Origin of the sequence: Grimontia celer, from assembly GCF_900055185.1 — a bacterium.
Lineage (GTDB): Bacteria > Pseudomonadota > Gammaproteobacteria > Enterobacterales > Vibrionaceae > Enterovibrio > Enterovibrio celer.
Genome location: NZ_FIZX01000006.1, coordinates 1 through 166,824 on the forward strand (window position 1 = coordinate 1; position 166,824 = coordinate 166,824).

Below are 166,824 nucleotides of genomic sequence, written 5' to 3' on the forward strand. Positions count from 1 at the left end.
AAGTCCTCTAAAGGGTTGTTGGAGACTACGACGTAGATAGGTCAGGTGTGTAAGCGCTGCGAGGCGTTGAGCTAACTGATACTAATTGCCCGTGAGGCTTAACCATACAACACCCAAGGGGTTTTGACGGACTCGAATAGAACCTTGAATGTGTAGAGAACACAGAAACAGCTTTCCAAGATTTTGGTTTTGACCTTTTTTAAAGGTGAAGACTTAGCAGAATTTGCTTGGCGACCATAGCGTTATGGACCCACCTGACTCCATGCCGAACTCAGTAGTGAAACGTAACAGCGCCGATGGTAGTGTGGGGTCTCCCCATGTGAGAGTAGGACATCGCCAGGCTTCCAATACAGTCAAAAAGGCCATCCGCAAGGATGGCCTTTTTGCGTTTGTCCTTTCTCAAAGCCCTCTTTGTCTCCTTTCATCACCACTCAATTATCCGAATTAACGAGATTTGAGATCTCGGCTGCCTAAATTTTCCCAATATTAATTTTTGTTAATGCTGCTAAAAGGTCACGTTAATCGCACTCGCTCTACTCTGACATGGTCATTTTAACGTTCAGAAATGGCCTAACGGATTGAAATGGAGGGAGTGTTAACGTGAATATTTTGGGATATTTACAACAAGTCGGTAAGGCATTAATGGTGCCGATTGCCGTGCTGCCCGCGGGCGGCTTAATGTTGGGATTGGGCTATGCCATTGACCCAACTGGTTGGGGGGCGAACAGTCCACTGGCAACCATCTTAGTGTTTGGTGGGAAAGGGATCATGGATAACCAGGCTTGGCTGTTTGCAGCAGGCGTCGCCTACGGTTTAGCTAAAGATAACAATGGTGCGGCGGCATTGTCTGGTCTTCTGGGGCTTCTCATTGTGGAAATGGTTGTTGGGAACATCAATGTGATTTCTCAGATAACTGGCGTACCTGTCGCTGATATGTCTCAAGCTCAGGTTATTGCCTCAGGGGCTGCGGTAAGTGCCTTTACCGGTATATTAATGGGGATTGTGGCGGCGGTTTTATATAACCGATTCCACAATATTCAGTTGCCGACGGCACTGGGCTTCTTTGGTGGTCGGCGCTTTGTACCTATCGTTACCTCTTTCTCTGCGATTGGCATCAGTATCTTGATGGTGTACGTGTGGCCGACAGTTTATGGTGCTTTGGTTAACTTTGGTGTCGCTATCTCTGAAATGGGCGCAGTAGGTGCGGGTGTCTATGGCTTCTTTAACCGTCTATTGATTCCAGTTGGCCTTCACCATGCACTGAACCAAGTGTTTATCTTTGATCTTGTTGGGATCAGCGATATTTCAAAATTCTGGTCTGGAACCGGTGAGTTGGGCGTGACAGGCATGTATCAAGCGGGCTTTTTCCCAGTAATGGGCTACGGTTTGCCAGCCGCATGTTTGGCAATGTACCACTGTGCAAAACCAGAAAATAAAGCGAAGGTTGGCGGCATTTTGGGGGCTGCTGCAGTAACCGCAATAATCACCGGTGTGACAGAGCCCATCGAATTCGCCTTTATGTTTGTGGCACCTGTGCTGTATGTCATTCACGCCGTACTGACAGGGTTGTCGCTCTTTATTGCGGCGAGCATGCAGTGGTTTGCTGGATTTACCTTCTCTGGCGGTTTGATTGACTTCGTGTTGTCGTTCAACTTGCCGCTTGCCATCAAGCCTTACATGTTGATTGTTCAAGGTCTGTGTTTTGCTGCGATTTACTATGCAGTATTCCGCTTTGCGATCGAGAAGTTTGACCTGAAAACGCCAGGCAGGGAATCGGTTGATGCGAAACAGCAGTTATTACCAGTCGATGATCGCGCTGAAGCTTATGTGTCAGCATTGGGAGGAAGAAGTAACCTTGTGAGCATAGACGCTTGTATCACACGTCTTCGTTTAACGCTGAAAGATGTCAGCCGTATTGACGAGGAAACACTGACCGAACTAGGTGCTCTGGGTGTGGTAAAACTGGGTGATAAGAACCTGCAGGTTATCGTTGGAACAGAAGCGGAGTTAATTGCACAAGCCATGGCAAACAGACATGAAAGTGCTGTTGCTGCAAGTTAAATGATTGCTCCTACTCAGCATGGGTTTGGATCGGGTCCAACAAGATCCGAACCCTGGTTCCTGGATGATTATCTCGAATCAAAAGACTCGCTTTATGCCGACTGACAACCGCATCGACTAAAGCTAATCCGAGTCCGCAGCCGGATTCAGTTCGGCTTTTATCTGCGCGATACATGGGTTTGTATACCGATAGTTTGTCTTCATCGTTTATCCCGATACCATTGTCAGCAACCACAACACCATAGCTATCAACAACCACTTCAATGGTCCCTTGCTCCGGCGAGTACTTCACTGCGTTTTCAATCAAATTAAATACTGCGCGGAATAGGAGAGAGCGATCCCCTTTCAACTGGCATATTTGGTCTTGGCGAAAGGATAGTGTTTGCTGTTTTTGTTCAATTAGAGGTTGGATAAACTCGATGGCATCTTGAGTCACCAAACTTAAATCTACGCTTTGTTCTTCAATCTTTGTCTCAAGGGTATTAAGTTTGGCGATCTCTAGCATGCTATTGAACATGGAGAGCAGCAGTTCAAGCTCATCATGACAGGCTCCAATGTCCTTGGCTTGGTCGGGAAGAAGTGTCGGACTATTTAGTGTTTGCTCTAATCTAAGCTTCAATCTGGCCATCGGTGTTCGCATGTCATGAGCGAGCCCCGTTGTTAGAGAGCGTAAAGTAGCCTCATTCTTCGTCATCTGCTCAATCATAAAGTTGAGATGAATAGCGAGGATGTCAAACTCGTCATCTCGGCGGGAAACGGAGAGCTTCACATCACTCTCCCCGCAGACAAACCGGTTCATTGCAAGATTCACCCGTTCCAATCTCTGCTGGATTTGAACGCTGAAGGAAAAGGCGACAATAAGCATCAAAGCAATCGGTAGCAAAATGCCAGAGAAGACGATAGGCACAAGTGCATTCCGAAAGGCTTCTAACTTGGCAGGATCTACACGAACCTCTAAGTGGTAGTCTGGAGCGAGAGAGATTTGAGTGTAGGATTGAGGTAGGCGGTGCATTGGGTATTCACCTACCTGAATAGATGGACTATCTCTTAATTGGTAATAAAAAAGTCGCTCTGTGGTTTTCTTTGCCGCCAGGAGTTGTTCAACCTCGTATCGGTTGGATCGAGCAGCATATTTAAACTCGGAGATCTCATCATTAAGCTGATCTGTCAGTTGCTCTCTGTGAAAAGCCTCTGAACCCGTGTAAACAAGATAAATGACGACGACATTGATCGAAGCAATCAAGAGAAAAAGCCCCACCAAAGTTTTAAATACAGATGAGCGGGTTAGTGTGTAGTTATCGGCGAAGAACATAACCTGCTCCGCGCACCGTGTGCAAAATATCTGAACAGCCAGCCTCTTCGAGTTTTTTACGCAGATTCGCTATGTGCACATCAATAACATTGGTTTTAGGATCAAAATGATAGCTCCAAATAGCCTCAAACAGACGCATACGAGACACCACCTGCTCGTTGTGTTCAATGAAATATTGAAGCAAACGCAGCTCTTTGGGCTGTAAGGAGAGCTGGTGATGATGGCATTGGGCGCTATGCGTTTTCAGGTTGATCTTGAGACAGTCGTAAACCAGCTCACTAGTAACGGGTTGATGACGATGTGCTCTGTTAATAATGATATCGACGCGGGCAATCAATTCTGCAAGGGCAAAAGGTTTGGTGAGATAGTCATCGCTCCCAGCGGTTAGGCCATCCACTTTGTCTTTGACGCTATCTAGTGCACTAAGAATAAGAATGGGAAGCTCGGGCTCTGCAGACTTCAGCGCGGTAAGTACTTTCATCCCATCGAGGTTTGGTAGCATGCGATCGAGTATGACCAACTGATACTGGCTGCTCAGTGCCATCATCAGACCATTCTGTCCATCTTCAGCGATATCAACAGCATACCCATGCTCTTTCAGCGCCTTGGCAATAAAGTCTCTTGTTGTACTGTCGTCTTCAACGATGAGTATTTTCATGTTTCCTCCATAGGCACATGAATATCTTACGTTTTACTCATTACACTACTTAAAAATAAAAACAGGCTCGCACTGAGAATGCGAGCCAACGCCAGTTTGGGGGAACTGTAATTTTCTAAATTCGCCAGTCTGCAAATGCTGACGTGGAAATAGCTTAGCGAAGATTGAATTAACCGAGGGTGGATGAAAGGTTAATTATTGTTAAGGTTAGAAAACTAAGCTCGTACTGTGCTTGATATGCCAATTCTGCTTACAATAAAAAACGCCTTGGTCATTAATGACCAAGGCGTTGTAGTAGATAAATAAGCGGATCTTTATTTCACTTCAGCAACTCGGCTTGAGCGATCTCCTGATACGGTGCGGATAAGTGCACTAGTCACTGCAGGCGCTTGATTCGTATCATAGGCTTGCCAGCTTTGACCATTGTCAACGGAGTATTCAATCGCAAGGCCAGGGAAAGCACTGTTCGCTTTCAATACGCCAGCTTCGATGATGCCGCCAGGTACTGGCAGGTTAAAGGCGATACCACCTTCTTCCAGACTAGGCATGATGTTTTTCGCAACAAGGTTTGCGAACTGATTGTAGCCAGCATTACGTGCCGCCTCATCAACCAACTTGCCGTCTGCATCGTGAGCTTCCCATGACGCCGAATACCAAGCACGCTCTGCCAACGCGATTGCGCGAGGGAAGGTCATGCCTTCGAACTGCGCTTCTGTACGGATAGTTTCACTCCAGATAGAGCCTTGAAGACCCAGAACGTTTTCTGGACGCTCAAGCGTTTTCACACCAGCAGCGTTGAGGACTTCTTCTTTAGTGATTGGCGCGCCAGCACGGGTAAAGTCGGCATTCGCGTACAAGTCATCTGGCATAAAGCCGAATGACTTACGGGTGTCAGTGAAACGTGGAGCCCAGTAATAACCGCGCTCTTCTGGATCTGGCTCATGCGGGTGGTCGAAGTAGAAGTGAGTTGCTTGGTTATAAATCACGCCATAGCCATTGTTGGCAAGGTTGTAAGCGCGGTCTGCAACGCCCCATTCCCAGATATTCTGCCATGCATTACCAGTCACCAGCGCGTTCACCATTTCACCACGTGGGTAAACTTTGTTGTTGTGCATCAGGCCATCTTCCCAACCACCCAGATCAAGGTTGTGGTTCGCCGTAATGGCAGAGATACGTTCAACGAAGTATTGGCTTAGCTCGTCAATGGTAGAGATGCCATGGCTGTTATCTGCAAGGAATGCCTGACAGACGGGAGAGTCTTTCCATGCACCAGCGATTTCATCACCACCGAAGTGGAAGGTTTTGAGTGGCTGAATATCCTGATGAAGCGCAACCAATGAACCAACAACGGTATCAACGAAGTTGTAGGTTGATTCCATACAAACGTTCATTGCGTTGTCAGTGAACATCTGTACTGACAGGTATTCAGTGGTGTCGTCAGGATCGCTCAGGCGAAACTCATTGGCTTTGACCAAATCACCTTGCGCGGCAAATTTCTCATAGCGTGCGTCCATCGCTTTGATAGCGGCGTGCGCGTGGCCTGGCATATCGACTTCAGGGATCACCTCAATGCTTAGCGCTTTAGCAGCGGCTAGGATTTCCTTGTAGTCAGCCTGGGTGTAGAAGCCATTTGATTCGGCTGTGCCATCAGGGCCAGCGCCAAGGAATGGCAATACACACGTAGTTTCAGTAAGGTCATGACAGCGTTTTGAGCCAACGTCAGCGAGTTCTGGCAACTCTGGGATTTCAATACGCCATGCTTCATCGTCACTCAGGCGAAGATGCAGTTTATTCAGTTTCACTGCAGCCATCTGATCGAGTAACTCCAATACAGACTCTTTGCTGCGGAAGTTACGCGCTGCGTCAATGGAAAGTCCACGGTAAGCAAAGCGTGGGGCATCAGCGATTGACGCTTCAGGCACAGTGCCGTTGTCTGTTAATTGAATAAGTGATTGTGCCGCATACAACGCACCTGCGGCATCAACAGCGTTGATCTCAATCTTTTCTTCTGCTGCGGATACACTCAACTCGTAAGCTTCTTCCCACTTGGCTTTACCATCAATGGTGACTTGCCCCCAGCCAACATGAATCACTTTGGATTGATTTGGAGACCAAGGTGCTGCGGTTAAGCCAAACTGCTTAGCGATAAACTCTGCCTGGGTTTGGTAGCCGTTGTCGTAAACCACTACCCAAGATGGATCGATAGTGAGCTCACCTTCCCCGAAGCTAATTGATGCAGGTGTAGGGATAACCCCCTTTGCGTCAGCAATCTTGCTGAGATCGCTGTTTTTCGCGTAGCGATCGGCAGCCGTGAACGGGTCGTAGAAATCGGTGATGCTGCCGCCATAGCGTTTCCACTGTAGCTCAGTGTCAAAATCAGAAACGAAAGGTAGCTCTTCACCTGGCTTGGTAGGCACTTCTCCGTTGATGGTGTTGCTTGTGCTGACAATCAGAGCGGTATCACCACTGTCGGAAACCAGATACCAGTTTGGCATAACGTCGGTTTTCGCCACTTGCCAGAATTCGGATAAGAATTCGATATCAAGCGACTGTCCCGGTGCGAGGGGAGAAAAAGAAGCGGTAGGTTCGATCTTGAAGATATCACCGTTAACGTGAGAAACCTTAAGCGTGTCTGTTGCTAAAGGTTTGATCATGCGGATGTGGCTGAAGTAAATAGCCCATCCTGACGATGGCAGCGCGGTTGTGCTGTCATTGGTGAGAGAAATGACACCTTTAAATGTACGCCACTCATCTTGCTGGTTATCGATGACTGAGTACGTCAGGTCGAGACCTTGGCCCAACTGAGTTAACTCCTGCGAAGAGACTGCATAACTCGGTGCCGCTAATGCTCCAGATACAGCGGCCGCCAATAAAGCGTGTTTTAACATCAGTTTACTCCTTTAATTTCCAACGCGAAATAAATCATAGAAGAGCATAGCGATGAAAAAAGGCAGGGTAATTAGTTGCGACGGAAGACTTTTCCTTTTGCAATTTCGGTCATCGATTGACATTGAAATGGGGGCTATTTCAACAGAATGTTTTCGTTGACCGCACAATGTACAGAAAAATGGCTATACATATCGTTCAATATGCGCTCTTTATTTTTCCTCGTTAATTTATTCAAATTTCATATTTTCAATATCTTGTTTTGAAGCAAAGCTTCGCCTTGGATCAAACTAGAATGAAATGTTGTGACTAGGTTTTCATATTAATTTTTGCATTCATGATGAGATATATGGGTATATGAGAACGCAGTGATGGAGAAGAATGATGAAAAGATTACTTGGCGTTACGGTGACAGCCTCTCTGCTGGCCGCTTGTGCTTCCCCATTGCCTCACCAATATGCGTGTGAGGATGGCCAGATGTTCGGTGCTATGGTGATGTCAGACTATGCGTTGATTCATATAAATGATGCTGAGTATGAACTCCCCCGAATTCGATCTGCTTCCGGCGCGCAATATGAACTGGAAGATGGCTCTGTGGGGCTATATACAAAAGGAGACGACGCTATGCTCGTTGTCGGTGACCTCTCTTTTCGTGAATGCACCCTCAGCAGATAAAAGAAAGGGTAGCTAAGCTACCCTTGTTGCAAAAACCTTTCGGTTTGCAGGAATGAACAGCATTGTTGCCAATTTAGTGGATTAACCTGTTCATTTTGGACATCAAACGTACAGGAACTCTTTGATTTGTTTAACCAGAGCTTCCGCGGTGTCTTTGTCTTCCCACTCCACGAAAATACGCAGTAGTGGCTCGGTGCCTGAGAAGCGCGCCAATGCCCAACCGCCGTTCTTGAAGTAAACCTTCAGGCCATCGGCATAGCTAACTTTTTCAATCTCATAAGCAAATTCTGGCAGCGCTTTTTCTACATAAATCTTGTTGTAGAGCTCTTCGCGCTGAGAAGCTTTGAACGTGCAATCACCTTCAGCTGTGTAGGCATAGCCATACTTGCTATAGATTTCATCAAGCAATTCAGATAGCTTCTTGCCCGTTACGCTGATCATTTCCACCAATAAGCTTGAAGCGAATACGCCATCTTTACCTTTGATGTGGCCGCGGATTGTCAGGCCACCAGAGCTTTCGCCGCCAATCAAAGAGTCATCTGCTTCCATTTGTGAGCTGATGTGTTTGAAGCCAACAGGCACTTCAAAACTCTTCTCGTCATGGTCTGCGGCGACTTTATCCAGCAGGTGAGTGGTCGCGATGTTACGTACTACAGAGCCTTTCCAGCCTTTGTACTTCAGCATGTAGTAGTACAGCAGCAACAGGACTTCGTTCGGGTGAATGAAGTTACCTTTCTCGTCGATGATGCCAAGACGGTCTGCATCACCATCGGTACCAATACCGATGTCGTAACCTTCATGGGCGACCAAATGTTTTAGGCGATAAAGCGTTGCAGCACTTGGTGATGGCATCAAACCGCCGAAGCCTGGGTTTGCACCGTCGTTGATCACGTCAACATCACAGCGGCCAGAGATAAGAACGGTTTGCAGGGCGTTTTTCGCCACACCGAACATAGGGTCGATCAGCACGCGCAGGTTGGCTTTCTTGATCGCTTCAATGTCGATGAAATTGATAATCGAATCCACGAATTCGTTCATCGGGTTGATGATTTTGACCGAGCCTGCTTCAACCGCATCTTCGAAGTCGATGGTTTTCACATCGCTCAGTTGAAGTTGACTGATTTGCTCTTCAATCTTCGCAGTGATGATTTCGTCTGCGTCGCGGCCGCCTTTGATAAAGACTTTGACACCATTGTAATCCGCAGGGTTGTGCGAAGCGGTGATACACGCCGAGTAGTGGGTTTCCATTTCCTTCGCCTTGAACATGACGATAGGGGTTGGAACGTATTTGTCGATAAAGCTAACTGTGATGCCGTTTGCGGCTAGCACGCTTGCAAACCATTCTGCCGCTTTGTCAGACAGAAAGCGGCGGTCATAACCGATAACAAAGCCAGGCTCGATCGCGTTTTCATTGATCATGATGTTGGCAAGGCTCTGGGCAACGAGTCGCACGTTATCGCGGGTAAACTCTTCGCCAATCAGTGCACGCCAGCCACCGGTACCAAATTGGATCATGGTTGAACTCCTTTAGAAACAGACAAATAACGGGGCTGATTCAGCCCCGTTTTTTGTGATTAGCCCAGAACAACAACCACTTCGTTCACAGAGCCTGCCGCTTGTGCAGGAATTGCACCTTCAACAGTCTCACCGTTCAGAGTGATTGATTTCACGCCTTTGCTAACGCTGTTCGGGTTTTCAACCTTGATGTTGTAAGTCGCATCGCGCCATTCACGACGAACTTCGAAACCAGGCCAGCTTGTTGGGATACATGGGTCTACGATCAGACCGTCGAAACCAGTTTGTACACCCAGAATGAAGTTAGTTACCGCGAAGTAAGCCCAACCAGACGTACCTGTCAGCCATGGGTGGTTTGCGCGGCCATGGTTTTCGTGGTCACGACCCATGATGAACTGAACGTAAGAGTAAGGTTCAGCAACACGCTTCTCGATCATGTCGTTTTGGTTGAATGGGTTCAGTGCGTCGTAGAACTTCATCGCGCGGTCACCACGGCCCAGTTTGGTTTCTGCAACCCATGCCCATGGGTTTGGATGCGAGAAGATTGCGCCATTTTCTTTCACGCCTTGGTATACGCGAGTGACGAAGCCAATGTCATCGTTTGGCGTTGCGAATGATGGGGAGTTCAGGTGCAGACCGTACTCACAGTAAAGGTTCTCATCAACCGCATCCATGGCCTTCTCACCACGTTCTTGTGATGCCAGACCAGACAGCACTGCCAGAGTGTTTGACTCAAGGTGAACACGACCTTCAGCTTGTTGCGCTGTACCGATCTTGTCGCCATCTTTTGTCAGACCACGGATATACCAGCCACCTTCATCATCCCAAAGGTGTTTTTCACACGCTTCGCGGAGATTTGCTGCCATTTCGGTGTACTTCTGAACGTCGGCTTCCTGACCTTTGTATTTAGCCAGTTGAATGAACTCTTGCAGTGCCCAGAAGTGCAGGAATGATGTCATTGCTGACTCACCGCCACCCAGGTTCAGACAGTCGTTCCAGTCTGCACGCAGACCTTTACAGATACCGGTTTGACCTACGTACTCAGCAGAGAAGTCCAGAGCTGCTTTCATGTGCTCGTAAACTGATGCATCACCACCGTTTGCGTATGGGATCATCTCATCAAGGAAGCTCTCTTCGCCAGTTTCCTGAATGTAGTTAATGATGGTTGGTACAATCCACAGATGGTCATCAGAACAGGTGTCTTCGATACCGTGGATCTTATCTTCATCGCTTGGAGTTGGAACAACAGTCGGTGATTTAGATGGTTTAACGTCCGCTTTTTCTGGATCGAACCAGTCTGGATCGAACAGATGCAAACCGTAGCCTTCTTTCACCTGACCACGCAGCAGATCCACCAGACGTTTACGCGTCATGTGCGGGTTTGCGTGAGGAACTGAAATCGCATCTTGCGCGGTATCGCGGTAGCCCAGACCAGTACGACCACCTACTTCGATGAACGATGCGAAGCGAGACCAAACCACACAAGTTTCTGCCTGGTACAGAGTCCATGCGTTGATCATAGTGTCCAGACCTTCGTTTGGTGAGGTTACCTGGAACTTGTTACAACGCTCATCCCAGTGGCCTTTGATTGCTGCAAATGCTGCATCAACGTTAGCCATGTCCTGGTATTTCGCACGTAGACGCTGACCTTCGCCTTTGCCAATGCCCAGCAGGAACACGAAGCGAACTTCTTCACCTGGCTGAATAACGAATTGCTTGTGCAGTGAACCACAGTGGTTGTAACAGGTTTGAACGTGGTTTGAACAACGGCCATTCTCTACTGCAATTGGGTTTGCTTCGTCACGGTACATGCCCAGGAAGCTATCACGCTGACCGTCGTAGCTGTCAGGGTCGAAGCTAGACGCCATGTAGTAGAAACCTTCGTAATCATTGGTGTTGTAGTACAGGTCGTACTCAATCACACCGTCGTTGTACGAAGTACCTGCAGAGTACAGGCTCATCTGATGGTTCTGGTTATCAGACTGGATGTGGCTGAATGAGAATTCAACAAAAGAGAACGCGCTGATCGTGCGTGGCTTGTCGCCGTCGTTCTTGATCTTCACATCCCAAATTTGTGCATCTTCGCCTTTTGGTACGAACAGGGTTTTCTGTGCCGTGATGCCGTTGTACTCACACTTGAACTTAGAGTAAGACAAGCCGTGACGTACTTCGTACGACGCTTCTTCCAGGCTTTTTGCTACTGGTTGCCAAGAGATTGACCAGTAGTCGCCAGTCTCGTCATCACGCAGGTATACGTAGTGTCCTGGACGGTCGAAGGTACCGTTTGGACGGAATTTGGTCACGCGGTTGTACTCAGGGCTGTTGTAGAACGAGTAGCCACCTGCGTTGTGTGAAATAACGGTACAGAACTTTTCTGTACCTAAATAGTTGGTCCATGGCGCCGGTACGTCAGGGCGGGTAATGACATATTCCCGGTTGTCGTTATCAAAGAAGCCGTATTTCATGGCGTGTATCCTTCTACAAATCTCAAAAAATTGAAGTAATTACCGACGATAGTTAATACCCAGACGATCCAGGTACTGCAGTTGTCCGCTGAGACGGGCTTGGAAATCTGCCCAGTCCCGCTGTTCCTTGGCGCTCCAACACACTTCTGCGATCGCCAGAAGGCGAGGGAAGATCATGTACTCGAAGCGGCTTTGGGTATTGGTCATCTCGCACCAAAGTGCGCATTGAATTCCTTTCACTTTCCCAAACTCTTCTGTGGTGACGGTTGAGTTAGCGAAAGGCTCATAGTGGTAGGCTTTTTCAAGCGGTACCTTACAGGCCCAGTCTGTGCCCGGCTCACAAGCCGAGTAGTCTTGTGCCATATCCAAGTAAGTTTCGTGCCCTGGCTGAAGCACAACGTTGTAACCGTTGCGAATGCAGTCGACGCCGGATTGTTCATTGAGCCAAGAGAAGATCACTGTGTCTTTGCTGACTTTGTCGCCAAACACGGCCTCTTCCCAGCCGAACATTTGCTTGCCTTTGGTGCTGAGGAAATCTTCACAGTGACGCAGAAGGTGGCCCTGTAGATCTTTGAAGTCTTTGTAGCCGTGGGTTTTCATCAAGGCTTGGCAAGCTGGGCTGTCCACCCACACGCCTTCTGGCACTTCGTCAGCACCAATGTGAACGTAAGGCGCAGGGAAAAGCTCACACACTTCTTTTAAAACGGTTTCCAAGAAGGTGTACGTGCCCTTAAGACCCGGGTTCAGTACATTGTCGTTATAGTTCTGGATGCTGCGATACGCTGAGGTATCGGCATCTTCAACCAGCAGTTGTGGCAGGGATTTGATAGCTGCACGGCAGTGACCAGGGATATCAATTTCTGGCACCACAGTGATGCCTCGCTCTGCAGCAAAGGCAATCACATCGCGGATCTCGTCCTTGGTGTAAAAACCACCGTGGATTTTGGACAGCGAAGTGTACTGAGGCTCAATGCTTTCGAAAGGCCCACGCCAAGCACCGATTTCCGTTAACTCTGGATACGCATCAATTTGAATTCGCCAGCCTTCGTCATCGGTCAGGTGCCAGTGGAAATGGTTGAACTTAAAGCGAGCCAGTTGGTTGACCAGGTTCTTCACGCGACTGACTGGGTGGAAGTGACGTGCACAGTCCAGCATCATGCCGCGATAACCAAAGCGTGGATGGTCTTCAACTTCAACACATGGCAGGGCGTAATCGAAGTAATGACGATGCGATGCCTGTGTTGGCAGCAGCTGAAGTACAGTCGCCACGCCATGGGCAAAGCCAGCCTCGTTGGATGCTGAAATCGTCACGCCCTGGAGTGTCACGCTTACCCGGTAATGCTCTGGCTTCAGATTTCTATCCTGAACCAGACGGATTTGTCCTTCCTGCTTGATGGTGACTTCACGGCGAAGGTGTTGAGACATCTCGTCTGCCAGCCAACGTGCTGCAGGTTTGCTGATATCACTGTCAGATTGAATCGCGATGTCGTCAGTCAGCGCAAACTGGCCTTGCTTTACCACCAGCGCTTTAGGCTGAGGGATCAGATTGATCGCTTTCGGTTCCGGAAGTATCAGTGGAAGGCGTTCTGGTGTTTGGGTGCCGAGATTGATTGGTGTTGTTTCAACTGGCACGGCCTTAACGCCATCTTCTGTTGTGATCAACAGGCATGCATCACCAATGCCTTCATCATGCATGGAGAAAGGCTTAGTAGGATGGCTGAACTCGAGGTACAGATGATCGTTTGCGTTTAAAGGTTCGCCTGTTTCAAAAATACACAGACTGCCAATCTGTTTTAACGTGCCGTGAGACACTGACGTTGGCAGCACATAGCGACTGGCGCTGAATGTCAGCTGCCAGTTCTGGATGTTAGTTTCAGAAAGGTTATGAAGCACTAATGCAAAGCGGCTTTCACTTGGTGTCGCTTCAATAACATTGAGGTCTAGGCGAAAATTCATGGCTCACCTCGAAAACGGATAAAGATTGTGGTTACCGCGCGCCATCAAAATAGCGCCGGCCATGGCATCCGCCTGGGGTTTTACCAGCAAAGACTGGGCCGCTGGAGACAGCCAGCGAACAATACGTTCACCAATGCTGCCCATCAGCGCGATTTGCGTTGCGCCTTTACGGTTCAAACCGAGGATAAGACGCTCCACATCACCAGCAGAGCCTTGCAGTAATTCCATGGCAAGTTCATCTCGCTCCATTGCCAGTTCGAATACTTTCGGACTGAATTGGCCGTAATCGCGAGGTTTCGCGGTTTTAGACCATTCAACAATGGCGTCGAGGTCGTGGTTGAAGTGCGCAAGGACGTGATCTGACAGAGCTGAACTGGTGCGAAGACCATCGTGTGCCAGCAATGTTTGTTGGATCAGGCGCAATCCCATAACTGCGCCACCGCCTTGATCGGAGATTGGGAATTCACGGCCACCGACAACATGCTGTTGACCGTTTTCTAAATAGATACCGACAGAGCCTGTTCCAGCGATTACGATGGCACCGTTATCACCGCTGAATGCGCCCATGCATGCACCATAACCGTCGGTGTTCAGGGTCATGTGTTTGTACGGGTGTGGCAGACCCATAAACGCCTGCCAGGCAGAGCGTTGCTCAGCAGCTGCTAATGCGAGACCGACAGAAAGCGTGGAAAGGTCGGTGATACCAGCCTGTTCAGCCGCTTGAGCAATAGCGCTTTGGATGTTCTCCATCGCCAGTTCCACACCCAAAAGGATGTTGGCACTGCCGGTTTTGGCTTCACCCAAAAACTGGCCTTGTTCATCAACAATACGCGCGCGGCAGGAAGTACCACCACCGTCTACGCCACAGAAGAAATTACCCATGGGCAACATCCTTCTTTTGCATGGCAATCGCTAACAGATACCAAGCCGCATGTGGGATCCATTGCTCACCCCAGCGCCAGTTCTGCAGCATGTCTTCTTTCTGGCCTTCCGGCTTGAAAGCGATGTCCTGCTCGTTTTCAAAGCCAGCCGTAATGCCGTTGCACACGCCGCCTTTGGCATTGATAAAGCCAAGATCAGGCAGATAGTCAGGGTTGTTGCGGCCATGGCCGTCCAACATGCACATGTCGTAAGGGTTGAGTCCCACAATCCAGTTCAGGGCATGTTGACCGTATTCACGAAGCTTGGCTTTTTGCTCTTCGTCAGGCACATAGCTGGTGGCCATAAATGCCATGGCAGCCAGTGAACCCAGACGCGCATTTTCACCTTGCCACCAGTATCCGGTCTCGTTGCGTTGGGCCACGAAGAAGCTGGTGCGTTTTTCTGCGTCGACATTCTTGATGTACTGACGCGGATAACCGAACGGGTTGTTCACTTCGGCGGAGATGCTGAGTTCAAAGTTCAGCGCATTGAAAAGGGTTTCCGTATATTTCGCTTTCAGTGTGTCATCACCTTCTACCTGAAGGTATTGCATCAGCGAAATCGCAGGCAAGCCTGCTTCAGCAGCATGAAAATAAGGGCGCGAACCATCGCCGTTAGCGGACCAGAAGTGCTTAATATATTCATCACTCTGTTGTTGCTCAGCAAGGCGGGTTGCCCAATAACGCGCTTCTTCAAGGTATGACTCGCTGGCGGTGAGTTTAAAAAGTTCTGTTGTTGCCAGCAGCGCGCAGTAAAAGTCGATGGTGTTTTCCTGACCATCGTCCAGGTAAGACGTATTGTTTTCTTTTAGATGCCAGTAGCCCGTTTCTGCCGTCTTTTGGTAAGTCTCAACATCGTATTCGCCGTTAACGCCAAAGCGCGCTGCAGCGGCAAGTGATGCGATCGCTACGCCTGCCCCTTGACGGAAACCAGCCTGGAATGCGTTGGTCTTGTGACCTTGCTGGGTTTCATAAGCGCAGATATCACGTTGAGATGGGTCTTTGCTCCACTTGTCGAACACAGTCAGGTAGAAGAAACCTTCTGCGTCCTGCATGCGAACGAGAAAATCTGCACCAAACAGCGCTTCATCATGCAGACGGGTTTTAGAGAATGGAGCCAGTTCTGAAGAAAGGGTTTCCAGAGTGTTCAGCATATTCCAGACAACCATCGGAATTTGCTGAGGGTTTAAATAGTTAGCATATGAAAGGTGGCTGAAGTATTTGCTGACGTCGCCTGACGCATCATACCAACCGCCATGAACATCAACGTGACGATCTGTACCGAGAATAGGTACAGCGCGATCGCGCTGATCAAACGTGCCTGTACAACGCTGGGATTTAAAGTAGTGGATCACATCAGAAAAGGTGCGATCGAACAGAATACCTTCTGCGACGGAAAAAGCCTGAGATGAAACATCCCCCACTTTGACGAAGAAATCTCCGCACTCATTGAGTGCAGAGAAATCAATACGGTAAACGTCGCCGGTATGCCATTGGTCTACAGAACCACAAGCACAAACAGGCAGCTGCATCACCGATTGCCCAGTTCGACAATCTACAATATCGGCATGTGTTGCAGTGACTTCTTGCTTTGCAAGGATCAGCGCTTGTTTATTGCCGAAGCGCTCATAGCCGATATGATTGATCAACAGCTGCATTTTACCTCCTAAAACTCTAGCCCGAAACTCACTCGAACAGATAGCAGCGAACGAAGTGGTTATCCGCCAGCTTGGTAACTGGAGGTAACGCCTCACGACATTTTTCTGTCGCGTGCAGACAGCGGCCAGCAAATGGACAGCCAACAGAATCCGGCGTCCACAGAGGAATTTCGCCTTTGTTACCTTCCAGTTCGGTGTGGATAGATTTCGAAGGATCCGGTACTGCGGAAACCAGCAGGCGTGTGTATGGGTGTTGCGGACGGTGAATGATCTCTTCACAGTCACCCCACTCCACCATGTGGCCAACGTACATAACCGCCAGATCTTCTGCGATGTAACGAGCAGTTGCGATGTCGTGCGTGATGTACAGCAGCGCCATTTCCTTCTCGAACTTCATCTCTTCCATCAGGTTCAATACACCTGCACGGATAGACACGTCGAGCATGGAGGTTGGTTCGTCAGCCAGCACAACTTCAGCACCCACAGCGATGTTACGCGCTAAGTTAACGCGTTGGCGCTGACCACCAGAAAGCTGATGAGGGTACTTCTGTGCGGTTTCTTTTGGCGGTGTAAGGCCAACCTGGTTCAGCAGGTCGTACACTTGTTCTTCCAGCTCTTTCGGGTTGCTGCTCGCTTTCTTATGAATGTGCAGCGGACGCGCGATGTGGTGGAAAATGGTGTGTGTTGGGTTCAGGGAACCGAACGGGTCTTGCCATACCATCTGAACACCTTCGCGATAGGTCATCAGATCGTTTTTCTTGGTGATAGTCGCGATGTCGCGGCCTTTGTACTCAATAGAGCCAGAGGTTGGTGCATACATCTTGGCGATCATTTTCGCTGAGGTAGATTTACCTGAACCAGATTCACCTACTACCGACAGACCGCGGCTTTTATAAAGTTTGAATGACACGTCATTCAGTGCGCGCATCATTGGCTTGTTCAGCGCATTACTGCTGATAGGGAAATCTTTTACCAGATTTTTGCCTTCAACAATCGGTTGGCCTAATTCTTTAGTCATTGCTCACTCCTACAAGTCTCTAAAGCCAATTACTTGCCTGTAAACAGGTGGCAGTTGGTGAAACGGTTTGGCTCTACCTGAGTCAGTGTGTTAGCCACTTTGAAGCAGGTATCTTTGGTCTTTCCGCAGCGAGCCTGGAATCGACAGCCTTGTGGGATCTCAAGCAGGTTCAAAGGGTTGCCTGGAATACCGGAAAGGTGTGTTTTTGGACCCGTCAGTGGAGGGAATGAGCTAGCCAGACCTTCGGTGTAAGGGTGATAAGGGTTTTTGAGGATTTCTTTCGACGGTGCCACCTCAATCAACTGGCCCGCATACATGATGCCGATACGGTCAGTGAACTCGACCATCAGTGACAGGTCGTGAGTGATGAACAGAATCGAGAAACCAAACTCTTCTTTCAGTGCGTGGATCTTTTGCAGGATCTCGCGCTGAACCACCACGTCCAGTGCCGTTGTCGGCTCGTCCATGATGATCATTTTCGGGTTCAGAGCCAGTGCAATCGCAATAACCAGACGCTGACGCATACCACCAGAGAACTGGTGCGGGTAGTCGGTCAAACGGCTTGGGTGGATATCAACGATTTCCAATAGACCTTCAGCGCGGCGTTTCGCCTGTTCGCGGGTCATGTTGGTGTGGCGCATGATAACGTCACAGAACTGCTCTTCCATGGTAAGAACCGGGTTCAGGGCGTTCATCGCTGACTGGAATACCATGGAGATTTCTTTCCAGCGGAAGCGGCTCATGCGCTCATCGCTGTACTTCATGATGTCTTCACCATTGAAGAGTACTTCACCGCCGCTGATGAATGCAGGCGGCTTATGAAGACGCATCAGCGAGAATGCTACGGTGGATTTACCACAGCCAGACTCACCTGCCAGACCGAAGACTTCGCCTTTACCGATATCAAAGCTTACGTTGTTTACTGCGCGGACATCGCCCGCGTCAGTAATGTAGTCAACACATAGGTTGCGGATTTGTAGTTGTGCGTCGCTCATTATTTCTCTCCGCTCATTGCTACTTGTGGAGTCAGCTCAGTTTCTGCACGTGACTGAGTTTCTGCTGCTTGCATCTTCTTCCAGCGCTTAAGGCCTTTTTGTGCACGCAACTGCGGGTTAGCGATTTCATCGACTGCGAAGTTAACCAGTGCCAGTGCAAGAGACAGCAAGCTCAGCGCCAAACACGGAGCCAGTACTTCCCACCAGATACCCAGTTGCATTGCTGAAGAGGTACGTACGTTGTACAGCATTGAACCCCAGCTCACTGCGCTCGGATCGCCCATACCGATGAACGAGAGCACAGACTCAGTCAGGATGGCGTACATCACAGAGCCGATGAAGCTTGCACCTACCAGAGGGATAAGGTTTGGCAGGATTTCAACAAACAGGATGCGAGTGCGGGATTCGCCAAGCACTTCTGCAGCTTTAACGAATTCTTTCTCACGAATTGCCAGTGTCTGGGAGCGGATTACCCTGGCGCCCCATGCCCAGGAGGTTAAGGCTATTACCAAGGCGATGGTGAGCGGGCCTGCCTGCCCGACGAATGCTGCTACTACCATCACGATTGGAAGCTGAGGCATAACCAGCATGACGTTCATCGCACCCGACAGCACGTTGTCTACACGCCCGCCAAAGTAACCTGCTGAGATACCCATGATTGTGGCAACCACACACACGAAGATACCTGCAGTGAAGCCAACGAACAGTGAAGTTCGCGCACCGTGAACCACCTGAGACCAGATGTCGCGGCCAAGACGGGTAGTGCCCAGAACGTGCTCAGCGTCTTTTGACATGCGCAGACGACGTTGGTTATCTGCCAGGTTCTCAGCTACCCAGCCATCTGGACTAGCCTGTGCCATTTTGACAACAAAACCAGGGTATTCATGTGGTGCACCCGTACGCTTGTGCGGGTCGTACTGAGAAAGAAATGGTGCAAACACAGCGGCGATGATAAACATCAGAATCAAGATGACGCCTACCAGAGCCTTTGTATTACCGCGAATAATATTAAGAAAATCTTTCATGATTATTTGCCTCCCTTACGCAGACGTGGGTCAAGCAAAACGATGAGAACATCAGCGATGAAGTTGAAGCACAGCATAACGATGGTCAGGATGATCAGAAGGCCTTGAAGTACTTGGTAGTCACGGCCGTTAACGGCATTGAGCATCGCAGTACCCAAACCTGGGTATTGGAAAATCATTTCTACAACCAGCTGACCAGCAACCGCCATACCCAGCGCCATAGAAAGCGCAGTAACGGTTGGCAACAGGGCGTTACGAGCGGCGTAGTTGAAGACAACACGGTTCTCTGAAAGGCCCTTACCCTTAGCCATGGTGATGTAGTCTTCTGCCAACAAGTTGATCATGTTGTTACGCATGTTGATCAGGAAGCCACCGATTTGCGCGATGGTCGCACAGAACAGAGGAAGAAAAGCGTGGTAGAGAATGCCGCTGTAAGTCTCCCAGCTGGTGAAGTCGAGGATTGCGCCCTCTGGCATGCCGTAAGATGTCGGGAACCACTTGAGTGTAATACCGAATATGAAAAGGATAAGCATGCCGATAACAACAGGTGGAATTGCCTGTAAGGCCATAAAACCTGGAGATACGAATGAATCGAAGCGACTGCCACGGCGCCATGCCGCGAAGATACCAACCACTGAACCGATACAAAACGCCATCACTACGGAAGTACCTGCAAGGAACAGAGTCCAACCCAGCGATTTAGCAATCAGCTCGTTAACAGTCATTGGATAGAATTGGGTAGATACGCCGAGTTCCCAGGTGAAAATACTTTTCACGTAAGTCAGGAACTGAACGTGGATAGGGCCATCAACGAAACCCAAAAGTGCTTTCATTGCCGCGATACGTTCAGGGGTTACCTGTACACTCGCATTGGCAAACATCATGGTCACCGGGTCGCCGGGCATTGCACGTGGTAAAATAAAATTCAGCGTGATTGCGATAAGCAATGCGCCAAAATAAAACATTAATCTATTAAGAAAAAATCCCATAACTCACACCTTAAGTGGCACGACGAAGCCGTGACCAAAGAATTAAAGCTCCAAGGTCAAAAATACCGATTGTTTATCTTTGGAAAGAGGCGGCGCGGATGCGCCGCCAGATTTAGAGATTAAGCTTTTGGCTTAAGGTCAAGAATGTGCAGCAGACGCTCATTGATACCTTGCCAAATCATTGGACGGCCTTTGGCATTGTCCGCACTCCACCAGCCAGTGAAGCGTGATTCGTTGAACTGGTAAGTAGAAGCCGCAGACAGAACTGGAATCACTACTTGATTGTCAGAAAGGATCTTTTCAATCTTGTGAGCCATTTCCACTTGCTCTGCACGGTCAGCTGTTGAGTAGAATTTCTCCAGCAGCTCGTCTACTTCCGCGCTCTTGAAGCGGTGCATCGCGAAGCGTGGGTTACCTTCTTTCGCCATGAAGCGAGAGTGGAAGCCAGTGTCCCAAGTCTGGTGTGGATCTGGACCTGTGAAGTAGTTAGTCAGAGCTACGTCGAACGTACCACCAGCCATTGCTTCGTTGTAAACAGAGAAGTCAGGCGTTACAGCTTTCGCTTTGATACCCACATCTGCCAGGTTTTCTGCTGCCAGTTGTGAAGTGTTGTTCCAGTCAGTCCAGCCAGAAGGAGTCTGGATTGCCAGTTCAAAGCTCTTACCTGATGGAGTTTCTACGAAACCGTCACCATTGATGTCTTTGAAGCCTGCTTTCTTCAACAGCTCTTTAGAAAACTCAACGTTGTATGAGTTGAATTTCTTCGCTGCATCGTAAGTTGCAGGATCAGACCAGCTTTGGTAAAGCGCCGCGATACCTGCTGCAGAGTGGTTTGGAGAACCTGCACCGTAGAACGCGATGTCAATGATTGATTGACGGTCGATAGCAGTAGACATTGCGCGACGGAAGTCAACGTTAGTCAGAGCTTCGTTCTTAGCTGCTTCTGGGTGCTCGAAGTTAACCAGCAGGTTAACAGAAGAGCCTACTGGTGCTGGCCAGTATTTGTGGTTCTTGTTTACTGATGCGTAAACTGCGTCGATATCTGGGATGAACGAAGAAGTCCAGTCCAGCTCAGAAGCAACAATCTTAGACAGCAGACCGTCGTTGTTGTTGATCAGAGGCATACGCAGACAGTCGATAGCTACGCTGTCAGCATCCCAGTAGTTAGGGTTTTCACACTGTACATACAGGTTGCTGGTGAAGGTATCAACTTCAGTGAACGGACCAGTACCAACTGGAGTTTCGTTCGCGAAAGCTTCTGGCTTATCGACCTTGCTCCAGATGTGCTTAGGAACAGGATGCGTTTGAACCAGTTTGAAAGGTGCTGAAGAGTTAGCTTCGTTCAGCGAAATTTCAACGTTGTTGCCTTTTACTTTAACGTCGCTGATCAGAGCTGCGTTACCTGCAAGGTCAAGCGCTGCGTTTTCACGGATCAGGTTGTAAGTAAATGCCACGTCCTCTGCAGTGAAAGGTGTGCCGTCAGACCACTTAACGCCTTCACGGATTTCGAAAGTTACTTTTCTCAGATCATCTGAAACAGTGTAATCCTTCGCGAGACGCATTACTGGGGTGTTACCGTCCAGCTGGTTGAAGATAACCAGTGGCTCGTAAACGAAGTCCAGAGTTGTTCTCAAGTTGTTCTGCAAGAACGGGTTGAAGTTACGAGTAAGTTGTGGGTAGAAGTCAGGTACGATAGTTAGTTCTACTCTATCAGCAGCGCTGACAACAGGAGCTGTCAGTACCGACGCTGCGGCCGCAACGACGGCTACTGCAAGTTTTGTTTTCTTTAGATTGGCAAGCATAGCTGTTCCTTACTAGTTGCTTTGTTCCACTTGGTTCTGACCGTAATCAATTTGGTCAGGCCGGAACCCGCTATGGATAACCACTCAAGTGAACTTGGTCATCCACATGGCCGTGCAGGCTCAGTGCAATGTAAGGAAACTCCGGTTCTGTTTTTTGGTCAATTGGGTCGCCCGTTAAAAACGTTAAAAGAAACTGATACCTTGTCAAAACCGTCAATATTGACGGTTTTGACAAGGTGTTCCCCCTATTGATTGAGGTCAAAAAACACTCTGAATCGGCTAGTTAAAGTAATTAATGTAAGTGTTCACTAACGCTTCTGGCCTTTTAATATGGTGACTTTAACTTGATTGAAATATTGGGTGATCTCGATCTCCGTTTGTTTCTATCGTTAATTTTCTGCTGAAAATTTGATAGGTGCTTTTGTTGTGATTCCCTTCTCATAAACGGAAAAAGAGTCTCATACTTATCGATGAAGGTTAAAAACAGAGCACTTTTAAGGAGGGTTTCAACGGCAAAATCGTCATGAAAGTGCCTTGATGTGCGCATGTGTTTTTCGAAGAAAAATAAGTGAAAGGGAAATTGGGATGAACAGAATCCTAAGCTTATTGATGAGGCCTCTCATATCGCACAGTAACCCTCAATGAACGCGTTGTGGCTTCCAACACGAAATGAAGCATGTTCTGTAAATAAAAGTATTTGACGCTTATTGGGCTGGTCGCTGAGTTGGTCGGAAAGGCTGTACTAACGCTCATTAAAAATTATGGCTTGAAAGCCATGCCATCGGTCTGGGATGTCAAACGTTGGGCAGAAAAAAGCCCCGGGACGGGGCTTTGTAAACTATTTGGAAATTAAGGTCTGCAATCTTTCTCTTAGCACCTCAAGCTCGTTCCTTTCTTTGTTTTCTTCTATGCAACGTTCAAGGACAAAGTCGATCGTACTAATGACTGTTCGCCACCTTGGAGATTTTGGAACAGTTTCGACGTGGAGGTATTTGTCGAGCGTTCGTGTTTGCAAGGTACTTCGATCAAGATAAACACGCCAAAGTCCGCTCTCCTCTGCAAGGTCAAACTTGGTTTTACCTGTGGAGTTTTGCCAGAAGTTTAAGGTAGCACTCATCACTTTGACCAGCGTATCTCTCAGTATGTCAGCTTTGTCCGGCTTGCTGCCTGAGAAGCGGTCAGCCATTCTGGTGAACTCTCCGCCAAGCTCACGGAGCTGCTGAAGTTTTTCCATATCGCCGTCATAGGCATAGTCTGACAGCGCAGATACCGCGTTCTCCAAAAGCTGTACCCGATGTGAGGAAGCTTTCTTCCCTGTGTTGAGGATTAGCATCATCTGTAGACCAGATGATTCCGGTAGGGTGATCAAATCCGTATCAATATCAACGATGTCCCCATCAATTTTAAACCTGAATTGGCCGCTGTAATGACCTCGAGCGGACTCAGGTTCAGGCAATGCCATCGCTAAGAAATCTTCAAGCTGGTGGCGCTCAATTTGTTCGGCACTAAGGCGGAAGATTTCGCTGCAAGCATCATTGGCATAACTGATCCGTCCATTCTCCTGCACACAGATAATACCTTCGGAGGCGCTATCCAGCATGCCAAGCAGTTTGTTCTGTACTTCTCTAAGGCCAGCTTCAACTTGCTCACGGAAATGAATTTCTTTCTGTAGAGTGCGGCTGTGCTCGCGCTCCTGCTCAGTCAGCGAAGCATTAATGTAAGCGCGAATGCGGGCACTGAGTTCGTCTTTGTTGAAAGGTTTTGTCAGGTAATCGTTGGCACCGGCATCAAATCCCTTCACTTTATCCTGAACCTGACCTAACGCCGAAAGCATAATAATAGGCAGATCAGCCCGACTGTATCGCTCTCGTAGGTGAGTACATACTTCATAACCGCTGAGTTCAGGCATCATGACATCCAGCAACATCAAGGCTGGCTTTTCCATAGTGACAGACTCAATTGCCTGGCGGCCATTTTCGACGGCTTTTACCCGATAACCTTCAAGGCGCAGGAAGTTGTTGAGTACCTGGAGGTTTACCGGTTCATCGTCCACTACCAAGATCAACGGCCCATCCGGGTTTTCCGGTAATTGGGTGTAATCTGTCTGATCCAGTTCTACACGAGGTACGGCGAAGTGCGCATTATTGGCAAGACGCGTTTTCGCTTTATCTTCTTCAGTGGCTAACGGCAAAGTGAAGCTGAACGTCGTTCCTACCATTGGTTGGCTGGATACGTAGAGCTGGCCCCCCATGATGTCGATTAGCTGGCGACTGATAGATAACCCAAGACCCGCACCCTGCCGGTATTGAGCAGCGTTGCCACTGGCTTGAGTCAAAGGCTCGAAGATATACTCGAGTTGATCGGAAGGTATCCCCTGACCAGTATCTACCACTTGTATGCGAAGCTGGCCTTCCAAAACGGTGGCAGAAATAATGATTTTGCCTTCGTCGGTGTATTTGATTGCATTACCAATCAAATTGTACAGCACCTGCTCCAGACGTTGCTCGTCAGCACGAACCAACGGTAAGTCAATAGGTACCTGATTGATAATACGCACCGGTTTGCCACCTAAAAGGTGACTGGAGAGCTCGATAACCAGTCTCACCGCATTGGCTGTATCGACCGCTTGAGGGGAGATTTCCAGCTCGCCATAGCGCATCTTGTGATAATCCAGTAAGTCATCCACCAGATTCGAAAGACGCTCACCGCTGTTAATGATCATTTGAAGCTGATGTTTTTGGCGCTCTGGAAGTGGCCCTTCCGCACCTGCCAGCATAGATTCAGCAATCCCTACCATCCCGTGTAATGGGGTACGAAGCTCATGAGAGGTTGTTGCGAGGAAGTCATCTTTCATGCGATCGGCTTGTTGGAGCTCTTCGTTCTTTTGCTTGATGACTTGAATATTCTGCTCAAGTTCTTTGTTTTGCTCGCGGATGAGAGCCAGTTTGTCTCGAACTGAGCGTTGCATACGGGCAAAACTGACAGCCAGTCTACCAATCTCATCTTCACGGTCTGTACTGTTAATCTTTTGGTCCAAATCGCCCGCAGAGACTTGCTCCGCAGCCCAGGTCAGCTTGAGAAGAGGCGCGGTGATGGAATTAGACAGCATGTGTGAAGCAATCACTACCAACAAAATGGCAATGACCATGACCGCAATGAAGATTTTCTCCAATTGGTAGATGCGGGCGAATGCTTCTTCTTCCGGTAGTTCGAGGACGATCGCCCAGGAAGTGCCCGGAATATCAACTGGCGCATAGGCACCCAATACTCGGTGATTTTCTGGACTCAGGAAACCGCCGACATCACGAAGACCTGCGAGAGCGGCTTCAATCGCGGTACTGTTAATCGGTGCCAGTGTTTCTGTCGTCACCAGATTACGAGGGATAAGGTCATTACCCACCAAAAGGGTGCTGATGTAGCCCTTCTCCTGTGGGGTTGAGTTGAGCATTTTATCCAGCGCATTGTTTGGCAATTTGAACAGCACGTAGCTGTGCAGGTAGCCCTGCTGCATGATAGGTGCGGCAAACCACGCCACCATTTCACCATTGGCTTGCTGGGTGTAATCAGTAAAAGCTATTGGTGTATTTTCGCTATCTGTCAGAGGGGAATCGACTGTCTCTCTGATGTCAGAGAACGTTTTACCTACTGCAGTTTCACGCCACTTTTCAGAAAGCAGGTTTGAGCCAAAAGCGTCATCTTTTAACGCGGAATAAACCACGTTGCCGTGAATGTCGACGAGCAAAATATCTGAAAAATCAGAACGCTTCAGGTGTTCTTTGTAAGCCCAGTCATAGCGCTTATGCAGCAGGCGATATCGCTCGCTTCCAGCGAAATTGCTGTCGTTAGCGTTGGGTGGTAGCGTGGCGTTTGAATCGGCACCATAGCGCTCCCGGGCAACGTTGCGGGCAATTTCTTCCGTGTCGCCAAGCTGTTGGAAGGCGGCAATTAAACCGTAAAAGCGTCCACCGCTGGCGGTAGCCAGTTCAGAACGGCTAAAGGATTTTACCTCTGAGTGACGGGCATCAAAGTAGCTGATTATTTGCTCTTTTTTGTTGTCACGGAGGAAAGAAAGGTGTGTGGTGCTTTGTTGTTCGAGATCGCTGCTGTGAGATTCAAGGAAGAAAATCGCCAACAGGGTGAGAGGCGTAATACTCAGCACCAGAAAAGCCAACATCAGCGTATGCTGAAGTCGTTTGAATTTCTGTTTTTTTTGCATGTCTCTGCCTGAGAAATCGGAAATCAAAAGGCGCTTTGCTTAGCCTAAAATTGTCGAATTTGACGGTGGCTAAAACGGGCGCATATGAAATAAATCCATCTCCAGCCCTTATACTGACTTAATTTTTCTTGGCAAGTAAGTTATCAATGAACTCCGTGTCAGTGCGCAAAATTAACGTTTTTGACGAGATTTGAGCCTGATGGAAAACAAAAAAGGGAACCACTTGGCTCCCTCGTTTTTAGCGTGTTCTTGTGGTTACTTTGATGCGTGATAGATAGCGAACTTATTGCTTTTTGCCGCCGTCTCGCAATGTCCAAACGCTTTCTCAATAAATGGTGAATAACGAAGGAAGCTATTGGCCACAATGGTCAGGTCGCCCGCGCGATTCAGGTATTCAGGCGCTCGCTCAAGCAGTGTTTCCGTTGCGGCATAATGTGTTTTAAGCCCCGCGTGGAATGGCGGGTTACTCACGATATGATCGAACTTCCCCTCAATATTGCTATAAACATCAGAGGCATAAACCTCTCCGTCAAGATTGTTAAAACGCAGAGTTTCTTGTGCAGAAGCCACGGCGAGCGCACTGATGTCTACCATAGTAATTTGTGTATTCGGGTGACGCAGTTTGATCACAGAGCCAATCACGCCAGCACCACATCCAAAATCGAGAACGTCGCCTTTCAATGTTGGCAGGTTGTCCAGAAGCAGTTGTGTTCCGGCGTCTAGCTCACCGTGACTGAAAACACCCGGAAGAGAGCGGATAGTCAGTGACTGCTCACCGGCATTGAGAGGATAACTCTTGTACCAGTCTTTCAAAGAGAAAGATACCGGTTGGTTATCGCATTCACCCCAATAAAAACTGCAGCGGCGGGCTGAATCAAACTTGGTGACGCGGCCGTAAGGAGCGAACATCTTTTCTATGCTTTTCACACCGCTACGGTTTTCGCCTACGACCGCAATTTCTGTACCTGTACCAAGTTGCGCCATCAGCATGGCCAGAAGAAACTCGGCTTCAGCCTTGGCTTTTGGCCAGTACAGCAAAACCATGTCAACGTCAGGTGTTGCCTGATAACTCTCACCAAATTGCACATTAATGTTTTCATAACGACGCATTTGGTTAGCGTATGCAAGATTGGTTGTGAAGATGCTGATACTGGCAGCAGTACCTTCAAGCTCCGTGGCAAAGGTATCTTCCAGTTCACCGGCAAGCAGAACGTGTTTGCCTTCGAAATACTCGAGCTGGCGAGCTGCAATTTGGCTAGGAGCAGTGTAGGACATGGATACCTCGGGGCTATCAAATAAAGAGGCGCGGATTTTCCCACAAAGTCACCTGTGAGGGAATATGCCGCGCCTTAGGTTCCTTAAGCTCAACAGAGCCTAGTATCAGCAGTTATCTTGCTTCTCAAGGAAGCTGTGGAATTCTGTTTCGTACATGCGGAACAGTACCAGTGTGAGCGAGAAAATGATGGGGCCGTATATCAATCCCATCAGACCATACACATGCAGACCCCCAATCAGGGAGAAGAAAATCAGCAAGGTGTTCATTCCCGAGTTGCCCTGCATCAGTAGCGGACGAAGGATGTTATCAACCGAGCCAACAACTATAACGCCCCAACCAGCCAGAAATGCGGCCCATTCCCATTGGCCAATGAGAAGCAGATAACCCGCTGCAGGCATCCAGATCAACGCAGTGCCAACAACCGGGATAAAAGAGGCGAATGCCATCATGGTGCCCCAGAACAAACCTGCAAATCCTGCCAACCACATGGCGAAACCGCCAACAACGCCCTGCGCCAGCGCAGTCAGGAATGAACCGAGTACCGCAGATTTAGCCACTTTTTCTGCTTCATCGAGCAAGGTGTCTTCTTGACTGCGCGAAAGTGGACTGACATGACGGAGCATATTGATGATCTTGTCGTGGTCGCGAAGCAGGAAGAACAACACAAATAGCATCAGCAGGAAATTAACGAAAACGCCGGTGACATCACCGAGTATTTTGGAGCTCATTCCCAGCATTTGAGAGCTCATAGAAGAAAGCGTTGACGCCGCTTTGGCAACCAACTCCTGCGGGTTAATAGAGTCTGTTGGTAGCCACTTATCTACCAAAGCCAGGCCAGTTTTCACAATCGGCGCAGCCAGAATCTCTTTTGCGCCTCCTTGGGTCAGCCATTCATAGGCACCGGTAAAAAATGTCACGCCCTGGCTCAGTATTGCTGCTGCGACGAAAATCATTGGAATGATAATGATCACAGTCAGTAGGGTGCAGGAAAGCGCTGCAGCAACGTTAGGGTGTGATGGCAGCTTGTTTTCAATCTTTTCATGTAGAGGGAAGAAAAGCAGGGAGACAATAAATGCCAACACGATGGAGCCAATGTAGGGGGCGATCAACATATAACAGGCGTATGCTGCAAGGAGCAATGCGCCTATTAGTGTCCAGTGTCTCGGTTCGGCCTTGAATGATGCCACGGGCGGGCTCCTTATTTTCTCTCAGCGGTGTTGGAGATGAGTGTAGTTAGGAAGATATGATACGTTGTGATAATTCAACGAGAAAGGACAAAAATCATGCCGTGTTGTGAAGGCAACTGCGAGTCCAAAAAACGACGCAAATTGAGCTTGCCGTTGCTTTGTGCTGTCGCCCTTGTGGTGCTTGTCGTGATTAACTGGCAATAAAAAACGGAGCCAAAGCTCCGTTTTTCCATTCGATTCTTATTAATTATTCTGCAGCGAGTTTGGCAAACGCGCGGTCAGCTGCCGCCAGCGTCGCTTCCAGCTCTTTCTCACCATGTGCCAAAGAAGTGAAGCTTGCTTCAAAAGCAGACGGTGCCAGATACACACCTTCATCCAGCATGAGGTGGAAGAAGCGTTTGAACTTCTCAACATCACACTGTTGAACGTCAGCAAAGCAATTGATGCTGTCTTTATCGGTAAAGAAGAAGCCGAACATACCACCTACTTGGTTTATCGCCAGAGCAACACCGTGTTTGTCAGCAGCGGCTTTGAAACCTTCAGCCAAACGCTTGGTTAGCTCTGCAAGGTGGGCTTCATTGCCTTCTTTTGAAAGCTCGGTCAGAGCGGCTTCACCAGCAGCCATGGCAACAGGGTTACCAGAAAGCGTACCCGCTTGATAAACCGGGCCAGTTGGTGCGATGTATTCCATCACGTCACGACGACCACCGAATGCACCGACAGGCATACCGCCACCGATAACTTTACCCAGGGTCGTTAGATCCGGCTTGATGTTGTAATGCGCCTGCGCACCACCCAGAGCAACGCGGAAACCTGTCATCACTTCATCGAAAATCAACAGTGCACCAAACTCATCACACAGCGCGCGAAGACCTTCAAGGAAACCTTCCTGTGGTGGAATACAGTTCATGTTACCTGCTACCGGCTCAACGATGATGCAGGAGATCTCTTCTGGGTATTGCTCGAAAGCCGCACGCACTGAGTCCAGATCGTTGAAGGTACAGGTGAGGGTGTGTTTGGCGAAATCTGCAGGCACGCCCGGAGAGGTAGGCTCGCCCAGTGTCAGTGCACCAGAACCAGCTTTCACCAGCAGGCAGTCTGCATGGCCGTGGTAGCAGCCTTCAAACTTAATGAATTTGTCGCGGCGGGTAAAACCACGTGCCAGACGGATAGCACTCATAGTCGCTTCGGTACCAGAGCTCACCATACGTACCATTTCCATGGAAGGTACCAGCTTGCTAACCAGCTCAGCCAGCGTGATTTCGCGGGCAGTTGGTGCACCAAAGCTCAGGCCATTTTGTGCTGCGGTGATTACTGCATCACGAATGCTAGGGTGGTTGTGACCCAGGATCATAGGACCCCAAGAACCAACGTAGTCGATGTAGGCTTTTCCGTCTGCGTCATAAATGTACGCGCCATCAGCACGTTCAATAAAAATAGGGTCGCCGCCTACACCTGCGAAAGCGCGAACGGGAGAGTTCACACCGCCAGGGATGGTTTTACGGGCTTGCTGAAATAGCTCGGCTGATTTTGTCATGGTTCTTTCCTAGGGTCTGTTGGCCTTTGGTGGTTAAATTTTGTTCTTGCGAAAAGCGTTTTAGGCGCGGCGAGCTTTATGACGCTTAGCATTCTAAGTAAATACAGCTCAACAAAGCATAAAGCGCTTTTAGCTGAACCCTTCGGGCGGAGTTTGTGGGGGCTTTCTCCCGCGTTATCGGCTTCTCGTGTAGGCCAGCTACACGTCGAAGCCTCTGCCTTGTATAAAGTCCCCACAAGCGCCGCAAAAATCATCACCAAAGGTCAACAGACCCTGGACTATTTGATCATTAATTCACTGTCGATGCGTATTGTACGGGATACGTTTAAAGGGTGCGAGATGGATGATGAGGTAAGCATCACATCCGGCTTAAACTTGGTGTATATTGCAGGGTAAGTATCCGTGCGACGAGCAATACTTGAACGAATTAGTCAGGTATTAGATAATGCGGTCAGAATATAAAGAGTTAATGTGAGGTAACAATGAGTGATGCCGCTTTGCCACTGCAGTTTTCTGAAACCGCAGCGAATAAGGTAAAAACGCTGATTCAGGAAGAGGAAAACCCGAACCTGAAGCTACGTGTGTATATCACTGGTGGTGGTTGTAGTGGGTTCCAGTACGGCTTCACGTTTGATGAAAGCGTCAACGATGGTGATATGACCATCGAAAAAAGTGGTGTCACCTTGGTTGTTGACCCAATGAGTCTGCAATATTTGATCGGCGGTATCGTCGATTACACAGAAGGGTTAGAAGGCTCACGTTTCTTCGTTAATAATCCTAACGCAACGACTACCTGTGGTTGTGGTGCCTCTTTCAGTGTATAAACTGTAAGACACTCTTTAAGGCGCGGCAGTTCTTAGCAGAGCTGCCGCGTTTTTTTTTCAATGGACCAGCAGGATCAGCGTCCATTTTCTTTCACTGCAGTAACTACGTCAGGATGGAACGATTATGACGAATGCAGGCGCGAAAACGTCTTTCCTTTCCCAGCGTCCCTGGGTCATTTCTTTAGTGCTTCTTTGTGGCTTGGTATTTTGGGTCGGAAGCGGTCATAGCAACGAAAAATCTGAATCTGCAGAGGAAGAGGCATCAGCTCCTCTGACCCGCGTTGCGATTGAAACCTTCTATGCGGAACCCGTGACACGTTCGATCTCCCTGTACGGCCGAACTGCGCCGGACAGAGATGCCACGATTTCGGCAGAAGCTGCAGGTCGTGTGACCAAAGTAAATGTTCGTAAGGGCGCTTCAGTGAAGAAGGGAGAGTTGTTGATCTTCATAGACCGTGGCGATCGTGAAGCTCAGCTTGAGCGTGCGAAAGCGCTGTTGTTGGTTCGTGAAAAAGAATACAACGCAGCGAAATCGCTGAAGAAAAAAGGACTTCAGGGTGAAGTTGCGTTTTCCCTTGCTCAGGCCAACTTGGTTGAAGCCCGTGCAACGGTTGAGAACCTTGAACTTGCTCTCTCTCACACTGAAGTTCGTGCGCCATTTGATGGGATTGTTGATGACATGAATGTCGAAGTGGGTGACTACCTTGGCATAGGCGATCCTATGGCCACGATTCTGGATTTGGATCCTTTGATTGTGACCGCAGATGTCAGTGAAAAGCATATCAGCCACATTGATGCCGCTTTACCAGCTAATGTGCTGCTGGTTAATGGTGCAATGAAAGAAGGGCGTTTGCGTTATCAATCCAGTATTTCATCCCCCGCAACCAACACTTTCACTATTGAACTTGAAATTCCGAATCCCGAGCAAAAACTGCCAGCAGGTATTAGCGCCGAAGTGGATCTCGCTTTAGAGCAACAGAGCGCAGTGAAGTTGAGTCCTTCAATGTTGGCTCTGGATGAAAAAGGTAATTTGGGAGTCAAAACCTTGCAGGGTGACAAGGTCGCCTTCGTTTCTGCGAATGTTGTTAAAGCTGAGCAAAATGGCGTTTGGCTGGCAGGATTAGGTGATGAAGTCGATGTGATCACTAAAGGACAGGGTTTTGTGCGTGACGGAGATGCTGTTGAGGCGGTACGTCAAGCGTCGGCACAATAAGGGGAGCATCACATGAGAACATTGATTGATGCGTCATTGGCCCGTACTCGTACGATGGTCACCTTGTTGTTGGTGCTTTTGGTGGCGGGCTTTTACACCTATCAAACCATTCCGAAAGAGTCTGATCCTGACATCACCATCCCAGTGATTTATGTCTCCGTCAGCCACGAAGGTATTTCTCCCGAGGATGCTGAGCGTCTTCTGGTGCGTCCGGTTGAGCAAGAACTTCGCTCGATTGAAGGCATCAAGGAGATGACGGCAACTGCGACCGAAGGCCACGCTTCTGTGACGCTGGAGTTTAACGTTGGTGTTGATCTCAATGAAGCCATGGCTGACGTGCGTGAAGCCGTAGACTTGGTAAAGCCGCGTTTGCCGGACGACAGCGACGAACCGACCGTCAACGAAGTCACTTTCGCCAACATGCAGCCCGTATTGTCGATTGCTTTGTATGGCGATGTTTCTGAGCGTGCGATTGTGAAAGTTGCCCGTGAGCTTCAGGAAAAGTTGGAAGGCTTCAAACAAATTCTGGAAGTGGATATCGCAGGCGATCGTGATGATGTCGTAGAAATCATCGTTGAGCCTTTGCTGCTTGAAAGCTATGGGCTGGATCAGCAGGACATCTTCAATCTGGTTTCACGTAATAACCGCGTTGTCGCGGCTGGTTATGTTGATACTGGGTATGGCCGCTTTTCTGTCAAAGTCCCATCAGTGTTTGAAACTGCAAACGATGTACTGACTTTGCCCATCAAGATTGAAGGCAATCAAGTGGTCACGGTGGGTGATGTCGCGACGGTTCGCCGCGCATTTAAAGACCCAGAAAGTTTTGCCCGTCTGGACGGTAAGCCAGCAGTCGTGCTTGATGTGAAAAAGCGGGCCGGTGAGAACATTATCGAGACCGTTGAGCTGGCGAAAGCCGTCATGAATGAAGCGCAAAAGTCTCCGCTTTGGCCTGGTGCACTTCAGGTGAAATACACTTGGGATGGTTCTGAAGATGTGCGCTCGATGTTGACTGATCTCCAGAACAACATCCTTTCCGCTATCTTGCTGGTGGTGATTGTTATCATCGCGATTTTAGGGGCGCGCACTGCGCTGCTGGTGGGCGTTTCGATTCCCGGCTCCTTCTTGACGGGTCTGGTGGTGCTGTCATTGGCCGGACTGACGGTCAATATCGTCGTGTTGTTCTCTCTCATCATGGCTGTCGGCCTGTTGGTAGATGGCGCGATCGTAGTGACCGAATACGCCGATCGTCGTATGCGTGAAGGTGTGGATCGTAAAACGGCTTACCGCGAAGCGGCGCATCGTATGGCGTGGCCGATCATTGCATCGACAGCCACTACACTTGCCGCTTTTGCGCCGCTTCTGTTCTGGCCGGGGATCACCGGTGAGTTCATGGGCTATATGCCTCTGACGCTGATTGCAACACTTGCTGCATCGCTGGCAATGGCACTGCTGTTTGTACCTGTTCTGGGTAGCATGGTGGGTAAGCCTTTGCCTTTGACAGCGGAGCAACAGGCTCGTACTCATGCACTCGAGCAGGGTGATTTCTCCCAAGCCCGCGGCATTACACGCGCCTATATCAACACGCTTTCTGTTGCAATCAAACACCCTGTTAAGATTCTGATTGCGGCTGTGATTGTGGCTGCTGGTGTTATCTTTTCGTACGGCAAGTCAGGTCTTGGCTCCGAATTCTTCCCTGATGTGGATCCTGCGTTCTTTAACATCAAAGTACGTTCCCATGGTGATTTGTCGATCTTCGAAAAAGATGCCTTGATGGCTGAAGTCGAAGATCGTGTGATGGGGATGGATGAGATCGAATCTGTCTACACCAAAACCGGCGGTCAGGACGAAATTGGTGTTATCCAGATGAAGCCTGTCGATTGGCAAGAGCGTCGTAAGGTGAAGGAGATCATCGAGGAGCTGCGCGAGAAAACCGCTGACTTGTCCGGCCTTGAGCTGGAGTTCAAAAAGCCTGATGCAGGGCCACCGAGCGATCATGATCTGTCGATTGAGATCAGCGCTGCAGACCATAGGCTTATCGCCCCCGCTGCGAAACAAATCCGCGATCTGCTCGAACAGGACCCTGCATTCACCAACTACAGCGATACTCTGACTAAACCGGGTATTGATTGGTCAATTGATATCAACCGCGAAGATGCTGCACGCTACGGGGCTGATGCTTTGCTGGTGGGTAACACAGTACAGTTCGTGACCAACGGTCTTAAAATTGGTGATTACCTGCCAGATGACGCTACCGAGGAAGTTGATATTCTGGTGCGTTATCCGGAAGAAAAGCGCGATATTGGTCGTTTTGATGAGCTTCGTGTTAAAACTGCTTATGGATTGGTACCTATCACCAATTTTGCTCAAATTAAGCCAGAGCCAAAGCAAGGCAACATAGACCGTGTTGATGGCAGACGTGTTGTGAAAGTGATGGCTGACATGACGGAAGGTTATAACCTCAGTTTGTCGCTACCTGGACTCAACGAACAGATTGAAAAACTGGGCTTGTCACCAGAAGTGATAGTGACTTTGCGTGGGCAAAATGAGGAGCAGGATGAAAGCTCAGCCTTCCTGATGACAGCCTTTATGGCGGCATTGGCTGCAATGGCTTTGATCCTCATTACCCAGTTCAATAGCTTCTATCAGGCGTTTCTTATCCTAAGTGCAGTCTTGTTCTCGACAGTGGGTGTTTTCCTTGGTCTTCTGGTATTCCAGCGTCCGTTTGGGGTCATCATGTCAGGTGTTGGGGTGATTACACTGGCGGGTATCGTTGTGAACAACAACATTGTTTTGATTGATACCTACAATGTATTGCGTCGCAGTGGTCTTGAAAAGATCGATGCCATCTTACGCACTGGTGCTCAGCGATTGCGTCCGGTACTACTGACGACCGTGACAACGATTCTAGGCCTGTTACCTATGGTTCTGGAAATGAACGTTGATTTGGTCAACCGCGGTATTGAGTTTGGTGCACCGAGTACCCAGTGGTGGTCTCAGCTTGCAACTGCTGTAGCGGGTGGTCTGGCTTTCTCTACGGTGCTAACGCTGGTCTTGACGCCCTGTCTTCTGATGCTGGCGCGTGAGCCTAAAGGCGTGAAGAAAGAAACTAACATGGTTTGGCAAACCGAAGAGAAGGAAGCGCCACACCCAAAGGCACAACGGGAAGCTGAGCCTCAGCTTTGAGGCTGAATTTTCATGCACAAAAAAGCAGCACACAAGCGCTGCTTTTTCTTTGGTATCAAACCAAAGGTCAATAGACCCTATGAAGAAACGCGTTCAAGGGTGCCGATGGACGCTAACAGTTGCTCGAACTTATTAAGCTGCGCCATGCGGTCTTTAGCCAGTTCGATAAAAGCGGTCTTTTCTTTACCCGCCAGTGACTTTGATTGCGGCAACTTCACTGTTCTTGGGTTCTTGTGAACACCGTTTACCAGAAATTCATAGTGAAGGTGAGGGCCGGTAACACGGCCTGTACCGCCAAGAGTACCAATGGTCTGTCCTTGTTTAACACGCTGGCCAGTCTTCACTTTGCGCTTGGTGAGGTGAAGATACTTGGTGATATAAGTTGAGCTGTGGCGGATGAAAACGTAATGGCCGTTAAACTTGTTATAAGCAGATTTCATCACGACGCCATCGCCTGCCGCCCAAATCGGTGTGCCAACAGGTGCTACATAATCTGTGCCTCGGTGTGCTTTAACCCGGCCCGTTACAGGGTGCAGTCGACGTGGGTTGAAGTTCGAGCTTACGTATCGGAAGTTAACAGGTGAACGCAGGAAGGCTTTCCTCATTGCTCGGCCTTTCTCATCGTAATACTTACCTGTTTCAGAACGGATAGCCGTGAAGGTTTCGCCCTGGTTGGTAAATGTCGCGGCAAGAATATTACCTCGGCCAATCATTTCGCCTTCTACCAATTGCTCTTCAAACAATACCGAAAACTTGTCGCCTTGACGGATATCCAGGGCAAAGTCGATGTCCCAGCCAAAAATCCCCGCCAGCTCCATGATTTGATTGGCGTTGAGTCCTGCTGCGACGCCCGCATTCCAGAAACTGGAGGTGATGGTTGCCGAGGCAAAGTTCACCTGAGTATCAATTTGCTTGGACTCTGTTTTGGAGAAGAACTCATCACCAATGCGGGTGACGACCAGTTTCTCATTGGCATTTTTCGGCTGCACGAGCTGGGTGAATAAGCCGTTTTCGTCAAAACCAAGGTGGATTTCATCGCCCACTTTCAGTGAAGCCAGCGATTTGGTGCTCTTGTCACTGTTAATCAGGCGATAAAGGGTCGTTGGGCTTATGCCAACGCGGTCAAAAATTACAGCCAGACTGTCTCCAGCTTTTACCTTGAACTTATGCCATTCAAGCGGCGCATAGGCCACCACGGGTTGTTGTTCACTTTCCGGTGGAAGCAAAGAGACGGTATCTAGCGGAATGGAATATTGTTTACCCACTTCAAATTTGGCGTCCGGGTGTGAAGCTGGGGTTTCAGTGGGGAGCAAAATCAGCAGTACCACAAAGGCACTGAGAGCCATAATTGAGACTTGGTGAAGCCTAGGTAGCGCAGCAATATGTTTAACAGGCATTAAAAAACAGTCGTTAAGAAAATGAATTTAGTTGGGATGTGCCAACTCCCTCTAAAAATCAGAATGGCGCGTTAATCCCTTTTTGCTTGCTTCAAGTCTAACTGGTTTCAAAAACCATCGCTATTCAAGTAGTATGTCGGCTTACGAAAAAATGCCGATTCTGTGGGAGCGATAAAATATGGCGAGCATTGAAGCCGCGCTAGCTGAAATTAAGCGTGGTGTTGAGGAGTTGATTCCTGAAGAGGGACTCATTGCAAAACTGAAAGAGAACCGTCCTCTTCGTATCAAGTTGGGCGCGGATCCAACTGCACCAGATATTCACCTTGGTCACACTGTGATCATGAACAAACTGCGTGCCTTCCAGGAGCTGGGCCATGAAGTTATCTTCCTGATCGGTGATTATACCGCGATGGTAGGTGACCCAAGCGGTAAGAACGCAACGCGTCCACCGCTGACGCGTGAGCAGGTTCTGAGCAATGCTGAGACTTATAAAGAGCAGATCTTCAAAATTCTGGATCCAGCGAAAACCCGCATTGAGTTCAACTCAAGCTGGCTGAGTGAGCTGGGTACGGATGGCATGATCCGTCTGGCAGCAAGTTCTACCGTTGCGCGTATGCTTGAGCGAGACGATTTCAAAAAGCGTTACAGCAACAACCAGCCAATTGCGATCCACGAGTTCATTTATCCGCTCCTGCAAGGTTATGACTCTGTGGCGTTGGAAGCTGATGTTGAGCTGGGTGGTACTGACCAGAAGTTCAACCTGTTGATGGGACGTGAGCTGCAAAAGCAAAACGGTCAATCACAGCAAGTCGTGATCACCATGCCACTGCTGGTGGGTCTGGACGGCGTGAAGAAAATGTCGAAGTCAGCGAACAACTACATCGGTATCAGCGATGTACCGACTGAGATGTTCGGCAAAATCATGTCTATCTCTGACGATCTGATGTGGAACTACTACGAACTGTTGTCGTTCCGTCCATTGGAAGAGATTGCGGGCCTTAAAGAAGAAATTGCTAACGGCCGCAACCCACGTGACGTGAAGATTCTGCTAGCGAAAGAAATCATTGCTCGTTTCCACTCAGAAGCGGATGCAGCAGCGGCAGAAGCTGAGTTCATCAACCGTTTCCAGAAAGGCGTGATGCCTGACGAAATGCCAGAGTTTTCTTTCGAGCAAGGTGTGGCTATCGCTAACCTGCTGAAAGATGCAGCGCTGGTAGGTTCAACCTCAGACGCAATGCGTATGATCCGCCAGGGTGCGGTGAAAATCGACGGCGAGAAGTTGGACGATACCAAGTTGGTACCTGAAGCTGGTACTGCCGTTTACCAGGTCGGTAAACGCAAGTTTGCCCGTATCACGCTGGCATAATGAAGAAAAAGGCGCCGAACGGCGCCTTTTTACTTTCTATCAAAACCTGTTATCGAATCAGTTCCGCCACCCGCTCACCCAATCGCACCGCAGTTTTTGCATCCACTGGATGAAGGCCACTCTCTGTATCAGCCAGTGCAACTACGCCAAGAGAAGCATTTAGGCGGTTAAAGTCTTTGCTGAGTGCGCCTTCCGGAGCATCAATGCCCACCCAAAGCATACTGTGCTGAGTAGCCAGTACATTGAAATATTCCACCGTGCTTTGTACTTCGCCACAAGGGCTTCCGCCAATGGTAAACCCAGCGGCGAGCTTGTTCTTCCATCGCTGCTTGGACCAACTTTCACTGCTCGCATCAGCAAAAGCTTTGAATTGTGCTGTCGGACCGCCCATGTATGTTGGTGAGCCGAAGATGATGGCATCCATTTCACTGAGCTCTTCGAATAAGGCGTCGTTTTTGAAACGTCCTTCAACGATGTCTGAACCTAATATTCGGTAAGCAAACACCTGTGCACCTTGCGTTTCGGCGCCGCACGCCACGGCTTTAGCCAATGCATCCGTGGTACCGGTTTGTGAGAAATAAACAATGGCGATTTTTTTCATAAAGATCCCCACAGGGTCTGTTGACCTTTGGTGGTTAAATTTTGTTCTGGCCATAAGCGTTTTAGGCGCGGCGAGGTGTGTGCCGCCTAGCACTCTAAGCAAATACACCTCAACAAAGCATAAAACGCTTCTGGCAGAACCCTCTGGGCAGCGTTTGTGGGGACTTTCTCCTGCGTTATCGGCTTCTCATGTAGACAAGCTACACATCGAAGCCTCCGCCTTGCATAAAGCCCCCACAAACAGCTGCAAAAATCATCACCAAAGGTCAACAGACCCTAGCCTGACGTTGATTGCGAATAGTGCTTCGTCCAGTTGTAATTCGTTATAAATCCGGGCGCAGCTGTAGATAAGTTTGATGGTGTGATCGTCTTGTGTTGCCAGTGCCTGCTTAAAGTACAGGCCCCAATCTGGTCGGATATTTCTGCGTTCAGGAGCGACAGGCTCTCGGTATTCCGCAGTGCATGCTGCACCGACATAGGCTTGCCAGAAACAGTCGAGAGCGAAATCAAAATTGCTGATAAACGGAGCGAGTGATAGCAGAGCCTGAAAACCGGTTACGCCATGGAGCAAGGTGAAATCATTGCTCGCGGAATATTGAGAGAGGACCACAATGGCAACGGACTCTTTGGTCAATGAAGCTGGCTGTGTGGAAACAGCGTGGTACTTAGCAAGTTCCCTTAGCTCTTCGACATGATCGATGATGATCCCTTCTCGATAGGTGTGATCCCGCATTACCCCAAGTGCCTCATTGAGATGGGAAACGGCGTCTTTATCCGTGGCATATTGCAGCTTCCCTAGCGGCGTAAATCCGGATGACCAGTAGGCGAGTGCGTGACCGATTTCAGTGAAATCTTCACCTTCCACCGCATAGGCGAGGCGAATTAAGGCATGGAAAGAACCTGCCGCGATACCGGGTAGTAAGGTTGGCAAAGCCTTCTTTAATGTTGCTTCAATGCCTTTGGTTTCCAGCTCCTTGCTGTAATAGAGCACGAAATCCGCATTGTGTGTTTTCTCCCCAAGCTTTAATGCTTGAGGGGTAACAGGGTTTTGTTCCGCTTCTAGATGAGGGATTGCCCGTTGGAACTCGTCATGTAAGTCCTTTGATGAGGCACCTAGCCGGGACATGGCAATGAGCGCCATGGGCAAGTGGTTGGAAAGCCTTGGCCCAAAGACTGGAGAATATCGATGTCCATGCCTGATGAGTGATAGTGCTTCTGACGTTATTGGTTTAAACATGGCTGCTTCTCTCTATTTTTCTTCTTTCTTCGTTCTTAAAGCAGGTAATCGTTCCGGCTTTCGATGGAATCGGTCAGGTATTCGATGAATTCCCACTCCATACCATCGCTATCGAAAAAATACGCACGCTTGCGGGCTGGATGGCTCTTGTCAAAAGAGGCCTCTTGATAGCCCGCTTCACGCAGACGTTCCGCCGTACTTTCTGCATCTTCCACCACAAAACCAATGTGATTGACGCCAAGTTGGCGGTAAGGGACCCGTTCGACAGCCTTGTCGATGACCACTTCCTGGAGGGCGATGTAAGAGGTGTCGGTACCCAGATGACACCAGCCGTAATCATCATTCTGGCCTGAGCCACGGATTGAGAACTCCGGCATGGCGGTCTGCAAAAACTGGATAGCGTTATCGAGATTTGTCACAGTGATATTGGCGTGTTCGACATAGCTGCTCATGGGATGCTCCTTGTTATTAAGTAAAGCTATATGTTTACATAATAGATCGGATTGCCGTTAAATAAAGTAAAAAGTTTATTTAATTGCTTTGGGTGGATGAGATGATCGCCAGATCGAGATCTGTCGCGCGGAAACGATGAAACAGGATGAGAGGCGGATGTTTCTGGAAAAGAAACAAAAAACGCGCCAAAGAGGCGCGTTCTAAATGCTTGAAACTGCAGCTACTTTCCTGAACCGAATACAGGTAGAGAAAGGTGCCAGCGTATCGCGGCAAGCCTGATCAGCAAGGTAGTGATCATGCCGGCAATGGAAGCTATTTCGACATCCACGTTGGCTGCCAAAGCCACTGTGTGGATGATCCCACCTGCAATACAGGCGGTTGCGTAGACTTCGGTTCTGAAAAGCATCGGGATTTCCCGAGCGAGTACGTCGCGGATGATGCCACCGCCACAACCAGTAATCACACCCATGATCACTGCCACCATGGGGGAAGCACCATAGCTCAGCGCTTTGTCGACGCCGATAGCAACAAAAACGGCCAGGCCGATGGCATCTGCCACGGGCAAAAAGTACCACGGCAGGCGACGCGGTTGACGGATCAGCAACATGGAAAGAATACAGGTGACAAGGATCATCCAAAGGTATTCCGGCTGGTTGACCCAAAAGACTGGTGTTGCGCCTAATGCCATATCACGAATGGTGCCGCCGCCGATTGCGGTGACCATAGCAAGAACGATCATCCCAAAGGGATCCATTCTTAACTTACTGGCAAGTAATACGCCTGATATGGCGAAGACTGCCGTACCAAACATGTCCAAAATATACAGAAGCATAAAGCGCTATTTCATCCCTTAATCAAACATCCAATTCGACCTCTATCGCTGGTGTTTCTCTGCGTCTTATTTTTATTGTGACACGGAGATCCAGTAACACGAATTGGTTAAACCCAGACAACCTGAGACTGTTTGGGTATGAGCGCGCGCGATTTTACGTGAAACTTGGTGGCGGGCAATCCAACAGATAGGGCTTCTGCAAGCCACTATTTGAATTAGTGATCGAGATCGCCCCTTACCTTATCCATCGCGAGGCATATCTGTCTTACCGCTTTTAGTGCCCTTGGTGTTGGACGATTTAGCCAGTCTCCGGTTACTGCAAAGATAGCGTTGTTTTTTACTGCGGGGATAAAGTCCTGCCATTTTTGCCAGCCAGCCATAGGTTTCTCACGATCCGTAGGGTAAAAAATCGCTAGTGGTTTTCTCACTACAATCTGCTCCATGCTGACCTGAGGATAAGGCGCGGCGCTTTCCGCGAAGATGTTTTTGCCGCCACAGAGGGAAAACAGAGGCTGTGGCCAATGATCGCCGTTGTTCGTGAGCAACGGTGACTCACTGAGTTGGTAAAAATAGGATACCTTGGACTTTGCTGCTTGCGCTGCTTCAATGCTTGCCAACTCTTTACGCACAGCTTCAGCGCGAGCTTTGGCTAACGCTGGGTTTTCTGACCATTCGCCCAACTTTTCAATATTATCGGCAGCGTCGTAAAGAGAGTGAGGATTTGAGTAGAACACCTCAATACCAAGCCTTTCGAGCTTGGCGAGCTCTTTATCTGGATTTCCGCCTTTCCACGCCAGTACCAAATCCGGTTTAAGCGTGACGACACGTTCAATATTGATCCCGCGGTAGTTGGCTACCTGCTCAAGCTCCAATGCTGCAGGTGGGTAATCGCTGTGAGCACTGACAGCAATCAGGTTATCTCCCAGCCCCGCCTCAAACGCGAGCTCTGTGGTATGTGGAGATAGGCTAATAACGCGAAGTGGTTCGGCAAAGGATAAGGATGGAAGGAAAAGTAAAACCAGTAAAAAACGGAACATCATAATAATCCGTGGGCAAACCACATCAGGAAACTTTGGATGAGGATCCAGAGCAAGGCCTTTTGCCTCAGTTGTTGATTAAGCAGCGCCAAATGTATAGCAGAAGCGGCAACGCTTCCGCCAATACTGGGACGTGTGCACTTTTCACTGTCATAGATAGCGGGGCCACCCAGAGAAAGCTGCAGTTTGGCGCCGGAGGCGGCAAGGAGCCAGCCTGCACCGTTCACTGACCAGCTTTGTCCATGCTCACGGATTGCCGTGAGTGCAGGCTCAAAGCGGTGTCCGGCGGCAATTAAAAGCGCAAATAAGCGTGATGGCATCCAATCGAGCAAAGCAAGAAAACCTGAGGCAGCCAGTCCAAACTGGGAGAATTCCTGTCTGCGTGGTGGCCAGACCTGGGCAAGTTGCGCTGTCAGCGTATAAAGAAACGCACCGATACCACCTAAAATGGCATACCAGAACAGCACACAGACTAGACCTCGTGCATACCCAACCAACAGGGTTTCACAACTGGCTTTAGCAATGCCAACTGGAGAGAGTGAATGGGTTTCTCGGTTCAGTGTTTGTGACAACAGAGTTCTGGCCGCAGGCTTGTCGTCACGAATGAGCGCTTGCTCGACCTGCATCGCGAGCTCAGTCAGGGGCTTCCAGCTTAATGCCAGCCAAAGCAGCAGAAGGTCGAACAACCAGCCAATCCAGACAATTTGCTTTAAGGCGACTAAAAGCACGGCTAGGGTCAGCCACATCACTGTGAGTGCTAAACCGCCGGAAAGGCGTTGCTGCTCCGGAGAGTCTTCATCGTGATTGACCTTGTCGGAGATCGCTTCGGCAACACGACGCCACATGGTGACGGGGCTAATATAGGCAGGCACTGGGAAAAACCAGTGCAAAATAAGGGCTCCCCACATCGCAAGCAATGTGGTGTGGTTTAACAGTGCTTCAAACGGTGTGGAGAGCTCGGTCATTACGCTTTCAGCAACTCGACCATTTTCTCAACCATGGCGCTTGAGCTTTTCGCTGCCAGCGGCAGGAATTCATCAAACGTCATTGGCGATTCTTTATCAGCAACGTCAGAGATAGCGCGAACTACCACAAACGGTACTTTGAATTGGTGACACGCCTGAGCAATTGCTGCTGCTTCCATCTCTACTGCAATCACAGTTGGGAAGTGTTCACGGATGTAGTTTTGACGCTCAGCGGTACACACAAACGCATCACCGGTACAGATCAGACCGCGAACTGCATGTGGCGCTGGCTCCATCGCTGCCAGTGCTTGCTCTGCCACATCCATTAGTTTTGCGTCAGAGGTAAAAGTCGCTGGCTGGCCTGCCATTTGACCCATGGTGTAACCAAACGCGGTCACGTCAGCATCGTGGTAAGCCACATCGGTAGAAATCACAACGTCACCCAGATTCAGGCTGGTATCGAAACCGCCCGCAGAACCTGTGTTGATCACCGCTGTTGGTTTGAAACGCTCCAGCAGGATGGATGTGCCCACTGCCGCCGCCACTTTACCAATGCCTGATTGCAGCAGCACCACGTCTACGCCATTCAAGTCACCCGTATAAAATTTGCTGCCACCAATCTCTTGCAGTTGGCAGTTGTTGATCTTGCTTTTTAGCAGGGTTACTTCCTGCTCCATGGCACCGATAATACCGATTTTCATCTTGTTGCTCTTTGATAATCAGGGAATAACGAGAGTGTATCACGGGCGAAAATTGGGGCGAAAAAAAAGTGCCTTTGCAGGCACTTTTCTGTCGGTTTTGAAGTCGGCTTATACCTCGAGATAATCGAGAATACCTTCTGCCGCTTTACGGCCTTCATCGATAGCGGTGACTACGAGATCAGAGCCACGGACTGCATCGCCGCCCGCGAAGATTTTCTCGTTAGACGTTTGATAAGCGTAATCAGATTGCTCTGGTGCTTTGATGCGTCCCCATTGGTCGAGATCGACACCAAACGGTTCCAGCCATGCCATTTTGTGTGGTTGGAAACCAAAGGCCATGATAACGGCATCCGCGTCCAGCACGTGTTCGCTGCCTTCAACAGGTTGAGGACGGCGACGGCCGGCTTCATCCGGCTCACCCAGTTCAGTTTTCACCACTTTCACGCCGCTCACTCTGCCACTGGCGTCGAGCTCAATACCCAGCGGTTGCAGGTTGAACATAAAGTTCACCCCTTCTTCGCGCGCGTTTTTCACTTCGCGGCGGCTGCCCGGCATATTGGCTTCATCACGACGGTAAGCACAGATAACGTTTTTGGCATTTTGGCGAATCGAAGTACGAACACAGTCCATCGCTGTATCACCACCACCAAGAACAACGACTTTCTTACCCGCCATATCAATGTATTCCGGCGGATTTTCCGTCAAATCCATCACGCGGTAGGTATTGGCAATCAAAAACGGCAGGGCATCAAATACACCCGGCGCATCTTCGTTTTCCAAACCTGCACGCATGGATTTGTAAGTGCCAACGCCAAGGAACACGGCATCATACTCATCAACCAGAGACTGCAGCGCGACATCTTTACCCACTTCAGTGTTGAGTCGGAACTCGACACCCATTTCGGTAAAGACACGCTGGCGGTTACGCATCACGTCTTTTTCGAGTTTGAATGACGGAATACCGAAGGTTAGCAGGCCACCGATTTCCGGATAGCGGTCAAATACAACTGGCTTCACGCCGTTACGGACCAAGACATCTGCACAGGCAAGGCCAGCAGGGCCTGCACCAATGATGGCGACTTTCTTGTCAGTCAAAGTAACGCCTGACATGTCTGGCTTCCAGCCCATCTCGAACGCTTTGTCCGTAATGTATTTCTCAACATTACCTATGGTGACTGCGCCAAAGTCGTCGTTGAGAGTACAGGAGCCTTCACACAGTCTGTCCTGCGGACACACACGGCCGCAGACTTCCGGCAGACTGTTGGTCTGGTGCGAAAGCTCAACCGCTTCAATGATGCGTCCTTCCTGTGCAAGCTTCAGCCACTGCGGAATGTAGTTGTGCACCGGGCACTTCCACTCACAGTAAGGGTTGCCGCAGTCCAGACAGCGGTCGGCTTGCGCCGACGCCTGCTTGTGGGTGAAAGGTTCGTAGATTTCAACGAACTGGGTTTTACGTGTTTTGATCGCCTTCTTTCGAGGGTCGATACGTTGCACGTCTATAAACTGGTATACGTTCTGGCTCATAGGGTCCTCCGTTACTGCGCCTGAACACGCAGCTCCGCTGCGCTTCGGCTTTGGTGACCCAGCAGGGAACGCACGTCCGCTGATTTCGGTTTCACCAGATAGAATTTACTGATCCATTGTTCAAAGTCCGCGATTATTTCCTGAGCGCGGCTGGAGCCGGTCAGTTCGAGGTGTTGATCAATCAGACCACGGAGGTGTTCCTGATGGATAGCCAAATTGTCGAGTGACAAGGCTTCGACCAGTTCTGGGTTGACGCGACCGGCAAAGTCACCGGCTTCATCAAGCACATAAGCAAAGCCGCCTGTCATACCTGCGCCAAAGTTCACACCGGTATGGCCAAGAATCGCCACAATACCGCCTGTCATGTATTCACAGGCGTTATCGCCTGCGCCTTCGACGACAGCTTGCGCGCCAGAGTTACGCACTGCAAAACGCTCACCGGCTTTACCTGCTGCAAAGAGCTTGCCGCCCGTTGCACCGTAAAGGCAGGTGTTGCCTACGATGGTAGATGCGTGGCAATCGAATGCTGAACCAACTGGCGGCTTGATCACGATATTACCGCCTGCCATGCCTTTGCCGACATAGTCGTTGGCATCGCCGGTCAGGGTAAGGTTAACGCCACCGGCGTTCCAGACACCGAAGGACTGGCCAGCTGTACCCTGAAGGTTGATTTCAAGTGGTGATGCTGCCATGCCCTGGTTGCCATAACGTTTAGCAATGGCACCGGAGAGTGAAGCGCCCACCGAGCGGTCGGTGTTTCGGATGTCGAGATACGCGCTGGCTGAGCGGCGCTCCTCAATCGCCTTTTCAAAGGTCTCCAGCAGCTTCTGGTTAAGTTCCGCTTTATCAAACGGTGCGTTTGGCTCACTCCAGAACACGCTTTTACCCGGTTTTGGCTGCGGACTTTCCAGAATGTCTGAAAGATCCAGTTTGAGCTGTTTGGCGGTGAAACCGTCAACCGCTTCGAGCAAGTCGGTGCGGCCTATCAGGTCAGTGAGCTTCTCAACGCCAAGCTCTGCCATCAGTTCACGTACTTCTTCGCCGAGGCCTTTAAAGAAGTTCATTACCTGTTCTGGCAAGCCTTTGAAGTATTCGCGGCGAAGGGTATCGTCCTGCGTTGCTACACCGGTCGCACAGTTGTTGAGGTGACAGATACGCAGGTACTTACAACCCAGTGCAACCATCGGTGCGGTACCAAAACCGAAGCTTTCAGCCCCCAGAATAGTCGCTTTGATGATATCCAGACCGGTTTTCAGACCGCCATCAACCTGAAGGCGGATCTTGTGGCGAAGACCGTTAGTCACCAGTGCCTGCTGGGTTTCGGCAAGGCCAAGCTCCCAAGGGCTACCCGCGTATTTCACGGAAGTCAGTGGGCTTGCGCCTGTACCACCGTCATAACCTGAGATGGTAATAAGGTCCGCATAAGCTTTTGCAACACCTACTGCGATAGTTCCCACGCCTGGTTCAGAAACCAGCTTGACGGAAACCAGTGCACCAGGATTCACCTGCTTCAAATCGAAAATCAGCTGCGCCAAGTCTTCAATCGAGTAGATATCATGGTGCGGCGGCGGTGAAATCAGGGTCACACCTTGCACCGAGTGGCGAAGACGCGCGATTTCAGCCGTGACTTTATGGCCTGGTAGCTGTCCGCCTTCACCCGGCTTCGCGCCTTGTGCCACTTTAATTTGAAGCACATCAGCGTTAGTGAGGTAGTGTGGTGTCACACCGAAACGACCCGAAGCGATTTGTTTGATGCGCGAATTACGCTCTGAGTTAAAGCGACGTGGGTCTTCACCACCTTCACCTGAGTTGGAGTTACCACCCAAACGGTTCATCGCAATCGCCAGGGCTTCGTGCGCTTCTGGACTCAATGCACCAATTGACATGGCGGCCGAGTCAAAACGTTTGAAGAGTTCTGTTGCCGCTTCCACTTTCTCAAGAGAAATTGGTTTGTCGGCAGGTTTCAACGTCATCAAATCGCGCAGTGACGAGACTGGACGGCTGTTAACGGTTTCTGCGTAGGTTTTGTAGTCCATCGTTTCGCCGGAGCGAACCGCAGATTGCAGCGTGTTGACCACATCCGGGTTGTAGGCGTGGTATTCACCGCCATGGACGTATTTCAGCAAACCGCCGTGTTCGACGGGCTTACGTTTCAGCCATGCTCTGCGCGCAAGGTTGTGTAAGTCCTGCTGGAAGTCAGAAAAATCTGCGCCTTGGATGCGGCTGGCGACGCCTTTGAAGCAAAGCTCAACCACATTGTTGTTCAGGCCAACAGCTTCAAACAGCTGTGCACAGCGGTAAGAGGCCATGGTCGAAATACCCATCTTCGACATGATCTTGAACAAGCCTTTGTTGATGCCGTTTCTGAAGTTCAGCATCGCATCACCCATGGATTTCTGGATGACACCTTTCTCGACCATCTTGCCAATCGATTCGTAAGCGAGGTACGGATATACCGCTGTCGCGCCGAAACCAAGCAGCACTGCGAACTGGTGTGGGTCGCGGGCAGAGGCGGTTTCAATCACGATGTTGGCATCACAGCGAAGCTGCGCGTCGACCAAACGTTTTTGGGCTGCACCTACTGCCATTGCCGCAGGAATAGGTAATTTGTCTTTCGAAATACCGCGGTCGGACAGAACAACAAGTACAGTGCCGTCGCGAACTACGCGCTCAACCTGATCGCAGAGATCGTCAATCGCTTGCTTGAGATCTTTCTCTTTCGGATCGAAGTTGATGTCGATGATGCTGTTACGATAGTGCTCATCATCCAGCTCCAACAACTGAACCATATCTGAATACAGAAGTACCGGGCTCTTGAACGCAACACGTTGGGCGTGGCCATCAGTTTCTGAGAATACGTTCATTTCGCGGCCGATACAGGTCGCCAGCGACATCACATGATTTTCGCGCAGTGGATCGATCGGTGGGTTGGTGACCTGAGCGAACTTCTGACGGAAGTAGTCAGCGACATGTCGCTCTTTCGAAGAAAGCACTGCCATTGGGGTATCGTCACCCATGGAGCCTGTGGCTTCCTGACCGATATCACCGAGTACGCGAAGTACCTGATCCTGCTCTTCGCTGGAAACGCCAAACAGTTTCTGGAAGACATGCAGTTCATCGTCGTCCATGCCACGTTGGCCGGAAGAGTCTTCTGCTTGCAGTTCTTCAAACGGTGTTAGGCGCTTAACATTCTTATCCAGCCATTCTTTGTAAGGGTGACGGCTTTTCAGATCGTTATCGATATCGGCAGAATGCCAGATCTCACCCTCGAAGGTGTCAATAACCAGCAGCTCACCCGGTCCAACACGACCTTTTTCTGCCACTTCATCCGGGGCGTAATCCCAGATACCGACTTCGGATGCCAGCGTGATGAGCTTGTCTTTGGTCACCACATAGCGGGCGGGGCGCAGACCATTTCGGTCGAGATTACAAGCTGCATAACGTCCATCGGACATTACGATACCTGCAGGGCCATCCCACGGCTCCATGTGCATGGAGTTAAAGTCGTAGAACGCACGCAGATCCGGGTCCATGTCAGGGTGGTTTTGCCATGCAGGTGGTACCAGCATTCGCATCGCGCGGAAGAGATCCATACCGCCAGCAAGGAAAACTTCCAACATATTGTCGAGGCTGGAGCTGTCAGAGCCGGTTTCATTCACAAACGGCGCGGCCTGTTTCAGATCTGGCAGCAGAGGTGAATTGAACTTGTATGCACGGGCACGCGCCCATTGACGGTTACCTTCAATGGTATTGATTTCGCCGTTGTGGGCGAGATAACGGAAAGGCTGTGCCAGCGGCCACTTCGGGGTGGTGTTGGTTGAAAAGCGCTGGTGGAACAAGCAGATAGATGCTTCAAGGCGTAAGTCTGCCAAGTCCAAATAGAATCTTGGCAGGTCTGCTGGCATGCAGAGGCCTTTGTAAACAATGGTACGCGTTGAAAGACTGGTGATGTAGAAATCCGGGTCGTCCGCGAGTGCTTTCTCAGCGCGACGGCGGGCGATGTAGAGACGACGCTCCAAATCGCGGGCACGCCAACCTGCTGGGCCATTAATGAACACTTGCTCAATGTTCGGTACAGAGCTGGCGGCGATTTCGCCCAGCACGTCTTCGTTGGTTGGCACTTCACGCCAGCCCACGATAGAAAGGGTTTCGGCAGCGATTTCCTGTTCGAAGATCTCTTTAGCGCGCTTCGCTTTAGCAGGATCTTTACTCAGGAAAATCATACCTACACCGTAGAGTTTACTGAGGGTCCAGTTGTTCTCTTCAGCGATGATTCGGAAAAAGTTATCGGGCTTTTGAAGTAATAAGCCGCAACCATCACCGGTTTTCCCATCAGCGTTAATTGCGCCTCGGTGGGTCATCCGGTCCAGTGCGGAAATTGCGGTTCGGACAAGTTTGTGGCTGGCTTCACCCTCGGTGTGAGCGATGAGGCCAAAGCCGCAGTTGTCTTTCTCCAGCATTGGATCATACAGCGACATTGCAATTCTCCCTTGCGACTGCTCCAGGCAGTGACTGCAGTATTAATGCCTTCCTGGCACTGATACTTGGCCTTCCTCCCTTCCTGGGAGTGTGTTTATAACCAAGAAATCAGTTTCGAGTTTACGTATACCGATATGGCCTGAACATAGTTGCGTCAGGTCACATGAGTATGCGAGCCAATCAACTTATCGGTTAATGATGAAGAGGTCAAATTTCGTCACATTACATTAACTTTGCTGATTAACAGCTATATATGTCGAAAGCACCGCCTACATGCAGCATTTTATGGCGGTTTTTTTAACTCTGTCGCAGAGATTAACTTGGTCTATCTGAGTGGTTATTTATGAAAAGTTGTCAATTTTTGGTGGGTGAAGCTTTGATGCGGGTTCAAAACGAAAAAAGCCAGCCGCAGAGGGCTGGCAAAACTGGAAGATAACACTCGTTATTTTTATGCGGAGAGCATCAGTGAGTCCGCTTTGGCCTCGAGGTTGGTGCCGCCCATCAGATATGCATCGATAGAACGGGCACATTCACGGCCTTCATTGATACAACGTACAACCAGTGACTGGCCAGTACGCATATCACCTGCAGCGAATACACCTTTTTGGTTGGTCTGGAAGTCTTGCGTAGCAACATTGCCACGCTCATCCAGTGCCACATCAAGTTGTGCCAGCACACCGTGTGGTTCTGGGTGTAAGAAACCCATCGCCAGGAATGCCAGATCACATGGGATCTCACGCTCAGAGCCTGCTACTTCTTCGAAGGTTGGACGTTCGCCAGGTGCTGCGTCTTTCCATACGATGTCAGCCATGCGCAGTGCTTTCACGTTGCCGTTTTCGTCGCTGATAAACTCTTTGGTCAGAATATTCCAGTGGCGCTCACAGCCTTCTTCGTGAGAAGTCGACGTGCGAAGGATCATTGGATACTGAGGCCAAGGCATGTTCGCAGGGCGCTTCTCTGGCGGGATAGGCATGATTTCCACCTGAGTAATGCTTGCCGCACCATGACGGTTTGATGTGCCCACACAGTCAGAGCCTGTGTCACCACCACCAATAACCACAACGTGTTTGCCTTTGGCGTGGATTTCTTCGGTTTTCAGATCCATGCCGTTTGCACGGCGGTTGTTCTGACCAAGGAATTCCATCGCAAAATGCACACCTTTGAGTTCGCGGCCCGGGATTGGCAGGTTGCGTGGCACGGTAGAACCACCAGTCAGCAGTACGACATCGTAATCCTGACGGATTTGCTGAGCATTAACGTCAATGCCAACATGAGCGTTCACTTTAAACTCGATACCCGCTTCTGCCATCAGGCTGATTTTACGGTCAATTACGTCCATACCAAGCTTGAAGTCTGGAATACCAAAACGCAGCAGACCACCGACTTTTTCATCACGCTCAAACACAGTCACAGAGTGACCTGCGCTATTGAGCTGCTCAGCAGCTGCAAGGCCAGCAGGGCCAGAACCAATGATCGCCACTTTCTTGCCTGTGCGGGCAGTCGGAGTTTTCGGTTTGGCATAGCCTTCGCGGTATGCCGTTTCCACGATGGTTTTTTCAATGTTACAAATGGTGATTGGGTCCTGGTTAATCCCCAGGACACAAGAGCTTTCACATGGAGCCGGGCAAACCCGGCCAGTGAACTCTGGGAAGTTGTTGGTTGAGCTCAGAATATTCCAAGCTTCTTCCCAGCTGTCGCGGTAAACCGCATCGTTAAACTCAGGAATAATATTCCCGATTGGACAACCGTTGTGACAGAAAGGCACACCACAGTCCATACAGCGGGAGGATTGCTCATTAATTTTCTCGCCAAACTCGTCGTTCAGTACAAATTCCTTGTTGTCCTGAATACGAATGGCAGGGTCTTTTTTGGCCGGCAGTTCACGGCCAAATTCTAGAAATCCGGTTGGCTTACCCATTTACAGCCTCCACTTCTTCCTTGTTAGCGGCTTCTTCTTTGCGTTTTTGCAACACAGCTTTGTAGTCGCGCGGCATCACTTTGACGATAGACTTGAGATTCTCTTCAACGTTCGCGAGGAATGTTTCTGCAACCGTACTGTCTGTCAGTGCGTGGTGCTTGCTGATCATTTCTTTCAGCAGAGCGATATCTTCTTCATCCAGCGGATCCAAGTCCACCAGCTCAGGATTGAGCTTGGATTCGAAGTCATTGAACTGATCCCAAACGTAAGCCACACCACCACTCATACCCGCAGCGAAGTTGCGGCCAGTTTGACCCAGAACAATGGCAATACCACCGGTCATGTATTCACAGCCGTGGTCACCGATACCTTCAACAACCACTTTCGCGCCTGAGTTACGTACACAGAAACGCTCACCGGCTACACCGCGGATGAAAGATTCGCCCGAGGTTGCACCGTAGAAACAGACGTTACCGACAACGATGTTGTCTTCAGCAATGATGTCGCTCTTCGCGTCTGGGTAAAGTACCAACGTACCGCCAGACAGACCTTTACCCCAGTAGTCGTTCGCATCACCTTCAACGGTGAAGTTCACGCCTTTCGCGAGGAAGGCACCGAAGCTTTGACCTGCAGAACCTTTGAACTTCACGCTCATTGCTTCTGGCAGACCCTGGTCCTTGTACACTTTCGAAATTTCGTTCGACAGCATGGTACCTGCGCTGCGGTCGGTGTTCACAATCGCGAACTCGGCATCGACTTTACGGCCTTCTTTCAGCGCGCTGGATGCGGCTTCAATCAGGCGGCGGTCAAGCACGGCTTCCAGACCATGGTTTTGTTCGCGCTGGCAGTACATTGCATCGCCTTCACGTGGCTCTTCTTTGTAAAGAACAACGTTAAGATCCAGATTCTGGTATTTCCAGTGACCAACATCAGAGCGAACTTTCAGGTGTTGCGACTGACCAACCATCTCGTTGATAGAGCGGTAACCCAGCTCAGCCATGATTTCACGCAGACCTTCAGCCATATAGGTGAAGAAGGTGACGATGTCTTCTACACGGCCATCGAAGCGCTCACGCAGCGTCTTGTTCTGGGTAGCGATACCGACAGGACAGGTGTTGAGGTGACACTTACGCATCATGATACAGCCTTCAACAACCAGTGCCGCTGTTGCCACACCCCACTCTTCAGCACCCAAGAGGGTAGCTACTGCAAGGTCACGAGGCGTTTTCATCTGGCCATCAGACTGAACGACGATACGGTTACGCAAGCCGTTCTTCAGTAGTGTCTGGTGTGTCTCAGCCAGACCCAGCTCCCATGGCAGACCTGCGTGTTTGATTGAAGACAGTGGTGATGCACCAGTACCGCCGTCGAAGCCAGCAATGAGAACCACGTCTGCTTTTGCTTTGGCCACGCCTGAGGCGATGGTGCCGACACCCGCTTCAGAAACCAGCTTCACGTTCACACGTGCTTTGCGGTTTGCATTCTTCAGGTCATAAATCAGCTGTGCCAAATCCTCGATAGAGTAGATATCGTGGTGAGGCGGTGGCGAAATCAAGCCAACCCCTGGGGTGGAGTGACGGGTGCGACCAATCCAGTCATCAACTTTGTGACCCGGAAGCTGGCCACCTTCACCTGGCTTCGCGCCTTGTGCCATCTTGATCTGAATTTCATCAGCATTGGCAAGGTAGTAAGAAGTCACACCGAAGCGGCCAGAAGCTACCTGTTTGATAGCAGAACGTTCCCAATCACCGTTTTCTTTCTTGTCAAAACGTACTGGGTCTTCACCACCTTCACCGGAATTCGACTTAGCGCCGATACGGTTCATGGCAATCGCCAGCGTAGAGTGTGCCTCATGAGAGATAGAACCGAAGCTCATTGCACCTGTCGCGAAACGCTTCAGGATGTTCTCAACTGGCTCAACTTCTTCCAGAGGAATACTGCCCGCTGGATTTTTTACAAAGTCGAACTGGCTACGCAGAGTTGCTGCGTCATCGCCTTGGCTGTCTACTGCATGGCAGTATTCTTTAAACTGCTTTTTGTCTTTGTTGCGGGTGGAATTTTGCAACAAATGGATGGTTTCAGGGTTGAACAGGTGCTTTTCACCACGCTGTTTCCACTGATAAACACCACCGACATCCAGCATCTGGACAGGGATTTCACGCGTTGGGTAACCCAGACGGTGACGGATAAGAACTTCTTTGCCGATATCATCAATCGAGAGACCCTGAATACGGGAAACCGTGCCGGTGAAGTACTTGTCAACCACTGCTTTGCTGATACCCAGTGCTTCGAAGATCTGTGCACCATGGTAAGACTGCAGGGTTGAGATACCCATCTTCGAGAAGATTTTCAAAAGGCCAGCGTTGATCGCTTTGCGGTACTGTTCAAACAGCACATCCACATCCGCTTCTGGGTCCAGCTTCTTCTTACGCTGCAAGTCCACCAGCGTTTCGTAGACGAGGTACGGGTTAACAGCATTCGCACCATAGCCGACGAGCGTGGCAAAGTGATGGGTTTCACGCGCGTCACCGGTTTCAATCACGATGTCTGCTTTCGCACGCAGACCTTTGCGGATCAGGTGGTGGTGAACGGCGCCCACAGCCAGCATCGCAGGGATAGCGGCATGGTTAGAGTTCACTGCACGGTCAGTCAGCAGGATGATGGAGTAGCCATCAATCACGGCATCTTCAGCGTATTGACAGATGCGCTTCAGTGCGCGCTCAAGCTTGCCTGGTTCGCCGCTGGCACGGAATACGATATCCAGCGTTTTCGCCTGCAGGTGATCGTTGTCAACCGCGCGCAGTTTTTCCAGCTCAGCATTGCTCAGAACTGGCGATTCCAGCTCAACCTTACGGCAGTGCTCAGGTGATTCAATCAGCAGGTTCTGGTCTTTACCCAAATACGTTTTCAGCGACATTACCATGCGCTCACGGATTGGGTCGATTGGTGGGTTGGTAACCTGAGCAAACAGTTGCTTGAAGTAGTTAGACAGGTGCTGGGATTGGTGCGAAAGCACCGCCAGTGGCCAGTCAGCACCCATAGCGCCTAGTGCTTCTTTGCCGTCTTTCGCCATAGGAACGATGATTTCGTTCACTTCTTCAGAGGTCACACCGAATGCTTGTTGATGGTGCAATAGGCGATCTGGAGAAGGCTGGTGGTGTTTGGTATCTGCTTCTGGCAGCTTATCAATGTGCAGCAGGTTCTTCTCTACCCACTCCTGATAAGGTTGTGCAGAGGCAATTTCGTTCTTCACTTCTTCATCAGAAATGATGCGACCTTGTTCAAGGTCAGCCACGAAGATACGGCCAGGTTGTAGACGACCGCGGAAATGGATGTTTTCCGGCTCGATTTCTACCACACCAGACTCAGACGCCATGATGAGGTAATCGTCTTTGGTCACGGTATAGCGGCTAGGACGCAGGCCGTTACGGTCAAGCGTTGCACCTACTTTCACGCCATCGGTGAAACAAACTGATGCTGGGCCATCCCATGGTTCCATGATGTTTGCGTGGTATTGATAGAAAGCACGCAGTTTCGGGTCCAGCTTGGCATTTTCCTGCCATGCTTCCGGCACCATCATCATCAATACGTGTGGCAGGCTACGGCCGCTCAGCACCAGAAGTTCCAGCGCCATGTCGAAGTTCGCTGAATCCGATGCGCCTTCCTGACACACTGGCAGCAGCATTTTCAGCTCTTGGTCAGTGAACAGGTTTGATTCCAACAAGGCTTCACGCGCTTTCATCCAGTTAAGGTTACCGCGAACGGTGTTGATTTCACCATTGTGCGCGATGTAACGGAAAGGCTGAGCCAAACGCCAGCGAGGGAAAGTATTGGTCGAGAAGCGCGAGTGAACCAGCGCCAGCGCCGTCACCATTGACGGGTTCTGCAGGTCGAGGAAGTACTGAGGTACCTGCTCAGTCGTCAGCTGGCCTTTGTAAACCAGAGTCTTTGCAGAGAAAGAGTTGATATAGAAGTCGTCGCCAATGTTTGAGACGCTTTCCAGGCACACGCGTACGGTGTAGTTACGCAGTACGAACAGTTTACGCTCAAGCTCGTCAAGAGACAGGCCGACACCGCCTGTAACAAAAGCATGCTCAAACTGAGGTTCTGTGCTCAGAGGGTCTGCACCGATCATCGAGTTGTCGGTTGGCAGCACACGGTAGCCAATGACTTCGAGATCGAGGCGTTTTGCATTGCGCTCGAAGATTTCACGGCATTGCTGGCGTTTGTTCTCGTCTTTCGGGAACAGCATTACACCAACACCGTATTTGTCAGCAGCTGGCAGTTGAATACCTAGCGTACGAGTTTCTTCGAGTAAGAATTCATGGGGTTTTTGTAAAAGAATACCTGCACCGTCACCACTACATGGGTCACAGCCCTGACCGCCACGGTGTTCCATGCGGGCCAGCATATCAAGTGCCTGAGTAACAATCGCATGAGACTTTCTGTTCTTCAGGTGGGCAACGAAGCCGATACCACAGGCGTCGTGTTCCATTTCGGGCACATAAAGTCCCTCGGTGCGTAGCACTGAATCAGTCATGTTTACGTCCTTCCAGTTGACACAAATGCAGGGGGAGCATTTGTCTTCCCTTGCTGTACCTGTTGCGGGCACAGCTGAGCGGTCGCCAAGTTTGAATCAACAAAAATGTGTTAATTCGCGCAACCAAGCCCGGTTACTGTCTAAAAGCAGTAACCATCTCCTTTTGCAATCCTATGCATAAATGCTGCGCTTTCTTTAATTTGCCAGATAACCCACTAAATGGAGGCCCTGTTTGGCGAATTTTATTGCTCACAATTTGGGCGCAGCTGTAGCTATCCTACAATTTCGGAAAATTAATTACCATAAAAAGTTGCACTTCGATGGCAATGCAAACGGTTACCTTAGACTGAATTTTTATTTCAAGTGAATAAAAATTCGAATAGAGGATGATCTGGTGAATATATAGAAAAGAGGCTTGGGGCGTGACTTTTCCTCTTGTAAACAAAATGTAATTTACTTTCAGTTTGTTGATGAAAACTTAATCCAACATTGATTTGATCGAGGTTTTCTCTTTTTTTCCAATGTTAGGATCGCGCGCTTTTTTCCTTCATCCAATATTTCAGGCGGTCGGCGATGGAACTTCATCAACTGGTGAATACCTTTGGTCAGGATTTACAACGCAGGTATGGCGAAAAAGTTCACAAACTTACTCTGCATGGCGGGTTTAGCTGTCCCAACCGGGATGGAACGCTGGGAAGAGGAGGGTGTACCTTCTGTAACGTGGCCTCGTTTGCTGACGAAACTGCGCAGCAACTTTCTGTGACCAAGCAGCTATCTCAGCGGGCAACAGAAGTACACCGCGCCAAGCGCTACCTTGCTTATTTCCAGGCATACACCAGCACTTATGCGGAAGTGGAAAAACTAAAAGCCATGTATGAAGAAGCGTTGAAAAGTGCAGATATCGTTGGCCTGTGTGTGGGGACACGTCCAGACTGCGTACCTGATGCGGTTCTGGATCTGCTCGCCCATTACAAAGATCAGGGGTTTGAGATTTGGCTGGAGTTAGGTCTGCAGACCGCTAATGACAGCACGTTGAAACGTATCAATCGTGGTCACGACTTTGCTTGTTATGACGCGGTGACCAGAAAAGCACGTTTGTTGGGCCTCAACGTTTGTACCCACCTGATTGTTGGCTTGCCTGGAGATACCAAAACTGACCATCTCAGCACCATTGAGCAAGTAGTTGATACAGGCACAGACGGTATAAAGCTGCATCCCCTTCATATTGTAGAAGGCTCTGTGATGGCAAAAGCTTGGCGGGCGGGACGCCTTGATGCCATCTCACTTGAAGATTACGTGGACAGTGCCGCAGAGATGATTTTACGCACCCCGGCGGAGGTGGTTTACCACCGTGTTTCAGCTAACGCGAGAAAACCAACGTTACTGGCGCCAGAATGGTGTGAAAACCGTTGGCTCGCGATGACAGACATTGCCCGCGTGCTGAGTATGAAAGGTGCTCAGGGCAGTCTCACAGGAAGACCTTTTCATTTCCCACAATAATGTGACCAACGTTTGATACCTCGCAAAATAAATGAGGGCTATTCGTTTTCTTTCATATCCGTATGGCAAGATGAAGCGTGATGTTTATTCAAAAAAATTGCTTCTTCAAGGATGACGGGCAAAAGGTGGAAGGATGATTGAGTGGTTACCATTAGCCGCGTTGGTGCTATTGGTAGGTTTTTTGATGGGAATGGTGTGGGTATCTTATCGACGTGTGATGTCGATGAAAACTTGGCAACTTTACCTGGCGAATCTTCACTCCCCTAAAGCGATAATCAACCATAAAGACGGTAGCATTTTATATGCGAACCGCAGCTTCGTGCGTCTTTTTAACGTCGAAGCGAGTGGGCACAAATTTCATATTCGCGGTGAGCGGGAACAACAGACTTTTGAGGCTCTGCTGGCATCACGTTGTTGGCCACATCCCTTTGTGGAAATGACGGGAGACTTTCGCGCCGTTTCTGATCACCGTACGCCAAGGCATGCACGTTTCTCAGGGCTTCCTGTTTGGTGCGGTGGTCAACGAGTCTGGATTGTCTCGCTGGAGCCTAAATCAGAAGCTGTCTACAGCGAGCCCTTCGCCGACAATGACAGCCAGATTTTCCGAAGTGTCATCAACTCCCTTTCTGAACTCGTTTGTTTTCAGGATAAAGAAGGCCGCATTGTCGGCTCCAATCTGGCTTATGACAGATTCTGGAAAGGTCGTGAGCAGGAGGGCCTGATTTTCTCAACTGATGAGAACGCACGGGGTCGACGAACGCAGCAAAGCTGGACGACGAACCCAAATGGCGACAGCTGCTTGCTTGAGTCCAACCAAACGGTATTGCTGGATGATGAGAACCACGTCTTCGGTACGTTAAGCATCAGCCATGACGTGACCAACTGGCATATGATGCGACAGTCGTTGGAACAGGAAATTGAGGCTCGTCAGGAAGTTGAACAGCAACTGAAAAAGCACAGCAATGTGCTTACTTCTATTTTCAAAGCCAGTGTCGATCCGATTGGTATTTACAATAAAGATTACGAATTCCTGGGTGGGAACGCCGCATTTGCTGAAGCCATGGGTGCACAGCATGATGAACTGGAAGGCGAAAATGCAGAAGATCTGATGGAGCCTGAAGTGCTGGCACAACATCGCAAGATTGACGTGCCTGTGCTTGAAAGTGGCGACACGGTGAAATATGAAGATCTGGTGATGAAGCGCGATGGTTCGATGGTCTGGTATGAGCTGACCAAGACCCAGTTCCGTGACCCAACGGATGAGACCATTGGTGTGTTGGTGATAGCCCGCGACGTCACAGAGCGCAAAGCTACTCAGCAACAACTGGCAGATGCCATCATGGAGCTTGAAGAGCTGAGCTTTGTAGATGGCCTCACCAAGGTGGCAAACCGACGCAGCTTTGACGAGCAATTGGTGAAAATGTGGCACTCTCACATTCGTGAGCAAGAGCCGCTTTCACTGATCTTCTGCGATATTGATTACTTTAAGCCGTATAACGACAACTATGGTCATCAGCAGGGTGATGAAGCGCTGCGCAGCGTGGCTGATGTATTCCAACGTGTTATCAGGCGTCCGCTGGACGCTGTGGCTCGTTATGGTGGCGAAGAGTTCGCGATTCTTCTGCCCAACACTACGGAAGAAGGTGCTGTTGTTGTGGCGCAGAATATTGCTGACGAATTGAAAGCAGCCGATCTTCCCCATGCATATTCAAAAGTCGCTGACAGACTGACCTTAAGTCAGGGTATAGCCACTCTGTATCCCGTTGCGGGTCAGGATTATGGTGATTTGGTCTCTTTGGCCGATCGCGCGCTATACGGTGCTAAGCATGCAGGCAGAAACCGTGTGGTAACCAGTCAGTCAATGAAACAGGCCAAGCTATCGGCGAATGCCTGATCTTTCCAATTAAATTGGCTGTGGGCGCAGGTAATGCGCCCCTTTTTCTTTAGCTTCTCCGTCCCCAGCGTTATTATTTTCCCATGCTGACTCAAGGCTTATTCAGCCTCTCCCTATTTATGTTGATCTGGACGTTCAATGAAGCAAATTAAACTCTTAGCGCAGTACTACGTGGATCTGCTGGTCAAGCTTGGCTTGGTTCGGTTCAGTATGTTGCTGGCGCTGGCTCTTGTTGCCCTCGCGGTAATAGTTCAAGTAGGCATTACTCTTGTTTTGAATGGCACGGTGCATGATACCGATATCGTTCGCTCCGTTTTCTTTGGCCTGCTTATCACGCCTTGGGCTGTGTATTTCCTTTCTGTTGTGGTGGACCAACTGGAAGAATCCCGACAGCGCCTTTCAAAACTGGTTTCCAAGCTTGAGGAAATGCGCGCGCGCGACATGGAGCTTAACCGTCAACTGACTGAGAACATCACCCAACTGAACCTCGAGATTGAAGAGCGTAAACGTGCAGAAGAAGCACGTGAAGAAGCCATGCAAGATCTGGAGAACGAGGTCTACCAGCGTGAAAAAGCGCAGGTGGAATTGGCAGAACAAACCGCACTGCTGCGCTCGTTTATCGATGCTTCGCCGGACTTAATTTATTACCGCAATGAGAAAGGCCAGTTCTCGGGCTGTAACCGTGCGATGGAGGATTTGACAGGCAAGAAAGAGAAAGAGCTGGTGGGACTCACGCCTTGGGACGTTTATCGCGAGGATATCGCCAGTAAGGTGGTAGAAACCGATCAGCAAGTTTTCGACAGCAATGTCTCCCTGACTTACGAGCAGTGGCTGGAATACAAGGATGGTCGCAAGGCCTACTTTGAGCTGCGTAAACTGCCGTTTTACTCCCGTGATGGCCGCCGTCTTGGCTTGGTAGGTTTTGGTCGCGAGATCACTGAGCGTAAACGTTATCAAGACGCCCTTGAGAAGGCGAGTCGTGACAAGACAGCGTTTATTTCTACGATTAGTCACGAGTTGCGTACACCGCTTAACGGTATTGTCGGCTTAAGCCGGATGTTGCTTGAAACCCGTCTTTCTGAAGAGCAACTGGGTTACCTACGCACTATTCATGTCAGTGCGATCACGCTGGGTAACATCTTTAATGACATCATTGATTTGGATAAGTCAGACCGAAGTCGTCTGGAGCTGATGCCACAGCCGTTGGATTTCCCGGATTTTGTTTCTGAGATTGAAAACATCAGTGCGTTGATGGCACAGCAAAACGGCCTTCGCTTCACATTAGATAGACTTACTGACTTGCCGCCAGCAGTGAAAGTGGATGCTACACGTCTTCGCCAGATCCTATGGAATCTTGTCGGTAATGCGGTGAAATTTACCAAACAGGGCGCTGTGAATGTCACGGTTAGTTGCGACATTGAAGACGACATGGCGCACTTGCAGTTTGATGTAGAAGACAGCGGTGTCGGCATCCCGCAGGAAGAGCAGGACAAGATCTTCGCCATGTATTACCAGGTGAAGCAAGGAGAAGATAATCTACATGCCGTTGGCACAGGGATTGGTCTGGCGGTGTCCCGTAAGCTCGCCCGCTTGATGAATGGTGATATCACGGTAGACAGCGAAGTGGGTGAGGGCAGTAACTTCACCGTGACGTTGGAAGTGCCGATTTGCGAAGTGGTCTCAAACAAAGAGAAAGTAACATCGGAGCAAAGCCCGCTGCACATTCTGCTGGTAGAAGACATCGAACTGAACATCACGGTAGCGACAAACCTGCTAGAAAGCCTGGGTCATTCAGTGGAAGTCGCACGAAGTGGTCAGGAAGCGCTGGATATGTACCCGCAATCTGAGTACGACTTGTTACTGCTTGATATCCAATTGCCGGATATGACGGGTTTCGATATTGCTAAGACACTCAGAGACAGTGGCGAGGCACTACCTCCTCTGGTTGCGCTAACAGCCAATGTTATCAAGGACAAGACGGAATACATCAACAACGGCATGGATGACGCAATAAGCAAGCCGATCAGTGTCTCCGCAGTGGCTGAAGTGATTGAGCGTTTGGCACTGCAATGCCCGGTTGCCACCGAAGCTGCTGAAGTCAAAAGACGCAAGAAGCCTGGCAATGAGATGCTTGATAAGCTTCTGGATCTGGAAATGTTAACCTCTTACGTGGATATCGTTGGCCCAGAGCCTGTATTCCAAAGCATCAAGATGTTTGAAGATCTGATGCCTGAGTATATTCAGATCCTCGACAGCAATATGACGGCGAAAGACCAGGATGGTATCGCCAGCGAAGCGCACAAAATTAAAGGTGCTGCGGGCTCAATCGGCCTGAAACACATTCAGAAAGTGGCACAAAAAGCGCAGTCACCGGAGTTGCCAGCCTGGTGGGAGAACATTGCTGACTGGGTTGATGAAATCAAAGAAGGCTATGTTCAGGATCTGGAAGTGCTCAAACAGTGGCTTGAGGATTACTCTAAAGAGGTTTAGCCGCTAACAAGTTCTGAGAAGGAGCTTTAATAAAAGACTTTCAGATAACAAAAAGGCCTGCATTGCAGGCCCTTCTTATAAGCTTTTCGAAGAAATTAGATTTCTTCCAACTCACCACAGAAGCGGTAACCTTCGCCGTGAATCGTCGCAATGATTTCCGGGGTGTCACCGAAAGACTCAAAGTGCTTACGGATACGACGGATAGTCACGTCAACAGTACGGTCGTGTGGCTTCAGCTCACGGCCAGTCATCTTCTTCAGAAGATCTGCACGGGTTTGGATTTTGCCCGGGTTTTCACAGAAGTGCAGCAGTGCACGGAACTCAGAGCGTGGCAGTTTGAACTGCTCGCTGTCTGGGCTGATCAGTGAACGGCTGTTGATGTCCAGCGTCCAACCATTGAATACATAGCGGTCAACAGAACGCTTGTCTTCTGGCAGTGCGCCTTGGCTCATTGCACGGGTCAGCAGGTTACGAGCACGGATGGTCAGTTCGCGTGGGTTGAATGGCTTGGTGATGTAATCATCCGCACCGATTTCCAGACCCAGGATCTTGTCAACTTCGTTGTCACGACCGGTCAGGAACATCAGCGCCATGTCACCTTGCTCACGCAGTTCACGAGCGAGCAGAAGACCGTTTTTACCAGGCAGGTTGATGTCCATGATAACCAGGTGAACCTGATTGTTAGAAAGCACTTGATGCATTTCTTCGCCATCGTTGGCTTCCAGAACGGTATAACCTTCTGCTTCGAAGATGCTTTTCAGCGTATTACGAGTTACGTGTTCGTCTTCAACAATCAGAATGTGAGGGGTTTGCATTGGCGTTACCTAATTTCTTTAAGGAATCTGGTACCGGGGACGACGCTAAAACGGCGTCTCCCCAATCAACCACAGCGTCTTAAGACCCTGTGAAGAAAATTTACAAACAGGAAAAGTATATCAAATTGATTTGAATGCTTTTCGAGCATACTTTCCTGATACAAACGCCATCCCTAGAGAAGCTGGTTGCAGATGCGATTTTTCGCCCTGCATACGACTGGTCAACTCAATTTGACCAGCTAATCCTTTGGATAGCGCTGATTGTATTCATTTAACAGCGTGCTAACAATATTTAGTAATAAATCAACGCAACTTTTTTCAATCTTTATTGATATACGTCAATCTCGCCTTCTGTGGTCGCAATTGGTGGAATTCCAGTGCAAAAACTTCGCTGAATTTTACAAACTCGAATTAACTTTTTCGTACTATTACCACAGGTGTGAATATTGTGTAAAAACGCTTTTATCAGACCATTTTGTTGCATACCGGTCAACTATCTCCTGTTGAGAGCACTTGGCGGGTCACCGCGGAAAATGAGAAAAATGCGTATCGTTGCACACATGCTTTTTCCCATCATATCTGACAGTTACATTACTTACCGTGCGCCCACCCGAATTTGACCTTTCCGTGTTCCTGCTTTGTCACTAACACCAAAGTTTGAGTGAGCCATGCCAGCTTTATAGAATTTGGGAGAGGCGAAGTGGACGTATCTTGCTAGCTTGATACCAAGACTTGATAGGAGGAAGCATGGAAGATTTACTACCTGATATCAGTGATGCACACGGCGATGAGGTATCGTGGATTCCGGTTCAGTGGCGCGATTTTGGCGGAAAAAAGGTATTTTCCGGCCGGGTGGAAACACTGCGTTGCTACGAAGATAATTCCAAGGTGCGCGACATTTTGGGTAAGCCCGGCGCTGGCCGTGTTCTCGTGGTGGATGGACACGGTAATCTCAACAAAGCCTTGTTGGGAGATTTGCTCGCTGAGCGTGCTGTGGAGAATGGCTGGGAAGGCATCGTGATTTTTGGCGCGGTGCGAGATGCGGGCGCATTGAGCGAAATGGCATTGGGTGTGAAAGCATTAGGTGTGTGTCCCATCAAAACGGAAAAGCGGGGGTTAGGTGATGAAGATGTGCAGCTGCGTATTGAAGGGATACCTATTTCGCCCGGAAACTACCTTTTCGCCGATCTCAATGGCGTGATGATCAGTCAGCATCCGATTGAATTTGGCGAGCCATCGTAAATCTAAGGTGAAGCCAGAAAACAAAAAAAACCGCCAATCGGCGGTTTTTCTCAATACGTTCAGTATCTCTAGAAGCGATAACCCACGCCGAGTTGATAATTGGCGGAGGCTGCAGGTGTTTGGTTCAGGTTGTAGTCAAACTTGGCTTCCAGGTTGAGCTTATCGGTCAGTCGTAACTGGCTGCTCATTCCTACCACACCAAAGGTTTCTTCATTGACGCGTTCAGCTTGCACAGTACTGCCAATGCTGAGCTTTTCATTGAAGTTATATTGGATGCCACTGAGTAACCCTTTACTGCTGGCTGTGTGGTCGGTTTCCGTGGTCATTTCGGTACCCAGATACACATTCACGTTTTTGAGCACGGGATAATGATAACCGGAGCTGACAGTCCAGCTGTCATAGCTTTGATTGCCAGTTGTAATGGAGCTCGAAAACCAAGGTTTCTGGTTATCGTCGGAATATTCATACAGCGGTAACGAACCCTGCGCGAATGCCAAAAAAGCCACTGATTGCAGGGTGACGGCGAGTAGGATTTTTTTCATTATGCCACCTTCCCTGATTCGTTCTTATTAGACTGAGTTTTCAGTCTAGTTCACCTGTTTTGTTTTTGATAAAGAGAGTTTGAGATTTTCCGGCTGCTCTCTCACCTTGCCCTTAAATTCAAACGTTTACGACGCGATATTTTGAATGTGGCAAAATTCCGCCGTTATTATGAGGCGTTTAATATTTAAGCAAGTGGCGTGCCTAAATGGCGATGAAAAATTGACGCTGATTGCTCAGCGTCTCATTTTTATTGATTGGTGAATCGACAGTCGTCACTGTAAGGGAACACATCGTTAAATTGGCCTTGCTGAATGTTCTCTTGTAACCCTTTCCAATAATCCGCCTCAAAGAGATCGGAGTGCAGCTCTTCGAACAGGGCACGGATTTTCGGATTGATGAGCAGGAAGGTACGGAACTCTTCCGGGAACACATCGTATTCTCCGACGCTGTACCAAGGTTCTGCTGCCATTTCGTCTTCAGGAAAGCGTGGTGGTGGGATCTTGCGGAAATTCACTTCCGTGAGGTAAGAAATCTCATCGTAATCGTAGAAAATGACCCGGCTGTGGCGCGACACACCAAAGTTTTTGAACAGCATATCCCCGGCAAAGATGTTTGCGGCAGCCAGCTGTTTGATTGCGTCGCCATATTCCTGAACAGCATTTCTCAACTCGTCGTCATCTGCCTGCTCAAGGTAGATATTAAGTGGGATCATCCGACGTTCCATATAGAGGTGACGAATATGGACTTCATTTTTGGTGAGCTTGATCAGTGATGGTGCAACCTCAAGTAATTCTTCGATGAGCTCTTCACTAAAACGTTCTCTCGGGAAAATGAAGTTTCGGTAATCGAGGGTATCCGCCATTCGGCCAACCCGGTCATGTTCTTTAACTAAACGATATTTTTCTTTGACGACGGCGTGAGTAATGTCTTTTTGTGGCGCGAACCTGTCTTTGATGATCTTAAAGACGAAGCCATAAGAAGGCAGGGTGAACACCGACATGACCATGCCTTTGATCCCCGGAGCAATGACAAACTGATCGTCAGAAGATTCGATATGGTGAAGGAATTCCCTGTAGAGCTCTGTCTTACCGTGTTTCTGACACCCAATCGCTGTGTAGAGCTGGGCTGGCGTTTTATGGGGCATCAATTGGTTGAGAAAATCGACCAATGCGGCAGGCGCAGGCGCGAAAACCATGAAATAGGAGCGAGCGAAGCCGAAGATCACACTGAGTTCATCGGCGTCAGCAATACAGGCATCGACATAAAGCTCACCTTTTGAATTCACCAATAAAGGCAGCACCAGTGGACGAACCTGATTCGCCATATCAATGCGTCCTATCAGATAGGCGGCTTTATTACGATAGAAAGGCTCGCGAACCATATCGATAGTCACTTCAGTCAGTTGTGGTCCCAACCTTCTTTGCAACGCTTCGACAATACGGTGTACATCGCGCGCTTTATTCACCCAAGGGAGAGTAAAGGGCGTGTCGTCCAGAATGCGCTCGATAGTCTGAATAAGATTCTGATTGGATGAATAACGCTTAAGTAGCGGTGTTGGATATTTAGGAATGCGGCCGCCCTGTGAGCTGTTCACAAAGAGCTTCTCACGACGAATATTGCGATGATCGAACATCCGACAGTAAACGGAGTTAAAGAAGCTTTCCGCGATGTCATAGCGAGGATAGTCGTCCAATAGGCGACTGTATTCCGCTTTTACCGCCATTAGGAAGGAGCGAGTGGCGTGTTTTCTCCCCAGCATCGTTTTCAATTGCTGGCTGACAAGACCCACGTGATGGTCATAAAAGTTAATGCGGGTTTTCAAGGCTTTTTGCACGCTTTTCCAGTCGCGCGCTTCAAACCTTTCCTGTGCCCCAGCCGTGACATCCAAAAATCGGCCATACATGGCATCAGAGCCTTGCAATATGGTCTGGGCGACCAATTCCTCCATCGCAACTGCCATGGTTCCCTCCTTCGCGGTTGCTGATTTTCTGTCCAATTCAAGTAACTATGTCTGCCTTAACCACTCTTAGCAAGGAAGATGCTGGTAAATGGTGCGGTTTCTCATCTTTTAAATTCGTTAGTTAAGAGTTGCGAATTGAAGCGTTTTTTTGAGAGATAACTTAAATTTTTGTTGACCTTGATACCCTTGTTCGGTAAAGGTTATAAAAACGCAGCACGGAAGGTTAAAAAGCCATGCTTAAAACAGTCGGCACTACAACCATTATCACCATTATTACCAACACCATTGGTGCGGGTGCGGGCTGACATGCACAGAATTTTAAAAAGAAGCCCGTACCCAACAAGGTACGGGCTTTTTTTTAACCCCTTTATTATTGAATTTGCGAGTTCTGGAAGGAATTGGAGGAAAGGATGCGAGTATTAAAGTTTGGTGGTACTTCGCTGGCAAATGCTGAGAGATTCAGCCGCGCAGCAGAGATCATCACCAGCAATACCTGCCAAAGTGAGGTATCCGCGGTACTATCCGCGCCTGCTAAGATCACTAACCTGTTGGTTGATGTGATTGATAACACAGTCAAACATGGCGAAGCCGAGATTCAGGTTGCTGAGATCAGGAAGATCTTCTCTGCCCTGTTTGATGGTTTGGAAGAAATGGAGCCAAGCATCGATAAAGCTTCGCTTTATGACAAACTAGAGCGCTCTGTGAATCAGTTGAAGCAATATATCCATGGTATTGCGCTGCTGGGTTTATGCCCAGACAACATCTATGCTCGCATCATCAGTAAGGGTGAGCGCCTTTCTATTGCGACCATGTCTGCATTGCTTCAAGCCCGCGGTTACAACACTTTTGAAATCGACCCGGTAAAATACCTTCAGGCAAAAGGTGATTATCTTGAAGCTATGGTGGATATCGAAGTTTCTTCCGACCGCTTCAAAAAAGAACCCATTCCTGCTGCACACATCGGTTTGATGCCAGGTTTCACTGCGTCTAATGAGCAAGGTGAACTGGTTACTCTTGGCCGTAATGGTTCTGACTACTCAGCAGCAGTGCTGGCGGCGTGTGTTCGTGCTGAATGCTGTGAGATCTGGACTGATGTGGATGGCGTTTACAGCTGTGACCCACGCTTGGTGCCAGATGCGACCCTGCTTAAGTCTCTGAGCTATCAGGAAGCCATGGAGCTTTCTTACTTTGGCGCCAAAGTGCTTCACCCGAAAACCATTCTTCCAATCGCACGTTTCCATATTCCTTGTCTGATCAAAAATACTGCGAACCCACAGGGCGCAGGTACTTTGATCGGCAATGACAGCGGTGAAGACAATCTGGCAGTGAAAGGGATCACCACCCTGAGCAAACTGAGCATGGTCAACGTGTCAGGTCCTGGCATGAAAGGCATGGTCGGCATGGCAGCTCGCGTCTTTGGCGCGATGTCAGCAGCAGGTGTTTCCGTTGTTCTTATTACCCAATCTTCTTCTGAATACAGCATCAGCTTCTGTATCGAAGCGGAAGACAAGCCGATGGCACAGCGTGCTCTTCAGGAAAGTTTTGAACTGGAGCTGAAAGACGGTTTGCTTGAGCCTGTAGACTTCGTTGATAACGTAGCTATTGTGTCGCTGGTGGGTGACGCGATGCGCACCTCGAAAGGCGTGGCATCTCAGTTCTTTACGTCATTGGCAGAAGTGAACGTCAACATTGTCGCGATTGCGCAGGGTTCTTCTGAGCGCTCAATCTCTGCGGTTATCCCGGATGACAGCGTGTCTGAAGCGGTGAAAGCGTGTCACGAAAACCTCTTTAACTCTAACCACTACCTGGATGTGTTTGTGGTCGGTGTTGGTGGTGTCGGCGGCGAGCTGGTTGAGCAAGTGAAACGCCAGCAGGCGAAACTGGCTGATCAGGGGATTGTTATCCGCGTCTGCGGCATGGCAAACAGCCGCGGTATGTTGCTGAACAGCAAAGGTATCGACTTGAACAACTGGCGTGATGAGCTGGCGAAAGCGGACGAGCCGTTTAGCCTCCCTCGTATGGTGCGTCTGGTTCAGCAAAATCACATCATCAACCCTGTGTTTATCGACTGTACCTCTGAGCAGGGCATTGCCGATCAATACGCAGATTTCCTGTCTGCGGGTTTCCACGTCATCACGCCGAACAAAAAAGCCAACACTGCGGGCATGGCGTACTACCAGCAGCTGCGTAAGTCTGCACGTGCGACCCGTCGTAAGTTCATGTATGACACCACGGTGGGTGCTGGTCTGCCAGTCATCGAAAACCTCCAGAACCTGATTGCAGCGGGTGATGAGCTCGAAAAATTCACCGGTATCCTGTCAGGCTCTCTGTCTCATATCTTCGGTAAACTCGACGAAGGCCAAAGCTTCTGTGAAGCAACGACAGCAGCACGTGAGAGTGGCTTCACTGAACCGGATCCACGTGATGACCTTTCTGGTATGGACGTAGCGCGTAAGCTTCTTATCCTTGCCCGTGAAGCGGGTATGCACCTTGAACTGGAAGATGTTGAAGTTGAGCCAGCATTGCCACCGGGTTTTGATGCCTCAGGTGATGTGGAAGCCTTCATGGCAAAACTGCCAGAAGCAGATGCATACTTCGAGAAACTGGCGAGCGATGCACGTGCCGAAGGCAAAGTGTTGCGTTACGTCGGTAGCATCGAAAACGGTCAATGTTCAGTGAAAATTCAGGCCGTGGATGCTGACGACCCAATGTTCAAGATTAAAGAGGGCGAGAACGCGCTGGCTTTCTACAGCCGCTACTACCAGCCAATCCCATTGGTACTGCGTGGCTACGGTGCAGGTACTGCCGTAACAGCTGCAGGTGTGTTCGCAGACTTGATGCGTACACTTGGCTGGAAACTGGGGGTATAAGATGAGCGTTGTTGTTTACGCACCGGCTTCAATCGGTAACGTCAGTGTAGGCTTTGATGTATTGGGCGCCGCTGTGTCGCCCATCGACGGCACTTTGCTTGGCGATCGCGTGAAAGTGGAAGGTGGCGGTGATGTACCATTTACCCTGAACTGCGTTGGTAGCTTTGTTGATAAGCTGCCGAAAGATCAGGAAGAAAACATCGTTTATCAAAGCTTCGTGGTCTTCTCCCGTGAAATGGAAAAGTTGGGACAGCCTGTTCGTAACGTCACCATGACGCTCGAAAAGAACATGCCTATCGGTTCAGGTCTGGGTTCCAGTGCTTGTTCTATCGTTGCCGCTCTGGATGCCCTGAATAAGTTCCATGATGAAGCGTTGGACGAAACCACTTTGCTGGCGCTGATGGGCGAGATGGAAGCTGCGATTTCCGGTAGCCTCCACTATGACAATGTGGCGCCTTGTTACCTTGGCGGTCTGCAGCTGATGGTAGAGCAAATGGGGATCATCAGTCAGGAAGTGCCTTGCTTTGACGAGTGGTACTGGGTAATGGCTTACCCTGGTATCAAAGTACCGACGGCTGAAGCGCGCGCGATTTTGCCTGCACAATATCGTCGCCAGGATGTGATTAATCATGGTCGCCATCTGGCAGGCTTCATCCATGGCTGTTATTCTGGCCAGCCACAACTTGCTGCGAGCATGATCAAAGACGTGGTTGCAGAACCTTACCGCGAGAAATTGTTGCCAGGTTTCGCTGAAGCCCGACACTACGCAGAAGATGCAGGCGCGCTGGCGACCGGTATCTCAGGTTCAGGCCCAACGTTGTTTAGCATCACGGATGACAAAGCCGTGGCAGAGCGCGTAGCAAAGTGGCTAGAGGAAAATTACGTTCAGAACGAAGAAGGATTTGTCCACATCTGTCGATTGGATGTGAAAGGATCGACAGTGACAGGAAGTGAACTATGAAGCTTTACAACATCAAAGAAAATGACGAACAGGTATCGTTCGGCCAAGCGGTAAAACAGGGTCTTGGCCGTAATCAGGGTCTGTTCTTTCCAAGCGAACTGCCAAAATTTGACGACGTTGATGCGCTGCTGGACAAAGATTTTGTCAGCCGCAGCAGCGATATTCTTTCTGCATTCATCGGTGACGAACTGTCGCCAGAAACCGTGCGCAGCATGGTGGAAAATGCCTTCCAGTTCCCGGCGCCTGTCGAGAAAGTGACTGACCAAATCAGCGCACTTGAGCTGTTCCACGGTCCAACACTGGCGTTTAAAGACTTTGGTGGCCGTTTTATGGCGCAATCGCTGGCAGCAGTGTCTGACAGCGGCAAAGTGACCATTCTGACTGCTACTTCTGGTGATACCGGTGCCGCTGTTGCCCATGCGTTCTACGGCATGGAAAACATCAATGTGGTTATCCTGTACCCGAAAGGCAAGATCAGTCCGCTGCAGGAAAAACTCTTCTGTACCCTGGGTGGAAACATCCACACTGTGGCTATCAATGGCACTTTCGATGACTGTCAGGCGATGGTGAAAAACGCCTTTGATGATGCAGAGCTTCGCGCCGCGATTGGTCTGAACTCAGCAAACTCAATCAACATTAGCCGCCTGATGGCGCAAATTTGTTACTACTTTGAAGCTGCGTCGCAGCTGACCAAAGCACAACGTGAAAACCTGGTGGTTGCAGTGCCAAGTGGTAACTTCGGTAACCTGACTGCGGGTCTGCTGGCGAAAGCGATTGGCCTGCCAATCAAACGTTTCATCGCGGCAACTAACGTGAATGATACCGTGCCACGTTATCTGCAAACCGGTGAGTGGACGCCAGAGCCAACCATTCCAACGCTGTCAAATGCGATGGACGTGAGTCAGCCAAACAACTGGCCGCGCATTGAAGAGCTTTGTCAGCGCCAAGGTTGGGGTTTGAACGAGCTGGGCGCAGGCGCAGTGACTGATGAGCAAACGGCAGAAACGCTGAAAGCGATGTTTGATGGCGGCTACCTGTGTGAGCCTCACGGTGCGATTGCTTATCGCGTGCTGGACGAGCAACTGCAGGATGGCGAACATGGCCTGTTCCTGTGTACCGCACATCCGGCGAAGTTCAAAGAGTCTGTCGATGAGATCCTGGGTCAGGACATTCCGCTGCCAGGCCCTCTGGCAAAACATGCGGCGATGGAACTGCTGTCTGTCGAGCAGGACGCGGATTTCGCTCAGCTGCGTGAATACCTGATGAAGGTTGCTGGCTAATTTCACGCGATAGAAAACAAAAAACCGGCCAATTGGCCGGTTTTTTTATGTTTCGACTAACGGTCTGAGGATTACAGAGTGTTAGTGAAAGTACGTGCAATAACGTCGCGCTGTTGTTCAACAGTCAGCGAGTTGAAACGCACAGCGTAGCCAGATACGCGGATAGTCAGCTGTGGGTATTTTTCTGGGTGCTTAGCTGCGTCTTCCAGTGTTTCACGCTTCAGAACGTTAACGTTCAGGTGCTGACCACCTTCAATTTTTGCAGGTACTTCGATAGCGATTTCACGGCTTTCGTAATCGCCCAGATCTGCTGCAGGGATAACCTGATCCGCTTCGAAACCTGCTTTTGCTGCAACGCAACGTGCTTCGTTGGTTTCGCTGTCCAGCAGCCAGATAGAGTTCAGCAGGTCGTCGTTTGCCGCTTTAGTAATTTGAATACCAGTGATCATAATCCTTCCCCTTTTGATAGGCTTGGTGGTTTTAATTTTCCATCAATTGATGAGCTGGGTACTTGTATAACTTACTATTTGTAAGGTTATTTTGATTTTAGTCAAAATACAATCAAAATATGCGAAATTTCGGTCTGATATTTTTTGTCTTGAATCAATAAAAGATCAAATATCTGGTTTAAAACATATTTTTAACAACATGATATTTCTCTCAAAATTACATATGTAATTTTATTACTACATTTTGAGTGGTTTTTTTGAGTCAGAATACATACTGTTTTTATATAAAACCCAAGTGATGGCACAGACTCAGGGTGCCAGAGCGAAATACAAACCAAACCGGACTTTATGGTATGAGTAACTTAAAATGTTGTCGGTTACGGTTTCGGCCTGGAGAGAGAAGATGAAGTTTATCGGAGCACATGTATCCGCTTCCGGTGGGGTAGAAAATGCCCCGGTTAACGCAGCAGCGATCGGTGCCAATGCCTTTGCACTGTTTACCAAGAATCAAAGACAATGGCAGGCAAAGCCATTAGAAACGAAAAATGTCTCTGCGTTTAAGGCAAATTGCCAAAAGCATGGCTTTGTTCCTGAGGCAGTGTTGCCACATGATTCTTACCTCATCAATTTGGGTGCACCTGAAGAAGAAAAGCTGGAGAAATCCCGCGCTGCCTTCATTGATGAAATGGAACGTTGCCAGACACTCGGACTTCCTTTGCTGAATTTCCATCCGGGCAGCCATTTGAAGAAAATCAGTGAGGAAGCTTGTCTCTTACTGATTGCTGAATCCATCAACTTGGCACATCAGGCCGTACCCGAAGTCGTTGCCGTGATAGAGAACACGGCGGGGCAGGGCACCAACCTAGGTTGGTCGTTTGAGCAACTGGCGGCGATTATCTCGCAAGTGGAAGATAAATCCCGTGTTGGTGTTTGTATTGATACCTGTCACGCCTTCGCTGCAGGGTATGATCTTCGTACTCATAGCGCGGCAGAAGCGACATTTGCAGAGTTTGATAACACAGTGGGTTTCCAGTATCTGCGTGGTATGCACCTCAACGACTCGAAAACGCCTTTCGGCAGCCGGGTTGACCGTCATCAGGCGTTAGGGGAGGGAGAGATTGGATTGCCATGTTTTGAAGTCATCATGCAGGATAACCGCTTTAATGGCATCCCGTTGATTCTGGAAACCATCAAACCGGAAGTGTGGGCGGATGAAATCCGTTTGCTGCGTCAGTTTGAAGTCACAGCATCTGAGCGTGTTTCTGCGTAGAATAGCGGACGCTAAAGAATAAAGAGGATTGGGAAAGCATGACACAGGCGATGACTTGGCACGATGTGATTGGCCAGGAAAAGGAACAGGACTATTTCAAACACACTATGGCTTACGTGGCGGAAGCCCGTGAAAAGGGCATGGTGGTATTTCCGCCTAAAGAGGACGTGTTTAACGCCTTTCGCTATACTGAGCTGGCCGATGTGAAAGTGGTGATTTTGGGGCAAGACCCTTATCACGGCCCAAATCAGGCTCATGGTCTTTGCTTTTCAGTCCTGCCTGGCATCAAGCCGCCCCCGTCACTGGTGAACATGTATAAAGAACTGGCGCAGGATATTCCCGGTTTCACCATTCCACAGCATGGATACCTCAAAAGCTGGGCGGATCAGGGCGTGTTGCTCCTTAATACCGTTCTGACGGTTGAGCAGGGTAACGCACATTCTCATGCCCATTTAGGTTGGGAAACCTTTACTGATCGCGTAATAGAAGCTGTAAATGAACATTGTGAAGGTGTCGTGTTCCTGCTTTGGGGCTCCCATGCCCGAAAGAAAGGGCGGGTGATTGATCGCAATCGTCACCACGTGCTGGAAGCGCCGCACCCTTCCCCTCTTTCTGCACATCGTGGCTTTTTAGGCTGCAAACACTTTTCATCGACTAACGAGTTGTTGGCAAGAGCTGGCCAGGCGCCGATTAACTGGCAACCGGAACTCGATTGATAACAGCGTTTCATTGATTCTCTGAAGCCCGTGATTTTCGTCGCGGGCTTTTTGTTTGTCAGTACTGTGAAGATGAAACTGAACAAAAAATGACCTCGCGCAATTTGTGAACAGTCCGGTTCGATAGACTGATCCCGTGGTGTGAATGAAGAAAGGGAGGAGCTATGTTAGTAGCCAGCATTCATAGAGATCACCGGAATATCAGCCGACTGCTTAAGCTGCTATCGAAAAAGCTGAAGGCCATTCAGCAGGAAAAGCCTGTTAACTACAGCCTGATTAAGGATACGGTCAGCTACCTGCAAGAGCACGCTGAAAAGTATCACCATCCAAAAGAAGATCTTATCTACCACTATTACTTACAGCATTACCCTGATTCAGAGGGCGTTGCACGATTGGATGATGAGCACGAAGCACTAGCAGGTTTAACCGCTGAATTTGCAGATACCGTCGACATGATATTGATGGACGCTGTCATTCCTCTCGATCTCTTTGCAGACAAACTCAACCGGTTTGTTGGCTGTCAGAAAGAACATTTGGATTTGGAAGAGAAAACCATCCTGCCTGTTTTGGAGCAAACTCTGACAACTGAAGACTGGGAATATCTGCAGACACAATGGGAGGAAGAGGATTTTGATCCGCTGTTTGGTGAGCAGGTGGCAGACAGGTTCAAAGAGCTTGCTTCTGCGCTATAAATCCAAGGCAAAAAAAGGCACCCCATGTTGGGTGCCTTTTCTTTAAAATTCCATTGTTATGTTGTCAGTAAACTGACGATTTAAACCAGTGAGTACGCTACTTAAAAATCGAAATCGCTGTCGCTGAAATCACCGAGCATATCGATATCTTGCAGCTCTTTGCGCAGGCGTTGTCTGTCTTTTAACGCCTCAATTTCTCTCCACTTACGTTTTGCTTGTTTGGTTCGTCCACCGCGTTGTGGTCGCTCTTGATCGAATACATCATCAAAGGCAAAGCTATCCATAAATTCACCTCGTTTTACCGTTGCGGTCGCTATTTAAGTATCAAACCTCCGACAAAATAAAATTGAAGTGTTTCTCATTTGTTGCACCTCAGTGAAGTTTTTATGAGAACACAATCACCTTTACTTCGTCGCTGGACAAAATGTGTGCAGTTGCAGTGCCTTAGATTGTCTTACAGCTACAACATCAAATTCTTGTGGGGAGGTGTTCCCCAAGCCCCTGTCATAGCAACAGACCGGGGAAATCGGGAATTTGGTCACACATTGAATAAAATGCATAAACGGTGCCAGACAATGTGAATGGCTTGTTCTATTCCTGTTATGGAAAAGCGTTAACGCAAACGCTTGGTCTTGATACAAGTGCATATTTTACTCATAAATTATGAAATTAAATTCATATTGATTTTTATGGTGGCTACCTGCATCATCTCGCGGCAATTTGCGGTGATTGCCGCAAAACCGACACATTTTCGGGTTTTTCGTGACGCTTTCTTGCCAGCGAGACCTGCATCATTATCGGCAGACGCTAGGCTTGCGTCAGTCGCATCTAATCGCATTTTCCCTATCTCAGGGAACAACGACATTGCGAATCAGTTTATGCGTACAGAGGGGTAGGCGTGGTAAGTCTCATCAACTTTTTAAACGACCTGATCTGGGGATCGGTGCTCATCTATCTTCTGATCGGTGGCGGTATTTTCTTTACGCTACGTCTGGGGTTTATTCAAATTCGTCACTTCGGTCATATGTTCAAGGTGATGAAAAATAGCCGTAAATCAGACAAAGAGGGTATCTCCTCATTTCAGGCATTGTGTACCAGTTTGGCAGCCCGTGTGGGTACAGGCAACATGGCAGGCATTGCTGTAGCGCTCACACTTGGTGGCCCCGGCGCAATTTTTTGGATGTGGTTAATTGCTGTACTGGGTATGGCCACTGCCTTTGCTGAGAGCACGTTGGCACAGCTCTATAAAACCCGTGATGACGATGGCAACTTCCGTGGTGGCCCCGCTTACTACATGGAAAAAGGCTTGGGTATGCGCTGGATGGGCGTGGTCTTCTCTGTGTTGCTTATCATTGCGTTTGGTTTGGTCTTCAACTCGGTACAGGCAAACTCTATCACTCAGGCGGCCTACGTGGCTTTTGGCTTTGACCCACTTTATGTTGGTATCGCGCTGGTGGTGTTGTCTGCTTTCGTTATCTTTGGCGGTATCCGTAAGATTGCCCGTACCGCAGAGGTAATTGTGCCAGTGATGGCGCTGCTCTATTTGGCGCTTGCCATGTTCATCATGTTGACTAACCTGGAAAAAGTGCCCGATGTGCTGACTCTGATTTTCCGTAGCGCTTTCGGTCTGGAAGAAGCCGCTTCCGGTGCGTTGGGTTACACCGTGGCACAGGGCATGGTACAGGGCATTAAACGTGGCCTGTTTTCCAACGAGGCGGGCATGGGCTCTGCGCCGAATGCCGCAGCCAGTGCAACGCCTTACCCGCCGCATCCTGCATCTCAGGGCTATGTGCAGATGTTGGGCGTGTTTGTCGATACCATCGTTATCTGTTCTGCTACTGTGGCAATTATTCTGATGTCCGGCGAATACATGCCGGGCAGTGAAATCACCGGCATTGAATTGACGCAGCGTGCGCTGTCGAGCGAGGTAGGTGATTGGGGTGGCATTTTTGTGGCGGTGGCGATTTTCTTCTTCGCGTTTACCTCGATCATTGCCAACTACTCGTATGCAGAAACTAACCTGATTTTCCTGGAGCACAACCACAAAGCCGGCTTGAACCTGTTCCGTTGCATCGTATTGGGCATGGTGATGTTTGGTGCGATGGCTGAACTGCCAGTGGTATGGATCATGGCGGATACCTCAATGGGCTTGATGGCAATCGTCAATATGATTGCAATCCTGCTGCTATCCGGCACCGTGGTGACACTGGCGAAAGACTACAACCAGCAGGTGAAACAGGGCAAAGTGCCTTCATTCAACAGCCGCAACCACCCTGACATGCTCAACCAGATTGAGCCTGGCGTTTGGGGTAAACCGCAGGTTACAGAATCGGAAAATCGTTCGTCTATACGGTGATTCATTCGATTTCGTCTATGGCACTTATCGGAAAAAGCCACGCTTGATCGCGTGGCTTTTTTGATGGTCGGTGTTACTCTTTGCGCTAATAAGAGATTGAAAGGAATGACACTATGTTGATTGTGGTTTCTCCGGCAAAAACCTTGGATTACCAATCACCGCTCGCGACGGAGCGTTACACGCAACCGACGCTGACCGAGCACTCTGAAGCTTTGATTGATGTATGCCGTAAACTGACACCGGCAGATATCTCGAGTCTGATGAAGGTGAGCGATAAGATTGCAGGTTTGAACGCGGCACGCTTTGCTGAGTGGTCGCCGGAGTTCACGACCGACAATGCCCGTCCTGCGGTTTTGGCATTCAAAGGCGATGTTTACACGGGCCTTGAAGCAGAAACTTTCAGTGAAGAGGACTTTGATTGGGCGCAGAATCACCTGCGTATGTTGTCTGGTCTGTACGGTTTGTTACGTCCCCTGGATTTGATGCAGCCTTACCGCTTGGAAATGGGCACTAAACTGGCGAATCCACGCGGTACTAATCTCTATCAGTTCTGGGGCGACATCATCACGACTGAGCTGAATCAGGCGCTGGCGGCGCAGGGCGACAAGGTTCTGGTTAATCTCGCCTCGAACGAGTACTTCAAATCAGTAAAACCGAAGCAATTGGACGGACAGATCATCACACCAGTGTTTAAAGATCAGAAGAACGGCCAGTACAAGGTCATCAGTTTCTTCGCCAAGAAAGCGCGCGGCATGATGGCACGTTACATCATCGACAACCGCATTGATTCGGTTGACGCACTGAAGCAGTTTGATACGGCGGGATACTGGTTCTGTGCTGAAGAGTCGAGCGACAAGGAACTGGTGTTTAAGCGCGAAGAACAGTAATAGCGATTTAAAAGCTATAAGAAGAAAAGGTTAGCCGAGGCTAACCTTTTTTGTATCTCAATAATCTCGATTAAGCAGTCGGATTGACTGGCTTACCGGAGGCTTCATCTGAAGCTTCGCTGTCCTGGGTACGGCGTGCCAGGCGGCGCTCCCAGTAATCAGCGTTCTTGATGCCAAGTTTCACAGGATCGAAGGTGTATTCTTCAACGCCTTCTTTCTGCTGACGCTCGTAATCGTGCAGCGCTTTAAGGGCAGGCTTGCTCAGGAAGAAGATGATCACAAGGCCTACAATATTCAGCCAAGCCATCAAGCCTACACCTACGTCACCCATTGCCCATGCAAGGTTCGCGGTTTTCACAGTACCGTAGAAAACTGCCGCCATCAGAACCACTTTTAATACAAACATCATGCCAGGGAATTTCACGGTACGGCGCAGGTATGCCACGTTGGTTTCCGCGATGTAGTAGTAAGCCAGAATCGTGGTGAAAGCAAAGAAGAACAGTGCAATCGCAATGAACGGTTTGCCCCAGCCCGGCATAGTGCTTTCGATCGCCATCTGGGTGAAGACTGGACCATTCGCAGCAATGTCTGCAGCAACGTTTTGGATAATGAAGGCTTCGCCCGCACCGTGAACGTTGTATGCGCCAGTGATAAGAATCATAAACGCGGTGGCAGAACATACCAGCAGGGTATCAATGTAGATAGAGAACGATTGAACTAGACCTTGTTGCGCAGGGTGCTGAACGTTTGCAGCAGCCGCTGCGTGTGGGCCTGTGCCTTGACCCGCTTCATTTGAGTAAACACCACGCTTAACACCCCAACCGATAGCGGCACCAAAACCTGCCATTGGTGTGAACGCATCGCCAACGATCATCGCAACGATACCTGGGATTTCAGTGATGTTCAGCGCAATGATAACAAATGCGATGATGATGTAAGCCAGCGCCATGAAAGGCACGACAACTTGGGTAAAGCTCGCGATTCGCTTCACGCCACCAAAAATGATGAAACCAAGCAAAATGGAGATGAGAGTGCCGGTGATGATTTTCGCCAGGCTGTAGGTGCCAATCGCGGTTTCAATCATTTCACCAGAGCCGAATGCGGCTTCAACGGCGTTACCGATACTGTTTGACTGAACGCCTGGCAGCAAGACACCACAGGCAAAAATAGTTGCGATGGCAAAAATCCATGCATACCACTTCTGACCCATCGCTTTTTCGATGTAGTAAGCCGGGCCACCACGGAATTCACCCTTGTCTTCTTCTTTGTAGATTTGTGCAAGAGTAGATTCGGTATAAGCCGTTGCTGCGCCCAGGAAGGCAACAACCCACATCCAGAAAACGGCGCCTGGACCACCAAAACCGATCGCTGCAGCGACACCTGCGATATTACCGGTACCAACACGGCCAGAAAGTGAAACGGCCAGCGCCTGGAAAGAAGAAATACCTTTCTCAGAACTTTTGCCGGAAAAGAGCAGGCGGGTCATTTCTTTGAACTGACGAACCTGAACGAAGCGCGTTACGATGGAGTAAAATAGACCAGCACCTAAACAGGTGTAAATCAGCACTGGACTCCAGATAATGCTGTTCAAAAAATCAACAACAGATTGCATTGCAAGATCCCTCTAATAAAAAATATTGGATAGATGATTTTTTATCCAACGGCAGGATAATCCGAAAACTACACACATTGTTAATATTTTGTGTTATCAATGTAGCGGATTGTGAGCCCGATCTTTAGTCTGCCTTCCATTAGCAAACCAGAATTTTTCTCTGCGACAGATCGCAGGTAAATAAAAAAGGAGGCTTTTCGCCTCCTTATTTATAATTAATTAAATTGAAAATCCAGTAGTTAGCTGATTAATCAGATTTTTTCGCTGCTTTTTTCGCCGCTTTCTTGGCTTTTCCTTTTACTTCTTTGTTAGAAAGTTTTTTCTTTTTCTTCTTAAATTCAGGCTTCTTATGTTTTGGCTTCATACCATCAACGTAACGTTCTTTTACGTCTTCTTTCATGTAGCGGCAGATACGATCCATCATCTGCTGATCGTGCGCTTCCACTAATGAAATGGCGTTACCTTTCTTACCTGCACGGGCAGTACGGCCGATACGATGCAGGTACACATCCGCTTTGCGTGGCAGGTCGAAGTTGATGACGTGGTCGATATCCGGCACGTCGATACCGCGTGCTGCAACATCAGTCGCCAACAGAACATTAATCTCACCGGTGGTGAAGCGCTCGATAGCGTAAGTACGCTTTGCCTGAGCCATTTCACCTTGCAACCATGCACAATTCACTTTCTCTTTGGTCAGGAATTCACGCAGTGCAGCCAGACGCTCACGGGTTTTCACAAAGATGATCGCACGCTCAGCCTGTTCAGTCAGAATCGCTTTCAACAGGGCATTTTTATGCGCCATGTCGTCACAGCGGTAGTACCACTGGGTGATCTTCTTGCGTTCACGGCGTGGTGGCTCAGCTTCTACTTCTACCGGATCGGTCAGCAGGGTGTTCTTGAAGCCTTCAATGCCTTTACCTTCCAGTGTGGCGGAGAACAGCATACTTTGTTTACGCCAGCGACATTCGGTAGAGAGTTTATCAACAGCAGGACCAAAGCCCATGTCGAGCATGCGGTCTGCTTCGTCCAGCACCAGGCTTTCAATCGCACGGCAGTCAAAACGTTCAGCTTCGATGTATTCCATCAGACGGCCAGGCGTCGCAACCACGATGTCTTGGGTTTTACCCAGAATCTCAGCATGTTCTTGGTACGAGATACCACCTGTGATGGTGATGATCTTTAAATCTGTGTATTTCGCCAACGCGCGGGCTTGATCAGCAACCTGAATAGCCAGTTCACGGGTTGGAGTCAGGATCAGGGCGCGTGCAGGACCCGGCTTCTGACGAGGGAAGTCGATGAGGTGTTGCAGCAATGGCAATACAAAAGCTGCCGTTTTCCCTGTTCCCGTTGGCGCAGACGCCAGAATATCACGGCCATCCATACCATGAGGGATCACGCCAGCCTGGATCGCTGTTGGTCGCTCGAAGCTCATGTCATCCAGCGCTTGTAGCAGTTGAGGATCCAGTTCTAGTTCAGCAAAAGTTCGCACGCGTTGTTTCTCCACTCAAAGTTAGGGGGCGAATTATAGAGACTAATTCAAGTACGATCATCACATCTTGAGGTAAAAATCTCTTGTGAGCGAAATAAAGTCGTTTGTATAGCTTCCCGCCGCCTGGATCACCAAGGTTTTGGCATCTAAACCAAGTTCTTTCTGATTCGATAGCGACATCAACTTCCGACTCACCGGTTTGTTGGCGGTTGGTTGTACGTTCAACAGTCGTTGGCAATACAGTCCATACTCTTCAGCTTTCGCCAACAAGGCGTCAGCCTCCACTGAAGGTAAGATCAAATGCGCCTGTCCGTTGGGTAAAAGTCGAGCCTTTATCACTTTTAATAAGGTGTCGTGAGAAAGGGTACCGGTATGACGCGCAGTGGCTCGCCGGGAATCGCCCGCTTGCCCGCCGGAAGTAAAGTAAGGGGGATTGCAGATAATAGTATTGAACTGCAACGGATTGTCCCACTTGGAAATATCCTGATGCAGTACATTTATCCGATCTGACCAAGTAGATTGTTCTGAATTGAATTGCGCTGTGTTGGCGGCGTGCTCATCGATATCCAGCGCGGTGATTTTCACTGCGGGAAATCGCTGCGCCATCATCAGTGCCAGCAAGCCAGAGCCCGTGCCAATGTCGAGTACTTCATCAGACTCGCCCGCCTCAGCCCAAGCACCAAGCAGCACGCCATCCGTGCTGACTGGCATGCCACAGCCTTTATCTTCGACAGTAAATTGCTTGAATCTGAAGCCTTTACTCACGATATCCTCTTGTTCTCTACTCGTTGCCATTGTCGACAATTGCTTAAAAAATAGATAATTATGTTGTCAGTATGTTATGGATTGTTGTGGTCAATATCTTTAACTTCTATCGATCAATGGTCAATCAATGGCCATAAATTCCAATTTTTAATAAAAAAATGGATTTATAATCTATTTTTTAATGTTCTATTGTCTGCGTAATGAAACTTCGTCATTATTCTGCGTAATCGGTATTGCACAGTAAAAATAACCAAAAGGCTAACCGGTTGATTACACAATTATTAAGCAAACACACATAGGTAGTACGAAGTGAAAGAGAGTTTAAAGGTTAGCGATATACTCGCGCTAGGGTTTATGACCTTTGCATTTTTCCTCGGGGCCGGAAATATCATCTTTCCTCCTCTGGCGGGCTTTCTGGCAGGTGAACACACCTTTTCTGCAATGCTGGGCTTTTTGACCACTGCTGTAGGCCTTCCTCTTATTGGTATCGTTGCGGTTGCCGTAGCGGGTGGCGGTTGGAAGGGCCTGACCCGCGACTTGCCAGCATCAGTCGCAACACTGATGGCGGTGCTGATTTTCATCATTATCGGTCCTGCTTTTGCAGCGCCACGTGCAGGTTTGGTGGCCTATGAGATGGGCTTTAAGCCTTTCCTTAATGCACCGGGTCAGTTCGAATTGTCGCTCTTCTCTGTGGTGTTCTTTGCCATCGCGATGTTCTTCTCCCTGTCTCAGGGCAAGCTTATCGACACTATTGGTAAGCTGCTGACGCCTGCGCTGTTTGCGGCACTGGCAGTTCTGGCGATTGCAGTTGTGGTGAATCCACAAGGCGATATTGTGGCAGCGCAGGGTGCGTATGTGGATCAGGCCTTCACTACAGGTTTCCTTGAAGGTTACAACACCATGGATACCTTCGCCGCACTGATGTTCGGTATGTTGATTGTTGATGTTATCCGTAAGAAAGGCGTGACTGATCAAGCGAAAACCTGTCAGTACCTGATTTATGCAGGTGTGATTGCGGCTGCAGGTCTGGCATTTGTTTACGTTTCTCTGTTCTATCTGGGCGCGACAGCGACGGGTGTGGCACCGGGCGCGGCAAATGGTGGTGCGATTCTGTCAGCTTACGTGTTGGCGCTGTTTGGCCCGGCTGGTCAAATCATCCTGTCGACTATCATTGTACTGGCGTGTCTGACGACGGTTATTGGTCTGGTTTCAGCGTGTTCTGACTACTTCAGCACTCTGACCAAAATCACTTACCGTCAATGGGTCGTTATCCTGTCTATTGCTTGTGCGGTGGTAGCGAACGTAGGCCTGAACCAGTTGATCGCCATTTCTGTTCCGGTACTGTTTGCACTGTACCCGGTTGCGATTGCGCTGATTGCTCTGACGTTCCTGCGACGCTTTATGCCTAACCCACAATTGGCATACCGCGTGGTACTGGGTGTGTCTTTGGTATTCGCTCTGTTAGATGCAGCGAAAGTCGCGGGCGTTGATGTGTCTGCGCTGAAAGTCCTGCCACTGTTTAACTACGGTATGGCATGGCTGCTGCCAACGGCAATTGCGCTGGTTGCGGTAAGCTTTGCGGGTAAGCGTAAAGACGAAACGTCACACGCGTAAAGCAAGGTTGTTAGAATGCAAAAAACCACCGGATGCGGTGGTTTTTTTATGTTTGAAAGGTGGCGTGCAGGTTCAGTGGTTATAGCGTTTCCTGAAACTCAACCAACACCTGCTCACACCAGATCGCGATGCGCTCATCACTCAGTTCGTATTGGCTGTCTTCATCCAACGCCAGACCGACAAATTGTTTACCGTCTTCGGTCAGCGCTTTTGAGGCTTCAAAGGTATAACCTTCATTTGGCCAATAGCCGATAAACTTTAGGCCAGTTGGCAACAGCTCATCATGCAGCATGCCCATGGCATCAAGGTACCATTCGGCATATCCTTCCTGATCGCCAAGACCGAAAAGGGCAGCGACTTTACCTTGCAGTTTCAGGCCATTAAGTTGTGACCACACCGCTTCCCAGTCTTCCTGCAACTCGCCGAAGTCCCAGGTGGAAATGCCCAGCAACAGCAAATCGTACTGATTCATTTGGTCAACCGGCGTTTCTTTGATGTTGTGAATATCCACCAAGTCGTCACCCAGGATATCGCGGATTTTCTCTGCCGCCATTTCGGTGTAACAGGTGGTGGAGCCGTAAAACAAACCTATTTTCATGTGCTTTTCCTGCTGTTGCGTCGTGGGGATTCTACTCCTCGTGGCGTTGTATCTCCACCCTGTAAACCACGAGGATTTGGCGCATTTTGCTGCAATCGTTTTGCTTAATCAGGGTAAACCTTGCATTCATACGGGGGTGAGGTAGTTTGAGAGAAGCAACAATCGAACTTAAGTGAGTGAATCGTGGAACAAAACGCGGCGTTGGTAGAGCAGTTTTTGGATGCTATGTGGATGGAGCGGGGGTTATCTGAGAACACCCTGGCCTCATATCGAAACGATCTGACCAAACTTTGCCAGTGGCTGGATAATGACAGCGTGGCTCTGGTGAAGGTGACATCGTCCAAACTGCAGGATTACCAGCATTGGTTATTCGATCAGGATTACAAGCAAAGCAGCCGCGCCCGTATGCTCTCTGCAATGCGTCGTCTTTTCCAATACCTTTATCGCGAAAAGCAGCGTGAAGATGACCCAACGGCCACATTGATCAGCCCCAAATTGCCTAAGCGTCTGCCAAAGGATTTGTCGGAAGAGCAGGTGGAAGCGCTGCTGGATGCGCCGGACGTGGAAGACACTCTCGAGCTTCGTGATAAAGCCATGATGGAGCTGCTGTACGCGACAGGTCTTCGCGTGACTGAACTTATTAGCCTGACCACTGAAAACGTCAGCCTGCGTCAGGGCGTAGTGCGTGTTATTGGTAAAGGCGGAAAAGAGCGTCTGGTACCGATGGGAGAGGCCGCAATCGACTGGCTGGAGCGATATATGGCGCACAGTCGTCCAGCATTGCTTGGTGAACAAAGCTCGGATGTGTTTTTCCCTAGCCGCCGCGCCCGGATGATGACCCGCCAAACGTTCTGGCACCGTATCAAGTTTTATGCGGCGCTCGCAGGCATTGATGGTGACATGCTTTCGCCGCACGTTTTGCGCCATGCTTTTGCTACGCACTTACTCAACCACGGCGCAGATTTGCGGGTGGTACAAATGTTGTTGGGACACAGTGACCTGTCGACCACGCAAATTTATACTCACGTCGCGACTGAGCGACTAAAACAGTTGCATCAGGAGCACCATCCTCGGGCATAATGCAGCCGAACGGGCGTTTTTTTACCTCACTTGGGATTTTTTTCGTTTCTGTCCGGTCTGAGTGAGTGACAGTTTGCCCGCAAACCCATTTTCAGGATCTGAACACTATGAATTTAAAACAACTGATGGCGCGCGCTTTGATTGCCTCAGCCATGTTGTCATTCGGCGCACAGGCAGCGGAAGGCGCAGATAAAGCGGCGATTGCTGATGTACTGACAAAATACCGCCTGAATGTTGAAAGCATTGAAAAAGCGCCGGTTGAAGGTTTGTACGAAGTCGTGACCAATGGCGGTGTGGTTTATGCCAATAAAGACGGTTCTTACTTTATCTACGGCCAGCTCTTCCATACTACACCGACGGAATCTATCAACCTGACTGAAATCACTCAGGCCAAACGCAACAAGACGTTGTTTGATGAGGCAGGTGTAGAGAAAGAGTTGATCGTCTATCCGGCGAAAGACGAGAAATACGTAGTGAATGTGTATACCGATACGACTTGTGGGTACTGCATGAAGCTGCACCGTGAAATGCAGGAGTACAACGATCTGGGGATTACCGTTCGCTACCTGGCTTTCCCTCGCTCGGGTGAGCGTTCACCGAATATCGGCCAGATGAGCGCGATTTGGTGTGCAGATGACAAAGCTAATGCCATGAACCTGGCGAAAGCGCGTAACTTCGACGAAGAGACCAAAGAGTGTACGGATCTTATCCGCCGCCACATGTCTCTTGGTAGCGCGATGGGTGTGACTGGCACGCCGGCGATTATGCTGGAAGACGGCACCATGCTTTCAGGTTATCTACCTGCGCCTCAGTTGCTGCAAGTACTGAAGCAAAAAGAAAGCTAATCACTGCTTAGATACTTAAGGCGCTGGCGAAAGTCGGCGCCTTTTGCGTTTTTGGCTCACCGAAAACAGGCCTCGGGCTTTTTCTTTCTCCGTCACCCGTTACAATGTCTCTTCAATCCGCATTCATCAACTTGGTGGTAACGCCGCCGGGCACAGGTTCATTCCATGATTGAAATTAAACGTCGTCACGCGGCACAGGATGCTGCTTTTCCTGCTTCAATTCCGCCATTACTCCAGCGTATTTACGCTAACCGAGGTATCACCTCTGAAGGTGAACTGGAGCGAAGCGCTCGCGGGCTGCTGAATTACAACGAACTGCATGGTATTGAACGCGCCGTAGAACTGCTGGCAGTTGCAATGGCAGAAGGGCGACGCATTATCGTGGTGGGCGACTTTGATGCCGATGGCGCAACCAGCTCGGCGCTCTCAGTGACGGCATTTCGCATGATGGGCTGCACCAACGTCGATTACCTGGTGCCGAACCGTTTTGACGATGGCTATGGCCTGAGTCCTGATGTGGTTGAGCAAGCTGCGGCCAAAGGTGCGGAGCTTATCATGACCGTGGATAACGGCGTTTCTTCGATTGAAGGTGTTGCGGCAGCCAAAGCCCGCGATATTCAAGTCGTCGTGACCGACCACCACTTACCGGGCGAAGTGCTGCCGGATGCTGATGCCATGGTGAACCCGAATCTCAACGAATGTGGTTTTCCATCCAAATCGCTGGCAGGTGTGGGCGTTGCGTTTTATCTGATGTTGGCGCTGCGTGCCCATCTTCGCGACAACGGCTGGTTTGCCCAGCGTGGTATCGCTGAACCGAACTTGGCGGAACTGTTGGACTTGGTCGCATTGGGTACGGTTGCCGATGTGGTATCGCTGGATACCAACAACCGTATTTTGGTGCATCAGGGTTTAATGCGAATCCGCGCAGGGAAATGCCGCCCGGGTATTCAGGCTTTGATTGAAGTGGCGAATCGCAATATGACCACGTTGGTGGCGAGCGATTTCGGCTTTGCCTTGGGGCCACGTATTAATGCAGCTGGCCGCTTGGATGATATGTCATTCGGTATTGAGCTTCTACTGTGTCAAAACCTTCAAGCTGCGCGCCAGATGGCAAGTGAGCTGGATGCCCTGAACCAAAGCCGCAAGGAAATAGAACAGGGCATGAAAGAAGAGGCGATGGCGATTTGTGAGCGTCTCCAATTTGGCGAAGGCAGCAGCCTGCCTTGCGGCCTTGCACTGTTCCAGCGTGAATGGCATCAGGGCGTGATAGGCATTCTTGCCTCACGCATTAAGGACAAGTTCCACCGCCCTGTGATTGCCTTCGCTGATGGCGGTGAAGGCACCATTAAAGGCTCAGCGCGCTCGATTCAGGGACTACACATGCGTGACACCCTGGATGTGATTGATACCCAGAACCCAGGCCTGATTAAAAAGTTCGGCGGTCACGCCATGGCCGCGGGTCTTACTATCGCAGAAGCGGACTTTGAACGTTTCTCCAAGCTGTTCGATGAAGCGGTAAAAAACACCATCAGCGAAGAAGAGCTAAAAGGGGTGTTGTTTTCTGACGGAGAACTTCTTTCCAACGAGATCAATCTGGATGTGGCTGAAACCCTGCGTTCCGGTGGTCCTTGGGGGCAAGGCTTTCCTGAACCACTGTTTGATGGCAAGTTCAAGCTACTGCATCAAAAGCTGGTGGGCGGAAAACACCTTAAAATGATGCTGGAACCTGTCATGGGCGGACAAATGGTAGATGCCATCGCCTTCAACATTGACTTGCGCCGCTGGCCGGATCCTTCTGTTCAAATGGTTGAGGTCGCTTATCGACTTGATGTGAATGAGTTCCGTGGTAACCGCACGGTGCAGTTGATGGTTGAGCATATGGCAGCGGTTTAGGTAAGGAAGAGCAGGTCCTAGGGTCCATGGAAAAGAAGGTCCTAGGAGGAGCAAGAGCCAGAGGCTCTGCTAAACAGTTCAAATACTGTAGGACCCAGGACCTTTAGCCTTTTCTCTCATTTTTCTCCGAAAATTTCTCCTTTGATCCCCATCACACTCTGTATATTCCGTCCGCAATTCTGTAGAATTCGGCGGTTAAAACTCATTCCGAACATAGAAAAGTGACCATGTTTGAAATCAATCCAATCAAAAACCGCCTAGCGGACATTGCTGAGCGTGCAAATGTCCTTAGGGGGTATCTTTGACTATGACGCCAAGAAAGAGCGTCTAGAAGAAGTTAATGCCGAACTCGAACAACCTGATGTGTGGAACGAACCTGAGCGCGCTCAAGCGCTGGGTCGCGAACGCGCGTCGCTGGAAGCGGTAGTAGAAACTATCGACCAGCTTGATCAGGGCGGCGAGTACATCACCGAACTGCTGGAACTGGCAGTAGAAGAAAACGATCAGGATACGTTCGATGAAATCGAGCCAGAGCTGAGCGATTTGGAAGAGAAGCTGTCGAAGCTGGAATTCCGTCGTATGTTCTCTGGCGATCACGACGGTTCTGATTGTTACATCGACCTGCAAGCAGGTTCAGGCGGTACTGAAGCGCAAGACTGGACATCCATGATGCTGCGCATGTACCTGCGTTGGGCTGACGCAAAAGGCTTCAAGACAGAAGTGATTGAAGTGTCTGAAGGTGATGTGGCTGGATTGAAATCAGCAACCGTTCGTATCAGTGGCGAATATGCTTACGGCTGGCTGCGCACCGAAACCGGTGTTCACCGTCTGGTTCGTAAGTCTCCGTTCGATTCAGGCGGTCGTCGTCATACGTCGTTCTCTTCTGCGTTTATTTACCCGGAAGTGGACGAAAATATCGACATCGATATCAACCCATCTGATCTGCGTATCGACGTATACCGTGCGTCAGGCGCGGGTGGTCAGCACGTTAACACCACTGAATCAGCGGTACGTATTACACACGTACCAACCAATACTGTGGTGCAGTGCCAGAATGACCGAAGCCAGCACAAGAACAAAGACCAGGCGATGAAGCAGCTTCGCGCAAAACTGTTTGAACTGGAACTGCAAAAGCAGAACGCAGAGAAACAGGCAAATGAAGCAGCGAAGTCTGACATCGGTTGGGGTAGCCAGATCCGATCTTACGTTCTGGATGACTCACGCATTAAAGACCTGCGTACCGGTATCGAAAACCGTAACACCCAAGCGGTGCTTGACGGTGATCTCGACAAGTTTATTGAAGCCAGCCTGAAATCTGGTTTGTAATTTTTTAAGTTAATTCAAAGGTTCACTATGACTGACCAGTTACAAGACGAAAACAAGCTGATCGCGGAGCGTCGTGCAAAACTGAACCACATTCGTCAAAGCTGCAATGCAAACGGCCACCCAAATGAATTCCGCCGTGAGCACAAAGCGGCTGATCTTCAGGCTGAGTTTGGCGAAAAGAGCAAGGAAGAGCTGGAAGCATTGGATCATAAAGTCAGCGTTGCTGGCCGTGTGATGGCAAAGCGTGGTCCTTTCCTGGCACTTCAGGACGTGAGCGGTCGCATTCAGGCGTACGCAGCGAAAGACGTTCAGAACGTGCTGAAAGAGCAGTACCAAGGTCTGGATATCGGTGACATCATCGGTGTGAAAGGCGCACTGCATAAGTCTGGTAAAGGCGACCTGTACGTGAACATGGAAGAGTACCAACTGCTGACTAAAGCACTGCGTCCTCTGCCAGAGAAATTCCACGGTCTGACTGATCAGGAAATGCGTTACCGTCAGCGTTACGTTGACCTGATCGTGAACGAAGATTCGCGCAACGCATTCAAGGTGCGTTCTAAGCTGATTTCTGCTATTCGCCGTTACATGGAGTCAAAAGACTTCATGGAAGTGGAAACGCCAATGATGCAAGTGATCCCGGGTGGTGCTTCTGCACGTCCGTTTATCACGCATCACAACGCACTGGATCAGGAGATGTTCCTGCGTATCGCACCTGAGCTGTACCTGAAACGTCTGGTTGTTGGCGGTTTCGAGCGCGTATTCGAAATCAACCGTAACTTCCGTAACGAAGGTCTGTCTCCACGCCACAACCCAGAATTCACTATGATCGAGTTCTACATGGCGTACGCAGATTACAACGACCTGATCGACCTGACTGAAGACATGCTGCGCACCGTAGCTGTTGAAGTTCTGGGTGAAACCTCTATGCCTTACGGCGATTACACCGTGGAATTCGGTGGTAAATACGCACGTATGACCATGTTGGAAGCGATCAAACACTACAACCCAGAGCACGCTGATATCCAAGCGCTGACCGTTGAAGACGTTCAGGATCGTGAAAAGCTGGTGGCTATCGCGAAGTCACTGGAGATCTACGTTGAGAAATTCTGGACTTGTGGTCAGTTGCTGGAAGAAATCTTCGGTGAAACTGCAGAACCTAAACTGATCCAGCCAACCTTCATCACTGGCTACCCGGCAGATATCTCTCCGCTGGCGCGCCGTAGCGATGACAATCCGTTCTTCACCGACCGCTTTGAGTTCTTCATCGGTGGCCGTGAAGTGGCGAACGGCTTCTCGGAGCTGAACGACGCAGAAGATCAGGACGCACGTTTCAAAGCGCAGGTTGATGCGAAAGACGCAGGTGACGACGAAGCGATGTTCTACGATGCAGACTACATCACTGCACTGGAACATGGTCTGCCACCAACAGCGGGTCAAGGTATCGGTATCGACCGTCTGGCAATGTTGTTTACCAACACGCACACTATCCGTGACGTGATTCTGTTCCCGGCGATGCGTCCACAGAACCAGAAGAAAGACTAAATCTGACTGACTTCTGAGACGTCTCTGAGACACCAAAAACACTGGCTTATGCCAGTGTTTTTTTATGTGTGTATGTTGGTGTGCGAGCTTTTGCTTAATGTCACAAATATTGCGATGCAATTAACGTTTTAGTTCCGGTTTGATTCATCTGCAGGGATGATGCCCGCGCAATTCCTTGCTGCTTTTATTGAAGATAACCATGCTAAAAAAATCCTTCCTTTCCGCCAGTGTTGCCCTGGCAACGTTGGCTTCATCGGCAGCGTTTGCTGTTGAACATATCGACCTGTTAATTAAAGACGCGACCGTATTGACCATGAACGCTGACAAAGCGGTTTACGAGAATGGTGTGGTGGCTGTTGATGGCAACAAAATTGTGGCTGTCGGTGACGAGAGTCTGTCGAAAGCCTATCAGGCTAAAACTGTCTTGGATGTGGATGGCGACATCGTGATGCCAGGACTGATCAACACTCACACTCATGCTTCAATGACAGTGTTCCGTTCACTGGGTGACGATGTGCCAGATCGTCTGCACCGCTACATCTTTCCATTGGAAAGTAAGTTGGTGAGCCGAGATATGGTGCGTATCGGTGCGCAACTGGGTAATGTGGAAATGCTGAAAGGCGGCGTGACCACTTATGCCGATATGTACTACTTCGAAGATGAAGTGGCGAAAACCGTCGACAAGATTGGTATGCGCGCGATCCTGGGTGAAACCGTCATTAAGTTTCCAGTCGCTGATGCCGCTAATGCGGAAGAAGGCATCCAATACGCTTTGAACTTTATTAAGGAATATAAAGACCATCCACGCATTACCCCGGCTTTCGCACCACACGCACCTTATACCAATACCACCGAAGTACTGCAGAAAATCACTAAGCTTTCGCTAGAGCACGATGTGCCGGTGATGATCCACCTTGCGGAGTCAGAGCGTGAGAACGAAGTGATTGACGAGCGCAGTGGTGGTAAGTCTCCCGTCGAATACATGGCGGATATTGGAGCACTTACACCGAACTTAGTTGGCGCGCATGTGATCAATGTGGATGACCACGATATTGAGCTGCTGAAAAAGCACGATGTGGGCATCGCGCATAACATGAGTGCCAACATCAAGTCTGCCAAAGGTGTGTCGCCGGCTTTGAAGATGTTTGATGATGGTCTTCGAATCGGTCTCGGTACTGATGGGCCGATGTCAGGAAACACCCTAAGCACAGTGGATGAGTTCAACCAAGTTGCTAAAGTACACAAGCTGGTGAACAAAGACCGTGCCGCAATGCCGCCTATAAAAGTCATTGAGATGGCGACGATGGGAGCTGCTCGCGCGCTTCATATGGAAGATAAGATAGGTTCATTGGAAGCGGGTAAGCTCGCAGATATCATCGTGATTGATACGAAAGCGCCAAATATGGTGCCAATGTACAACCCTTACTCCGCATTGGTGTACTCAGCGTATGCATCGAACGTGAAACACGCCATAGTGGATGGTCGTGTGCTGATGCAGGAGAGAGACATACTGACTGTGGATGAAGACAAAGTACGCCAGGAAGCGTTGCAATTTGCAGACAAAGTCCGCGAGACAGTCATCGCCAGTGGTGAAGAAGTGAGATAGTTGTATACCCATTTGCCTTAATTGAAAGACCGTGTCTCAACCAGATGCGGTTTTTTTGCTTTCTCTATCAATAGATAACCTCACGAAAGCGGGTCATAGTCTATGATCTAAGAAATTAAATAGAGAATCCCAAATTTCTCAAAAATGAGAAGTGTTTGAAATGTTGGCCATTTTGATGGCTTTTTTAGGCATTGTAGAATAGTCTATCTTACTAATATTACTGACAATTATGTCAGCTACTAGATGCCTATGTTGTCAGCAAATCGAACAGCAAAAGTGTCTTATCTGGGAACTGTGCTGATTTGAGAGCGACTTTGTATCTACATTGAGACAGACCTGCTTGTCTTACAAAATATAATGATACTCACAACATTTTGAACACGTGTCGTTAATGGATGACTAAAGGCAGGCGTTATGGGTATGCAATTCAGATCTGAGGCGGTTCCAAGTTCTCTCGTCGTAGTAGGCGGAACTTACGAACCATGGCTGGCAACACTGGAACAAGCAGGTTGGCGTTGTCACCGCTGTTATGACCTCAGAGCAGCACAATCTCTCCTTCAGGACATTGGTCCTTGCATTGGTATTGTGGACATCAGCCACGATGATTTCAGTCTTAACGGTGTCGCATCACTGGTAAACCGCAACAAGCAGGTTCGCTGGCTGGCGCTGATCCGCGAAGATCAACTCAACAATGATGCAATTTGTCAGTTCATCGTGAGCTTCTGCATCGACTACTTCACCTCCCCAATTCCAGATAGCCAACTGATGAGCACCATCGGTCACCAGCTTGGCATGCTGAAGCTTGAGCGCCACGTATGGCCTCAACTGGGCGACCACAGTGACATGGGTCTACTGGGTAAAACGTCAGTGATGAAGAAGCTGCGCGATCAGGTTCGTCGTGTTGCTCCGACGGATGTGTCGGTGCTAATCAACGGTGAAAGCGGTACGGGTAAAGAGCTGGTGGGTATGGCGATTCATAATGCCTCAACCCGCGCGAAAGGCCCGTTCATTTCAGTGAAATGTAGTGCGCTGCCAGAAAAGCTTATCCAAAATGAGCTCTTTGGCGATGGCACAACTGAAGGCAAAGTACAGCAAGCGCACCAAGGGACGTTGTTCCTGGATGAAATCGGCGACTTGCCATTGAACCTTCAGGCGAACCTTCTGCACTTACTGCAAGACGGTACAGTGGAAACACACGACGACAAATATTCGAAAGAAATTGATGTGCGTGTGATTGCGGCAACACACATGGATCTGGAGAAAGCAGTTGCTGAAGGCCAGTTCCGTGAAGATTTGTTCTACCGCCTGAATGTTCTTCGTATCTCAGTGCCTTCGCTGAAAGAGCGTAGTGCAGATATTCCAGAGCTGGCTGAACACTTCCTGTTGAAGTTTGCACGTCAGTACAACACACAGGCGCGTACCTTCTCTGAAGAAGCGAACAAGATCCTGACTAACTACAGCTGGCCAGGAAACGTACGCGAGTTGATTAACCAGGTTAAACGTGCAGTACTGCTAGCGGATAATTTGGTGATTGAAGCTGAGCATCTGGATCTGCCGCGTCAGGGCGATTACAAACAAAGTCTACGTAAGATTCGTGAAGAATCTGAGCGCGATGCACTGCTCGCTGTTTTGGAAAGCAACAATGGTCAGGTGTCTGCGGCAGCGAAAGAGTTGGGTGTATCCCGTGCGACTATGTACCGTCTGCTGAATAAGCACAGCTTGATTCCAGCACCGCGTAGCTTTCGTTAACTGATTAGCTGAAAATAGAAAACCGCCTTATTAGGCGGTTTTTTTCGTCTGATAGATTACTGGGTGACTAGCTTCCCTTCATTGATAGGGAAGACTTTGTCGTACGCCAGATTGTAGACATATGCGTAAACCAGATAGAAGGCTACCAAGCCTATATCCATCAGGAAGGCTTGCCACAAGCTGATGTTGAGCCACCAAGCGATAGCAGGCAGAGTGATCCAAAGCAGACCCAGTTCAAACAGCACAGCGTGAAGAACCCGGTGTTTCTGCTTTTTCTCGGTTTTCCCGGTAAATTTCACCATGGCTTTGTCAAACCAGAGGTTGTAGACGTAATTCCAACCAGTCGCCAGGATGGAGAAGGCCACACCCAGTGCGCCAGTGTGCGCCGCATCAAAACCAAACAGGGACAAAATGCTCACGATGAGAATAAGGCCAATCACCTCAAAAGCGATGGCGTGTCGAATACGGTCAGCAGCAGTTCTCATGGTTCATTCCTCTCAATTAGTGACGACATGATATCTACTAATAAGATTGAAGATAGTTAATTACCATCCGAAAAAAGGATGGATTTTGCGAGTGATTTCACCGCATTATAAATTCTTGATATTCGCCAGAAGATTGGTCTCAGAGCAAAATTTATTTTCAGACAGGAACTTGAAGCTACATACCCAAACGACCTCAAAATGCAGGTAATCAGAAGTCGCTTGGGTATATGTCCTTTTAAATAGGCAAAAAATCGAACAGGATGCGGTGAAACTTTGATCAAGTTGTTGAATAAAGAAGATGCCACTAAATTCATGGTTATATTAAATAACGCATTGATATATTGATCTAAATCATTAGTATTAACAGTGAATTTACAAGTGCGGAATGTTCCGCAGGTTTACGCAGAAAGGAGGCAATAAGATGACAAATCAACTGTTTACATCCGTCATGACTTGCGCCACCCATCTGCGCGCAGATATGCGAAAACCTGTACATTAATCCGCACCCTTTTAGCAAATGGGCCGCGGATATGACTGCGGCTCTGAGCGACATTTCCTAGTCAAGATCCCTCGCCCGCAATCTATCCAAGGCCTCCTGTAACTCATCAAGGAGTCCGTCATGAATCAATCTATGTACCTGCGTCTGGCCGTGTTTTTCGTCCGTATGGATATCAAACGTGAAGAAGCAGCCTGGAGAAAAGCCCATCGCCGAATTCGCTACGTTGGCGAGCCTTTGTCAGAGCATCTAATGCGAGATATTGGCTTCGAGAAAGATGGCTTATCTATCGGTCACACCGTTGCACCTCAATTCAAGGCTCAACGCGAAGTGGCACGAATGCGCAGGAAGCTAAGGCTGAACCTGACTACGTAATCTTTCGGGGGCTGCATCTCTGAGTGTGTGGCTCCCTTTTTAATATATGGCTGCCGTTGGTTCTGTAATTTACTTCTTGGAAGTATATGGGACCTGTATTCAGTAAGTGGGTTATTACCTTAATCGTTAAGCCTAGGGATCCAGAGTTGGTGCAGTAAAGAGCATCATTGAAAAAGGCGCTGATGATCATAGGTTTTTAAAATTACTTTTTGCATTTATTTTAGGTTTTTCTCGGTAGGATAATTGTCCCGATGGTTTTAATTGAAATTGCTGCAATAGTTGGATTAACAAACGGTCAGAAATAGTTGGAGTCAGTAACATTTACCTACTCGTGGACCCGTTACGCATGTTGCCATTGATATCACAGGCTTGAGGGTGTTTTACGAAAGCTAGACCTCGCGATTGCTTACTTTAGATTCTGCCGTCGACAATGACGATTTGCCAATTCTAGCTGGAATTTTTACATCGAAAGGCACCTGAGTCAGGTTATGGAAATGTCTACACGTCTATGGTAGACATTTTGTCATCAACGAAGAACACTGGCATAAAGACGATCATACCATTATGTATCGATAAGGATTATTGGGAGTGTGTGCGTCTTCGAAATGAAGCTGTGAGTGTTTGAAATCAGTCCCCCTGACGGAATGGAAGCGAGAAAAGGGTTATCGTCAAAGTGCTCTTTCAAAAAGGAGAAGTATCGATAGAAACAGTTGTCCAGTTCCCAATTGGTTCTATGTGATTATGATATACCGATCGTTGAGGCATTGGTGAAATGAGATTAGTTATGTGTATGAGTTACATAGTTGAATAGTAGGAATTTCATTTATTAGTGCGTTAGGTGGCAGATTTGATCAAGTGTGCCATGTTAAGCTACAGTTATTGGGTTATTGAACATGATTAAATTAAAATTCATTTAAACAAATAATGAGAAATAGATTTAATATTAACTTTTAATGAAGGTTGTGTAGGGCTTTATACCATTAAGGATAATGAATTAATTAGTGGATGTCTGTTTTTTGGAATAATATTTCCCACATGGGTAAATGTTTATTATGTTTTTTATTAGTCAATGAAATAATAAGATGTCAAAAATGAAAAAAATTTGTATCGTAATGCCTAGCTATAAATCAAGAGATAAAATATCATGCGTCATAGATAAAATACCGGACTATGTTAGTAGAATTTTTATAGTGGATGACAAATGTCCGCAAGAAACTGGTGCTTTTGTTAGTGAAAATTATAAAGATAAGCGAATAAAGGTGATCTTTAATTCAAAGAATTTGGGTGTGGGAGGGGCAACAATTAGAGGATATGAAGAAGCTATTAATGAAGGAATGGATATTGTTGTGAAAATTGATAGTGATGGACAAATGGATCCGGATGAAATTGAGATTTTAATAAATCCAATTTTGTTGGGAAAAGCAGATTACACAAAAGGTAATCGATTTTACTTAGTAAGTGATAGTGCTTCAATGCCAATTGTGAGAAGGATCGGGAATTTGGGGCTCTCATTTATAACTAAAATATCAACAGGTTATTGGAATATATTTGATCCTACAAATGGATTCACAGCGATACATAAAAGTGCATTGTCAAAATTGAATTTAAAAAGGATATCGAGTAGATTCTTTTTTGAAAGTGACATGCTTTTTAATCTAAAGTTAATACATGCAGTGGTCATCGATGTTCCTATGAAAGCAATATATGGGGATGAAAAAAGCAATCTGAGTATAAGAAATAGCTTAGGGGTCTTTTTTGTTAAAAATATAAGGAATGCGGTTAAGAGAATTGTTTATCAATATTTTCTACATGATTTCAATCCTGGTTCTATTAGTCTTATATTAGCAGCGATTTTCAGCATTTTTTCATTTTTTTTCGGGGGATATAACTTTTATCAATCAGTTGTCAATGGGACTCTGTCAAGCTCTGGAACTGTTATGTTGTCTGCATTGCCTTTATTTTTCTCAGTACAGTTTATTGTTTCTTTTTTTAACTATGATTACACTAGTATTCCTAAAATACCGTTGCAAATATTGTTAGGGGATAGATGAAATGGATCCACAAAAAAAAATTAATGATTTTAATATTTGGTCTAAAGAGCACTCAGAAAAATATGATGAAAATAATTATAATTCGGGTGTAGGAGGTTATTGCATGAGAGCTGGCCATGCAGTTTTAGAGAAGGGGGTGTCTAGAAAATTATACGAGAAAGTTTTAGAAGTAGGCTCTGGATCTGGTGTCCACATAGAGTATGTGAATCATGAATATCATGAATACTATGTGACAGATGCTAGTAATAGTATGCTTGATATTTGTAGAAGTAATATAGATAAAGATAATGTGGTTTTTCAGTTAGAAAACGCTATCGAATTGAGCTTTGAAGATGATTTTTTTGATAGAGTCATTGCTTGTCATGTTCTCGAACACCTCAGTAATCCTATTGATGCATTACTTGAATGGTATAGAAAATGTAAAAGTGGTGGAGTGATCTCAATACTTTTACCTTGTGACCCAGGTTTGATGTGGAGATTTGGTCGAACATTAGGGCCTCGAAAAAAATATGAGAGTATGGGCTTACCATATGATTTTATAATGGCAAATGAGCATATCAATCCAATAACTAATTTAATTGCAATTATTCGTTTTTTATTTGATGACGTACAGGAGTCTTGGTGGCCAACTAAAGTGCCAAATACTGATTTAAACCTTTTTTATTGTGTGCATATCAATGTTGAAAAGTGAATATTTTTTCATTTTTTTCTGTGTGCTAACATTGAGCATTGGACAAATACTGTTTAAAAAAATAAGTGTTCAAATTACAGATTTAAGGGAAATTACTTCCCCAAAAACGATTTTGTTATTCGCGATAGCAATTATTTTATATCTCATGTCAACTATTTTTTGGGTTTTAACTCTTAGAAGTATTGATTTATCTCTTGCATACATGTTCACGAGTTTAGGGTTTGTTATTATTCCTATAGCATCTTTTTATATTTTTAACGAGCCGTACTCGATTAAAAATATTATAGGTTCTATTTTTGTAATAGTTGGAATATGGATAAGTGTTAAATAACTTTTCTACACTTTCCATTTCGATTGAATTTTATATTTTACCCTTAATGACTATGTATTTTTACTGGGGGTCTCATGTTTGACTATGTTTGGCTGACAAACATTTTTGCATTTCTTTTATTATATGTGTGTTTTCCTGGGGTACTTATATATTTATCTTTTTTTAAAAAGATAAATATATTAGACGCAATTGGAAGTTCATTCTCTTTGGGTTTTGTACTATTCTCAATATTGACTCTATGTGGTTATATACTTAATTTAAATATATCATATCTACATTATGCATCGATTTTATTCAACCTTTTATTGTTGATTTATATAATATTAGCACGCGATAAAATAAAACTTATATATGAAATCCCACAAGTTTTTATTATTATATTGTTAGTTGCTTTTGGTGGTGCTTGGATTTCTCTATTTTCAGGTTGGTATCCAAGAGGTGATGCATCTGTTCATATGCAAGCAATTATTGGTGTTTTTAACGATGAATACATAAAAAACCCTTCTTATGCTTTGATTGAAAGACCTTTGATACCAGATCATGCTTTTGATGTTTATTACTTTCTTTTAGCCTTGATTTCAAGATATTCTGAGATTGAGGTCCCGATCGTTTGGCATTACTTATCTCCAATATTATCATTTATTTTGCCATTTACGTTATATTCATTTTTTAAGAGCATTACATTTAATAAGAAAATAATAACTACATTGATGATTTCATTCTTTATTTTTTCTTGTTATTTTACAAATATAATGAATGGTACTGTCTACGATGCATTGGTATATCCGAATAGGGTTTATCTATGGTTAATTCTTCCTATCTCCCTTGCCTTTCTGATTAGATTTCTCAGGAGTCATAAATCAATCCATTTGGTCATTAGTGTATTGACTGCAACCTCACAAGTTTTCATTCATCAACAAGGAATTATTGCTTACTTTTTAATTGGCGGTGGTATGTTATTAATTAGTTTTTTAAAGGGTCGTAAAGATGATTATGTCATGATCTTTAATACACTTTTACTTACTTTTTTATTAGCGGCGCCATTTGTTTTTATTAAACTTAAATATAATAAAGGATTTATTGAAATAGCAAGTGCTCCTATGTGGAAAGAAAAATATAACTTTACTTTTTTTAGTGAGAATTTCTTTTCCTTTCCGACTAACTACTATGATTTGGCGAGTCTTTCCATATCAATATTTTTTGTTTTTCTCCTTCGAACACATAAGTATCTTATTTTAGTTGTGTCGTCCTCAGCTATATTTACCTTCTTGGTAAGGTATAATCCAATTGCAGTTCCTTTTCTGGGAGATATTATCTCTTATGTTTCAATTAATAGACTTAATAGATTGGTTTTTCATTACGTAATATATGGCTTTGTTTTTTATTTGATGTGTTCTTTTTTTTCAAGAAAGATGAATTTTTCATCGAGGAGTTTTTATGCTTTTTTGTTGACGATGAGTATGTGTTTGGTCGGGTTTAGTGCCTGGGGTTCCTTCAAGAATGGAGATTTCCGACACATTATCCGCAATGGTATGTCGAGTGATGTATATACAGCCTATGAGACAGTTAAAGATCATATTGACATCAATAGTGTTATTCTCTCTGATGCTATCACTAGTTCGGATATTGTTTCTTTTATGAATGTTAGAGCCGTAGTGATACAGTTTAATGGAGGTGTCGATATAATAAATATAGATAATGAGAGAAAGTTAGTCAGTAGTATAGTGATAGATAAAGATAAAGACGGAGGTTATTTTAATAATTCTCTCGCTGAAAATCTTAAAAAATTTGGAGTGGATTATATTATAGTAAATAAAAATAAATTCAAGTTAGCTGGCAGCATTTCCGAACTCCATGAAATTATAAATTCTTGTTTAATTTATGAGGATGATTTTTATAAGATTATAAGAATTAAATTTGATGCACATCCTTGTTAATTTTAGTATGGTAATTCTTAATGGATTGGCCACCATAAAAATATATTTAACTTATGTCTATGAGTACCATTAATTATCACAACGGGACTCCATTATTTGATCTGGGTAGATTTGAGTTTGCTATTCAACTAGGTTGTTATCTGTTATGCCTAGTCCTATGACTTTACTCATGGCTTTGAAATTTTATGGGGACCTAACAACTTGAAAAACGTTGTTTACTAAATCGTTAAGCTAATTTTCAAAGCCATGACCAGATGATTTTTCACCAAATTTTGATGATATGATTTCGGCGTTGAGTATTAAGTCCAACAGCTTGAAGTTGAATGTGATGTTACACCGATTAAACGGACTCCTAATTACATAAAGCTATTGTTTTTCAAACGCTATTGGAGATACATATCCGATACTTCGGTGAAGCCATGTTCGGTTTTAAAAGTAATCAATATATCGCTGAAGCTTCTCTTCAGGCTGCACCAAACTTCAAATAAACGCTTCCTTAATCAATTCGCCTTTCAGTGTTTTGAAGAAGGCCTCCACTTCCGTATTGTCTGTGCAATAAACAGGACGATTCATGCTTTGTATCGCACCTATATCACTCGGTAGTGACGCACTCTATCTGTATGGAATAATAACCCCTGATTAGTCCTCCTAGATCTCACTACTTTCGTGCTTGCGAGCATGATCAAGTCCGTATCCAGTCGACTGCTTAAATCCCAACCCTCAACTTTCCTCGAAAATAAATCGATGATAACGGTTAAAGATCCCCACTTATTACCGTCCCCAATGTAGGTCACGTTCGATGACCATTGCTGGTAAATTTTTAATGGTTTTGATAACTCTCTACTATTGTTCCGACAGCGAAAGATTCTGTCAAAGTGTGCCTTTAATACTGCCTCTTCCATCAAGCGAGCTACGCGTTTTTATCCACTCTATCGCTTTCCTAATTCATTGCTTCGTGTATTTTCGGGCTGCCATATCTGCCTTCACTGTGCTTGTGTAAAAGCGCTATTCTTTCGCGCAGCACCTTGTCTATCTGTGCGTGGTTAGATACACCACGTCGCAGCCACGCGAAGTAGCCACTATTTGACACACAAATGTGCAGGCACATCAACGTCACAAAATACACACCAGTGAACGTTTTTATGAATCGGAAGGCTTGAGTATTTGTTCGGCTTTAAATCGTTGCCACTTTTTAGAATGTCATTTTCCTCTACAAGCTCAGCAACACCTTGTTTTAGCGATAAATAACGTATTGTGACTTTGGCTTCTTCTGAGATTTTGGAGGGGTTTTAGGTATAGCAAACACTCCATCTAGCTAAGCACGTCGCCCCTTAGAAAGCATAAATGGATGGAAATCTAATACTTCTACAACTGACCTGATTGTGCGATGACTTTAAAAGCTCCATTCCACCGCTTTACGTTTAAAGTCTAGTGAATATACCGCTGTCTTTTTTCCTGATTTATAAGCTGGCAAAAGGCCCTTCTTATGGACTGAAATACGTGTCCACTACAATAGGGGGAGGTCCAGTGCCTTTAACGATACTAAACACATAATCGTAGAAGCTTTTACTTGATGAGCAGCGAAGACTGCTCATAGAAGTATTTGATAGGCCTCCAAGCACAGATTTTTTATGTCCCTTGAACTGGTCCTCAGGGGCATAAAATTGCGTACCAAAGGGTGTGTTACAACTGGTTTTGGATTACGGGCAAGGGTTGGAGTACTGTTTGCCAATCTCTTCTATACGTTTCAGTAGCTCTTCCGGCAGCTCGACGTCTATAGAGTCGATGTTGGTTTTGAGCTGTTCAATTGTTGTAGCACCAATGATATTGCTGGCGACAAATGATCTGATATTCACATAGGCCAGTGCCATCTGTGATGGGTCAATGGCGAACTCCTCAGCAAGATCGACATAAGCCTGAGTTGCTGCCTGCCCTTGCTCGGTGAAGTATCGTGCGAAACGTTCCCAGCGGGTGCAGCGTGCGCCATCAGGTTTGGCGCCATTGAGATATTTTCCGCTCAACACACCAAACGCGAGCGGTGAGTAGGCGAGCAGTTCAACACCTTCCTGATGGCTGATTTCAGACAAGCCAACTTCAAAGCTGCGGTTGAGTAAATTGTAAGGGTTTTGAATAGAGACAATGCGCGGCAGGCTGTGTTTCTCAGCCAAACGAAGATAGCTCATTACACCCCATGGGGTTTCATTTGATACACCAATGTGACGGATTTTGCCTTCACGCACCAATTCTGCCAGCGCATCCAGAGTATCCAGCAGGGTGACGCCTGAGTTTTCGTCCTGATGGTCGTAGTTCAATTGTCCAAAACTGTTCACATGGCGCTGTGGCCAGTGCACCTGATAAAGGTCGATGTAGTCTGTCTGCAAACGGGCGAGACTGTCGTTGACCGCTTGGCGGACATTACGACGATCCAATGACATATTTTCGCGGATATAAGGTACGCCGCGGGGGCCAGCGACTTTGGTGGCGATAATGACTTTATCACGCTTGCCGGATTTCTGTAGCCAGGTACCAATGTACTTCTCTGTCAGCCCTTGAGTTTCTGGTGTCGGCGGCACCGCATACATTTCCGCCGTGTCAATAAAGTTCACACCGTGGTCGAGCGCAAAATCCAGTTGCTGATGAGCATCCGCTTCCGTGTTTTGCTGACCGTACGTCATGGTACCGAGACAAATCTTGCTGACTTCCAGGTTGGTATGGGGAAGTGTGTGGTATTGCATCCTTTCTCCTTGGGCTGCATCTCATGGACGACGGGAAATACGTTAACGAGATGTGCGGGGTTTACTTTCCATCTTAGGAAATTTTCCTGTCGGTACAAGCGAAAAAGTGGGGGAGCGGTGTCGGAATTGGATGAAGATTTTGAGCAGTCGCAAATGGATTACGTGGAAGCGCTCAGAAATATCAGTTTTAAATCACACACCCTAGTCTGAGACCTTATACTAGAATTAACATTCGATTAACAATGCGGGTAACAAGATGAAATTAAAGCAATTGAAGAGCTGGATACAGGCTCACCCCGACAACGTACCCCATTGCTATGTGATCGCGCATGCAGGTGGTGCGCAGTATGTGGTGGAAGTAGAAGTCAGACACAAACTAGAGCCTTTGAAAGATGACAATACCGACGAGGTGCTGCATTTTGACAACATGGAGCAGGTGTCGGAGAAACTTCGGAAGGTCGGCGTGAAAAAAGCCACGCTTCGCCTGCTTGATCCCTATGACGAATTTGGACCCGCAGACACAAGCTGTAACGAAGACATGGAAATTACGCTGTAAGGTTAGCTTTCGCTTTCTGGCAGCATAAAGTGGCGGGCGAGTATCTTGCCCGTGAACTGGGTGCGAAGATAAAAGCCTCGGGGTAAGGTTTTGATGGGTTGGCCTTTTGCACCATAAGCTTCCGTTTTTGCTTTGCTGTTTGCTGCTTTGGGACGAAGCTGTAAATACTCACCATGTCTGGCGCTGATTTCATGTACCTTGCCCAGCACGATAAACTCCATTAACTCTTCCCAATCCGCTTTGAGCTGCGCTTCTTCATCTTCAGAGGGTTGCCATAGCAAAGGCATGCCGACATGACGCTCACATACCGGTATTTCCCGTTCACCTTCAACCGGGATCCAAAGCACTTTGGATAACTTATTGCGAATGTGGCTTTGTTCCCAAGTCAGTCCCTGAACCCCTGTCAGTGGTGCAACACAGACAAATGTGGTTTCCAGTGGTTTTCCAGTATGGCTGATCGGAATCGATTTCAGCTCGATCCCGATCTCCTGGAAATCCTGTTCGGGTTTACTGCCCGCCGTGGCTCCCAAGCATGTCTCCAATAACATGCCTACCCAGCCTTTTTCACGGCGAAGATCAGCAGGACACTCTAGCCCGTGTTGCTCAGCAAGCTCGCCAAGCGTATAACCCGCCAAGGAAAAGGCGCGTTCAAGGAGTTCAATTTCAGATGTTGGGGCTGGGATCATAGTGGCTTTGAGTACGATTAATCTGATGAGAACGCTATCAGTCTCCACAAAATGGATCCACCGATTTTTGCATTTATCTTTGAGTTATCCACATTGATCTGCTGATATAAGGTATAAAAATGGATCATGGATGCCTATACAGTGGTTTTGCTCACAGAATATGGTTGATTTTGGATCATACTGGCGACAAAGTGAACGAGTCATGTGGGTAAGTCAAAGTTTGATGGATCTTTGACCACTTTAAGATCGTTCTAAATTTGGTCATTAAATTTCAAGTTAACCACAGTGAGATTTTTATCTATGTAATTGAAATATAATTATATATATTTATTTGCTCAGTCCGTAATGTGTCTTTAATTCGCCATGGTGAGACACTTTTAATCAGTTTGAAGTCTGTTCTGCACAAATGTATCCACAGAAAGCGTGAATAAATGTGCGCTTAGTCTCACCGAGCTGTTTATAACTTTGGGTAACTGGTGGAATTATCCATAAAGGCGGTTGAAGCCCCCAAAAAATGCGTCTCATACACAATGTTTGTTTACCACTGTGCACATAGTGTGAAAAAATCACTGGTAATAGAGATTTATATTTGAGGTCGTCCAGTGATAGATGGCGATGGCTACCGTCCCAACGTAGGGATAGTAATTTGTAACAGCCACGGTCAAGTTCTCTGGGCTCGTCGATACGGACAACACTCTTGGCAATTTCCACAAGGTGGTATTGATGACGGTGAAACTCCTGAACAGGCCATGTACCGTGAACTCTACGAAGAGGTAGGGTTAACAAAGAAAGACGTAAGAATTCTGGCTACCAGTCGTCACTGGTTACGCTATAAATTACCTAAACGTCTGGTACGCTGGGATTCCAAGCCAGTGTGTATCGGCCAGAAGCAAAAATGGTTTTTGCTGAAGCTGGAGTGTGACGAGTCAAAGGTGAACATGCAACGCGGGGGGACGCCGGAATTTGATGGCTGGCGCTGGGTCAGTTATTGGTACCCCGTAAGGCAAGTGGTGTCGTTTAAACGCGAAGTTTATCGACGCGCGATGAAAGAGTTTGCGCCTATGGCGATGCCTTTTCGCGAAAGAAAAAATAAACGGAAAGGTAAGCGGGGCACAGCGAAAAACTAAGGAAAAACGTCGAGGGCGCTGATGCTGACGAAACTGCGGGATATCGTTAACAATGTAGCGTCGTCCACCGACGTCAAACAGGCGCTCAATGTTTTAGTGCGTGAGACCTGTTCTGCGATGGAGACGGAGTGTTGCTCTGTCTACATCGCCGATTATGACCGTGAACAATATGATCTTATGGCGACGCAGGGACTCAATACCCGTGCACGCCGTGTTTCTCTCTCCTTTAATGAAGGTCTGGTGGGTTTGGTTGGTCGCCGCGCCGAGCCTATCAACCTAGCACTTGCCAGTTCCCATAGCGACTTCAAACACTTTCCTGATATCGGCGAAGACATTTTCCACGCTTTTCTTGGTACGCCTATTATTTATCGCCGAACAGTGCTGGGTATCCTGGTTGTCCAGCAGCGTGACTCGCGTCAGTTCGATGAAAGTGAAGAGTCATTCCTTGTTACGCTCGCCGCCCAGTTGGCCGTGGTGTTTGCCCATGCCAAAGCACAAGGGGTCTGGCCTAATAATGCCAAAGGGGCGTTATTGCTCGAGGGTGCGGCAGCTTCGCCAGGTGTTGCTATTGCCAAAGCCTGGTGTGATGTTTCACAGCCACGTCTTGATTTGGTATTCCCTGCTTCTTGCCTTGATACCCAAAAAGAACGCGACAGATTGGATGGCGCTATCAGTGCTGCCATTACCGAATTCCGCCGTTTGCGGAAGCGGTTTGACAGCGAATTGAATCAGGACACGCTGGCGATCTTCGATCTTTTTATCCACCTTCTTAACGATCCCATGTTGCGAAAGGCCATGAATGAACGCATTCAGAATGGCGACTTGGCAGAATGGGCGGTGAAGCAAACCATTGACGCATTTTCTGAGCGTTTCCAGAATATGTCCGATCCTTACCTTCGTGAACGTGCGAACGATGTGAAGGAGCTTGGACAGCGCCTGCTTTATTTCCTTGAGAACCAAGAAATTAAGCAGTGGAATTTTGATGAGCCTATCGTGCTGTTTGCCCGTGAACTGACGGCTGCCATGCTGGCTGCGATCCCTCGTGATCGTTTAGCTGGTGTCGTCGCTGAAGAAGGCGCAGTGAACGCACACGCCGCGATTCTGGCAAGAGCGCTCGGTATTCCCGCTGTTATGGGGGTTGAATTCAGCCCGCAGTTGATTCACCGCAAGCAGATTGTGCTTGATGGTTTCAAGGGACGGTTACTGGTTGAACCAGCTCCGCAGGTGCTCGAAGAGTATGAACGTCTTCGCGACGAAGAGCTCGAACTGCAACAGGAAGTCGAAAGTACTTTCACCAAGAAAACAGAAACTGCCGATGGGGTGAGGGTTGAAGTCCATTTGAATGCGGGACTCAGTGCTGATACCAGCATTGCGATAAACCGAGGGGTCGATGGTGTTGGCCTCTACCGTACCGAAGTGCCGTTTTTGATGCAACGAAGCTTCCCGTCGGAAGACGATCAGGTGAATCAATACCGTGCGATTCTGGATTGCTATCCTAAGCAGCCAGTGGTCATGCGCACACTGGATATTGGCGGTGACAAGCCGTTACCTTATCTTAAAATCGAAGAGGACAATCCCTTCCTAGGCTGGCGCGGAATCCGTTTTACCCTGGACCACCCAGATATCTTCCTGATTCAGGTTCGTGCCATGCTGCGTGCCAGTATCGGGCGCGACAACCTTTCTATTCTGCTTCCCATGATCTCTGGATTATCAGAGCTTCTTGAAGCTAAGGCGCTGATTGAAAGGGCCTTTTCGGAAGTGACAGAAATCGCTGATCAGCAAGGAGAGACATTAAAGCTGCCGAGGTTAGGTATCATGGTCGAAGTCCCTTCTGTCCTCTATCAGCTGGATACCATCGCGCCGCATATCGATTTCCTCTCAGTAGGTACCAATGACCTGACACAGTATTTATTGGCTGTAGACAGAAACAACGCCCGGGTCGCTGAGGTCTATGATACATTCCACCCATCAGTATTGGCGGTGCTTAAACAAATTCTAGACAATAGCAAACGGCTCAAGCTGCCAGTGAGTGTCTGTGGTGAGTTTGCCGGTGATCCTATTGGCGCAGTATTGCTGGTAGGTATGGGGTATAGACAGCTCAGTATGAACACACGAAGTGTGGCGAAGATAAAATACGTACTGCGCCACATCCCCAGCGAGGAGTTGGAATCGCATACGGCGACTGTCCAACAACTGTCATTAGCGCGTGATATAAGAAACGCCTCTGAAGCCTTTTTAGAGCAGTACAATCTCGGCGGTTTGATCCGGGTAGGTAAATAGCCCGAGCTTTACTGGGATGTTAGGCAAAGGGAAATAATAAGGTGACTTGGCTTTTGTCTTGCGCCAATAGGAATCTTTCATGTTAGAAGCCACATTGTGGTTGTTTGGCGTTTGTCTTTTCGTCGGTGGCATTGTTGGTCTGTTAGCCGGGCTATTAGGTATCGGTGGCGGCCTGATTGTCGTGCCTGCGTTGAGTGTTCTTCTGCCCTGGGCAGGAATATCTGCCAATCTCGTGATGCCGATGGCGCTCGCCACTTCGCTTGCCAGCATTGTTATCACCTCTTCCTCATCTGCTTATACCCATTATCGCTTGGGCAATGTTCAACCTTCGGTTATCCGCACACTGTTGCCGGGTATTCTGTTTGGAGGTCTGTTGGGTAGTGGTATAGCTGACCGAATGCCAACTGAATATTTACCGAAAGTGTTTGGGACTATTGTGCTGCTGCTTGCTCTTCAAATGGCGTTGTCGCTGCGGGTTAAGTCGGTCAGACCGTTACCTTCCCCTCTTGGGAGTATGACCAGCGGGACAGCGATTGGTATGATAGCGAGCCTTGCGGGAATTGGTGGCGGTTCATTAACCGTGCCTTACTTGAATTGTCATGGCATCGAAATGCGTAAAGCCATCGGAAGTGCTTCACTGTGCGGTGTCTTTTTGGCGTTATCTGGTGTCATTGGTTTTATCTTTTTCGGGCTGACTCAACCCGAAGCGCTACCACCATACAGTGTTGGGTATGTTTACTTACCTGCGTTGATTGGTATTGTAGTCACTTCCGTAATGACAACACGTTACGGTGCGAGACTTGCGACCCAATTACCGACACCCATTATAAAACGCGTATTCGCGGTGTTTTTGCTCTTAGTGGGCGCAAGCATGTTTTTTAGCTAAGGAAGACGAATTCATGTCACTGACATTTCCCCAAATAGATCCTGTCCTGATTGAAATCGGGCCGCTGGCAGTCCGCTGGTATGGCTTGATGTACCTTGCTGGTTTTGCGTTTGCGCTCTGGTTAGCTAACCGCCGTGCAGACAAACCGGGTAGTGGATGGACAAGAGATGAAGTGAGTGACTTACTGTTCGCAGGCTTCTTGGGGGTCGTGTTAGGCGGTCGTATTGGCTACGTGCTGTTCTACCAATTTGACGCTTTCCTTGCCGATCCCTTATTCCTGTTCAAAGTGTGGACAGGCGGCATGTCCTTCCATGGCGGATTGTTGGGCGTGATTGCAGCCATGGCTTGGTATGCCCGCAAGACCAAGCGGACTTTCTTCGCTGTTTCAGACTTTATTGCGCCACTGGTACCATTTGGACTGGGTGCAGGCCGTCTGGGTAACTTTATCAATGGTGAGCTTTGGGGGCGTGCGACAGACATGCCATGGGGGATGATTTTCCCAACAGGAGGCTCAATTGCACGTCATCCTTCGCAGCTTTACGAGTTTTTACTGGAAGGCATCGTGTTGTTCCTCATCCTGAACTGGTTTATTAAGAAGCCGCGGCCTGCTGGTGCCGTTTCCGGTCTGTTCCTGATTGGTTACGGGGCGTTTCGCTTTATTGTCGAGTTTTATCGTGAGCCTGACGCACACTTGGGCCTATTTGGTGATTGGATCAGCATGGGACAAATATTGTCGACGCCAATGATTATTGTGGGTGTGTTGATGGTAGTCTGGGCCTATCGCAGAGACCCAAGCGCAGCGCGCTCCGCATAACAATTTCAGTTTAAGCCGCAGATCTCTGCGGCTTTCTTTATATTTGTGATTTATCACCCCGCTGCAGCGGGTAGTAAACGAAAGGAAGAACCATGAAGCAATATCTTGATTTGATGCAGGATATCATTGATAACGGCACCGACCGCGGTGACCGTACTGGAGTGGGGACACGCTCTGTTTTTGGACGTCAGATGCGTTTCGATCTTAGCGAAGGCTTTCCGCTGCTGACCACCAAAAAGCTTTACACGCGTGCCATCATTCATGAGTTGCTTTGGTTCCTCAATGGCGATACCAACATCAAGTATCTGCAAGACAACAATGTGACAATCTGGGACGAGTGGGCAACAGACGAGGGCGATCTTGGCCCGGTTTATGGCGCACAATGGCGTTCATGGGCCTGTCCGGATGGTTCTACTGTTGACCAGATAGCCGAGCTGATTGAACAGATCAAAACCAAACCAAATTCACGCCGCCATATCATTTCGGCTTGGAACCCTGCTGACCTGCCTGACGAGACCATCAGCCCACAAGCAAATGCAGAGCAAGGCAAGATGGCACTGGCACCATGCCACTGTTTGTTTCAGTTCTACGTAGCTGATGGCAAGTTGTCTTGTCAGCTTTACCAGCGCAGCGCAGACTATTTTCTGGGCGTACCTTTCAATATCGCGAGTTATGCGCTGTTCACGCACATGATTGCGCAGCAGTGTGATTTGGAAGTGGGTGATTTCGTTCATACCTTCGGTGATGTTCACCTTTATCACAATCACTTGACCGATGATATTGTTTACGAGCAGCTCAAGCGTGAGCCGGGTAATCGGCCAACCCTGACAATCAAACGTAAGCCCGATTCTATCTTCGATTACAAGTTGGAAGATTTTGAGATTGAAGGTTACGAAGCTCAGCCGTCTATTAAAGCGCCTATTGCGGTTTAAGGGTCAAAAGCTAGGAAGAGCAGCTCCTAGGAAGAGAAGGTCCTAGGAAAGAAAAGAGCGGTAACTGATGAGTATCAGTACCGCTTTTTTGTTGTCTGGACTAGTTGATATTGTTCCTGCAGAACTCTAAATACAAAAATGCCCGCATCAGCGGGCGTTTTCAAATCAGTTTGTCAGTATTGCTTATTGGGTTGCCAGCATCACTAGCGAAGGAACCGCAATAAATACCAGACCTAAATAAGCCACAACAGCCATCTTGTTCTTCGCTGCAGCTTCACCCAGCATTTCCGCACACTTCAGTGGGATTTCGCGTAGGAATGGCGTACCGAAGATCAGTAGGGTTGCCATGATGTTGAATGCCAGGTGTACCAGAGCGATCTGCAGGGCAAATACAGCGTTTGGACCGGTCACCGCAGTTGCTGCCAGCAGAGCAGTGATACAGGTACCGATGTTCGCACCCAGAGTAAACGGATACACGTCGCGTACTTTCAGTACGTTGGTACCAACCAGTGGAACCATCAGACTGGTCGTCGTAGAAGAAGACTGAACCAGAATGGTAACCAAAGTACCTGACATGATGCCGTGGATAGGACCGCGACCAATCGCTTTATGCAGCATTTCTTTTGCACGGCCCACCATCAGAGAGCGCATCAGCTTGCCCATCATAGTGATAGAAGCGAAGATAAGTGCAATACCCAGCAGAGCAAGTACGATACCGCCCCAGCTACCTGGCAGTGTAGACAGCATATCTTTAGTGCCATTAACCAGTGGCTTGGTGATTGGACCCATAAAGTCCAGACCTTTCATGCTCAGGCTGCCTTCAAACATAAAAGGTGCCACCAACCAGCTTGAGATCTTGTCCAGCAGGCCGAACATCATTTCCAGCGGCAGGAAGATAGCTACAGCAATCAGGTTAAAGAAGTCGTGAACAGTTGCACAGGTGAATGCACGGCGGAATTCTTCTTTGCAGCGCGCGTGACCCAGGCTTACCAGAGTATTGGTCACGGTAGTGCCGATGTTTGCACCCATCACCATAGGGATGGCTGTTTCAACTGGCAGGCCGCCAGCGACGAGACCAACAATAATAGAAGTTACAGTACTGGAAGACTGGATGAGCGCTGTCGCTACGATACCAATCATCAGACCTGCAACTGGATGAGACGCGAATTCAAACAAGGTTCTAGCCTCGTCACCCGCAGCCCATTTGAAACCACTTCCAACCATGGATACTGCTAGAAGCAGTACATAAAGCATGAGTGCCAGGTTGGCCCAACGTACCCAATTCTTAGAGCTGTTAATCGGTGCAGCAGTAGAAGCTTGGGAGGTCATAAGAGAAATCTCCGTGACAGTTAAATGTCAGATTTGTGTCAATGAAAGAATCTGGCGCGGATATTAGGTACGAAATATTTCACTAATATGACAGTTTTAAGGCGGTGCATTAGCCATTGATAAGAAAGGGTGTAAACACTTTGTGCTATGTGCACTTATTTCCATAAAAAACATAGAGATAAGTGGTATTTATAAGGGGTGGAATCGCAGTATAAAAAATAGGCACTTGAACCGTTTGAAGGCTTGATGCAGGCTGGATTGGGTACGTTTATTACAGAGTCGCCGATTTTCGTTGCGAAAAAAGTAACAATTTTGATTGGATACTTCGGAAATTTCGATGTTTAATCTCCGAAGAACCGATTTTTCTTTATCGATGATCGGCGCCTAGACTAGTAGAGATTAACTAATTTAACGGAGTGCTTTTAATGACTGATGCGATTCGTCAGTTTATGAAGATGGAATCAGCTGGTGGTTTAGTGCTGATCGTTGCTGCGATTCTGGCGATTATTATTGCCAACTCGCCTTTGCAGCCACTGTATGACAGCGTGCTTCATAGCTACATAGCTGGTTTGTCTGTTGCACATTGGATCAATGACGGCCTTATGGCCATCTTCTTCTTACTGATTGGACTTGAGGTTAAAAGGGAGCTGATTGAAGGCGCTCTGAATACCAAAGAGAAAGCGATCTTCCCTGCTATTGCTGCTGTGGGTGGTATGGTTGCCCCGGCAATGGTTTATCTGGCGTTTAATGCCGGCGATCCTGTAACACAAGCGGGTTGGGCAATCCCAGCTGCGACTGACATTGCCTTCGCACTGGGTGTGATGGCGCTGCTTGGTAAACGCGTTCCGTTAGCACTGAAAGTCTTCCTGCTTGCGTTGGCGATTATCGATGACCTTGGCGTTATTGTGATCATTGCGCTGTTCTACAGTAGTGATTTGTCTGTGACTGCTCTTACTGTTGCTTTCCTTGCTACGGCAGCACTTTTCCTAATGAATGCCAAAGGAGTGACCGCGACCAAGTGGTATTTGTTAGTCGGTGCCATTCTTTGGGTCAGCGTTCTGAAGTCTGGTGTGCACGCGACGCTGGCTGGCGTAGTGTTGGGCTTTGTCATTCCACTTGAAGGTGGAAAAGACGGCAAGTCCCCGCTCAAAGAGCTGGAGCACGCCATTCACCCTTATGCTGCGTTCCTCATACTGCCTATCTTTGCGTTTGCAAATGCAGGTGTATCGCTGGAAGGTGTATCAATGGAAAGCCTGACTAACACGCTTCCATTGGGTATCGCGCTAGGTCTATTGGTGGGTAAGCCTTTGGGTATTTTTACTTTGAGCTGGGCGTCAGTAAAACTGGGTATTGCACGCTTACCTGAAAACGTGGACTTTAAGCAAATTTTTGCCGTGTCTTTGTTGTGTGGTATCGGCTTCACCATGTCCATCTTCATTTCGTCGCTGGCGTTTGTAGGTGTGGATGAAAGCTACATTACCTTCTCACGACTGGGCATTCTTATTGGTTCAACTATCTCGGCTGTGGCAGGTTACGCCCTGCTAAATGCTGTATTGCCGAAATCGAGTGAGGTGGAGGAAGATAGCGATGAGAAGAAAATTAGCATTGATTATTAGTGTTGCTCTTTTCGCAGCACCAGTACTGGCGACGGATAAGTACTCACACTGTTTTGATGATAGTTCGACAGACGTGTGCAAGGCTTTCCTTGCTGGGCTGGAAACAACCCAACCTGAGGTTGTTGAGAAAGCATCACTAACAACAACACCAAGCGTCAATAAAGACACCCTATTAGGCAGAGCGCTGGAACAGCGTGCAGGAGGTCGTTACAAGACCTCCACCATTGCCAAAAAAGGATAGGCTACCATTTCAAAACGCCAGCCGCGGATAACGCGTCTGGCGTTTTTTCGTTGAGAACACATGTCACACTTAAACTACAACCACCTCTATTACTTCTGGATGGTCTGTAAGCAAGGTTCAGTGTCCAAGGCAGCTGATGCCCTGTTCCTGACGCCACAGACGGTTACAGGGCAGATCAGAGCGCTTGAAGAGCGCCTTAAAGGCAAATTGACCAAGCGTGTAGGAAGAAATATCGAACCAACAGAGCTCGGGCAGCTAGTTTTCAAGTACGCTGACAAGATGTTTGGGCTGAGTTATGAAATGCTCGATATCGTGAATTACAGCCAGCGAGAGCACCAGTTGTTCGATGTTGGTGTCGCGGACGCACTTTCGAAAAGCCTTGTTAGCCGTGTTCTACTGAAAGCTTTGCCGGAAGATGATGGTATTCACCTTCGCTGCTTCGAGTCGACCCATGAACTTTTGCTTGAGCAGCTCAGTCAGCACAAATTAGATATGATTCTGTCAGATTGCCCTGTGGATTCAACACAAAGCCCCGGTCTTTTCAGTGTGAAAATAGGCGAGAGCATGATGAGTTTCTTCTGTTCAGGAGATACCTCCAAGAAGCGTTTTCCTGCTGTCATTGAAGAGCATAAGCTGCTTATTCCAAGCACACGTACTGCCATGGGGCGCAAGCTAATGCATTGGTTTGATAGCCAGGGCATCACGCCTACCATTCTGGGAGAGTTTGATGATGCGGCATTGATGAAAGCATTTGGATCGAATCACAAAGCCATGTTTGTTGCCCCGACATTTTACTCTTCAGATGTGCTGGAGCTTCCCAATGTTATGGAAGTGGCAAAAGTGGAAGCGCTGAAAGAAGAGTACTATGTCATTTTTGCGGAACGAATGATTCAGCACCCTGCAGTAAAACGCATATGTGAAGCCGATTTCAGCAAATTGTTTCACTAAGTCTCAACATCTTTATAGCATTCTTAAGCGCGGACCATTGTTACTGCCCTGAACAGTGTTAAACTTAAGTCAAACACAAACAAACCTTTAGACGTATTTTTTAGCAGGCAGTAAGTATGGAATTAAAACAGATGCAAGAAGCTGGGCCTAAGGCCGTGCAGTTGCTTAAAGCAATGGCTAATGAGCGCAGACTCTTCATACTGTGTTATCTGCTGGAAGGGGAAATGTCGGTTGGCACGCTGAGTGAGAAGCTAGAACTCAGTCAGTCTGCATTATCTCAACACCTAGCCTGGTTGAGACGGGATGGCTTGGTGGCGACAAGAAAAGAAGCGCAGACAGTCTACTATTCGCTGAAAAGTGTAGAAGTGCAAACCATCATGACAACACTACACCAGTTGTATTGCAGTAAATAAAAATTAGAACAAATAAAAAAACCGGCCATGAGCCGGTTTTTTTATTTCAAATCGGAGCGCTATTACAGAGCTTTGATTTGAGCAGCCAGAGCAGCTTTATGACGAGCAGCCTTGTTCTTGTGGATCAGGCCTTTAGTAGCCATGCGGTCCAAGATAGGTTGCGCTTCAGCATATGCTTTAGTAGCCGCTTCTTTATCGCCTGCTGCAATAGCTGCGATAGTTTTTTTCAGGTAAGTGCGCATCATTGAGCGACGGCTTGCGTTGTGCTGGCGACGCTTCTCAGATTGGATTGCACGCTTCTTAGCAGATTTGATATTCGCCAAGGGTCTAACTCCCAAATCTTATATTCGGTGACAATTTAAGGCCGAGGAATATGCCTCGTTTTACCCGAGTTGTCAATTCATTTGTGCAAATATCCGCCGCACTCACCTTAGGATTGGCGTGCTGCGAACATCGCGGTTAATATGGCGGCAGATTCTACCAGCATTCTTTACTTGAAGTAAGCCTTTTATCTGTGCTTTTCGTGCTATTCAAGGTGCCTCCTTTCTTTTTATAACTACAGGGGGCTCGGGCGACAGGCAGGCAGGTTTACTTCCTTTTGCTTTTTAAGGGGATATAGGTGTCAAAGCGATTACTTCGCTCCGGATTGATTGTCAGTTCGATGACCATGGTTTCGCGTGTGATGGGTCTCGTGCGTGATGTGGTTATCGCGAATTTAATGGGGGCAGGCGCTGCAGCAGATGTTTTCTTCTTTGCTAATAAAATCCCCAATTTCCTGAGACGCCTTTTTGCAGAGGGGGCTTTTTCGCAGGCATTTGTTCCGGTGTTGGCCGAATACCAAGCCAGTGACGATAAAACCAAAACTCGCGAGTTGATTGCCTATGTGTCGGGCACACTGGGTCTGTTGGTAACGATAGTCACCTTGATCGGGGTGATTGCCTCACCCGTTATCACGGCATTGTTCGGGATGGGGTGGTTCCTCGATTGGGTAAACGATGGCCCTTCTGCCCACAAATTTGAATTGGCCTCTCTGATCCTCAAGATCACCTTTCCATATCTTTGGTTTATCACTTTTGTGGCGCTGGCTGGCTCGATTCTCAATACCTTGGGTCGTTTTGCAGTTTCGTCTTTCACACCGGTGTTTCTGAACATTGCGATGATTTCAGCGGCGATTTGGATTTCACCAAATATGGAACAGCCTGAGATTGGTCTGGGTATTGGTGTATTTCTGGGGGGGCTTATTCAGTTTGGTTTCCAAATCCCGTTCCTCTATCGCGAAGGGATGCTGGTTCGTCCTAAATGGGGCTGGTCGCATCCGGGTGTGGTTAAAATTCGCACTCTAATGATTCCTGCATTGTTTGGGGTTTCTGTTAGCCAGATTAACCTCTTGCTTGATACCTTTATTGCGAGTTTCCTGGCAACAGGTTCTATCAGTTGGCTTTACTACTCAGATCGCCTGCTGGAATTTCCATTGGGTTTGTTTGGGATTGCTATTGCGACAGTAATTCTTCCTGCGCTTTCCAAAAAACATGTGGAGCAATCTTCAGGACATTTTGCGTCGACCATGGATTGGGGCGTGCGCATGGTGCTGCTGCTTGGCGTTCCAGCTATGGTCGGTATGATTGTGCTAGCGAAACCAATGCTGATGGTCCTCTTTATGCGCGGGGAATTTGGCGCTGACGATGTGAATGCGGCAGCGATGTCACTTATCGCTTATTCATCAGGACTGCTTAACTTTATGTTGATAAAGGTGTTGGCGCCTGGTTACTACGCCCGTCAGGACACAAAAACACCAGTGCGCTATGGCATTATCGCCATGGCAAGCAACATGGGCTTTAATTTAATTTTTGCCTATTTCTACGGCTACGTAGGCTTGGCGATTGCTACTGCGCTCTCAGCGCTAGTCAATGCAGGCTTGCTATACCGTGGCCTTCACAAGCAGCAGGTTTACCGCGTCAGCAAAGATACTGTGGTGTTTACTTTGCGTCTTGTCGTTGGTGTGGTGCTGATGGGCGCGGTGGTTTATCACTTTATGCCGGTATTTGACCAGTGGTTGGTGATGGATTTGTGGCAACGGGTCTATACGCTGACCGGCTTAATTGCTTCGGGCGCAATCACTTACGTAGTCTCGCTGGTGATTTTGGGTTTGCGACCGCATCAACTTCGCGCTGAAGGCTGATTGCAGCTTCTGATTAGTATATAATCCGTCGGTTTTTTAAGGGGAAAGCTGTTTTACCGCTATGGAATTAATTCGGGGTATCCATAACATCCGCGATAGACATCGTGGCTGCGTGCTAACAATCGGTAACTTTGACGGTGTCCATCTCGGTCATCAGGAAGTGCTGCGCCGCGTGGTGGAAAAAGCACGCGAACTTGGTTTGCCTTCAACGGTAATGCTGTTTGAACCTCAGCCACGGGAGCTTTTTTCGGGAGAAAATGCCCCGGCAAGACTTACCCGACTTCGAGATAAGTACGTTCAACTGGCCAAACTGGGTGTTGAGCGTCTTGTCATGGTCAACTTCAACGTCAAATTCGCCTCTATCACGCCGCATGACTTCGTTCATCGCTTGTTGGCTGAACAATTGGGTGTTAAGTTTCTCGTGGTTGGTGATGATTTTCGCTTTGGCGCTAAGCGTCAGGGCGATTTTTGTTATCTGCAAAACGAAGCCAAAACCGTTGGTTTTGAAGTGGTAAGCACTGACAGTTTTACTGTTTCAGAACAACGTGTCAGCAGCACTGCGATTCGTAATGAATTGGCTGCGGGACATCAAGCTGAAGCAGAATCCATGCTTGGTCGCCCTTATAGCATTAGCGGTCGCGTTTCCCATGGTAAAAAGTTAGGTCGAACCATCGGCTTCCCGACGGCAAATGTTCCGCTCAAGCGTCGTGTATCTCCTGTTTCTGGTGTGTATGTGGTGCGAGTTGGTGGAATTGAAGAAGAACAATGGCTGGGTGGTGTAGCGAATGTCGGTACACGGCCTACTGTCAACGGTGTGCGCCAACAACTGGAAGTACACCTTTTTGACCTGGAGAGTGATCTCTATGGTCTTCAAATCGAAGTGCAGCTTTTACATAAACTGCGTGACGAGATGAAATTTGGCTCGCTCGATGAGTTGAAAGCCCAAATCGGAATTGATGCCCAGACAGCGCGTGCGTGGCTGGCTGAGCATGATGAGAAATAATGTCTAAACGTCCATATACGGAATGAACAATCAATGAGTGACTTTAAAGATACCTTAAACCTGCCGGAAACTGGGTTTCCGATGCGAGGTAATCTTGCACAGCGCGAGCCACAGATGCTCAAGCGCTGGTATGACGAAGATCTTTACGGTGAAATCCGTAAAGCGAAGAAAGGCAAAAAATCTTTCATTTTGCATGACGGCCCTCCGTATGCGAACGGCAACATTCACATTGGTCACTCCGTAAACAAAATTCTTAAAGACATTATTATTAAGTCCAAAACCCTTTCGGACTTCGACGCACCTTACGTACCAGGTTGGGACTGTCACGGCCTGCCTATTGAACTGATGGTTGAAAAGAAAGTCGGCAAGCCAGGACAGAAAGTGTCTGCTGCTGAATTCCGTCAGAAGTGTCGTGAGTATGCTGCGAAGCAGGTTGAAGGCCAGAAGGCAGACTTCAAACGTCTGGGCGTGTTGGGTGAGTGGGACAAACCATACCTGACCATGGACTTTGACACCGAAGCAAACATCATCCGTGCACTGGGTAAAATCGCGGGTAATGGTCACCTGCATAAAGGTTTTAAACCTGTTCACTGGTGTACTGACTGTGGTTCTGCACTGGCAGAAGCTGAAGTCGAGTATTACAACAAAGTTTCTCCTTCAATCGATGTCATGTTCGGTGCTGTCGACGAAGCAGCAGTGCTGTCTAAGTTCAACCTGAACGAAGGTCATGCAGGTCAAGGTGATGTGTCTATCGTTATCTGGACCACCACGCCTTGGACTCTGCCAGCGAACCGTGCAGTCGCGGTTTCTGATGCGCTGGAATACGTGCTGGTTCAAGTGGAAGGTGAAAAGCCACGTCGTCTGATCATGGCAGCAGAGCTTGCAAAAGATGTGATGGATCGTGCCGGTATCGAGCACTTCCACAATCTGGGCTTCTGTAAAGGTGATGCGCTGGAACTGCTGCGCTTTAACCACCCATTCTACAGCTTCGATGTTCCTGTGATCTTGGGCGATCACGTGACGACTGAATCAGGTACCGGTGTTGTACACACTGCACCTGGTCACGGTCAGGAAGATTTCGCGGTTGGTCAAAAGTACAACCTTGAAGTGGCTAACCCAGTAGGTAGCAACGGTGTTTACTTGCCAGACACAGAGCTGTTTGCAGGTCAGCACGTATTGAAAGCGAACGATAACGTGGTTGAAGTGCTGAAAGAGCACGGTGCACTGCTGCATCACCACGCTTACGAGCACAGCTACCCGCATTGCTGGCGCCACAAAACACCAATTATCTTCCGTGCAACGCCACAGTGGTTTATCTCTATGGAGAAAGCGGGTCTGCGCGCAAAAGCACTGGAAGAAATCAAAAACGTACAGTGGATCCCTGAGTGGGGCCAGAATCGTATTGAGTCAATGGTAGAAGGTCGTCCTGACTGGTGTATTTCACGTCAGCGTACTTGGGGTGTGCCAATTGCCCTGTTCGTTCACAAAGAAACGGCAGAGCTTCACCCGAACACCGTTGAGCTGATTGAGCAAGTGGCTCAGAAAGTTGAGCAGTCTGGCATTCAGGCATGGTGGGATCTAGACGCTGAAGAACTGCTTGGCGCAGAAGCGGCAAACTACGAGAAAGTGCTGGATACTCTGGACGTATGGTTCGACTCAGGTGCAACGCACTATGCAGTGGTTAATCAGCGCGAAGAGTTTGCAGGCCATGAAGCAGATATGTATCTGGAAGGTTCAGACCAACACCGCGGTTGGTTCCAGTCTTCCCTGATGACCTCTGTAGCGATCAAGAATCATGCTCCTTATAAACAGGTTCTGACGCACGGCTTCACTGTTGACGGCCAAGGCCGCAAGATGTCGAAGTCTATCGGTAATGTGGTTTCACCTCAGGACGTGATGAACAAGTTGGGTGGCGACATCCTGCGTCTGTGGGTGGCATCGACTGACTACACCGGTGAGATGACAGTTTCTGACGAAATCCTGAAGCGAAGCGCAGACGCATACCGTCGTATCCGAAACACTGCGCGCTTCTTGCTGGCGAACCTGAACGGCTTCAACCCTGAAACTGACATGGTTGCAGCGGAAGATCTGGTGGTTGCAGACCGCTGGGCAGTGGGCAAAGCACTGGAAGCTCAGGAAGAGATCGTGAAAGCGTTTGAAGAGTGTAACTTCCACGCTGTTACGCAACGTCTGATGCAGTTCTGTTCGGTTGAGATGGGTTCATTCTATCTGGACATCATTAAAGACCGTCAGTACACCGCGAAAGCAGGTGGTCACGCACACCGCAGCTGTCAAACCGCGCTGTTCCATATCGTGGAAGCACTGGTTCGCTGGATGGCGCCAATCATGTCGTTCACCGCAGATGAAATCTGGAACGAGATGCCAGGCAACCGTAACAAGTTCGTCTTTACCGAAGTATGGTATGACGGTCTGTTCGGTCTGGGTGAAGACGAACAACTGAACAACGCATTCTGGGCTGAACTGCTTCGCGTGCGTGGTGCGGTGAACAAGGTTCTGGAAGCTGCACGTAACGAGAAAACTATCGGTGGTTCTCTGGAAGCGGAAGTGACGCTTTACGCGAAACCTGAGTTTGCAGCTAAGCTGCAGGCAATGGGCGATGAACTGCGCTTCGTTCTGCTGACTTCAAAAGCTGAAGTCGTCGCCACTGATGCAGCACCAGATGCGGCAGTAATCACTGATGTGGAAGGTCTGTCTGTTGCGGTAGCTAAGTCTGACGCAGAGAAGTGCGATCGTTGCTGGCACCATGTTGCGGATGTTGGCACTATCGAAGGTCATGAAGCGATTTGTGGCCGTTGTGTGAGCAACATCGATGGCGAAGGCGAAAAGCGCCAGTTCGCATAACAGGCTCGATACGATAGGAAAGCTGGATGAAAGATCTGACAGCGAAACAATCAGGACTGCGCTGGCTATGGCTAGCGCTTCTGGTCTTCGTTCTGGATATCGGCAGCAAGTTGCTGGTGATGAATACCATGGGTTATGGTTGGTCGAACCGCATTGAGATATTGCCATTCTTTAACCTGCTCTATGTTCATAACTATGGTGCTGCGTTTAGCTTTTTGAGCGATGCTGGTGGTTGGCAACGTTGGTTCTTCGCGGCGATAGCATTGGGCGTATCGGGAATGCTGGTTTACTGGATGCGTTCAACGCCTGCCAGCAACCGAATCCTGAATATTGCCTACGCGCTGGTTATTGGTGGCGCTATCGGAAACCTGTTTGACCGCCTTGTGCATGGCTATGTGGTGGACTTCCTTGATTTCTATATCGGGAACAATCACTGGCCAGCGTTCAATTTTGCGGACACTGCGATAGTCATTGGCGCTGGACTCATTGTGCTGGAAAGCATCATCGCATCAAAAAAGCCTCAGGCTGAAGCCGAGTAGAACCTATCGCGCTTCGAAAATAAAAATTGGCGCTGACTGCTCTGCGGTCGGCGCCAAGTCGTATAAAAACCTTGATAACCCAATTGAAAATGGGGACTTAGGGGCTGTTGCTTTTGGTAAATTGCCCGCCAACAAAGGAAGTGAGCTAATGGCGCAAATTATTGCAAACAGTGAAGTCATCATGCACTTCACCATCAAACTTGAAGACGGCTCAGTAGCAGACAGCACCAAAACTTCAGGTAAACCTGCGAAGCTGGTGATGGGGGATGGCAGTCTGACAGAGAACTTTGAAAAGTGTCTGCTGGGCTTAACAGAAGGAGAGTCGGCTAGCTTCACACTGGAGCCTGAAGATGCTTTTGGTCAGCCAAATCCAGACAACGTTCAGCACATGGACCGCAGCTTGTTTGCTGGTGATGCACCAGCTGAAGAGGGCACTATCATTGCCTTTTCTGGCCCAGGCGGCCAGGAGATCCCGGGTCTGATTACGGAAGTGGCAGGCGAATCTGTGACGGTGGACTTCAATCACCCATTGGCGGGACATCGTGTTATCTTTGACGTTGAAATTGTCAGTGTTGCTTAAAAGGCTATCCCATGAAAGTCATGCTAGCTAACCCACGAGGGTTTTGTGCCGGTGTTGATCGCGCGATCAGTATCGTTGAACGTGCTCTGGAACTTTACCAGCCACCAATTTATGTACGTCATGAAGTGGTACATAACCGCTTTGTTGTTGAAGGCCTCAAAGCGCGCGGAGCGGTATTTGTTGAACAGCTCAGCGAAGTGCCAGACGACAGCATTGTGATTTTCTCTGCGCATGGCGTTTCTCAAGCGGTACGCAATGAAGCGAAAGCCCGTGCATTGACCGTCTTTGATGCTACCTGTCCGTTGGTGACCAAAGTCCATATGGAAGTGGCACGTGCAAGCCGCCGTAATATGGAAGTGGTATTGATTGGTCATGCCGGTCACCCAGAAGTGGAAGGTACCATGGGGCAATACGCCAGCGAAACCGGTGGCATGTACCTGGTGGAGAAACCGGAAGACGTTTACAAGTTGGACGTGAAAGACCCATCCAACCTTCATTTCGTGAGTCAAACGACTTTGTCTGTGGATGAAACAGCAGAGGTAATTGAAACTTTGCGTAAGGTCTTCCCGGAAATTCAAGGCCCACGTAAAGATGATATCTGTTACGCAACGCAAAACCGTCAGGATGCTGTGCGTGATCTGGCTACTCAGTGTGATGTACTGGTGGTAGTGGGCTCGAAAAACAGCTCGAACTCGAACCGCCTGCGTGAACTCAGTGAAAAGCTGGGAACACCGGGTTATCTGACCGATTGTGCAGAAGATGTGAAAGCGGAATGGTTTGACGGGAAAACCAAAGTCGGGATCACCGCAGGTGCATCAGCGCCGGAAGAGCTGGTAAACCTGATTATCGCCCGCATTGAAGAGCTGGGTGGTACATCCGTGGAAGAGCTGAAAGGCCGTGAAGAGAATATGTTCTTTGAAGTACCACGAGAGCTTCAAGTAAAAGAAGTGCACTAATTAACAAATCCAAAAGGGAGCGAAGGCTCCCTTTTTTACGCCGCCATTCCCGCGATTGACCGCGCAGAGGTTGATTCACATCACGCGGCGAAAAGGGTAGAGTGGTTACCCAGTTACGAACATAACGCGCACAAAGTGGCGTGATGACAGGAAGTTAAAAGGGGAAACAGATGGTTCGCATTGCAATTGCGGGCGCTGCCGGACGTATGGGCCGACAGCTTATTCAAGCGACTGACGCGATGGAAGGCGCGGTTCTGGCTGCAGCAAGTGAGCGTCCTGAGTCGAGCTTGATTGGTACCGACGCAGGTGAACTGGCGGGTATTGGTAAGCGCGATGTGGCGATCGTCGATGATCTGGCTAAAGTGGCTGACCAGTTTGATGTTATCATCGATTTCACTGCACCAGTAGCGACACTGTCAAACATTGAGCTCTGCCGCGCTCATGGTAAGCGACTGGTGATCGGTACGACTGGCTTTAGCGAAGAGCAGCGTGCACAGATTGATGCGGCAACGGATGTTGGTATCGTCATGGCACCAAACTACAGCGTAGGTGTGAACCTGGTTTTCAAACTGCTGGAGAAAGCCGCCAAAGTGATGGGTGGTTACTGTGATATCGAAATCGTTGAAGCGCACCATAGACATAAAGTGGATGCTCCATCAGGTACCGCAATTGGTATGGGTGAAGCCATCGCGGGTGCCATGGGTAACAAGCTGAGTGATGTTGCAGTATATGCTCGTGAAGGAATCACTGGCGAGCGTACCCGGGATGAGATTGGGTTTGCGACTATCCGTGCGGGTGACATTGTTGGTGAGCATACTGCGATGTTTGCAGACATTGGTGAGCGTGTGGAAATTACCCACAAAGCATCTAACCGTATGACCTTCGCCAATGGAGCGGTTCGCGCAGCGGTATGGCTGGCAGCAAAAGAAGCGGGTTTCTACACCATGCAAGACGTGCTTGAGCTGGACACCCTGTAAATTACTCGTTTTTCCAGTCAATACGTATTCATATAACTATGCAGTGTCTCTCTGTATGCTGCATAGTTTATTCTTAATAAACGACGATTTTATTTAAATGGTCGCAGATTACAAAATTCCCGTCACTTAACTGCTTTTAATTTGACGTTATTCTTGTTTTCTTTATTAAGCCTATAAAATACCATCTAAACCTTGCTGATAAAAACGGTTGCGTCTCGACCTGACTGCTTTATTTGCCTCAAATGCTGCGCCGCAGAGAAAGTGTTAACCTGTTCTACATAATTTTGCGTGAAATCCTCAGATAACCCTCACTTTTAACTGCTTGGTAGTCAAAACCTCAGTTATAGACCATAAGTAATATTCTTTTTTTTGCCACTTATTGACAGCTTGTGAATCGATCTCTAGAATGCGCGCAATTTGTCAAAATTCAGCTTTAGTGATTTTTGGCACTTGTATGGAATGCTTTGATGCAAGATTATATAGTTTTTCTGCATCTTTATTTATTTGGAGGTTGTCTTGAGCAAGTCTGCGCTCTTAGTCCTGGAAGACGGGACTGTATTCCACGGTGAATCCATTGGTGCTGATGGAACCGCTGTTGGTGAAGTTGTTTTCAATACCTCGATGACGGGGTACCAAGAAATTCTCACCGACCCTTCCTATTCCCAGCAAATCGTTACTCTCACTTATCCCCACATTGGCAATACCGGTACTAATACCGAAGACGAAGAATCCTCAAAAATCCATGCTCAAGGCCTGGTAATCCGCGACCTCCCCCTCATCGCTTCTAACTTCCGTAATCAGCAATCCCTTTCTGATTATCTGAAATCCCAAAACATCGTTGGCATCGCTGATATCGACACCCGTAAGCTGACTCGTTTGCTGCGTGAAAAAGGTGCTCAGAATGGTTGCATCGTTGCGGGCGACAACATCGATGAAGCGCTGGCACTGGCAAAAGCCAAAGAATTTCCTGGCCTGAAAGGCATGGATCTGGCGAAAGAAGTGACTACAGCTGAAGCGTACGAGTGGAAACAAGGCTCATGGACGCTGGAAGGCGGACTACCAGAAGCGAAAGATGACAGCGAACTGCCTTATCACGTAGTGGCTTATGATTTCGGCGCGAAACGTAACATTCTGCGTATGTTGGTTGACCGTGGCTGCCGCTTGACTGTGGTTCCAGCTCAGACATCAGCAGAAGAAGTGCTGGCAATGAATCCAGACGGTGTGTTCCTGTCAAACGGCCCTGGCGACCCAGAGCCATGTACTTATGCGATTGAAGCGACCAAGGTGTTTCTGGAGAAAGGCTTACCAATCTTTGGCATCTGTCTAGGCCACCAAATCCTGGCACTGGCATCAGGTGCACAAACTGTGAAAATGAAGTTTGGTCACCATGGCGCGAACCACCCGGTTAAAGACTTGGACCGCAATGTCGTGATGATCACCAGCCAGAACCACGGCTTTGCAGCGGACGAAGAGACGCTGCCAGCTAACCTGCGCGCGACGCACAAATCTCTGTTCGACGGCTCACTGCAGGGCATCCACCGCACGGATAAACCTGCATTCAGCTTCCAGGGCCACCCTGAGGCAAGCCCAGGTCCGCACGATGCGGCACCGCTTTTCGACCACTTTATTGAACTGATCAAGCAACACAGCGCGTAATCCGGAGTAGCAGAGAATGCCAAAACGTACAGATATTCAAAGTATTCTTATCCTTGGCGCAGGCCCGATTGTTATCGGTCAGGCGTGTGAGTTCGACTATTCAGGTGCACAGGCGTGTAAAGCGCTGCGTGAAGAGGGTTACCGCGTTATTCTGGTGAACTCCAACCCTGCCACCATCATGACTGACCCAGAGATGGCTGATGCGACTTACATCGAGCCAATCCAGTGGGAAGTAGTACGCAACATCATTGAAAAAGAGCGTCCAGATGCGGTTCTGCCTACCATGGGTGGCCAGACAGCACTGAACTGTGCACTGGATCTGGAAAAACACGGCGTACTGGCTGAGTTCGGCGTGGAGATGATTGGTGCAACGGCGGACGCGATTGATAAAGCAGAAGACCGTTCACGTTTCGATAAAGCTATGAAGTCTATCGGCCTGGAATGTCCACGTGCTGACACGGCGAAGACCATGGAAGAGGCTTACAAAGTCCTCGATATGGTGGGCTTCCCATGTATCATCCGTCCTTCTTTCACTATGGGTGGTACAGGGGGTGGTATCGCGTATAACAAAGAAGAGTTCGACGAAATCTGTCGCCGTGGTCTGGATCTGTCTCCAACCAACGAGCTGCTGATTGACGAATCTCTGATCGGCTGGAAAGAGTACGAAATGGAAGTGGTTCGCGACAAAGCGGACAACTGTATCATCGTGTGTTCTATCGAGAACTTTGATGCCATGGGTATCCACACCGGTGATTCCATCACGGTTGCACCAGCGCAGACCCTGACTGATAAAGAATACCAACTGATGCGTAATGCATCGCTGGCAGTTCTTCGCGAAATCGGCGTTGAAACGGGTGGCTCTAACGTTCAGTTCGGTATCAACCCGAAAGATGGCCGTATGGTTATCATCGAGATGAACCCACGCGTATCGCGCTCTTCTGCACTGGCATCGAAAGCAACGGGTTTCCCGATTGCAAAAGTGGCAGCGAAACTGGCTGTTGGTTTCACCCTTGATGAGCTGATGAACGACATCACTGGCGGTGCAACGCCAGCGTCTTTCGAACCGACCATCGACTATGTGGTTACCAAGATCCCACGCTTTAACTTCGAAAAATTTGCGGGCGCAAATGACCGCCTGACTACCCAGATGAAATCTGTGGGTGAAGTCATGGCTATCGGCCGTAACCAACAGGAATCACTGCACAAAGCGCTGCGTGGCCTGGAAGTTGGTGCGACAGGTTTCGACGAAATGGTTGACCTGGATGAGCCAGATGCACTGACCAAAATCCGCCACGAGCTGAAAGATGCAGGCGCAGAACGTATTTGGTATATCGCAGATGCATTCCGTGCGGGCATGTCCGTAGACGGCGTATTCAAACTGACGAACATCGATCGCTGGTTCCTGGTTCAAATCGAAGAGATTGTGAAGCTGGAAGCGGAAATCAAAGAAGGCGGCTTTGCTGGCTTGAATGCGAAAGTACTGCGCAAACTGAAGCGTAAAGGTTTCTCCGATGCACGTCTGAGCAAGCTGCTAGGTGTGAGTGAAAGCGAAATCCGCAAACTGCGCGACCAGTACGATATTCACCCTGTTTACAAGCGTGTTGATACCTGTGCAGCAGAATTTTCTTCTGACACGGCGTACATGTACTCATCTTACGATGAAGAGTGTGAAGCGAACCCTTCAGATAAAGACAAGATCATGGTTCTGGGCGGCGGTCCAAACCGTATCGGTCAGGGTATCGAGTTCGACTACTGCTGTGTACACGCATCATTGGCACTGCGTGAAGATGGCTACGAAACCATCATGGTTAACTGTAACCCTGAGACGGTTTCGACTGACTATGACACCTCAGACCGTCTGTACTTTGAGCCGGTAACACTGGAAGACGTACTGGCCATTGCGCGTGTTGAAAAGCCAAAAGGCGTTATCGTTCAGTACGGTGGCCAAACGCCTCTGAAACTGGCACGTGCGCTGGAAGCAGCAGGCGTGCCAATCATTGGTACCAGCCCTGATGCTATCGACCGTGCAGAAGACCGTGAACGCTTCCAAGCGGCGGTTGAGCGTCTGGGCCTGAAACAGCCTGAAAACGCGACAGTAACGGCACTGGAGCAAGCGGTAGAGAAATCCCGTGAAATCGGTTATCCGCTGGTGGTTCGTCCTTCTTATGTACTGGGCGGCCGTGCGATGGAAATCGTTTACGACGAGAGCGACCTGCGCCGTTACTTCAACGAAGCGGTAAGCGTGTCTAACGAGTCTCCTGTACTGCTGGACCGTTTCCTGGATGACGCGACAGAAGTTGACGTCGATGCAATCTGCGACGGCGAGCGAGTGGTTATCGGCGGCATCATGGAACACATCGAACAAGCGGGCGTTCACTCTGGTGATTCTGCATGTTCACTGCCTGCTTACACCCTGAGCCAAGAGATTCAGGACGAGATGCGCCGTCAGGTTGAGAAACTGGCCTTCGAGCTGGGTGTTCGTGGCCTGATGAATACTCAGTTTGCTGTAAAAGACGGCGAAGTTTACCTGATTGAGGTGAACCCACGTGCAGCGCGTACCGTGCCTTTCGTATCAAAAGCGACCGGCGCACCACTGGCGAAGATTGCTGCTCGTGTCATGGCGGGTCAGTCTCTGGAGGCACAAGGTTTCACTCAAGAAATCATTCCTCCTTACTACTCAGTGAAAGAAGTGGTTCTGCCATTCAACAAGTTCCCTGGCGTTGACCCACTGCTTGGCCCTGAAATGCGTTCAACCGGTGAAGTTATGGGTGTGGGCGACACGTTTGCAGAAGCGTTTGCGAAAGCAGACCTTGGTTGTGGCAAAACGTACACTGATCAAGGTCGTGCTCTGCTGTCTGTTCGTAACAACGACAAACAACGTGTTGTTGACCTGGCAGCCAAGCTTATCAAGTTGGGCTTCGAGCTGGATGCGACTCACGGTACTGCGGTTGTTCTCGGCGAAGCGGGCATCAACCCACGCCTGGTGAACAAAGTACACGAAGGTCGTCCTCACATTCTTGACCGCATCAAGAACGGTGAGTACAGCTACATCATCAATACCACCGAAGGTCGTCAAGCAATTGAAGACTCGAAGGTACTGCGTCGCGGCGCACTGGCAGAGAAGGTGAACTACACCACTACGCTAAATGCGGCATTCGCAACCTGCATGGCGCACGCTGCAGCTGACCTGTCGAAGGTGAACTCAGTACAAGAGCTGCACGCACGCGTGGCGGAAAAGTACGGTAAATAATTAACAAAACTGCCCCGAACGATTTGGAGCTGCCGCTTTAAGTTGTGAGGGGAGACTAATGAGTCGGCAGTAAGCCGACCGTTACGATAACCTCCTTGCCCGCCTTAATGGCGGGCTTTTTTATGTTTTTAGTTTTTTGTCCTTGATATTTTTTGCCTTGTTTTTAGTTGAGTTCTTGTACGTTCCACATAGAATTTACGGGTCGCAATGCTGCGACTGAATTGGAGAAAACCATGAACGTTATCGACCAGCCTCCGAGTTGCAAGGGAAGCCTGTAATCCCAGACGGTAACATTCGTGATCATTTCGCGTTTCAACCGTCCGGTTGGAATGCTCCGCTTTAAAGCTCCCTTTTTATTCCCTGCGCTTCCCGACAATTCTGAGTGAGAGAGCTGACTGTATTCGTATGTCTTTAAAAGGCTTCTGCACTTTTTCGACTTAAATCAGTCGCTTTTCTATGGTCGTTACACCTAGCCAATCGGGAGGTTCGCTATGGCGGTAATGAACGCTACTTCGCTGGGAAACCAGCCAAGCACTTTTGCTGCGAGAGAAATTGAAGCAGCAAGAAGCGCTTTTTTATTTCATGAAAACAATGAGCGTGTTCGCTTGCTCTCTGTAATGCCTGTCAGTGAGGCAATTGCAGTATTAAATCAGTGTCCGCTGGCGTTGGTTCGACAGCTACTTGATGACCTGGCTGAAACTGGGGAGGTAGTGCGTGTCAGGCAAATTGCCACCGGACTTGGGTTGATAAGCTCAGAAGCAGAGCCTGATGGCAATTATCTGACTAACTCGGTATTGAGCCACGTTCGTCAACGGATTGGTTGGATTGTTGGATTAGCACTGCTCGGTATCGTATCTGGACTTATTATCTCACACTACGAGGATACATTGAGTCAGCTCGTGTTGCTGGCTATTTATATGCCTGTCATTGCAGCTGCCGGTGGTAATGCTGGCTCGCAAGCCGCGACACTGGTGGTCAGAGCGCTTGCGATGAATGAAGTCAGGCCAACCCAATGGCTTCAGGTGATGTGGAAAGAGCTACGGATAGCGTCGATCATCGCTATTTCCCTTGCCGCTGTCATTATGGCAAGGGTCATGTTATTCAGTGATCACAGTGCCCTGCCAGCAGGCATGACCTTAATTGATATCGCCATTGCCATAGGCCTGGCACTGAGCATCCAAGTAACAATTTCTACCACCCTTGGTGGAGTGCTGCCATTGGTGGCAAGAAAGCTCAAACTTGACCCTGCTGTGTTGGTTAGCCCTGTATTGGCGTCAGTGGTCGATATCAGCGGAATGGCGATTTACTTCGTCACTGTTAACGCATGGTTAGGCTTGACGTAAGCAGTGCCTGATAAAGTTCCCGTTCAAATTGGGTGATTGGGCTGGCGACATTGGCTGGCCTGTCATCCGATTTTGGGATGTGATAGTTCGTCACTAATTGCACGACCAAGATATCTTTACCTTGCTCGTTTTTAAGCACACCAGCGAGATTATAGCTTCCGTAGAGCGAGCCTGTTTTGGCTGAGAGTCTTTGCTTTAAGGGTGCATGGCGTACGCTTGAGCGGTACTTCAAAGTGCCGTCAACGCCTGATACCGGCAGCATAGCAAGCACGCCAAGACTTGGGTTTTCATATACATACTGCATGACATTCATCAGTTGAGATGCTGTCATGCGGTTGTTTCGTGAAAGGCCAGAGCCATCAACCATGACAGCATAGGTTAAGTCCAGCCCGGCCTTTTCCTGCAAGATAGCTTTCACTGCTGCGGCGCCATTGGCGAAGGTGCCGGCTTTACCGAAGTAGCGATGACCCATGGTCTTCAGCAGATTGTCAGCGAGTAGGTTGTCAGAGCGTTTTAGCATTATTTTTAGTAAGGCATCTCGTGTGTCCGAGGAATGTTTTGCCAGAAAGGTACGGTTGCCTTTTGGGAAGCCGACACGAATGCTGCCTTCCAATCGAATAGCGGCCGTTTTTAATTCAGCTGCCAAAACATCTTCGACATACTTTTGCGGATTCTGAACAGCAAATTTGAGGGGGAGAGGCTTCGAACGCTGCTGCAAGCATCCACCTAGCTGATATTGGTTGTTATTGTCATAGTGAAGTTCTAAATCGCACAGACTTGCTTCCTGTTCGGTTTTTGTCACGACAAGAGCATCAGTGCTCACTTGAACAGGTTGGTGCTCAGGAACAAAAACACGCGTTTTCTGTCGGCCTTTCTCGCTGTAAATTGAACCTTGTACGCAGTTTCTTTCCAGTGCAACAGCGCTGGAAGGGGCACTGTAGCAGACCCCAAGAATGTCCCAAGGCCAACCAACTGCTCTTTCATACCCGGAAAAAACGGTACCATCTAACCAAACATCCCCCCTAATACGCTTAATACCCTTTGCTTTTAGGGCGCCAACCAAGAGTTTGAGATCTTTTCGCGTCAGTGTTGGGTCGCCAGAAAAAGTAAATACGATGTCTTTCCCTGCTTGCTCAACGCTTGTTTCGAATGCAAAGTTTTTTGGCAAATAAAGACTGGCTGCAAGTGCCGTCACCACTTTCTGGGTGCTGGCCGGAGGCAAAAGAATGTCTTCATCAACGGAAAGGATGGATGAACCAGAGTTCGCATCTAGAACGGAAAGCGCAAGCTGACTGCCAGCAGGGAGCATGGCCTCAATTTTGTTGAGAGGCACGGCATAAGCTGAAATTGAAAGGGGGAGTAAAAGCAGAAGGATAAGAAGGCGCACCATGATTTCTCCGGCAAAGAAGGCAGATTCAGTATGGTACAAAAAACGCCTACACGTAGGTAGGCGTTTTGATATTCAATATTAAGTATTTAACTTAAAAGAGAATCAGAAGTCGTAACGCAGGCCGAATACCATCTCGTCTTCAGCAGCGTATGAAGAGCCAGCTTCTTCTGCGTTCAGCAGATTGAAGTTGTAAGATGCGTATGCGCGGAAGTTGTCGTTGAAGTAGTGAGTTGCGTCGATTGCCAATGCGTCAACATCAGCTTTGTTTGCTACTTCCTTGTTACCGTAGGTAGTAGTGAACTTGGTTTGACCCATAGTGTAAGCTGCTGCCAGCTCGTAACCATCAACGTCTACTACTTTGCTGTAGCTATCGTTGTAAGCTTCACCAGTGTTGTACAGAGCAGCTACGTAGAAGTCACCAAACGCGTAAGATACAGCAGTTTCCAGCTGGTTAGCTTCGCTGGTGTCTTTACCCTGGTCTGCGTAACCGATCGCCATTGCCAAGCCGTTGTCCATCGCGTATTTAACAGCTGCTGAGTAGCCACCGTTACGGATTTCTACACCAGTTTTTTCGTCAACAGTGTCAGATACGTAGTTTGCTTTAACAGTCAGGCCACCAAACTCACCGACGTAAGTCAGGTTGTTGTCTGTGCGGTCTGCAACGGTGATTTTGCCGCTTGCAGCTGCACCGTGGTAAGACATGATATCAGTGAAGTCGGTGATCATGCCCAGAGAGCCGTCGTTCTTACCGTATGTTACTAGACCGAATTCAGAACCGATACCTGCGTAAACATAACGTGTATCGTCTTTATCGCCGTTTTCGATTGCGTCGTTAGTAGTGAACTCTTGCTCAAAGAAACCTACACCGTATGCGCCTTCGCCAATTTGAGTGGTACCCAGAACGTTCAGACGAACACGGCTGTTATCGGTGATGTCGCCATCTTTGATAGCTGCACGAGCTTCAGCACGACCGCCGATAGCCATAGAAGAAGTGCCGTCGTTAAAGATTTCAGCAGCAGATACAGAAGTAGAAGCAACAGCAGCTACAGCAAGAGCAATCAACTTTTTGTTCATTACGTTGTCCTTTATATGAATTTGATTTTCGGGACGTTATCTCCAAACGTCGCGATGCCTTGTTTGTAACCGCTCCCGATTTGGGACTGTTAGTAAAACAATCAAAAAACAAATAGAAAACACTGTTTTTTATATGAATGGAGATTACTAAGGGCTTTAATAACAGGTGGTTATGGGTTCTTGGTAAAGTTCATTGGGTGCGTGGTGATTTAGAAGTTTTTATATTTAATTGCGAACTAAATCTCTATGTTATTGCTTTGATGTGTGACATGTGTTTGAGAAATACCCTCTAAAGTATGCATGGGTTTTTGCGCTCTCGGTTTTGATAAGCCCGGCTTTCAAATCGTTGGTGACCTGAACAGATAACTTGTTTACACTGAGATGAAAGTAATTCGTTGGCTGCGCTCAAACTCTGTCTGGGCGTGGCTTTGTTTTTGCCAAAACATATGGTTTTGGTCACAGAGGTAATGTCATTTATGGATAAAGTACCAATGACTGTGCGTGGCGAACAGCAATTGAGAGAAGAGCTGGACCGCCTGTTGAAACGCCGTCCGCTAATCACTCAAGCCATTGCTGAAGCACGCGAACTTGGTGACCTGAAAGAGAATGCGGAGTACCACGCTGCTCGTGAAGAGCAGGGCATTTGTGAAGCACAAATCCGTGATATTGAGTACAAGCTTTCTGTCGCTCAGGTGATCGACATTGCGAAGATGCCAAATAATGGCAAGGTTATCTTCGGTTCGACTGTAACGCTTATTGACTGTAACACTGATGATGAGGTGACTTACCAAATCGTGGGTGATGACGAGGCGGATATTAAACAGAACCTTATTTCTATCAACTCGCCGATTGCGCGAGGCCTTATCGGTAAAGAAGAAGGTGATGAAGTGTCCATCACCGTGCCGGGCGGCGTGAAAGAGTTTGAAATTGATAGCGTAGAATACGTATAAATGTTGGAAGCCTGTGAGCGGCAAAAATGTTAGCGTTTGTTACAGGCAACTGATGTAAAAAAGGCCGCTAAGCGGCCTCTTTTATTTGCGTGGCAATTCGATTTTGCGCTCTTCGCTTTGGCGGTACAGAACCAGAACTTTACCGATAACCTGTACTTTCTCTGCTTTAGTTTCACGAACGATTGCGTCTACAATCAGGTTCTTAGTGTCGCGATCTTCTGATGCCACTTTCACCTTGATCAGTTCGTGATGATCGAGAGCGATTTCAATCTCAGCAAGCACGGCTTCTGTCAGGCCATTTGCACCCATGAGTACAACCGGTTTCAGGTTGTGTGCCAGACCTTTCAGATACTGTTTTTGTTTTGTGCTTAGATTCATTGATGACTCGATTTCTTGTTTTATCGGGGTTGAAAACGTGACATTCTACCGCCATCTCTATCCAAACTGAACAAATATCCCCCTGAATCATCCGCAAGAACTTTGCGGCAGTATTGTGGGCTAGGTAAAACATGAGCAAAAAGAAACACTCAGCGAGCTCTGGTCGCTGGTTGAAAGAACATTTTGATGATAAATATGTTCAGGAAGCCCAGAAAAAAGGCTTTCGTTCGAGAGCAATTTTTAAACTCGATGAGATCCAGGGTAAAGATAAGCTGCTTAAACCGGGTATGACTATTGTGGATTTGGGTGCTGCCCCTGGTGGTTGGTCCCAATACGCAGTAGAGCAGGTCGGTGATAGTGGACAGGTCATTGCCTGTGATATTCTGCCTATGGACTCTCTTCCTGGCGTGGCATTTTTGCAAGGCGACTTCCGTGAAGAAGCGGTGTTGAATGCGCTGCTTGACCGTATCCAGCCAGACATGGTTGATGTGGTGATGTCAGACATGGCACCAAATATGAGCGGAAACTTGGCTTCAGATCAGCCACGCGCCATGTACCTTGTTGAGCTTGCATTGGACATGTGTCGTGAAGTCTTGGCACCAAACGGTTCATTTATTGTCAAAGTTTTCCAAGGTGAAGGCTTTGATCAGTACTTGGCTGAAGTGCGTAAGATGTTTAAAGCGGTTAAAATCCGTAAACCTGATTCCTCCCGTGCACGTTCGCGCGAGGTCTACATTGTGGCTACAGGGTATAAACTGTAGTACTCTACCATTATTAATATAGTTTTTGCGGGGCTAACACCTTGAGTGACATGGCAAAAAACTTGATTTTATGGCTGGTTATCGCTGTCGTATTAATGTCTGTGTTCCAAAGCTTTGGACCGGGTGACAGTGCTGGCCGTCAAGTCGACTACACAACGTTCGTCCAAGAGATAGGACAGGATAAAATACAGGATGTACAGTTCGATAACCGCGAACTGAAAGTGACACGTCGTGATGGCACTGGCTATGTCACGTATATGCCTGTACTCCAAGACCCTAAACTGCTGGATGATCTGATCAACGCTAAAGTTCAGGTGCGTGGTACACCGCCTGAAGAACCAAGCATTCTTGCGTCTATCTTCATCTCTTGGTTCCCGATGCTGCTGCTTATCGGTGTATGGATTTTCTTCATGCGTCAAATGCAAGGCGGTGGCGGAAAAGGCGCGATGTCTTTTGGTAAGTCAAAAGCGCGCATGATGAGCGAAGAGCAAATCAAAACCACTTTTGCCGATGTTGCTGGCTGTGACGAAGCAAAAGAAGACGTCAAAGAACTGGTTGATTACCTGCGTGACCCAAGCCGTTTCCAGAAACTGGGTGGTAAGATCCCAACCGGTGTTCTTATGGTTGGTCCTCCTGGTACCGGTAAAACCCTGCTTGCAAAAGCCATTGCGGGTGAAGCAAAAGTACCTTTCTTCACGATTTCTGGTTCTGACTTCGTTGAAATGTTCGTGGGTGTTGGTGCATCACGTGTACGTGACATGTTTGAACAAGCGAAGAAAGCATCGCCTTGTATCATCTTTATTGATGAGATCGATGCAGTAGGTCGCCAACGTGGTGCAGGTTTAGGTGGTGGTCACGACGAGCGTGAGCAAACACTGAACCAAATGCTGGTTGAAATGGATGGCTTTGAGGGTAACGAAGGCATCATTGTTATTGCAGCAACTAACCGCCCAGACGTTCTTGACCCAGCGCTACTGCGTCCAGGCCGTTTCGACCGTCAGGTTGTTGTTGGTCTGCCTGATGTGCGTGGCCGTGAGCAGATTCTGAAAGTTCACATGCGTAAAGTCCCATTGGGCAGCGATGTCGAAGCATCACTGATTGCCCGTGGTACCCCAGGATTCTCTGGTGCAGATCTGGCAAACCTTGTTAATGAAGCGGCTCTGTTTGCAGCACGTGGTAACAAGCGCGTTGTCTCTATGGTTGAGTTTGAACTTGCGAAAGACAAAATCATGATGGGCGCAGAGCGCAAGTCTATGGTGATGTCTGAAGAGGTCAAAGAATCAACGGCATACCACGAAGCAGGCCACGCTGTTGTTGGTCGCTTGGTGCCAGAACATGACCCAGTATACAAAGTCTCTATCATCCCACGTGGCCGTGCGTTGGGTGTGACAATGTATCTACCTGAGCAAGACCGCGTCAGCATGTCTCGCCAGCACTTGGAGTCGATGATTTCGAGTCTGTACGGTGGCCGACTGGCTGAAGAGCTCATTTACGGTGTGGACAAAGTGTCTACTGGCGCATCTAATGATATTGAGCGTGCAACAGATATTGCCCGTAAGATGGTGACTCAATGGGGCTTCTCTGAGAAATTAGGTCCACTGCTGTATGCAGAAGACGAAGGTGAAGTGTTCCTTGGTCGCTCTGTTACACAGAGCAAGCACATGTCTGATGAGACTGCACGTCTTATCGATGGTGAAATCCGTGAACTGATTGACCGTAACTATCTACGTGCGCGCAAGATCATCGAAGAAAACATGGATATCATGCATGCGATGAAAGATGCATTGATGAAGTACGAAACTATCGATGCTGCGCAAATTGATGACCTGATGGCAAGACGCCCTGTTCGTGAGCCCGCCGGCTGGTCTGCTGATGACAGTTCAGATAACACGCCGACCAAGCCAAGCGCCGAAGCCAGCTCTAGCGACGTTCCTCCGTCTTCGGACGAAGTGGAAACTGGCAACAAGTCAGTCGACCCAGACGGTAAGTCGGAAGCGTAATTGGTGATTGAAACCGACAAAACCCCGGGATAACTCGGGGTTTTTCTTTTATCTGTAGAAAATTCTCTACCCGAACAAAGCCTTCATATGAAACTCGTCAGTAAAAATAAAACCCTCGATCTGTCTTCTTCACAGGTAATGGGCATCCTCAACGTGACCCCTGATTCGTTTTCTGATGGCGGACAATTCAACCGGTTAGATACTGCTCTCCATCATGCTGAAGCCATGTTAAAAGCTGGTGCAACTATTTTGGATATTGGCGGTGAATCGACCCGTCCTGGTGCCGCAGACGTTTCCTTGGAAGAAGAGTTGGAACGTGTGGTTCCTGCTATCGAAGCTATTCGTTCTCGCTTTGACTGTTGGATATCTATAGATACCAGTAAAGCAGCAGTCATGCGTGAAGCAGTGGCTTCCGGTGCCGATATTATCAATGATGTACGTGCTCTTCAGGAGCCACAGGCATTGGAAGAGGCAGCAAAAGCCAATGTGCCGGTGTGCCTCATGCATATGCAGGGACAACCGCGTACCATGCAAACCAATCCAACCTACGATGATTTGTTTGGAGATATTTTTGCCTTCTTTGATGCTCGCTTGAAAGCGTGCGAAGGGGTAGGAATTGAAAAGAGCAAGGTTATTCTGGATCCGGGATTTGGATTTGGGAAAACACTGACACATAACTATCAGCTACTTGCAAAGCTGGAAGATTTTCATCGACTTGGCCTACCAGTTCTGGCGGGAATGTCTCGAAAGTCTATGATTTTTAAATTATTAGAAAAATCCCCAACCGAGATTCTCGGGGGGAGCTTAGCTTGCGCCACCATTGCTGCGTTGAAAGGGGCTCAAATCATCCGCGTTCATGACGTGGCTGAAACCTCTGATGTCGTCCGCGTTGTGAACACAATGCGAGAAGCAGCAGGTAAATTTGGAGATACACAATGACAGAACGTAAGTACTTCGGCACTGACGGTGTCCGCGGTAAAGTGGGCCAATTCCCAATCACGCCTGATTTCATCCTTAAGCTTGGCTGGGCGGCGGGTCGCGTACTGAGCCAGCAGGGCACCAAGAAAGTACTGATTGGTAAAGACACGCGCATTTCTGGTTACATGCTGGAATCAGCGTTGGAAGCAGGACTCTCAGCTGCGGGCCTGCAGGCTGCTTTCACAGGGCCAATGCCAACTCCAGCCATTGCCTACCTGACGCAAACATTTCGTGCTGAAGCAGGTATTGTGATTTCAGCTTCACACAACCCTTACTACGATAACGGCATCAAGTTCTTCTCATCAGAAGGAACCAAACTACCGGATGCCATTGAACTTGCGATTGAAGCTGAGCTTGAAAAGCCACTGACCTGTGTAGAGTCGGCGCAACTAGGTAAGGCAAAACGTATTGTTGATGCAGCAGGTCGCTATATCGAATTCTGTAAGGGCGCCTTCCCTTCTGAAATGAACCTTAAGGGTATGAAGATAGTTATCGACTGTGCCCATGGAGCGACCTATCACATTGCACCTTCCGTGTTTAAAGAGCTGGGTGCAGATGTTATCGCGATGGGTGTAGAACCAAACGGTACCAATATCAATGATGAAGTGGGCGCAACTGATGTACGTGCGCTTCAGGCTCGTGTGGTAGAAGAGCAAGCTATGCTGGGTATCGCCTTCGATGGTGACGGTGACCGTGTCATCATGGTTGATCATGAGGGTAACAAAGTTGACGGTGATCAGATTGCTTATATCATCGCCCGTGAGTCACTGCGCCGCGGTGAACTGAAAGGCGGGGTAGTGGGCACATTGATGACTAATATGGGGATGGAAGTGGCGCTGAAAAACCTTGGCATTCCATTTACCCGTGCCAAAGTGGGCGACCGCTATGTGATGGAAAAGCTGTTGGAAAACGGCTGGACGATCGGCGCGGAAAACTCAGGTCATGTCATTTTGCTGGATAAAGTGACAACGGGTGATGCGATTGTTGCGGCGTTGCAAGTGTTGGCAAGTGTTGTCGGTACCGGTATGTCTTTAAAAGAGCTGTGCGACGGCATGAGCATGTTCCCGCAAGTGCTTGAAAACGTGCGTTTCAGTGGCGATAGCGACCCTCTGGAGTCTGACGCTGTTCTTTCAGCGAAAGCCTCTGTTGAAGATAAACTTGGCGAGACAGGTCGCGTGTTGCTGCGTAAATCTGGCACTGAACCGCTGATCCGCGTTATGGTGGAAGGCGAAAATGCGGATGACGTAAAAGCTTACGCATTGGAAATTGCAGATGCGGTGAAAGCAAACTGCTAATTTCAAAGTCCTTACAAGGATTGTTATGGGGCGGGAGCGTCCGGTTGGTCACAAGATGTGCAAACGAAATGAAAAGTCCTGTTTTTTTGCATTTTTCACTTGTTTCACCTGCTGGCATTCGTTAGTATTCTCCCGCTCCCAATGATGGGAGTTGCGCTGGTGAACTTGAATTGGTCATCTGGCTCAACAATTTGGAACATAGGTGGAACCCATGTACGAAATTCTACTTGTGATTTATCTGTTGGCCGCACTTGCTGTTATTGGCCTGGTACTGGTTCAACAAGGTAAAGGCGCAGATATGGGAGCCTCATTTGGGGCTGGAGCATCAAACACTGTGTTTGGCTCTGGCGGCTCTGGAAACTTCCTCACCCGAATGACCGCGATCTTCGCGACGATATTTTTTATTCTCAGCCTAGTGCTAGGTAATCTGACTGCTAAGCAGACAGAAGCAGGCGGAGAATATGATGACTTGAGCGTTCCAGTGGAACAAGTTCAGTCAGGTGATGTGCCAGCTGCTGGTAACAACAGCGACATCCCGAATTAATACCTTTCGCTGAGGTGGTGGAATTGGTAGACACGCTGTCTTGAGGGGGCAGTGCCTTAACAGGCGTGCGGGTTCAAGTCCCGCTCTCAGCACCAAATTTAAAGTCCTGAATAAGGCCATCGCACTTGAAATAGTGCATGAGGCGACGATATAATGTGCGCCGTTCGGACGCGGGGTGGAGCAGCTTGGTAGCTCGTCGGGCTCATAACCCGAAGGTCGTCGGTTCAAATCCGGCCCCCGCAACCACTTTGAGGTGATTGTTTATAGAGACCGAAACAGTCACTGGTCATGAGAAATCATGGCATCAGGGTCCAGTTACATTAAACCCCGAAATTCGGGGTTTTTTGTTATCTGAAGATGACCATTCGGATGGATGACTGGGCTTTTAGGCCCTTTTTTTATTTCTGGGGTTTGTATGACCGGACTAGAGAAACAGCTTCATGCCTTGCTTGAAGCGCCTGTAGAGGCACTGGATTACGAACTGGTCGGGCTTGAGTTTGTTCGCGCAGGACAACACTCCACCCTTCGTATCTATATCGATCACGAAAACGGCATCACAGTCGAGGATTGTGCAGAAGTTAGCCGTCAGGTTAGCGCAGTAATGGACGTTGAAGATCCAATCACTGTGGCTTACAGCCTGGAAGTATCGTCTCCTGGTTTGGAGCGACCATTATTTAAAGCTGAACATTATCAGCGCTTTGTTGGCCATGAAGTGAACATTGTGCTGAAGATGGCCATGCAGAACCGCCGCAAGTGGAAAGGTGACATTCTTTCTGTCGAAGGCGAAACCGTCACCATCAAGGTCGATGGCAACGAAGAAGCGTTCGCCCTGAGCAATATCGCCAAGGCCAACCTGGTTCCTTCATTTTAAGGTTAAATGAGGCATTAGTTCATGAACAAAGAAATCTTGGCTGTCGTAGAAGCGGTATCCAACGAAAAAGCAGTTCCACGTGAGCGCATTTTTGAAGCACTGGAAACGGCGCTGGCTACAGCTACAAAGAAAAAATACGAAGCTGACATCGATGTACGTGTTGCTATCGATCGTAAAACTGGTGAGTTTGACACCTTCCGCCGCTGGTTGGTGGTAGAAGAAGTGGCGCTGCCAACGCGTGAAATCACGTTGGAAGCGGCGCAATTTGAAGATGAAACGCTGGATCTGGGTGGTTTCGTTGAAGACGAAATCGAATCAGTGACGTTTGACCGCATCACGACTCAAACTGCGAAGCAAGTGATCGTGCAGAAAGTACGTGAAGCAGAGCGCGCCCAAGTGGTTGAGCAGTTCATGGATAACGAAGGTGAGCTGATCACCGGTGTGGTTAAGAAAGTAAATCGTGATGTGATTATCGTCGATCTGGGTAACAATGCAGAAGCGGCAATCCAGCGTGACGATCAACTGCCACGTGAAAACTTCCGTCCAGGCGACCGCGTTCGTGGTTTGCTGTATGCTGTACGCCCAGAAGCGCGCGGTTTCCAGCTATTCATGACCCGCTCTAAGCCAGAAATGCTGATCGAACTGTTCCGCATTGAAGTGCCAGAAATCGGCGAAGAAATGATCGAAGTGATGGGCGCGGCTCGTGACCCAGGCTCTCGTGCAAAAATTGCGGTTAAGACCAATGACAAACGTATCGACCCAGTTGGTGCGTGTGTGGGCATGCGCGGTGCGCGTGTCCAGGCTGTTTCTGGTGAGCTGGGTGGTGAGCGTATCGATATCGTTCTGTGGGACGATAACCCAGCGCAATTCGTTATTAACGCGATGGCACCAGCTGATGTTGCTTCTATCATCGTTGACGAAGACACTCACGCGATGGACATCGCCGTTGAAGCTGACAATCTGGCACAGGCTATCGGCCGTAACGGTCAAAACGTTCGTCTGGCTTCTCAGCTGACTGGCTGGGAACTGAACGTAATGACAGTTGAAGATCTTCAGAAGAAGCATCAGGAAGAAGCTGGTCAGTCTATCGAACTGTTCAGCAAGCACCTTGATATCGACGAAGACTTCGCTGCAGTGCTGGTTGAAGAAGGTTTCACAACGCTGGAAGAAGTGGCATACGTACCAGCAGCAGAGCTTCTGGAAATCAATGGTCTAGATGAAGACACAGTTGATGAATTGCGTAACCGTGCGAAAGAAGCACTGACCACTATTGCGTTGGCAAAAGAAGAAATCCTTGATGGTGCAGAGCCAGCAGAAGACTTGCTTGGTCTGGAAGGTTTGGAGCGTGAAATGGCGTTCCGCCTGGCGTCGAAAGGCGTTTGCACTCTGGAAGATCTGGCTGACCAAGGCACAGATGATCTTCTGGATATCGAGGGAATGGATGAAGTTAAAGCGGGCGAGCTGATTATGGCTGCGCGCAATATTTGCTGGTTCAGCGACGAAGCTTAAGCGCAGCAAAGGAGGAGCAGAATGTCAGAGGTTACAGTTAAAGCACTGGCGAGCGAAATTGATACGCCGGTAGAACGTTTGCTGAAGCAATTTCAAGATGCAGGCATTCAGAAATCGGCAGACGACAATGTAAGCCAAGATGAGAAACAAACCTTACTGTCTCACCTTAAGCGTGAGCATGGTGATGATGGTAGCGCTCCAACTCGACTGACGTTACAGCGCAAAAAACGCAGCACATTGAGTGTTTCAGGTGCTGGCGGAAAGAGTAAGGATGTTCAGGTAGAAGTGCGCAAAAAGCGCACCTACGTGAAGCGCAGTGAACTGGAAGAACAGCGTGTAGCTCAGGAAGCTGCACAACGTGAAGCTGAAGAAGCAGCACAACGCGAAGCCGAGGAAAAGGCACGTCGTGAAGCTGAAGAAGCAGCGAAACGTGAAGCTGAAGAGAAAGCAAAACGTGAGGCTGAAGAGAAGGCCAAGCGCGAAGCAGAAGAAAAAGCACGTATTGCGGCTGAGAAAGCAAAAGCTTCGAACGAAACTGCGGAAGAAACTGCAGCTCGTGAAGCAGCTGAGGCGCAAGCAAAGAAAGAAGCTGATGAACTCAAGCGTCGCCAGGAAGAGGAAGCCAAGCGTAAAGCTGAAGAAGAAAGTCAGCGCCAGCTAGAAGAGGCACGCAAAATGGCAGAATTGAACGAAGAGCGCTGGAGTCAACAAGACGCAGCTGCTGTTGAAGTAATGGAAACAGCTGATCACCACACCACGACGTCGAAATACGCACGTGAAGCAGAAGATGAGGCAGATCGTCGTCAAGAAGCTGCACCACGTCGTCGTAAGAAGAAAAAATCAGCACAAGAGAAAGATGACTCTTCATCTTCTCGTCCGCGCGGTGGTAAGGGTGGCAAAATCAAAGGCCGTATGGCTAAGCCAACCTCAATGCAGCACGGCTTCCAGAAGCCTGCTCAGAAGGTTACCCGTGATGTAGAAATCGGCGAAACCATCACTGTTGCCGAACTGGCAAACAAGATGGCGGTTAAAGCGACTGAAGTGATCAAGGCCATGATGAAGATGGGTGCTATGGCAACCATCAACCAGGTTATCGATCAGGAAACAGCGCAACTGGTTGCTGAAGAAATGGGCCACAAGGTTGTTCTTCGCAAAGAAAACGAGCTGGAAGAAGCGGTACTGTCAGATCGTGACGGCGACGCTCAGCGCGAACCACGTGCTCCTGTTGTTACCATCATGGGTCACGTTGACCACGGTAAGACGTCGCTACTGGACTACATCCGTAAAGCGCACGTTGCATCGGGCGAAGCGGGTGGTATTACCCAGCACATCGGTGCATACCACGTTGAAACTGACAATGGCATGATCACCTTCCTGGATACTCCAGGACACGCAGCGTTTACGTCTATGCGTGCTCGTGGTGCGAAAGCAACGGACATCGTTGTTCTTGTTGTTGCTGCAGACGATGGCGTAATGCCACAGACTATCGAGGCAATCCAGCACGCGAAAGCAGCTGAAGTTCCTCTGATTGTTGCAGTGAACAAGATCGATAAAGAAGCGGCTAACCCTGACCAAGTTAAGAATGAGCTGGCACAGCACAACGTTATCCCGGAAGACTGGGGCGGCGAGAACATGTTTGTTCACGTTTCTGCGAAGCAAGGTCTGAACATTGATGCGCTGTTGGAAGCTATCCTGCTGCAATCAGAGGTTCTGGAACTTGAAGCAGTACGCGACGGCATGGCGAGTGGTGTGGTTGTTGAATCACGTCTGGATAAAGGCCGTGGTCCAGTAGCAACTGTTCTGGTTCAGGAAGGTACGCTGAAGCGTGGCGATATCGTTCTGTGTGGCCTGGAATATGGTCGTGTTCGTGCGATGCGCGACGAGAACGGTAAAGAAATTGAAGAAGCAGGTCCTTCTATCCCTGTGGAGATCCTGGGTCTGTCAGGTGTTCCTCAAGCGGGTGACGAAGCGACTGTTGTACGTGACGAGCGTAAAGCACGTGAAGTTGCACTTTACCGCCAAGGCAAGTTCCGCGACGTGAAACTGGCTCGCCAGCAGAAAGCGAAGCTGGAGAACATGTTCTCTAACATGGCTGAAGGTGAAGTGTCTGAACTGAACATCGTTCTGAAAGCAGACGTACAAGGTTCGGTTGAAGCGATTGCTGATTCACTGGTGAAACTGTCTACTGACGAAGTGAAAGTGAAGATTGTTGGCTCTGGTGTGGGCGCAATCACTGAAACTGACGCAGTACTGGCAGCAGCATCGAACGCGATTCTGGTTGGCTTTAACGTACGTGCTGATGCATCTGCACGTAAGACCATCGATGCTGAAAGCCTGGATCTTCGCTACTACTCAGTGATTTACGCACTGATCGACGAAGTGAAACAAGCGATGAGCGGTATGCTGGCACCTGAGTTCAAACAAGAAATCATGGGTCTGGCAGAAGTACGTGACGTATTTAAGTCACCGAAACTGGGCGCAATCGCAGGCTGTATGGTTACTGAAGGTACCATCAAGCGTAACAACCCAATCCGCGTACTGCGCGATAACGTGGTTATCTACGAAGGTGAACTTGAGTCACTGCGTCGCTTTAAAGACGACGTACAAGAAGTGGCGAAAGGTTACGAGTGTGGTATCGGCGTTAAGAACTACAACGATGTACGTGTAGGCGACCAAATCGAAGTGTTCGAAATCGTCGAAGTGAAACGTACTATCGAATAATAACCGACTGTAACAGGTTGTTTATAAACACCATGGGGGGAAGTGCTCAGCGCTTTCCCCCCATTTCTTATGAGAGAAGAGCGTTATGGCAAAAGAATTTAGCCGCACTCAACGCGTGTCGCAGCAGCTGCAAAAAGAAATTGCCCTGATCCTGCAACGCGAAATTAAAGACCCACGCATTGGTATGGTCACAGTCTCCGGCGTAGAAGTGTCCCGTGATCTGGCTTACGCAAAAGTATTCGTGACTTTCCTGACTATGGGTGAGCAAACCCCACAAGGTGGTCTGGAAGCGCTTCAAGAAGCAACTGGCTACATCCGAAGCCTGCTGGGCAAAGCTATCCGTCTGCGTGTCACTCCTGAAATTACTTTCTTCTTTGATGAATCACTGACAGAAGGTATGCGTATCTCTAACCTGGTTTCTCAAGCCGTGAAATCAGACGAAGAGCGCCGTGTGGATGAAAACGGAGAAGAAGAGTAATGGGTCGCCGTCCTCGTCGTCGCGGACGCCCTGTAGACGGCATTATCCTGCTGGATAAGCCGACAGGCATTACATCGAACTCCGCGTTACAGAAAGTAAAAAACATCTACTTTGCTGAAAAAGCAGGCCATACCGGTGCGTTGGATCCGCTGGCCACCGGTATGCTGCCAATTTGCTTCGGTGAAGCGACCAAGTTTTCACAGTTCCTTCTCGATTCTGACAAACGCTACCGTGTGATTGCCAAGCTTGGCGAGCGCACGAACACCTCAGATTCTGACGGTGAAGTGGTTGAAACCCGTGAAGTGAAAGTGAACATGGGTGACCTGGAGCGCAGCATTGCGTCGTTCCGCGGTGAAACCATGCAGGTTCCTTCTATGTTTTCGGCATTGAAGTACGAAGGTAAGCCGCTGTACGAATACGCACGCAAAGGTATTGAAGTACCGCGTGAAGCCCGTAAGATCACAGTGTACGAAATCTCACTGCTGCGCTTTGAAGGCCAGGAAGTCGAGATGGAAGTCCATTGCTCGAAAGGCACTTACATCCGCACTATCGTTGACGATTTGGGCGAGATGCTGGGCTGTGGTGCACACGTGACTATGCTGCGTCGTACCGGCGTTTCAGGCTATCCATACGAGAAAATGGTGACGCTTGAGCAATTGGAAGCGCTGCTTGAACAAGCGCGTGAGCAAGACATTCAGCCGCGTGAGTTGCTGGATCCACTGCTTCTGCCACTGGATACTGCTGTACAGGATTTGCGTGAAGTGAACTTGCTGCCAGTGGTGGCGAGTTACGCACTGCAAGGCCAGGCCGTTCAAATCCCCAATGCGCCAGCAGAAGGCGAAGTTGTCCGGGTGACCATGGGTGAAGACAATGCCTTTATCGGTGTCGGTGAAATCGATGCTGAGGGCATGTTGAAGCCGCGCCGTTTGGTGCGTACGCACGACGTATAAATTTATGGCGTGATGAAGCCTGCAGCGGTTGCCTTATGTTGGGAATCGCTGTAGAATTCGCCGCCTCGGGTGTCGGCTGAATCAGAGATTGGCTGACACAAATTAAAACCTTTTACATTTAGGAAAAGACTATGTCTCTGAATGCAGAAACTAAAGCAGCAATCGTTGCTGAATACGCGCAAGGCGCAAACGACACTGGTTCTCCAGAAGTACAAGTAGCTCTGCTGACTGCTTCTATCAACCACCTGCAAGGCCACTTCGCTGAGCACAAAGGTGACCACCACAGCCGTCGCGGTCTGCTGCGCATGGTTTCTCGCCGTCGTAAGCTTCTTGACTACCTGAAAGGTAAAGATGCTGACCGTTACCTGGAGCTGATCAAGCGTCTGGGTCTGCGCCGCTAATAAGCCTCTGGCTTTTAAGTATCGCATTCCGAAAAGGAGCCCTTGTGGCTCCTTTTCTCGTTTTTGCTCCCCGAAACCTCCTCCCTTCGACTAGGCTTAGCCTTCGGTGCGTCTTCCAGCGCAATGCCAAAAGGTCGATTGCGGATAAACCTTCAACATCCGTAGGTTTTTGTGGCATTTACGCACGAAACTTTCGGTCTCACGTTACCGTTCATCGTGTAGCCGTGTATAATGTTGGCGCTTTCATCGGACTCACAGTCAACGAAGTCGACCATCAGGTCGCGACTATTGAGAAAGCTTTCCAGCCAAGGCGAAAACTTTCTCATTAGTCGCGATTGGTGAGACCTTTGAAAGAAAAGTAAAACCGCGCGTATTCGCGCACAACTACAAGGAATCTCTCGTGAATCCAATCGTAAAAACGTTCCAGTACGGTAACCACACCGTAACTTTGGAAACTGGCGTAATGGCTCGCCAGGCGACTGCTGCAGTTATGGTTAGCATGGACGATACTTCGGTATTCGTTTCTGTTGTTGGTAAAAAAGAAGCGGTTGAAGGTCAAGACTTCTTCCCTCTGACTGTTAACTACCAAGAGCGTACTTACGCGGCAGGTAAAATCCCAGGTGGTTTCTTCAAGCGTGAAGGTCGCCCTTCTGAAGGCGAAACCCTGACTGCGCGTCTGATTGACCGTCCAATCCGTCCGCTGTTCCCTGACAACTTCAAAAACGAAGTGCAGGTTATCGCGACTGTGGTTTCTGTAAACCCGAACGTTAGCCCAGACATCGTGACCATGATTGGTACCTCTGCGGCGCTGGCGATTTCTGGCATCCCATTCAACGGCCCAATCGGTGCTGCACGCGTTGGTTTCATCAACGATGAGTTGGTACTGAACCCAAGCAATACTGAGCTTGAGAGCAGCCGTCTGGATCTGGTTGTTGCTGGTACTGAAGGCGCGGTTCTGATGGTTGAATCAGAAGCTGATCGTCTATCTGAAGAGCAAATGCTGCAAGCAGTTGTGTTCGGTCACGATCAACAGCAAGTGGTTATTCAGGCTATCAACGAGTTCGCAGCAGAAGTTGCTACTCCAGCTTGGGATTGGACTGCACCAGAAGTAAACACTGAGCTAAAAGCGCGTGTTGCTGAACTGGCTGAAGCGCAATTCACCGAAGCGTACCAAATCACTGAGAAAATGGCGCGTTACGACCGTGTTGGCGAAATCAAGTCTAGCGTGAAAGAGCAACTGCTTGAGCAAGACGAGACGCTGGACGCACGTGAAATCCAAGGCATGCTGTACAGCCTTGAGAAGAACGTAGTACGTAGCCGCATCATTGCTGGTGAACCACGTATCGACGGCCGTGAAAAAGACATGGTTCGTGCGCTGGACGTTCGTACTGGCGTTCTGCCACGTACCCACGGTTCTTCACTGTTCACCCGTGGTGAAACTCAGGCGCTGGTAACGGCAACTCTGGGTACTCAGCGTGATGCGCAAATCATCGACTCAATCACTGGTGAAACAACAGATAACTTCCTGTTCCACTACAACTTCCCTCCATACTGTGTAGGTGAGACCGGCTTTGTAGGCTCTCCTAAGCGTCGTGAAATCGGCCACGGTAAACTGGCGAAGCGTGGTATCCAGTCAGTGATGCCATCTCAGGAAGAGTTCCCATACACGGTTCGCGTAGTATCTGAAATCACTGAATCTAACGGTTCTTCTTCAATGGCTTCTGTTTGTGGTTCATCGCTGGCGCTGATGGACGCAGGTGTGCCAATCAAGAAATCTGTTGCGGGTATCGCGATGGGTCTTGTGAAAGAAGGCGAAGACTTTGTTGTTCTGTCTGACATCCTGGGTGACGAAGACCACCTGGGCGACATGGATTTCAAAGTAGCAGGTACTGACGACGGTGTGACTGCCCTGCAGATGGACATCAAGATCGAAGGTATCACCAAAGAGATCATGCAGATCGCTCTGAACCAAGCAAAAGGTGCGCGTCTGCACATCCTGAGCGTGATGGACCAGGCTATCTCTTCTGCACGTGACGATATCTCTGAGTTCGCACCACGTATCCATACCATCAAGATCAACCCAGAGAAGATCAAAGATGTGATCGGTAAAGGCGGTGCGGTTATCCGTGCGCTGACTGAAGAAACTGAAACCACTATCGAAATCGAAGACGACGGTACTGTGAAGATCGCAGCAACCGACGGCGAGAAAGCGAAAGCGGCTATCGCGCGCATCGAAGCGCTGACTGCAGAAGTGGAAGTAGGTCGTATCTACACCGGTAAAGTTACCCGTATCGTAGACTTCGGTTGCTTCGTGTCTGTTATCGGCACAAAAGAAGGCCTGGTACACATTTCTCAAGTGGCTGATAAGCGCATCGAGAAAGTGTCTGACTACGTTGAAATGGGTCAGGAAGTACAGGTTAAGGTTCTGGAAATCGACCGTCAGGGTCGTATCCGTCTGTCAATGAAAGAAGCGGTAGAGCAAGCGCCGGAAGCTTCAGAAACTGACGCACAGCCAGAAGCTGACGCATAACGGTTTACGCTTTAGCGTGAAACACGGTATAACAAAGGGGGCAATGCCCCCTTTTTGTTTTTCAGGAGAGAAGCGCTAATGCGAAAACTTAACTGGCTGCCACTGACGGTTCTAGGTTCTGCACTGCTGTTGTCAGGCTGTGTGACCTCGGGGAACTCAGTGAACAACAACCAGCCTTGGCATATGCTGCCAATGGCGGTGCCACTGCAGCCAACCACGCAGCAGGAAGTGCAGCTGGCGCGTATCGACCAAATCTTACTGCGTGATGACTTAACCGAAAGAGACAGGGCGCAGCTTTTCTATGAGCGTGGCCTGATCAATGACAGTTTGGGTCTTCGCGATCTGGCGCGTCTGGATTTCAACCGCTCACTTTCCTACAACCCCGCTCAGCCGGATGTGTTTAACATTCTGGGTGTCTACTTTACCCAAAGTGGCATGTATGACGCCGCCTATGAAGCTTTCGACTCCAGCCTTGAACTGAACGAGCAGCACCAGTTTGCTGAGCGAAACCGCGGTATTGCTTTGTATTACGGCGGCCGTTACGAACTGGCTGTCCGCGATCTACTCAAGCACTACAACGATAACGAGAATGACGCCTACCGCGCATTGTGGCTGTATCTTGCTGAGCTCGAAAAAGATGGCCCGGAAAAAGCGCAGCAGGGTTTGAGAGCGCGCTACGACCGATCAGATAAGCTTGATTGGGGCTGGTTGCTGGCAAGAATGTACCTGAACGATATCAGTGAAGAAGCTTTCTTCCGTGAGGTGATGAACACCAGTACGGATAATGCTCAGCTTGCAGAACGACTCTGCGAAGGTTACTTCTATCTTGCCAAACGCTATCAGGCGCAGGGTGATATTAATTCCGCTGTGGCCCTTTATAAGCTGGCAATGTCTGGCAATGTGTATGACTTCGTTGAACACCGCTACTCGATGTTGGAGTTGAGCCGTATTGCTTACGATCTGAGTCATCCGCCATCTTCATGATGGGTTTCAGACATAGAAAAAGCCGCGTTCGCGGCTTTTTTGGTTTTTCAGGCGGCTTAAGGTTGTGTCGCCATCCCTTCAATGCTGTGCCAGTAGCCATTACAGAAATGATTTTTCGGTGCAAAACCCGATTCGCCGCGTTTAAAGCCGGCAAGCACATCAAGCGTTGCGTGGCTTTGCGGACTGATACGTACAACATCCACCAGACCTTCCATCGAAGCCGTATCTGCACTTAGATCATAACAGTAGCCAGATTGAGTTTGGATACCGTTTAGGGTGAACACAGACTGGCCTTCCTGACTTTTTACTTCAAGACCTTGCGGATAGTTGATGCAGCAGGTCTCACATTTATCCTTTGGACGGTTTTCAGCACGTGCGCTGAAACAGCGGGCGGAGTAGGCCAGTGGCAGATTGCCGTAAGAGAAAACTTCCACTTCAAACTGATCGCGAATCCCCGTTGCTTCTGCTTCTGTCAGCACTTTGTGCAGCCATTCACGTGACAACTCAACAGGCATACACCAGCGGGTCATACCTTTTTTCAACATCACTTGAAGTGCTTGTGCGTTGTAAAGGTTAAGTGCAGGCCCCGCGACAAAAGGGATGCCTTTTTCGTGCGCCAGTTGGATGGCGGAGACATCATTGGCTTCAACAATGAATTCTCCATTGTCGATGTAGGTCTGCATCACTTTCACTTCGCTTGGTGCTTCAAGCAGCGCCATGGTAGAAAGCACGACTTGTTTACCACTGGTTGCCAGTTCACGGCCCAAGTTCATCCAATCTGCAGGGCGCATCTCACGTCGTTTGGAGCACACGGTTTCACCGAGATAAACGATATCCGCATCACTGCTCACCGCTTTTTGATAGAAGGTTTCTACATCGCTTTTTGGCCAGAAGTAGAGGAGTGGGCCAAGTGAGTATTTCATAGAAGTCTCCTTTACTGCCATTTACGATGATAAGCGCCAAGGGTGGTCTGCGCGCCTTCTGAAACACTGTCCAGGCACTGGTTCCATTGAGGCTGCACCTGATAACTGTCTGGATTACCTTTATAGCTGTCGATTGCCTGACGCCAAGTGCGGGTCACCTGTTCAACATAGGCTGGGCTGCGCTGACGACCTTCGATTTTCACTGACGCGATATTCGCTTCAAACAGTTCAGGCAGAATCGATAGGGTGTTGAGGCTGGTGGGTTCTTCCAATGCATGGAAAGGCTCACCGTCAGTGACGAAGCGGCCTTTACACAGCGTCGGATAACCTGCGTTTTCGCCCGCTTTATAGCGATCGATCAAAATGTCATTCAGGCGTGATTCGAGGCCTTCTGAGGTTTCTTGCCAGCGGACGTACTTGGCCGGTGAGCATGCCCCAACAGTGTTAGGCGATTCACCTGTCAAGTATGAGGACAGGTAGCAGCGACCTTCTGACATGATGCAAAGGCTACCGAAGGCAAACACTTCCAAATCTACGTCTGTGGTGCGTGCCAGTTGCTTAACCTGATGCATCGACAGCACGCGTGGCAGTACTACACGTTTAACATTGAAATGGTCTTTGTAGAACTTGATAGCTGCGCTATTAGTGGCCGATGCCTGTACCGACAGATGGATTTCCATATTGGGATGTTTTGTGGCGGCGTAATCAAGCACGGCGAGATCGGCGATGATCAGCGCGTCAACGCCCAGATCCACTGCCGCATCTACGGCGTTTGTCCAACGTTGGAAGCCATCTGGGTGCGCGAAAGTATTCAACGCAACATGGATATGTTTTTGTCGGTCATGAACATAAGAAACGGCTTTTTCCAGCTTCTTACCATCAAAGTTCAGACCGGCAAAGTGACGGGCATTGGTACCGTCTTTAAAGCCAATGTATACCGCATCCGCACCATTATCGATGGCGGTTTTCAGGGCAGGAAGGTTACCTGCCGGGCAAAGCAATTCCATATTTCTCCCCACATCGCGTGGTCAGCATCAGGCTGGTTATTCGTATTTCGATAAACCCTGAATTGTAGGGAGAGTTGGGGAGTGGGGTTTTGATATAAGGCAGGTTAGTGCCAACAAACGGGTAAGAGGGAAAAGAAAAGAGGTGCCGATGGCACCTCTTACTCATTTGTCACGAAGCAATTTTTGCTTTTCGGTTGTTGATCAATAAAGCTTCAAACTCAGCGCGAGGCATGGGCTTGTAGAAGTGGAACCCTTGAATCGTGTCGCACTTCAGATTTGCAAGCACGCTGGCTTGCTTACCGGATTCGACACCTTCGGCTACCACGGACATGTTCAGCGAACGGCCAAGATTGATGATATTTTCAATCAAGGTGACCTGCTTGGGAAAGGTCTCCATATCGCAGATAAAAGCGCGGTCAATCTTAATCTCGTCCAATGGGAACTTGGCGAGATAAGACAGCGATGAGTAACCCGTACCAAAATCATCAATCGACAGTGAGAAACCGAGATCTTTGATGGCGTTTAGCATCTGGATTGCATGCTCGCCGTCATTCATCACAGCGCTTTCTGTCAGCTCAAAGGTTATAAGCGATGGATCGGTTTGGGTCGCAGCCTGCAGCTTTTTCATGTGTGAGGTCAGGTTCGGGTTACGGAACTGCTGTGGTGACAGGTTAATGGCCACACGACCCGGCAGTACTTTCATGTTCTGCCAGCGGCGGACAGTCTGGAACACTTCACGCATGACATTGCGACCCAGCAGTTCAATCATGCCAGAACGTTCGGCCACGGGAATAAAACGCCCCGGACTGATATACCCTTCCACCGGATGCTTCCAGCGTACCAGCGCTTCTGCACCATTAATGGTGTAGTCTTTGGCGTTAACCTTGGGTTGATACCAGACTTCCAGTCCATTGTTTTGTAGCGCTTTTTGAAGCTCTATTTCCAGCCAAAGACGCATGCGTGCCTCTTTGTTCATGTGCTGGTTGTAAGTCACTACACGGTTGCGACCTTGCTCTTTCGCCTCGTACATCGCAGTGTCTGCGTTCTGGAGCAAGCTGCGGGCATCTTTACCGTCACCTGGGAATTTCACCATGCCGATGGAGCAGGCGAGGTACTTGCTGAAATGGTAGAGGTCGAACGGCTGACTGATCACGTCTACCACCTTCTGTGAAAGCTCATCAGCCACTTCATCGCTGCTTTGTTCTGGCAGCAAAATCGCGAATTCATCACCACCAAGGTGCCCAAGAATGGTATCGGCAGGGAGTTGTTTTCGAAGGCGTTGTGCAATGTCCTGCAAGACACGATCGCCAATATGATGACCAAGGGAGTCGTTGATGTTTTTGAAGTTGTCGACATCAAGGTAAAACATCAGAAGCGGCGTATTGCTTTTGATGAGCTGTTCCAGGCGTCGGGAGAAGCCGTGACGGTTGTAAAGACCCGTTAAGGCATCAAACTGGGCCAGTTTCTCAATCGTTTGTTTGTGGTCAGAGACGGCTGCAGTGCGGGAAAGCGTGATGATTGCACCACTGCCACCGAGCAGACTCACTGAGCCATAAGAGACATTAATGGTTTGACTGTCGCTGGTCCCTTTAGTCTGGCATACCAGTTGTTGCCCCGATTTCAGTGAGGTCAGGGAGGCGACGACAGATTGGCCTTTCACTGGTGGCACCAGAAGGTTTTCTATGTCTTCGCCGAGAATCTCGTTCTGGCTGTCAAAGCCAAGCAGTTTCACCGCATGCTGATTGGCGCTCAGAACCACACCGTCGTCCAGCACACAGCATCCCTCACCAACGAGTTGGCAAAGGTTATTGAATCGACTTTCTGAGGATTCGAGTGCGCTGGTAAGAACCTGTCTTTCCGAAGTATCTGCCGCATGGAAAATGACTGCGCCGTCTGCCCACTCGCTGTTGGTGAGAGGCGTAACGCTGAAATGAAAGCTGGAGTCATGAATGCCATCGTTCAGGACGATTTCTCCTTCAGAGGCTTCGCCGCCGAAGGCACGTTCGTAGTGAGGCTTTAGCGCATCATAAAAACTGGCGCCAAGGATTTCTCGATCCTGTTTTCCTACCAGCTCGTCCTGATCCAGTCCGCTGATTTCACAATAGCGCTGGCTCACCCAGAGGTATTGGTGATGTTTATCGAGAACGGCAAAGAGAAACGGACTGTTTTGAGTAAGACGTGAAAACCAATAGGTCAACTGCTCAACGGGCATTTAGGCACCATACATCGTAGCTAGTGAAGCTATATCCAAATTCAACTCCATTATTGAGACAACACTATATAATGTGAGAGCTCAACGTTAAACCTTTATGGGGAAGAGCTTTGTTTTTTTGACTCAAGGCATAAAAAAACACGCGAGCAGTGTCATACAATGGCGAATACTTTCGGCCTATTCATATTGGAACATCACTTTGTTCAACAAACTCCATTCAACGCTGGTGCAACAGGCACCTGGATTTCTGCGCTTTCCTGTAAAGCTTGTTCCTGCTTCGGTTCAGCAAAAAGTTATGCTGGAAACCCTGAAGCGTGTTTTTCACGAAGCTCTGGATGATGGTGAATTCGAGTTTCTTGAAAACCGCTGGCTTGAGGTGCATGTGCGCGACATCGATTTGAAGAGCTTCATCAGTTTTGTCGATGATAAACTGGTGGTGCGCAGTGACATTGAAAATGCTGATGTACGTTTTAGTGGTGATATTAACGACCTGATCCTTATTGCCGCTCGCAAGGAAGACCCAGATACTTTGTTCTTCCAACGCCGACTACTGATCGAGGGTGATACTGAGCTGGGCTTGGAAGTGAAAAACCTGATGGACAGCGTCGATTTGGATTCACTGCCTTCTGCATTGCGTCAGGCACTATTTACATTGGCAGACTTCGTACAAAAAGGGCTACAATCGACACCCAATGTCAACGAGGCCCAATATGCTCATAAGATCTGAAGCGCTGGCTGATCAGCTAGCCATTGATAGATTGCTGAAAAACGTATTCCCGACTGAGGCGGAAGCGGCTTTGGTCCGTGCGCTACGTGAGAATGGCCATAACACCTTGTCACTGGTAGCCTGTAACGATGACGGTGAAGTGGTTGGACATCTTATGTTCAGCCCTGTACAAGTCGGAGAGACTGATACTGGCGTTCAAGGTTTGGCCCCTTTGTGTGTGCACCCTGATTATCGCCAACAGGGCATTGCTGCTCAGCTGGTTCGTGAAGGCTTTGATACGCTGAACGAATTTGGTTATCCCGCTTGTGTGGTGCTGGGTGACCCGGCTTACTACAGCCGATTTGGCTTCAAGCCAGCCGCCGACTTTGGTCTTCGCTGCAAATGGGATGTACCAGCGGAGGCATTCATGGCGTTTGAATTTGCTCAAGGTGCATTCGAGCAAACCAGTGGTGAAGTGGCTTACTGCCCAGAGTTTGATGAACTGTAAGTCTTCTTGGTCCAACCCAAAATGTTAAGGGCTGCAGCGGCAGCTCTTTTTGTTTGTGTTGTTTTCTCTTAGTTTTGATAGCATTTGTTCACACAGCAGAGTAATTGAGGCAGACATGAACGATTTACAGAGACTGAAGGAAATGGGGATCACGATATGGGATGTGAGACGTCCTGAGTGTTATCCCGATGTGTCTCCTCAGCCTGTTTCTTTGCCTGACGATTGTAAGCTGCTGCTGGTGTGTGAATCCAAGCCCACTGAGCAGGAAGCCTTTCTATTCAGTAAGGTGCTAGCCAGCATGAAGTTATCTGTTGAACAGGCGCTTCACCTTCCTCCGCAGGCTGTTAATTTACTTGGAAAACACCAGTTGGATTGGTGTTGGTTTGCTGGCACCAAAGACACAGATATTGAGGGTGTAAAGCGTTTAACCTCTCCCTCACTGGCCGCTTTGGACAATGATCAACTTGCCAAAAAACAGCTTTGGCAGCAGATAAAGCATTATGAATCCTGAAATTCTTCCGATGGACAGCCAATGGCTGGATGAAGTCGTTCGCGTAGAAAAAAACGCACATACCCACCCTTGGGCTGACAGCCTGCTAAGAAAACCAGAAGCCAAATTTGGCTGCAACCGTGTGTTGGTTGTCGATAATCAACTGATTGGCTACTTCTTTGCACAATGTGTGGCAGGCGAAGCATCGTTGTTAAATATTGCTGTTTCTCCCGATTGTCAGGGAAAGGGGTATGGTAAGCAGCTACTTCAGGCATTTCTTGACTGTATGCGCGAAGCGGGTGGGGAAGAGGCGTGGTTGGAAGTGCGTGAGAGTAATCAAGCGGCCATAAGACTTTATGAAGCTTTGGGTTTTAACGAGTTTGACCGCCGGTATGATTATTACCCTACAGCATCTGGCAGAGAAGATGCGATCATTATGAGCTACTGGTTTGAATAAATCGGCCAGACGCCCTTATTAAAAGAAAACCCGCAATAGCGGGTTTTCTTGTTTAAGCGGTTTGTTCTGGTTGGCTGATTGGTGCTGGTGGGTGAATAAACCCTTGGTAAGCATCGATGAAGTCGGCATTTATTCTTGCCTTGCTTTCATCGTCTTTTACGCCGGTGGCAATCACAATGATGTTTTTTGACTCAGCAATGTTAGCCAGGGTTTCGGTAAATACGCGGTTCTGTGCGTTCTGGTTCTGACTGAATGCCTGATCTAACTTCACGTAACTTGGCTTCAATGCAGAAAGATATTCGACCTCCTGCAAGTAGCGTCCGAAGTGATCAATACCTATTTTGGCACCGACTTTTCGCATTGCTTTGCTAAAGCTGATGCAAGCAGTGAGATTATTCCGTGCACTCGCTTCACTGATCTCAAAGCAGATCTTATCGGCTGGCAGTTCACTTTTCAGTAAGTCTTGAAGCCAGCTGATGAACAATCTATTTTCCAGACTTTCATCTGTCAGGTTTAAAGCTAAAGGTTGGGAAATAGGCGCTTCTTTGTGAAGCTTCACCAACTGTTCCACCACCACACGATCAAACTCAACACCTTTTTCAAACAACTGGATATAAGGCATCAGTCTGCCACCGGACTGCCAGGTTCCTTCAATGTGCGCTTGAGTAAAGACTTCTTGGTGTAGTGGCTCTGTTGTGTCGCCAGAAAAACGATATACAGGCTGGGATAATAGGCGGATAGCCTTATTTTTCAACGCCCCATTGAGCAACGAACGCCAGGTTTCCCGGTCGATCACCTGCTCTTCTGAACCACGGTTAAACACAAATACATCATGTTGCTTGATAGCGCGTTGCAGGGCGTTGTCTGCCAATGACATCAGTTGCGTTCCCGGCAAACCATGGCCATGTACCACACCAATGTGGAAACCATCATTGGTGTCAAAACCTGCCATGTTCACTTCGTTGTTGAGAGTACTGATAAGAGTGTGAAGGCTATTGCGGCTCTGCTCTTCGCTGCACTCAGGAAGGAGCAGTGCAATTTCCGTTTCGCTGATGCGTGCCACACACACATTGGGGAAGGCACTGAAAGCTGATTGCAATGAGGCAGACAGCAAACGCCAGGTTTCGTCGCGTGCGGCATAGCCATAGCGGCGATAGATGGTGTCCAGCCACCCCATATTAGCGATCACAACAGCACCCGGGACACTTTCATCATCACCCATCCAGCTGTTGAGCTGGTGGATGAAAAATTGACGGTTTGGTAGACCGGAGGCGGCATCATACATCATGCTGTTGTTTAGTGTTTTCAGTTCTTTGTGGAGCGATTGGATCATCCGTTGGATGTGGGAAGAAAGGTTATCTAATGCGGCATCCAGCGACTTGATGCCTGAGCGCTGCTTGGCCTGGGTTGAAGTAAAGTCTTGCTCAGCCAAACTGTTCAGCGTTTTGGTCACTCGGGCAACGGCTCTCTTTCCACGGTTGAAAGCTAACGTGAAAATAGCCAGCATTGCAGCAATTGCGGCACTTAATGTCAGTGCGCTTTGATTGAAGTCATTTGCAATTTGCTGGTTGGCCAAATGGGGTGAGAGCGACAGGGTCAAGGTCGCCACTTCTGAACCATCGTGGTGCAGTTGAATGACCCGCTCGATAGGATGAACTGAATCCAGTTTTTCAAACCAGAAGCCTGTTCGGGCTATCGCGTCTTCCCTTGCCCAAATACCTTGTTCCGCCGTGATCTGATCGGTCAAGGTTATCCGGACTAATTCAGGGGACAGGGTTGCCTCAGCAATACGTGAAATCGCATCCGTGTCGTAGTAAGCCACCAAGGTAGGCAGAACTTTGGTCAGTTGGCTTTCAACGATATCAGCATGTTGGGTAAAACGCTGTTGCTGTTGGCTAATGCTGTTTTCCAGCATGGCGAGAAGCGACAGTAAGACCAACAAAATGGCAGACAGGTAAACACCAACCAGCGGCGAGCGTCGTGTAAACATAGTGAATCTCTAATTAATACACAGTAAGTGCAGGCCGACAGTGTCTGTCGGCCTCTACCCATCAATTGGCTGTGAAGATAGTCCAGCGCATGTCAGTGGTGCTGTAGCTACCTGAGAGGGTGGCCATGACACGTCGGTTTACATCATGTGCATATTCAGAGTCCTCATCGATCATAGGCTCTGTATCGCCATAACCAATGGCCTCAACACGCGATGGATCGATATTAAAATCGTTGATCAGTGCTTTCGCCACCGCATCGGCACGACGCTGGGATAGTGCCAGATTATAGGCGGGACTACCGACTTTACTTGCGTGCCCCTCAATGGTGACGGCGGCTTCTTTTTGATCACCAAGAAAATCAGCTAGCTGCTCAAGTTTGGCATAGTTGCTTGGACGTAATTCTGATGAGTCATTCGGGAATGTGATATTCAGACGAAAGCTCTGCTTTACGGTTTTGTCTTTCGGGCAGCCATCGTTGTCGACAGCTGCTCCATGCAATGTCTCTTCACATTTTTCACGGGCTTTTATCACGCCGTCATAGTCAAGATCACTAAGGTCGTTTACCTGTGGCGAGGTGTTTTGCATGGTGACGATATCTTTCGAGCTACAGCCTGCCATTAGCAATATTGCAAGGATAGTAAGAGTCTTTTTCATTACTGAACCCCTCCTTCATAGCTTTCGTCGCCTTTCCAAACTTCAGGAGTGGTGACACGTAGCGATGCCAACAACTGTCCGGTTGCATTAAGTAGTCTGTATTGGGCAATCAGATCATCATATTCTGCCGTAAGGTATTCACGACGCGCCTGGAACAGTTCATTCTCTGAATCCAGTACATCAATCAACGTGCGTTGACCGAGTTTGAATTGATCTTCGTATGCGTTTCGGGTTTCAGTTGCCGCTTCAACATGCTGGCGGAGGTACTGCATTTGCTCTTTCAGGAAGACGCGGGCATTCCAAGCCAGAGTGGTACCTTCTTCAATATCACGATAGGCATTGAGCTGAATCGCTTTTGATTCATTGATGTTGTATGCAGCCTCGCGTTCTCGGGCTTTGTCTGCACCGCCAGAAAACAGGTTGTAGTTGACGCGAACCATCGCAAGGATTTCATCATTGTTTCCGCCAACATCTGGGCCTCCGCTCAAAGAGGTGCCGTCGTTGCCATCAAGGTTGTCATCCCAGCTTGCAGATAAATCAAAGGTCACTTCTGGATAGTAATTACCTTTGGCTGCCGCGCGCTGAGCTTTTGCAGCATTGATATCGTTGCCAGCAGCTTTCAAAGTTGGATGGGCAGCTTTCGCCGTTTCCATGGCTGATTCCAAAGAAGTTGGCAACATTAGAGCATCGGGGACTGGAATGCGTGTGTTTTCCGGTGCACTGTTAATAATACGCTGGTACGAGACTCTGGCGTCAGACAAGTTGTTCTGCGCGGAGATAAGGTTGGAGTGAGCCCGTGCCAGACGACCAGTGACCTGAGATAAGTCAGCTGTCGAGCCCAGACCAGAGTCTGTTTTTTGTTTAACTTGGTCGTAAATGATCTGGTGGCTTTCGAGATTACGCTGCGCAAGCTCTACCACCTGCTCAGCACGCAGGAAATCTAAATATGCGCGTGATACATCCAGTGCCAGATCTTCGGCTGTCGAATAAAGTGCCCATTGCTCTGCGCTCGCTTCGAACTCAGTACGTTTGACTTCATTCGTCGTTTGAAAGCCGCTGAAAAGCACTTGACGCAATGACACTCCGATTTCGCGGCGGGTCATTTCAACTTCTTCGTCGACATTGTAGGTTACTGCATCTCTTCGAGTAGAAGGACTTTCCGTCCATTCACGACCAATACCTGCATCAAAATCGATGGTTGGATAGTAGCCCGCGCTGGCTTGATTGACTTGCTCTTCGCTTGCTTTAAAGCGATTGAATGCTTGCCTGATTTGCGGGTTAGTATCCAGTGCCGTTGCTACTGCTTGTTCGAGTGATTGAGCTGCAGCCGATGCAGGAAGTAAGGTCGCCGCAACTGCCAATGCGGTGAAGCTTCTTCTGAGCGATTGGACAACACTGTTTTTCATTACTCTCTCCTTGTTATTATCAACGCTCCCGGAGCGCTGACTCTTTCGCTCTTAGTATGGGATTTAGCAAATACTCCAGAACCGTCCGTTTCCCTGTGATGATGTCAACAGAGGTCAACATGCCGGGAATGATCGGCAGTTCGCTGCCATCCTTTTTTTCCAGACTGGATTTCTCCGTCCGAATCCGAACTAAATAAAAACTGTTACCCTCTTCATCCTGCGTGGTGTCTGCGCCGATGTGCTCTAACGTGCCGTTGAGGCCGCCATAGCGCGTGAAATCATATGCCGTTACCTTGACTACAGAAGGCAGGCCCGCGTGCAGGAACGCGATATCCTTCGGTGCGATCTTGGCTTCGATAAGAAGCTGATCCTCGGCAGGGACGATTTCTATCAAATCAACACCAGGCTGAACGACGCCACCAAGAGTGTTGATATGAATAGTTTTTATGGTGCCAGTGACTGGCGCGGTGATAACGGCTTTATCCACCTTATCTTGTGCACCAACCTGGGCTTGGCTTAAACGGGAAAGACGGGTTTCTAGCTCACTCAGTTTGGAGCGAGTTTCATTGCTGAACGCGAGTACTGCTTCACGACGTTTCAAAATGGCTTCATCGACCGTCGCTTTGATTTTCGGCTGCATCAGGCGAAGTGAGTCTAACTCACCTTTGAGGTCATTCACTTGGCGTTCGAGTTTAAGCAAATCAATTTCTGATACGATGCCTTTTTTCGCCAATGGAATAGTGATTTTTAGCTCACGCTTTATCAGGCCGAAGCTGTCTGACAAAGTACGAACTTTAGACTCAACTTCCTGACTTTCCTGCTGCTTTTGTAAAATCTGGCGAGCCAGTATTTCAAGGCGGTTTTTCAGATCCAGCAAACGGCCTTCATATTCCTGACGCTGCCCTTCAATCAATGCCGGCTCAGAGTCTTCGAGATCGGACGGGAACTTAAGCGGAGACAGGGTGATGGCAATTTGTTCCCGCCAATTTGGCGCGGTAGGAGACAGCTCAATGCTGCGAAGCTCTGAGCGCATACGAATGATGTTGGCACGTAGGCTGGAGACTTCTTCTTCTTGCTGTGCAAAGTCAGAGCGGAAGCGAGTATCGTCAATGCGGGCAAGAGGCTCGCCTTGTTTGACTAACTGGCCTTCTTGCACATACATGGCTTGTAAAATACCGCCATCCAAGCTTTGAATGAGCTGCACCTGAGAGGAAGGAATAACTTTGCCTTCACCACGGGTGACACGGTCTAAAGAAGCAAATGCGGCCCAGACGATAATGGCAGCGAAGAAAGCAAATATGCCCCAGATAACAAGACGGTAACGCACCGGCGCGTCTGTCAGCATGGCACCATAGACGTCATCGGTCATTTCAATGTCATCACGCTTTAGCGCGTCAGTCATTTTGACCTCCCCCGTTGCCGTTTAGACGCTCAAGCACCTTATCCCTTGGTCCATCCATGACAATGCGGCCTTTATCCATCACAATCACACGATCAACCAATTGAAGCAGCGCCATTTTGTGGGTGATCATCACCAAAGTTCGGTCTTTCGACGCGAACTTCATGGCATGAATAAATTGGTTTTCCGCATGGGCATCAAGGCTGGCCGTTGGCTCGTCCATGATGAGTAATGGCGGGTCATTGAGCAGGGCGCGAGCCAGTGCGACCGATTGTCGTTGACCACGGGAGAGGGCTTCACCACGTTCACCCACCTGCTTATCAAGTCCTTCACTGTCCTGCGAGGTAAATATCCCCACACCTGACAGTTGTGTGGCACGGATTAACTGGTGCTCTGTCACCTGTCTTGTGCCAAACATGATATTTTCGCGAATCGTACCGTGAAATAACGTTACATCCTGCGCCAGATAGCCCACATTGCGACGCAGATCTGCTGGGTGAATTTGCTTGGCATCGACACCATCAAATCGCAAGCTGCCTGCCGTTGGCTGATAAAGGCCTGATAGCATTCGGATAAGTGTACTTTTACCTGTGCCGTTCTTACCCAGAATGGCAATTTTCTCGCCAGCGTTGATGGTCAGGCTGGTGGGGTGGAGGGTTGGTTTTTCTGACTCTGGGTAGCTAAAACCAATATTGTCTGCGTAGATATCACCTTTGAGGCGCTTGCGGCTAACCAAGTGGCCTTTGTCTGCAAACTCATCTTCCTGATCCATCATGGCATTGAGCTGACGCATACCGGATTGGGTCTGGTTCCAGCGGCTCATGAGACCTGCCAGTTGCGCCATTGGCGACACGGCTCGGCTTGAAAGCATTACTGCTGCGATAATCCCGCCCATAGTAATTTGCGCATCTGCCACGCGATATACACCGAGAACAACAACCGCAACAGAGGTGACCTGCACGATAAAAGAAGCAAAATAAGAAACCGAGTTGGTGATTTGTTTCACCTTGAGGTTCCAGTTTGCCGTGTGAGCGGTCATCTGTTGCCAGCTCTTTTGAACTATGCCTTCCGCGACATTGGCTTTGATGCCTTCCAGTGCCGAGAGACTTTCAATCAAATGGCCATGCTTTTGGCTGGCATATTTGTTGGATTCTTCAATGGCGACTTTGAGCTTTGGCTGAACCAGCAGGGCATAACCGATAATAAGAATGCCGGCGACGATAGGAACTGCCGCTAAATCGCCAGCGAAGATATAAATCACGAACAGAAAGAAAAGAGCGAACGGCAAATCTACTAATGTGGTGATGGTTGCAGATGTCAGCATGTCTCTGATGCCGTCAAATTCGCCAAGCTGTTTCGCCATGCCGCCGACGCTTTTCGCACGCTTTTCAAGTGGGATCCCCATCAGGCGAGCGAACAGACGAGAAGACACAATGATATCGACTTTCTTACCTGCAATATCAATCAGGTAAGAGCGCATCTTTTTCATCAGAAAGTCAAAGCTAAAGGCAATCAGCGCACCGGTTGCCAGTACCCAGAGTGATTCAAAGGCAAGGTTAGGTACCACTTTGTCGTAGACATTCATGACAAACAGTGGTGAAACCAACGCGAAAATATTGACCAGTACAGAGGCAATCAGCGCATCGCGATAAATGGGCGAGGCGTCCTTAACGGTCTGCCAGAACCAATGGATTTTGGTGTCGTGAAGATGAAGATCAATACTGTTGTCACCACGGTACTGGCGTTTAACCAAAAACGCATAGCCGGTATACATGGCTTCCAGATCTGCAAGGGATATCTCTTCCTCGCCCCCAGTCTCAGAAGTTTGGATTAACGCTGTACCTTCTTTGGTGTTTATCTCACGAAGAATACAAGCTTTTTTGTCGGTCAAAAGAAGTATGCAAGGCAATAAAAGCTTAGGGAGTGCTTTTAATTGCCTGCGGGAAAGCTTGGCCGTCAACCCAGCACGGGCTGCAGCCTGAGGAAATAAATCCGGTGCCAGCAGGGCGTCTGTCATAGGAAGACCAGCCGTTAAGGCATCTCCCGAGCATGGCGAACCATAGTGCTCAGTCAAAAAGACCAAGCAATCTAACAACGGGTCGTCTACCGCTTGCGTTGACGCACTGATACGCCACTGCTGCGGCTTGCGTTCGGCAATCGCTGCGTCTGTCACCTATTTCTCTCTATACATACAAATAAACAAAAGAAAAAAGCACCGGAGCAGTATCCGGTGTCAAAAGCCCTTACGTGTTTTCAAAATCAATGGTAACTGTTGGTGGAGTGCTACCGGCATAACCGTCACTATCGGTAATGGTAAGTTTGGCGTCTTCACCATTGATAATGGTATTGATGACTACACCACCATCTGCAGATGGGTCGAGACCTTCATTGTCGACTTGTGATTGGCTGGTTTTTTCTAATACGATATGTTGAGTGACTTTTCCGTCAGAATCCTCTGCGACGTTGTCGACATCGATAGAAATGATGATCTGGCCGTTATCATCATAACTGACAGTAAGGTTGTCTAATTCACCATTAGAAACTGAGACAAGATCAGATAAATCCAGCCTATCTTCTTTAACGTTGAAATCACCGATGAAGTCTGTAACGTGATCATAACCACCTACAGTCCCTATGTTAACCAAGTCTTCTTTTTGCCAAAGGAAAGTATCTTTACCTGCACCGCCTTCCAGAGTATCCCCTTCACGGCCATTTGCGCTTGTGCCTGATGAACCATGGCCATTCGAACCCCCTCGAATGGTGTCATCACCTGCACCGCCTATGATGTTGTCATTACCTAAGTCTCCGAACAGGTAGGCTCCTTCATTGGCGTCGTAAGCGTTTTCAAGCTCAAGTTCAAAGTTTCCATACTTACCTGTAACGTGATTTAAGAGCCCCTCGTCGTATGCTGTAACAATGTATCCGGCATCTTCGAAAAGTTCTTTGGTATAGGGGGCTTCGTCTTGCTCTAATCCGCCTGTTTTCAGAATTTTCGCAATATTCGCATTGATTGAATCATCACCACCAAAACCAGTGATGAGTTGCTTCGTATCAATATCGTTATCAATGATCAGAGCGCTATTTGTGGCCTCACCAACTTTAGGTTTCCCGTTCACTAGATTTGCTTCGGTGACCTTTTCAAAGCTGTCTTGCTGAATTGCTGTGATGTTGACACTGACGCTCTCATTTTCTTCGGCCAAGGTGTCGTCTTTGACCAAAACTGTAATGACTTCTGATTCACTCTCTCCAGCTGCAATAGTCACAGAGTTTTGGAATACAAAGCTGTCATCGAAATCTGCTAACACAGCAGTACCGGCCAGTTGAAGATTGACAGTGACGCTATCACCTGCCGGAACACTGACTGGGTCACCGTTTTTATCCACCAGTTTCACTGTGAAGTGGATTTCCGCATCGTCAGACTCTTCGACATTCTCGGAGGCTTCCACGATGACATAGACGGTGTCGTTTTTACCGTAGTTACCATCCCCTTCGTCGTTAATGGTCGTAGTGACACTGTCCTGGCTGTTTTCTACGTTCTCGTAGATGCCTTCCAATCTGGCGATTTGCCGATCTGTCAAATTGGCGTCAACAGTGAAGGTTTCACCATCATCCGCAAAAACATCGTCAATGGTGCGAGCCTTGAACTCTTTATTAAGTGATACAGTCATGGTTCTATCACTTCGGTTGAAGTCATCAGAACCATCTGGATTGACCAGTTGACTGAAGGAAACATTTACCTTACTGGTGTTACCCTCATCGATGACATTCCCGTCTTTGTCAACGAGTACTGCCTTGTAGGTTGCCAGCTTGTCGCCTTTCGTTTCACTGATGCTATTGGTGTTGACCAACTGACCATTAACTACGGCAAAGATTTTAACGAAGACAGTGTCTTCCAATCCTGGGAGGGTTGATTCCTCCTGAATATCGTTGGTCGCTGTTCCTTCAACGTCAACTGCTTCATAGGTATCAGTGATAGGTCCAGATACCTCACCCAGATCAATAGTGACACGTTCACCTTCTTCGGCGTAATAATCATCGACCGCGGAGACCTCAAAGGCCTGACCCAGTGCGACCGTTTGGTGGGTGATGCCCTGGGTGGTGACGTCGGTGTTGTTGCTGCTGGTACTGTCGTCACTCTCGGTGACCGAGACAGTGACCTGGCCTTTATCCTGGTCTTTGAGGGTGACGGTACCGTCACCGTTGAAGGTGGCGAGAATATTGCCATCAGCATCGACAGGGAGCGCCATGTACTGGATGGTGTCGCTGTCAGGGTCTCCTTCGGTCAGGGTCCCGTCAGTGGCCGGCACGACCTGACCGTCGCTGTTTATCATAAACAGCTTGATGGTCACGACATCCGCCTCGGCCTCATCATAAATCAGGGCATGGTCAGCGGCGTCGCCGGCCAGTGGCTTACCGTCGACCATCTGGGCTTCGGTGACGCTCTCAAAGCCGGTCTGCTGGATACCGGTGACCCCGACCACGACACTTTCATGGCGCTCACTGAGGTTGTCGTCTTTCA

At 48.7% G+C, this 166,824-nt stretch carries 126 protein-coding genes, 2 tRNA genes, 2 rRNA genes, 1 pseudogene and 1 other annotated feature; of the genes and pseudogenes, 74 read left to right on the top strand and 57 right to left on the bottom strand.

The window, feature by feature from the left end:
- The 3 genes from GCE9029_RS22465 to nagE form a co-directional block, all read left to right on the top strand.
- Nucleotides 1–106: ribosomal RNA gene (locus tag GCE9029_RS22465) — 23S ribosomal RNA — on the top strand; the annotation flags it as partial.
- A gap of 120 nt (nt 107–226) precedes the next feature.
- Nucleotides 227–342 (top strand): 5S ribosomal RNA (gene rrf / locus GCE9029_RS22470).
- A gap of 258 nt (nt 343–600) precedes the next feature.
- Nucleotides 601–2,061: an N-acetylglucosamine-specific PTS transporter subunit IIBC gene (nagE, locus tag GCE9029_RS22475; protein WP_062667134.1), complete on the top strand. Its 1,461-nt coding sequence runs from the start codon at nt 601–603 to the stop codon at nt 2,059–2,061.
- 10 nt (nt 2,062–2,071) lie between these two features.
- Here nagE and GCE9029_RS22480 read toward each other — a convergent pair whose 3' ends face one another.
- From GCE9029_RS22480 to GCE9029_RS22490, 3 genes are all read right to left on the bottom strand, one after another.
- The gene (locus GCE9029_RS22480) at nt 2,072–3,373 is read right to left on the bottom strand and encodes a sensor histidine kinase (protein WP_062667136.1); all 1,302 of its coding nucleotides are present in this window, start codon (nt 3,371–3,373) and stop codon (nt 2,072–2,074) included.
- Nucleotides 3,357–4,031: a response regulator transcription factor gene (locus GCE9029_RS22485; protein WP_062667138.1), complete on the bottom strand. Its 675-nt coding sequence runs from the start codon at nt 4,029–4,031 to the stop codon at nt 3,357–3,359. Before GCE9029_RS22485 ends, GCE9029_RS22480 begins: the two co-directional genes overlap by 17 nt.
- Before the next feature lie 314 nt (nt 4,032–4,345).
- Nucleotides 4,346–6,919 carry a beta-N-acetylhexosaminidase gene (locus GCE9029_RS22490; protein ID WP_063856924.1) on the bottom strand — a complete coding sequence of 858 codons (2,574 nt, stop codon included), beginning with the start codon at nt 6,917–6,919 and terminating at the stop codon, nt 4,346–4,348.
- A gap of 379 nt (nt 6,920–7,298) precedes the next feature.
- Between GCE9029_RS22490 and GCE9029_RS22495 the strand changes: the two genes are divergently transcribed.
- The gene (locus GCE9029_RS22495) at nt 7,299–7,592 is read left to right on the top strand and encodes an MliC family protein (RefSeq protein WP_231870187.1); all 294 of its coding nucleotides are present in this window, start codon (nt 7,299–7,301) and stop codon (nt 7,590–7,592) included.
- 102 nt (nt 7,593–7,694) lie between these two features.
- Here GCE9029_RS22495 and GCE9029_RS22500 read toward each other — a convergent pair whose 3' ends face one another.
- From GCE9029_RS22500 to hemL, 14 genes are all read right to left on the bottom strand, one after another.
- Nucleotides 7,695–9,107, bottom strand: a complete 1,413-nt coding sequence (locus tag GCE9029_RS22500) for a phosphoglucomutase/phosphomannomutase family protein (protein WP_062667143.1) — start codon at nt 9,105–9,107, stop codon at nt 7,695–7,697.
- Nucleotides 9,108–9,166: 59 nt separating this feature from the next.
- Entirely contained in the window at nt 9,167–11,572 is a 2,406-nt protein-coding gene (locus tag GCE9029_RS22505; protein ID WP_062667146.1) for a glycoside hydrolase family 94 protein, read from the bottom strand.
- A 39-nt stretch (nt 11,573–11,611) separates the two neighbouring features.
- Nucleotides 11,612–13,528, bottom strand: a complete 1,917-nt coding sequence (locus GCE9029_RS22510; protein ID WP_062667148.1) for a beta-N-acetylhexosaminidase — start codon at nt 13,526–13,528, stop codon at nt 11,612–11,614.
- A gap of 3 nt (nt 13,529–13,531) precedes the next feature.
- A complete protein-coding gene (locus tag GCE9029_RS22515) occupies nt 13,532–14,410 on the bottom strand; it encodes a glucosamine kinase nucleotide-binding domain-containing protein (protein WP_062667151.1) in 879 nt (292 codons plus the stop codon).
- Nucleotides 14,403–16,106 (bottom strand): glycoside hydrolase family 9 protein, encoded by a 1,704-nt coding sequence (locus GCE9029_RS22520; protein ID WP_062667153.1) that lies wholly within the window; start codon nt 16,104–16,106, stop codon nt 14,403–14,405. Before GCE9029_RS22520 ends, GCE9029_RS22515 begins: the two co-directional genes overlap by 8 nt.
- 28 nt (nt 16,107–16,134) lie before the next feature.
- The gene (locus GCE9029_RS22525) at nt 16,135–17,124 is read right to left on the bottom strand and encodes an ABC transporter ATP-binding protein (RefSeq protein ID WP_062667156.1); all 990 of its coding nucleotides are present in this window, start codon (nt 17,122–17,124) and stop codon (nt 16,135–16,137) included.
- A 29-nt stretch (nt 17,125–17,153) separates the two neighbouring features.
- Nucleotides 17,154–18,119, bottom strand: coding sequence for an ABC transporter ATP-binding protein (locus GCE9029_RS22530; protein ID WP_002540449.1), 966 nt, complete (start codon nt 18,117–18,119; stop codon nt 17,154–17,156).
- Nucleotides 18,119–19,144, bottom strand: coding sequence for an ABC transporter permease (locus GCE9029_RS22535; protein ID WP_062667158.1), 1,026 nt, complete (start codon nt 19,142–19,144; stop codon nt 18,119–18,121). The genes GCE9029_RS22530 and GCE9029_RS22535 overlap by 1 nt, the downstream gene beginning before the upstream one ends.
- 2 nt (nt 19,145–19,146) lie before the next feature.
- A complete protein-coding gene (locus GCE9029_RS22540; RefSeq protein WP_002540447.1) occupies nt 19,147–20,133 on the bottom strand; it encodes an ABC transporter permease in 987 nt (328 codons plus the stop codon).
- Between the two features lie 119 nt (nt 20,134–20,252).
- Nucleotides 20,253–21,935: an ABC transporter substrate-binding protein gene (locus GCE9029_RS22545; RefSeq protein WP_062667160.1), complete on the bottom strand. Its 1,683-nt coding sequence runs from the start codon at nt 21,933–21,935 to the stop codon at nt 20,253–20,255.
- A gap of 838 nt (nt 21,936–22,773) precedes the next feature.
- On the bottom strand, nt 22,774–26,151 hold the full coding sequence (locus GCE9029_RS22550) for a response regulator (RefSeq protein ID WP_062667162.1): 3,378 nt from the start codon (nt 26,149–26,151) through the stop codon (nt 22,774–22,776).
- A gap of 255 nt (nt 26,152–26,406) precedes the next feature.
- On the bottom strand, nt 26,407–27,426 hold the full coding sequence (gene rsmC, locus GCE9029_RS22555) for a 16S rRNA (guanine(1207)-N(2))-methyltransferase RsmC (RefSeq protein ID WP_062667165.1): 1,020 nt from the start codon (nt 27,424–27,426) through the stop codon (nt 26,407–26,409).
- Between the two features lie 105 nt (nt 27,427–27,531).
- Nucleotides 27,532–28,614 (bottom strand): AI-2E family transporter, encoded by a 1,083-nt coding sequence (locus tag GCE9029_RS22560; protein WP_062667167.1) that lies wholly within the window; start codon nt 28,612–28,614, stop codon nt 27,532–27,534.
- Between the two features lie 247 nt (nt 28,615–28,861).
- Nucleotides 28,862–30,151, bottom strand: coding sequence for a glutamate-1-semialdehyde 2,1-aminomutase (hemL, locus tag GCE9029_RS22565; protein ID WP_062667169.1), 1,290 nt, complete (start codon nt 30,149–30,151; stop codon nt 28,862–28,864).
- Nucleotides 30,152–30,229: 78 nt separating this feature from the next.
- Between hemL and GCE9029_RS22570 the strand changes: the two genes are divergently transcribed.
- The 4 genes from GCE9029_RS22570 (at nt 30,230) to GCE9029_RS22585 (ending at nt 35,371) form a co-directional block, all read left to right on the top strand.
- A complete protein-coding gene (locus GCE9029_RS22570) occupies nt 30,230–30,547 on the top strand; it encodes a hypothetical protein (RefSeq protein WP_062667171.1) in 318 nt (105 codons plus the stop codon).
- 86 nt (nt 30,548–30,633) lie between these two features.
- Nucleotides 30,634–30,975, top strand: a complete 342-nt coding sequence (erpA, locus tag GCE9029_RS22575; RefSeq protein ID WP_062667173.1) for an iron-sulfur cluster insertion protein ErpA — start codon at nt 30,634–30,636, stop codon at nt 30,973–30,975.
- Between the two features lie 124 nt (nt 30,976–31,099).
- On the top strand, nt 31,100–32,188 hold the full coding sequence (locus GCE9029_RS22580) for an efflux RND transporter periplasmic adaptor subunit (RefSeq protein ID WP_062667175.1): 1,089 nt from the start codon (nt 31,100–31,102) through the stop codon (nt 32,186–32,188).
- A gap of 12 nt (nt 32,189–32,200) precedes the next feature.
- Entirely contained in the window at nt 32,201–35,371 is a 3,171-nt protein-coding gene (locus tag GCE9029_RS22585; protein WP_062667177.1) for an efflux RND transporter permease subunit, read from the top strand.
- A gap of 77 nt (nt 35,372–35,448) precedes the next feature.
- Here GCE9029_RS22585 and shyC read toward each other — a convergent pair whose 3' ends face one another.
- Nucleotides 35,449–36,768, bottom strand: coding sequence for a peptidoglycan DD-endopeptidase ShyC (shyC, locus tag GCE9029_RS22590; RefSeq protein ID WP_062667179.1), 1,320 nt, complete (start codon nt 36,766–36,768; stop codon nt 35,449–35,451).
- Nucleotides 36,769–36,946: 178 nt separating this feature from the next.
- On the opposite strand from shyC, the gene tyrS reads away from it, so the two are divergent.
- Nucleotides 36,947–38,134, top strand: coding sequence for a tyrosine--tRNA ligase (gene tyrS, locus GCE9029_RS22595; RefSeq protein ID WP_062667181.1), 1,188 nt, complete (start codon nt 36,947–36,949; stop codon nt 38,132–38,134).
- A gap of 49 nt (nt 38,135–38,183) precedes the next feature.
- Here tyrS and GCE9029_RS22600 read toward each other — a convergent pair whose 3' ends face one another.
- The 11 genes from GCE9029_RS22600 to gltB (GCE9029_RS22650) all read right to left on the bottom strand — a co-directional run bounded on the left by GCE9029_RS22600 (nt 38,184) and on the right by gltB (GCE9029_RS22650) (nt 56,420).
- A complete protein-coding gene (locus GCE9029_RS22600; protein ID WP_062667183.1) occupies nt 38,184–38,735 on the bottom strand; it encodes a flavodoxin family protein in 552 nt (183 codons plus the stop codon).
- Between the two features lie 255 nt (nt 38,736–38,990).
- Nucleotides 38,991–39,971, bottom strand: a complete 981-nt coding sequence (locus GCE9029_RS22605) for a questin oxidase family protein (RefSeq protein WP_062667185.1) — start codon at nt 39,969–39,971, stop codon at nt 38,991–38,993.
- Nucleotides 39,972–40,006: 35 nt separating this feature from the next.
- Nucleotides 40,007–40,423 (bottom strand): VOC family protein, encoded by a 417-nt coding sequence (locus GCE9029_RS22610; RefSeq protein WP_062667188.1) that lies wholly within the window; start codon nt 40,421–40,423, stop codon nt 40,007–40,009.
- A 221-nt stretch (nt 40,424–40,644) separates the two neighbouring features.
- Nucleotides 40,645–41,256, bottom strand: a complete 612-nt coding sequence (locus tag GCE9029_RS22615; protein ID WP_039850273.1) for a TRIC cation channel family protein — start codon at nt 41,254–41,256, stop codon at nt 40,645–40,647.
- Between the two features lie 215 nt (nt 41,257–41,471).
- On the bottom strand, nt 41,472–42,293 hold the full coding sequence (btuF, locus tag GCE9029_RS22620; protein WP_062667189.1) for a vitamin B12 ABC transporter substrate-binding protein BtuF: 822 nt from the start codon (nt 42,291–42,293) through the stop codon (nt 41,472–41,474).
- Complete coding sequence (locus GCE9029_RS22625) at nt 42,293–43,258, bottom strand: cobalamin biosynthesis family protein (RefSeq protein ID WP_062667191.1); 966 nt, start codon at nt 43,256–43,258, stop codon at nt 42,293–42,295. The genes btuF and GCE9029_RS22625 overlap by 1 nt, the downstream gene beginning before the upstream one ends.
- The gene (gene mtnN / locus GCE9029_RS22630) at nt 43,258–43,959 is read right to left on the bottom strand and encodes a 5'-methylthioadenosine/S-adenosylhomocysteine nucleosidase (RefSeq protein WP_002540425.1); all 702 of its coding nucleotides are present in this window, start codon (nt 43,957–43,959) and stop codon (nt 43,258–43,260) included. Before mtnN ends, GCE9029_RS22625 begins: the two co-directional genes overlap by 1 nt.
- 108 nt (nt 43,960–44,067) lie before the next feature.
- A complete protein-coding gene (locus tag GCE9029_RS22635; protein ID WP_062667193.1) occupies nt 44,068–45,483 on the bottom strand; it encodes an FAD-dependent oxidoreductase in 1,416 nt (471 codons plus the stop codon).
- Between the two features lie 11 nt (nt 45,484–45,494).
- The gene (gltB, locus tag GCE9029_RS22640) at nt 45,495–49,961 is read right to left on the bottom strand and encodes a glutamate synthase large subunit (protein WP_062667195.1); all 4,467 of its coding nucleotides are present in this window, start codon (nt 49,959–49,961) and stop codon (nt 45,495–45,497) included.
- A 449-nt stretch (nt 49,962–50,410) separates the two neighbouring features.
- Nucleotides 50,411–51,880 carry a glutamate synthase subunit beta gene (locus tag GCE9029_RS22645; protein WP_062667196.1) on the bottom strand — a complete coding sequence of 490 codons (1,470 nt, stop codon included), beginning with the start codon at nt 51,878–51,880 and terminating at the stop codon, nt 50,411–50,413.
- A complete protein-coding gene (gltB, locus tag GCE9029_RS22650; protein ID WP_062667198.1) occupies nt 51,873–56,420 on the bottom strand; it encodes a glutamate synthase large subunit in 4,548 nt (1,515 codons plus the stop codon). The genes GCE9029_RS22645 and gltB (GCE9029_RS22650) overlap by 8 nt, the downstream gene beginning before the upstream one ends.
- A gap of 573 nt (nt 56,421–56,993) precedes the next feature.
- Between gltB (GCE9029_RS22650) and mnmL the strand changes: the two genes are divergently transcribed.
- From mnmL to arcB, 3 genes are all read left to right on the top strand, one after another.
- Nucleotides 56,994–57,920, top strand: coding sequence for a tRNA modification radical SAM protein MnmL/YtqA (gene mnmL, locus GCE9029_RS22655; RefSeq protein WP_062667199.1), 927 nt, complete (start codon nt 56,994–56,996; stop codon nt 57,918–57,920).
- 133 nt (nt 57,921–58,053) lie between these two features.
- Complete coding sequence (locus tag GCE9029_RS22660) at nt 58,054–59,814, top strand: diguanylate cyclase domain-containing protein (RefSeq protein WP_062667201.1); 1,761 nt, start codon at nt 58,054–58,056, stop codon at nt 59,812–59,814.
- Nucleotides 59,815–59,952: 138 nt separating this feature from the next.
- Nucleotides 59,953–62,304: an aerobic respiration two-component sensor histidine kinase ArcB gene (arcB, locus tag GCE9029_RS22665; protein WP_062667203.1), complete on the top strand. Its 2,352-nt coding sequence runs from the start codon at nt 59,953–59,955 to the stop codon at nt 62,302–62,304.
- Nucleotides 62,305–62,399: 95 nt separating this feature from the next.
- On the opposite strand, the gene arcA is transcribed toward arcB, so the two are convergent.
- Entirely contained in the window at nt 62,400–63,119 is a 720-nt protein-coding gene (gene arcA / locus GCE9029_RS22670; protein WP_062667205.1) for a two-component system response regulator ArcA, read from the bottom strand.
- Between the two features lie 747 nt (nt 63,120–63,866).
- On the opposite strand from arcA, the gene GCE9029_RS22675 reads away from it, so the two are divergent.
- Complete coding sequence (locus GCE9029_RS22675) at nt 63,867–64,361, top strand: putative 4-hydroxy-4-methyl-2-oxoglutarate aldolase (RefSeq protein WP_062667207.1); 495 nt, start codon at nt 63,867–63,869, stop codon at nt 64,359–64,361.
- Between the two features lie 68 nt (nt 64,362–64,429).
- Here the strand turns inward: GCE9029_RS22675 and GCE9029_RS22680 are convergent, their stop codons facing one another.
- On the bottom strand, nt 64,430–64,903 hold the full coding sequence (locus GCE9029_RS22680) for a hypothetical protein (protein ID WP_062667209.1): 474 nt from the start codon (nt 64,901–64,903) through the stop codon (nt 64,430–64,432).
- 248 nt (nt 64,904–65,151) lie between these two features.
- Entirely contained in the window at nt 65,152–66,864 is a 1,713-nt protein-coding gene (gene aceK, locus GCE9029_RS22685) for a bifunctional isocitrate dehydrogenase kinase/phosphatase (protein ID WP_062667211.1), read from the bottom strand.
- A 243-nt stretch (nt 66,865–67,107) separates the two neighbouring features.
- Nucleotides 67,108–67,225, top strand: a sequence feature (Thr leader region).
- A 49-nt stretch (nt 67,226–67,274) separates the two neighbouring features.
- Here aceK and thrA point away from each other — a divergent pair.
- From thrA to thrC, 3 genes are read left to right on the top strand one after another with little or no spacing between them, the layout of a single operon-like run.
- Complete coding sequence (thrA, locus tag GCE9029_RS22690) at nt 67,275–69,734, top strand: bifunctional aspartate kinase/homoserine dehydrogenase I (RefSeq protein WP_062667213.1); 2,460 nt, start codon at nt 67,275–67,277, stop codon at nt 69,732–69,734.
- A 1-nt stretch (nt 69,735) separates the two neighbouring features.
- On the top strand, nt 69,736–70,695 hold the full coding sequence (gene thrB / locus GCE9029_RS22695; RefSeq protein ID WP_062667215.1) for a homoserine kinase: 960 nt from the start codon (nt 69,736–69,738) through the stop codon (nt 70,693–70,695).
- A complete protein-coding gene (thrC, locus tag GCE9029_RS22700) occupies nt 70,692–71,975 on the top strand; it encodes a threonine synthase (RefSeq protein WP_062667217.1) in 1,284 nt (427 codons plus the stop codon). Before thrB ends, thrC begins: the two co-directional genes overlap by 4 nt.
- Nucleotides 71,976–72,046: 71 nt before the next feature.
- On the opposite strand, the gene grcA is transcribed toward thrC, so the two are convergent.
- Complete coding sequence (gene grcA, locus GCE9029_RS22705) at nt 72,047–72,424, bottom strand: autonomous glycyl radical cofactor GrcA (protein WP_062667218.1); 378 nt, start codon at nt 72,422–72,424, stop codon at nt 72,047–72,049.
- 403 nt (nt 72,425–72,827) lie between these two features.
- On the opposite strand from grcA, the gene nfo reads away from it, so the two are divergent.
- From nfo to GCE9029_RS22720, 3 genes are all read left to right on the top strand, one after another.
- Complete coding sequence (nfo, locus tag GCE9029_RS22710) at nt 72,828–73,694, top strand: deoxyribonuclease IV (RefSeq protein WP_062667219.1); 867 nt, start codon at nt 72,828–72,830, stop codon at nt 73,692–73,694.
- Nucleotides 73,695–73,732: 38 nt separating this feature from the next.
- Entirely contained in the window at nt 73,733–74,410 is a 678-nt protein-coding gene (gene ung / locus GCE9029_RS22715) for a uracil-DNA glycosylase (protein ID WP_062667220.1), read from the top strand.
- A gap of 164 nt (nt 74,411–74,574) precedes the next feature.
- Entirely contained in the window at nt 74,575–75,102 is a 528-nt protein-coding gene (locus GCE9029_RS22720) for a hemerythrin domain-containing protein (protein WP_062667221.1), read from the top strand.
- A gap of 101 nt (nt 75,103–75,203) precedes the next feature.
- On the opposite strand, the gene GCE9029_RS22725 is transcribed toward GCE9029_RS22720, so the two are convergent.
- Nucleotides 75,204–75,386, bottom strand: a complete 183-nt coding sequence (locus tag GCE9029_RS22725; RefSeq protein ID WP_062667222.1) for a DUF3545 family protein — start codon at nt 75,384–75,386, stop codon at nt 75,204–75,206.
- Nucleotides 75,387–75,763: 377 nt separating this feature from the next.
- On the bottom strand, nt 75,764–75,967 hold the full coding sequence (locus GCE9029_RS22730; RefSeq protein WP_062667223.1) for a hypothetical protein: 204 nt from the start codon (nt 75,965–75,967) through the stop codon (nt 75,764–75,766).
- Nucleotides 75,968–76,000: 33 nt separating this feature from the next.
- Between GCE9029_RS22730 and GCE9029_RS22735 the strand changes: the two genes are divergently transcribed.
- A complete protein-coding gene (locus GCE9029_RS22735) occupies nt 76,001–77,458 on the top strand; it encodes an alanine/glycine:cation symporter family protein (RefSeq protein ID WP_062667224.1) in 1,458 nt (485 codons plus the stop codon).
- Between the two features lie 113 nt (nt 77,459–77,571).
- Nucleotides 77,572–78,345: a peroxide stress protein YaaA gene (gene yaaA, locus GCE9029_RS22740; RefSeq protein WP_062667226.1), complete on the top strand. Its 774-nt coding sequence runs from the start codon at nt 77,572–77,574 to the stop codon at nt 78,343–78,345.
- Nucleotides 78,346–78,415: 70 nt separating this feature from the next.
- On the opposite strand, the gene GCE9029_RS22745 is transcribed toward yaaA, so the two are convergent.
- The 3 genes from GCE9029_RS22745 to GCE9029_RS22755 all read right to left on the bottom strand — a co-directional run bounded on the left by GCE9029_RS22745 (nt 78,416) and on the right by GCE9029_RS22755 (nt 82,241).
- A complete protein-coding gene (locus GCE9029_RS22745) occupies nt 78,416–79,957 on the bottom strand; it encodes an alanine/glycine:cation symporter family protein (RefSeq protein ID WP_062667228.1) in 1,542 nt (513 codons plus the stop codon).
- 247 nt (nt 79,958–80,204) lie between these two features.
- Nucleotides 80,205–81,446 (bottom strand): ATP-dependent RNA helicase SrmB, encoded by a 1,242-nt coding sequence (gene srmB, locus GCE9029_RS22750; RefSeq protein ID WP_062667230.1) that lies wholly within the window; start codon nt 81,444–81,446, stop codon nt 80,205–80,207.
- A gap of 60 nt (nt 81,447–81,506) precedes the next feature.
- A complete protein-coding gene (locus GCE9029_RS22755; RefSeq protein WP_231870188.1) occupies nt 81,507–82,241 on the bottom strand; it encodes a tRNA1(Val) (adenine(37)-N6)-methyltransferase in 735 nt (244 codons plus the stop codon).
- A gap of 279 nt (nt 82,242–82,520) precedes the next feature.
- Between GCE9029_RS22755 and brnQ the strand changes: the two genes are divergently transcribed.
- Nucleotides 82,521–83,825, top strand: a complete 1,305-nt coding sequence (brnQ, locus tag GCE9029_RS22760; RefSeq protein ID WP_082804422.1) for a branched-chain amino acid transport system II carrier protein — start codon at nt 82,521–82,523, stop codon at nt 83,823–83,825.
- A 79-nt stretch (nt 83,826–83,904) separates the two neighbouring features.
- Here brnQ and fldB read toward each other — a convergent pair whose 3' ends face one another.
- A complete protein-coding gene (fldB, locus tag GCE9029_RS22765) occupies nt 83,905–84,423 on the bottom strand; it encodes a flavodoxin FldB (protein ID WP_062667232.1) in 519 nt (172 codons plus the stop codon).
- Nucleotides 84,424–84,606: 183 nt separating this feature from the next.
- Here fldB and xerD point away from each other — a divergent pair, with 183 nt between their 5' ends.
- The 7 genes from xerD (at nt 84,607) to GCE9029_RS22800 (ending at nt 94,464) form a co-directional block, all read left to right on the top strand.
- A complete protein-coding gene (gene xerD / locus GCE9029_RS22770) occupies nt 84,607–85,503 on the top strand; it encodes a site-specific tyrosine recombinase XerD (protein ID WP_002540388.1) in 897 nt (298 codons plus the stop codon).
- 107 nt (nt 85,504–85,610) lie between these two features.
- A complete protein-coding gene (dsbC, locus tag GCE9029_RS22775) occupies nt 85,611–86,348 on the top strand; it encodes a bifunctional protein-disulfide isomerase/oxidoreductase DsbC (protein WP_062667234.1) in 738 nt (245 codons plus the stop codon).
- A 165-nt stretch (nt 86,349–86,513) separates the two neighbouring features.
- Complete coding sequence (gene recJ / locus GCE9029_RS22780) at nt 86,514–88,241, top strand: single-stranded-DNA-specific exonuclease RecJ (protein WP_062667236.1); 1,728 nt, start codon at nt 86,514–86,516, stop codon at nt 88,239–88,241.
- 227 nt (nt 88,242–88,468) lie between these two features.
- A protein-coding gene (gene prfB / locus GCE9029_RS22785; RefSeq protein ID WP_152442392.1) for a peptide chain release factor 2 occupies nt 88,469–89,567 on the top strand; the annotation gives its coding sequence in 2 pieces (ribosomal slippage) (nt 88,469–88,543 and nt 88,545–89,567; 1,098 coding nt in all).
- Between the two features lie 27 nt (nt 89,568–89,594).
- Nucleotides 89,595–91,109, top strand: coding sequence for a lysine--tRNA ligase (gene lysS / locus GCE9029_RS22790; RefSeq protein ID WP_002540382.1), 1,515 nt, complete (start codon nt 89,595–89,597; stop codon nt 91,107–91,109).
- Nucleotides 91,110–91,308: 199 nt separating this feature from the next.
- Nucleotides 91,309–92,715, top strand: coding sequence for an amidohydrolase (locus tag GCE9029_RS22795; RefSeq protein WP_062667238.1), 1,407 nt, complete (start codon nt 91,309–91,311; stop codon nt 92,713–92,715).
- A 414-nt stretch (nt 92,716–93,129) separates the two neighbouring features.
- Nucleotides 93,130–94,464 (top strand): sigma-54-dependent transcriptional regulator, encoded by a 1,335-nt coding sequence (locus GCE9029_RS22800; protein ID WP_062667240.1) that lies wholly within the window; start codon nt 93,130–93,132, stop codon nt 94,462–94,464.
- Nucleotides 94,465–94,520: 56 nt separating this feature from the next.
- On the opposite strand, the gene GCE9029_RS22805 is transcribed toward GCE9029_RS22800, so the two are convergent.
- On the bottom strand, nt 94,521–94,949 hold the full coding sequence (locus GCE9029_RS22805; RefSeq protein ID WP_062667241.1) for a PACE efflux transporter: 429 nt from the start codon (nt 94,947–94,949) through the stop codon (nt 94,521–94,523).
- 619 nt (nt 94,950–95,568) lie between these two features.
- On the opposite strand from GCE9029_RS22805, the gene GCE9029_RS22810 reads away from it, so the two are divergent.
- The 5 genes from GCE9029_RS22810 to GCE9029_RS22830 all read left to right on the top strand — a co-directional run bounded on the left by GCE9029_RS22810 (nt 95,569) and on the right by GCE9029_RS22830 (nt 100,830).
- Nucleotides 95,569–95,820, top strand: coding sequence for a hypothetical protein (locus GCE9029_RS22810; RefSeq protein WP_062667242.1), 252 nt, complete (start codon nt 95,569–95,571; stop codon nt 95,818–95,820).
- A 1,082-nt stretch (nt 95,821–96,902) separates the two neighbouring features.
- Nucleotides 96,903–97,871, top strand: coding sequence for a glycosyltransferase family 2 protein (locus GCE9029_RS22815; RefSeq protein WP_062667243.1), 969 nt, complete (start codon nt 96,903–96,905; stop codon nt 97,869–97,871).
- A 1-nt stretch (nt 97,872) separates the two neighbouring features.
- A complete protein-coding gene (locus GCE9029_RS22820) occupies nt 97,873–98,562 on the top strand; it encodes a class I SAM-dependent methyltransferase (RefSeq protein WP_062667244.1) in 690 nt (229 codons plus the stop codon).
- The gene (locus GCE9029_RS27035; protein WP_062667245.1) at nt 98,549–98,893 is read left to right on the top strand and encodes an SMR family transporter; all 345 of its coding nucleotides are present in this window, start codon (nt 98,549–98,551) and stop codon (nt 98,891–98,893) included. Before GCE9029_RS22820 ends, GCE9029_RS27035 begins: the two co-directional genes overlap by 14 nt.
- A 74-nt stretch (nt 98,894–98,967) precedes the next feature.
- Nucleotides 98,968–100,830, top strand: a complete 1,863-nt coding sequence (locus GCE9029_RS22830) for a hypothetical protein (protein ID WP_062667247.1) — start codon at nt 98,968–98,970, stop codon at nt 100,828–100,830.
- 587 nt (nt 100,831–101,417) lie between these two features.
- On the opposite strand, the gene GCE9029_RS27040 is transcribed toward GCE9029_RS22830, so the two are convergent.
- Together GCE9029_RS27040 and GCE9029_RS22835 are read right to left on the bottom strand one after the other, a co-directional pair.
- On the bottom strand, nt 101,418–101,732 hold the full coding sequence (locus GCE9029_RS27040; protein WP_157487851.1) for a DDE-type integrase/transposase/recombinase: 315 nt from the start codon (nt 101,730–101,732) through the stop codon (nt 101,418–101,420).
- Nucleotides 101,733–102,530: 798 nt separating this feature from the next.
- The gene (locus tag GCE9029_RS22835; RefSeq protein WP_062667249.1) at nt 102,531–103,565 is read right to left on the bottom strand and encodes an NADP(H)-dependent aldo-keto reductase; all 1,035 of its coding nucleotides are present in this window, start codon (nt 103,563–103,565) and stop codon (nt 102,531–102,533) included.
- A 256-nt stretch (nt 103,566–103,821) separates the two neighbouring features.
- Here GCE9029_RS22835 and GCE9029_RS22840 point away from each other — a divergent pair, with 256 nt between their 5' ends.
- A complete protein-coding gene (locus GCE9029_RS22840) occupies nt 103,822–104,121 on the top strand; it encodes a DUF6482 family protein (protein ID WP_062667251.1) in 300 nt (99 codons plus the stop codon).
- A gap of 2 nt (nt 104,122–104,123) precedes the next feature.
- Here the strand turns inward: GCE9029_RS22840 and mutH are convergent, their stop codons facing one another.
- Nucleotides 104,124–104,807 (bottom strand): DNA mismatch repair endonuclease MutH, encoded by a 684-nt coding sequence (mutH, locus tag GCE9029_RS22845; protein WP_062667333.1) that lies wholly within the window; start codon nt 104,805–104,807, stop codon nt 104,124–104,126.
- Between the two features lie 602 nt (nt 104,808–105,409).
- On the opposite strand from mutH, the gene rppH reads away from it, so the two are divergent.
- The 5 genes from rppH (at nt 105,410) to GCE9029_RS22870 (ending at nt 110,846) form a co-directional block, all read left to right on the top strand.
- Nucleotides 105,410–105,934, top strand: a complete 525-nt coding sequence (gene rppH, locus GCE9029_RS22850; RefSeq protein ID WP_062667253.1) for an RNA pyrophosphohydrolase — start codon at nt 105,410–105,412, stop codon at nt 105,932–105,934.
- 21 nt (nt 105,935–105,955) lie between these two features.
- Nucleotides 105,956–108,214, top strand: coding sequence for a phosphoenolpyruvate--protein phosphotransferase (gene ptsP / locus GCE9029_RS22855; RefSeq protein WP_062667254.1), 2,259 nt, complete (start codon nt 105,956–105,958; stop codon nt 108,212–108,214).
- A 79-nt stretch (nt 108,215–108,293) separates the two neighbouring features.
- Complete coding sequence (locus tag GCE9029_RS22860; protein WP_062667256.1) at nt 108,294–109,100, top strand: sulfite exporter TauE/SafE family protein; 807 nt, start codon at nt 108,294–108,296, stop codon at nt 109,098–109,100.
- Nucleotides 109,101–109,113: 13 nt separating this feature from the next.
- A complete protein-coding gene (gene lgt / locus GCE9029_RS22865; RefSeq protein WP_062667258.1) occupies nt 109,114–109,914 on the top strand; it encodes a prolipoprotein diacylglyceryl transferase in 801 nt (266 codons plus the stop codon).
- Nucleotides 109,915–110,006: 92 nt separating this feature from the next.
- Complete coding sequence (locus GCE9029_RS22870; RefSeq protein ID WP_062667260.1) at nt 110,007–110,846, top strand: thymidylate synthase; 840 nt, start codon at nt 110,007–110,009, stop codon at nt 110,844–110,846.
- Nucleotides 110,847–111,029: 183 nt separating this feature from the next.
- On the opposite strand, the gene GCE9029_RS22875 is transcribed toward GCE9029_RS22870, so the two are convergent.
- Complete coding sequence (locus GCE9029_RS22875; protein WP_062667261.1) at nt 111,030–112,175, bottom strand: Na/Pi symporter; 1,146 nt, start codon at nt 112,173–112,175, stop codon at nt 111,030–111,032.
- 425 nt (nt 112,176–112,600) lie between these two features.
- On the opposite strand from GCE9029_RS22875, the gene nhaA reads away from it, so the two are divergent.
- From nhaA to GCE9029_RS22895, 4 genes are all read left to right on the top strand, one after another.
- Nucleotides 112,601–113,791 carry a Na+/H+ antiporter NhaA gene (gene nhaA / locus GCE9029_RS22880; protein ID WP_062667263.1) on the top strand — a complete coding sequence of 397 codons (1,191 nt, stop codon included), beginning with the start codon at nt 112,601–112,603 and terminating at the stop codon, nt 113,789–113,791.
- Nucleotides 113,763–114,032 carry a hypothetical protein gene (locus GCE9029_RS22885; protein ID WP_062667265.1) on the top strand — a complete coding sequence of 90 codons (270 nt, stop codon included), beginning with the start codon at nt 113,763–113,765 and terminating at the stop codon, nt 114,030–114,032. Before nhaA ends, GCE9029_RS22885 begins: the two co-directional genes overlap by 29 nt.
- Nucleotides 114,033–114,092: 60 nt before the next feature.
- The gene (nhaR, locus tag GCE9029_RS22890; RefSeq protein WP_062667267.1) at nt 114,093–114,980 is read left to right on the top strand and encodes a transcriptional activator NhaR; all 888 of its coding nucleotides are present in this window, start codon (nt 114,093–114,095) and stop codon (nt 114,978–114,980) included.
- Between the two features lie 116 nt (nt 114,981–115,096).
- Nucleotides 115,097–115,393: an ArsR/SmtB family transcription factor gene (locus tag GCE9029_RS22895; RefSeq protein ID WP_062667269.1), complete on the top strand. Its 297-nt coding sequence runs from the start codon at nt 115,097–115,099 to the stop codon at nt 115,391–115,393.
- Between the two features lie 62 nt (nt 115,394–115,455).
- Here the strand turns inward: GCE9029_RS22895 and rpsT are convergent, their stop codons facing one another.
- Nucleotides 115,456–115,716, bottom strand: coding sequence for a 30S ribosomal protein S20 (gene rpsT / locus GCE9029_RS22900; protein WP_062667270.1), 261 nt, complete (start codon nt 115,714–115,716; stop codon nt 115,456–115,458).
- 296 nt (nt 115,717–116,012) lie between these two features.
- On the opposite strand from rpsT, the gene murJ reads away from it, so the two are divergent.
- The 10 genes from murJ to GCE9029_RS22950 all read left to right on the top strand — a co-directional run bounded on the left by murJ (nt 116,013) and on the right by GCE9029_RS22950 (nt 130,738).
- On the top strand, nt 116,013–117,572 hold the full coding sequence (gene murJ, locus GCE9029_RS22905) for a murein biosynthesis integral membrane protein MurJ (protein ID WP_062667272.1): 1,560 nt from the start codon (nt 116,013–116,015) through the stop codon (nt 117,570–117,572).
- A gap of 61 nt (nt 117,573–117,633) precedes the next feature.
- On the top strand, nt 117,634–118,575 hold the full coding sequence (gene ribF, locus GCE9029_RS22910; RefSeq protein WP_062667274.1) for a bifunctional riboflavin kinase/FAD synthetase: 942 nt from the start codon (nt 117,634–117,636) through the stop codon (nt 118,573–118,575).
- 33 nt (nt 118,576–118,608) lie between these two features.
- Nucleotides 118,609–121,437: an isoleucine--tRNA ligase gene (gene ileS, locus GCE9029_RS22915; protein ID WP_062667276.1), complete on the top strand. Its 2,829-nt coding sequence runs from the start codon at nt 118,609–118,611 to the stop codon at nt 121,435–121,437.
- A gap of 26 nt (nt 121,438–121,463) precedes the next feature.
- Nucleotides 121,464–121,976 (top strand): signal peptidase II, encoded by a 513-nt coding sequence (gene lspA, locus GCE9029_RS22920; protein ID WP_062667278.1) that lies wholly within the window; start codon nt 121,464–121,466, stop codon nt 121,974–121,976.
- 148 nt (nt 121,977–122,124) lie between these two features.
- The gene (gene fkpB / locus GCE9029_RS22925; protein WP_046304412.1) at nt 122,125–122,556 is read left to right on the top strand and encodes an FKBP-type peptidyl-prolyl cis-trans isomerase; all 432 of its coding nucleotides are present in this window, start codon (nt 122,125–122,127) and stop codon (nt 122,554–122,556) included.
- An 11-nt stretch (nt 122,557–122,567) separates the two neighbouring features.
- The gene (ispH, locus tag GCE9029_RS22930; protein ID WP_062667279.1) at nt 122,568–123,512 is read left to right on the top strand and encodes a 4-hydroxy-3-methylbut-2-enyl diphosphate reductase; all 945 of its coding nucleotides are present in this window, start codon (nt 122,568–122,570) and stop codon (nt 123,510–123,512) included.
- A 170-nt stretch (nt 123,513–123,682) separates the two neighbouring features.
- A complete protein-coding gene (gene dapB, locus GCE9029_RS22935) occupies nt 123,683–124,489 on the top strand; it encodes a 4-hydroxy-tetrahydrodipicolinate reductase (protein ID WP_062667282.1) in 807 nt (268 codons plus the stop codon).
- A gap of 516 nt (nt 124,490–125,005) precedes the next feature.
- Nucleotides 125,006–126,145, top strand: a complete 1,140-nt coding sequence (gene carA / locus GCE9029_RS22940) for a glutamine-hydrolyzing carbamoyl-phosphate synthase small subunit (RefSeq protein WP_046304409.1) — start codon at nt 125,006–125,008, stop codon at nt 126,143–126,145.
- Between the two features lie 16 nt (nt 126,146–126,161).
- Nucleotides 126,162–129,395: a carbamoyl-phosphate synthase large subunit gene (gene carB / locus GCE9029_RS22945; RefSeq protein ID WP_062667283.1), complete on the top strand. Its 3,234-nt coding sequence runs from the start codon at nt 126,162–126,164 to the stop codon at nt 129,393–129,395.
- Nucleotides 129,396–129,886: 491 nt separating this feature from the next.
- Nucleotides 129,887–130,738 carry a magnesium transporter gene (locus GCE9029_RS22950; RefSeq protein ID WP_062667285.1) on the top strand — a complete coding sequence of 284 codons (852 nt, stop codon included), beginning with the start codon at nt 129,887–129,889 and terminating at the stop codon, nt 130,736–130,738.
- Here the strand turns inward: GCE9029_RS22950 and dacB are convergent.
- Nucleotides 130,713–132,128 (bottom strand): serine-type D-Ala-D-Ala carboxypeptidase, encoded by a 1,416-nt coding sequence (gene dacB / locus GCE9029_RS22955; RefSeq protein WP_062667287.1) that lies wholly within the window; start codon nt 132,126–132,128, stop codon nt 130,713–130,715. The two genes, GCE9029_RS22950 and dacB, sit on opposite strands and share 26 nt — an antisense overlap.
- A gap of 102 nt (nt 132,129–132,230) precedes the next feature.
- Nucleotides 132,231–133,202, bottom strand: a complete 972-nt coding sequence (locus GCE9029_RS22960) for a porin (protein WP_062667289.1) — start codon at nt 133,200–133,202, stop codon at nt 132,231–132,233.
- 476 nt (nt 133,203–133,678) lie between these two features.
- Between GCE9029_RS22960 and greA the strand changes: the two genes are divergently transcribed.
- On the top strand, nt 133,679–134,152 hold the full coding sequence (gene greA / locus GCE9029_RS22965; RefSeq protein WP_197475417.1) for a transcription elongation factor GreA: 474 nt from the start codon (nt 133,679–133,681) through the stop codon (nt 134,150–134,152).
- Between the two features lie 81 nt (nt 134,153–134,233).
- On the opposite strand, the gene yhbY is transcribed toward greA, so the two are convergent.
- Complete coding sequence (yhbY, locus tag GCE9029_RS22970) at nt 134,234–134,530, bottom strand: ribosome assembly RNA-binding protein YhbY (protein WP_002540335.1); 297 nt, start codon at nt 134,528–134,530, stop codon at nt 134,234–134,236.
- 131 nt (nt 134,531–134,661) lie between these two features.
- Here yhbY and rlmE point away from each other — a divergent pair, with 131 nt between their 5' ends.
- From rlmE to nlpI, 15 genes and pseudogenes are all read left to right on the top strand, one after another.
- Nucleotides 134,662–135,291, top strand: a complete 630-nt coding sequence (rlmE, locus tag GCE9029_RS22975) for a 23S rRNA (uridine(2552)-2'-O)-methyltransferase RlmE (protein WP_002540334.1) — start codon at nt 134,662–134,664, stop codon at nt 135,289–135,291.
- 95 nt (nt 135,292–135,386) lie between these two features.
- Nucleotides 135,387–137,291, top strand: a complete 1,905-nt coding sequence (gene ftsH, locus GCE9029_RS22980) for an ATP-dependent zinc metalloprotease FtsH (RefSeq protein WP_438356881.1) — start codon at nt 135,387–135,389, stop codon at nt 137,289–137,291.
- Between the two features lie 87 nt (nt 137,292–137,378).
- On the top strand, nt 137,379–138,230 hold the full coding sequence (gene folP / locus GCE9029_RS22985) for a dihydropteroate synthase (RefSeq protein ID WP_062667292.1): 852 nt from the start codon (nt 137,379–137,381) through the stop codon (nt 138,228–138,230).
- Nucleotides 138,227–139,564 carry a phosphoglucosamine mutase gene (gene glmM / locus GCE9029_RS22990; protein WP_062667294.1) on the top strand — a complete coding sequence of 446 codons (1,338 nt, stop codon included), beginning with the start codon at nt 138,227–138,229 and terminating at the stop codon, nt 139,562–139,564. Before folP ends, glmM begins: the two co-directional genes overlap by 4 nt.
- Nucleotides 139,565–139,775: 211 nt before the next feature.
- Nucleotides 139,776–140,015, top strand: a pseudogene (secG, locus tag GCE9029_RS22995) (preprotein translocase subunit SecG); the annotation flags it as partial.
- Between the two features lie 101 nt (nt 140,016–140,116).
- Nucleotides 140,117–140,203: transfer RNA gene (locus tag GCE9029_RS23000), tRNA-Leu, on the top strand.
- Between the two features lie 74 nt (nt 140,204–140,277).
- Nucleotides 140,278–140,354, top strand: a tRNA-Met gene (locus tag GCE9029_RS23005).
- 169 nt (nt 140,355–140,523) lie between these two features.
- Entirely contained in the window at nt 140,524–140,979 is a 456-nt protein-coding gene (gene rimP / locus GCE9029_RS23010; RefSeq protein ID WP_062667298.1) for a ribosome maturation factor RimP, read from the top strand.
- Between the two features lie 21 nt (nt 140,980–141,000).
- On the top strand, nt 141,001–142,488 hold the full coding sequence (gene nusA / locus GCE9029_RS23015) for a transcription termination factor NusA (RefSeq protein ID WP_062667300.1): 1,488 nt from the start codon (nt 141,001–141,003) through the stop codon (nt 142,486–142,488).
- Nucleotides 142,489–142,509: 21 nt separating this feature from the next.
- The gene (gene infB, locus GCE9029_RS23020; protein WP_062667302.1) at nt 142,510–145,209 is read left to right on the top strand and encodes a translation initiation factor IF-2; all 2,700 of its coding nucleotides are present in this window, start codon (nt 142,510–142,512) and stop codon (nt 145,207–145,209) included.
- Nucleotides 145,210–145,294: 85 nt separating this feature from the next.
- Nucleotides 145,295–145,687 (top strand): 30S ribosome-binding factor RbfA, encoded by a 393-nt coding sequence (rbfA, locus tag GCE9029_RS23025; protein ID WP_002540323.1) that lies wholly within the window; start codon nt 145,295–145,297, stop codon nt 145,685–145,687.
- On the top strand, nt 145,687–146,637 hold the full coding sequence (truB, locus tag GCE9029_RS23030; protein WP_062667304.1) for a tRNA pseudouridine(55) synthase TruB: 951 nt from the start codon (nt 145,687–145,689) through the stop codon (nt 146,635–146,637). Before rbfA ends, truB begins: the two co-directional genes overlap by 1 nt.
- Nucleotides 146,638–146,768: 131 nt before the next feature.
- Nucleotides 146,769–147,038 (top strand): 30S ribosomal protein S15, encoded by a 270-nt coding sequence (gene rpsO / locus GCE9029_RS23035; protein WP_002540321.1) that lies wholly within the window; start codon nt 146,769–146,771, stop codon nt 147,036–147,038.
- Nucleotides 147,039–147,438: 400 nt separating this feature from the next.
- On the top strand, nt 147,439–149,568 hold the full coding sequence (pnp, locus tag GCE9029_RS23040; RefSeq protein ID WP_062667305.1) for a polyribonucleotide nucleotidyltransferase: 2,130 nt from the start codon (nt 147,439–147,441) through the stop codon (nt 149,566–149,568).
- A 78-nt stretch (nt 149,569–149,646) separates the two neighbouring features.
- Complete coding sequence (nlpI, locus tag GCE9029_RS23045; protein WP_062667307.1) at nt 149,647–150,552, top strand: lipoprotein NlpI; 906 nt, start codon at nt 149,647–149,649, stop codon at nt 150,550–150,552.
- 56 nt (nt 150,553–150,608) lie between these two features.
- Here nlpI and GCE9029_RS23050 read toward each other — a convergent pair whose 3' ends face one another.
- The 3 genes from GCE9029_RS23050 to GCE9029_RS23060 all read right to left on the bottom strand — a co-directional run bounded on the left by GCE9029_RS23050 (nt 150,609) and on the right by GCE9029_RS23060 (nt 154,694).
- The gene (locus GCE9029_RS23050; protein WP_062667309.1) at nt 150,609–151,475 is read right to left on the bottom strand and encodes a U32 family peptidase; all 867 of its coding nucleotides are present in this window, start codon (nt 151,473–151,475) and stop codon (nt 150,609–150,611) included.
- Nucleotides 151,476–151,486: 11 nt separating this feature from the next.
- The gene (gene ubiU / locus GCE9029_RS23055) at nt 151,487–152,482 is read right to left on the bottom strand and encodes a ubiquinone anaerobic biosynthesis protein UbiU (protein WP_062667310.1); all 996 of its coding nucleotides are present in this window, start codon (nt 152,480–152,482) and stop codon (nt 151,487–151,489) included.
- 169 nt (nt 152,483–152,651) lie between these two features.
- A complete protein-coding gene (locus GCE9029_RS23060) occupies nt 152,652–154,694 on the bottom strand; it encodes a sensor domain-containing protein (RefSeq protein ID WP_062667312.1) in 2,043 nt (680 codons plus the stop codon).
- A gap of 199 nt (nt 154,695–154,893) precedes the next feature.
- Between GCE9029_RS23060 and ubiT the strand changes: the two genes are divergently transcribed.
- The 4 genes from ubiT (at nt 154,894) to rimI (ending at nt 156,855) form a co-directional block, all read left to right on the top strand.
- Nucleotides 154,894–155,421: a ubiquinone anaerobic biosynthesis accessory factor UbiT gene (gene ubiT / locus GCE9029_RS23065; protein ID WP_062667314.1), complete on the top strand. Its 528-nt coding sequence runs from the start codon at nt 154,894–154,896 to the stop codon at nt 155,419–155,421.
- Nucleotides 155,405–155,908 (top strand): GNAT family N-acetyltransferase, encoded by a 504-nt coding sequence (locus GCE9029_RS23070; RefSeq protein ID WP_062667316.1) that lies wholly within the window; start codon nt 155,405–155,407, stop codon nt 155,906–155,908. Before ubiT ends, GCE9029_RS23070 begins: the two co-directional genes overlap by 17 nt.
- 115 nt (nt 155,909–156,023) lie before the next feature.
- Nucleotides 156,024–156,419 carry a DNA polymerase III subunit psi gene (locus GCE9029_RS23075; RefSeq protein ID WP_062667318.1) on the top strand — a complete coding sequence of 132 codons (396 nt, stop codon included), beginning with the start codon at nt 156,024–156,026 and terminating at the stop codon, nt 156,417–156,419.
- Nucleotides 156,409–156,855 (top strand): ribosomal protein S18-alanine N-acetyltransferase, encoded by a 447-nt coding sequence (rimI, locus tag GCE9029_RS23080; RefSeq protein WP_062667320.1) that lies wholly within the window; start codon nt 156,409–156,411, stop codon nt 156,853–156,855. The genes GCE9029_RS23075 and rimI overlap by 11 nt, the downstream gene beginning before the upstream one ends.
- A gap of 52 nt (nt 156,856–156,907) precedes the next feature.
- Here rimI and GCE9029_RS23085 read toward each other — a convergent pair whose 3' ends face one another.
- From GCE9029_RS23085 to GCE9029_RS26595, 6 genes are all read right to left on the bottom strand, one after another.
- Nucleotides 156,908–158,845 (bottom strand): EAL domain-containing protein, encoded by a 1,938-nt coding sequence (locus GCE9029_RS23085; RefSeq protein WP_062667321.1) that lies wholly within the window; start codon nt 158,843–158,845, stop codon nt 156,908–156,910.
- A gap of 61 nt (nt 158,846–158,906) precedes the next feature.
- Complete coding sequence (locus GCE9029_RS23090; protein WP_062667323.1) at nt 158,907–159,500, bottom strand: OmpA family protein; 594 nt, start codon at nt 159,498–159,500, stop codon at nt 158,907–158,909.
- Nucleotides 159,500–160,906, bottom strand: a complete 1,407-nt coding sequence (locus GCE9029_RS23095) for a TolC family outer membrane protein (RefSeq protein WP_062667325.1) — start codon at nt 160,904–160,906, stop codon at nt 159,500–159,502. The genes GCE9029_RS23090 and GCE9029_RS23095 overlap by 1 nt, the downstream gene beginning before the upstream one ends.
- Nucleotides 160,907–160,925: 19 nt before the next feature.
- Nucleotides 160,926–162,308 (bottom strand): HlyD family type I secretion periplasmic adaptor subunit, encoded by a 1,383-nt coding sequence (locus GCE9029_RS23100; RefSeq protein ID WP_062667327.1) that lies wholly within the window; start codon nt 162,306–162,308, stop codon nt 160,926–160,928.
- A complete protein-coding gene (locus GCE9029_RS23105; RefSeq protein WP_062667329.1) occupies nt 162,301–164,478 on the bottom strand; it encodes a type I secretion system permease/ATPase in 2,178 nt (725 codons plus the stop codon). Before GCE9029_RS23105 ends, GCE9029_RS23100 begins: the two co-directional genes overlap by 8 nt.
- A gap of 70 nt (nt 164,479–164,548) precedes the next feature.
- Nucleotides 164,549–166,824, bottom strand: a 2,276-nt coding sequence (locus tag GCE9029_RS26595) for a calcium-binding protein (RefSeq protein WP_438356880.1), incomplete at its 5' end; no start/stop codon positions are given.

Excerpts from the sequence above, each read along its gene's own strand:
- GCE9029_RS22815 (WP_062667243.1), top strand. The coding sequence starts at position 96,903 with ATGTCAAAAATGAAAAAAATTTGTATCGTAATGCCTAGCTATAAATCA.
- GCE9029_RS22580 (WP_062667175.1), top strand. The coding sequence starts at position 31,100 with ATGACGAATGCAGGCGCGAAAACGTCTTTCCTTTCCCAGCGTCCCTGG.
- GCE9029_RS22515 (WP_062667151.1), bottom strand. The coding sequence starts at position 14,410 with ATGGGTAATTTCTTCTGTGGCGTAGACGGTGGTGGTACTTCCTGCCGC.
- GCE9029_RS22810 (WP_062667242.1), top strand. The coding sequence starts at position 95,569 with ATGAATCAATCTATGTACCTGCGTCTGGCCGTGTTTTTCGTCCGTATG.
- GCE9029_RS22585 (WP_062667177.1), top strand. The coding sequence starts at position 32,201 with ATGAGAACATTGATTGATGCGTCATTGGCCCGTACTCGTACGATGGTC.
- hemL (WP_062667169.1), bottom strand. The coding sequence starts at position 30,151 with ATGACAAAATCAGCCGAGCTATTTCAGCAAGCCCGTAAAACCATCCCT.
- GCE9029_RS22635 (WP_062667193.1), bottom strand. The coding sequence starts at position 45,483 with ATGAGCCAGAACGTATACCAGTTTATAGACGTGCAACGTATCGACCCT.
- shyC (WP_062667179.1), bottom strand. The coding sequence starts at position 36,768 with ATGCCTGTTAAACATATTGCTGCGCTACCTAGGCTTCACCAAGTCTCA.
- fldB (WP_062667232.1), bottom strand. The coding sequence starts at position 84,423 with ATGAAAATAGGTTTGTTTTACGGCTCCACCACCTGTTACACCGAAATG.
- gltB (WP_062667195.1), bottom strand. The coding sequence starts at position 49,961 with ATGTCGCTGTATGATCCAATGCTGGAGAAAGACAACTGCGGCTTTGGC.
- ubiU (WP_062667310.1), bottom strand. The coding sequence starts at position 152,482 with ATGGAATTGCTTTGCCCGGCAGGTAACCTTCCTGCCCTGAAAACCGCC.
- greA (WP_197475417.1), top strand. The coding sequence starts at position 133,679 with ATGGATAAAGTACCAATGACTGTGCGTGGCGAACAGCAATTGAGAGAA.
- dacB (WP_062667287.1), bottom strand. The coding sequence starts at position 132,128 with ATGGTGCGCCTTCTTATCCTTCTGCTTTTACTCCCCCTTTCAATTTCA.
- GCE9029_RS22745 (WP_062667228.1), bottom strand. The coding sequence starts at position 79,957 with ATGCAATCTGTTGTTGATTTTTTGAACAGCATTATCTGGAGTCCAGTG.
- GCE9029_RS22645 (WP_062667196.1), bottom strand. The coding sequence starts at position 51,880 with ATGGGTAAGCCAACCGGATTTCTAGAATTTGGCCGTGAACTGCCGGCC.
- thrC (WP_062667217.1), top strand. The coding sequence starts at position 70,692 with ATGAAGCTTTACAACATCAAAGAAAATGACGAACAGGTATCGTTCGGC.
- rimP (WP_062667298.1), top strand. The coding sequence starts at position 140,524 with ATGACCGGACTAGAGAAACAGCTTCATGCCTTGCTTGAAGCGCCTGTA.
- nhaA (WP_062667263.1), top strand. The coding sequence starts at position 112,601 with ATGACTGATGCGATTCGTCAGTTTATGAAGATGGAATCAGCTGGTGGT.
- rsmC (WP_062667165.1), bottom strand. The coding sequence starts at position 27,426 with ATGTCCTACACTGCTCCTAGCCAAATTGCAGCTCGCCAGCTCGAGTAT.
- GCE9029_RS23060 (WP_062667312.1), bottom strand. The coding sequence starts at position 154,694 with ATGCCCGTTGAGCAGTTGACCTATTGGTTTTCACGTCTTACTCAAAAC.
- GCE9029_RS22495 (WP_231870187.1), top strand. The coding sequence starts at position 7,299 with ATGATGAAAAGATTACTTGGCGTTACGGTGACAGCCTCTCTGCTGGCC.
- GCE9029_RS23075 (WP_062667318.1), top strand. The coding sequence starts at position 156,024 with ATGAACGATTTACAGAGACTGAAGGAAATGGGGATCACGATATGGGAT.
- truB (WP_062667304.1), top strand. The coding sequence starts at position 145,687 with ATGGGTCGCCGTCCTCGTCGTCGCGGACGCCCTGTAGACGGCATTATC.
- lysS (WP_002540382.1), top strand. The coding sequence starts at position 89,595 with ATGACTGACCAGTTACAAGACGAAAACAAGCTGATCGCGGAGCGTCGT.
- GCE9029_RS22525 (WP_062667156.1), bottom strand. The coding sequence starts at position 17,124 with ATGACTAAAGAATTAGGCCAACCGATTGTTGAAGGCAAAAATCTGGTA.
- GCE9029_RS22820 (WP_062667244.1), top strand. The coding sequence starts at position 97,873 with ATGGATCCACAAAAAAAAATTAATGATTTTAATATTTGGTCTAAAGAG.
- GCE9029_RS22830 (WP_062667247.1), top strand. The coding sequence starts at position 98,968 with ATGTTTGACTATGTTTGGCTGACAAACATTTTTGCATTTCTTTTATTA.
- thrB (WP_062667215.1), top strand. The coding sequence starts at position 69,736 with ATGAGCGTTGTTGTTTACGCACCGGCTTCAATCGGTAACGTCAGTGTA.
- erpA (WP_062667173.1), top strand. The coding sequence starts at position 30,634 with ATGAGTGATGCCGCTTTGCCACTGCAGTTTTCTGAAACCGCAGCGAAT.
- GCE9029_RS22505 (WP_062667146.1), bottom strand. The coding sequence starts at position 11,572 with ATGAAATACGGCTTCTTTGATAACGACAACCGGGAATATGTCATTACC.
- recJ (WP_062667236.1), top strand. The coding sequence starts at position 86,514 with ATGATTGAAATTAAACGTCGTCACGCGGCACAGGATGCTGCTTTTCCT.
- tyrS (WP_062667181.1), top strand. The coding sequence starts at position 36,947 with ATGGCGAGCATTGAAGCCGCGCTAGCTGAAATTAAGCGTGGTGTTGAG.
- GCE9029_RS23050 (WP_062667309.1), bottom strand. The coding sequence starts at position 151,475 with ATGAAATACTCACTTGGCCCACTCCTCTACTTCTGGCCAAAAAGCGAT.
- GCE9029_RS22805 (WP_062667241.1), bottom strand. The coding sequence starts at position 94,949 with ATGAGAACTGCTGCTGACCGTATTCGACACGCCATCGCTTTTGAGGTG.
- rimI (WP_062667320.1), top strand. The coding sequence starts at position 156,409 with ATGAATCCTGAAATTCTTCCGATGGACAGCCAATGGCTGGATGAAGTC.
- GCE9029_RS22540 (WP_002540447.1), bottom strand. The coding sequence starts at position 20,133 with ATGGGATTTTTTCTTAATAGATTAATGTTTTATTTTGGCGCATTGCTT.
- GCE9029_RS22950 (WP_062667285.1), top strand. The coding sequence starts at position 129,887 with ATGGCGGTAATGAACGCTACTTCGCTGGGAAACCAGCCAAGCACTTTT.
- ftsH (WP_438356881.1), top strand. The coding sequence starts at position 135,387 with ATGTCTGTGTTCCAAAGCTTTGGACCGGGTGACAGTGCTGGCCGTCAA.
- GCE9029_RS22545 (WP_062667160.1), bottom strand. The coding sequence starts at position 21,935 with ATGCTTGCCAATCTAAAGAAAACAAAACTTGCAGTAGCCGTCGTTGCG.
- GCE9029_RS22860 (WP_062667256.1), top strand. The coding sequence starts at position 108,294 with ATGTTAGAAGCCACATTGTGGTTGTTTGGCGTTTGTCTTTTCGTCGGT.
- GCE9029_RS22625 (WP_062667191.1), bottom strand. The coding sequence starts at position 43,258 with ATGACCGAGCTCTCCACACCGTTTGAAGCACTGTTAAACCACACCACA.
- GCE9029_RS22680 (WP_062667209.1), bottom strand. The coding sequence starts at position 64,903 with ATGAAAAAAATCCTACTCGCCGTCACCCTGCAATCAGTGGCTTTTTTG.
- mutH (WP_062667333.1), bottom strand. The coding sequence starts at position 104,807 with ATGATCCCAGCCCCAACATCTGAAATTGAACTCCTTGAACGCGCCTTT.
- GCE9029_RS22730 (WP_062667223.1), bottom strand. The coding sequence starts at position 75,967 with ATGTCGTTGTTCCCTGAGATAGGGAAAATGCGATTAGATGCGACTGAC.
- GCE9029_RS22895 (WP_062667269.1), top strand. The coding sequence starts at position 115,097 with ATGGAATTAAAACAGATGCAAGAAGCTGGGCCTAAGGCCGTGCAGTTG.
- GCE9029_RS23070 (WP_062667316.1), top strand. The coding sequence starts at position 155,405 with ATGCTCATAAGATCTGAAGCGCTGGCTGATCAGCTAGCCATTGATAGA.
- GCE9029_RS23100 (WP_062667327.1), bottom strand. The coding sequence starts at position 162,308 with ATGACTGACGCGCTAAAGCGTGATGACATTGAAATGACCGATGACGTC.
- GCE9029_RS22510 (WP_062667148.1), bottom strand. The coding sequence starts at position 13,528 with ATGAATTTTCGCCTAGACCTCAATGTTATTGAAGCGACACCAAGTGAA.
- rbfA (WP_002540323.1), top strand. The coding sequence starts at position 145,295 with ATGGCAAAAGAATTTAGCCGCACTCAACGCGTGTCGCAGCAGCTGCAA.
- mtnN (WP_002540425.1), bottom strand. The coding sequence starts at position 43,959 with ATGAAAATCGGTATTATCGGTGCCATGGAGCAGGAAGTAACCCTGCTA.
- GCE9029_RS22660 (WP_062667201.1), top strand. The coding sequence starts at position 58,054 with ATGATTGAGTGGTTACCATTAGCCGCGTTGGTGCTATTGGTAGGTTTT.
- yaaA (WP_062667226.1), top strand. The coding sequence starts at position 77,572 with ATGTTGATTGTGGTTTCTCCGGCAAAAACCTTGGATTACCAATCACCG.
- yhbY (WP_002540335.1), bottom strand. The coding sequence starts at position 134,530 with ATGAATCTAAGCACAAAACAAAAACAGTATCTGAAAGGTCTGGCACAC.
- aceK (WP_062667211.1), bottom strand. The coding sequence starts at position 66,864 with ATGGCAGTTGCGATGGAGGAATTGGTCGCCCAGACCATATTGCAAGGC.
- GCE9029_RS23085 (WP_062667321.1), bottom strand. The coding sequence starts at position 158,845 with ATGTTTACACGACGCTCGCCGCTGGTTGGTGTTTACCTGTCTGCCATT.
- GCE9029_RS22840 (WP_062667251.1), top strand. The coding sequence starts at position 103,822 with ATGAAATTAAAGCAATTGAAGAGCTGGATACAGGCTCACCCCGACAAC.
- ribF (WP_062667274.1), top strand. The coding sequence starts at position 117,634 with ATGGAATTAATTCGGGGTATCCATAACATCCGCGATAGACATCGTGGC.
- arcB (WP_062667203.1), top strand. The coding sequence starts at position 59,953 with ATGAAGCAAATTAAACTCTTAGCGCAGTACTACGTGGATCTGCTGGTC.
- GCE9029_RS22520 (WP_062667153.1), bottom strand. The coding sequence starts at position 16,106 with ATGCAGCTGTTGATCAATCATATCGGCTATGAGCGCTTCGGCAATAAA.
- GCE9029_RS22530 (WP_002540449.1), bottom strand. The coding sequence starts at position 18,119 with ATGAGCGACGCACAACTACAAATCCGCAACCTATGTGTTGACTACATT.
- nhaR (WP_062667267.1), top strand. The coding sequence starts at position 114,093 with ATGTCACACTTAAACTACAACCACCTCTATTACTTCTGGATGGTCTGT.
- GCE9029_RS23095 (WP_062667325.1), bottom strand. The coding sequence starts at position 160,906 with ATGAAAAACAGTGTTGTCCAATCGCTCAGAAGAAGCTTCACCGCATTG.
- arcA (WP_062667205.1), bottom strand. The coding sequence starts at position 63,119 with ATGCAAACCCCTCACATTCTGATTGTTGAAGACGAACACGTAACTCGT.
- GCE9029_RS22835 (WP_062667249.1), bottom strand. The coding sequence starts at position 103,565 with ATGCAATACCACACACTTCCCCATACCAACCTGGAAGTCAGCAAGATT.
- GCE9029_RS22550 (WP_062667162.1), bottom strand. The coding sequence starts at position 26,151 with ATGCAAAAAAAACAGAAATTCAAACGACTTCAGCATACGCTGATGTTG.
- GCE9029_RS22720 (WP_062667221.1), top strand. The coding sequence starts at position 74,575 with ATGTTAGTAGCCAGCATTCATAGAGATCACCGGAATATCAGCCGACTG.
- rpsO (WP_002540321.1), top strand. The coding sequence starts at position 146,769 with ATGTCTCTGAATGCAGAAACTAAAGCAGCAATCGTTGCTGAATACGCG.
- dsbC (WP_062667234.1), top strand. The coding sequence starts at position 85,611 with ATGAATTTAAAACAACTGATGGCGCGCGCTTTGATTGCCTCAGCCATG.
- ispH (WP_062667279.1), top strand. The coding sequence starts at position 122,568 with ATGAAAGTCATGCTAGCTAACCCACGAGGGTTTTGTGCCGGTGTTGAT.
- glmM (WP_062667294.1), top strand. The coding sequence starts at position 138,227 with ATGACAGAACGTAAGTACTTCGGCACTGACGGTGTCCGCGGTAAAGTG.
- ileS (WP_062667276.1), top strand. The coding sequence starts at position 118,609 with ATGAGTGACTTTAAAGATACCTTAAACCTGCCGGAAACTGGGTTTCCG.
- ptsP (WP_062667254.1), top strand. The coding sequence starts at position 105,956 with ATGCTGACGAAACTGCGGGATATCGTTAACAATGTAGCGTCGTCCACC.
- infB (WP_062667302.1), top strand. The coding sequence starts at position 142,510 with ATGTCAGAGGTTACAGTTAAAGCACTGGCGAGCGAAATTGATACGCCG.
- GCE9029_RS22615 (WP_039850273.1), bottom strand. The coding sequence starts at position 41,256 with ATGCTTCTGTATATTTTGGACATGTTTGGTACGGCAGTCTTCGCCATA.
- GCE9029_RS22485 (WP_062667138.1), bottom strand. The coding sequence starts at position 4,031 with ATGAAAATACTCATCGTTGAAGACGACAGTACAACAAGAGACTTTATT.
- GCE9029_RS22500 (WP_062667143.1), bottom strand. The coding sequence starts at position 9,107 with ATGATCCAATTTGGTACCGGTGGCTGGCGTGCACTGATTGGCGAAGAG.
- GCE9029_RS23090 (WP_062667323.1), bottom strand. The coding sequence starts at position 159,500 with ATGAAAAAGACTCTTACTATCCTTGCAATATTGCTAATGGCAGGCTGT.
- GCE9029_RS22755 (WP_231870188.1), bottom strand. The coding sequence starts at position 82,241 with ATGGCAACGAGTAGAGAACAAGAGGATATCGTGAGTAAAGGCTTCAGA.
- GCE9029_RS22570 (WP_062667171.1), top strand. The coding sequence starts at position 30,230 with ATGACGCTTAGCATTCTAAGTAAATACAGCTCAACAAAGCATAAAGCG.
- GCE9029_RS27040 (WP_157487851.1), bottom strand. The coding sequence starts at position 101,732 with ATGGAAGAGGCAGTATTAAAGGCACACTTTGACAGAATCTTTCGCTGT.
- GCE9029_RS22800 (WP_062667240.1), top strand. The coding sequence starts at position 93,130 with ATGGGTATGCAATTCAGATCTGAGGCGGTTCCAAGTTCTCTCGTCGTA.
- dapB (WP_062667282.1), top strand. The coding sequence starts at position 123,683 with ATGGTTCGCATTGCAATTGCGGGCGCTGCCGGACGTATGGGCCGACAG.
- rlmE (WP_002540334.1), top strand. The coding sequence starts at position 134,662 with ATGAGCAAAAAGAAACACTCAGCGAGCTCTGGTCGCTGGTTGAAAGAA.
- GCE9029_RS22600 (WP_062667183.1), bottom strand. The coding sequence starts at position 38,735 with ATGAAAAAAATCGCCATTGTTTATTTCTCACAAACCGGTACCACGGAT.
- nlpI (WP_062667307.1), top strand. The coding sequence starts at position 149,647 with ATGCGAAAACTTAACTGGCTGCCACTGACGGTTCTAGGTTCTGCACTG.
- GCE9029_RS22875 (WP_062667261.1), bottom strand. The coding sequence starts at position 112,175 with ATGACCTCCCAAGCTTCTACTGCTGCACCGATTAACAGCTCTAAGAAT.
- GCE9029_RS22480 (WP_062667136.1), bottom strand. The coding sequence starts at position 3,373 with ATGTTCTTCGCCGATAACTACACACTAACCCGCTCATCTGTATTTAAA.
- GCE9029_RS22605 (WP_062667185.1), bottom strand. The coding sequence starts at position 39,971 with ATGTTTAAACCAATAACGTCAGAAGCACTATCACTCATCAGGCATGGA.
- btuF (WP_062667189.1), bottom strand. The coding sequence starts at position 42,293 with ATGTTCCGTTTTTTACTGGTTTTACTTTTCCTTCCATCCTTATCCTTT.
- nfo (WP_062667219.1), top strand. The coding sequence starts at position 72,828 with ATGAAGTTTATCGGAGCACATGTATCCGCTTCCGGTGGGGTAGAAAAT.
- GCE9029_RS22795 (WP_062667238.1), top strand. The coding sequence starts at position 91,309 with ATGCTAAAAAAATCCTTCCTTTCCGCCAGTGTTGCCCTGGCAACGTTG.
- carB (WP_062667283.1), top strand. The coding sequence starts at position 126,162 with ATGCCAAAACGTACAGATATTCAAAGTATTCTTATCCTTGGCGCAGGC.
- GCE9029_RS22960 (WP_062667289.1), bottom strand. The coding sequence starts at position 133,202 with ATGAACAAAAAGTTGATTGCTCTTGCTGTAGCTGCTGTTGCTTCTACT.
- GCE9029_RS27035 (WP_062667245.1), top strand. The coding sequence starts at position 98,549 with ATGTTGAAAAGTGAATATTTTTTCATTTTTTTCTGTGTGCTAACATTG.
- lgt (WP_062667258.1), top strand. The coding sequence starts at position 109,114 with ATGTCACTGACATTTCCCCAAATAGATCCTGTCCTGATTGAAATCGGG.
- gltB (WP_062667198.1), bottom strand. The coding sequence starts at position 56,420 with ATGACTGATTCAGTGCTACGCACCGAGGGACTTTATGTGCCCGAAATG.
- GCE9029_RS22885 (WP_062667265.1), top strand. The coding sequence starts at position 113,763 with ATGAGAAGAAAATTAGCATTGATTATTAGTGTTGCTCTTTTCGCAGCA.
- ung (WP_062667220.1), top strand. The coding sequence starts at position 73,733 with ATGACACAGGCGATGACTTGGCACGATGTGATTGGCCAGGAAAAGGAA.
- grcA (WP_062667218.1), bottom strand. The coding sequence starts at position 72,424 with ATGATCACTGGTATTCAAATTACTAAAGCGGCAAACGACGACCTGCTG.
- mnmL (WP_062667199.1), top strand. The coding sequence starts at position 56,994 with ATGGAACTTCATCAACTGGTGAATACCTTTGGTCAGGATTTACAACGC.
- GCE9029_RS22675 (WP_062667207.1), top strand. The coding sequence starts at position 63,867 with ATGGAAGATTTACTACCTGATATCAGTGATGCACACGGCGATGAGGTA.
- GCE9029_RS22725 (WP_062667222.1), bottom strand. The coding sequence starts at position 75,386 with ATGGATAGCTTTGCCTTTGATGATGTATTCGATCAAGAGCGACCACAA.
- lspA (WP_062667278.1), top strand. The coding sequence starts at position 121,464 with ATGAAAGATCTGACAGCGAAACAATCAGGACTGCGCTGGCTATGGCTA.
- fkpB (WP_046304412.1), top strand. The coding sequence starts at position 122,125 with ATGGCGCAAATTATTGCAAACAGTGAAGTCATCATGCACTTCACCATC.
- nusA (WP_062667300.1), top strand. The coding sequence starts at position 141,001 with ATGAACAAAGAAATCTTGGCTGTCGTAGAAGCGGTATCCAACGAAAAA.
- thrA (WP_062667213.1), top strand. The coding sequence starts at position 67,275 with ATGCGAGTATTAAAGTTTGGTGGTACTTCGCTGGCAAATGCTGAGAGA.
- GCE9029_RS22610 (WP_062667188.1), bottom strand. The coding sequence starts at position 40,423 with ATGAGCAGCTATGTCGAACACGCCAATATCACTGTGACAAATCTCGAT.
- folP (WP_062667292.1), top strand. The coding sequence starts at position 137,379 with ATGAAACTCGTCAGTAAAAATAAAACCCTCGATCTGTCTTCTTCACAG.
- GCE9029_RS22490 (WP_063856924.1), bottom strand. The coding sequence starts at position 6,919 with ATGTTAAAACACGCTTTATTGGCGGCCGCTGTATCTGGAGCATTAGCG.
- GCE9029_RS22535 (WP_062667158.1), bottom strand. The coding sequence starts at position 19,144 with ATGAAAGATTTTCTTAATATTATTCGCGGTAATACAAAGGCTCTGGTA.
- GCE9029_RS22870 (WP_062667260.1), top strand. The coding sequence starts at position 110,007 with ATGAAGCAATATCTTGATTTGATGCAGGATATCATTGATAACGGCACC.